This window comes from Dactylosporangium sp. NPDC049525 (assembly GCF_040676755.1).
GTDB lineage: Bacteria > Actinomycetota > Actinomycetes > Mycobacteriales > Micromonosporaceae > Dactylosporangium.
Window position 1 is genome coordinate 1 of record NZ_JBFAPO010000011.1, and the last position, 229516, is coordinate 229516.

A 229516-nucleotide genomic window follows, 5' to 3' on the forward strand; every position below is an offset into this window, starting at 1 on the left:
AAGCACCGACAACCGTGGGGGACAGCATGACGGACGTTGCCGAGATGGTCGGCGCGGTGGAGGACGACCTCACCGGGCTCGTGGCGAGGCTGCGGACGCGGACACCGGGCCGGTGGCGGCAACTGCACCCGATCGGCTTCGGGGTCCGGGCCGCGCCGGACGCCGATCCTGTCGCGCCGCTGCCGGTCGAGGCCGGGCAACCGCCAACGACGACGCCGATCGAACCGCTCATCCCCGCCGGGATCGCACCGCAGTTCGTGGAGAGCACCGTGGCGACCGACGCCGGCGACGGGCCGCTCGTGCTCGACGCGCTCGTCGAGGCCATCGCGCGGCGGACCGGCGTGGCGGAGCTGCCCCGCGCGCCGCGGCGGTCGCTGTTCCGAGGGGCGCAGCTCCTCGTCGACCGCGGCCCCGCCATGGCGTACTTCCGGCAGGACGTCGAGGCGCTCAGTGCCGTCGTGCGCGCCGTGGTCGGCGACGCCATGGTCGACCGGGTCTCCTTCGACGGCTCGCCGCTGCTCGGCGCCGGTCACGGCCCGGTGTGGCAGTGGGGCACGGGCTACCGGCCGCCACCGCCGGGCACCCCGGTGCTCGCGTTCACCGATGCGGGCCTCGCCGCCGCCGGTGGGTCCCGGGCGCCGGCGGGCACGGCGGTGTGGGCCGCGGTCGCCGACCGGCTCGCCAGGCGGGACTCACGGCTGATCATTTTCCTGCCGTACCCGAGGCGCCGCTGGCCGGCCGGCCTCACCCGCTTCGCCACCGTCCTGGAATGGGACCGGTCAGCTTCCGCGACCGCCGGCGCCGCGGACGCGACCGGGGGCTCCGTGGTGGACGCGGCCGGGGAGTCCTTCGCGGACGCGGCCGGGGGGTCCTTTGTGGACGAGTTGCCGGAGCCGGTGCGCACCCGGTGGCGGCACACCGCGCCGGGTGCGCGGCTGCTGGCCGAGTTCGCCGCACTCGCGGTCCGGGTGCAGCCGGCGCTGCTGCGCCGCCTGCGCCGCACCGTCGCCGGGCACCTGCACGCCGGCGACGAGGCCGACCTCTGGTGGGCGCCGATCGTCAGCGGCCGCTCCAGCGACGCCGTCACCTTCGCCGCCGAGCTGACGCGGTTCCTGCAGCGCCGGCTGCGTGAGCGGTTCCGCACCGACCCGGCCGCGGTCAGCGCCGCCCGTGCGGTCGTGGTGGACCTGCACGCCGGTGAGCCGCCGGTCCTGCGCCTGGAGGAGGACCTGATCTGGGCGGTGATCACCGGCGCGGCGCCGGCGGCGATCGACGACGCCCTCGCCGGCGCCTGGCACGGCCTGGCCCGCCAGCGCCGCGACGGGCTCGCCGACTGGTGGTACGCGGCCTGGCGGCGGCTGCCCGACGAGGCGCGCAGCACCGTCACGGCGGCCCGGATGTCATTGATGAGCTCCGCGGTGCTGGGCGAGTCCGTGATCGGCGGCGAGCCGGCCGTCGTGCCCGGCCTCGCGTTGGACTCGACGGTGGCGGTGGCGTTGCGCCAGACCGGCGACGTGCTGCTCGGCGTGCTGCGGGACGGCCCGCTGCTGCGGCTCGGCGACGTCGACCGCCGCCGGGGCGCGGCGGTGCCGGTGCCGGCCACCGACCCGCTCGTGGTGGAGATAGAACACCCCGACCGGCGCCGCAGCACGCAGGTCGTCGCCGTGCCGAGCGGCGCCGTGGTCACCATGGCCGTCGGCACCGGCCGGGTGATCCTGCGAACGGCCCGCGGACTGGAATACGACCTCCCCGCGGCCTGGGACGCCGGCACCCAGCAGGTCGCGGGATCACCCGCCCCGCTGGGCGCGACCTACGACGGGGTCGGCGTCAACTTCGCCGTGTACGCAGGGACGGCGGACCGGGTCACGCTGTGCCTGTTCGACGACGACGGCGCCGAGGAGCAGGTCGAGCTGCGCGCGGCCCACAAAGGTGTCTGGCACGGCTACGTGACCGGCGCGGCACCGGGCCAGCGCTACGGCTACCGCGTCGACGGCGCCTACGAACCGGCGCAAGGGCTGCGGCACAACCCGTACAAGCTGCTGCTCGACCCGTACGCGAAGGCCATCGACGGCGACGTGACGTGGGATCCGGCCGTGTACGGCCACGACCTCGACGACCCGGACCGGATGTCCACATCGGACTCGGCGCCGTTCGTGCCGAAGTCGGTCGTGGTGAGCCCGTTCTTCGACTGGGGCAGCGACGCGCCACCCAGGGTGCCCTACACCTCGACCGTCATCTACGAGGCGCACGTTCGTGGCCTGACGATGCTGCATCCGGACGTGCCGCAGGAGCTGCGCGGCACGTACGCCGGTGTCGCCCACCCGGCGGTCGTCGAGCACCTGCGGAGCCTCGGCGTCACCACCCTGGAGCTGCTGCCGGTGCACCACTTCGTGCACGAGCAGCACCTGGTGGAGCAGGGCCTGTCCAACTACTGGGGCTACAACACGATCGGCTACTTCGCGCCGTACCACGGCTACGCCGCCGGCGCCCGTGGCCAGCAGGTGCAGGAGTTCCGGTCCATGGTCAAGGCGCTGCACGCGGCGGGCATCGAGGTCATCCTCGACGTGGTCTACACCCACACCGCCGAGGGCGACCACACCGGCCCGATGCTGAGCTTCCGCGGGCTGGACAACGGGCACTACTACAAGCTCGACGACGACGGCCGCCACACCGGCGCCACCGGCGCGGGCAACAGTCTCAACGTCCGCAACCCGCACTCGCTGCAACTGGTCATGGATTCGCTGCGGTACTGGGTCACGCAGATGCACGTCGACGGCTTCCGCTTCGACCTCGCGCCGAGCCTCGCCCGGGACTTCACCGAGTTCGAACGGGTCGCGACGTTCCTCCAGGCGGTGCACCAGGACCCGGTCCTCGGCGACGTGAAGCTCATCGCGCAGCCGCGGGACGCGGGGCCGGACGGCGACCAGTCCGGCAACTTTCCTCCGCTGTGGACGGAGTGGAACGACCGGTTCCGTGACACCGTCCGTGACTTCTGGCGCGGCGAGCCCGGCATGCTCAGCGACTTCGTGACGCGGTTCAGCGGCTCGGCGGACCTCTTTCAGGACGACGGCCGGCGCCCGTTCGCCGGGGTCAACTACGTCACCTCGCACGACGGGTTCACGCTCAACGACCTGGTGTCGTACAACGAGAAACACAACGACGCCAACGGTGAGAACAATGTGGACGGTGAGACGCGGAACCACTCCTGGAACTGCGGCGTCGAAGGCCCGACCGACGACCCGGACGTGCTCGCGCTGCGGGCCAGGCAGCGACGCAACTTCCTGACCACGCTGCTGCTGTCGCAGGGCCTGCCGATGCTCACTGCCGGCGACGAGCTGGGCCACACCCAGCAGGGCAACAACCACCCGTACTGCCAGGACAACGAGGTCAGCTGGATCAACTGGGAATCCGCCGACGAGGTGCTGCTGGGGTTCACCCGTGAGCTGATCGCGTTCCGGCAATGGCACCGCGTGTTCCGCCGCCAGCGGTTCTTCACCGGCCGTCCCTCCGCGCGGACCGGGGGCTTTCCCATCCCGGACATCGCCTGGTTCGCACCCGACGGGCGGCAGATGACCGAGGACGACTGGGACAACCCGGCCAACCGGACGCTGCTGCTCTTCGTCAACGGCGAGTCGATCACCGAACGCGGCACCCAGGGCGAGCGGCACCTGGACGACTCGTTCCTGCTGCTCGTCAACGCCCACGACGAGCCGGTGCAGTTCGTGATCCCGCCAGCGGAGTACGGCGATGCGTGGGAACTGGTGATCGCGACGGCGGCCGACTTCTTGCGAGAGGGCGTCTCCTACGGCGCGGGCGGCGCCATCACGGTGCCGGACCGTTCCCTCATCGTCCTGGACCGGACGGTGTGACCGCCGTGCAGGTCTGGCCCGGCAACCGACGCCCGCTCGGCGCCACCTACGACGGCGCCGGCACCAACTTCGCGCTGTTCACCGAGGTCGCCGAGTCCGTGGAGCTGTGCCTGTTCGACGACGAGGGCACCGAGCAGCGCATCCGGATCGTCGAGGTCGACGGGTTCGTATGGCACGTCTACCTGCCCGGCGTCGAGCCCGGCCAGCGGTACGGCTACCGCGTCCACGGCCCGTACGACCCGGCGTACGGGGTGCGGTGCGATCCGAACAAGCTCCTGCTCGACCCGTACGCGCGGGCGCTCACCGGGGACGTCAGCTGGGACCCGGCGGTCTCGGATTTCGGTGGCGAGTCGGCGCACTTCGTGCCGAATGCCCTGGTGGTGGACCCGTACTTCGACTGGGCCGGCGACGCGCCGCCGCGGGTGCCGCTCGCCGACACCGTCGTGTACGAGGCACACGTCCGCGGCCTGACCATGCTGCACCCCGACCTGCCCGACCACCTTCGCGGCACCTACGCCGCGGTCGCGCACCCGGCGATCGTCGAGCACCTCACCCGCCTCGGCGTCACCACCCTGCTGCTGCTGCCGGTCCAGCACTTCGTGCACGAGCAGCGCCTCGTCGAGGCCGGCCTGTCCAACTACTGGGGGTACAACCCGATCGGCTGGTTCGCGCCGCACAGCGGCTACGCGGCGAACAGCACCCGCGGCGGCCAGGTGCTGGAGTTCCGCAGCATGGTGCGGGCCCTGCACCGCGCCGGTATCGAGGTGCTGCTCGACGTCGGCTACGACCACACCGCCGAAGGCGACCACCTGGGCCCGACGCTGAGCCTGCGCGGCATCGACAACCGGTACTACGCCCTGGACGACGAGGACCGCAGCCGCTACGCCGGCCGGAGCGGCAACTGCCTCAACGTCCGCTTCCCGGCGACCCTCCAGCTGGTGATGGACTCGCTGCGCTACTGGGTCACCGACATGCACGTCGACGGCTTCCGGCTCAACCTGATGTCCACAATGGACGAACCGGACCGGTGGCAGCTCGACTCCTTCGTCACCGTGCTGCGCCAGGATCCGGTGCTCGGCGGCGTGAAACTCCTCGCCGACGCCTGGACCCGCGGCGCCACCGTCTACCCACCGCTGTGGCTGGAACGCAGCCTGACCTACCGGAACACGGTCCGCGACCTCTGGCGCGGCGCCCCCGTGCCGCCGGAACGGCTCATCTCGGAGCTCGCCGGCGCCGGCCACGACTTCGGCGACGACGCCCCCGTCCCCACCGCCGCGGTCAACCTGATCACCGCCCACGACGGCTTCACCCTGGCCGACCTGGTCACCTACAACGAACGCCACAACGAATTCAACGGCGAGGACAACCGCGACGGCGAACCGGACAACCGCTCGTGGAACTGCGGCGTCGAAGGCCCGACCGACGACCCTGACATCGCCGCCCTGCGCCGCCGCCAGCAACGCAACCTGCTCGCCACGCTCCTGCTGTCCCGCGGCGTCCCGCTGCTGTCACACGGCGACGAGCTGGGCCGTACCCAGCGCGGCAACAACAACGCCTACTGCCAGGACAACGAGTTCAGCTGGATCGACTGGCAGGACGCGGACGAAGCGCTGCTCGCCTTCACCCAGCGCCTGCTCCAGCTGCGCCGCGACCACCCCGCCCTGCGCCGTTCACGCTGGCTGGACGTGACCGACCTCGCCGCCGCGCCACCGGAGTTCCGCCTGTACCGCGCGGACGGCGCACCCCTGCCGCTGCCGTCCCCGTCACCGGAGCCCACGGGCGCGATCCTGCTGTGGATCGACGGCGCCCCACGCGGCCCCGAACCGGCCGACCGGGACCTGCTGATCGTCCTCAACCCGACGCGCGAGCGGGTGAAGGTGCATCTGCCCGGCCCTGAACTGGACCGCGCCTGGGATCTGGACCTCAGCACCGCCGAGTTCGCAGCCACCGGGACGGTATCGGCATCCGACGTCATCGAGGTCGACGACCACAGCGTCACAGTTCTCGTCTCGGCCGCTCTCTGACGGCTGCGACATGTCCGGTTCTCGCCGCCCGGTCGGCGGTCACCGATGGCCGGGCTGCCATCGATCAGGCCGCGGCGCCCGCGGTCAACGGCGTGAGCACCGACGTTTCGTACTGCTGCCTCGGGGAAAGGACTCAGCATGCAACCAGGCACATCAGCGGGCGACGGGGTGGCCCTGTCCATGCTTCAGGTGACCGTGGGGATGCCGGTCGTCGACTCGGCAGGAGAGCAGGTCGGCACGGTGAGCGCGGTGCAGGCGCCGGGGACCGAGGTGCGCCCGGACACCGTGGCCGGCATCACCGAGCACCTGATCGCCACCGGCTATCTGCGCATCGACGGGAGCGGGTTCCTGTCCAACGACGTGTACGCCGCCGGGAACCAGATCAGCGGGGTCAACGCCGGTGTTGTCGAGCTGCTGGTGCCGCGCGAGCACCTGTACCGCGCCGCCAGCTGAGCATCACCCCGCCGGGGCGGGGCGCAGTGCGGCGAGGGTGAGTTCGAGGAGCCGCTCGTGGGCCGCCGGCGAGGGCAGGTCCGCCGCGGCGGTCAGCGCGTGCTGGCAGAACACCGCCAGCTCCGTGGCCGGCACGTCGGCGCGGACCTCACCCGCGTCGGCCGCCGCCGCAATGACGTCGGCGAGCAGCGCGTGCAGCTGGTGCCGGGCGGCGTGCATGTGCTCCGCGCGGTGCAGTGGCACCGCGAGGTCCGGGCTGTGCCCCAGCCCCGGTCCGTGTTGCTGCCGTCCGGTCGTGAACAGCCGGGCGAACGTCTCCAGCACCAGTCGCAGCCGGGCGCCCGGCGGCCCGGGCTGTTCAGCGGCCGCGCGCAGTTGCGTCAGGTGGTCGCCGACCTGTCGCTCGTGCCAGGCGACGACGATCGCCTCGACGTCCGGGAAGTACTTGTAGAGCGTGGCCCGCCCGATCCCGACCTCCGCGGCGATCTGCGACATGCTCACCCCGGCCAGGCCGTGCGCGGCCACCAGGGCGGCCGTGGCGTCCAGGATCGCCGTGTGCACGGTGCGGCGATGCTCGTCGATCGTCGCACTCCACAACCTCGGCACCCCATCACCATACAGTCCGACGTGATCCGTCACTCTGTCTTGTAAAACGACAGTGTGTATCGCAAGCTTCGTGGAGGAAGGTCGAGCCGCGAAGGAGAGCGAGCATGAGCGAGACGCGGGGAAGCAGGGCGCCGAGGTGGGTGAAGGTGTTCGCCGTCATCGGTGCCGTCGTGGTGGTCCTGCTGGTGGCGATGCTGGTGGCCGGCCACGGACCGGGCCACCACCACGGCCTGGGCGCGAGGTGAGGATGCGCCCGCCGATGCGCCGGCTCGCCCTCGTCGCGCACGTCGGTGCGTCCGTCGGCTGGCTGGGCGCGGTGGTCGTCTCGCTCGCGCTCGGCGTGGTCGGCCTGGCCGCCGACGACCCGCAGGTGGTGCGCGCGGTGTACCTCATCCTCGAGCCGGTCGGCTGGACCACGCTCGTCCCGTTCAGCGTCGCCAGCCTGGTCACCGGACTGCTCCAGGCCCTCGGCACCCACTGGGGCCTGACCAGGCACTACTGGGTGCTGATCAAGCTGGTGATGAACCTGGTCGCCACCGGCGTGCTGCTGCTGTACATGCAGACCCTTGGATACCTGGCCGACCTGGCCCGCGGTGGCGCCGACGCCCGGAACGCCTCGCCGGTCGTGCACGCCGCCGCGGCGATCGTGCTGCTGCTCGTCGCGCTGGTGCTGTCGGTGTACAAGCCGCGCGGCACGACGGCATGGACACCCGCGCGGCCCGCCGGGGTTCAGGGTTTCCGGCCGACGCCGCCGTAGAGCGCGGCCTGCGCGGTCGTACACCGTGATCAATGCCGTCAACAGGCAGTCACGACGGCCGACCTCCAACAGCCGAGACTCTTCCGCCGTCGCCGGCCGCGCGGAGATCCGCTGCGCGGCGTGGTCGAAGTGCACGCCCTTCCACGCTGTCAGGTATTGCAACAGCCCGGCACTGAGGGGCTCCGGCGAGCCGACGCCGGTACCTGCCGCAAGGTCCACGGGCACATACGCGGCGGCCAGCTCGACCGGACCCACCCCGTCAACGACGACCAGCGACCGCCGCATTACCAACGGCGCGCCCGGCTCGACGTCCAACACCGCAGCCGCTCGCACCGGTGCTGGTACTTCCCCGGTTGCGGCAGAGGTGCAGCCCGGTGGCCGCGTGCCCAGTCGACGGACACCGACCGGTTGGTTCGTGTCCGGTGGTCGGGCACTTCCCGTTGCAGGCCGCGACCGGACGCTTCCAGCAGGTCATCGTTGATCCCGAGAGATCATTTCCAAGGACGGAGCAACGATCCTGTGAACATGCGTAGACACATCCGGGCGGTCACTACGACGGTGCTGGCACCCGCCACGATCGTCGCGCTCGGCGGCGCACCGGCCGGGGCGGCCGCGACACCGGTCGACGGCACGTCGCCGGTGGCGTCGCTGGCACACGTGCGGTCGGTCATCGGGGCGGACACCGCCGCCGCGGCGGCGCTGACCGGCAAGGGTGTCGGTGTCGCCCTGATCGACACCGGGGTGGCGTCGGTGCCGGGGCTGCCGGCGGCGCAGATCGCCAACGGTCCGGACCTGTCGTTCGAGTCGCAGGCGGCGAATCTGCGCTACCTGGACTCCTACGGTCACGGCACGCACATGGCCGGCATCATCGTCGGCAATGACACCACGTCCGGCGCCAAGGGCATCGCCCCGGGCGTCAAGCTGACCTCGTTGAAGATCAGCACCGGTACCGGCGCCTCGGACGTGTCGCAGATGATCGCCGCGCTGGACTGGGTCGTGCAGCACCGCTCCGACGACCCGGCCAACCCGATCAGGGTCGTCAACCTGTCCTACAGCACCGGCACCAGCTCCGCCGCGGGGACCGACCCGCTGCAGTTCGCGGTGGAGAAGGCGTGGCAGGCCGGCATCGTGGTGGTCGCCGCCGCCGGCAACGACGGCAACACCACCGGCATGCTGACCAACCCCGCGGTCGACGACTGGGTGATCGCCGTCGGCGCCACCGCCACCAAGGGCACCGCCAGCACCACCGACGACACACTGGCCCCGTTCACGAACCTGTCATCGACCACGGGCGGCCAGGTGGACGTGCTGGCCCCTGGCACGTCCATCGCGTCGCTGCGCGTGCCCGGCTCGAACGTCGACAACCTCAACCCCACCGCGCGGGTGGGCACCACCCTGTTCAAGGGCAGCGGCACCTCGCAGGCCACCGCCGTGGTCAGCGCCGCCGCCGCGCTGCTGCTGCAGGCCAAGCCCACCGCCACCCCGAACCAGATCAAGGACTGGCTGACCAGCGGTGGTACCCCTGTCACCAGCGGCACCGCGGCCACCCTCGGACTCAAGCAGATCAACGTCAACGGCGCCATCGCCCGCAGCGCAACCACGACCGCCGCACCCGCCTGGAAGCTGTCCAGCGGCACCGGCGGTCTGCAGGGGTCCCGCGGCGCCAGCAGCCTCACCCTCGACGGCGTGAAACTCAGCGGCGAACGCACCATCTGGGGCAGCTTTTCCACCTCCCAGTGGGCGAAGTCCACCACCCCGGCGTGGAACGGCGGACTGTGGATGGGCTACCGGCTCGCCGGCGACGGCTGGACCGGCACCTCCTGGGCCGCCACGACCTGGGGCTCAGCGACCTGGACCGCCGCACCGTGGGCCGGCAGCGCCGCCACCGGGTGGAGCGACCCGGCCTGGACCGGCCGCACCTGGTCCGGGCGCACCTGGTCGGCCGGAACGTGGTCCGGTCGCACCTGGTCCAGCGACAACTGGGCCAACGCCACCTGGGCCTGACCCACACCGACACGGGGCGGAGGCGCACATCGCGTCTCCGCCCCACCGTCATGGGCAGCGATCGCAGAGCGATACCGTACGGCCGCTGCCGGCACCGACGTTGACGTGACTCCGATTGGGTGCGGCGCCGACGTGGAACGTCGGGTCCGCGCAGGCCGCTAGCGGCTGCCGGACGTGCCGGGTGTCGGCGGCATGTCGATCGTCTGGCGGGTGCACGGCAAGGCCGCTTGGCGGGACGTCGCGGTGAAACTACTGTCCGGCCGGTGGTCACCGGCCCTGTCGAGGGCCGTTCATGTCGTCGTGGTGAGCCGATATCCGGCCTGGCTGCCGACGCGTGCGGCGGCCTGCAGCGCACCGCTGCCGGCCGCGTCGAACTGGATCACGGCAGTGAGATCGACGTGGATGGAGCCGGGATAACGCCGTAACGCTTCGGCCAGGGCTCGGTGCAGCGTCCCGAGGTTGTGCCGCCCTGCGCACCCTGAGCCGGAGGGCCGCACGTGCTCGTCAGGCTGATGCGTTCGGCGGTTGCGCGGGCAGCCGGAACCAGACGCGTTTGCCGCCGGCGGGCAGGGCCTGGGTGCCCCAGGCGGTGGCGAGTTGTTCGACGATACCGAGTCCTCGCCCGGATTCGCTGTCCGGTGCCGGGTTGTGCCGGGCGGGAGCGCGGTTGCTGCTGTCGATGACGGCGATCTCGAGGTGGTCGGTGAGGTTCAGTTCGACGGTGACGTCGCCGGCGGTGTGCTGGATGGCGTTGGTGATGAGTTCGTCGAGGAGCAGCAGCGCGTCGTCCAGTGCGTGGTGCTGATGCCACGCGGTGAGCATGTCGGCAGCCAACCGGCGTGCGGCGGAGGCGTTGATCGTGTCCCCGCGGAACCGGCGCTGGACCCGCGCCGGGTCCGGCGGCGTGCGGTCGGCGGTGAGGCACAGCAGGGCGACGTCGTCGGTGCGGGGCCGAGGTCCGACGTCGCTGCTGAGCAGGTGGTCGAGGATGCCGGCGGGGTCGTTGGTCGGCGCGCTGCGGACCGCGACGCAGAGTTCGTGCAGGCCCCGGTCGATGGGGTGGCGGCGGTCTTCGACGAGGCCGTCGGTGTACAGCAGCAGGCTGGCGTCGGCGGGCAGCAGGAAGGTGGTGTCGCGGTACATGGCGTTCGGCTCGACGCCCAGCGGTGGTCCGGGGCACAGGTCGAGCGTCTTGGCGCCGCCGCCGGTCCGGAGCACCGGCGGCGGATGACCGGCGAGGGTGGCGGTGACGGTGCCCTCGTCGAGGTGGATCTCCAGGTAGCAGCAGGTGGCGATCGCTTCCAGCCCCATGTCGTGCATGAGCCGGTTGGCGTGGTGCATGATCATGGCCGGGTTGTGCCGTTCGGTGGCGTACGCGCGCAGAGCGGTGCGGACCTGACCCATCGCCGCGGCCGCGGCGGCGTTGTGGCCGCCGACGTCGCCGATGACCACGCCGATGACGGCGTCGTCGAGGGCGATGACGTCGTACCAGTCACCGCCGACATCGACGCCCTGCGTCCAGGGCAGGTACCGGGCCGCGTGCCGCAGCCCCGGCAGCGGGGGCAGTGTCGCGGGCAGCAGGGCACGCTGCAGCGTGGCGGCGGTGGACGTCCGGGTTTCGTACAGCATCGCCCGCTGCAGGGCCTGCGCGCTCAGCCCGGCCAGGGTGCTCAGCATGGCGCGGTCCGCCTCGTCGAAGGCGCGGGGCTGGTGGTAGCCGACGACGAGGGTGCCGAGGACCTCCCCGGCGACGGCAAGGGGCAGCAGCGCCCACGCCTGCCGGTCTCCCGCCCCGACCGCGGTGCGCGGATCGGGCTGCAGGGCGTGGAACTCCTCGGCTGATGTGACGAACCGTGCGAGGCCGGTCCGGGCCACCTGCGTCGCCGGGTATGGATGCTCGAGCGGAAGATTGCGCAGCTGGGCGACGACGTCGGGCTCGTAGCCGTCGTGGTGGTACAGGCGCAGCCGCTCGCCGTCGCGCAGCAGCAGCGCCAACGCCTGCCCGCCGGCGGACGGGCGCAGCACCGAGCTGATGGCCGTGTAGATGTCGGTGATCGTGCTGGCCGCCACCAGTGCGGTCGTGACGGACTGCAGCGCCGCCGCACGGGTGGCCGCGTCCTCGGCGCGGGCGGCGGCTCGCTGTGCGCTGTCGCTGCTGGCGGCGAGCTGCTGCCGCTGCTCGACCTGTTCGGTGATCTCCCGGAAGGAGACCGCGACGAAACCCGCCTCGGCACGGCCGATCTTGATCTCCCAGACCTGGCCGACATCCGGGTAGGTCAAGTGCTGCCGCCACGGCTCGCCCGATTCGGCGACAGTGCGGTAGCTGGCGAACAGGCCGCTGGCCCAGCTGTCCGGGGAGATGTCACTGAGTCGGTGGCCGATGACGTCTTCCGGGGAGTGGCCGGCGAGTTTCGCGCCGATCTGGTTGACGTACTCGCAGACGAAGTCGACGATCTCACCGGCCGAGTCACGGACGGGGCGCAGCAGGGTGAACCCGTCGAAGGCGGCGTCGAGCACGTCGTACAGCCGATGCCCGGCGACGGACCGCGGCGACACGGTGACCTCGCGCAGGTCGACGAACCGGACCGCGAACCCGTCGAAGTAGGGTGCGATCGACAGCTCGAAGTGCCCGGACAGCGATGCCCGGTCGTAGTAGACGGTGCGGGTGACCGGCTGCTGGGACTCCACCACCGTGCAGTACAGCGGCAGCGTGCCGTCATGGACGGTTTCCGGCCACAGCCGGCGGTAGCGGCCACCGATGAGCTCTGCACGGGACCGGTTGACGATCCGGCAGCCGGCGTCATTGATGTAGAGCAGCTCGAAGTCGACGATCCGCCCGTCCTGCCGGACCGACCGGGCCAGGACCCACCCCTGCGGGTCGGTGTCCAGCACGGCCAGCAGCGGCGCCGGCGGCAGCTCCGTGACGCGGTCGATCATCAGCCACCCCTCCCGGGCCTCGGACGCGGCTCCCATCATCGCGCGTCCGCCGGTAAACCGACATTCGGACCCGCGCCGCGTACCGCTCGTACTTCGTCCACGACCTTGCCGCCGTGCGGCGGCCGCGGTGACCACCCGACTGCCTGGTACACGTCAGTGGTGCGGCCATGAACGGTGACGCAGCCGGGACGTGCCTGGTTCTGCCGCTCGCGCTCCCGCTCGCCCCATCCGGACAGTGTGGACTCGCCCCACCGGACGATGGGTCCGGGGTCGGCGCCACGTTGCTCAGTGGCCATTCGGCGATCAGCCAGCATTGTGCGCTGCCCGCTACAGCCTGCATCGAAGCACGCAGAGCGATCGTCCTGTCCCGTCGCTGACACCGCCCCGGGGCCAGCCCGGCGTTGACCCCGATCAGGTCGGCGTGTCCGTCGGTCGCGGGCCTGGGCCGCGTTCGGCGAGCAGGACTCCGATGCTGTCGAGCATTCGCTGCAGGCCGAACTCGAACAGGGACTCCACGTTGAGGTCCACGTCATCGCGGGCCGAGACCGCCGCGAGCAGCGGGAACCTGCCGGAGCGCAGCGCCGCAGCGAGGGCCTCGCGTTGGGTGTACATCCACTCGTCTTCGGTCAGGCCAGTGTCCTGCTCAGCCTCGGCCTCCCGCTCGAGGTTGACGGCCGCGCCCCGGACGAAGCTGGCGACGGTGGCGGCGACGTGGACCAACACCGTCGCGTCGAGCTGCTGACCGGCGACGGCCCGCATCGTCCACTCTGTATGCGCGATCGCGTTCGGTGCGAGCAGCGGCCGAGTCAGAGAGACGACCTGGGCGAGCCACGGATGCCGGCGGTACAGCGTCCACTGTAGACGGCACAGCAGCTCCAGCCGGGCCCGCCAGCCTGTCGGCGCTCGGGCCGGCAGCGGATATTCGGCGAAGGCTGCGTCGGCCATCAGCACGACGAGATGGTCTCTGCCGCGCACGTACCGGTACAGCTCCATCGTGGCGACGTCGAGGTCTGTCGCGATGCGGCGCATGGTGGCGGCCGCCAACCCTTCGGCATCGGCGATCGTGGTCGCGGTGCGCACGATGCGCTGCAGGAACGCGTCCGCGTCGCTGCGGCCGGCGACTCGGTGTGCCGGGGCCGGCCGCGCGGATCGCCGCGACGACCGCCGGCTGTTGGGCAGCGCCCGGACGATTGTGCCCACGCCCGGCACGACCTCGGCGAGCCCGTCTTGCCGGAGCGTCGTCAGCACCCGGCTTGCGGTCGCCATCGCGACGCCCCACTCGCGGACGATCTGCCGGGTCGAGGGCAGTCGCTCGCCGGCGGCGAGCTCGCCGGTTGCGATGCGGGTCCGCAGCTCCGCCACGATCCGCGCTGACGGTGTTCTCGCGTCGTCGTCCACGGCCATCCTTCCCGAGTGTACTGCTGCGCCAGGCTATTGCACCGGGACGAACGCTCGGGTGCACTAGTACGCGACTGGGCCGGCCCGACGTACTCCCCCCACGCTCGTGAACATGCACAGCAACGGCGTTCACGACGAGAAGGAGCAACGCATGCAGCGGATCGGATTCGGCGCCTGGATCGCCTCGGCGGTCGCGCTGCTGACGATGGCACCGGCTGCCGCTGCGGCCGGTGGCACGGCGGAAGGCAAGGGCGTGGGTGGGCAGCGGGATCCAGCGGTCGTCCGCACCGACCGCGGGCTCGTGCGCGGCACCGTCGCGGTGGACCACCGCACGTTCCGGGCGATCCCCTACGCGGCACCACCCGTCGGCGCCCTGCGCTGGCGGTCGCCGCGGCCGGCCGAGCGGTGGACGGGCGTCCATGACGCGACCCGCGCCCGTCCCGGCTGCACCCAACTGGACGGCCTGCCGATGGACACGGCGAGCAACGAGGAGGACTGCCTGCACCTCACCGTCACCACACCCCGCCGATCGGCTCGTGACCGGCTGCCGGTGATCGTGTGGTTCCACGGTGGACACTTCCTCCTCGGCCAGGGCGACGCGTACGGCGGACGAACGCTCGCAGTGGAGGGCGACGTCATCGTGGTGACGCCCAACTATCGCCTCGGCCCGCTCGGGTTCCTTGCTCACCCGGCGATCGAGGAGACACCCGGCGCGTCCGGCAACTTCGGCATCGAGGACCAGCAGGCGGCGCTGCGGTGGGTCCGGGACAACGCGGCCGCGTTCGGTGGCGATCCGGGCAATGTCACCATCGCGGGGCAGTCGGCGGGTGCCACGAGCGTCTGCGCGCACCTGGCCGCTCCCGGCTCGGGCGGGCTGTTCCACCGGGCGATCGTGCAGAGCAACGCGTGCACGACGCCGCTGCGTACCCGCGAGGAGGCGCTCGCCAGTGGCGCGGCGTTCGTCGGCGCCACCGGGTGCGACCTGCACCCGCAGGGTGTGACAGCCTGCCTTCGCGGCAGGAGCGCGAAGGACCTGGTCACCGCCGCCGGCTACCCGGGCATGTCGGACTGGGAGGCGGCACCGACCGCCGGCGGGCCGGTGCTGCCGATCGATCCGGCCGAAGCGGTCGCCACCGGCCGGATCCACCGGGTGCCGGTCCTGGTGGGGAGCACGCGCGACGAGTACCGCGGCCAGATCTGGGGCATGGAGCGCTCCGACATGCTCTGCGCACACGAACAGCCCAAACCGTGCGGGCTCAGTTGGGCGCAGTTCGAGGCGCAGGTCACGGCGGTGTTCGGGGGCAGCGCCCCGGCGGTGCTGGCCCGCTACCCGCGGGCAGCCTATGGCACCGCCAGCGAGGCGCTCGGTGCCGTGATGACCGACGCCGAGTACGCCCGGCCGGTCCACGACACCGCACTCGCGCTGTCCCGGCTGGTGCCGACGTACGCGTACGAGTTCGCCGACCGGGACGCGCCGTACTTCATCGGTGAGGAGCCCACGACGTTCCCGATGGGCGCATATCACCTGGCCGAGTTGCCGTACCTGTTCGCCGTCACCTACGCACAACCGCTCAACTCCCGGCAGGAACTGCTATCCGACGCCGTCGTCGGGTACTGGAGCCGCTTCGCACACGCCGGCGACCCGAACCGGCGCGGCCTGCCGGCGTGGCACCGGTTCACCACCGACGACCGGTATGTGCAGGGTCTTGCACCCGGCCGGGACGGCATCAAGCGAACCGATGTCGAAACGACCCACCAGCTGGCGTTCTGGCGGTCGCTGGTGCGCTGAGGCCAGCGGGAGCTGCACCGCGTGCTGGCAGTGTTCGTCGGGCGCTACAATGCCGCCGTCCGCACCGGAGTCTCGATCCCGGCGTTCCCGCGCCTGCCCAGGTTGCCGCCGTGGCGGCGTTGCCGAGCGCCGGGAGGGGTTGAACGCGTCGATGGCCTGGGTGGGCTGATCGACACCGTACGGGAATCAGTCGAGCAGACCGGCCTGGTGAGCGAGGATCGCCGCCTGTACCCGGTTGTTGAGGTCAAGCTTCGCGAGGATCCGGCTGACGTGGGTCTTCGCGGTCGCCTCACTCATGAAGAGCGTGGTCGCGATCTCGGCGTTCGACAGGCCGCCGCCGACGGCGAGGAGTACCTCCTGTTCCTTGTCCGTGAGCACGGCCAGCCGCTTCACGGCGTCGCTGCGCCGGTCTGATCTCGGCTCGACGAACGTCCGGAGCAGCCGGCGGGTGACCCGTGGGGAGATCATCGCGTCGCCGCGCGCCGCGCTGCGTACGGCGGCGACCATGTCGCCGGCCGACGCGTCTTTCAGCAGGAAGCCCACGGCGCCGTTGCGCAGCGCCGTGTGCACGTACTCGTCGAGGTCGAACGTGGTCAGCACGACGACGTACGGCCGCGGGTCGAGCCGTCCCAGCCGCTCGGTCGCCGTCAGCCCGTCGCCCCGCGGCATTCGGATGTCCATCAGGACGACGTCGGGACGCAGTGTGCGTGCGAGGCTGACGGCCTCGACGCCGTCGGACGCCTCGCCGGTGACCGTGATGTCGGGTGCCGCCTCCAGGATGGCGCGCAGCATCGAACGCACCATCCACTCGTCGTCGGCGATCAGCGTTCTGATGGGGGAGGTCACGACGCGTCGTCGCAGTGGATCGGTACCTCGGCGACCACCTCGAAGCCGCCGTCGGCGGTCGGGCCTGCGGTGAGCTCGCCACCAACCAGCCGGACCCGCTCGGCCAGGCCGAGCAGCCCGTGGCCGCCAGTCGGCAGCGGGGCATCGGTGACGGGCCGTCCCCGGGTGTTGCGCACCGACAGCCGCAGCAGGTGCGGAGTCTGCTCGACGCGTACCTGGGTGCGCGCTTCCGGCGCGTGTTTGCGCACGTTCGTCAGTGCCTCCAGGACGAATCGGTAGGCGGCGTGTTCGACGAGGAGCGGGGGCCGCGGTGCCGCTGGGTCCGTCACGTCAACGGTGACAGGGATGCCGATCCGCCGCGACTCCTCGATGAGGACGGGCAGATCGGCAAGCCCTGGCTGAGGGGTGAGCGGGGCGTCGCCGTCGTTGCGTAGGACCCCCACTAGCGAGCGGAGTTCCGAGAGTGCCTCGCGCCCCGTCGTTCTGATCTGTCTCCCGATGACGACCGGGTCTACACCCGTGGCCGCTTCCAGGGCCGTGGCCTGCAGGACCATCAGGGAGACCCGGTGGGTGACCACGTCGTGCATGTCTCGGGCGATCTGGGCCCGTTCCTCGCTGCGGGCACCGGCGAGGCGCTGCTGCTGATCGCGTTCGACGTGTTGCGCCCACTGCTGGACGCGCTCGACCAGTTCGTGCCGCGTGCCCACGTACATGCCGAGAAGCGCCGGTGCGACGCACGCCGCCATGACGATCGGTATTGCGCCGTCGGCGCCGGCGAACCGCCAGATCGGGACACCCACGAACACGGCCGACGCCAGCGTGCCGGCGGCGACCCTGGGCCACGCGGTGGCGCGCTCCGCCAGCGTGTACAGCGCCACCCCGACGGCCAGGTGCGCCGAGACGAGACCGTTCGCCAGCAGTGATCCGACCAGCAGCAGCACCGGAATCCGCCGCCGCCACCGGGTCAGCAACCCGAGAACCACGGCGATCGGGACGCCGAGCCACAGCGGCGGGAAGGGGTCGTCGAGCCCGGCGAACGTAGGCCCGAAGAAGTCGTTGGTACCGAACTCGCCGGTCGCCGTGAGCACGACGACGACAAGCGCCATTGCCGTGTCCGTGACGGGGCGGCGGTACCGGTGCGTCGCCTGGTGCAAGTCGTGCGTAATCATTGTTCTCCCAGGCTAAGCAGGCAGAGCGATACGCGCGTCAGCAGAAAGTTGTACACGGCACCGGCGAATGATGGCGGATCTGATGATCGGCTCTCCCGGATCGGCCGACGCCAGGCGGGGCACCGCTGGCGACGCTGGTCGGCATGGTTATCCGAAAATGGCTCGGTCCCAGAAATCTGCAGCTCGTCTTCGGCGCCTTCGCGCTTGTCGCGGGGGTGCTGATCGCCTTGCGGCAGGACGCCTCCCATCTCCTGTTCCAGGCGGCCGGGACGGTGGGATACGCCTGTGCGGTCGTCCTGTCGTTCGGGAGCTGGCTCGCGCTCGATCGCGCGGCGACCGCCGCGCGTACCCGACGAATCCTGATCGTCTTCCACCTGATGTTCATCCCGGCGCAGTTCCTGTTCCTGCTCGCCCACCAGGTGCCGTGGCTGGGAATGCTGCTGTCGACCATGATCGCGGTGGGGCTGAAGCCACGGTTCCCGCGCCTGGGCCGGACGTCGCGCAAGGTATGGCTGACGCTGCACGTCGGCATCAGCGTCGGCTGGCTGGGCGTGTCCCTCGCGATGCTCGCGCTGTCGATCGTGGGAATGACCACGGATCGACCCGACGTCCGGCAGGGCGCGTACGTGCTCATGAACACGTTCGACGTCGCTCTGGCGATTCCGAGCGTCTTCATGGCGCTTATCACCGGAGCGGTGGTATCTCTCGGCACGCCCTGGGGGCTCGTCAAGCACCGCTGGGTATTGGCCAAGCTGATCATCGCGCTCAGCCTCCCGCTCCTCGCCGTGCTTGAGGGTCCCTGGATCGAGGATCTGGTGACGCGGACCGAAGACCCCGCCGCCGAGCCCGGTGAAACCGGGATCCTGCTGATCGGCGCCATGGCCCTGTTTTTCACGCTGCTGTGGACCGCGACAATCCTGTCCGTTTTCAAACCCGGCGGCCGGACCCGCTGGGGACGCCGGGAGATCAAGCAGGACGGGCGCTCCGGGACCGCGGTGACGGTGGCCGCCGCCGAGCGCGTCGCCGACCGCACCGTCGTGCTGGATCTGGTGGCTGCCGACGGTGCCCGCCTGCCGTCCTGGAAGCCGGGCGCGCACGTCGACGTGGTGCTGCCGTCCGGACGTGTGCGGCAGTACTCCCTGTGCGGTGACCCGGCGGAGCCGGGCCGCTACCGCATCGCGGTCCTGTACGAACCGGACGGGCGTGGGGGATCGACCGAGCTCCATCGACTCGCGCTGGGCACGACCGTCGGGATCCGCGGGCCCCGCAACAACTTCCCTGTGGTGGCCGGCGCACCGTCGTATCTCTTCATCGCCGGCGGCATCGGGATCACGCCGTTCATACCGATGATCGAGCAGCTGACCGCCGATGGCGGGCACTGGCACCTGGTGTACCGCGGTCGGGCCACGGCCTCGATGGCGTTCGCCGGGCAGCTGTCCCGGTCGCACCCACAACGGGTGACGATCTCGCCGGCCGACCGGTGGCCCCGGCCCGACCTGCAGGCGATCCTCCGGGCCGCGCCGCCGGGAACCGCCGTCTACTGCTGCGGCCCGGAGGCGATGATCAGCGCAGTTGAGGCGTTGATGCCGACCGCCTGCCCGCAAGGGACTCTGCACCTGGAGCGGTTCGCACCGAGTGCCCGCACCAGCGAACTTCCCGACGCGCCGTTCGAGGCCGAACTGCGCAGGTCCGGACGGACGGTTCAGGTGCCGGCCGACCGGAGCCTGCTGTCGGTGCTGCAGGACGTCGATCCGAGCCTGGACTTCTCCTGCGAAGACGGGGTATGCGGAAGCTGCGAGGCCCGCGTGCTCGCCGGCGTTCCGGACCATCGGGACGACGTGCTGCAGCCCGCCGAGCGGGGCCGTCAGGACGTCATCTACCCGTGCGTCTCACGTGTCCGCGGTTCCCGCATCGTCCTCGACCTCTGACATGCGACCCCACCTCAGGAGAAGCCCCTCACCGAGATGGCGTCCATCCTCGCGACGCATTCACGCCTGGGGGGATTCGCCAGAGCGGGCGGCTCCGTGCAGATCGTCGACGCATTCGATGACATTGGTCGGATCGAGCTGAACCGTTGCGGACGTTGGCTCTGGTGCCGCGGCGGTTCAGGTGGCGGAGCGCTCGCCGAGCGGGCGGCGGCGCAGGTGGGGCAGTTGCAGCGCCGGCGGCACGTACGCCTGGTCGAGCGCGCCGACGTCGGTGCCGGGCGGGACGATCGCGTCGATCTGGTCGAGGATCTCGTCGGTCAGGGTCACGTCGAGGGCGGCGAGCAGGTCGTCGAGCTGCTCCATGGTGCGGGCGCCGAGCAGGGCGCTGGTCACGCCCGGGTGCGCGATCGCGAACGCCATGGCGAGGTGCGTCAGTGGCAGGCCGGCCTTGTCCGCGAGGGGGATGAGCTGCTCGACGGCGTCGAGGCGGCGCTCGTCGCTGATGTGCTTGAAGAACGTGGCGCGGCGCAGGTCGGTCTGCCCGCCCTTGCGGATGCGGCCGGTGAGCGTCCCCTGCGCGAGCGGCCCCCACACGAGGGCGCCCATGCCGTAGCGCTGCGCGATCGGCAGCACCTCGCGCTCGATGCCGCGGTTGAGGATCGAGTACGGCGGCTGCTCGGTGCGGAACCGTTCCAGCCCGCGCCGTTCGGCGACCCACTGCGCCTCGACGATCTCGGACGCCGGGGTCGTGGACGAGCCGATCGCGCGGACCTTCCCGCTGCGCACCAGGTCGGTGAGCGCGGAGAGGGTCTCCTCGATGTCGGTGCCCGGGTCGAGGCGGTGGATCTGGTACAGGTCGATGTAGTCGGTCTGCAGGCGGCGCAGCGAACCCTCGACCGCCGCCATGACCCAGCGCCGTGAGGTGCCCTGCTGGTTGGGGTCGTCGCTCATCGGCCGGCTGAACTTGGTGGCGACGACGACGCTGTCCCGGCGGCCCTTGAGCGCCGCGCCGACGATCTGCTCGGACTCGCCGTAGGAGTACACGTCGGCGGTGTCGATGAAGTTGATGCCGGCGTCGAGCGCCTTGTGGATGATGCGGATCGAGTCGTCGTGGTCGGCGTTGCCGACGCCGGCGGCCTTGCCGAACATCATCGCGCCGAGCGCGTAGGGGCTGACCTTGATGCCCGTGCGGCCGAGTGTGCGGTACTGCATGCCTGTCTCCCAAAGGTTGCCGATGAACGTGCGGCGGGCGCCCACCACCTACGATGCGCCGTTGCCGGGGCACAGGGGAGTGGAGCGTGCATCATGGGAGGGGCACTCTCTGGCTGCGTGCACCGCGAGACCGCTGCACCCCCGACCGGGGTCAGCAGTTGCTGCTGCTGGCCCCGGCCGCCGGGTCAGACCGGGATCCGGCGGAAGGTGGCGTCCGCCCTCAGCAGCGGCGTGTCGCCGGGTTCGAGGTAGAGCTTGAAGTTGCGGTGCCGGATGTACCGGTCCCCGAAGTTCGTCGACCGGAAGGTCACCGCGCCGGGATCGGCCAGTCCGGGGTCGAGATGGAACGTCGTGTCCTGCACCCACAGCAGGTCGCCGATGCCGGCCGGCGGCTGCAGTTTGACCTCGAAGTTCTGGTGGCGCAGGAAGCGGTCCGGGAAGTTGACCGACCGCAGGGCAACAAGGCCCGGACCGCGGCCGATGACGTCGAACTGGAAGTCCGCGGCGAGCTGATCCAGCGGGGTCACTTCGCCGAGGAAGTTGCGGTGCCGGATGCACCGGTCCGGGAAGTTGAAGGACGCGAACCTCGACCTGGGGCCGACCGCGTAGCGTGCCGGATCAGTGTAGGACAGCACGCACCGGAACCGGGCGTTGGTGTGACCCGGGTTGTCCTCGGCGTACGCGACGAACTCGTTCGCCCTCGGCCCGACGACACTGGCGTCGAGGTCGTTGCTGCCGGCGAACGGGTTGCTCCAGTCCATGAACAGCGTGAACCCGTTGCCGTCGAAGCCGATGTTGCCGACCGCGCCCCGGCCCGCGGCGGTGCTCCGCGACGAGAACACCATGGTGGAGCGGGGTTCCAGGAACGGTGCCGGCGGCTGCTCGAAACCGCCCGAGTCGTGGCCGCTGCGGACCAGCTTCAGACGCTCGTCGGTGGTGTTGACGAGCTCGATGATGCACGAGCGGTCGAACCCGAGCGCGTCGAGCGCGTGCTTGATCTTGTCGATGACCTCTGGTGCGGCTGCGGCGGCTGCCGCGATGCCCACGATGACGGCCGGAATTGCCATCGGCGTGCTCCCGTCTGTGTCGATCCACCCGATTGGCTGGTGTTTCCTCAGCGTCGGGCTAAGGCATGGCCGCCCACATCTGGAGATCGCCCAAGGGATCGCGTCGCGGCACCTTAGCCGGGTTGGCTCTCGTCGAGCAGTCCGGCGCGTTCGGCCAGGCCAGCGGCCTGAACCCGGTTGGTGACCTGCAGCTTGCGCAGGATGTTGCTCACGTGCACGCTGGCGGTTTTCGGGCTCATGTACAGCTTCCGGCCGATCTCGGCGTTGGTGTCGCCGGCGGCGACCAGCCGCAGCACGCTGCGCTCCCGTTCGGTCAGGCCGAACGGGTCCGCCGGTGGGGGCGGCTCCTGGCCGGGCGTGGGGTGCAGCGTGACGCGGGCCCGCCGGGCGAGGGACGCCACGGCGGCGGCCAGCGGTGCCATGCCGGCCGCCGCTGCCGCCGCGCGCCGCAGCGGTTCGGTTGCCGTCTCGGGGGCGGCTCCCGCGTTCAGCCGGGCCTGGGCGTGCCGCCACCACGCGTAGCCGGCCCGGTGCGGGCGGCCCAGCTCCTCCCAACCGGCCGCGGCCGCCGCCCAGGCGGCGGGGTCGTCGGCGCCGCGGGCGCGGCCACGCTCCGCGGTCCAGTCGGCATGGGCGCCGCGGACCTGCGCCAGGTACGGCTGCGCGGCAAAGGGCCGGCCACCCAGCCGCTCGGCGACCGCCTCCAGCCGCTCGACGCCAAGCAAACCGGACTCGCCGCCGGATGCCAGGTCGGCGGCGGCGCGCGCGCCGAGTGCCAGGAGTTCGCCGCAGAGCAGTTCCTGTTCGGTGCCCTCCAGCCGGGCGAGGACCCGCAGGATCTCGGCGAGGGCTGCGTCCGGCTGGCGACGCCACAATGCCACCTCGGCCACCACCAACGCCATCTCCCGGGCGTTGTCCAGGTCGCCGCCGATGGGCATCCGCAGGACGGCGGCCACGCGCTGCGCCGCCGGCTCCAGCTGCCCGCGGCGCAGGTCGACCTGTGCCTGCCGCAGGCACAGCGGCCAGCTGTCCAGCCTGGGCGTGTCGGTGTCGACCGGGTCCAGCAGCCGGGCCGCACCGGCCGTGTCTCCCAACTCGAAGGCGGCCTGCACGGCGTTGGCGAGGCCGACGGCGGCGCTGTACGACTCGCGCCGGCCGCCCCTGGTGGCCCGTTCGTATCCCGCGCAGCCGGCATCCCGCGCGTCGTGCAGGCGGCCGGCCTTGAGCAGCAGGTCGCTCTCGGACACGGCCAGCGCGGTCCCGGGGCCGTAGTCGCCGCGGTTCGCCTCCAGCGTCCGGGCGAGGTCGTTCGCGTGCCGCAGGGACTGCAACGCCGCGTCGAGGCGACCCTGCACGGCGTACTGGAAGGCGAGGTCGGCGGTGACCCTGATCGTCATGTCGTCGGCGTCGGCCGCCTCGGCCGCGGCCAGGGCCCGCTCGAGGTACCCGAGGCCGGCCGCGCCACGCCCTTCGCCGCGCAGGTGGTTGGCGAAGCGCAGCAGGGTCTGGGCGTGTTCCCGCGACGGCGGGGTCCCCTCGAACAACCGCAGCCCCTCCTCCAGCAACGGGCGGCCGGCGGCGGGGTCGTCGATCGAACGGTAGAACCCGGCCCGCGCGTGGACGTATGCGGCGACCGTGCGATCCGGGTGTGCCGCGAACCGGCGGTACGCGTGCTCCGCCACAACGGCGGCGTCCTCCCCCCGGCCGCTGGAGATGTACGCGTCGACGGCCGACAAGTGCAGCCGGGCCGGATCCAGCTCCAGCCGGCCGGCGGCGTCGGGCAGCGCGTCGTACAACTCGATCGCCCGGCACCACAGGTCGCCTTCCCGCGAGAACGCGAGCATCTGCGCGGCGGCGCCGGCGGCCGCGACGGTGGTGCGCAGCTCGTCGGCGGGCCGCCCCGCCCTGGCCCAGTGCCCGGCGACCTCGCCGAGGAGGGCCGGGTCGCCGAGCGCCTCCAGCGCCGTCGCCGTCCGGACGTGCAGGGCGAGGCGTTCCCCGGGACGCAGGTTGGCCAGGACCGCCTCGGCCAGCAGGGCGTGCCGGGGGCGGCAGCCCGGGTCGCCGTCGAACGGGGCGAGCAGCTTCGCCGCGGCCAGCTCCTCGAGCGCGTCGGCGACCTCCTGCTCGGCCAGGCCGGTGACGGCGCACAGCGACGGCTCGGTCAGCGACCGGCCCGCCACGGCGAGAGCCGCCAGCACCGCGCGGGCCGGACCGCCGACCCGGCCGGCCCGGGTGGCCAGGAGGTCGGCGAGGCCGCCGGGGAGGACCCGCGGCAGGGCCACGGCCGGGCCGGTCGCGCCGGTCAGCGCCGCCGCCACGAGCTGTTCGGTGTAGAACGGGTTGCCTTCGCTGCGCGCGTGCAGCTCGTCGACGAACGGGGCCGGCACGGGCCGGCCGATGAGGTCGGCCGCCTGCTCCGCGGTCTCGTCCCGGGTGAGGGCGACGAGGCGCACCTCCACCGTCAGCGCGGAGCGGCGCGCCTGCGCGAGCCAGTCGAGCACCTCCGCCCCGACCCCAGGCTCATCGCCGCGGCAGGTGACCGCGACGATCAGGCTCGGCCCGGCCGCCGCGGGCAGGTAGGTGAGCAGATCCAGGGTCGCGGCGTCGGCCCAGTGCAGGTCCTCGACCAGGAGCACCAGCGGGTCACCCTGGGCGATCTCGGACAGCACCCGCGCCACCGCGGCGAACAACCGCTCCCGCTCCCATGAGCCCCGGGGGCGGCCGTCCATCCCCGCCGGTTCGGCGAGGCCGGGCAGCAACCGGGCGACCTCGGTGCGCACGAACCCGGGGAGCCGGTCCAGCGCCGACACCAGCGTCCGGCCGTCGCCGGCCCGATCGAGCTCGGTGAGCGCCTGCGCCACCGGCAGGAGCGGCAGCTTGTCCACCAACGGCAGGCAGCCGCACACCACGGTGAGCGCGCCCGCGGCGCGGGCCCGCCGCAACGCCTCGCCCACCAGGCGGGACTTCCCCACGCCGGCGTCGCCCACCACAAGCACCAGCCGGGACGCGCCGCCGAACGCGCTGTCCAGGATCACCAGCTCCCTGCGGCGCCCGACGAACGCGGCGGTCCGAGTCACAGCTCACGTGACCATACCCCTCACGCTCCGTCAAGAAGCCACGATCAACTCCGCCGGATCGGGGACCTGGCGGCAGGGGAGCGGGGGCTGGTGACGTCGGAGGCGATCCATCTGCGTCGAAGGCTGGGACTAATCGTAAAGATTGTTGACAGTTGACGCATCGACTCGTACCTTACCCATGGTCACGCCGACGAGAGGGGGACTCGTGTCGGGAGCATTGTCTTTCGGTCAGGAACGACTCTGGTTCCTGGACCAGCTCGACCCCGGTGACGCCTCCTACAACATCCCGCTGGTCCTGCGCCTCACCGGCGAGCTGGACGCGGGAGCGCTGGCCGCCGCGCTGCGGGGCCTGGCCGACCGGCACGAGACGCTGCGCACCAGGTTCCCCGCCACCGACGGACGACCGTGCGCGACCGCCGGCCCGGCGCCGGCCCTGGACGAGGTCAGCTGCCCCGCCGCCGGCCTCGACGCGCTGCTCGCCGAGCGCAGCAACGCCCCGTTCGACCTCGCCGAAGGGCCGCTGCTGCGCGCCACCCTCATCCGGGTCGAGGACCGGCCCGGCGAGCACGTCCTGAGCCTCGTCGTGCATCACATCGTCGCCGACGGCTGGTCGCTCAACGTCCTGCGCGACGAGCTGGCCCGCCGCTACGAAGGCAGCTTCGACGATCCGCCGCTGCCGACGACGTACACCGCGTTCGCGCAGGCGCAGCGCGACGCCGGCGCGGAGCAGGACACCACCTTCTGGCGGGAGCAGCTCACCGGCGCCGCCCCGCTCGAACTCCAGCCGGACCTGCGCCGACCCGCGTCGAAGACGTCCGACGGCGCGTTCCACACCCGCCGCATCGCCGGCGCCGCGACCCTGGACGTCTTCGCCCGCGAGCACCGCGTCAGCCCGTTCATGGTGCTCCTCGCCGCATACCAGGTGCTGCTGCAGCGGCACACCGGCCAGGACGACATCAGCGTCGGCGTGCCCGTCGCCGGGCGCAACGACCCGGACCTCGAGCCGCTCGTCGGCTACTTCTCCAACACCCTCGTCCTGCGCGCCGACCTCGGCGGCGACGGCACCTTCCGGGAGCTGCTGCGGGCCACCCGCCGCACCGCCCTCGGCGCGTTCTCCCACCAGGACCTGCCGTTCGAGCGGCTCCTCGACGAGCTGCACGTCGAGCGGGACCTGTCGCGCAACCCGCTGTTCCAGACGCTGCTCACCGTGCACAGCCAGGACGGCGACCGGCATGGCGTGCCGCGGTCGTTCGGCCCGCTGACCGCGGTCGAGATCGACGGCGGTCACGCCCAGACCAAGGTCGACGTGATGCTCGACGTGTGGCGCTCCGGCGACGACCTGGTCGCCGTGTTCGGCTACCGCCGCGACCTGTTCCGCCCCGGCACGATCGCCGCGCTCGCGGAGCGGTTCGAGGTCCTCCTGCGCGCAGCGCTCGCCGCCCCCGACACCCGGGTCCGCGACCTGCCCGTCCTCACCGAGGCGGACCGTTCGTTTCTGGATGTCGCCGGTACGACCACCGCCCCGCCCGCCCGTGCCGTGCTGGACGAGCTCGCGGCGCGGGTCGCGCAGCACCCTGCCAAGGCGGCGCTGGACGGCATGACCTACGGCGCGCTCTGGGAGGCGTCCGGCCGGCTGGCCGGTGCGCTGCTGGAGGCGCCGGACCAGCCCCGCGTCGTCGGCGTGTGCCTGCCCCGCGGCCCGCACGCGGTCGTCGCCATGCTCGCCGCCTGGCGGGCCGGCGCCGCCTACCTGCCCCTCGACCCCGCGTACCCGGCCGCCCGCCTCGACTTCATGGTCGCCGACAGCGGTGCCACCGTGGTCATCGCCGACGCGGACCGGACCTTCGACGGGGTCCGAACGATCCCGGCGACCGCGACCGGCGCCGCGGCCACCGTGGACCCGGACCCCGAGGACACCGCGTACGTCATCTACACCTCCGGCTCCACCGGCACGCCGAAGGGTGTCCTGGTGCCGCACCGGGCCCTCGCCGCCCGCGTCGCCTGGATGCGCGACGGCTACGGCATCACCGCCGCCGACACCGTCGCCCAGTTCGCGGCGCTGAGCTTCGACACCCACGCCGAGGAGCTGTGGCCGGCCCTCGCCGCGGGCGGCACCGTCGTCTTCGCCGACGCGGACCTGCCCGACTTCCTCGCCTCTGCGGCAGGGGCCGCCGTCACCGTCCTGGACCTGCCGACGCCCTACTGGCACCGCCTGGTCGACGACCTCGGCGGCGTGCGGTGGCCCGCCGGCCTGCGCCTGGTCATCCTCGGCGCCGACCAGGTCGAGGCGGCCGCCGTCACCGCCTGGCGGGCCACGTTCGGCGACCGGGTCAGGCTCGTCAACTCCTACGGCCCGACCGAGACCACCGTCATCGCCACCGTCGCCGACCTGACCGGCGACGGCGACCCCGGCGACCGCCCGCCGATCGGGCGGCCACTGTGGAACACCACGGTCGCCGTCACCGAACGGCACGGCCGTCCGGTGCCGCCCGGCGTCCCCGGGGAGCTGCGCATCGGCGGCGCCGGCGTCGCCCACGGCTACCTCGGCCGGCCCGGCCGGACCGCCGACGCCTTCGAACCGGACCCGGACGGGCCGCCCGGCGCCCGGCGGTACCGCACCGGCGACCGCGTCCGGTGGCGGCCAGACGGGCAGCTGGAGTTCCTCGGCCGCCTCGACGAGCAGGTCAAGGTCCGCGGGTACCGCATCGAGCCCGGCGAGGTGACCGCCGCGCTGCTCGCCCTGCCGGGCGTGGGCCAGGCCGCCGTCGTCGCCCGCGCCGACGCCCTCATCGGCTACGTCGTGCCGGCGCACCTGGATCCCGCCGCGCTGCGGCAGGCACTCGCCGGGACCCTGCCGGCGCACCTGGTGCCGAACGCGATCGTCACCCTGGACGCGCTGCCGCTCACCGTCAACGGCAAGCTCGACAAGGCCGCCCTGCCCGACCCGGAGGTCCGGTCGGCCACCGGCTGGGTCGCGCCCCGCACCGACGCCGAGGACCTCGTCGCCGGAGTCTGGGCCGAGGTCCTCGGGGTGGAGAAGGTCGGCGCGCTCGACGACTTCTTCGACCTCGGCGGCCACTCGCTGCTCGCCACCCGCATGGTGGCCCGCATCCGCGCCGCCGTCGACCTGACCGTGCCGATCCGCACCCTGTTCACCCACCGCACGGTCGCCGGGTTCGCCGCGGCCGTCGAGGCGCTGCTCGTCGCCGAGATCGAGGCGATGAGCGAGGAGACGGCACAGCACCTGCTCACGGGGGATCTTTCATGACCGTCGAAGACCTGTCCGCGGCCAAGCGGGCATTACTTACCGCCCGGTTACGCCGGCGACCCGCCGCCGCGGTCACCATCCCGGCCCGGCCCGCGGGCACCACGCCGCCGCTGTCGTTCGCCCAGGAACGGCTCTGGTTCATGGAGCAGTTCGCGCCCGGGACCGCCGCGTACCACATCCCGGTCGCCCGCAGGCTGCGCGGCGTCCTCGACGAGGCCGCCCTCGCCCGGTCACTCGACGACGTCGTCGCCCGGCACGAGTCGCTGCGCACCCGCTACCCGGTCACCGACGACGGCAAGCCCGTCCTCGACATCGCCGAGCCGGGCAGCCCGAGCGCACTGCCGGCGCTCACCGTCGTCGACGCCGCCGACGAGGACGCCGCCGCCCGCATCGTCGACGAGGCCGTCGGCCGGCTGTTCGACCTCGTCCACGGCCCGCTGCTGCACGCGCTGCTGGTCCGCATCGCCGGCCCCGCCGAGCAGCCGGCGCCGGACGATCACGTGCTGCTGCTGGTCACCCATCACAGCATCAGCGACGGCTGGTCCAGCGAGGTCCTCGTCGGCGAGGTCCTCGCCGGTTACGACGCGCACGCGGCCGGGGTCCCGTCGCCGGTCCCGCCGCTGCCGGTGCAGTACGGCGACTTCGCCGCCTGGCAACGCGAACGGCTCACCGGCGACGCCCTCGCCCGCGAGGTCGACTACTGGCGCACCGAACTCGCCGGCGTCGAACCCCTCGCGCTGCCCACCGACCGGCCCCGCCCGAAGCAGCAGACGTTCGACGGCGCCGGCTACGGCTTCGACGTCGACCGGGAACTCCTCGACGGGCTCACCCGCCTCGCCCGCACCCACGGCGCCACCGTCTACATGGTGCTGCTCGCCGCGTTCCAGGTCGTGCTGTCCCGGCACAGCGGCCAGCGGGACTTCGCCGTCGGCTCACCGATCGCGGGCCGGCCCGAACCGGAGCTCGAACGGCTCATCGGCATGTTCGTCAACGTCCTGGCGATGCGGGCCCGCCTCGACGGCGACCCGACGTTCGCCGAACTGGTCGAACGCACCCGCGAGACGTGCCTGTCCGCGTACGCACACCAGGAACTGCCGTTCGCGCAGCTGGTCTCCGAGCTCAACGTGCCCCGCGACGTCAGCCGCTCACCGGTCTTCCAGGCCGTCCTCGCCGTGCAGAACTACGCCACCGCGGCCGCCGGCGACACCGCCGGGCCGCTTGACGTCACGCCGTTCGGGCTGCGGGCCACCGGCACCCGCTTCGACCTCGAGCTGTTCGTCATGGAGCACCCGAGCGGGCTGCGCGGCGCCTTCAACTACAACATCGACCTGTTCGACGAGGCCACCGTCGCCCGCCTCGGCCGGCACCTGCACAAGCTGCTGCGCGCCGTCGTCGCCGACCCGCACGCCCCCGTGTCCACAGTGGACCTGCTGGAGCCGGCGGAGCGCGACCAGGTGCTGCGCGGCTGGAACGACACCGCCGCCGAATTCCCGGCCGGACAGACGCTGCCCGGTCTCATCGCCGCGCAGGCCGCGCGGACCCCCGACGCCGTCGCCGTGCAGTTCCAGGACCGGCGCCTCACCTACCGCGAGCTCGAGGCCGCCGCCGACCGCGTCGCCCGCCGGCTGCGCGCCGAGGGCGCCGGCCCCGGCGGGCTCGTCGCCGTCAGCGCCGAACGCTCCACGGATCTCGTCGTCGGGCTCCTCGGCGTGCTCAAATCCGGCGCCGCCTACGTGCCCCTGGACCCGGACTACCCCGCGGACCGGCTCGCGTTCATGCTCGCCGACGCCGGCGCGCCGGTCCTGCTGACCCAGTCGCGGCTGCCGGTGCCGGACACCACGGCCAGGGTCATCTTCCTCGACGACCCGTCGGAGTTCCAGCAAGGGTTCGCCCGGAAGCTGCCGCCGGTGCCCGACGCGCCGCAGGCCGGCGACGTCGCCTACATGATCTACACGTCCGGGTCGACGGGGAAGCCGAAGGGCGTGCCCAACACGCACCGCGGCATCGTCAACCGCCTCGACTGGATGCAGCGCACGTACCGGCTCGACGGCACCGACGTGGTGCTGCAGAAGACCCCAGCGAGCTTCGACGTGTCCGTGTGGGAGTTCTTCTGGCCGCTCATCGCCGGCGCCCGGCTCGTCCTGGCCAAACCCGGCGGGCACAAGGACGCCGCGTACCTGCGGGACCTGATCGTGCGCGAAGGCGTCACCACCACCCACTTCGTGCCGTCGATGCTCGCCATGTTCCTCGCCGAGGACGGCGTCGCCGCCTGCACCAGCCTGCGCCGGGTCGTCTGCAGCGGCGAGGAGCTGCCGCCGGACACCGCCCGCGCCTTCGCCGCCACGCTGCCGGCGACGCCACTGTGGAACCTGTACGGGCCGACCGAGGCCGCCGTCGACGTCTCCGCCTGGGAATGCGCGGGCGACCTCGGCACCGTGCCGATCGGCGCGCCCATCCAGAACATCCGCCTCTACGTCCTGGACCCCGCCGGGCAGCCGGTGCCCCCTGGCGTCCCCGGCGAGCTGCACATCGGCGGCGTCGGCCTGGCCCTCGGCTACCACGACCGGCCCGGTCTCACCGCGACCCGGTTCGTCCCCGACCCGTTCGGCCCACCCGGCGGGCGGCTGTACCGCACCGGCGACCTCACCCGCTGGCGCACCGACGGCACGATCGAGTTCCTCGGCCGCATCGACCAGCAGGTGAAGCTGCGCGGCCTGCGGATCGAGCTCGGCGAGATCGAGGCCGCGCTGCGCGCGCAGCCGGGCGTCACCGAGGCCGCCGTCACCGTCCGCGAGGACCGGCCCGGCGACAAACGCCTCGTCGCCTATCTGGTCGGCGCCGGTGAACCCGACCCGGCGGCCCTGAAGACGGCACTGAAGCAGTCCCTCCCGGACTACATGGTGCCGACCGCGTTCGTCGGCCTGGAACGGCTCCCGCTCGGCCCCAGCGGCAAGCTCGACCGCCGCGCGCTGCCGGCCCCCGTTGCGGCGGCCGCGGGCGCCGACGCCGCCCCGCCGACCACCCCCGCCGAGCTCGTCTTCGCCGCGATCTGGGCCGAGGTCCTGGGCCTGCCGTCCGTCGGCATCGACGACGACTTCTTCGACCTCGGCGGGCACTCGCTGCTCGCGACCCAGGTCGTCGCCCGCGCCCGCAAACAGCTCGCCGGCATCGGGCAGCCGGTCAGCGTCATGGACGTGTTCACCCTCAAGACCATCCGCGAGCTGGCCGCGTTCGCGTCCACGTCGGAGGAGGAGCGCGGCCCGCGCCGGCTGCTGCACCGGCTCACCAAGGACGCGACGGCGCCGGACCTGACGCTGGTCTGCGTCCCGTACGGCGGTGGCAGCGCCGTGGTCTACCAGCCTCTCGCCGACGCGCTCCCGGCCGGGCACGCCCTGTGGTCCGTCGCCATCCCCGGCCACGACGTCGGCCTGACCGAGCAGCGGCTGCCGTTCGAGGAACTCGCCGACCGGGTCGCCGCCGAGATCCAGGAGCGCGTCGGCGGCCCGATCGCGCTCTACGGGCACTGCGGCGTCGGCAGCGCCCTCATCGTCGCCGTCGCCCGCCGCCTCGAGAACGCCGGCCGGGACCTCGAAGCGGTCTACATCGGCGCCCAGTTCCCGTTCGCCCGCCCGCGCAGCCGCGTGCTGAGCGCCCTGAGCCGGTTCGCCGCCCTCGAACCGCTGCTCGGCAACCGCGTCTACGAGAACTGGCTCACCTCGATGGGCGCCGACGTCGCCGACCTCGACGACACCCAGAAACAGTTCATCATCGGCAACATGCGCCGCGACTCCGTGGCCGCCGAGGAGTACTTCACCGCCACCCTCGACAGTGCGGGCACCCGCCTGCGCGCGCCGATCGTCTCCGTCATGGGTACCCGCGACCCCGCCGCCGACTTCTACCAGGAGCGGTACCGGGAATGGCTGCTGGTCTCCGACCGGGTCGCACTGGTGCTGCTCGAGGAGGCCGGGCATTTCTTCCTCAAGTACCGGGCGAAGGAGCTCGCGGAGATCGTCAGCCGCGCCCACCCGACCCTCGTCCCCGGCGGCCCCGAACCTTCAGAGACCCTTCCTTCGACGGCGGGGGAGACGTCGTGGTGGCTGCACGGCACCGGCACCGCCGCGCCCGCACCCGCCGACCCGGCCGCCGCGCAACCGGTCGCGCAGCCGGGAATGGCCCGGTTCCTGATCGTGGCGCTCAGCCAGCTCGTCTCCATCACCGGCTCCGCGCTCACCGAGTTCGCCCTGCCGATCTGGATCTACCTGGAAACCGGGTCCGTCGCCAGGTACGCCCTGTACGCCGTCATCGGCATGCTCCCCGGCATCCTCGCCGGACCCCTCGCGGGCGCGATCGTCGACCGGTTCGACCGGCGCAAGGTGATGCTCGCCGGTGACGTCGCCGCCGGCGCCACCCAGGCCACCCTGCTCGCCCTGCTCGTCAGCGGCGTGCTCGTGCCCTGGCACATCTACCCGCTGCTCGCCGCGCTGTCGATCGCGCTGACGTTCCAGCGGCTCGCATACGCCTCCGCGGTGCCGCAGCTGGTGCCGAAGCAATACCTCGGCCACGCCAACGGCATCGTCCAGCTCGCCGGCGGCGTCAGCGCGTTCGTGGTGCCGCTCATCGCCGTCGGGCTCATGGCCGGCATCGGCCTCAAGGGCATCCTGATCCTCGACGTGCTCAGCTACACCGTCGCGATCACCGTCCTCGCCGCCGTCAAGTTCCCGCGGACCCTGCCGTGGCGGCGCCGCGAGACGCTCCTGGCGGAGATCCGGCACGGCTTCGCCTACTCGTGGCACCACCGCGGCTTCCGGGCGATGCTGCTGTGGTTCGCCGGCCTCAACATCTTCCTCGCCCCGCTGTTCCTGCTCATGACGCCGCTGGTGCTGTCCTTCGCCGACCTCGACGCCGCGGCCCGGGTCGCGATGTGCGGCGGGGCCGGCGTCATCGTCGGCGGCATCGCGATGGGCTTCTGGGGCGGGCCGCGCCGGCAGCGGCTGCGGGGCATGCTCGGCCTCGCCGCGCTCCTCGCCGTCGCCGCGGTCCTCGGCGGCACCCACCCGAGCGTGTGGATCGTCGGCGCGTGCGCGTTCGGCCTGTCCGCGGCGCTGTCGCTGGTCAACGGCGTCTACACCACGATCGTGCAGGTGAAGGTGCCGCAGCGGTACCACGGCCGGGTCTTCGCGCTGAACACCATGGTCGCCTGGTCGACGCTGCCGATCGGGCACGGCATCGTCGCGCCGCTCGGCACCAGGTTCTTCGAGCCGCTGCTGCGACCCGGCGGCGCGCTGTCCGGCACCGTCGGCGCGGTCATCGGCACCGGCCCGGGCCGCGGGATCGCGTTCATGTACGTCGTGTTCGGCCTCGCCATGGCGGCGATGGTCGCGGTCGGGCTGCGGATCCCGGTGCTGCGCCGCTTCGACACCGACGTGCCCGACGCGCTGCCCGACGACCTCGTCGGCATCCAGGAGCTGCGCCGGCGCGTCCCCGCCGGCGAGCAGCGGGATCGCGAGGACACCCGCACCCTGGAGCCGGCCCGATGACCACCACCCCGGCGGCCACGGCCCAAGCCTCCGCACGTGCCGCCGCCCGCGCCCCCGCGGTGCCGGCGACGCTGCCCGCGCTGCTGGCACACCGGGCGGAGCGGGAACCGGACCGGGTCGCGCTCGTCGCCGGCGACGAGGAGGTCACCTTCGGCGCCTGGCATGCCCGGGCCGAGGCCGTCGCCGCCGGTCTCCGCGCCCGCGGCCTGAGCCCCGGCGACCGGGTGGCGCTGCACTACGGCACCGCCGGATGGAACGACTACGCCGTCGCGTTCACCGGCGTGCTGCGCGCCGGGCTGGTGGCCGTGCCGATGTCGGACCGGCTCGCCCCCGCCGAGGTCCGGCACGTGCTCGCCCACAGCGGCGCGGCCACCGTGCTGCAACCCGCCACCCTGGCCGAGGTCGAGGCCGGCGGCCGGACGGCCACCGAGCCCGCCGTCGCGCCGCCGTCGCCGGGGGACCTGGCGCAGATCCTCTACACGTCCGGCACGACCGGCGTCCCCAAGGGCGTCGGCGCCACCCACGCCAACCTCGCGTACGGCTGCACCCTCGACCCGCGCCGCCGCCCCCTCGCCCACTCGACGCACTTCGTGCACGCCTTCCCCGTCGGCAGCAACGCCGGCCAGACGATGCTCGTCAACGCGCTCAACGCCCGCGCCGCCGCGCTCACCGCCGGCACGTTCACGCCCGGCCGGTTCGCGAAACTCATCGAGCGGTATGCCGCCGGCACGATCTTCCTCGTCCCCGCCATGGCGATCGAGATGCTGCACGCCGCCGTCCACACCACCCACGACCTGTCCGGCGTACGGCTGATCGGCTCCACCGCCGCCGCCCTGCCACCGGCGGTCGCGCTACGGCTCACCGCCGCGTTCCCGGCCGCGACGATCGTCAACTACTACACGTCGACCGAGGCCGCCCCGGCGCAGACCTCGATGGTGTTCGACCCCGAACGACCCGGCGCGCTGGGCCGCCCGACCGTCGCGGCCGACCTGATGATCGCCGGGCCGGACCGGCAGCCGCTGCCGGTGGGGGAGACCGGCGACGTGTGGCTGCGGTCCCCGACCGCCGCCCGGTCCTACTACCGGGACGGCCAGGCGTCCGCGGACGTGTTCCACGGCCGGTGGGTGCGCATGGGCGACGTCGGCCGGCTCGACGCCGACGGCTACCTGTACCTGGTCGACCGGGACAGCGACGTGGTGAAGTCGGGCGCGCACAAGGTGTCGACGCTGCAGGTCGAGCACGCCCTGCACGAGCACCCCCTCGTGCGGGAGGCCGCCGCGTTCGGGGTGCCGCACCCGGTCCTCGGCACCGCGGTCGCCGCCGCCGTCGTCACCGACGGCCCCCTCACCGCACCGCAGCTGCGCACGTTCCTGCTCGAACGGCTCGCCGGGCACGAGGTGCCCGGCCGGATGCTGTTCCTGGACCGGCTGCCCCGCAACGACAACGGCAAGATCCTCAAGCGTGAGCTGCGCCAGCTCCTCGACGACAGGGCGACCCAGTGACCACCCAGACCGTTGCAGACCAGCTCACCCCCGCTCAGCACGGGGTCTGGATCACCGAGCAGACCCTGCCGGTCGGCGCCGCCTACCACCTCGCGGTGACGATCCGGTTCAGCGGCACCCTCGACGTCGACCGGCTCCGCGCTGCCTGCGCCGCGGTCGTGGCCCGCCACCCCGTCCTCGGCGCCGCGGTCGACGGCGAGCTGCCGGCGCTGGTCCCCGCCGCCGACCCGGTCGCCCTCGCCGTCCGCCCGGGGGACCCGGCAGAACTGCCCTCGCTCGTCGCCGCGCCGTTCGACCTGCGGCGCGGACCCCTCGCCCGGTTCACCCTGCTCCGCACGGGGGACCGTGAGCACCTGCTGTGCGTCGTCGTGCACCACCTGGTCTTCGACGGCACCTCCAAGCAGGTCCTCGTCGCCGACCTCGCCGCCGCGTACAACGGCGGCACCCTGGCCACAGCGGACGCCCCACCGGGAGAGTCCACAGTGGACGTTGCCGGGGCGGCGGCGTTCTGGGCTGCGCGGTGGCAGGAGCCCGCCGCGCCGCAGCTGCCCGGCCAGCGGCACACCCCGCCCGGGGCCGGCGCCGTCGCGGTGCCGTTCGCCATCGGCACGGCGGCCCTCGCGGCAGCGGCCACCGCCGTCGGCGTCACCCACTTCGAGCTCCTGCTCGCCGCCTGGCACGCGTTGTTGCGCCGGTACGGCAACGCCACCGTCACCACCGCCCTCGAACTGTCGACCGCGGACCGGGACGCGCCCCGGATCGGGCTGCACGTCAACGAGCTCCCCATCAGCAGCGCCCCGGACCCGGCGCAGCCATTCGCCGAATTCGCCCGATCCCTGCGAGCGCAGCTGCGCGACGTCTACGCGCATCGCCGGGTCCCGCTCAGCCACGCTGTGCGGCTCACCCCACGGGCGGCGCTCGCCCCGCTGACCGTCAGCTACCGGCGCCGCGCCGACGCACCCGCGTTCACCGGCATGGACAGCACCGTCGACTGGCTGGTGATCAGCGGTGCCGTGCGTGGCACCGCCAACCTGCAACTCGTCGAGGGCCCGTCGGTCGTGGAGGGCAGCCTCCAGCTCGTCGCGGGCTCGTTCGCCGCCGAACAGGTCGCCGCGCAGTTCCAGGCACTGCTGTCCGCGGCGGTTGCCGCCCCCGACACCGCCATCGGCGACCTGCCGCTGCCGGGACTCTCGGACGCCGCCGCCGTCGGGCCAGGCCCGCGCGACACGGTGGTGGACCGGTTCCTGGCCCGGGCCGCGGCGACCCCGGGCGCCGTCGCGGTCGTGTGCGGGGACCGGCAGGTCAGCTACGGCCGGCTCGGCGCCGCCGCGAACGGCCTCGCGGAGCGGCTGCGGCGGCAGGGGATCGGGCCCGGCGCGCTCGTCGGGATCGCCCTGCCGCGCACCGCGGAGCTGCTCGTGGCGGTGCTCGGGGTGCTGCGGACCGGCGCCGCCTACCTGCCCCTGGACCCGTCCTACCCGGCCGAGCGGATCGCGTTCATCCGCGACGACGCGGGCGCCGCGCTCGTCCTCACCCCGGACGGCGTGTCGCTCGACGGGACCGGCGACGCCGCGCCGGACGAGGCGCCGTCCCCCGATGACCTCGCATACGTCATCTACACGTCCGGGTCGACCGGGCGGCCGAAGGGCGTCGCCGTCCCGCACGGCGCACTCACCAACCTAGTCGACTCGATGCGCGACCACCTCGGCGCCCACGCCGGCGACACGTGGCTCGGGCTGACGTCGCTGTCGTTCGACATCTCCACCGTCGAACTGCTGCTGCCGCTGACCGTCGGCGCCCGGATCGTCCTCGTGCCACCGGACCGGCACCGTGACGCCGCCGCGCAGCTGCGGCTCATCGACCGGCACGCCGTCACCCACGTGCAGGCCACCCCGTCCGGCTGGCGGCTGCTGCTGGAGGCCGGGCTGACCCGCGGCGACCTGGTCGCCGTCACCGGCGGCGAGGCGCTGCCCGCCGACCTCGCGTCGCAGCTCAGCCCCCTCGTCAAGCGGCTCGTCAATGCATACGGGCCGACCGAGACCACGGTGTGGTCCGCGCTCGCGGACATCGCGCCCGGCGCCCCGGTCACCATCGGCGGGCCCGTCGCGAACACCACCCTGCACGTCCTGGACGACGCGCTGCGGCCGGTGCCGGACGGCATCGCGGGGGAGCTGTGGATCGGCGGGCTCGGCGTCGCCCACGGCTACCGCGGCCGGTCCGGGCTGACCGCCGACCGGTTCCGCCCCGACCCGTTCGGCGCCCCAGGTGCCCGCGTCTACGGCACCGGCGACCGGGTGCGGCGCGGGCCCGGCGGCGGACTGGAGTTCCTCGGCAGGGTCGACAACCAGGTGAAGCTGCGCGGGCACCGGATCGAACCCGGCGAGATCGAGACCCGCCTCGCCACGCACCCGTCGGTGGCGCAGGCCGCGGTGACCCTCGCCGACCCGCACGGGCCACGGGCCCGCCTCATCGCCTACGTGGTGCCCGCCGCACCGGTCGACGCCGACGCGCTGCGCGGACACGTGGCGCAGGCGCTGCCCGGGTACATGGTGCCGGCCGAGGTCGTGACACTGGAACGGTTTCCGCTCACCCCGAACGGCAAGCTCGACCGGGCGGCCCTGCCCGTCCCCGCCGGCGAGCGTCCGGCCGAGCCCGCCGGTGCCACAGCGGCGGCTGATGGCGGTACCGGCGACGAAACGACGGCCACGGTCACCGGAATCTGGCAGGAGGTGCTGCGCATCGACGACATCGGTCCCGACGAGGACCTGTTCGACCTCGGCGGGCACTCCCTGACCATCACCCAGATCGCGGTCCGCATCCGCAAACGCCTCGGCGTCGACGTGCCGCTCGACGTCTTCTTCGACACCCCAACGATCGACGGCGTCGTCGCCGCGATCGCCGAACTGCGGGAGGCCCGATGAGCACGCCGGACACGTTCGCCGTCGTCGTCAACGACGAGGAGCAGCACTCGCTGTGGAACGCCGCCGAGGAGCCGCCGGCCGGCTGGCGGCGCACCGGGTTCACCGGCAGCCGGGACGAGTGCGTCGCCCACATCGACGAGGTGTGGACCGACATCCGCCCGCTGAGCCTGCGGCAGCGGCTGGCCGCCCGATGAGCGCCCCCGACCTGCGCGACAGGGTCGCGACGCTGGTCAGCACCGCCACCGACGGCGAGGTCAGCACCGAGGAGATCCTGGCCGGCGGCGGATCCCTGGCCGCCCTCGGCGTCGGCTCCCTCGCGGTGCTGCGGCTCATCGACGCCCTCGACGACGAGCTCGGCGTCCAGCTCGACCTGGACGCGCCCGGCAGCCACCTCGACGACTTCGACGCCCTGGTGCGCACCGTGCAGGAGCGGGCGGTCCGCGATGACTGAGCTCCTCGCCCCGGCCCGGGTACCGTTCGCCGGCGAACGGTCCGGCACCGGCCCGCTGACCTGGGGACAGCGGGCCATCTGGCACGCGATCGGCCGTACCGTGCCGAACGACCACTACTTCAACCTCGACCGGATCGTCGACCTCGGCGCGCGCACCGTGCCGGTCGACACCGCCCTCGCCGCCCTGGCCGCTCTGGTCGCCCGGCACGAGGCGCTGCGGACCCGGCTCGGGGCCGCAACCCGTCAGGTGCTCGCCGCCGACGGTGTCCTCGACGTGCACGTCTTCGACGGCGGCGCCGACCCGGCCGCCGCCGCGGCCCGCGTCCGGGACCTCCTGGCCGGGACCGCCTTCGACTACCGCGCCGAGTGGCCGGTGCGGGCCGCCGTCGTCACCACCGGCGCGTCGGGTGCCGACGTCAGCCACCTGGTCCTGGTGCTGTGCCACCTCGCCACCGACGGCCACGGCGCCGAGGTCCTCGCCCGCGACCTGCGGCTGCTGGTGCGGCGCGGCACCCGCGGGCTGCGCGACCCCGAGACGACGCCGCTGGACCTCGCCGAGGAGCAGCACTCCCCGGAAGGGCACCGCCGTGGCGCCACCGCCCTCGCGTACTGGGCCGAACAGTTCGCCCGCATCCCCCCGACCATGTTCGTCACGCCGGTCGCGCCGCCGCAGACGCCCCGCTACTGGACCGGCCGGATCGTCTCCACCGCGCTCGGCGGTGCCGTCGACGCCCTCGCCGCCCAGCACGGCGTCAGCGGCTCCACCGTGCTGCTCACCGCCGCCGGGGCCCTCGCCGCGGTCGCCGGCGGGCACTCGACCACCGCCGTCATGCCGATCGTCGGCAACCGGTTCACCACCGCGCACCGCGACCTCGTCAGCACCCTGTCGCAGGACGGCCTGTTCGTCCTCGACGTCGACCGGCCCACGTTCGGCGCGCTGCTGCGCCCCGGCTGGCAGGCGGCCCTGCGTGGCTACCGCGCCGCCGCCTACGACCCCGCCGGCTGGGACGCGATGCTCGCTTCCGCGGCGGCCGCGCGGGGCGTCGAGGTCCACCCGTACACCTGCTTCAACGACATGCGGCTCGTTGAGGGCCGCCCCACCCAGGCCGCGACCGAGCCCCGGGACACCCGCTTCGACTTCCCAGCCACGCAGGACCGGGTCGCGTGCCGCTACTGCCTGCACATCACGAATGATGGGCCGGCCCTGGTCGTGACCCTCACCGCGGACACCGCCTACCTGCCGCCGGGCGCGATCGAAGGCCAGCTGCGGGCCCTGGAGGAGCTGCTGGTCCGCGCCGCCGGGGAAGACGTGCCGATGACCGCACTGACCGGACTGCTGTGACCCCGCGGGCGTACGCGCGGGCCACGTCCTGCGTGGCCGGGACCCCGCTGCCGTTCGCCGTCACGGGCGCCGCCAGGGTCGTCGTCACCGACGCGATCACCGGCCTCGTCATGCTCCGGTCCGACGTGGACGGTCCGACGTGGACACTGCAGGTGCCTGTGTCGTGGCCGTCGTCGCTGTACCGGGCCACGTTCGCCGCCGCCGGTGCCGTGCCGCGCATCGACGGCGCCGGTGACGACGAGGCCTGGTTCGTGGTGCGCGCCGCGGCGCCGGTCGCCCCGATCCTGGTGTCCGTGCCGTTCGCGACCTGGCAGGCGTACAACCGTGCGGGCGTGCCGGCGGAGGGCCTCTACTACGCGGAGGAGCCGACCCGGGCGACCGCCGTCACCTTCGACCGGCCGGGCGGCGGGCCACCCCCGGAACGGTGGGAGGAGCCGCTGCTGCGGTGGCTGCGCGCCGCCGGGTACCCGGTCGAGTACTGCTCCAACCTGGACCTGCACCTCGACCCGGCGATCCTCGACGCGCACCGGACGCTCATCGTGTGCGCCCATGACGAGTACTGGACGTGGGAGCAGCGCGACGCGGTCGAGGGCTTCGTCCGCCGCGGCGGGAACCTCGCCGTCCTCGGCGCCAACACCGCCTGGTGGCAGATGCGCCTCGAGGACGGCGGCCGCACCATGGTCTGCCACCGCGACGCCACCACCGACCCCATGTCTACAGTGGACCCGGGCCGGGTCACCGTCGAATGGTCCAGCGCCCCCGTCAACCGCCCCGAGAACACGATGACCGGCGTCAGCTTCCGCCGCGGCGCCGGCGCCTGGGGCGACGGGATGGCCGTCATCGGGCAGGAGGCGTTCACGGCCAGGTTCGCCTCGCACTGGGTCTTCGACGGCACCGGCCTCAGCGACGGCGACAAGTTCGGCCAGGGCACCCTCGGCTACGAGACCGACGCCGCCGACATCGCCGAGGTCGACGGCGTCCCGCGGGCCACCGGCCGGGACGGGACCCCGCCGTCGTTCGTGGTGCTCGCCACCGCCGACCTGCGCCACTGGCGCCGCTACGGCCAGGGCGGCGCCGCCACGATGGGCGTCTTCGACCACGGCGCCGGCACCGTGTTCACCGCCGCGACCGTCAACTGGGGCAAGGGCCTCAGCGACCCGGTCGTGGACCGCATCACCCGCAACGTCCTGGACCGCTTCTGCGCCCCGCTGCCCGTCGCGCCGCCTGCGTGGTCCGGCGGCGTGGGGCCCGCCCGGTCGGCCGGTCCGGTGGGCCCGCCCGGGCCGCGCGGACCCGCCGGCGACTGGACGGTCATCGGCCCGCCCGCGGAACTGCACGCCCTCACCACCTGCGACGGCTCGTTCTACGCGGTCGCCGCCGACGGTGGCCTGCTCGCCCGCGAGGCGTGCGCGCAGAACCTGCCCTGGCGCCGCATCGGCGACGCCCCGGACGTGCTGTGCCTCGCGTCCCCGCGCGAGGCCGCCGGGCCGATGCGGCAGGGCCTGTGGGCGGTCACCGCCGCGGCCCGGCTGTGCTACCGCGACCCGGCCTTCGACGCCGCACCGTGGACCGATGTGACCGACGCCCCACCGGGCACGGGCAGCCTCGCCCTGTGCGACGCCGGCCTGTTCGCCGGCGCGGCCGGGGACACCCTGTGGTATCTGCCCGCACTGGAGCTCGGCACCGGCGGGTGGCGGCCGATCGGCACCGCGGGCGGCAGTGTCGCACTGACCACGCTCGGCGGCCGCCTGTACGGCATCACCGGCGACGACCGCATCGTCAGCCGCCCACCCGTGGCCCGCCCGCACCCGTTCACGGACGTGTGCGCCGCGGGCGCCAGCCGCACCCTGACCGGGCACGCCGGCCGCCTCGTCGGCGCCGGCCCCGGCACCCCGCTCCGGCACCGCCTCCCACCACTGCGCTGACCCCCGCCGCGGCCACGCTTACGGCGGGGGCGCGGGTGCGTCGCACAGGCGGTCCTGCAGTCTCGCGTGCCGAAACTGGTAGAAGGCGCCCGCCTGCCGGAGCACCCCGACGCGGTGGGCCTCCTCGAGGAAGGCCGGAAACCGCCAGGGCAGCTTCCCCGTGAGGGGCAGCCAGAAACGGGTGAACACCAGCCAATGCCCCCATGGCGTCATCAGCAACCCGAAGCCCAGCAGGTTCGTCGCCGCACCGACGAAGCCCAGCGCGATTCCGGTCGTCAGGTTGATCTGGCGGGCACCGGCGAGTGCCGCCGGCAACGCGATGGCCGCCGCGAACGTCAGGGTCTTGACGACCGTCTCGGTGCGGGTGCCTGCCAGGAATCGAAGCGGGTTCGGGGCGGCGTCGATGTCGGCCGGAGTTTCGAGGCCGGTGGCCAGCCCGACGGCAAGACCGCTGGTCGCACCGAGTGCCACGCCGCCCTCGAAGCCCAGCGCCCACCCTCCGACGAGGCCGGCCAGCAGACCGGGCCCGATGATCCTCAGCATCGCCACCAGCCCCCCGGCGGCGCCGCGCCCCGGCCCGCGGCCGTGCGACACCGGCTCAGGCGGATACAGTGCGGCGATCGCCCCGAGCGCACCGCCGACGAGAAGACCCGCCGCGAGCAGCCCGAGCGATCCGAGCGCCGACGGGTGGCTCCCGTCGCGGAGGGTCGAGGTGATGAAGCCCTCCGCCCGACCGAAAATCATGCCCGAGACCAGGCCACCGAACGCCCCTCCCGCCGTGCCCAGCAGCGCCGTCCGTCCGACGACGGTCACCCTGCCCCGCAGACGGAGCCGGGCATACCGCAGCTGGGGACCGGTGGTGGTGACGGCCGAGCCCGCGCCTACCCCGGCGCCGAGACCGGCGCCAAGAGCGGCCAGCCCCACGGAACCGTAGACGGCCGCAGCGACGACACCGCTGCCGACGACGAACAGCGTCAGTCGAACCGGCCGCGGCACCGCGTCGCGCAGTTCCCACCACGCGATGCTGCGCCTGTCCATCACCTTCAGCAACGCCGCGAGATTGCGCAGCCAGACCAGTGACCGGCGGACCGGCCAACTGGGCCGCCGGGAGTGCGCCAGGTGACCGGAGCGATAGGCGGCCGGGATGAAGCCGTCGAGGAGCCTGTCCTGGATCGCCTGAGCCGACGGGAACAGCGCCGCGTCGATGAGTTCGACTGGGCTCGCGTCCGTCGCGTCGCTGTAGACGGCGCGTGCCATCGCCACCATGAGCGGCGTGGCGAGGACCTCGAGCATCCAGCGACTGGACGGCGCAGCCGGCGATTCCCGCACCTGGTCGAGCACCGTCAGCCAAGCGTCGCCGCTGGTTCTGGCCTGGGTGGTTCGTTCGGTCCGCGGCAGGTAGTCCAGCAGGTCTTGCAGGTCGAGGTCGTCGAGCTCGATTCCGGCTGTGGCGTAAACGGCTCCGCTCTCGTGCACCGCGGCGACGAACTCGTCCTTCCGGCTGGTCAGCACCAATGGTGTGGATGTGTCGCTCAGCGCTTGAAGCGCCTGGGCCCGCCGACCGTCCGCGATCTCGTCGAACCCGTCGAGGACGGGCAGGATGAATTCCTCCGCGATGAGCTGCTGCGCCAGTGCTCCACCCGTGGAGGTCAAGGTGTCGAGGCCGGGGTAGTCGCGGATCAACTCGGCTTCCAGCCACTCGCTCAGCGATTGCACCGACGGATCCCAGGAGCCCAGGCTGAACATCACGGGCACCCGCTGCGCTGCGTGCCGGGTCTGGATCAGGTCGAGGACCAGCTGATAGGCGAGAACGGTCTTTCCCGACCCGCCCTTGCCGAGAATGTACAGCCGTGAGGAGGGAATCCTCGCGAAGGTGTCGGCGATGTGCCGGACCGTTCCGGTCAGCATGAGGGGACCGCCGTCCACACCGGCCGGACTTCTGCGGATGTTCGACCAACTGTCAAGGAGATCGTCGTCGACCGTGTGCCAGCGGACCGGCAGCGGGAACGGATCACGGATTCTCCTGCGCTCCTCCTCGGCGCGCCATTGGTGACGGACGGCTCGGGCGAGTTGATCGGCCGCGCTTTCCAGGTCCTCGAGCTGCGGGTCACCGCTCGGCTGGGGTGGCGTCGTGGTGGCCCGACCCCTGAATCTCGACATGATGGACACGACGATCAGGGCCGCGGTCAGGACCCACAGCCAGGTGATCCACGGCCGTGTCACCGAGATCGTGCCGGTCGCGACATTGCCGATCAGGCCGAGCAATATCGGAACGACGTTTGCGACGACAAAGGAGGCCCGTCTCATGGCGGCTCCTCCCGCGCAGCGTTCGAACATTGGCCGGCTGACAGCGCTCCACACCTACCTGGAATGCTCAACCATCCACCGGGCCGCGTCCATGCTCCGCATGCCCGAGCATCGTGACGCATAGGCCCTTGACGAAGCGGTCAAGCTGGGACCGACTGGCCGGTCATCGAATGAGCATCGATCTCGCCTACGGGACCATGACCGCGATGACCCGGTCGGTGGGCAGGGCGCCGAGGCAGCGGGAGTCCATGGACAGGCCCCGGCTGTCACCCATGACGAACACGCGCCCGGCCTCGACCGTGACCGGGCCGAACCGGCGCGAAACGCACCTGCCCGCGTCCGGTGGGGCGTCGATCGAGGAGTTCTCCCCGAGGTACGGCTCGTTGAGCGCCACCCCGTCGACCGTCACCCGGCCGTCAACGTCGCAGCACGCGACCACGAACCCTTCGACCGCGACCACCCGCGCCACCGACGGCCCGGACCCGCGTCCCCAGGAGTCCGGGGCGCGGAACACCACCACGTCGCCGACCGTGGGTCGGTAGGTGCCCTCGGCCACCACCTTGGCGGTGAAGGTCTGGCCGGAAGTCAGCAGCGGCTGCATGGCGTCGGTCGACATCGTGTACCGCCTGGTCTCCGGCAGCTCGGGCGCGGCGCCGCAGCCGGCCGACAGCAACGCCATGCCCAACAGGACCCGAGACCACATCCGGCGGACCATAGCACCGTGTGAGCCAGAGCACTGCGTCGTCCTGCCGGGGTGTGCGCGGCGGGGCACACGTGTTGGCGCGGCGGGTGCACAATCTGGATCGCACACGTCACGACGCGCGGGAGTGCGCGGAGCGGGCGGCGGGGTTGGGAGAGCAGCCGGTGCGCGGTCAGTCGCTGGTCGGCAAGGTCGGCGTGGTGGTCACCGCAGTGCGCGGGGGTGAGCGGCCCGGGGAGATCAGGGTCGTGGTCCAGGGCGTGCCGCACCACTACCTCGCGTATGCCGTTGAGCCCCTGCCGCCCGGCGCCCACGTGCTCGTCGTTCATTTTCGCGGTGCGCGCCAGGTCGACGTCGAACCGTGGTCGCCGATGCCCGGGGACCACACCACCACTGGCTGAGAGAGGCCAAAGCAATGTTCGGTTATCGTGTGCCAGCCCCCAACGAGGCCCTGCTGATCAGCGGCAGGCGGCAACGAGGGGTCGATGCGCTGCCGTTCAAGATTGTCACCGGGCACGGCGCGTTCGTCGTCCCGGTCTTCTCCAGGGCGTCCCGCCTGACCCTGGCGATGCAGGAGGCGGAGGTCGAGGAGGACTGTTACACGCAGCAGGGGCTGACCCTGTTCGTGCGGGCCGTCATCGCCTTCAAGGTCGGCGACGACCACGAGTCGATCGCCGCCGCGGCCCGCCGGTTCCAGGGTGACCAGTCGCAGATGTCGGTCCTGGTCGGCCGGATCTTCAGCGGGCACCTGCGCAGCATCATCGGCAGCATGACGGTCGAGGCGATCATCCGGGAGCAGCAGACCCTGGCCGACGCGATCGTGGACGCCAGCAAGACCGAGATGGCCCGCATCGGCCTGGACATCGACTCGCTGCAGATCAGCAGCATCGACGACAAGGGCGTCGGGTACATCAAGGCCCTGGCCGCGCCGCACCAGGCCCGGGTGAACCAGGAGGCCAACGTGGCCCAGGCGATCGCCGACCAGGCCAGCGCCATGGCGCAGCAGGAGAGCCGGCGCAACCAGGCCGAGTACGCGCGACAGACCGCCATCGCCCAGGCGCGCTACCAGGCCGAGATCGACCAGGCCCAGCAGACCGCCGCGCAGGCCGGCCCGCTCGCCGCCGCGCAGGCCCAGCAGCACGTCCTGGTCGAACAGGCCCTCGTCGCGCAGAAGCACGCCGAGCTGCGCCAGGCCCAGCTCATCGCCGAGGTCGTCCGCCCCGCGCAGGCGGAGGCGGAGCGGATCGTCACGCTCGCGCGCGCCGAGGCCGACGCCACGAAACTGTCCGCCGAGGCGGCGGCCGCGCAGGACCGCATCGCCCTCGATCAGATGATGATCGAGCAGCTGCCGGAGCTGCTCCGCGCCGCCGCGGAGGGGCTGCAGGGTGCCAACCTGACCGTGCTGGACGGTGCCGAAGGCCTCAACAGCGTGGTGGCCTCCCTCGCCGCGCAGGGCACCGCACTGCTGGAGGCCGTGCGGAAGGGCATGTCCGCCGGCCCGGCCGGCGAACCGTCGACGTCGACGGCCGTCGTGCGGCGCGACGTGGGGTGACCCACGGTGACGCTGCCTGACGGCGTCGAGCACCGGCGGCCAGGTCGCCGGTGCTGCCGTCGGTGACCGGGGTCACGGTGAGTCGCCCGGCTTTGTAGTATCTGTGGCGATCGATCACATGACGACGCGACGACGGGAATGGCAGACATGGACGACGGCGACGACCTGAGCAGCCCACCGCCGTCACGGGAGGTCACCGGCGGCGCCTCGGAGGACGCCGCCGGCGCCGCGGCCGCCGAGGACAGCGCCGCGCATGCCGAGGCCGGTGCCGCGGACGCCAAGTCCAGCGCCGCGGACGCCAAGTCCAGCGCCGCGGTTGCCGACGCCGATGCCGCGAGTGCCAAGGCCAGTGCCGCGGGCGCCAACGCCGCCGCCGCGGGTGCCGCCGCCGCAGCCGCGGCGGCCGTCACCGGTGCGCGGCAGCGACGCCGCCGGAAGATCCTGGTCAGGTCGCTCGTCGCGATCGCCGTCATCGCCGGGCTCTGCGCGGTCGGGGGCACGTACTACTACGACAACGTCGCCCTCCCCGAGGACGTCAGCATGGACCAGGCGACGACGATCTACTACGCCGACGGCACCACGCCGATGGCGCGCATCGGTGACAAGAACCGCACCGTGCTCGCGATCGACCAGATCCCGGTCGACGTCCAGCACGCGGTGGTCGCGGCGCAGGACGACACGTTCTACACCAACAGCGGCGTGGACTACGGCGACGCGGTCGGCGCGGCGTGGAACCACGTCGCCGGCGACGGACGCAAGGGCACGGCGACGATCAGCCAGCAGTACGCGCGGCAGTGGGCCGACCTGGAGGGCGCGTCGTACTCGCGGAAACTGCGGGAGTCGGTGATCGCGACGAAGCTCAACGAGATGTACACCAAGGACAAGATCCTCGAGATGTACCTCAACATCATCTACTTCGGGCGCGGTGCCTACGGGATCCAGGCGGCCGCGCAGGCGTACTTCGGCAAGCCGGCGAAGGACCTGACGCTCGCCGAGGGCATGGTCCTGGCCGGGCTGATCGACAGCCCGGAGGGTAACGACGGCAAGGGCAGCCCGTTCGACCCGACGGTCGACGCGCAGCAGGCCCACGCACGCTTCGACGACATCAAGCGTCAGCTGATCGAGCTGCACTTCGTGGCGCCGGGCGAGGCCGAGCAGAAGACGGCCTACCCGGCCAAGGTGCTCACGGCCGCGGAGGCCCGGGCGAACGCGATCACCGTGTGGGCCGGCATGGACAAGCCGGAAGGGCTGATCGTCCACCACGTGCTCGCCGAGGTCGCGGCGCTCACCGACCCGCGGACCGGGACGCTGCTGTACGAGAACACGGCCCCCGACGGCGTGAAGCACTTCAGCAGGATCCGCAACGACGGGTTGAAGATCGTCACCACGATCGACCGGACCGTGCAGCAGATCGCGGTCCGCGAGGCGAGCCGCAACGCCGAGTCGAACCTGGACCAGCAGCCGGCCAACCTGCAGGCCGCCCTCGTGGCGGTCGAGCCGGGCACCGGCGCGGTCAAGGCCTACTACGGCGGCGACTCCGGCAACGGCGGCGACTACGCCGGCTACTACAACGACCCGGTGCTGAGCAACGGCGAGGACAGCTGCTGCGGCGGCCACCCGCCGGGCGCGACGGCCCAGGTGTACACGCTCGCCGCCGGCCTGATGAGCGGGTACTCGACCGACTCGTACTGGAACGGCGAATCACCGCAGGACTTCCCGAGCAGCGGTCGCACCATCAGGAACAACAACCCCGTCCGCAACGCCGGTGAGAACGCCGCGACCTCGCCGGCCTGCGCGTCGGGTTCGGCGAAATGGTGCACCCTGGACGAGTCGACCGTCATGTCGCTCAACACCCCGTTCTTCGGCCTCGCCCAGAAGGTCGGCCCGGACAAGGTCATCGACACGGCGCGGGCCGCGGGAATCACCGAGATGTGGACGAGCGTCAACGGGGCCATGCGGAAGATCGACCTCGCGGGCAACAACGGCAAGGCCGTCTACCCGAAGTACTTCAACACCGAGGTCGCCATCGGCCAGTATCCGGTGACCGTGCTCGCCCAGGCCGCCGGCATCGCCACGTTCGCCGCGCGCGGGCTCGCGGCCCGGCCGCACTTCCTCAAGGAGGTCTGGACGAACGGCAAGAAGACCTACGGCGAGGTGGTCCAGCCGAAGCGGATCCCCGGTTTCACCGAGCCGATGGCCGACGACCTCAACGCCGTCCTGCGGGGCGTGCCGCAGCACTACGGCCTGAAGATGCACGACGGCCGGCAGGTCGCCGGCGTGGCCGGAGCGTGGCACCTGGGGTCGACCGACGACATCGCCCACGCGTGGATGGTCGGGTACAGCGCCTACGACCCCGCCAACGGGTCGAACGGCCTCGCGGTGGCGGTGTGGGTCGGCAACAAGAGCCAGGAACAGAAGATCGTGGACAAGAACGGCAGGACCGTCATCGGTGGCACCCTGCCCGGCACGATCTGGCGCGACTTCCTCGACGGCGCGCTCACCGCGCTGAACACGCCGATGGCAACGTTCCCGGCGAAGCAGGGTACCGGCGACAACAAGGTCGGCACCGGCGTCTCACCGGGGCCATGAAGCCGTACGCCTGCCGCCCGGGACTCGGGCGGCAGGCGTCCTGGGGCGGGAGTGCGCCCCGGTCGTTTACGTGGCGGCGAGGACGTCGACGACGAACCGGAGCGCGCCGGCCGGCCGGCCACCGTCGGGGTTGTCGCCATATGCCATCGCGGCCGGGATGTCGAGCTGGACCCGGCTGCCGACCTTGACCCCGACGAGGCCCTCGTCCCAGCCCGGGATGACGCTGCCCATGCCGACCTGGAACTCCAGCGGCTGCGAGCTCTTCCAGGACGAGTCGAACTCCTTGCCGTCGGCGTAGGTGACGCCGACGTAGTTCACGCTGAGGTTCTGCCCCTTCTGCGTGGCCGCGCCCTTGCCCTCGATCAGCGTGGTCACCACGAGCTTCGACACGGTGCCGGTGCCGGCGGTGGTGACCGGCTTGGTGCCCAGCGCCGGGTCGGCACCCGCGGGCAGCGGCGGGAACGCGGCGTTCTGTGAGGCGGCGTCCGAGGCGGCGTCCGAGGCGGCACTGCTGGTGCTGGCGGCCGGCGTCGACGGGTCCCCGGACCGGATCCACAGCGTGACACCGACGATCAGCGCCAGCACGACCACGGCGGCGCCGACGATGCTCAGCGCCCGCCGGCGTTTCTGCGCCGCTACGGCCCGGGCCTTGGCGGCCTTCGCCGCCGCGCGCTTCGCGGCCTTGGACTTGTCCACCTGGATGCTGGAGCTGGGGCGCTTCGACGCTGCCCCACGCTGCGGGTTCGCCACGCGATCGGTCACCGCAACACCATACGCAATCAACCTGTGACCGTCACCGCGGGAGCCGCCGGCCCGAGCGAGCCGCTCCTTTCTCGTTAGGATAAGAATGATTGTTTACCGCCGAGAATGGCGTACCCCCACAATTCGTTGAATGGTGAAGCAACCACTATTCGCGTCGATCGATGACGGATTGGCGCTCGCCGAATGGCTCGGTGGCCCCGACGCTGAATGGGTCTCGATGACCACGACACAAGGGGGAGCACGAGTCATGGCCCAGCAAAATCCAGCGAACCGGCTCAGCCGCCGCGGTGTCCTCACCGGAGCGGGTGCCGGTGGCGTGGCCGCAGTCGCCGCCGCCGTCACCACCACCGCCCCGGCCGCCGCCGCACCCGGCGACCCGGTCGTCCAGGGCGCCGACAACAACGCCGGCGCCGCGTCCACCGTCCTGCGCTCGAGCGCCGACGCCGCGACGCTCGACGTCCGCAACACCGCCACCGTCGCGGTCGAGGCCACCGGCTTCGACGCGGGTGTCGTCGGCTACTCCTCGAACGGCAACGGCCTCATCGGCCGCAGCGACCTCGGCTACGGCGTCATCGGCCTCGCCGGCGACCTCGGCGGCGTCGGCGTCGTCGCCTTCGCGCCCGACGAGTTCAGCAAGACGGCCCTCGTCGTGCACGGCCAGACCCGCTTCAGCCGCAGCGGCACGGCGACGGTGCCGGCCGGCGCCAACAGCGTGACCATCGCCGGGCTGCAGGTCTACGCCTCGACCCGGGCCCTCGCACTCGCCCAGCGCAGCACCGCCGTGTGGGTGAAGGCGGCGGTGCCGAACCCGGCCACCGGCCAACTGCGCCTGCACCTCAACGCCGCCGCGCCGGCCGGTGGGCTCCCGGTCGCCTGGTGGCTGCTGGAGGCCTGATCCGGCGGCAGCCCTCAGCCCGCGCGGGCGCCGGCCGCGCGGGCGCCGGCCTTGATGGCCTGCGGCGATGTCGCGTCGACGGAACTGCGTGGGACGAGATCCAGGTGGCGGAGACGCCGGCGTGACGGGCGTTCGAGCCTCAAGCACGTGAGGGCCGGGCACCGGACCGTGCCGGTGCCCGGCCTGTCATCACTGCAGGTACCGGCCGTCCGCCGGGCTCGTCGCGGCGCCCGCAGACCTGGCCGCTGCGGCCGTCGCGGCGGTGCGCGGCGGGATGCTGGACGTGTCGAAGGCGTACGTGACCACGGCGGTCGCGATCGCGTCCGCGTTCGTGTCCAGGGCGAACGTGTTGATGTTGCCGACCAGCAGGTACTGGCTGCGCAGCTGGCCGTAGAGGGCCGCGTCGCCGCCCTTCGGCACGACGCGGAACAGGTCGTCGCACGCGGCGTGGTAGCACGGGTCGTACGCGACGTCCGCGACGCCGCCGTACTTCGCCACGTCGGCCGCCGTCTTGATGCCCTCCGCGCCGGTGAACAGGCCGCCGGCCGGGATGTCGACGCCGGCCGCGATGAACGGGCCGTAGTCGGAGCGCCCACTGAAATCGGCGGCGTTCGTCGACTGGCCCCGCGAGGCGAAGAAGGCCTCGAAGAGCTTCTCGATCTGCGCTGAGCCGGCCGGCCCAGGACCAGAGCCCTGCGCCGCGGAGTCGTCGCCGTCGTACACGCCGAACATGTAGTTGGGCGAGGCGACCATGTCGAAGTTCAGGTACAGCTTGATCTGCGCCTGCTGCTGCGGGGTCAGCCCACCGACGTAGAAGGTCGAGCCGACGAGGTTCGCCTCCTCGGCGCCCCACCAGGCGAAGCGGAGCTTGTTCACCGGCTTGGTGCGGGCCAGCTGCAGGGCCGTCTCCAGCAGGGCGGCGCTGCCGCTGCCGTTGTCGTTGATGCCGTTGCCCTCAGGCACGGAGTCCAGATGCGCGCCGGACATGACGACGGTGTCGGCCTTGCCGGTCCTGCTCTCCGCGATGACGTTCTCCGTGTCGCGGACCTCGGCGATGGTCGAGGCCGTCAGGTGGACGGTGAGGCCGGGCGTGGCGGAGAACGCCTCGCCGGTCGCGTAGGACACCCCGACCGCGGGGATGCCGACGGGGGCGCCGAGCGTGCCGAGCAGCAGCGAATACCGGTCGGGTGCGGTGGCCGGATCGCCGTTGCCCTGGTTCATGACGATCGCGCCGACCGCACCCGCTGCCTCGGCGTTGGCCACCTTGGTACCGAACGGGCAGCCACCGCGTTGCATGAGCGCGACGCGGCCGGTGACGGGGGTGGCGGTGAAGTCGGCCGCCTCGCAGCCGGAGGTGACCGCGACCCGGGGTGCGACCAGGTTGAGGTCGACGGGCACGACCGCCGCGGTCACGTCCCCGGAACCCGAGCAGGTCATGAGGTCGTAGTCGGTGCCTTCGACATACGTTGCCGGTACCGGCGCCGTCTGCGCGAACGACGAGCTGGTCTCGTCGCAGAAGTTGAACTGGAACGGCTGCCGGGTCACCTGGTAGCCGGCGTGCTGCAGGAGGGCCGCGACGTAGTCGGCGCTGCGCCGGTGCCCGGGGGTGCCGGACGCGCGGTTGCCGCCGTTGAGGTCGCCGATGAGCTGGAGCGCGAGCAAGTGCCGCAGGACGCCGGGCAGCGTCACGGCCTTGGTCAGTTGCTTCGGGGTGGTGATGGTTGAGCTGCCGTGCGCCTGGGCCGGGCCGGTCAGGCCGATCGACCCCACCAGGACCGCGGCGGTGGCCGCGCTGAGGAGTCTGCGAACCGAGCGAGACACCACGATGTGTTCTCCCCTCCGTTGTCGAGGTTCAGGTGAGCAATGTAGGCAGACCTGAAAGATCGACGGTAGTCACTGATCGTCTGTTTGTGGGAGGGTGGGCAGCAGCGTCACCGCCAGCACGGCGCTCGCCGCCGCGACCCCGCAGGCGAGGAAGGCGAGGGTGGCCAGCCCGGCCGCCTGGGCGACGGCCGGCCCGGCGACGGCGCCGATGAGGGTGGCCAGCGCCTCGCCGCTGAAGAAGACGGCGCTGACCCGGCCGAGGACGTTGTTGGGCAGGGTGCGTTGCACCGTGGTCTGCGGCACGGCCCAGGTCATCGAGCCGGAGATGCCGACGGCCACGGCGGCCGGGAGCGCGACGGTCAGGTTGTGCGCGGTGAACAGCAGCAGGAAGCCGGCCGCGGTGGCCAGGAGGCTCCCGGCGTACAGCGGCCGCGGTTGGATCTTGTCGACGAGCGCCCGGATGAGCGGGGCGCCGAGCAGGAACCCGACGCCGAGCGCGGACACGACCAGCCCGGCCTGGCGGGGGCCGCCGAGCTCGGTGACGCCGAGCGGGACGAGCAGCGCGCCGAGCGAGCCGTTGGCGAGGGTGAACACGGTGCTGGTGATCAGCAGCCACAGCGTCATCCGGTGCGCGGCGATGGTCCGCACGCCGTGGCGCAGGTCGGCGAGCAGCTGCGCGCCGGTGGCGGGGCTCGTCGCGGGCGCCGGGCGGCGGGTGGTGCGGTAGATGGCGACCGCCGACACGAGATAGCTTGCGATGTCGACCCAGATCAGGACCGGGAACCCGAAGGTGAGCAGCAGGACGGCGCCGAGCGGGGCGCCGATCAGCCGCACCGTGCCGTCGGTGAGCGAGGTGAGCGCGTTGGCGCTGCTGAGCAGGGGGCCGGTGCCCACGACGGCCGGGGTGTAGGCCTGCGCCGCCGGGCGGAACAGGATCGACCCGGCGCTCTCGGCCGCGAGGGCCGCGTAGATGACCCACACGGTGCCGGGGGAGTCGACGGCCAGCATCGCGGCGACCACCACGGCCCGGAACAGGTCGGTGCCGAGCATGACCCGCCGCCGGTCCCAGCGGTCGCTGAGCACCCCGGCGAGCGGGCCGAGCAGCAGCAGCGGCAGGTATTCCGCGGCGAGGGTCAGACCGGTGGCCATGAGCGAGCCGGTGAGCTCCAGCACGTACGCCGGGACTGCGACGGTGAGCAGCCACGTGCCGAGCTGGCTGACGAACCTCCCCGACCACAGCAGCCTGAAGTCGCGCACCCGCAACGCGTCGAGCATGCCCGCCCCTTCGCCGGGCATCGATGAGCGTGCCTGCCGGCAGGATCAGTGTGCCTGCTGGCGGCCGGGCGCGCGGACCCGGCGACGGGATCGCGGCCGGCCCGGGTCCCGGCCGGCGGTGCGAGGTTGGCGAATCGGCGCCGGGCCGGCCGGTCTGCCGTTACCGTCGAAACGATGGGCGAGCGAGTGGCGGTGGGCCGGCGGCTGTGTGCCGCGCTCGTCGCCGTGGTGGTGCTCGCCGCCTGCAGCGCCGGGCCCAGGACCGGTCCCGGGCCGGGAGCGTCGTCGGCGCCCCCGCCGTCGGGGGTGCTCGTCCTGTACGACACCACCGGGCAGTTCGGCGACCTGGGTGAGTTGTATGCCGTCCAGGCCGGCAACCTCGCCTCCCATTTCGGCAAGTGGGAGGCGTTGCCCGTGACCCGGTACGCGGCCGGCAGCGCGGCGCGGCACCGGCTGACCATCTACGTCGGGTCGACCTACGACGAGCCGCTGCCCGACGCGTTCCTGGCCGACGTCGCCGGCGGCGCGCCGGTGCTGTGGATGGGCGCGAACATCTGGCAGCTGATCGGGAAGTACGGCGGGACGGGCCTGCAGTCCGCGACGATCGACGAGGCCGTGGTGACCACGGTCCGCTATCACGGCACCGAGCTCACCCGCAATGCCGCGGCCGGCGCCATGGTCCGGGTCGGCGTCGCCGCGGGCGCCAAGGCGACGACGCTCGCCGATGCGGTCCTGCCGGACGGCGCGGCCGTGCCGTACGCGGTGCGGGTCGGCGCCCTCACGTACCTCGCCGAGGTGCCGCTGACGTACGTGACATTCGACGACCGGTACCTGATCCTGGCCGACCTGATGTTCGACCTGCTCGACCCGGCGGCGCCGCAACGGCACCGGGCGCTGGTGCGGATCGAGGACGTCGGCCCGCACTCCGACCCCGCGCAGTTGCGGAGCATCGCCGACTACCTGGCCGCGCGAGGCGTGCCGTTCGCGGTGGCGGTGTTTCCCGTGTACGACGATGCCGCCGGCGTGTACTCCGGCGGGGTGCCGGTGCACAACACGCTGAGCGGCGCGCCGGCGGTCGTGGAGGCCCTGCGCTACATGGTCGAGCACGGCGGCACGCTCATCATGCACGGGTACACGCACGGGCTCGCCGGCGCGAAGAACCCGTACGGCGTCAGCGCCGAGGACTACGAGTTCTACCGCGCCCACGTCGACGCCGAGGGTGTGGTGGTGCTGGACGGCCCGGTCCCGGACGACTCGGCGGCGTGGGCGCTCGGCCGCCTCACCGAGGCCCGCAAGGAGTGGACGGCGGCCGGGCTGACCCCGCCGGACATCTGGGAGTTCCCGCATTACACGGCCAGCGCCGCGGACTACCGCGCGATCGCGTCGGCACCCGGGATCCGCGCCCGCTACGAGCAGGTCCTGTACTTCTCCGGCATCCTGTCCGGCGACCAGGCCGGCACCCGGTCGGTGAGCCAGTTCTTCCCGTACGTGGTCGACGACGCCTACGGCACGCCCGTCATCCCGGAGACCCTCGGCAACGTCGCGACGCAACGGTTCAACCAGCACGGGGTGCGGCTCACCCCGGACCTGCTCGCCTCGGCCCGCCGCCAGCTCGTCGTGCGCGACAACGTGGCGAGCTTCTTCTACCACCCGTTCCTGGGCCTGCAGTACCTTCCGCAACTGGTCGAAGGCATCCAGCAGCTGGGCTACACCTTCGTCCCGGCCAATTCCCTGCTCTGAAAGGGCGCCCGAAGTCCCCGGGAAATGCGGTGCCGAACAGCACCCGAATATGACGGGACCGCCCTTGACCGGATCATCGCGGACGCCGAGGAGCTGGCCTGGGAACGGGGGCTGAACCCGACTCCCGTCCCGCCGGGCTGAGGCAGGCGGCGGTCTCAGTCGCGGCGGGGGGCGGCCGGGGGAGCGCTGAGGCCGACGGTGAACAGGCGGCGGTCCACCTCGTTGAGGGCCAGCCGCAGCGCGCCGAGCGCGACACTGTCCGCGCCGAGCGTCGAGGCGCGCACGTCCGGCACCCGCAGGCACAGCTTCTGCAGTTCGCGGCGCAGCGGGTCGAGGACGAGGTCGGCGGAGCGGGAGAAGCCGCCGCCGAAGACGACGATCTGCGGGTCGAGGGCCAGCACGAGGGCCGCGGTGCCGACGGCGATGTCCTTGACGTAGCGGTTGACAGCGGCGAGGGCGTCGCGGTTGCGGTCGCGGGCGGCGTTGAAGACCCAGGCGGCGGCGTCGTCGGGGCTGACCGTGGGCGGCACGCCCGGGCACCGTTGCAGGTGTGCCGGCGCGGCGAGCCAGCGCACCGCCTTCAGCGCGCCGATCTCGCCGGCCGCGCCGCCGTAGCCGCGGCGCAGCACGCCGTCGATGATGAGGCCCGCGCCCATGCGCATGCCGGCGAGGAGGAAGACGATGTCGTTGGCGTCGCGGGCGGCGCCGCGCCAGCGCTCGGCGAGCGCGGCGAGCTTGCAGTCGTTCTCGACGATGATCGGGCAGGTGAACCGGTCGCTGAGGTGCGCGCCGAGGTCCACGGTCTGCCAGCCGGGCAGCGGCGTGAACAGGGTGGTCTTGCCGGTGGCGTCGACCGGACCGGTGACGCCGACGGTCACGGCCCAGATGTCCTGGGTGCTCTTGCCCGACTCGGCGAGGCAGGTGACGAGGACCTGGTCAAGGGCGGCGAGGCGCTCGCTCGGGTCGGCGTCCGCGGCGACGGGCCGGCGGGCGGTGTGCACGACGTTGCCGTCGAGGTCCGCCAGGAGCGCCAGTATCTTGTGGGCGCCGACGTCGACGCCGATGACGTGCCCGGCGCTGGCGCGGAACCGGTACCGCCGGGCCGGGCGGCCGACGACGCTGCTGCCGTCGGGCTCGACGACGGTGGCCCATCCGCCGGTGACGAGGCCCTGCGCGATGACGTCGACCGCTGGGCGCGACAGCCCGGTCAGTTTCGCCAGCTCGGTGACGGTCGCCGGCGGCTGGTCCCGCAGGGCACTGACGATCGTCAGCGAGTTGAGCTCGCGCAGGCGCGTCAGGTCGGTCCCCGCGATGACCTGATCTGTCACAGTGCGCCCCTTGACGTGCGAGGCCGGTAGCCCCACCAATATTGCTATGGAGTTTACAAAGTCCGGGGGGAATCGCAAGCCCGTCACGATCGCGGTGGTCGGTGCGGGCCTGCGCGGGCAGGAGTACGCCCGGCTGGCCGAGGCGACCGGGACGGGCCGGGTGGTCGCCGTCGCGGAGCCCGACACCGGGCGGCGGACGGCGTTCGCCGCGGCGCACCGGCCCGCGTCGGTGTTCACGGACTGGCAGGACCTGGCGGCCGCGGGGCGGCTGGCCGACGTGGCGGTGATCGCGACCCAGGACCGGCTGCACGTCGAGCCGGCCGTGACACTGGCCGGGCTCGGCTATCACCTGCTGCTGGAGAAGCCGATGGCGCCGACGGAGGCCGAGGCCCGCCGCATCGCCGACGCGGTCGACGAGGCGGGCGTGATCGGCGCGGTCTGCCACGTCCTGCGGTACACGACCTACACCCGGGCGTTGCGGGCGCTGCTCGCCGCGGGGCGGATCGGCTCCCTGGTCAGCGTCCAGCACCTGGAGCCGGTCGGCTGGTGGCATCAGGCACACTCGTTCGTGCGCGGCAACTGGCGCCGCGAGGCGGACTCCGGGCCGATGCTGCTGACCAAGTCGTGCCACGACCTCGACTGGCTGGCGTACGTCGTCGGCGCCACCCCACTGTCGGTGGCGTCGTTCGGCGGGCTGGCCCACTTCCGCCCCGAGCACCGCCCGGCGGGTGCGGGCGAGCGCTGCGTGGACTGCGCCGTGGAGGCGGCCTGCCCGTATTCGGCGGTCCGCCTGTACACCCGCTGCCTCGACGACGGCGAGGACTGGCCGCTGAACGCGGTCACCCGGGAAAGGACCCGCGAGGCGGTGCTGGACGCGCTGCGTGACGGGCCCTACGGCCGGTGCGTCTACGACTGCGACAACGACGTGGTCGACCACCAGGTGCTGGCGTTGCAGTACGACACCGGCGTGACGGCCACGTTCACGATGACCGCGTTCACACCGATGCAGCGCCGCCAGACGCGCCTGTTCGGCACCCACGGCAGCATCGACGGCGACGGCCGGCTGCTGCGGGTGACCGACTTCCGCACCGGCGCCACGGAGAGCATCGACACGCACGGCTCGGGCGGGCACGCCGGCGCAGGCCACGACGGTGGCGATACGGGCCTCGTCGAGGCGTTCCTCGCCGCTGTCGCCGCGGGGGATCCGGGTCTGTTGAGCTCCGACATGGCGACGAGCCTGGCGTCGCACCGCGTGGTGTGGGCCGCCGAACGCGCCCGGACCACCGGCACCGTGGTGACCCTGTAGCTCAGGTGCGCTCCCGCAGCTCCACGGCGGTCTGCTCGGCGCTCTCCAGCGCGAGCGGGAGGAGCCCGGACAGTTCGGCGTGACTCTCGTACTTCCGGATCTCCAGGACCCAGGGATAACTGAACATGTCATTGAACATGCTGTACGTCGAGGCGCTGGTGTCCAGCAGCGGCAGGATCGGAGTGCGGCGCATGAAGGGGACCACGGTCGCCAGCTCGTGAGGGACGGAGCTCGGATCCGACAGGTCCACGACGACGAACTTCACGAGTCGCGCGAGCACCTCGATGGTGCCGGTCACGTCTTTGCTGGCGGGCCGGGAGAAGTCGAAGACGAGCGGGATGTCGCCCTTCGAGCGGACCGCGTCGCGGATGGCGTCAAGGTATTCCGTCCGCGCGTCGGTGAACCTGCTGAGGATCAGGACGGTCTTCGCCGACACCGTGTCCAGGAAGTCTCTGAGCTTGGCGTTCTCGATGATGAGATGGATGAACTGCGCCAGCTCGAGCCGGTCGATCGTGATGTACGGCTGGTCGTCTCTCGTCACCCGGAGGTTCCGCTGGCTTGCGCCCTTCAGGTCGACGTCCCAACAGGACGTCCCGTACACGGACGCTCCGTCGAGGTTTGCATTCGAAAGGTCCACGCGGACGAGTTGGCAGTCGCTCAGGTCCGCGCCGATCAGGCTCGCGGCCGACAGGTTGCAGCCGGCAAGCCTCGCTCCTCTGAGGACGGTCGGCACGTAATAGAGTCCGCCGTCGCCCATCTCCAGTTCCGCCTTGCCGAGATCCGCTCCGGACAGATCGGCGTTTCTGAGATCCGCATGCGTCAGTCGCGCTCCTCGGAGCTTCGCCTTGCGCAGGACGGCGCTCCTGAGGTCGGCGCCTTCAAGGTTCGCCAGCCGCAGGTCAGCGTGTGCGAGGTTACGACCCGCCAGGTTCATTCCGGTCAGATCCGCATCCCAGAGATTCGGTGGGCCATGCGATTGCCGCCACTCGTTCCACGAGTCGGCATTCATGGTGCCGAGCATCTCAAGGTGGCCCTTGTTGTAGGCGGTGTGCCTGAAACTGCTGGACCGCGACCCTGGATCGTCACCGCAAACGGGACAGGTGTTCCTGGCCGCGATCGGCCTCTCGCGGTCGGAGGAGTTGTAGGTCCCGTGCTCAGGACATGATCCCCACATGTTTGCATGTGCGCAGTTGGCACACGTCGCCGGCCTTCTCAACCCCTTGTACATCGCGTACCCGCATCGGCTGCAGTGCTGGACCTCGCCGCCTGCCGCGAAATCGGAACCACAACCGGGACAGTCGAAATAGGTGAAGCCGGAGGACGGTCGGGCAATGTCCTCACGCCGTGGGTTCGAGAAGTCATTGATGCGCCCACAATTGGCGCAACACCATCGAGACGGCGTCTGCGGCGGTGGCGACATCTCCTGTGCCTACTCTCAGAACTGGTTCTGGATCATGTGTCAGGTCCCGTCACCAGCTTTCCAGGTCGCCGGGGCGGTAGGTAAGCCGTCGCGCTGGCTATCCGACAGTGTCGGAACTGGCGGCGTGAGACGGCGACGTAGGCTGTCGTTCCTGTTCAGGCTGGGCCGGGAGCGTGCGCATGGTTCGCAACGGTGAGAAGAGCAGGGGCAATACTGGCAGCAGCCCGGCTGCGGCGGCGATCCACAGTGCCGTCCTGGCGTCGAGAAGTTGGCCGAGGACACCGCCGATGAGGGCGCCGAGCGGGGCGGTGCCCCAGACGAGGAACCGCATGGTGGCGTTCATCCGGCCCAACAGGTGTTCTGGGGTGAGGCCTTGGCGGAAACTGACCTGGGTGATGTTGTTGATTGAGACACAGCAGTAGATGACGAATGACGCGGTGGCCGCTGCCCACAGCAGCCACCCGGGCTGGGCCGCTGGAATCACCAGTTGCAGTGGCACGGTCACCGCGACCGGGATCCAGATCGCCTGGCCTTGCCCGATCCGCGCGGCGACCCGTCTGGCGGTCAGCGCGCCGATCAGTGCCCCCACGGAGGCGATCGAGAAGAACACGCCGATCGTCCCGGCGGGGAGGTGCAGCACTCCGGCCAGCAGCACGATGAGCATCGCGCTGCGGATCCCGGACAGAAGGTTGTAGGACGAAATGGACAGCGCGATCGCGCGTAGCAGCTGATTGCCGAACACAAACCGCAGTCCGTCCATCATGTCCTTGCCGAGGCCGGCGCCATGCCGGAGCTCCGGCGAGTCCTCGCGCCGGCGGATGCGCCGCACGAACATCGCCGACCCGGCGAAGCTGGCCGCGTCCAACGCAACGGCCAGCGGAGCGGTCACCGCCTGGACCAGCAGGCCCGCCATGGTCGGGCCGCCGATCTGGGCGACCGCCCGGACCCCCTCGAGCTTGGCGTTGCCCTCGACCAGATGCTCCCGGCCGACCAGGTGCGGCAGGTAGCTCATGTACGCCACGTCGAAGAACACCCTGAACACCCCGACCGCCAACGCCACCAGATATAGCTGTGGCATGCTCAGCGCGTCGAACGCCCACGCCAACGGCACCGAGCTCAGCACGACCGCCCGACCGGCGTCGGCGATGATCAGCACCTTGCGGCGGCGCATCCGGTCCACCCACGCCCCTGCCGGCAGGCCGATCAGCAGGAACGCGATCATGCCGCAGGCGGTCAGCGCGCCCACCTCGAAGTTGGAGGCGTCCAGCGCAACCACGGCGACCAAAGGCAACGCCAACACACTGATCTGGCTGCCCAACTGGCTGATCGTGTCGGCGACGAACAACTGCCGGAAGTCGTGCTCGCCCAGCAATCCCGGGCTTCCACGCAGACCCATAGCTGCAACATGACCAAAGCGGTTGAAACAAGTCAATCAGTCAATGGGACTGCCGCATGTATTCCGAGCGCACCTGACCGGCGCCGCCCGTGGGGACGGCGCCGGCGAGGAGCGTCAGTTGGTGAACGCGATGCTGTCGATGGTGATGGTGCTGTTGCCGCCGTACCAGAAGCCCATGGCGAGCTGGGCGGGGCTGGTGCGGTTGACGCCGTTGGCAGCGAGAGGGATCCGGATGTCCTGGAACGTCGTGGTCAGGGCCGGGTGGCCGCCGCCGTCGAGGGTGTAGTCGCCGAAGACCTTGCTGGCGCCGCCGACGCTGAGGTTGAAGTGGGTCTGTTCGCCGCCGGCGTTGCCTTTGATGCGAACGACGAGGTAGGTGTACGCGGACACGTCGGTGCCGACGTCGCTGCCGAACCAGCCGCAGTTGTTGTACTGCAACGTGAGCGCCCCGCCGGAGACGACGCCGTTGCCGCTGCCGTTGAGGAAGCAGTTGCCGCCGGTCCAGCGGCCCAGGTCGTTCTTTGCCGCTGACGGGTAGGCGGGGGTGCCGTCGTAGTCGTCGAGGACCAGGCCGACCGGCGGCGGGGTTGCCGTCGTGGCGGTCAGCGGTGCCGAGGCGGGGGAGAGGTTGCCCGCCGCGTCGCGGGCCTTCACGGTGTACGTGTACGAGCCGCCGGCCAGCCCGGCGTCGGTGAACGAGGTACCGGCGGGCGTGGCGACCTGCGTACCGTTGCGGAACACCAGGTATCCGGTGACGCCGACGTTGTCCGTGGCGGGGCTCCACGACAGCGCGATCGACGTCGGTGTCGTGGCCGTGACCGCCAGCCCGGTGGGTGTCGACGGTGCCGCGCAGTCGGTGCAGCCGACGCCGACCGTCACGGTGTTGCTGGGCGCCGACATGTTCCCGGCCGCGTCGCGGGCCGTGACGGTGTAGGCGTGCGAACCGTTCGGCACGGCGGTGTCGGTGTACGACGTGCCGGTCACCGTGGCGACCACGGTGCCGTCGCGGCGGACCTGGTAGCCGGTGACCGCGACGTTGTCGGTCGCGCCGGTCCACGACAGTCCGACGGACGTGCCGGTCACGCCGGTCGAGGTCAGCGTCGGCGCGGTGGGCGCGACGCAGTCCGCGGTGCAGGAGCCGACCGCGATCGCGTTGGCCAGGACGTTGTAGCCCTTCGCCGCGTCCCAGGTGCCGGTGTTGGCGAGACGGACCGAGTAGGCGGGGTTGCCGCGCAGCCCGGTGGCCTGGTCCGGCAGCCACAGCGCGAGCTTGTAGGTGCCGGCCGTCATCGCGGGCAGGGTGACCGTCTGGGTGGGGACGGTGGCGGCGCCGGGCCGCCAGGTGCGCGGGTCGAGGCCGGGCAACTGCACGTTGTAGCGAGACGTGCCGTTGTCGAAGACGAGGAACACCGGTCGGGGCTTGATGATCCCGGCGTAGCCGTCGTTGGACAGGTGCGCGGCGAACGTGAACGGGGCGCCGGCCGTGGCCTGCGCCGTGTAGGTGGCGTCGGTGAGGCGCAGCCGGTAGCCGAGCTTGCGTTCGATACGCGTGAACAGCGTCTCGGCCGGGTCGCTGCCGGACGCGGCGAGGTGCGCGGCCTTCCAGATGTCGGTGTTGACCGGCGCGTAGTCCTCGTTGATCTCGGTCCAGTGCTGGTGGGACAGCTCGAACTGGGCGTTGACACCGGCCGCGTCGTTGGCGCCGCTGGCGTTGCAGGTCTCCCCGCCGATCATCGTGTTGCCGCCGGTGCTGGTGGCCATGTCGTACACCCACTGCTTCTTGACCGACACGTCGAACCAGCCGAGCCAGGAGTTCTGGTCGTAGGTGCCCATGTCGGCGGTGTCGGCGAGGAAGCAGTCGTCGTGGAAGCCGAGCCGGTCGCGGTCAGCAGGGGTCATGAGGCAGTTGTCCGGCAGCGGGCAGCCGGGCGGGGGCGTGGTGCGCTGCGCGAACTCGTAGTTGAAGATGGGGTAGCGGATGGCGATCGGCATCGTCGCCGGGGTGCTGCTGAGCAGCTTCTTGACCAGGCGGTAGCGCACCGGCGCCTGGCTCTCCTCGGAGGAGGCGGTGTAGGGGCTTTCGTGCCACTCGCCCCAGGCGCCGAAGAACCCGGCCTCCAGGTGCAGGATCACGTCGGCGTTGGCGGCGAGGACCGGGGCCAGCTGGTCGATGTGCCGCTCCATCTGCGGCTCGGTGACGGCGGAGTAGCCGTCCCAGACGTAGGCGGTGCGCAGCACGATCTTCAGGCCCTGCGCGCGGATCGCGGCCAGGCCGCTGCCGAGGTTGGTCAGCAGCGCCGGTGGCAGGTCGGTGGTCTGGTACTTGTCCAGGTGCAGGTAGCTGTGGATCAGCGTGTTGCCGTTGGCCCTGGCGCGGGCGAAGGTGCGGTCGAGCATGTCGGGGTTGAAGCCGGGGATCGTGTTGCTGGCGTAATCGTTGACGGCCGGGTCGTTGATGATCTCGTACCGGTTGTGGAAGCCGCGTTCGGGGTTGGTGAACACGCTCGCGAGGTCGCCGGTGTAGGTGGCGGTCGTGGTCGGCGGGTCGGCGTGGGCGGCGCCGGACGCGCCGGTCAGGGCGAGGGCGAGGACGGCCGTGGCGGCGGCGATCCCGCGGAGGGTGAGGCGCATCGTTCTCCTTAAGCGGCCGGCGCCGTCCACTGTGGACGGCGCCGGCGCGGGTGCGTCAGTTGGTGAAGGAGAAGTGGTCGATGGAGATGCTGCTGTTGCCGCCGTACCAGAAGCCCATGGCGAGCTGGGCGGGGCTGGTGCGGCTGATGCCGTTGGCGGCCATGGGGATCTTGATGTCCTGGTAGGCGGTGGTGATGACGGGGTGGGCGCCGCCGTCGAGGGTGTAGTCGCCGAACACCTTTGTGGTGCCGCCGAGGCTCAGGTTGAAGTGGGTCTGTTCGCCGCCGGCGTTGCCTTTGATCCGCACGACGAGGTAGGTGTACGCGGACACGTCGGTGCCGACGTCGCTGCCGAACCAGCCGCAGTTGTTGTACTGCAACGTCAGCGCCCCGCCGGAGACGACGCCGTTGCCGCCGCCGTTGAGGAAGCAGTTGCCGCCGGTCCACTTGGCCAGGTCGTTCTTCGCCGCCGACGGGTAGGCGGGGTTGCCGTCGAAGTCGTCGAGGCCGATGCCGCCGCCGCCCCCGCCGCCGCTTGCGCTGGTGGTGACGGTCAGCGGGCCGGAGGCGGCCGAGCTGTTGCCGGCGGCGTCATACGCCTGGACGGTGTACGTGTAGGCGGTCGACGCGGACAGCCCGCTGTCGGTGTAGGACGTGCCCGCCGCCGTGCCGACCTGGGTGCCGCCGCGCAGGACACGGTAGCCGGTGACGCCGACGTTGTCTGTGGACGCGTTCCAGGTCAGCGACACGCTGCTGGCCGTCTTCGCCGGCGAGGCCAGCCCGGTCGGCACGGACGGCGGTGTCGTGTCGGTGCCGCCGCCGGTACCGACGCCGATGCCGCCGAGGCCGAGCCATCCGTCCGCGTTCTGGGTGGTGTTGCCGAACCGGAGCTTCTTCGCGGCCGGGCTGAGCGCCTCGAGGGGGTTCTTCACCCGCATGACCAGCTGGTAGGAGCCGGTCGCCACGCCGGTGAGGCTGACGCCCGCCTGGAAGTACTGCGGGTAGCCGAAGTCTCGGTAGGTGGGGTCGGCGCCGACGCCCCAGTCGGGGAACGCGCGGATCTTCAGCGGTTGGACGGTGCGCAGGTCCCAGGGGGTGTCCCAGGTCTTGACGACCGTGCCGGCGGCGTTCTTCAGGCCGAGCGTGACCGTCCATGGGTAGTAGAACGGGGCGACGCCGTTGTTGACGAGGGTGACGCCGACGGTGGCGCTGCTGCCGGTGACGGTGTTGGGGAAGTACGCGTGGGTGGCGCTGAGGTCATAGCCCATGAGCCGCACGGCGGCGGCGACGTTGGCGTCCGTGGGGGAGTAGCTCTGGCTGGTCTGGTTGATCTTCCAGGTGGTGTGCTCGAGCTCGATGCAGGCCTTCATGTTGTCGACCTGGCCGGTGCCGCCGGGCCAGGCGGTGAACGCGGAGCTCTGGATCTCGGGGCGGACCTCACCGCCCATCGAGTTGGTGATCCACTTGTTCTCCACGCCCATGTTGAGCGCCCGCTGCAGCTGTGCGTAGTCGGCGCCGCCCATGGACTGCGGCAGGGTGACCCCGGCCAGCGGTGAGCCCTCCTTGTAGCAGAACGAGTCGTCGTGGTAACCGATGTCGCGGGTGTTGGCGGCGCCGCCGGCGGAGTCCGGGTAGCGGATCTCCAGCTTGGTCTTGTTGAAGGCGGTGTCGAACGCCTGGATGACCTGGGCGCCGTGCGCGTCGGTCGGCATCAGGTTCGGGTAGCCGTCGGCGGTGTCGGTGTCGAACGGCCAGGTGTGCCACTCGCCCCACAGGCCGACGAGGCCGAGGTTGATGAAGCCGATGCGCGGGTCGCCGTCGTAGCGGGCGCCGAACGCGGCGATGAAGTTCGACACCGCGCTGAGCAGGTAGGGGCTGTCGTAGTCCGGGGACACGGTGCCCCAGAAGGTGTTGTTGCGGTAGGTGACGTGCCCGTCGAAGCAGTGCGGGATGGCGTTGCCGGGGTGGCTGCCGGTGCCGCCCGGGTACTCCATGTAGAGCCGGATGGCGGCCTGGTTGCCGTACGAGGCGATCTCGTTCAGCGCGTTGTCCACAATGGACCAGTCGTAGGTGGCGCAGCTGGTGGCGCTGGTCATCACCTCGGACAGGCCGAAGTAGCTCCACGCGAGGGACCGCGGGTAGCCGAGGCTCTGGTTGTCGCCGGGGAAGTAGAACCGGGCGAAGCCCTTGAGCGGGTTGTCCAGCGGGCTCGGGGCGGCGGTGAGCGGGTGGTCGGTCAGCGACGGGCTCGGCGTGGCGGGCGGAGCCGGTCTGGCCGGCGGTCCGGCCGGGGCCGCGCCGGCGGGCGGGGCCACGGCGAGCACGGCCGTAGCGGCGGCCGTGCAGAGTGCGGCGGCGAACGCGATGCTTCGCCGCCGCAGGGCGGTACGCATGGATGGGCCTCCGGGACGTGGGGTGTGCGGTCCCCGTACCTCGATTTGATACGAGGAGGTGTTGACAAAGTTTCCCTGAGCTTCATCATTATTAACGGCCGCCCACCCCTCGCCGCAAGACGCAAAACTCGAAGATTTTCGATGGACGAATCGAGGCTCGGATCGTGACGATGCGTAACTCCCTGGCGGTGACCGCCCCGCCGGCATCGGGCCCGCCCGCCGAACCGGCCGGTGGGGGGCCGCGCCGTCACCGCGACGACCGGCGGGTCGCCTGGCTGTTCCTGGCGCCGGTCCTGGTCGGGTTCGCCGTGTTCTACCTGTACCCGACGGTCCGCGGCGTCTGGTACTCCGTCACCGACTACAGCCTGCTCAACACCCCGTCCTACGTCGGCGCCGACAACTACGCGAAGCTGGCCGGTGACGCGCAGTTCTGGAAGTCGCTGCGGATCACCGCCTACTACGTGGTCGTCAACATCGGCACGCAGACGGTGCTCGCGCTCGGCGTGGCCGCGCTCATGCACCGGCTGACCCGCTCGGTCGTGCTGCGGGCCACGCTGCTGCTGCCCTGGCTGGTGCCCAACGTGACCGTCGGCCTGCTGTGGATGTGGCTGCTGGACGCCAACCTCGGCTTCGTCAACCACCTGCTGTCCGCGGTGGGGGTGGAGCCGCAGGGCTTCCTGCGCTCGCCGGACCTGGCGCTGCCGTCCATCGCGCTCATCAACACCTGGGCCTACACCGGTTACACGGCGCTGCTGCTCTACGCGGGCATGCTGCAGATCCCGCCGCACCTGTATGAGAGCGCCGCCCTGGACGGCGCCGGCGAGCTGCGCATGTTCCGCCGGATCACGCTGCCGCTGCTGCGCCCGATCCTCGCCCTGGTGCTCGTCGTGTCGCTGATCGGCTCGTTCCAGATCTTCGACACCGTCGCCGTCACCGACAAGGTCGTGCCGGTCGGCGCCACCAGGGTCATCTACTACTACATCTACCAGCAGGCCTTCACGTACTTCCACATGGGCTACGCCTCAGCGGTCGCCATGGCGCTCGTGCTGATCCTCGGCCTGCTCACCGCCGTGCAGATGTGGCTGCTGCGCGCCTCGCGATCGGATCTGACATGACCCGCCGTCCGCGGCCGGGCCGGCTGCTGGCCTGGACCGCCCTGATCGTGTTCCTCGTCGTCACGATCCTGCCGTTCTACTGGATGCTCCGCACGGCGCTCACCCCCGCCGCCGACATCTACTCCGACAGCTCCGGCCTGGTGCCGCAGCACCCCACGATGATCAATTTCTGGAGGATCCTCGGCCTCGTCGACGAGCAGGCCGCACGCGACGCCGGCGGCTCCGGCGCGCAGATCAACTTCCTGCGGTACACCCTCAACTCCATCATCTACAGCGGCCTCATCGCCAGCGTGCAGACCTTCTGCTGCGCCATGGCCGGATACGCCTTCGCGCGCCTGCGCTTCCCCGGCCGGGACCTGCTCTTCGGCGCCGTCATCGCGGCGCTGATGGTGCCGCCCATCTTCACCCTGCTGCCCAACTTCGCCCTCGTGCGCAGTCTCGACGCCATTGACACCTTCGCCGGCATGGTCGCGCCGGCGCTGCTGATGACCCCGTTCGCCGTGTTCTTCCTGCGGCAGTTCTTCCTCTCCGTGCCCGCCGAGGTGGAGGAGGCCGCCATCATCGACGGCGCGAGCCGCTGGGGCATCTTCTGGCGGGTCATCCTGCCGATGAGCCGCGGGCCGCTCATCACCATCGCGCTCACCACCTCCGTGTGGGCGTGGAAGGACTACCTGTGGCCGCTGCTCGTCGGCCGCGGGGAGGACAACCGGGTGCTCACCGTGGCGCTCGGCGTGTTCCTGCAGCAGTCACCCAACACCCAGCCGGACTGGACCGGTCTCATGGCCGCCTCCACCCTGTCCGTCCTGCCCGTCCTGCTGTTGCTGATCTTCCTCGGTAAGCGGCTGGTGCAGTCGCTGAACTTCACCGGCATCAAATGACACCCCTGTTGCGAAAGGGAACCCCCGTGAACACACGCCTCCGCACGGCGGCTGCGCTGACCGCCGCGGCGCTCGCCTTGCCTGCCACCCTGTCGCTCGCCGCCTGCTCCTCGGAGTCCGGCGACGGCGGCGGCAAGGTCACCCTCAACTACTGGCTGTGGGACGACAAGCAGCTGCCCGCCTACCAGGCCTGCGCCGACGAGTTCAGCAAGGCCAACCCGAACACCACCATCAAGTTCACGCAGACGGCCTGGGCGCAGTACTGGCAGAACCTCACCACCCAGCTGGCCAGCGGCAGCGCCCCCGACGTGTGGACCGACCACGCGTCCTACTATCCGCAGTTCGTCACCAGCAACCAGATCCTGGACATCCAGCCGTTCGTCGACCGCGACAAGGTCGACCTCAACCAGTACCAGGCCGGCCTCGCCGACCTGTTCGTCAAGGACGGCAAGCGCTACGGCCTGCCGAAGGACTGGGACACCATGGCCCTGGTCTACAACACCAAGCTCGTCACCGACACCGCCGGGCTGGACAAGCTCACCTGGAACCCGGCCGACGGCGGCAGCTTCGAGCAGGCGATCGCCAAGGCCTCCGTCGACGCGCAGGGCCGCAACGGCCTGGACCCTGCCTTCGACAAGAACACCGTGAAGGTCTACGGCTTCCTGCCCGAGTGGGCGGACGGCTCGCAGGGCCAGAACGGCTGGGGCGACCTCGCCGTCGCCAACGGCTTCAGCTACCTCGACAAGAACCCGTGGGGCACCAAGTACAAGTACGACGACCCGAAGCTCGCCGAGACCATCGGCTGGTTCAAGCACCTGATCGACAAGGGCTACGCCCCGAAGTTCGACAAGCAGTCGACCATCGGCCGCGACGCCACGATGGATTCCGGGCAGGCCGCGTACACCATCGTCGGTTCCTGGACCATCGGCACCTACCTCGGCACCGGCGCCAAGCAGCAGTACGCGTTCGCGCCGCTGCCCGCCGGCCCGTCCGGGCGCAAGACCGCCATCAACGGCCTCTCCGACGCGATCTACGCCGGTACCAAGCACCCGGACCAGGCGTGGTCGTGGGTGAAGTTCCTCGGCTCGTCCGCCTGCCAGGACATCGTCGGTGACAAGGCCGTCGTCTTCCCGGCCGTGAAGTCCGGCACCGAGAAGGCCCTCGCCGCGCACAAGGCCGCCGGCCGCAACGTGCAGGCGTTCACCGACCAGGCGGCCGCGTCCGGCGGCACGTTCTTCCTGCCGATCACGGATCACGGCAACGAGGTCAGCCAGATCGTGCAGGACGCCATCCAGTCCGTGGCGCTGGGCCAGGCCGCCCCGGCCGACGCGCTGAAGAAGGCCAACGACCAGGTCAACGGCCTGTTCAAGTAGCCGTTCCCCGGTTATTGACCGCGGCGGGGCGGGTCTGTCCCGCCCCGCCGCACCGCACCCGCAAAGGAGAACCATGGCACAGCTCGTGGAGGTCGGCGGACACCACTTCGCCCTCCAGCACTCCGCCAACGGCACACCACGTCCCGTCCCCGGTGGCGTCCTGCTACCCCCGGGCCGGATCGCGATCCTGCACGGACTCGGCGACGCGTCGTTCTACCGGCACGGGTACAACTCGTGGAGCCCGTGCGGCTGGCGGCGGCTGAGCCAACCTCCCCTGCGCGTGCCGAACCCGCAACGGCTCGTCACCGCCGACGACCCCACGTTCGACGACCCCGCCCGGCACCACTCCTCGGCGGTCGCCGCCCTGCAGGACGCCGGCGGCCGGACCCTCCTGCTGGGCGCGCTCGGCCTCGACACCCCGCGGCTGGTCGCCGACCACGACACGCTCACCGGCTGGTACGCCGGCGCCGGCGCCGACTGGTTCCTCGCCTACGGCACCGAGGACGACGTGTTCAGCGCCTACACCGACCAGCTCGCGGCGAGGTTCGGCGCCACCACCCGCCGCGCCGGCAACGTCTGGTGCAGCTGGTACGCCTACTACGAGAACATCACCGAGACCCAGCTGACCAAGGACATCGCCGACCTCACCGGGCTGCCCTTCGACGTCGTGCAGATCGACGACGGCTGGGAGGAGCTCGTCGGCGACTGGCAGCCCAACGCCAAGTTCCCCAGCGGCATGCGCAGCCTCGCCGACCGCATCACCGACGCCGGGTTCACCCCGGGCCTGTGGCTCGCCCCGTTCATCGCGCTGCCGCACTCCCGGGTCGCCACCGAGCGCCCGGAGCTGCTGCTGCGCGGGCCCGACGGGCAGCCGGTCGTCGCCGGGTACAACTGGGGCGGCCCGTACTACGCGCTCGACCTCGCCCGCGCCGACGCCCTCGACCACGTCGCCGCGCTCATCCGGACCGTGGTGCACGAGTGGGGTTTCCGCTACCTGAAGCTGGACTTCGTCAACGCCGGCGCCGCACCCGTCCCCGGCGCCGGCCCTGACCGCCCGCGCGAAGCGCTCTACCGGCAGGGGCTGCAGGTCATCCGCGAGACCGCCGGCGACGACGTCTACCTGCTCGGCTCGGGCGCGATGCTGCTGCCGTCGCTCGGCCTGCTCGACGGCCTGCGCAGCGGCCCGGACGTCGCCCCGATGTGGGACAACTACGCCTCCGTCGACCCGTCCGACGCCACCGCCCGCAACGCCGTCGTCAACAGCCTGCACCGGCTGTGGCAGGCGCCCCTCGTCGAGGTCGACCCGGACGTCATCTACTTCCGCAGCAAGCTCAACCTGCTGACCCCGCAGCAGCTGCGCTGGCTGCGCGACCTCGCCGACATCTGCCGCTTCCGGGCGGTGTCCGACCCGCCCAGCTGGCTGACCCCCGCCGAGCTCGAGGACCTCCGCGACTACCTCGAGGCCACCCCCGCGATCCGCCGTCTCGGCCGCTACCGGTTCACCGTCGACGGCCGCGAGGTCGACTTCGGCCCGGCCGTCGCCGCGGACACCGGCGGTCAGCTGTACCCCATCTCGTGACGCCATGTCGCCTGCCATGCTGCCGTCCGTCCGGCACCAGCGGATCATCGACCTGCTGGCCGAGCGGGAGTACGTGACGATCACCGACATCCGCGAGGCGACCGGCGCCTCCCTCGCCACCACGCAGCGCGACCTGGCGAGCCTCGCCCGCAGTGGCGCGCTCACCCGGATCCACGGCGGGGCGACCCGCCCGCCGCCGCCGCGCGGCGAGACCCGGCTGCTCGCCGCGTGCCTCGCCCGCGGCCGGCACGCCCTGGACCGGCACGATCTCAGCGGCGTCGAATACGCGCTGCACCAGGCCCTGGCAGCGTGCGAACGGCTCCGCCGCCAGTAAAACCCGGGCGTCGGCGGCGGGAATTATGGCAGGATGCCCGGCATGTCTGGTCGCGCGTTGAGCTTCGGAGCGGTCGCGGAAGCATACGAACGGTTCCGGCCCGGATATCCCGAGGCGCTGCGCGACACGGTGCTGGCCTACGCCGGCCGGCCGGTGCGGACCGCCCTGGAGATCGGCGCCGGGACGGGCAAGGCGACCCGGTTGTTCGCCCGGCCGGGGACCGTCGTCACCGCGACGGACCCGGACGGGGCCATGCTCGCCGAGCTGCGCAAGCACGTGCCTGCGGACGTCAGGACCGTGCGGGCCGCCTTCGAGGACCTGCCGCCGGGGGAGCGCTACGACCTGGTCTACGCGGCGGCGGCGCTGCACTGGACGAGCCCGCAGGGCCGGTGGTCACGGATGGCGGCGCTGCTGGAGCCCGGCGGCGTGCTCGCCTCGTGCGGCGGGCCCGTCCGGCTGGCCGACCCGGCGGCGGAGGAGGCCGTGCGCGCGGCCCGCGCGCCGTTCCTGGACACCGACGAGATCCCCTCGCCGGACGGGACCCCCGAGGGGCATGCGATGCAGTGGCCCGGCACGGAGCTGCAGCAGACCCCGTGGTTCGCCGACGTCCGGCAGCAGGTGATCGAGCGGCGCGTGACGATGCGCGCGCCCGACTACGTCGGGCACCTCTCGACGCTCTCGGCCTACCTCGAACTGCCGGCCTCGGCGCAGGAGGAGGTGTTCCGCCGGATCGAGCGGGTCCTGCCGGAGACGGTCGAGCTCGTCGCCGACGTCATCGTGCATCTCGCCCGCCGCCTTCCGCAGGACGCGTCGAGCCAGGACGCTACGGCAGGAGCTGTGTGATCAGGGCGTCGGCGAGCCAGCGCTCGTAGCCGTCGTCGGTCCAGCGGCGTTCGACGACGAGGGTGCGGTACACCTCGGGCAGGACCAGCGTGAGATAGATGGCGACGCCGTCCTCGACGCTGACGCCGGGCGCGAGATCCGGGGCGATGGCCTCGACCTGGCGGCGGAAGGCGCGCTCCCGGTTGCCGGCGATGGTGCGCACGTCCTGGGCGATGTCCGGATCGGTCCGGGCCGCCTCCTGGTAGATGTCGATCACGTCATACATCTGCTCGAACTGCCGGCGCTGGAGGTTCGCGCACGTCCGGAGGGCGTCCCGCGGGTCCGGCTCGGCGAGCGCCTCCTCGTGGGCCCGGTCGACGTCGAGGGTGCCGGCGACGCCCCAGGCGATCGACCGCAGGATCGCGGCCTTGCCACCGAATGCCGAGTAGATCGTCGGCGCCGGGATGTCGGCGGCCTCGGCGATCGCGGCGATCGTCGTCCCCACATAGCCCTGGGCGGCGAACAGGGTCCGTGCCGCCGCGGCGATCTGCGCCTTCGTCGCCGCCGCCTGGCGCTGCCGGTGGCTCGACGCCTCCTTCTTGACAACCACGCCGGGAGAGTATCACTCTTGTAGTCATAGTCGCACTATGACGAAACGAGCGTCGCTATGACTGAGGAAGTCGCCGAGACGACCGTGCTGATCGTGGGCGGTGGACCGGCCGGGCTGACCGCGTCGCTGCTGCTGTCCCGGCACGGCGTCGACTCGCTGCTGATCGACAAGCGCACCGCCGGGTCCCCGCTGCCGCGGGCCAGGGGCGTGCACTCCCGGGCGATGGAGATCCTGCGGGTCTGCGGCGTCGAACCCGACCTGCGCGCCGTGGAACTGCCGATCACGCCGGGGGCGGAGTGGCGCACGGACCTGACCGGCGCGCCGCTGCGGGAGGACGTGCCGTCGGCCGGCCGGACCACGGTGAGCCCGTGCGAGGGGCTGTCGGTCTCGCAGGACGTGTTCGAGTCGGTGCTGCGCGACCACGCCCGCGGCCACCCGGCGGGGCAGCTGCGGACCGGCGCGCGGCTGGAGTCGTTCCGGATCGTCGACGGCGCCGTCCGCGCGACCGTGACGTCGGTGGACACCGGCCGCACGACGCAGGTCCGGGCCCGCTGGATGATCGCGGCCGACGGCGCCCGCAGCGGCGTACGCCAGCAGCTCGGCATCGACATGAACGGCCCCGACGACCTCGGCCGGCAGACGATGATCGCGTTCCGGGCCGACCTGAGCGCCTGGACCGGCGCCCGCCCGCGCGGGATCTACTTCCTCACCGCCACCGGCGCCGCGCTGATCTGGACCCACGCCGACGACCGCTGGGTGATCAGCCGGCCCGGCCCGGTGGCCGACCTGTCGGCGGGGGCCGTCCGTGAGGTGCTGGGCCTGCCCGACCTGACCCTGGACGTGCTGGCCGGCGGCCCGTGGACGGCCGCCGCGCAGTCCGCCGCCCGCTATGCGCACGGCCCCGTGTTCCTGGCCGGCGACGCCGCCCACCGCTTCCCGCCCGCCGGCGCGACCGGCGTGAGCGCCGCGATGCACGACGTGCACAACCTCGCCTGGAAGCTCGCCGCCGTCGTGCACGGCCACGCCGGCGAGGCGCTGCTGGACACCTACGCCGCCGAGCGGGAGCCGGTCGGGCGGTGCAACGCCGAGGAGACCGGCGCCGCCTGGTCCCGGCTCTTCAGCGGCGACGGGGCGCCGTTCAGCGGGCGCAGCCTGGCCCAGCTCGACATGGGCTACCAGTACCGCTCGCCGGTCGTCGCCGGCGACGGCGGCCCGGACGCCGACCCACCCGGCGCCGACTACCGGCAGAGCGCCGCGCCCGGCTGCCGCGCCCCGCACCTGTGGCTGGCCGACGGGACCTCCACCGTCGACCTGTTCGACCGGACGTTCACGCTGCTGACCGCCGGACCCGGCGGCGCCTGGCGCGACGCCGCCGCGCAGTGCCCCGCGGTGCCCGTCGCCAGTCACGTCCTGACCGAGCCCGGATGGCCCGACCTGTATGGCATCGCACCCGACGGCGCGGTCCTCGTCCGGCCGGACGGCCATGTCGCCTGGCGTAGCCGTTCCACCTCCACCACCGCCGGCACAGAGCTGAAGACCGCCCTGGCCACCTGCACCGGCGGCTGACGTGTCCGCCTACTGCCCTGGGCGCCGGCGTTCGGAGGATGCGTCCAGGTAGGACAGCACGGCGCGGACGCGACGGTTGTCGGTGGCCGTGTCGGCGATGCCCAGACGGTCGAAGATGTGCTGGATGTGCGTGCCGACGGTGCGTGGGGAGACGCCGAGCCGCTCGGCGACGCCACGGTCGGTGAGCCCCTCGGCCATCAGCACCAGCACCTCGCGTTCGCGGTCGGACAGCACCGCGAGCGCCTCCGGCACCGCGGGCGCGGCGAGCAGCAGTTCGACGAGGGCCGGGTCGACCACCACGTCGCCGGCGCTGACCCGCCGCACCGCGTCGATCAGCGTGGCGCGCTGCATCACCCGGTCCTTCAGCAGGTAGCCGACGTGGGTGCGGCCGCCGTCGAGGAGCTCCATCGCGAACGCGGTCTCGACGTACTGCGACAGCACCAGCACCGCGACGGCCGGGTATTCGCGCCGGATCCGGCCGGCGGCGCGGATGCCCTCGTCGGTGAAGGTCGGCGGCATGCGGATGTCGACCATGGCCAGGTCCGGCCGCTCGTGGGCGACGACGCGGTGCAACTGCTCGACGTCGGCGGCCTCACCCACCACCTCGACGGCGTCGATCGCGCCGAGCAGCCTGGTCAGGCCGGCCCGGACGATCAGGGAATCGTCGGCGACGACGATGCGCATCACTCACTCCGTCCTTGCCATCGGCGCCGCCGGGATGCGGGCCTCGACCGTGGTCCCCCCGCCGGGCGGGCTCTGCACGCTGAACACCCCGCCGGCCACGGTGACCCGGTCGGCCAGGCCGCGCAGCCCGGACCCGCGGTCCACATCGGCGCCGCCGGGGCCGTCGTCGCGCACCTGGACCGTCAGTTCGCCGTCGCCGAAGGTCACCCGGATGTGCACCCGGGCGCCGGGCGCGTGCCGGACCGCGTTCTGCAGCGCCTCACTCACCACGAAATAGGCGGCCGTCTCGACGTCGGCCGGCAGCCTCGGTACCCCTGCGGCATCGAGCGCCACATCGGCCCTGGCGCGCCGGCGCAGCTCCGCGAGGGCGGTGGGCAGGCCGCGTTCGGTCAGCATGGCGGGCCGCAACCCCCGGGCCAGCGCGCGCAGCTCGTCGATCGAGTGGCGCAGCTGGCCGCTGGCGTCGTCGAGCATCGCGGCGGCGGGATGGGTGTCCGGGACCTCCAGGCGGGCCGTCTCCAGGGCCATGCCCACCCCGAGCAGTTGCTGCTGCGCCCCGTCGTGCAGGTCCCGCTCCACCCGCCTGCGCTCCGCGTCGGCGGCCTGGACCAGCCGTTCCCGCGACGCGCGCACCTCGGCGAGCTGGGCGTGGACCTGCCGGTGCAGCCGCGCGTTCTCGATGGTCATGCGGGCCGCGGCGACACCCGCCTCGAACAGCTCCGGGTCCTCGGTGCGGGCGCTGCGGTGGTGGTGCATCGTGTACCCGTCGCCCAGATCAGTGCCGTCGGCTTCGCCCGCCGCGCCCGCGACGATGCGCAGGCTGGGGTCGCGCAGCAGCGCCGCCAGGCCGCTCTGCAGCTCGGCGATGTCGGCGGTGCGGAGGCGGACCAGCAGCGCCGCCACGTCCGCCCGGGCCAGTTTCGTGTTCACCAGCGCGATCAGCAGCCCGACCGGCACGAGCAGCGTCGCCAGGCGCCGCACCCACCACATCACCGCCCAGAGATGACCGTCGGTGACGTTGAACAACCCCAGGCCGACGTGCATCAGGTAGGCGGCCGACAGCACGCCGATCGCCCACAGTGCCGGCGCGGCGCTGCGGCGCTGCGGTGCGGCCATCCCGCGCCGGCGCAGGACGACCAGGGCCAGGAACCAGACGCCGAGACCGACCGCGAGGATGTCGTTGACGTCGTACCAGTGCACGACGAACGCCCGCTCCGGTGAGATCAGCAACGGGTTGGCGGGGCAGCCGTCGGCCGGGCAGACGACCATCCAGGCGGGCTCCGCGAACAACCACGGCACCAGCCAGAACAGCGGCCACAGGTACGTCACGGTGAGAAAGACCCGTTCCCGGCGGCTGTGGGTGCGGCCGTCGGGGTAGGTCAGCATGGCGTGCGCGAGCAGCGTCCAGTACAGCGGCTGGAGGGCGCCCTCGACGGCGAGCAGCAGCCCGCTCTCGGCCGTGCCGGGGCCGTTGAGCACGACGAACAGGCCCCACGCCAGCAGGATCACGCCGACCCGGCTGTCCGGCCGGCGCCTGAGGGCGACGACACCGGCCACGATCACCGTGAACTGCACGGCGGCCGTGATCAGCATCAGCCACAGCCAGCTGCCGAGCCGCTCGAAGTACCAGATGCGGAACGCGAGCAGCAGCGCGGCGACCGCGAGCAGCACGACACGGGTTCTCACCGGCTCAGGATGGCACCCGCGGTCAGTACCGGACATGCGTAGAACTACTGACGCGCCCGGCGGGGGCCGGCGCCGAGCATCGAGACCATGAACCGGCACCTGACCCGGCTGCTCGCCGCCGCGCTGGCCGTCGCCTCGGTCACCGCGGCGACGCCCGCCCCCGCGGCGGCCCACCCGCCGCTGCGCTACCACCTGGCCCTGGGCGACTCGCTGCCCTACGGCTTCACCACCGCCGGCGCCCTGGCCGGCCTGCCACCGTCCGCGTTCACCGGCTTCACCGACCTCGTCTCACGGGCCGCCGGGCTGCGGACGGTCAACTACTCGTGCCCCGGCGAGACCACCGGCACGTTCATCGCCGGCCCGTGCGGCTGGCGCGCCGCCGGCTTCCGGCTGCACGACGACTACCCCGGCAGCCAGCTCGCCGCGGCCGAGGCGTTCCTCGCCGGGCACCGGCGCGACGCGCACACCCTCATCACGCTCACCCTGTGGGGCAACGACATCCGGCTGTTCCTGGCGTCCTGTCCGGACGTCGCCTGCGTGCTGGACCGGGCGCCGGCCGAGATCGCCGCCCTGGCCGGACGTCTCCGGCAGGCGCTGGTGCGGCTGCGGTCCGCGGCACCGCACGCGCGGATCGTGCTGGTGGGCGCGTTCACGGTCCAGCTCACCGACCTCGCGGCCGCCGACCGGCTGATCGCCGCGCTGAACGCGGCCATGGCGGCCGTCGGAGCCGCCGCCGGTGCGCGCTTCGCCGACCCGTCGCCGATCTTCAACCCGCCGGGTGACGCAACGGCCCGGCGGAAGGTCCTGTGCCGGCTCACCCTCATCTGCGCCGAGAACGACAGCCATCCCAGCGCCGCCGGGCACCGCGCCCTCGCGGCGCTCGTCCTCGCGCGCACACCGTCGCGCCCGCGTTCGTTGTGACCTGAGAAAGGCGATCACGTGATCCAGGACCAGTGTGGCCTCGGCGTCGACTTCGGCACCTCCACGACGGTGGCGGTGCTTGCCGGGCCCGACGGCCGGCCCAGGCCGCTGCTCTTCGACGGCACGGAGCTGCTCCCGTCGGCCGTGTGCGCCGACGAGCACGGCAGCCTGCTGGTCGGCCGCGACGCGGTGCACGCCGCGCGGGCCTACCCCGGCGGATACGAGCCGCACCCGAAACGCAGCGTCGATGACGGCACGCTGCTGCTCGGCGGCCGCGAGTTCCCGGTCCCCGACGTGTTCGCCGCCGTCCTGCGCCGGGTCGCCGTGGAGGCGGGACGGGTCACCGGCGGGCCGGTCCCCGGCGCCGTGCTCACCTGCCCGGCCGGCTGGGGCGCCCGCCGCCAGGCGGTGCTCGCCGCCGCCGCCGAGGCCGCCGGCCTGCCGAACCCCCGGCTGCTGGCCGAGCCCGTCGCGGCCGGCTGCGCCTTCACCGGCCTCGCCGGCGCCGCACCGGCCGGCGCGCGGATCCTGGTGTACGACCTCGGCGCCGGCACGTTCGACGCCTCCGTCGTGCGCAGCACCGGCGACGGCTTCGACGTCCTCGCCGAGCACGGGCTGCCCGACGCCGGCGGCCTGGACATCGACGCGGCGATCGTGGCGCACCTCGGTGCCACGTACGCCCAGCGTGACGCCGAGGCGTGGCAGCGGCTCACCCGCCCGTCCACGCCGGCGGACCGCCGCGCCGCGCACGCGTTCCGCGAGGACGTCCGCATCGGCAAGGAGATCCTGTCCCGGACCGCGTCGACGCTGCTGCACGTGCCGATCTTCGACGACGACGCGCTGCTGACCCGGGTCCAGCTGGAGCAGCTGGCGCTGCCGATCCTGCAGCGCACCATGCGCGCCACCCACACGGCGCTGCGCGAGGCCGGCGTCGGCCCGGGCGAACTGGCCGGGCTGTTCCTGGTCGGCGGCGCCTCCCGGATGCCGCTGGCCGCCACCCTGCTGCACCGCCACCTCGGCGTGACCCCCACCGTGGTGGAGCGGCCCGAGCTCGTGGTCGCCGAGGGCAGCCTGCTGGCCGGCCAGCACACCACAGTGACGGCCTCCGTCGCGGCGCAGCCGGTCGCGGACGCCGCGGCGCCGCCGCCGTCCGGAGCGTTGACACCGGCCGAGGCGCCGGTGGCGGTGGCGGTCGAGGCGGTCCCGCCGGCGCCGGCACGATCCTGGCTGCGCCGGCGGGGTGTCCTGGCCGGCGCCGCCGCGGCGCTGGTCGTCGCCGTGGTCGCAGCGACCGTCTGGTACGACCGCAGCGAGGACCGCAGCGCACCCGCGAGCACCGGTAGCGCGTCGACGGGCGGCTCGGTCACGGTCGCCGGTGCCGCCGCGGGCGGGATCAGCGGCGCCGCCGACGGCGGGGTCGGCAGTGGCGCTGCCCCGGCGTTCATCCGCACGCTGACCGGCCACGACGGCGAAGTGACCGGCCTGGCGTTCCTGCCCACCGGCACGGGCCTCGTCAGCAGCAGCAACGACAGCACCTCCCGGGTATGGACCGTGGCCAGCGGCGCGAGCGGCGCGCCGTTCAGCTCCGGCCACGGCGGGTACTGCGTCGCCGTCAGCCCCGACGGCGCCATCGCCACCGGTGGCAACGCCGACCGCACCGCCAGGCTGTGGAGCGGCGACGGCGGCCGGAACACCGCCACGCTCACCGGCCACACCGCCTGGGTCCGCGCGATCGCGTTCAGCCCCGATGGCAACACCCTGGCCACCGGGTCGTTCGACACGACCGCCCGGCTGTGGGACGCGCACACCGGCAAGGCGAAGAACGTCCTGCAGGGGCACTCGCAGGTGGTGTACGACCTCGCCTTCAGCCCGGACGGCAGCACTCTGGTCACCGCGGGCGGCGACGGCACGCTCCGGCTCTGGGACGTCGCCACCGGCCGCGGCCTGCGCACCATCACCACCGGCTGGTCGGGCGTCTACAGCGTCGCCTACAGCCCTGACGGCGCGACGCTCGCCGCCGTCGGCGCCGGCGGGCAGGCGGTCGGCATCAGGTTCTGGAACCCCGCGACGGCCACGCCGGCCCGCGCTGCCATCTCCCTCGAGGTGACCTCGGAGGCCGTCCGGTACAGCCCCGACGGCCGTTCCCTGGCCGTGGCCGAGGGCGACGACGTGCGCATCCACGACACGGTCACCGGCGCGTTGACAGCCACCCTGCGCGGCCACACCGCCACCGTGCGAAGCCTGGCCTACCGTACCGACGGCGCCATCCTGGCAACCGGCAGCGAGGACCACACGATCCGGCTCTGGCAGACGAGCGCCGCAGCCGCCTGGCCGGTCGCCCCGGCGCCCTCACAGGCCAGCGCCGGACCGTGAACGGTCACCAGTGGACGCGTGTGGCGGGCGTCAATGCCGGACGTCGGGCAGCAGCGCCGTATAGGAGGCGGCGTGGTCGTGCCCGGCCGCGCACTGCCCGGCGGTCTCCAGCAGGAACGCGCGCACGGACGTCCCCGTCAGCCGCCGGCACTCCCGATCCAGGTGCGAATGGTCGGCGTACCCGGCGTCGGCGGCCAGCCGGGACAGGCCACCCTCGGCCGGTCGCCGGCCCTGCGCGATGGCGCGCTGGGTGGCGGCCAGGACACCCTGGAACCGCAGCAGCCGGTGCAGCGTCTTGGGTGGCATGCCGACCGCCGCCAGGCAACGGCGCCGCAGGTTGCGGTCGGAGACCCGCAGTGTGGACGTCAGCTCGGTCACGCTGCCGGCACGTCCGGGCATCAGGTGCCGGACGGCGTCGGCCACCAGCGGATCCGGCCGGTCGGCGTCGGTGCGCCGGTCCACGACGTGCGCCTGCAGGACGGCGAGCGCGTGCCACGGTGACGGCGCGGCGGCGACCAGCTCGCCGACCAGCTGCGCGGCGCCGCGGCCCCAGACGGCGCCGGCGTCGAGCTCGCGGCCGGCGACCTCGGACGCGGGCAGGCCGAGCACCGCCGGTGCGGCGCCCGGCCGCAGCCGCAGCCCGACCACGGTCGTCCCGGGCGCCAGCAGCTGTGTGACCGGGCCGGTGCGCGGGCCCAGCACCGCCGGCGTGGCCCCGATCCGGCAGGTCAGCTCGGCGCTGCCGGTGGGGACGCTGCGGTGCCGGAACGCGGCGCCGCCGGGGTCGACCCGCTGGACGAACACGGCGGAGACCAGGTCGGCGAGCGCCGGCACGGGCAGCCGCTCGACGTAGCTGTGCTGCATCCGCTCACCGTACTGGCCGATTTGTTCAAGCGCCGTCCGCGCCCGCGCCCGTAGCGTCGACAGCCATGACGGAGGTCACGGAGGCCGACTGGGCGGTGCTCGCCCGCAGCGCGGGGGAGGTCGTGCTGCCGCACTCGGCCCGCTACGAGGCGCTGCGCCGGCCGGTCGATCCCCGGTTCCACCACGTGCGCCCGCTGGCGGTGGTGCGGTGCGCCTCGACGGCGGCCGTGGCCGAGACGATCGCCTTCGTCCGGCGCGCGGGACTGCCCGCGGTGCTGCGCGGCGGCGGGCACGACTTCGCGGGCCGCTCCACGACCGCGGGCGTGGTGATCGACATGACGGCGCTGAGCGCCGTGTCGGTGGCCGACGGTGCCGCGCGGGTCGGCGCCGGGGCGAACCTCGCGCAGGTGTACGACGCGCTCGCCGGGCACGGCCGCACCGTCCCGGCCGGCTGCGGGCCGAGCGTCGGCATCGCCGGCCTGACCCTCGGCGGGGGGCTCGGCGTCCTCGGCCGCCTGCACGGGCTCACCTGCGACCGCCTGCGCGCCGCCGAGGTGGTGCTGGCCGACGGGCGCGTCGTCACCTGCGACGAGCGCACCCACGCCGACCTGTTCTGGGCGCTGCGCGGCGGCACCGGCCGGTTCGGCGCCGTCACCGCGTTGACGTTCGCCACGGTGCCGGCGCCGGCGATGGTCAGTTTCCGGCTGACCTGGCCGCACCGGTGCGCGGTGGCGCTCGTGGAGGCGTGGCAGGCGTGGGCGCCGGCCGCACCGGACGGGCTCGCCGCCAGCCTGCACCTGACCGTCCCGGCCGATCCGGCGACGCCACCGAGCGCGTCGGTGGTCGGCACCATGGTGGGCCCGCCGTCCGCGGCCGCGGCCGTGCTCGGCGACTGCATCGCCCGGGTCGGCGCCGCGCCGACCTCCGACGAGCGACGAGCCGCCTCCCACCGGGAGACGAAGCGGCTGCTGGCCGGCGACGGCCCGGATCGTGCCGGGGCGTACACCTTCCGCAGGTCGGGGTTCGTCGCCGAGCCGCTGCCCCGCGCCGCGATCGTCGCCCTGACCCGGCACCTGACCGCGCGGCGCCGACCGGGCCAGGCGCGGATGCTGGATCTCATGCCGATGGGCGGCGCCTACAACCGCGTGCCGGCGGGCGCCACCGCGTTCGTCCACCGCGCCGAACGGTTCCTGCTGCAGCACCTCACCACCGCCGACCCGCGGGACTCGGCCGCCGCCCGCCGGTGGCTGCACGGGTCCCACCGACTGGCTGCCGGGTGCCGGTCCGGCGGTGTATACCAGAACTTTCCCGACCCGGATCTTCCGGACGGCGCGCAGGCGTACTTCGGCGCCAACCTGCACCGCCTGCGCCAGGTCAAGTCCACGTACGACCCCGGCGGATGCTTCGGGGCACTCGACCCGAACGAAGGAGATGGATCATGACGCTGCCACCCGTTGTCGATGAAGCCACCTGGCGCAAGGAGCTGGCCGAGCTGCGCGCCCGGGAGAAGGCGGCCACCAGGGAGCTCGACGCGATCGCCGCGCAGCGACGGCGGATGCCGATGGTGCGGATGCCCGACTACACCCTGGTCGGGGCCGAGGGACCGGTCCGGCTCGTGGACGTCTTCGACGGCAGGTCGCAGCTGATCGTGTACAACCACATGTGGAACCCGGACGCCGAGTGGCAGTGCGGCGGATGCACCAGTCTCACGTCGTCGTTCACCCGGCTGGACTTCCTCGCCAACTACGACGCCCGCTTCGTGATCGTCACCCAGGGCCCGATCGACGCGGCCCTCGCGTACGCCGAACGGGTCGGCAACACCATGCCGTGGTACTCCACCGCCGGCAGCCCGTTCGGCGCCGACGTCGACGCGCCACCCGCCGGCGGGTTCGGGCTGAACGTCTTCCTGCGCGACGGCGACACCGTCTACCGGACCTGGCACACCAGCGGTCGCGGCGTCGAACAGCTGACGTTCACGTTCGCCCTGGCCGACGTGCTGCCCTACGGGCGGCAGGAGGAGTGGCAGGACTCCCCGGAAGGCTGGCCGCAGTCGCCGACGTACAGCCGGTGGCTCGACTCGCCCGACATCGCCCGGCTGTACGGCCCCGCCACCTGAACCGTCCGGGATGATCCGTCGTTTCCGGACCGCGGGGGTCGGGTAACCGCGTGCCACACGCGACACGCGACGGATCGGAGTACGACCGGTGAGTGAGCCCAGGACGCCCCGGAGCCGGTGGTACCCGAGCCGGCTGCTCGAGTGGTACGCCCGAACCGTCGTGTGGCTGCGCTGGCTGGTGGTGGCGTTCTGGGTGGCCGCGGCCGCCGTGACGATCGCCTACATCCCGGCGTACGGCACCGGCGGCAACGACCTCGAGCAGCTGATCTCGGCGGACAACCCGGCGGTCCGCAGCGAGCTGCAGTCCATCGACAAGTTCGGGTTCCCCGTGCTGAGCCGGGTCGCGGTCGTGCAGCGCAACCCCGGCGGGCTGTCGCCCGCGACGCAGGCGAAGGCGGTCGCGCGGGCGAAGGCCGTCAGCGACGGCAGCGACCCGGGCGCGAAGCCGATCGTCGCGGCGGTGCCGGTGATGAACACCCTCGGGCTGTTCCCCGGCTCCGCCGAGGACGGCACGACGATCGTGACGCTGCTGTTCACCGACCCGAGCGTGACGTTCGGCGGCCAGCAGGCGGCGGCGGAGCAGTTCGTGGCCACGCACTACGACGCCGACGACGCCGTGGTCGGCATCACCGGCTCCGTGCCCGCGCGGGTCGAGCAGACCCGCATCGTGCTGTCGTCCCTGCCGAGGCTCGAGCTCATCACGGTCATCGCGGTGTTCCTGATCATCGCGTTCGTGTTCCGCTCGCTGGTCGCACCGTTGCTGGCGCTCGCCGTCGCCGGGGTCGCGATCGTCCTGACGCTGTCCATCGGCGGCGCGGTCGCGGAGCGGCTCGGGGTACCGGTGCCGCAGGAGACCCAGCCACTGCTGGTGGCGCTACTGCTGGGCGTGGTGACCGACTACGTGGTGTTCTACTTCGCGGCGGTGCGGACCCAGCTGGCGGCCGGCACCGACCGGCTCGAGGCGGCCCGGCAGGCGACCGCCCGATTCACCCCGATCATCGCCACCGCCGGGGCCACCGCCGCCGCAGGCACGGGCGCGCTGCTGGTCGCCGGCTCACCGGCGTTCCGGGCATTCGGGCCGGGGATGGCCCTCGCGATCGTCATCGGCATGCTCGTGGCGGTCACGCTGGTGCCCGCGCTGCTGGCCATCTTCGGCTCCGGCGCGTTCTGGTCGCCGCTGCGCCGGCGGGCCGTCGCGCCGGCCGCCCCACGCCCGGACCGGCCCCGCCGCGGCTGGTCCTGGCTGCTCACCCGCCGCTGGTTCGCCGCGCCCATGCTGCTCCTGCTCACCGCGGCCATGATCACGATGGCCGCACCGGTGCTGCACCTGCGGCTCGGCCTGTCGTTCGTCGAGGCGCTGCCGACGAAGCACCCCGCCCGCGTGGCGGCGGACCAGGCGCAGACCGGTTTCGCCGACGGGATCCTGTCGCCGACGGAACTGCTGGTGCAGGGCGCCGGCGTGGCCGGGCGGGCCGCGGAGCTGGCCCGGCTGCAGCAGTCGCTCACCCAGGCGCCGGGCGTCGCCGGCGTGCTCGGGCCCGAGACCCCGGGCGTCCCGCCGGGGCTCAACGTGTTCCGGTCCACCGACGGCACCGCCGTGCGGTTCCTGCTGGTGCTGTCCGACGAGCCGCTCGGCGCCACCGCGATCGAGTCGGTGTCCCGGCTGGACCGCGACCTGCCCGGCCTGCTGCGGGCCGCCGGGCTCGACGGGGCGCAGGCCAGCCTCGGCGGCGACACCGCCGTCGCCAAGGTCATCGTCGATCAGACCGTCAGCGACCTCGGCCGCATCGCCGTCGCGGCGCTCATCGCCAACCTGCTGTTCCTGATGCTCTTCCTGCGCGCGTTCGTCGCGCCGCTCGGCCTGCTCGCCTGCAGCGTGCTCGCCATCGGCGCCACCCTGGGCCTGACGACCTGGGTGTTCCAGGACGTGTACGGCAACGACGGCCTGACCTTCTACGTGCCGTTCGCGGCGGCCGTGCTGCTGGTCGCGCTCGGCTCGGACTACAACATCTTCGGCATCGGCCCGGCCTGGCGGGAGGCGCGCGGCCGTCCGCTGCGCGAGGCCCTCGCCATCACGCTGCCGCAGTCCGCGCACGCCATCCGCACCGCCGCGGTCACGCTCGCGGTCAGCCTGGGCCTGCTGGCGCTGGTGCCGTTGCGGCCGTTCCGGGAGCTCGCGTTCGCGCTGTCCGTCGGCATCCTCATCGACGCCTTCATCGTGCGGTCCCTGCTGGCGCCGATGCTGCTGTCGGTCCTGGGCTCCGCCGTCGAACCCGCCTCGGCCACCGAACCCGCCTCGGCCACCGAACCGGCCTCCGCCGTCGAACCGGCCTCCGCCGTCGAACCGGCCTCCGCCGTCGAACCCGCCTCCGTCGCCGAACCGGCCTCGCCGCGGGCCGAGGAGCGGGAGCCCTTCGTCCCGGTGGCCCGCGAGCCCGAGCCCGCCGAGGCCCGCGCCCTGTCCACGGAGTCCCCGCCCGAACGGATCTGATGCAAGGGCCGGATCGGCCGTCCGGCCCCTCGCATCGGCACGTAAGTGCTAATTCCGGCGCATCAGGCATATCGGGCCACGGGTGCGTGGTGTCCTCGAGGGAGGCGTCGACGGCGACGCCGGACACGGGGGAACATCATGGGACGCAACACCACACGCAACAGCCTCGTGACACTGGTCGCGGTGTGCGGGATCGCGGCGCTCACGCCCGCCGCGCCGGCCGCCGCGGCGCCGGTCCCGTTCGGCTCGGCCACCAGGATCGTGCTGGACCGTTCGGGGGGCTTCGCGGGCAAACAGGACGCCTTCGTCGTCGACCGCACGACCGTCGGCGGCAAGCGGGCACTGCGGATGGCCGGCAGCCCCTCGTTCAGGTGGCTGCGCAGCTCGTACCAACCGAAGAACCCCTGCTGCGACCGCTACGCCTACCGCGTCACCGTGTCGTTCCGCGGCGGCGCCCGCAAGACGGTTACGACCGTGCAGGGCACCCGGGCACCCCGGATCCTGTGGGACGTCATCGGCGAGGCCGAGCGGGTCGGCGTCCGCCCGTTCTCGCCGGCGTCCGCGGCCTGAGCGGCCGGGCCGAGATGTCGCTTTGACCGTTGGGTGTGCGGCGGCGTTGACCCGGTCCGGCCGGGGGCGGCAGCATCGATGTGCGGCACTCACTCTCACACCGAAGGGGGCGGTGTCGAGGGGATGGTCGACGCCGCTGACCGCGACGGTGAACGGCACGGCGGCCCGACCAGGTCGGGCACGTCCAGCCCGAGGTCGCCGCCGCCGAGCCGCGGCCCGGTGCGGCGGTCGGTCAGCGCGTCGACGACGGCCTCGTCGCCCGGCAGGGTCCTGGCAAGGTCCCGCGGCCGGGCCTTCGGCAGCGGCAACGGGCCGCCCTCGCCCTGCCCACCCATCGAGTGGGCGACGACGGCGCGCACCTCGCCCGGCGCGGGCGGGCCGGGCGCGCCACTCGCCGAGCCGCGCGTCGATGAACTCCGCCAGCTGGGCCGTGTTGTGCCCGCACATGTCATCGAGGGTCCCGCAGCCCCCACAGGGTCTCGCCGGTGACGGCGTCGGTCAGCTCGCTGCCCATGATGCCCGGCACGACGACCACCAGGTCGCTGCTCAGCTGCGGGCGAAGCGCATCCACGGTGTGAGGGTGGAAGACCGCCGGGACGGAACACAGGAGCGACACCGTCGCGCCGGGGGGCCCTGAAACATGCAGGATGCGTGGTGCACCGGGGGATGGCCCCGGTGTCGGTCGGCTGTGTCATCACCTGCGGACCGGCCCTGACCAGGCTCGGAGTGTAGGACTCCGAGTACTGAACGCGCGGTTAGGGCCTCCCTTATGGCGGTGATTTTGATGATTGTCGACATGTCGATACGTGCGTACGGTCTGTAGACATGGTCCTTACCGAAGGTGACTCGGGAGGCGTCAGATGAAGATCGATGTTCGCACGGATCTCGTCGATGAGCAGCTCGAACAGGCGTGGGAACTCTACGGCGCCGCGTTCCGGCACCTCAATGCGCTCACCGTCCAGCGCCACCTCATGTACCGCACCGAATTCGACGACGTGATGACCGACCGCCGCATCGAGAAATGGCTCGCCTACTCCGATGACGGCGTCCTGCTGGGGCTCGCGACCTACACCAATCAGCTCAACGCATGGCCACTCATCTCACCGGAGTACTTCGCCCGCCGCTGGCCCGCGCAGTACGCCGACAACAGAGTCTGGTACTGCGGCTTCGTCGCCGTCCCCGGCCACGAGCACGGCGTGTTCATCAAGCTCATCGAGGCGATGTACCGCCACGCCGAGGAACAGGAGGGTGTCATCTCGCTGGACATCTGCCGCCACAACATCGAGGCGTACCGGCTGGACCGCGCGATCGCCACGTGGCTGCGCCGGATCTCCAACGGCCGGGTCCGCAGCGAGGCCGCCGACTCACAGACCTTCATGACCTACGAGACCGCCCCCGCCGCCTAGCCTCCGGGCATCTCACCTCGCGCCTCACCCCGCTCCGGACAACCGTGAGAACACCATTGGCAACACGGATTCATCACGGATGCACCGCCGGAAGCGGGGGACTTGAGATGAAGACGTTCCGGACCGCTCCGATGCTGGCGTCGATGGCCACGGTCCTTGCCGTGAGCCTCGGCGTGATCGGGGGAGCCAGCGGGCCACAGACCGTCGCGGCACCGGTGCCGTCGGCTGGCGCCTGTGCCGCGAAACCAACCGTCGTCCTGGTGCACGGCGCCTGGGCGGGCACCTCCAGCTGGAGCGGCGAGATCGAGCGGCTGCAGCGCGCGGGGTACACCACGCGGGCGTTCGCCAACCCGCTGCGCGGGCTGACCGGTGACGCCGCGAACCTGGCCGCGTTCCTCAAGACGATCGACGGTCCGATCGTGCTCGTCGGTCACTCCTACGGCGGTTCCGTCATCACCAACGCCGCGGCCGGCAACCCCGACGTGGAGCAGCTGGTGTACGTCGACGCCGCCGCACCCGCGGTCGGCGAGACCACGGGGCAGCTGAGCGGCAAGACGTCGGCCCTGGGCGGGCAGCCGAGCACGTTGTACGACCAGGTGCCCTACGCGGGTGCGCCCGCCGGCGACGCCGACCTGTACCTGAAGCAGCCGGTGTTCCTGGATTCGTTCGGGCCGGACCTGCCGAAGCCGGTCGCGACGGTGCTGTGGGCGGGTCAGCGCCCGGCGGCGAAGAGCGCGTTCACGACACCGTCGAAGGCGGCGGCGTGGAAGACGATCCCGTCGTGGTACGTCATCGGCACCGCCGACAAGATCATCACGCCGGAGTCGCAGCAGGCGATGGCGAAGCGGGCGAACGCCAAGGTCCTGCAGGTGCGCGGCGGGTCGCACCTGACACTCATCTCCCACCCGGGGCCCGTCACCGACCAGATCCTGGCCGCCGCCGGCGCCGCCTGCCCGTCCAAGTGAGCCCGCGGACGGCACAGCACACCGGGACAGCCAATGGGACGGCCGGTCGACGGCGATCTGCTGGGGCGCACGGACGAGCTGGCGCTGCTCGAGGCGTTGCTGTCCGACCGCGCCCGGACCGGCCCTTGCCTGCTCCTGCGGGGCGAGCCGGGGATCGGCAAGACGGCACTGCTCGACGCCGCCGCGGCCCGCGCCGCGGCGGCCGGGTGGCGGGTGCTGCGCGCCTCCGGGGTGGAGTCGGAGGCGGAGATCAGCCTGTCCGCGCTGCACCAGCTGCTGTACCCGCTGCGGGAGAGTGCCGACCGGCTGGCGGCGGGTGAGCGGGACGTCCTCGGCCGGCTCTTCGACCTGGCGGGGGCGGCGTCGCTGGACACGGTGGCGGTCTCGACGGCGGTGCTGGCCCTGCTCGGCGAGGCCGGCGCGCAGCGGCGGACGCTGCTGGTGGTCGACGACGTGCCGTGGCTGGACCGTGCCAGCGCCACCGTGCTGGGCTTCGTGGCCCGCCGGCTCGCCGACACCCCCGCGGTGTTCCTGGCCGCGGCGCGCACCGGTGCCGTCAACCGGTTCGACGAGGTCCGCCTGCCCGAAGTGGACGTCGGCCCACTCGACGATCAGCCGGCGGCCGCGCTGCTGGCCGCCTCGTGCCCGCGACCGGCACCGCCGGTGCGCCGGCGGCTGCTCGACGAGGCCGCCGGCAACCCGCTCGCGCTGCGCGAGCTGCCCGTGACACTCACCGACCGGCAGCGCCGCGGCCACGAGCCGCTGCCGGTGCTCCTGCCGCTGTCGACCCGCCTGGAGGCCGCCTTCGCCCCGGCGATCGAGCGGCTGCCCGCACCGACCCGGCGCCTGCTGCTGCTGGCCGCGCTGGAACCCGACGCGAGTGTGGCACTGCTCCTGCGCGCCACGGGTCGCACCGACGTGGACGACCTCGAGCCGGCCCGGCGGGCCGGCGTCGTCGTCGCCGACCCGCTCGCCAGTCGGATGTCGCTCCGGCCGCCGCTCGTCCGCTCGGTGGTCGTGCAGCTGTCCTCACCCGGCGAACGCCACGGGACCCACCGCGTGCTGGCCGCCGTGGCCGACGACCCGTGCGCGCGTGCCCGGCACCTGGCCGAGGCCGCCACGGCCCCGGACGAAACGGTCGCCGGAGCGCTGGAGCAGGCGTTCCTCGCCGACTTCCGGCGTGGCGGGGCGTCCGGCGCGGTGACGGCGCTGGTGCGGGCCGCCGAGCTGAGCCCGCGACCGGCCGACCGGTCCCGCCGGTTGATCGAGGCGGCTTACCTGGCCAGCAGCACCGGCCCGCTCGATCAGGTGCCCCGGCTGCTGGCCGACGCCCGCAAGGCAGACGTCGCCCGGTCGGACTCGGACACCCGCAGCGGCTCGGTCTTCGCCGCCGCCACGGCGGTCTACCTGTTCCACGCCGAGGGCGACGCCGACGGCGCGTACCGCCTGCTGACCCGGGCGCTCGACGACGCGGAGACCGCCAACCCCACGAGCGAGTGGGTCGAGGATCTGCTGTATGCGTTGCTGTTCGTGTGCGTCTACGCCGCCCGGCCCACGTTCTGGGAGCTGCTGGGCAGTGCGCTGACCCGGTTCGACCCGGACCCGGCGACGGCGCTGCGGATGTCCTACGAGGCGTTCACCCATCCGGCCCGGACCTCGGCGGCGGTGCGCGAGGACCTCGACCGCGCCTTCGCCGCCCTTCCCGACGAAGCGGCACCCCACGGGCTCATCCCGCTGGCGTTCGCCGCCGTACGGATGGACGTCCTGGCAGACCATCGTCACCTGGTCCGGCGGATGATCGAACAGGAACGCGACGGCGGCACGATCGCGTTGGTCCTCACCGGCCTGCTCCTGCTCAGCGTCGACTCCTGCCACCACGGGCAGTGGGACGAGGCCGACGACCTGGCCCGCGAGGGGCTGGACCTGGCGGTCGCCTACGGTTACCACCTGCTCAAGGCCCAGCTTCGGATCCGACCGGCGTTCGTCGCGGCCGCCCGCGGCGACGCCGGCCTCGCCCACGCCCTGACCGGTGAGGTCATGACCTGGGCGGTGCCGCGGGGGCTCGGGCTGACGCGGGCGCTCGCGCTGCACACCCGCGCCGTCGCGGCGCTCGGCACGGGTGACTACGAGGACGCCTACGCCCAGGCGGCCTGGATCAGCCAGCCGTGCGTCCCTGCGACGGGCATTCCCGGCCGATGGATGGTCCTGGACCTGGTCGAGGCGGAGATGCGCACCGAGCGGGTCGAGGAGGCCCGCACCCACGTCGCCACCGCCCGGCGGTCCGGCGTCGCCCAGGTCTCCTCCCACACGGCGCTGATCGTGGCCGGGGCGGCGGCGCTGACTGCCGACGACGAGCACGCCGGCGCCTTGTTCGAGGCCGCGCTGTCCCTGCCCGAGGCCGAGCGCTGGCCGTGGGAGTACGCGCGGATCCACCTCGCGTACGGGCAGTGGCTGCGCCGCACCCGCGAGACCAACCGCGCCCGCCTCCACCTGCGCGCCGCCATCGAAATCCTCGACCAGCTGCGTGCGGCGCCGTGGGCCCGGCGGGCCCGCAACGAGCTGCGCGCCACCGGGGTCGCCGTGGACAACCGGCCCGAGACCCGCACGGCCGGGCTGACCGCTCAGGAACGGCAGATCGCCACGCTGGCCGCCACCGGCATGACCAACAAGCAGATCGCCCAGCGGCTGTTCCTGTCCCACCGCACCGTCGGCGCCCACCTGCACAGAATCTTCCCCAAGCTGGGCATCACCTCCCGCGCCGCGCTCCGCGACGCGCTGGACACCCTCGCGTCCGACGAGCAGTGACCGGACCGGTCACCCCTCGTCCATGCTCGCCGTCATGTCCTGCGTGCCGACCACGGACAGCAGCCGCAGCGCCTCGTGCGACGGGCTGCCGCGCTCGGCGGTGAAGCAGACCAGGTACTGGTCGCGCGCGGGCACGGCGAGGGTGTCGCAGTTGAGCCGGAGCGTGCCGACCACCGGGTGCCGCATGGTCTTGTGATGGTGGGCGCCGGTCTCGACGTGATGGCCGTCCCACAGCGCGGCGAACTCAGCGCTGTGCTCGTGCAGGGTCTTGACCAGGGTGCGGATCTGCGGGTCGCGCGGGTACCGGCCGGCCGCGGTGCGCAGCTGGCCGACCGCCAGGCGGCCGAACTCCTCGGCGCCGCTCATCCCGTAGTGGCGCGCGGCCGGGTCCGGGTGCATGAAGTGCCGGTGGATGAGGTTGCGCCGGGCCGGCGGGACCGCGGAGAAGTCCTCGAACAGCGCGGCGGCGAGCGGGTTCCAGGCGATGATGTCGTAGCGGGCGTTGACTACGAACGCCGCGATGTCGGTCATGTGCGCCAGCAGGTTCAGCACCGTGTCCGGCACGTCCGAGCGCGGTCCGGCCGGCGTCGCCGGGGCGGCGCCGGCCAGCTCGAACAGGTGACCGCGCTCGTCGGTGCTGAGCCGCAGGGCGCGGGCCAGCTCGCCGAGGACCTTCGGGGACGGGCTGGATCCCCGGGCCTGCTCCAGGCGGGCGTAGTACTCGACCGAGATGTGCGCGAGCCGGGCGACCTCTTCGCGGCGCAGGCCCGGCGTCCGGCGGGCGGTGCCGGCCGGCAGCCCGACATCCTGGGGCAGGAGTCGCTGCCGCATCGTGCGCAGGAAGGCGGCCAGGTCGTTGCGGTCCATGCCTGCCAGTATCGTGCGTGCGCCGCGTCCTACCAGGCACAGGTTGTACCTGGCAGGACACGCCGGCGCGTTACGGGTGGACCTGCGAGCCCACGCCGAGGTCGAGGCGGATCGACTCGAGGACGACGAGGGTGCTGCTCGCGGTGAACACGTCCGCGGCGGCCAGCACACCGGTGTACTTGGCGACGACGGGCGCGGCGGCGTAGTCGGTCACCGCGTCGAGGTACGTCTTGACCGCGGCCCAGGTGTTCACGCCGTACTTGACGAAGTACGGCGTCGGGTCGACGGTGGCCAGGGCGGTGCGCACGTTCGTGGCGATGTCCGCGACGTAGCGCTGGTGCAGCACGACGTCGTCGCGGGTGCCGAGCCGGCCCAGGTGCCCGGCGATGTAGTGCTTCCACGGGTAGGACAGGGCGGTGGCCGGTGCGGCCATGAAGCCTGGGATGTCCTCGCTGACGTTGAGGTTGTAGATGGGCACCCAACCGGGGAGCGCGATGTCGACGAGCATCAGCGTGTCGTGCTCGGGCAGGTGGATGTAGATGGTGTCGGCGGAGTGGCTGGTGCCGTGCCAGGCCAGGTTGATCCGCTGCCCGCCGACCCGCAGGGTGTAGCGGTCCTTGAAGGTGATGTCCGGGGCCGGCCGGGTCGCGTCGTTGTCGCGCAGCAGCAGCCGCCGGGTCTCGGCGTGGCCGATCCGCACCACCGTCTTGCCGAACAGCGACGACGCGCCGAGGTGGTCGGCGTGATGGTGCGAGTAGACCAGATGCGTCACCTTGTTCGACACGCCGTTGGCGGCGGCGATCTGGTCGATGGCCCGCTGCAGGTTGTGCCCGATGCTCGGGGGCGCGTCGAACAGCACCACCCCGTCCCTGGTGGTCAGGAACGCCGCCTGGTAGGTGCCGTCGGTCACCCAGTACAGGTTCCGCTCCACCCGCCCGACGTGGTAGCCCTGCTCGTTGAGCGCGGGGCCGAGCGCCGACGGGGGGACGGGCGCGTAGTCGGGCAGTGCGGTTTCGGCGGCGGACGCGGGTGCGGCGAAGGCGCCGGCCGCCAGCGTGGCGATCGACGGTGCGGCCACGGCGACGGCGGTCCGGGTGAGGAACGATCGCCGGCTCGTGGCCGGCGTGGTTTCGGACACGGTGGTTCTCCTTGCGTCGGAGGATGGTTGCTGCTATCCACAGTGGACATTCGAGTCCCGGTGGGCTCAGGCGGTGGTGAAGGCGTCCCGGTGCGCGGCCAGCCAGCCGCGGAAGGTCTGCAGCCCGGGGTGCAGCTCCCGGACGAGGCCCAGGTCGCGGGCGCCGGTGAATGCGTCGGCCGCCTCGGCGTAGTACTGGAACATGTTGCCGAGCTCGGCGGCGGCCGGGATGCCCAGCGCGCGGAACTGGTCGTGGGTCGGCGGCCGGTAGGCCACCGGCTCGCCGTGCAGCTCGGCGAACGCCGCCGCCAGCTGCTCGCCGGTCAGGTGCTCACCGGCGATGCTGACCGTCGCGCCGATGAACTTCTCGCCGCGGGCGAAGATCGCCAGCGCGACCCGGCCGATGTCCTCGGCGGCGATCCCGGCCAGTGCGCTGTCACCCATCGGCAGGGCCAGCACCAGCCGCCCGGTGTCGTCCCGCCGCGGCGCGAAGCCCTGCAGGAACGCCTCCCAGTAGAAGGTGGTGCGCAGCAGCGTGGTCGGCACGCCGAGGTCGATGAAGAACCGGTCCGCCTCGGCCTTGGCGTCGAAGTGCGGGACCGTGTAGGCCCCCTCGAGCACCGGCACCCGCGGGTCGGTGACCGGGAGGTGCGCGCGGGTGTCCTCCAGCGTCGACCAGATAACGTGTGCCAGCTCCGCATCCTTCGCCGCCCGCGCCGCGTTGCCGGCCTGGGCCAGCTCGACCTGCGGGGACATGCCCTCCCAGTAGTTCGTGACCACGTAGGCGCCGTGCGCACCGGTGAACGCCCGGCGCAGCGCGGCTTCGTCGCCGAGGTCGGCCTCGACCACCTCGGCGCCGCGCTCGGCCAGCGCGCGGGCCCGGTCCGAATCCGCCCGTCGGGTGATTGCGCGGAGGGTGAACGGGCCGTCCGGGTCGGCCAGGATGGCGCCGGCCAGCCCGCCGCCCTGCGCGCCGGTGGCCCCCAGCACCGCGATGATCTTCTTCTCGGACATCGTCAACTCCTCCACGTCGCAGCGGTGTGACGGGGCTGGATCGGTGCCCTGTCACAGGCTCGAGCGTGCGAGCGTGCCAGCAGGCCATCCAGGCACAGATTGGGCGCGGCTCGGATCCACGGCCGCGGCCCCGAGGTTTGCCGGTCGGGCGGGCGGGGAAGTGCGGCCCGGTCGTGTTGTCGGAAGGGGCCAGCTGATGAGGGTCGTCGTAGATCTCACGCGGTGCCAGGGCTACGCGCAGTGCGCCTTCCTCGCCCCCGACATGTTCCGGATGCGGGGCAGCGAGGCGTTGCTGTACGACCCACAGCCCGACGACACCCAGCGGGACCGGGTCCTGGGCGCCGCGGCGGCGTGCCCGGTGCAGGCGATCCTGGTCGACCAGCTCGGCGCCAGCGAGAACACCGCGATGGCGCCGCTGCTGACGCAGACCCAGCCGCCCCGAGCGCCGCAGCCGTCCCGACCGGCCCGATCGGGCCCGGCCGACGCCGAGGCCGAGGCGTTCCGGCGGACCGGCCACGTCGTCATCGTCGGGGCGTCGCTGGCGGGCCTGCGCGCCGCGTCGGTGCTGCGCCGGGAGGGCTTCACCGGCGCACTCACCATCATCGGCGACGAGCCGCACCGGCCCTACGACCGCCCGCCACTGTCCAAGCAGGTCCTCGACGGCTGGATTCCCCCCGACCACACCGCGCTGCCGCGCCGCGACGAGCTCGACGCGCGGTGGCTGCTCGGGGTGCCGGCCACCGGGCTCGACCTGGCCGGCCGGCAGGTCCGGCTCGGCGACGGCAGCACTGTCGGATACGACCGGTTGCTGATCGCCACCGGGACCCGGGCCCGGCCCTGGTTCAACGAGGCCGAGGCCGCCCTGGACGGGGTGTTCGTGCTGCGGAGCCTGGAGGACTCCGTTGAACTGCAGCAGCGGCTGGCCAGCCGCCCCCGGCGGGTGCTCGTCATCGGTGGCGGGTTCACCGGCTCGGAGGTCGCCTCGGTGTGCCGGGAACGCGACCTGCCGGTCACGGTCGTCGAACGCGCGCAGGCACCGCTCGTCGGCGCGCTCGGCGGGGTGATCGGCGAGATCGCCGCCGACCTGCAGCGCGCCAACGGCGTCGACCTGCGATGCGGGACCACCGTCACCGAGCTGGAGGGCGACGGCGACGGCCGGCTGCGCCGCGCGCACCTGTCCGACGGCACCACCGTCGACGCCGACGTGGCGGTGGTGGCGCTGGGCGCGGTACGCAACACCGAGTGGCTGGCCGGCTCCGGGCTGGCCTCCGGCGCCTGGGGCGTGGGCTGCGACGCCGGCTGCCGGGCCTTCGACGCCAACGGCGTGACCACCGATGACGTCTTCGTCGCCGGTGACGTGGCCAGGTTCCCGCACCCGCTGTACGACTACGAGTTCCTGGCCCTGGAGCACTGGGGCAACGCGGTCACCCAGGCCGAGATCGCCGCCCACAACATGATCAGCAGCCCGACCGGCCGGTGGCCGCACCTGGCCACCCCGGTGTTCTGGTCCACGCAGTTCGGCACCAACATCAAGACCGTCGGCGTACCGACGTTCGCGGACCAGATCGTCGTCGCGCAGGGCTCGGTCGCCGACGGCCGGTTCGTCGCCGTCTACGGCCACGCCGGGCGGATCACCGCGGCGGTCGGGTTCAACCAGGCCAAGTGGCTGGACTTCTACCGGAGCCTGATCGAGGGGGCGGCGCCGTTCCCGCCCGAGTTCCGGGCCGTGGACCAGCCCGCCGACCGGCAGCCGGTGCCGGCCCAGATGCCCGATCGCAAGACCCGCGACCTGCAGGCCACCGTCGTGGTGACCGGCCACGATCCCAGCGAGCGCCGGGCCGACCTGATCCATCACTGACCCCGGAGCGCCGACGGCACACAGAAGGCAGCGTCATGGCACAGGCCAGCATCTTCGAGCAGATCCTCCAACCCGCCAACCGGGCCGATCCGTACCCGCTCTACGCGGAGCTGCGCAAGGACCCGGTGACCCGGGAGGCCGACGGCACCTACATCGTCAGCACCTACAACGAGATCGTCGCGCTGCTGCACGACCCGCGGATCAGCTCCGACCCGCGCAGCCACACCGAAATGGCCGGCGCCGCGCCGACCACCGAGGAGGGCCCGCCGGGGCTGCCGCTGTTCTTCCTCAACCTCGATCCGCCCGAGCACGACCGGCTCCGCGAGCAGGCGACCCGGCCGTTCGGCCCGCCGCACACCCCGGACCGCATCGCCGCCATGCGTCCGTGGCTGACCGAGGTCACCGACTCCCTGATCGACGGCTTCGCCGGCCGGCGGCAGGTCGACCTCGTCGACGACTTCGCCTACCCGCTGCCGGTCACCGCGATCTGCCGGATGCTCGGCGTCCCCCTGGAGGACCAGCCGCGCTTCCAGCACTGGGCCGACGCGATCACCGACACCCTCGACCCGGGCGCGGGCACGTTCGCCGAACGCGTGCGCCAGCGGGCACGGGTCACGGCCGAGCTGGGCCAGTACCTCGACGGGCTCGTCGACGAGCGGATCCGCCGGCCCGGTGACGACCTGCTCTCCGGCATGCTCACCGACACAGGCCCGCACGGGCGGATGTCCCGCGAGGACCTGCTGAGCACCGCCGCGTTGCTGCTGGTCGCCGGCCACGAGACCACCGTCAACCTCATCACCAACGGCATGCTCACGCTGCTGCGCCACCCCGAGGTCCTCGACCGGCTCCGCACCGAACCCGACCTGATCTTCCCGCTGGTCGAGGAGCTGCTGCGCTACGAACCGCCGGTGCAGATGATCACCAGCCGCAATACCCTGGCCGACATCACCGTCGGGGACACCACCATCCCGAGCGGCTCACCGCTCGCGCTCATGCTCGCCGCGGGCAGCCGCGACCCCGGCCGCTTCCCCGACCCCGACCGCTTCGACCCGAACCGCACCGACAATCAGCACCTCGGCTACGGCAGCGGCATCCACTACTGCTTCGGCGCGCCCCTGGCCCGGTTGGAGGCGCAGATCGCGCTGCCCGCGCTGGCCCGCCGGCTGGAGAACCCCCGCCTGGTCACCGACCCGCCGCCGTACCGGCCCAATCCGGAGCTGCGCGGCCCGCGCCACCTCCTCGTCGAGGTCGGCTGAGGCAGGGCCGCCGGGTCACGGCACCTTCAGGACGGCCCGGGTTACGCGGCGAGCAGGTAGTCGTCGGCCTCGGGGCTCCAGCGCAGCTGCACCGCGCCGGCGGTCGCGGCGGCCTTGCAGAACTGCAGGAAGGTGCGATAGCCGAGCTTCTTCTCGCTGAAGTCGGGGCGGACCCGGCGGACCTGGTTCTTCAGGCCAGACAGCGCGACCCCGCCGTTGCCGGCGGCGGCGTCCTGCACGACGGACCGCAGCAGCGCGAACGCCGCCTCCTGGTCGCCGTGCTCGGGCAGCGCCACCTCGGGGTCGCCCTTGGCGGGGCCGGCGACCAGCTCGACGACGTTGCGCTCGGCGAGGTGACGCAGCAGCTCGCCGAACGTGCGGAACCCGTGGTCGGACTCGTTGAACGTCGGGTCCTTGCGCAGCAGGGTCCGCTTCAACCGTGACGCGGTGACCTCGCCACCGGAGCCCTGCAGGCCCGCGACGGTCTGGGCGACGAGCACCGCGAGCGCGTCGCCGTCGCCGACCGGCTGCGGTGCCGGCTCGGGTGAGGGCTCCGGCGGTGGCTCGTGGGACGGCCCGGCCCGGCGGTGGTCCGGCTCGGCGGCGCGGCCGGTGCGGCTGCCGCGGGTGCGGGCCGCGGGGACCTCGACCCCTTCGAGGCGGTCGTAATACAGGAACTCGTCGCAGGCCGGCGGCAGCAGCGCCGACGTCGACTTCTCCACGCCCACGCCGATCACCCGCTTGTTCAGGCCGCGCAGCTTGTGGACCAGCGGGGTGAAGTCGCTGTCGCCGGTGCACAGCACGAACGTCGAGATGTAGTCGCGTTCGAAGGCCAGCTCCATGGCGTCGACGGCCATCTTGATGTCGGCGGCGTTCTTGCGTGAGGCGCCCATGCGCTGCGGCATCTCGATCAGCTCGACGTGCGAGCGGGTGAGCATCCGGCGGTCCTCGTCGAAATAGGACCAGTCGGCATATGCCCGGCGGACCACCACCCGCCCCCGCTCGGCGAGGGCGTCGGCGATCGGGCGGAAGTCGAACGTCATACCGCCGAGATTGTCGCGGGCTCCGAGCGCCAGGTTCTCGTAGTCGAGGAACAGCGCGATCCGGTCTTCCTGATCCACATGCGTCAGCCTACGCCCAGCGACACGTGGTGACCGGGTCGGCACGGGCAGGTTGCGATGCTGACTTCCGGCGGCTTCTCCGGTACTGTCCGCGTGGCGTTCTGCGCTGGCGGCGTCGTGGGAGCTTCCCCGGACGGACCCATCGCAAACCGCCGCCGAGGAGGGGCAGGAGTCATGACACAACACGGGATGCGGCCGTACGACGAACGCCTCGCCAACGGTCAGGCGTCGCTCAACAACACCGCGGAGCAGCAGCTGCCGCGGCACGACGTGAATGCCCAGCAGGTGAACGCCCAGCATCAGGCGCTGCAGGTGCTGACCATGGCGCAGCGCACGGCCGAGGAGCACCTCGACGGGGCGCGGCGCGAGGCGGAGCAGATCCGCGCCGGGGCGCACGCCGACGCCGCGCAGATCGTGTCGAAGGCGCAGGCGCACGCCGACGCGCTGCACAACGAGGCCGAGAAGATCATCGCCGAGGCGCGCGCGCAGGGCGAGAGCATCGCCCAGGCGGCGGAGGCGTTCGCCGGCGAGACGGAGCAGAACGCCAACGACATCCTGGCCGAGGCGCAGAGCCGCGCGGACAAGATCATCCAGCAGGCCCGGGCCAACGCGCACGACATCAAGCAGCGCGCGGAGCAGATCTACGAGGACGTGGTCGGTGGCCTGACCTCCAAGCGGCAGGCGCTGCAGCAGCAGATCGAGGCCCTCGAGGGCTTCGACCATGAGTACCGCTCCCGCCTCACCTCGTTCATGCAGCAGCAGATGCGGGCGCTGTGGGTGAGCCAGCCGCAGGTCGAGGCCGACTTCCAGGAGGCCGAGGCGGTGCCGGGTGAGCTCGTGGCCGCGCCGCGCGGCGAGGAGCCCGAGGCCTAGCCTCAAGTCGCACGCACTGAAGGCCCGCCAGCGTCCACGCTGGCGGGCCTTCGTCGTCCTGCCCCGGTAGTCGTCCTGCCCCGGTATCGGTGCGGCCCGCCGGCGACCGTCGCGCCTCCGGACTTTCCGGACGACTCCGTCACGCCCCGCAACCCATCCGTGACCCGTGCCGGTCACGCTGGAAGGAGGCGGTCGCACAGCGACGGCGAGGTGAGCCAGCCGTGAACCGGTCATCGATGCGAGCCCTGCTGGTGTGCTGGCTGGGTGTCGGCGCGATGCTGCCGGCCGCCTGCACGGATGAGCCGCCGGCACCGGTGCGTCCGGTGGTGTCCTCGCCGGTGCGGCAGCTGCGGCCCGGCAGCACCGTGACGGTCACCGCCGTCGTCACCGAGGTCCGCGCCGACCGGGCGTTCGTCCTCACCGACGCCGACCTGCCGGCGGCCGGGCAGCTCGTCGTGGTGTCCACGCCGGTGACCGTGGCGGTGGGTGACCTCGTCACGGTCACCGGGACGGTGGCGCTCATGGACGCGCCGGCGTTGCAGCGCTTCGGTGTCGAGGCGGAGTTCGGTGTGATCACGGTGGTCGCCACCCAGGTGCTGCAGTATCCGGCGAATACGCCGTGATCGTCAGCTGAGGGGCGGATCGTCCAGTTTGAGCCAGGCCCGCAGGGTCGCGACGGACGCGCCGGCCGGCTCCTGGCCGGTCAGGTAGCGGGCGAACAAGGCCCGCCAGGTCCGCCGCCGTTCGCCGCCGGCCGCGGCCTTGAACGACGCGGACGGCTCCTGCCCGGCGGGCGTCGCGGCCCGTACCTCGCCGGCGCAGGCCTCGCGCAGCCCGGCTTCGACGGCCGGATCGTGGCCGGGCGCCGCGGTGTACAGCAGGAGCAGCCCGAGGGTGAGCAACGGTCGCGCCTCGGGCTCGTCGCGCCAGCCGCCCGGTTCGTGCCGCCGGCACCAGGCCACGAACCGCAGCGCCGGCGCGGTCGCGTCGGGGCCGAGGGCCAGCGCCGAGTCGACCAGGCCCGCCAGGGCGCCGGCGGGGTAGACGGTGTCGCCGCCGCGGACCAGCATCAGGCAGGAGAACAGCCGCGCGACGTGCTCGCGCCGGGCCGCGGCGTCCGGGTTGGTGAAGCTGGACAGCTCCAGCACCTCGCCCGGGTTCCACGGCAGCTTCTCCGGTAGGCGCCGGGCCACCAGCAGGTCCTCGATGCCGTCCTGGTACTCCTCGACCCGCATGCCGTGGTCGAGGGCGGCGATGTCCCGCACGATCGAGGCGTTCAGCCGGGTGCGCACCCAGTCCCGCAGCGCCAGCTCCGCCGGTTGCAGGCCGTCCAGCAGCCGGGCCAGTCCGGGGTCGGGCGGCATCAGCGCAGCTGCTTGCGGAACACGACCTCGTGCCGGGCGTAGCCCATCCGCTGCTCGTAGAACGGCATCGACGTCGGGTTGTCGAGGCCCGTCTCCAGCGTGATGACCACGGCGTCCCGGTCGACCGCCCACTGCTCGACCGCGACCATCAGCGCCGAGCCGACCCCGGACCGGCGGGCGGCACCGGCGACCGCCAGCGCGTCGACGTGGACCCGGCGGTGCCCGAGGTCCCGCTGCAGCTGCCAGCCGGCCGTCGGCAGCGGTTCGTGCACCCGCGCGACCGCCGTGCCGACGATCTCGCCGTCCAGTTCGGCCACCAGCATCAGTACCGACGGATCCGCCGCGAACCGCTCGAAGTGTTCCTCGTGCCAGTCGACGAGACCGTGCGCCGACGGCTCCTGTGCGGTGTGCGGGTCCAGCGCCGCGAAGAACTCCCCGGTCTCCTGCCACAGCCGGGCCCTGCCGGGGCCGTCACCGGCCCGCACGCGTCGTATCACCACTGCCATGCCCCCATCGTGGCCCACGGAAGGTCACCTGACGAGTTCGTTCAGTGCCACGCTCGTCGCGTCGTCGGCCGGCAGGAACGCCTCGAGGCGCAGTTCGGCGATCGTGACGTCGGTGGCGGTGCCGAAGTGGGTGAGCGTCGTGATGAGCCGCAGCTCGCGGTCGTCCATCCGCAGCTGCAACGGCACCGCGAAGCCGAGGTGCTGCGCCGACAGCTGCCGCGGTCGCGGCGGCGCCAGGGTGGTGAGCTCCTCGGCGAGGCTCCGCAGCCGGTCGCTCGGGTTGCGCAGGCTCTCGGCGTGGACCCGGTCGATGATGTGCCAGGCCCACTCGTCGAGGTTGACGATGCGCGGCGCGAGACCGCCGGGGTGCAGCAGCAACCGGGGGACGCTGACCGGCGCCGCGAGCAGGCCGGCGTCGACGCCGCGGGTGAGCAGGTCGAAGCCGGCGTTGGCCGCGACGAGGTCGCCGTACCGGTCGACGATCACCGCCGGGAACGGCAGGTGCCCGTGCAGGATGCGGTCGAGCGCCGCCCGCACCGGCGCGAGCTGTGGGTCGTCGAGGTCGCGCTGCGGATACGCCGGCGCGAACCCCGCGGCGAGGAGCAGCTCGTTACGCTCGCGGATCGGCACCTCCAGGGACTCCGCCAGCCGGATGATCATCGACCGGCCCGGCGCCGAGCGTCCGCTCTCGATGAAGCTGACATGCCGCTGGGTGGTGCCGGCGCGGGCCGCGAGCTCGAGCTGGCTGACCCGCCGGCGGGTGCGCCAGGTCCGCAACGCGCCCGCGAGCCCGCCGCCGGCCGGTTCGGTCGTCATGGCTCCTGTGTACCGGGTCCGCCGCCGCCCGGCGATTCCCTTGAAGGAATTGCCGGCCGACCGGCGGCGCAGCAGAGTCGTGGCCGGCACCGTTGCTCACGACCTTGCCGGCACCGTTGCTCACGACTTTGCCGGCACCGTTGCTCACGACCGAAGGATCATCATGGCCGACATCGACCTGCAGGACCTCACCGATCGGTACGTCGCCGTGTGGGGCGAGCCCGACGCGGACCGTCGCCGCACCGCCATCCGCGAACTGTGGTCCGACGACGCGGTCCACGTGTTGCAACCACCGCAGGAGCTGCGGCAGGCCGCCGCCGGGCTCGGGTTCGACCGGCTCGTTCTGGAGGCACGCGGGCACGCCGAGCTCGAGTCGCGGGTGGCCCGCGCGTACCAGGAGTTCGTCGCGCCGGGCACCTTCGTGTTCCGGTCCCGCGGCGACGCCGACCGGCTCCGCGACGTGGTCAAGTTCCGCTGGGAGATGATGCCCCGCGACGGTGGCGCCGCGGCCGGCGTGGGGCTGGAGATCCTGGTGCTCGGCGCGGACGGGCGCATCGTCAGCGACTACCAGTTCATCGAGGGGTGACCGCCGTGAAGGTACGCAGTTACCACGTGAACAGCGGGGACGGCATCGACGGGCTGTCGCTGCGGGTCGACGGGTCGCGGCCGCCCGGGCCCGGCGAGGTGGCGGTCGCGGTGCACGCCGTGTCGCTCAGCTTCCGTGAGCTGCTGGTGCTGCGCGGCCGGTACGTGCTGCCGGTCAAGCCCGACGTCATCCCGGTCTCCGACGGGGCCGGGGAGGTCGTCGCCGTCGGGCCGGGCGTCCAGCGGGTGCGGCCGGGCGACCGGGTCACCGCCACGCTGTTCCCGCAATGGCAGGACGGTCCGCTGCGGCCGGAGTTCCTGCCGCAGCTGGGCGGCTCGCTCGACGGCCTGCTCACCGAGGTCGCCATCCTGCCGGAGCAGGCGCTCGTGCCGGTCCCGGAACACCTCTCGTACGCCGAGGCCGCGACCCTGCCGTGTGCCGCCGTCACCGCGTGGAACGCCCTCACCGGCGACGGTTCGGGTATCGGTGCCGGCGTCCTTTGTGGACAGACGGTGGTGACGACCGGGTCGGGCGGCGTGTCGCTGTTCGCGGTGCAGCTGGCCAAGCTCCTCGGTGCGACGGTCATCGCCACGACCGGCCGGCCGGACAAGGAGCAGCGCCTGCGCGACCTCGGCGCCGACGAGGTCGTCAACTACCGGACCGTCCCCGACTGGCACACGGCGGTCCGCGACCTCACCGGCGGGCGCGGCGCCGACCGGGTCGTCCACACCGCCGGCGCCTTGGACCAGTCCCTGCGGTCCCTCGCCGTCAGCGGGCACGTCGCGTTCGTGGGCTCCGTCGACGGGAACTGGCCGCCGCTGGACCCCCGCCTGGTGTTCGGCGCCGTCGCGACCCTGCGGGCCGTCGCGGTCGGCAGCCACGCCCAGTTCACCCAGCTGGCCGATTTCGTCACCGCGCACCGGCTGCGGCCCGTCATCGACCGCACGTTCCCGTTCGAGGACGCCCGTGCCGCGTTCCGCCACTACGAGTCGACCAACCCGTTCGGCAAGGTCGTCATCGAGGTCCGCTGAGCTCGGATGCCGTGGCGGGCTCCGGCTCCGCGAGTGCCGCCCGCCACGCGGGACCCTGGAAGGGGTCGGCGAAGTACTGCGTCTCATGCACCACGTGCTCGCCGGCGAACTCCATGATGCTCACCGAATGGGTCGGCACGCCGTCGTAGGTGATGATGCACTCACTCACCCACAGATGCCCGCCACCGACGATCCGCACCACGGTGAAGTGCCGGCTGGCGGGGTGTTCGCCACGTTGCGCCAGAATCGTCGCGCGGCCCCGGAACCGTTCACCCGACTGGGGGTATTCGAGGATCGCGTCGTCGGCGTAGATGGCGTGCTCCGCGGCGCTTTCCCCGGACTCCGATGCCCGCCAGTGTTCCTCGATCGTGGCCCTGGTCCGAGCATCGGGATCCATTGCAGTGCCCCTTTCCGCAGCGTGGCGATGCTCAGATACCACCTCGGCTGCCGTCGAAACCGCGGCGACCACAGCACCGTGCGATTCGCCGGAAGGCCGACCGGGTACGGTTCGGGTGGCTCGCCCGGCAGTCGCCGGTGATCACAGGCTCGCGGCAGGGGACGCTTGATTTGACAGAGGCAATGACGCCACGCTGGCAGGAGGCCGACGAGGCGGTGGAGTCGCTCGTCGCCACCCTGGTGGAAGCGGCCGCCCTGACCGCCGACCGCAGCGTCCGTAAGCGCCCGCGCGGCCGGAGCCGCACGCAGCGCCGGCCGCAGAGCACCCGCCGGCGCATCGCCGAGGTCGTCCGCGCCCACAAGCTCGCGCCGGGGGTGCGCGTGGACCGCAACGTGGTCGCGGCGCTGCTCATCGGCCACCGTGACCTGGTGAGCAACCCGGTCCTGGTGGTCGCCGTCGCGCAGGCCTGCGGCATCCTCGCGGGCCGGAAGCTGAGCGCGAAGAAGGCCGCGCGGATGCGGGCGGCCAGCATGCGCGTCGCGAAGCTCATCGCCCGCGCCGAAGCCGACACGCTCCTCCTGCCGGCGCAACGCACCGAGGCCGCACCGCTGACCCAACCCACCGTTGCCGAACCCACGCCTGCGCCGCTCGAGCCCACGCCTGAGCCCACGCTTGAGCCCGTGCCGCTTGAGCCCACGCTTGAGCCCACGCTTGAGCCCACGCCGATCGAGCCCACGTTGCTTGAGCCTGCGTCGCTTGAGCCCGCGCTGCCGATCGAGACCGGGCCGTCAACCGGGCCTGGGGCAACGGATGCGACGCCGGCGGCGGTGGGTCAGCGCCCCCGACGGAAGAACGCCCGCCGGCGACTCAAGGCTCGCCGGCGACGCCACGCCCGCCGCTGGTGGCTGGCCGCCGCCACGTTGCTCCTGCTCGTCATCCTCGCACTGCTCACCTTCGGCTGACCGGATGCGCTGCCCAGGGGGCGGCCCGACCGCGCCCCGACGAGTACCGTTGCTTCGATGCGCGACGGGGGGCCGGTCCGGGGAGTGCTGTTCGATGCCGGGGGAGTGCTGACGCGGCCGATCGGCGGGCGGTGGAATCCGCGGCACGACTTCGAAAGCATCGTGACGGCGCACCACCCGGACGTCCGTCCGGACCTGTTCCCGGCGGCGATCGACGCCGGGCAACGCTTCCTCGACGCGTGGGCCGGTCTGGAGGCGACCTTCGCCGGACTCGACATCGAGCACTACTTCGCGGGATTCGCCATCTCCGAGGTCCTCGGCTGCCGCAAGCCCGACCCGCGCATGTACGCCGAGGGCAGCCGCCTGCTCGGGCTCCAGCCGCACGAGTGCCTGTTCATCGACGACGACCCGGCGCTCGTGGCCGCCGCGGAGGCACTCGGGTACCGCGGCCTCACCCTCGACCGCGACGCGGAACCCCCGACCCCGGCCGGCGTCATCACCTGCCTCGACGAGCTCGTGCCCGTGGTCATCGGCGGCGCGCGGTGACCATCCAGGCGCGGGCATCGAACCAGACGCCCTCGCCGCTCACGCGCGCCGCGAGGACGTCGCGCAGCCGGGCGAGGGCGCGCTCCGCGGCGGCGGGGTCCAGCCGGCCGAGGATGTCGCCGGTGCACGCGAACCGGCGGACCCAGGCCAGGGCCGCGGCCGGGTCTGGACCGTAGTGGACGGGTTCGTGGACGTCGGTGAGGCCGACGTCGTCGAACCCCGCGGAGCCCAGGATCTCCTCCACGGTCGCGGGATCGGCGAGCGAGAACGGATCGGGCCCGCCGCCGGCGACCGTCGCGGGCCCGCCGAGCGCCGCGCGGATGGCGCCGTCCCACTCGTTGCGGTCGGCGGCCTGCCAGACGAGCATCACCAGCCGCCCGCCCGGGCGCAGCGCCCGCCCGATGTTGCCGAAGGCGGCCACGGGGTCGTCGAAGAACATCGTGCCGAACCGGCTGATCGCCAGGTCGAACGAGCCCGGCGCGAAGTCGTACGTCTGCGCGTCGGCCCGCTCGAAGGTGACGTTGCGCAGCCCCTCGGCCCGGGCGAGGTCGCAGGAACGCTCGATGGCCACCGCGGACACGTCAACGCCGAACGCGCTGCCCGACGAGGCCATGTGCGCGGCGTCCCGGGTCGTCTGCCCGGCGCCGCATCCCACGTCGAGGACCCGGTCGCGGGGCTGGACCGCCCAGGCCCGGTGCAACACCGGACGAAACCTGCTCAGCTCGGCGTCGTAGTCGACCGCGCCCGCGCTCACGGGCGGACCTCGACGATCTCGCGCATCACAGCGCCAGCCTACGAGCGCTGGTGCCGCCGAGCGAGCGCAGGACCCGCCGCCCGCGGCGCGATCCGGCTCGTCGCCAGCGCGCTCGGCGTCGAACGTGCCGTGGGAAGGGCGCCGCTCAGGCCGGACTGGCCCCAAGTCAGGCTGGCCGCGATGCACGCGGTCCTGCGGGCCAAATTCGCCCAGCACCCGCGGCTCGGCGACGTGCTCGTGGCGACCGGCGACGCCCGCATCGACTACAGCCTCAGCTCGGCGTACTGGAGCGGCGGCGCGAAGGGACGCAACTGGCTCGGCCGGCTGCTCGAGCTGGTGCGCTCCGAACTCGTGGCCCAGCGAGCCGGCTTCCATCCATAGACGGTCACCCGGCCGTCAGCCGGGGCGAGAACGTGAGGTCGGCGAAGGACGGCGGATCGGTCGACATGTGGTTGCAGTGGTAGACGCGTTCGAGGGCGCCTGCCGGTTCGATGACCATCCCGGCCTGCTCCGACCACCGGTCAACGCGTTCCCAGGTGGCGCCTCGGATCACGTACACATTGCACACCTGCAGCGTCTGCGTCGGCGACACGTAGTCGACGGCGGTGTCCGTGGCCGTCCGATTGACCGTCTCGGCCGGTGTGCCGTCGACCGTCCCGCCGGGCGCGCGGATCGCGATGCCGTGCTCGTGGGCGTGATCCGGGTGCAGGACGCGGACCGTGATCCTGCCGGTGCTCGGGACGCCGTGCCACGTGTCGCCGGTGGTGATGTCGCGGGAGCCCCACCGGATCGTCGGTGGGATGGTCCTGGGCAGGTCGAGGCGCTGCCGTCGTTTGACGGCGTCCAGCATCGCGTTCGCGATCGACAGCCCGGTCTGTTGATAGTCGATCGGGGAGCCGGTCACGCCGAAGGTGCCGCCGATCGGGTCGAGGGTCCGGCGCCACCCGTGTGGGCTGCCGAGGCAGGTCAGGATCGCCTGGTGGGCGGCGAGAATGTCGGCGTCGTCGACCGCGTGGATGTCGTCTGCGGCGTGCTCGCGGTACCTGATCGTGAGCCCCGCGTCCTCGCGCACCGTCACCTCGACGAACCGGCCGGCCGTGTCCAGCGACGCGATCGTGGCGGTCGGGTTGTCGGCGGGCGTCAGGCCGTCGAGCGTCCAGAACAGTTCGTCGGCGCCGGCGAGGACGGAGGCGTCCGCGGGGTCGAAGAGTGTCACCTGGAATCGGTCTGCCATGTGCTCCATCCGGTGGTTCGGGGGCGGACGTGGTCGCTGTAGGCGGCCGTCGGTAGCGCCGGCTTACCGGGCGGCCTCGACCAGTGCGGGCAGCACCTGGGCCGCGGTGCCGCGCAGGTTGACGGCGCAGACCCGGTCCAGTGGCGTGGGCTCCGGGTTGACCTGGATCACCGTGGCGCCACAGCGCCTGGCGATGCGGGGGATCTCCGCGGCCGGGTACACCACGCCGGACGTGCCGACCGTCAGCAGCACGTCGCAGGTGGACGCCGCCTCGATCGCCGCGTCCAAGGCCGCCGCGGGCAGTTGCTCGCCGAACCAGACGACGCCGGGACGCACCAGCGCCCCGCAGCGCGCGCACCTCGGTGGTGGCAGGCGGCCGCCCTCCTCGGGGTCGGTGTCGGGCACGTCGGCCGGGTGGGCGCCGGCGCCGATGCAGCGGGGCGCGAAGAGGCTGCCGTGCAGGTGGACCGGCGCCCGGGAACCGGCCCGCTCGTGCAGGTCGTCGACGTTCTGGGTGATGACCACGCTGCCGGGGATCAGGGTCTCGATCTCGGCGGTGGCGAGGTGCCCGGGATTGGGTTCGGCCTGGCGTACCCGGGCGCGGCGCCACTCGTACCATCCCCAGACCAGGTCCGGGTCGGCATGGAATGCCTCGGGCGTGGCGAGCTGCTCGGCGTCGAAGCGGGCCCACAGGCCGGTCAGATCGTCCCGGAACGTCGGCACGCCGCTCTCGGCCGACATGCCGGCGCCGGTGAAGACGACCACCCGGCCGGCCCGGCGGAGGATCGTGGCGACGGCGGACGGCAGGTCGGTCTCCATCCGGCAGATCCTGCCAGCATCGCCGGTCCCGCGGTGCTGCGCCCGGGCCGGCCGGGTCAGGTGCCGCGGAGAGCGGCGTCGAGCAGGGCGTGCGCGGTCCGGCGGACCGTCTCGGCGGCCTGGGCGCGGGTCTGCCCGGCGATGTCGACGAGCCAGATCAGTGACTCGATGCCGGTCGCGGACCGGATCGCGACCGCGAGGTGGCGCACGTCGACCGTGGGGTGGCTGCGCCGCACCGGCTCCAGGGCGTCCTCGATCCAGCCGATCGCGCGGCCCTGCCGCAGGGCCGGCTGGGCGCCGGACTGCTCCAGCGCCAGCCGCAGCGAGGTGCGCAGCTGCGGTTCCCATTCGAAGTTGTACCGGCTGAACGCCGCCATGAACGCGTCGAGCCGGGCGGTCGGGTCGGCCGGCGCGTCGGGGGGCAGCAGCGTGTCCGGTGAGATCTGCGGGTGGGCCGCGAGCAGCAGGCTCCGCTGATTCGGGAAGTAGCGGTAGGCGGTCGTGCGGGACACCCCGGCGCGTTCGGCGGCGTCCTCCACCTGCGGGGTGGAGCCCTCGGCGAGCAGCGCCCGGGTCGCGTCGACCAGCGCCTCCCGGGTCCGGGTCTTCTGCTGTGTGCGCCCGGTCGCCTCATATGGTATTGGCATCACCATCATGGTACCGTAGTCCCATGGTACTGGAGTCCCATAAAGATCCCGTGGTCACCGATCCCGCGCTCTACTCGGTGCTGTTCGAGAACGACCGGGTCCGGGTGCTGCAATACCGCGACCGCCCCGGCGATGCGACCCACCCGCACCGGCACCCCGACAGCGTCATGGTCACGCTGAGCGCCTTCAGCCGGCGCGTCGTCGCCGGTGACCGCCAGGTCGAGATCGAGCTGCCGGCGGCCCACGCGCGATGGGTCGGCGCTCAGGAGCACGCCGGCGAGAACATCGGCACGACGGAGTCCCACGCGGTCTTCATCGAGCTGAAAGAGCCTGCACCGACCGCACCGTCCACATGGGACACGCGGGACACGCGGGACACGCCGCTCGGCCCGGCGGCGGCCGGCGCGGGATCGTGATCAGGCCGGGTAGGCGCGGGTCTCGGTCGCCTTGACCGCGGCCCACACCTGCTGGCCGGGGGACAGGTGCAGGTGCGCGGCGGCGGCCGGGGTGACGTCCGCGGCGGCGGTGATCGGGCCGGTGAGCTGGATGCGTAGGTTGTCGCCGTGGCGCTGGATGCCGGCGACGGTCGCGGCCCACGTGTTGCGCGGGCTGCCGTCGGGCCGGTTGGGGTGCAGCGCGACCGCGGACGGCCGGAACACGACGAACGCGTCACCGTCGAGCCGGTCCTCGGCGGTCAGGCTGAACCCGTCGCCGAGCTGGACGGTGTGGCCGTCGGCGCGGCCCCGGTAGAGGTTGAGCCCGACGAGCCGGGCGACGTAGTCGGTCCGCGGTTGCGCGGTGATCGTCGCGGCGTCGCCTTCCTGGACCACGTGGCCGTCCTCGACGATGACGAGCCGGTCGGCCAGGACGAGCGCGTCGAGCGGGTCGTGGGTGACGAGCAGCACGGCGCCGCGGTGTTCGGCGAGATGCCGCTGCAGTTCGGCTCGGGTGTCGAGTTTGGTGCGGGCGTCGAGGGCGGCGAGGGGCTCGTCGAGCAGCAGCAGCGCCGGGTGTACCGCGAGCGCCCGGGCCAGGGCGACCCGCTGTGCCTGCCCACCGGACAGTTGGCGGGGTTTGCGGCGGGCGTGCTCGGCGAGGCCGACCCGGGCGAGCCAGCCGGCCGCCTGCTCGCGCGCGGCGCGCCGGTCCACACCGTGCCAGCGCGGGCCGAACGCGACGTTGTCCAGTGCGGAAAGGTGCGGGAACAGCAGGTAGTCCTGGAACACGACGCCGATCGGGCGGCGCTCCGGCGGGGTGAAGCGGCGTTGGCCGGGCCGGTCGAGGTCGGCGCCGTCGACGGTGACGTGCCCGGCGGTGAGCGGCTGCAGCCCGGCGAGGGCGCGCAGGGCGGTGGTCTTGCCCGCGCCGTTGGGGCCGAGCAGCGCGACGACCTGCCCGGGGTCGATCCGCAGCCGCACGTCGAGGCGGAACGTGCCCCGGTCCACGACGATGTGCGCGTCCACCGACGCTGAGCTGAACCCGGTCATGGGCTGGTGATCCAGCGGTCGCGGAGCCCGGCGAGAATGGCCACGGAGACGGTGAGCAGGATCAGGCTCAGCACGATCGCGGCGTCGAGGTCGGTCTCCAGGGCCAGGTATACGGCCAGCGGCATGGTCTGCGTGGTGCCGGGGTAGTTGCCGGCGAAGGTGATGGTGGCGCCGAACTCGCCGAGCGCCCGCGCCCAGCACAGCACCGCGCCGGCGGCGATGCCGGGTGCGACGAGCGGCAGCGTGACGTGGGTGAACGTGGTCCACCGGCCGGCCCCGAGGGTGGCGGCGGCCTCCTCGTAGCGGGTGTCGGCGCCGCGCAGCGCGCCTTCGACGGCGATGATGAGGAACGGCATCGCCACGAACGCCTCGGCGATGACGACGCCGGTGGTGGTGAACGGGAACGTGATCCCGAACGTGGTGTCGAGCCACTCGCCGAGCAGGCCCTTGCGGCCGAAGACGAGCAGCAGCGCGACCCCGCCGACGACGGGTGGCAGGACGAGCGGGACGGTGACCAACGCCCGGACGAGCCGCCGCCCGGGGAACTCGACGCGGGCCAGGAGCCACGCGAGCGGCACGCCGAGCAGCACGCAGACCAGAGTGGCGAGGGTGGCGCACTGCAGCGACAGCCGCAGCGCGGTCAGCACACCGGGCTCCGTGAGCCGCTGCGGCAGCGTGGTCCAGGGCGCGCGGACCAGCAGGCCGATCAGCGGGAAGGTGAGGAACAGCAGGCCGAGCCCGGCCGGCAGCAGCAGCCCGACCGGTATCCGCGGCCGACCGGCACGGCGCCGGGGAGGCGCGACGGGCCGCGCCTCCCCGGTTGCATCTACAGGGTCGTCCACGATCGGCATCGCCGGAGCTTACGGTGCCTGGAAGCCGGCGTCGGTGAGCACGGTCTTGCCCTTGGCCGACAGCACGTAGGCGACGAACGCCTGCGCACCGGCCGGGTTCTTCGCCTTCTTCAGCACGATGATCGGGTAGTCGTTGATCGCACCGGCGGACTCGGGGAACTCGATGCCGTCCACGTCGGCGGTGGCGGCCTTGGCGTCGGTGCGGTACACCAGCGCGGCGTCGACCTCGCCGAGCTTCACCTTGGACAGCGCGCCCTTGACGTCCTGCTCGAGCGTCACCGGGGTGAGCTTCACCGCGGCGGCGTCGAGGGCCTTCTTCGCGGCGGCGCCGCACGGCACCTGCTCGGCGCACAGGGCGACCTTCACGCCCGGCTTCGTCAGGTCGGCCAGGCCCTTGATCGCCTTCGGGTTGCCCTTCGGCACGGCGATGACGAGCTGGTTCTTCACGAACGTGGTGGGGGTGCCCTCGCCGCCGCCGGCGTCGGTGACGGTCTTCATGTTCGCCGGGGCCGCGGAGGCGAACACGTCGGCGGGCGCGCCGTTGTTGATCTGGGTCGCCAGGGCCGAGCTGCCGGCGAAGTTGAACGTGACCTTCGCGCCGGGGTTGGCGGTCTCGAAGTCCTTGCCGATCGTCTTGAACGTCTCGGTCAGCGACGCCGCCGCGAACACGGTGACGTCGCCGGTGACCGTCGCGGCGCTGCTGGCGGTGCCGGTGGACGGCTGCGGGGCGGCGGTCTTCGTATCGTCCCCGCAGGCGGTGAGACCCACGACGGTCAGGGCCGTGAGCGCCGCCAAGGTGGTGCGGATCCAACGGGATGTCACGAGCTGTTCCTCCCTTTGTTGGCGACGGCCGGAGTGGAGCGCTCCACCACGACCGTGGTCGACTTGATCACTGCGATGGCCACCGACCCGACCTGCAGGTCGAGGTCGTCGACGGCCTCCCGGCTCATCAGCGACACGATCCGGAACGGCCCGGCCTGGATGTCGACCTGCGCCATCACCGTGTCCTTGACGACGGCGGTGACGATGCCGCGCAGCCGGTTGCGGGCCGAGGACCCGTCGGCCCGGTCGTCCGGCTCGGTGCCCTGGGCCCGCACGAACTGCGCGAGGTCCACGCCGTCGATGAGCCGGTGGCCGTGCTCGTCCCGGCTGGCGGGCAGCCGGCCGGCGTCGACCCAGCGCCGGACCGTGTCCACGCTCACGCCCAGCAGTTCGGCCGCCTCACTGATCCGGAACACCGTCATCCGATCACCGTAGTCTGCCGCATCTGCGACGGGAAACCGTCCATCGAGCTAGCGTCTTCGAGACCCTGGTCTCATTTGCCACGCATCTGCATGATGGAGTCATGACCGGCACGGCACGCTCCGACCAGCCGACCGCGGCGGCGCTGCGCTGGGCGGAGGTCCTCGACCTGCTGGCGGAGGTCGTGCCGGCCGGCCCGGCGGGCGTGATCATCGACGGCATGGACGCGCATCGCGGTGTCGTCGCCGACCGCCTCGCGACGACGCTGCGGGCCGTCGGGCGGTCCTGTGTACGGCTCACCGACGACGCGCCGCCCGCGGACCGCGACGGGTGGCGGGCCGGCGAGGTCACCGTCGCGGACGGACCGCACCGTCGCGCCGAGCCACCGGCCGGCGGCTGGACCGTGGTCGTCTGGCTGCGCACCGCGCCACCCGTCGCGCGGGCCGGCGCGGACGGCGCCGGCGGCGATCGCAGCGGCGGGGCCCACGTCGTCGTCGACCTGCACGACCCCGGCTGGCCGGTGATCCGGCACGTCGATGCGGCACTGACCGACCGCGACCGGTGGTATCTGGCCGAGTCTCGGGCGTTCTTCGCCGCCCGCGCCGCCACCTGGGACACGAAGTTCGGCGACGACCAGCCCGCCTACACCGCCGCCGTCACCGAGGGCGGCCTCCCCGTCGGCGGCACCGTGCTCGACGTCGGCTGCGGCACCGGCCGTGCGCTGCCCGCCCTGCGCGCCGCCGTCGGCCCCACCGGCACCGTCATCGGCCTGGACGTGACCCCGCAGATGCTCGCCGTCGCACGCAACCCCGCCGTCGCCGCGGCCGCCGGCCTGATCCTCGCCGACGCCCGCCGGCTCCCGTTCGCCGCCGCCGGCCTCGACGCGATCTTCGCCGCCGGGCTCATCATGCACCTGCCCGACACCGACGCCGGCCTGCGCGAGCTCGCCCGCGTCACCCGCCCCGGCGGCCGGCTGGTGCTGTTCCACCCGTCGGGCCGCGCCACCCTCGCCGCCCGCCACGGCCGGGCGTTGCGCTCCGACGAACCGCTCGCCGAGGGGCCGCTGCGCGGCTCGGCCGGCCGCACCGGCTGGCGGCTGCTGCGGTACGACGACCCGCCACACCGCTTCCTCGCCATCGCCGAGCGCGGTTGACCGGGCCGCGGTTACGGTGGACCTGACCGGGCAGACGAGGTGCTGGCCAGTGACATGCGAAGAGGAGTGATCCTGTGCGGTTGAGCATCCGCAACCAGCTCGCCGGGACCGTGGCCGGCGTCGCGTCCGGCGAGGCGATGAGCACGGTGAGGGTGCGGTTGGACGGCGGCCAGGAGGTCACCGCAGCGATCACCGCCGAGTCGGCGCGGGACCTCGCGCTGACCGAAGGCACGAACGTCGTCGTGCTGGTGAAGTCGACCGAGGTGGCGGTCGCGGCCGCGGCGGTGCCGCGGATCAGCATCCGCAACCAGCTCGCCGGCACGATCACGGCGGTGGAGCACGGCGCGGTGATGACCACGGTCAAACTGGCCGTCGACGGCGGGGCCACGGTCACCGCGGCGATCACCAAGGACGCCGCGGAGGACCTCGATCTCGCCGAGGGTGCCCCCGCGGTCGCGCTGATCAAGTCGACCGAGGTCAGCGTGGCGCTGCCGTAGCCGGCGCAGCTCAGACCTGGGTGCGGGACCACTGCTGGTTGGTGCCGGTGCCACAGGTGTACTGCTGGATGTCGGCGCCGTCGGCGGTGCCGGCGTTGACCACGTCCAGGCACTTGCCGGAGTGCCGGACCCGGACCTGGAAGTAGCTGCCGGTGGCGACCCACTGCCACTGCTGGTTCTGCCCGCCGCCGCAGGTGTACTGGATGACGTTGCCACCGTTGGCGGTCGAGGCGCCGGCGACGTCGAGGCACTTGCCGCTGTTCTGGTTGACGATCTGGAAGTAGCCGCCGCCGGCGTCGCGGAACTCCCACTTCTGGTTCCCGCCGCCGTTCCAGCCCCACTGCTTCACTTCCGCGTTGTTCGCCGCGGAGCTGCTGACCACGTCCATCACCCGGCCGCTGTTGCGGTTGGTCACCCGGTACACGGTGGGGGACTGGCCGGTGACGGTGCCCGTCGCCGTGTCGATGGTGATCGACGCCGCGGCGGTCATGCTCATGCTGGTGGCGGACGGGAACGCGATCGGCAGCCACACATACTGGGAGTCGCCGACCGGGCCGCCCCACGCGCCGGCCCAGCGGTCGCCCATGTACAGGTAGCTGGTCGTGGCGGTGCCCTGGATCGGCAGCACGTACGTCGGCTGCGACCGGAACGTGGTGGAGTCACCCACGTTGCTCCAGCCGGTCCACGGGCCGGCGATGCTCGAGGCGGTGGCGTACTGGGCCTGGTTCGGGTTCCAACCGGTCGCCGCGGAGGTCAGCATGAAGTACGTGCTGCCGCGTTTGAACAGTGCCGGTGCCTCGCGGTGTCCGCCGGGCCAGAAGTTGCCGACCAGGCCCGCCACGCCGAGGTAGTCCGCGGTGAGCCGGTAGATGTGCAGGTCGTAGTTCTCCCGCGCGGCGGAGATCATGTACGCGGTGCCGTTGTCGTTGTACAGCGTGATGTCCCGCGACATGTGGCTGCCGAGCGGCCGGAAGCTGCCGTGGTAGGTGTAGTTGCCGTCGACGGTGGCCGAGGAGGCGACCGCGGCGCGGGCCTCGCCGTAGTCGGAACCGTTCTCCTTGTGCATCCACATCACGTACCGGCCGGTGGCGGCGTTGTAGATGACCTTCGGCCGTTCGATGTTGGCGACATTGAGCTCTGCCGCCGACGACTGGGTCAGCACGTTGTTGCGGAACTCCCAGTCGCGGAGGTTCGTGGAGCGGTACACGGACACGGCGCGGAACGTGTTGTTGGCGTTGCGGTTCTCGCCGAACCAGTAGTAGTAGTCGCCGACCTTGAGCACACCGCCGCCGTGCGCGTGCAACGCATTGCCGCTGGTGTCGGTGAACTGCGTACCGTTGACGATGGTGGCCGGTGCCGCGTGCGCGGCGGGCGCCGACACGGTCACGACCGCCGCGGCCGCGGCGACGGCGATGGCGAGGAACAACCGGGGCAGTCGCATGTCGTCTTCCTTCGGTTGTCCGGCGGCGTGCTGCGGGTGCCCGTGCTCAGGGCGTTTCACGACCTGCTGGATACACACGTCTGAAATCGGCGGACAGCGGCGGTCGCACCGGGGGTGTCGGCGCGGTGCCCCCGAGTGTTAGCGCGCACATCGGAGAAGTCAAGCGGCCGATGTCGATGCCTCCTGGCTGGCCTGAAAGCTACATGAGGCTAGTGTCCTAGGACGGTTCAGACCATGTGACCTGCTTGCTTGCCCTCGCCAGGCTCACCCGCGGCCCGGCCCTGGCTCAGATCGCCCATTCGGGGTAGTCGGGATGGTCGGACCACACCGACGCGTCATTGCGAAGCTCTCGGCATGGCGCGGGCTCATTACAGGTTCGGCACCAGTTCGGCTCGCGCGGCTCGTCGTCCTGAACCAGCACCTCGATCGCCTTGCCGTCCTCGCGCCGGTACACCTCGTAATGCTTGCCGTACTCGGGTTGACCGCTGGGATAGCCCGGCTTGTGTCGCTCGAGCCGCCGCCGCTTGGCCTCCACCTCGCGGAGCACCCGGGCGGGATCGTGACGGGCGATATGGGTGTGCTGGTTGCGACTGCCCGGCACGACCGCGACCGGCTCACCGCCCTCGTCGTGCGCCTGCCAAGAGGCCTGGATGATGGTACGGTCGGACGGTCGGATCTCTCGCCAGCCGCCGGGCTGGTCCGGTTTGACGATCCACACCTGCGGTGCGTAGCCGCCAGCCGAGATCATGCTGGCGATCGACTCGTCCTCGGCCAGCCGTGCCTCGATGAAAACCACCAGCTCGTTCGTCATGCCCTCGATTCTCCTCAGGCGGCGGCGATGGCGGTCCGGATTTGCTCCCATCCCGTTGAGTTCGTCCAGGTGAGACATCGCGCAGGCGCGCGGACGGCGCGGGTTGCGCGTTGGGTGCGCACCGTTCGCCCGCAGCTCGTGATAACACCGCGCGAGCGGCTTGCAGGATGCGACCGTAGACGCAGGAGCGGCGCCGGGTCCAGAACAAGGTTGGACGCGATCGGCCACCCGGATGCCGCAGTAATCCGGGTGAAACACGGGGGGATTGACTCGATTGTCCACTATGGACATCGCGGGCGGTGGGGTGCGCAGAACGGGCCTACGATCCGACCCGTGCGAATGCTCCGAAGCATCACCTCATCTGCAGCTGTCCTCGTCACCGCGGTCGGCGGGTTTCTCGTCGCCACCGCAGCGCCGGCCAGTGCGGGGACCAGCGTGCACGTCCCCTCGGTCGCCGCGGCGTACACCGACGCGCTGCACCCGAACGTCTCCCATGTCGGCGACCCGCTCGGCCAGCCGGTCGGGCTCTGGCGCGACGGCGCCGGCCGCTTCCACCTCTCCCGTGCCTACTACACCTTCGACCTGTCGGCATATGCCGGGCTGAGCGTCACGTCGGCGGCCGTGCGGGTGCCCGAGTTCTTCGTCGCCGACTGCGCCCGGCCGTCGGGTGTTGCGCTGTACAAGGCCTCGTCCTTCACGGCGCCGACCTGGGCGCAGCCGCCGGCCGAGCAGGCGCTGCTGGACGCCACCCCGCAGAACGTCGCCACGAACGGTGGCTGCCCAGGCATCGCGGCGTGGGACGTCACCGCCGAGCTCACCGCGGCCCTCGCGGAGCGGCGGCCGACGCTGACCGTCGAGTTGCGGCTGACCGGGCTGGCCGAGGTGGACCCGCGGCGGCACCGGCTGTTCACCCCGACCGCCGCCATCGACCTGGTCTACAACCGGCCGCCCAACGGGCCGGCGGCGGCCATGGTCGACGGGCGCCTGTGCAGCGTCATCCCTCAGCTGCGCTCCACCAACGCGACGCCGGTCGTCGGCGCCGGTGCCATCGACCCAGACGGTGACGCCGTCACCGTCGCCTTGGCGGTCTGGCCGGTGGACGACCCGGTCCGGCGCAGCGAGTTCCCAGGACCGTCCGTGACCCTGCCCGCCGGGGTGCTCGCGGCCGACGGCGACTACGTGCTGGCGGTGCGGGCAGTCGATGCCGACGGTGCCGCGACCGACTGGACCGTGGCCTGCGTGTGGACCTTCGACGGCAACCCGCCGGCGAATGCGCCGTCGGTGTCCGTGTCCGGTGGCCAGCCGGGCAGGCCGGGCGTCGCGGCCACGTTCACGTTCTCCGCGAACGGCGACCCGGACGTGGTCGGCTTCAGGTGGGGCTTCGACGCACCGTCGGGCGATGTACTGCCGGCCGGCCAGCCCGGCGGGAGCGCCACCGTATCGTGGACGCCGCCGCTGTCAGGGGTCTACCACCTGGTCGTGGTGGGTGTCGACAGGGCCGGTCAGGAGTCGTCGGCGGCCACGTTCGACTACCGGGTCGCCAGTGACGCGCCGACGATCGAGGATCACGATCCCGAGGCGCCGTTCAACCAGAACCGCACCATCACCTTCCACCCCGGCGCGGCGGACGTCGTCGACTACGTCTACAAGTTCAAGAACAACGTCGAGCACGTCGTGCCGGCCGGCGCCGATGGCACCGCGACCGTGGTGCTGCTGGTGAACATGTCCGGTGGCGGCTCGCCGCTGTCGGTGTACAGCCGCAGCGCGGACGGCACCCGGTCGGAGACGAGCTCGACGGTCTTCAACCCTCGCAGCGCACCGACGGTGACGTCGGAGCAGTACCCGATCGGCGGCACGAACGGCGCGCCGGCCGGCACGCCCGGGGTGTTCGTCGTGACGTCCTACGTGCCCGGGGTCCTGTCCTACAGCTATCGGATCGACGGCGGGCCCAAGGTCAACGCGCCCACCGACGCGAACGGCAACCTCGTCATCAACTACACGCCGGCCACGCCCGGCACGCATTCGATCGCGATCGGCTTCGGCACCATGGCCGACGACATCACGGTCGACGGCGGGCTGTATTCGTTCACCGCGGGCTGATCCTCGCTCCTCGGCGAGCAGCTGGGCGGTGAGCGGAGAACGCAGTGACCTGACCGGCAGGATCGAGGCCGCCACGGCCAGGATCGTGCCGGTCAGGGTCGCGGCCGCGGGACCGCGTAGGACGTCGAGGTCGTTGCGTTGAGCGTTGCCCTGGTCAAGCAGGCTTGAACGGTGAACCTCATCGTGATCGCTGTCTGGCCTGGATGCGCGCCGCCACCCGGTGGACCGGCTGCCTGCCGCCCGCGGGCCGCGGTCAGGTGGTCCAGCTCCAGAACTGGTATCCGGATCCGCAGGTACGCTGGACGACCTTCGCGAAGTCGGCGCTGCCGAGCACCTCGAGGCACTTGCCGCTGAACCGGTTCCCGATCAGGCCGGACGACGCCACCATCGTCCACTGCTGGTTCGCCGCGCCGGTACAGCGGAACTGGCCGACCGGCGCGTAGTCGTTCGGGTTCCAGTACATGACCTCCAGGCACATGCCGGACCAGACGTTCTGGATCAGGCCGGTGTCGGTGTTGTAGTTCCACTGCTGTGTCGCCCAGCCGTAGCAGGTGTACTGCCCCATCTGCGCAAGCTCCTCCTTCGTGCCGTAGGGCGTCTCCAGGCACTTGCCGGTGCTGCGGTTCTGGAACAGCGCGGAGTACCTGACCGTCGCCGCCGCCGGCTCCGCCGCCACTGCGACACCCACCGTCGATGCGGCCAACGCGGTCAGCGTGGCCACGATCATCGTTCGCCACATGGTCATGAGATCCTCCAAACCGGGACTGGCTCGTCCGGTTCGAGCATGGCCTCGGGCGTCGTACCTGTCGTCAGTGCTAACACTGAGGACAGCGCCTGATCCCACAACGCAACGGCGCCCCGCCGCCTGCGCCGCACAGGAGCGTTGTAACGCAGCCGTTGACATGGACGCTCCTTTTGATATCGGATCATGTCCGAACAAGGTGGGAGTCTGTGGCCCATGGCGGTCAGTCAGGCGGCGGCGGATCCGAACGCGAGTGGCGGGAGAACGACAACAGGCCTGCCTGACGAGGTGAGGCGAATGAACTACGGTGACCCGACCGACCCGCTGGGCAGCGATGCGCAGGTTGCGGGGGCGTCCGACGGGAGAGGTGACGGCAGCCTCGGTCACGGCAGTCGCGACAACCCACCAGGGCGGCATCGGCGCTCCGCCGGGAAGCTCGGCGGCGGAATAAGCGACATGATCGGCCGCTTGACCGGCCGCGGTGCTGTTGGCGCCGGTCCCAGCTCCGGCGACGCGGCGATTGTCGCAGCCGACAGTCCGCCGGCGACCGGGGTGCAGGCGAGCGGGGTGCAGGCGAGCGGGCGACCGAAGCGGTGGCGCCGACGCAACGTCATCATCGCTTCCACCGCCACCGTACTGATGCTGATGGGCATCGGGTTGGTGGCCGGCACCTACTACTTCGACTCGGTCGACCTGCCGCCGGACCTCCAGATGTACGAGTCGACGACGATCTTCTATGCCGACCACCAGACCCCGATGGCGAGAATCGGCGAAGAGAACCGGACCGTGGTCACTCTCGACAAGGTTCCCAAACACGTACAGCAAGCGGTCGTGGCCACAGAGGACATGACCTTCTACAGCAATGACGGCGTCGACTACGGCAGTATTGTCCGTGCCGCGTGGAACAACGTCACCGGCGGTGAGCGGCAGGGCGCCTCGACGATCAGCCAGCAGTACGCCCGCAAACTTGCCGACCTCAAGGGCATCTCGTATGCGCGAAAGGTGCGCGAGGCGGTGATCGCGACCAAGCTGAACGAGAAATACGACAAGGACAAGATCCTTGAGCTGTACCTGAACGCGGTCTATTTCGGCCGGCATGCGTACGGGATCGAGGCGGCCGCGCAGGCGTACTTCGGCAAGCCGGTCAACAGCCTGACGGTCGCGGAGGGAATGGTGCTCGCCGGCCTGATCAAGGATCCGGAAGGCTCCGAGCCGAAGAAGGGCAGCCCGTACGACCCGACCCGGAACCCCGACACGGCCAAGGAGCGGTTCCACAGCTACATCAAGCCCAACATGGTCCAACTCGGCTACCTGACCCAGCAGGCGGCCGACGAGCTCAAGTACCCGGACAACGTGATCAAGGTCGACCCCGCCGTGGACACTCGGCTGCGTGCTCAGTGGGGCCTGGACAAGCCCGAGGGGCTGATCGTCCACCACGTGATGGACGAGCTTTCCAAGATCAACGGGCCTGACGGACGGCCCAAGTTTTCGTCCGACGAGATCCGCAACGGTGGCCTGCAGATCTACACCACGGTGGCCAAGCCGATGCAGGACGCCGCACTGAAATACGCCAGCGGTGCCACGGCTGACTCACCGCTGTTCGGCCAGCCGCCGAATCTTCAGGGCGCGTTGGTTGCCGTCGAGCCAGGCACCGGCCGGGTCCGTGCCTACTACGGCGGATCACAGGGCGATGGGAGCGACTACGCCGCCTGGTACGCCGACCCGGTGCTGTCGGACGGCAAGCCGGTCGAGTTCGGCGCGCACCCACCCGCCTCCTCGTTCAAGGTCTACACGCTCGCCGCGGGACTCATCCATGGGTACTCCATCGACTCCCACTGGGACAGCACGAGCCCGAAGGACTTCCCGCGTAGCCACCGGATCACCGGCCAGCAGCCGGGCCCGGTGAAGAACAACGACGGCGGCTCGGCCGACTGCCAGGCGTGGTGCACGTTGCTGGAGGCGACCGAGAAGTCGCTCAACACGCCGTACTTCGCGTTGGCGGAGGAGGTGGGCTGGCCCAAGGTGCTCGAGGTGGCCCGCGCGGCGGGGATCCGGTCCATGTGGCACCCGGCAAAGGGCCGGCTGGACCTGACCACCAAGAACCCGTCAGAGTTCGGGTTCAGCACAGAACTCGGCATCGGGCAGTTCCCGGTGACCGTCCTCGACCATGCCAACGGCATGGCGACGTTCGCCGCTCGGGGCAAGGCGGCATCGGTCCACTTCGTGCAGGAGGTGCACAAGAAGGGCCAGCGTGTCTACGGGGAGACCATCAACCCCAAGCAGATCCCGGGGTTCACCGACGCGATGGCTGACAACGTCACGTACGCGTTGAGCAAGGTCGCCGCGGCGACCGCCTCCGACATGAACGGCCGGCCGGCGGCCGGCAAGACCGGCACCTGGCAGTTGCGTGACACGTCCGACAACGCGCACACCTGGATGGTCGGCTTCACACCACCCGGCCGGGACAAGGCCAAGACACCCGGACTGGCCGCCGCCGTATGGATCGGCAACAAGAATGACGAACAGAAGCTGGTCAACAAGGCCGGCCAACGCCTCTTCGGCGCGACCATGGCGGCGCCGGTCTGGCGCAAGTTCATGAACGCGGCTCTGAACAAGACAGAAAAGGTCCGGCTGCCATCCCAGCCGAGACCGGGCGGGAGTCTCGCCGAGGGCAACGGCATCCCGCCGGCAATGGACCACGGCAGGGACGGCGACCGGGGAAACAGGCCGTGCAGGCGGCCCGGACCGCGCTGCCAGTCACCGGGCACCCGGTAACCATGACAGCGCGCCGGGCGCGGCGATCAGCGCCAGCACGACGGCCAACCCGGCCATCGCCACCAGCCACCGGTCGGCGTGCAAGGTTTCTGGTTCGGTGTGCCCGTCGTCCGGCCGCTCATCCCGCCACAGCCGGCACAGCGGACGGTCCAGAGGCAGTGCCTGAACGGTGCGTCGACAACGGTGCGGAGACCCGGCCATTCCCGCCCGGAGTACCGTTGGCCTGAGGCTGCTGGGCGCTCTGGTCGCGCCCTGGCACTCTGCCATCCGCCATCGCCCGGGCATGCTCCCTTGACTCGACGTATCGAGGAGCGACATGAACAGGGCGATCGGCGGGCTGATCACTCGGATGGTGCTCGCCACCTGCGTGCTGCTGCTGATTGTCGGCTCCGCGTTCGTTGCCATGCTCATCTCGATCGGTGACCAGCGTGAGACCGCCCGTATGTCGCTGAAGGCCCAGGACGTGTTCGTCGCGGCCCAGCAGATCCAGCAGGACGTGACCAACATGCAGGCGGCGCAGCACGAGTTCATCATCACCGGTAACCCGGCGTTCCTTGTTCCATGGCAGGCCGCGCGGGACCGACTTCCGACCGCGACCGCGCAGCTGCAGGAGACTGCCAGCGACGCGGCACAGCACAGCCAGGCCCAGCGAATCGCGCAGATGGCCGACTCGTATGTCAACACCTACTCGGTCCCGACCGTCAACGCGGCAATGCGCGGGGACAGTTCGGCACGCAGTGACGCGTCCCTGATACAGGGAAACCGCCGCGTGAGTGAACTGGTCGGCGCGCTGGACCGGTTCCGGGCGGACGAACGCAGCATCATCATCGCTCGGGAGCGGCACGACGATGCGATGACGGACCGGGAGGTCGTCGCGGTCGTCGTTGGCCTGGTGGGTTCGGTGATCGTCATCGGTCTTGTCGGCGGATACCAGACCTGGCTCATGGTCCAGCCGATCCGCCGGGCGGCCGGCATGGCAGACCGGCTCGCCGGCGGCGATCTGGCCACCCGTATGCCCGAGACCGGCAAAGCCGAGATCGGTCAGCTCGAACGGTCCTTCAACGTCATGGCTTCCACGCTCGAGCACAGCCACGACGAGCTCGCTCAGCTCGTCGACACGCAGAGCGCCCTGCGCAGGGTCGCCACCCTCGTCGCGCGGGGTGTCCCGCAGGCGAAGGTCCTGGAGGCGGTCATCGAGGAGCTCGGGCGGCTGATCGGCACCGAGGTGGCCCGCATCATCCGGTTCGAGCCCGACGGCAGCGGGACCATCGTCGCAGCCTGGGGCGGCGATGACAGCCTGAGTCTGCCGGCCGGCAGTCAGGTGTCGATGGAGGGACGCAGTGTCACGGCGCTGGTGATGCGCACCGGCAAGTCCGCGCGGATGGACAACTTCGACGAGGCCACCGGACCGCTCATCGCCCACCTGCGGGCCGCAGGGATACGTGCGGCGGTGGGTGCCCCGATCTACGTCGAGGGCCGCCTGTGGGGCTGTGCGACCGCCGCCACCGCAGGCGCTGCACCGCCGGCGCCCGACGCCGAGGCCAGGCTCGCCGAGTACACCGACCTGATCGGCACCGCCATCGCCAACGCCCAGGCCCGCGACGATCTCGTCAAGTCCAGGGCCAGGTTCGTGCTGGCCACCGACCAGGCCCGTCAGCAGATCGAGCGGGACCTGCACGACGGGGTCCAGCAGCGGCTCGTCTCGCTGGGGCTGGAGGTCCGCCTCGCCGAGGCGAGCGTTCCACCGGAGATGGCACAGCTGCGCGAGCAGCTGTCCGCCGTGGTGACCGGGCTGACCGGGACGGTCGAGGATGTGCGCGAGCTCTCACGTGGCGTGCATCCGGCGATCCTGACCGAGGGTGGCCTGCGGCCCGCCCTGCGCGCGCTGGCCCGCCGTTCCGGGGTCACGGTGGACCTCGACCTGCACCTGGACGACCGCCTGCCGGAGCCTGTCGAGGTGGCGGCGTACTACGTAGTGGCGGAGGCGCTGACAAACGCCGCCAAGCACGCACACGCGACGGTCATCTGGGTCAACATCGTGGTGCGCGGCGATTTCCTGCACCTGTCGGTGCGTGACGACGGTGTCGGCGGCGCGGTCCTGAACGGCGGTTCGGGCCTCATCGGGCTGACCGACCGGGTGGAGGCCCTGGGCGGCACACTGACGCTCTGCAGCCCGGTCGGCAAGGGCACCCTGCTGCAGGTCATTCTCCCGCTCGAGCGCGCGTGGCCGGCCGGTCCTCGGTGTCGGCGGTCCGGCACGACGGGTGACCGACCCGTTGACGACGCCGTCGATGCGCTCGATCTGGCGGCCCGGACTCGTCGTGTGAGTTGATCGCTGCGACGCGGCGCGAGTTCCGGGCTTGGAGACTTCACCGCTCAAGCCTGCCTCGGTCTTGACGAACGGCGAACGCAACAGTGCCAGGTGGGGCACGATCGTGGCGCGGGAACCGCAGGGCAGACAGTGCTCATCAATCGCGTCGGTCGGCACCGGCTTGGCTGTCGAGCGCGGCGAGGTGGACGCGTACGTCGTCGGCGTCGGGAGATCCGAGATCGGTGTACCGGACCAGGGCCTGTTCGTAGTGCTGGCGGGCCCGGGCCAGGTCGCCGAGGGCCTGGTGGGCGTGGCCGAGACCGGTGTGGGCACGGGCCTGCTGATCGGGGGCCGGGCTGGCGGTCAGCGCGGTGGTGTGTTGCGTCAGCGCGGCGGTCAGGCGGCCGCCGGCAAGGGCCGCTTCTCCCAGGCCGTTGAGCGCCCGGGCTTCACCGTGGCGGTCACTGGACTTCTTGAAGATCGCGAGGGCCTGCTGGTGGTATGCGGTCGCCTGGTCAGGCTGGTCGAGCCGGGTGTGGACGGCGCCGAGACCGTCGAGGGCCCAGGCTTCGCCACCTGAGTAGCCGAGGTGCCCGAACAGCGCCAACGCCTGCTGATAGTGATCGGCGGCGGCGGGGTACCGGCCCTGTCGCTGGGCGACGAGACCAAGGTTGACCCGTACGGTGGCTTCACCGTGGCCGCCGCCGAGCTGCCGGTACAGCATCAGCGCCCGCTCCAGGCGGTCGGCGGCCGACTGGTACCGGCCGATCCGCTCCTCGACAACGGCCAGGTTGCTCAGGACGCGCGCTTCACCGTCCTGGTCGCCTGCCCGCCGGTGCAGGGCCATCGCCTGCTCGTAATGTTCGGCGGCTGCCTGGTAGCGGCCCCGCCGCGCCTCGCCGGCACCGAGGTTGTTGAGGACGCGTGCCTCACCGACCGGGTCGCCGGCTTGTCGCCACAGGGCCAGCGCGCCGACGAAAGCCTCCGTGGCCGCGTCGAGCCGGTCAAGGTGAAAGTTGATGGTGCCGAGACCGAGGAGCGCATGGGCCTGCCCGGCAAGATCACCCGTCTGCCGGGCGGCGTCGTGGGCGTGCCGGTGGATGGCGAGCGCGTCGATGTCGGGGCCGCCCTCGAGGTAGCGGTACAGGATCCGGGACAGTCGTACGGTGTGGATCGGCCATCCGTGGGTGGCGGTGTGCGCGGCGGCCGCGACCAGGCAGGACCGTTCCGTGTCCAGCCACCGCCGGGCGGCCTCCGGCTCGCCGAACTCCGGGGTGGGCGTGGCGTGCACCGGAGGGTCGGTCTGGCTGGCTGTGTCACCGGTGAGCTGCAAGCTCACCATCGCGGACGCGGCGGCCGCCAGGTAGTAGTCGAACAGCCGGGTTGAGGCTGCCGTGCGTTCGGTGTCAGGGGCGTCCGCGGCAAGGCTGCCGGCGTAGGCGCGCAGCAAGTCGTGCATGCCGTAGCGGCCAGGGCCGGTCGAGTGGACGAGGTGGGCGCGCGCGAGCCGGTCCAACGCACGGCGGGCCAACGGTAACTCCGTGCCGGTGAGCGCGGCCACCGCCCAGGCGTCAACGTCTGGGCCGGGGTGCAGGCCCAGCAGGCGAAACGTGCGGACGACCGCAGTCGGCAGGTGGCGCATCGACCAGGAGAACACCGCCGCCACGGCGGCGCGGGGGTCACCGCCAGCGTCGAGCAGATCCAGGCGCTGCTGCTGGTCGGCCAGTTCGACGACCAGATCGCACAGCGGTGTGGTGTCCCGGGCGACGGCGAGCTCGGCGGCGACCCGCAACGCCAGCGGCAGGCGGGCACACTGCGCGGCGAGTGCGGCGGCGGCGCCGGGATCGGCCGCAACGCGGTCACCGATCAGCTGGCGTAACAAGGTGACCGCGTCGTGTGGTGAGAGCAGGTCAAGGTCCAGGCGCCGGGCGCCGTGTACGGCGACCAGCCCGGCCAGGCTGTCCCGGCTGGTCACCAGCACCATGCTCGAAGCTGTGCCGGGCAGGAGCGGGCGGACCTGGTCAACGGTCGCGGCGTTGTCCAACACGATGAGCATGCGCCGGCCGGCCAGCTCGGTGCGGTAGCGGGCTTCCCGCTCGGCGACGTCGGCGGGAATGTCCGGCCCGGGTACACCCAGCGCGGTCAGGAACCGTGCCAGCACTTCTTCGGCCGTGGCGGGCTGGTCGGGATCGTAGCCGCGCAGGTTCACATAGAGCTGTCCGTCGGGGAACCGGTCCAGGGACTGGTGGGCCCAGTGGACGGCGAGCGCTGTCTTGCCCACGCCGGCTGTTCCGGCAATGGCCGAGATCACCACGGCGGCCGGCCCGTCACCGTTGTCGAGCAGCTTGGTGAGGCGCCCCAGGTGGTCGGTACGGCCGACGAAGCCGGCCACGTCGGCCGGCAGCTGTGCTGGAACAGGCCGGCCGCGTGCTGGCGGCGCATGAGCGTGGTCGGAGACCGGGCCGGCCTGGTGCTCGTCGGTGTCCTTGAGCGCGGACTGGCAGAAGCTGTCACGCTCGGCACCGGCCAGTTCGAACGCGTCGGCGAGCAGCCGTACCGTCCGCGGCTGAGGGCGCCCGATCCGGCCGCCCTCAAGGCCTCGGATGCTGCGCACGCTCACGCCCGTGCGGGCGGCCAACTCCTCTTGGGACATACCAAGCCGCTGACGGCGTGTGCGCACCTCCGCGCTGAACATCGGTCCTCCCATAGCCCCTGATCGAGGGCGCACCTATGGTCCCGATGGGGAGGGTTTCCGTCAACGTGCCGTTCTGAGGCCCTCTGTCCTACGGCGAAGGCGAGGCTGACGCAGGCACGGGCGACCGTGATGACGTCGCGCTGGGCTACAAGGGTGGCGGGACCCAGGCGATGCCGGATGACGGACCGGTGAGATTGCGAACCCCCGAATCCGCCCGGATTCCTGACACTGCACGACTCATCGCCGCAGCGCCTGGTCACGATCTGGGCGGCGTCGCAATCCCCCGGTCAGCCGTCGTAGAGCGACCCTCTGCCGACCTCGACGTGCCCCGCACCGAACCGTTCCTCCCCGTGTCATGCGCGGACATCGCCTGGAGCCGGCCCTGGCCTCCGGATCGGCCTGCGACGCTCCGGCACCGCCGGCACATGTCACGATAGGAACAGTTCCGTGTGCCGGGCGAGGCAAGGAACCGGCAAGACACCGGCAACTCACCTCGCGAGGGAGCGGCGGTGTCGCTGGGGCCGCGGTCAGCCGGCAGCGGTCAGATCGGTGGTCCGGGCGAGTTCGGCGACCGCGGCGACCAGGGCCTCGACCATCGGGTCGGGGTCGCGCCAGGCGGCGACCGTGTCGGCGTGTTCACCTCGCAGCGGCACGAACACCACGCCGGTGCGCCGGATCGACCGCGCCGAGCGGGCCAGCCGGCTCACCCCGACGCCCGCCGCGACCAGGCCGAGCAGCCCGGGCACGGTGTCGGCCCGTTGCACGACGTCGGGGGCGAAGCCGGCGGACGCGAACTCCTGGTCGTACTTGTCATGCCAGGGTGGCCATGACGCGCGCGGGGTGAGCACCCACGGTTCGGCGGCCAGCTCATCCAGCCCGAGCTCGGCCCGACCGGCCAATCGGTGCTCCTGCGGCAGCACTGCGCATGCCGGCTCGCGCAGCAGCGTGCGGGTCCGCAGGTCGGGCACCAGCGGCGGGCGCGTGAACGCCACCTGGAACTCGCCCGCGCGCAGGCCCGCCACCACCCGCTCGATGGACCCGTCGGTGGTGCTCAGCTCCACGCCGGGCAGCCGTTCCCGGCACACCCGCACGACCGCCGGCAGCATGTAGTTGCCCACCGACGCGAGAAAAGCCAGGTGCAGCCGGGAGGGCACCTGCCGCACCGACGCCACCGCCGCCTCCGTGCGCTCCAGCACGGCACGGGCCTCGGCCAGAAAGACGCGCCCCGGCTCGGTGAGCCGGGTGCCGCGCTGATCGCGGTCGAACAGCCGTACCCCGAGCGTGCGCTCGAGCCGGGCCAGCTGCTGCGAGAGCGACTGCTGGGCCAGGTGCAGGTCACGGGCGGCCGCCGAGAAGCTGAGCCGTTCGGCGACGGCGACGAAGTACCTCAGCTGGCGCAGCTCCGGCAGGGTCACAGGTTCTGACTGTAACCATGATGACGAGTCGATGTTGGCTCGGCGGCTCCCCGCTCGCCAGAGTTGCAGGCATGACGCGCACCTGGCTCATCACTGGCTGTTCTGCCGGATTCGGCGCCGAGGTGGCCAAGGCCGCCATCGCCGCCGGTGACAACGTCATGGCGACGGCTCGTACCCCTGGGGCAATCAAGCTGGAAGGAGACGGCCTGGCCACAACACAACTGGACGTCACCGATCGAGCCTCTGTCGATGCGGCGGTGGCCGCGACCCTCGACCGGTTCGGGCGGCTCGACGTGGTGGTCAACAACGCGGGGCACGGTTCGGTCGGCGCGATCGAGGAGATCGACCCCGACGACCTGCGCGCGATCATGGAGGTGATGTTCTTCGGTGCGGTCTGGCTGACCCAGGCCGCCCTGCCGCACCTGCGGGCCCAGGGCAGCGGCACGATCGTGCAGATCAGCTCCATGGGCGGGCAGGTCACGATGCCGGGGTTCGGGGCGTACTGCTCGGCGAAGTTCGCGCTGGAGGCGATGTCCGACGCGCTGGCCGACGAGGTGGCCCCGCTCGGCATCACGGTGCACATCGTCGAGCCGGGCGCGTTCCGCACCGAGTTCGGCGGCTCACGGATGCACCGCTCACGGCAGATCGACGCCTACGCGTCGTCGACGGCGGCCACCCGCGACGCGGTCGAGCACATGGACGGCACGCAGCCCGGCGACCCGGCCAAGGCCGCACAGGCGATCCTGCGCCTGGTGGACGCCCCCGTTGCCCCACGCCGGCTGGCCCTGGGCAACGACGCGGTCGACGCCATCCGGCAACGCCACACGACACTCGCCGCGGACCTGGCGGCATGGGAGTCGGTGAGCCGATCGACCGACCTGGATTGATGGGGCCGGCCCGCTCCACCGCGATCCCGCCGCCCGCCCTGACCCGTGCCGGCCAGGGTGAACGGCTCGACGACGACCTGGCCGCCGGGTTCGCGCACGGCGCGCGCGGCGGCGGCCAGGCTGTCGCCGCGGATCACGGACGGGCGCCGGTCACGCGAGTGACGCCACGAAGGCGGCGTGTTCGATGCTGCCGTAGTACTCCCGGACCTCGGCGATCAGGCCGTCGCGCAGCTGGATGACGCTGATGTACTGGTTCTGGTACTGGCCGCCGCCCAACAGCTCGACGCTCAGCCGGTGCTCGGTGATCACGACGTCCGGGTCGATGGTGTGGTGCGTCGACTGCCGATCGATACGGACGTCGCCGACGGCTTCGGCCAATGCGCCGATGAACCCCACCAGCTCGTCGCGTCCGTGCAGGACGGCGGGGAGCGGCGGCAGGGGGTACGCGACCTCGAAGCGGCAGTCGGGCTGGAACAACAGCGACCAGTCGGCGAAGCGCTTCGCCGCGAACAGGGCGTTGTACTGGGCGATCAGCTCGGTGTTGCGGACGCGGGTGTCGGTGAGCGTCATCATGGTCGGCCGTTTCTCTCGTGGTTTCGCTGACCACCAGAGCGTCGGGCCGGCCGGTTGCGCCGATCTAGCGGCTAACTTGCGAGGGCCGCACGCGACCGGGCCGCGAAGTGCGCCGCGCCGGCCCGTTCCGCCACCAGGAGCGCGCGACTCCAGTACGCGTGCGCCGCCGGCAGATCGCCGAGAGCGGTCGCCAGCCGGGCGAGCACCTCGGCGACCGGTTCGAGGGTGAACACCCCCGACGAGGCGCCGGCCAGCTGATCCGCATACGGGGCGAGCGCCTCCGCGCACCGCGCCAGCACCGGTTCCTCGTCGAACGCCAAGGCGTTGTGCGCGCGCACTGTCCAGATCGTCAACGTCAGGAAATCGTGCCGGACCGGCTCGTCGGGCCGCCACAGCGCGCGTGCCTCGGCAGGGCGGCCGGCCCGCTGCAGGGCGCGCACCAGGAACTCCGGCGACAACCTCGGCACCGCCGAGTACCAGCCGCGGACCTGCTCCGGATCGTGCCTGGCGCCGGCCACCTCGTCGAGCATGAACAGGCACAGCGCGCCCATCGAGTCGCCGGAGTGTTCGCCCGCGGCGCGCATCGCCTCGACCATCCGGGTCACGGACCGCCGTGCCCCGGCGTCGTCTCCATCGAGGGCTGACAGCAGCGCGTGGGCGCAGCGTGCCATCACCGTGCCGGTGCCGAGCTGGTGCCGCTCGGCGACGGCCTCCAACGCGGTCAGATGCCGCCGGGCCGCGACCAGGTCGGCGAGCCCGGCATGAGCGGCGAACGCGGCCTGGTGCCCGAGCAGCGCGGTGGCCGGCAGCTGCGCCCGCTCGCCGAGCTCCGCCACCCGGTGCGCGACCGCCAGCCGTTGCGTCAGGTCGTCGGTCTCGTAGTGGGCCCGCAGCCGCGCGTTGAGGGCCAGCGTCAGCAGCTGCGGATCGCCCACCTGCTCCGCGGCGCGGACCGCCTCGTCGGCGCGGTCGGCGGTACGCGGATCGCCTTCCCCGTCGACCTCGCCCACGAGCAGGCACAACAGCCTGCACCGGGTCGCCGGGCCGTCCGCCGCGGGCATGGTCAGGGCGCGCTCGGCGAGGTCGATGAGCGCCTGGTCGAGCTCCAGGTAGTGCCGCTGGGTCCACGGGGTCGGGACGCTCCAGGCGGTGAGCGCGGCCACGAGCAACGCCTCGGAGCCCGTCGAACCGGCCAGTTCCACAGCCTCGGCGCGCACCGTACGGACCCGGGCCACGTCGCCGCTCCAGGCAAGCGTCCGGACCAGCCGGAGCAGCAGATCGAGGCGCTCGGCGGCGGGCCGGCCGGCGGCGCGCGCGGCGTCCGCCGCGCGGCGCCAGAGCAGGGCGGCCTCCGCGTACGCCAGCCGGCTCTCCGCCTGTTCCGCCGCGAGCTCGCTCCACCGGGCCGCCGGCGCCGCGTGCGCCGGGCCGGCCAGGTGGTAGTGGTGGGCCAGGGAGAACACCGCCGACGGGTCGACCGCCTCCGTCGTCGAGGCCACCAGGTGGTGCATCCGGGCGCGGCGAGGCGGGGACAGCTCGGCGTAGAGCGCCTCTCTGACCAGGACGTGCGAGAAGCGCAGATCGTGGGCGACCGCGTCCAGGAAGCCCCCTACCAGCGCGATCTCGACGGCGTCGAGCGCCTCGTCCTCGGTGAGGCCACTGGCGCGCAGGAGCACCTCGGTCGGTACCTCCCGGCCGATGACCGCGGCGAGGCGCAGGACGGTGGCCGCCCGGTCAGGGAGCCGGGAGATGCGCAGCTTCACCACGTCCCGGACGCCGGTCGGCACCTCCTCGACGTTGCCACCGGCCGAGAGCAGCCGCCCGAGCTCCATGACGTGAAACGGGTTGCCGTCGCTGCGCGCGGTCACCGAGGCGAGTTCCCGCGACGTCAACGGGCGGTCGGCGAGCCCGCGCACCAGCTCACCGACCGCGTCCGGCGCGAGCGGCCCCAGCCGCAACCGGACCGGATCGTGCCGGGCCAGGGTCGCCAGGGCTCCGGTGAGTGCAGCGGGTGCCTCTTCCGGCCGGTACGTGGCAACGAGCAGCACCGGCGCGGTCCGCAGGTCCGGCAGGAGATCGCGCAGCAGGGCGAGGCTCGCGTCGTCGGCGCGGTGCAGGTCGTCGAGCACGAGCAGCAGCGGAGCCGATGCGGCGGCGTCCGTGAGCCGGCGGGTGAACGCCCGGTGCAGCAGGAACCGCCGGGCGGTCGGATCACCGCCGTCCGAGGGCACCTCACCCGGCGCGCCGGGTGAGCGCAGCGGGTCGAGTTCGACGGTGTGCCCGGACCCGGGTGCGGCCGCCGGCAGCGCCTCCAGCAGCGTCGCCCACGGGTACAGGGCCGGGGCGCCGTCCACCTCGGGGCAGCGCCCCCAGGCGGTACCCCAGCCTGCTGCACGCAACCGGTCGGTGAGTGCCTCGAGCAACGACGACTTGCCGCTGCCGGCCGGACCTTCCACCAGTGCGACGGTGGCGCCGGCGCGGGCCTGCCGGGCGGCGGCGTCCAGTACGGCCGTCTCGGCGTCGCGGCCGACCAGCACCCGGCGCGGTACGCCACCGGTAGGGCGCCGTGCCTCTTGCCCGACGTTCGGGAGCGCGGCGGAAGCCAGCAGGTGCGGGGCCTGGGCGAGGATGTCGGCCTCAAGAGACCGCAGTCCCGGCCCCGGGTCGAGCCCGACGGTCTCGGCGAGCGCGGTGCGGGCCCGCCGTAACGCGGCGAGAGCGTCGCCCTGCCGCCCGCTGCGGTACAGCGCGAGCGCGAGGAGCCGCCAGGCCTCTTCCCGCAGCGGATGCCCGGCGAGCAGCCCCTCCAGGTCAGCGATCGCCTGGTGCGTCTCGCCCAGCTCGAGCCGGACCCGGCCCAGCCCTTCCAGGCCGGCCAGCCGCAGCTCCTCCAGACCGGCTCGTTCGGCGACCGCCCACGGCTCCGCGTCGTAGTCGCCGTAGGGCGTGCCGTGCCACAGCAGCAGCGCGGCGCTCAGCGCGTCCCGGGCCGGTGCGGCGGGCGCCGCCGGGCGGGTCCACTCGCGGATCAGCGCCTCGAACTGCCATGCGTCGACGGTGAACGCCTCGGCCCGCACGGCGTAACCGGGCGACGCGCTCACGATCAGCCCGGTCCGGTCGCGGGCCGGCCGGTCCGGCTCCAGTGCCCGGCGCAGGTGCGACACGTACGCCTGCAGGACCCCCGACGCCCGCGCCGGTGGCTCGTCGCGCCAGACGAGGCCGATCAGCCGGTCGGCTGGAACGATCCGGCCGCGTGCCGCGATGAGCAGGGCCAGCACCGCCCGTTGCCGGCGGCCACCGAGATCCAGATCGACCCCGTCACGCCATGCGCCCACGCGCCCCAGCACGGACAGGTGCGGGGCGGGCGGCGTGATCACCTCGTCAGCGTGTCACGCGCCCGTCTGCCGTCAAGCCCGCACGCCAGGCCGGCAACGTCAAGCCCCCGACCGTCCCTCCGCGGCCGCCGGTTCCGCCGTCAACGATCGGCGTGCCGGCGCAGATCGCTGCCGTAGAGGCTGTTGTACCGCCGCCGGTACGCCGGCCACCACACCAGCCGGAACAGCAGCCGAACCGGCAACGGGAACGTGGTCAGCACCGATGCCACCTGTTCCGGGGTACCGCAGCTCGCCATCCAGCCGAACAGTGTCGGGATCTCTCGCTTCGGTACCGACGCGAGCGCCCGGTCAGCGGCCGCCTTGAACTCGTCGGGCAGCACGACCGCACGCAGGATCGGCACCGCGTCGCGCTCCTCGTTGTCGAGGTGGGTGTTCAGGAGCCGGTGCAGCTGCTCCATCGCGTCGATCCGGTCCGGCATGCCTCGCGTGGTGTCGCGGATCTGATGCAGCAGCGGGTCGATATGTTCATGCTGCTCCTCCAGGGCGTCGAGCGCGGCCACGGCGCTCGGCTGCCGGCTGCGCAGCAGCGGCCACATCCAGGCGTCCTCGTCGCCGTGATGGTGTTCCAGATGGTCGGTGACCATCCGCAGCTGGTCCTCGATGAGCGCGGCGTGCCCGGCGTCGCGAACGGCCCGGGCCGTGACGGCGAGCCGGCCGTACTCGGTCCGGAAGCCCGCGTGCGCGAGCAGGAAACCGCGCAGGTCTGGTTCGGTGTGCGTCGATGTGATCGTCATGGTCCGCTCCAAGGTCTCGGTAGTGCCCTCAACCTCCGGCGAACCTCTTGCGTCCGACTAGCGACGCGCTTGCGGAAAAAGTCGCCTCGGCGCGCCCGCGCCGTTGGTATATGTCCGTGACGGACGTATGCTTGGGTCGTGACGAGCGATCGAGTGTCGGTACCGCTGACGCCCGCGGTGTTCCACATCCTGTTCGCGCTGGCCACTGGTGACAAGCACGGGTATGAGATCGCCAAGCAGGTCGCCGAGGACAGCCAGGGGCAGGTGAGCATGGGCACCGGGACGCTGTACGGATCGATCAAGCGCATGCTGGCCGACGGCCTGATCGAGCAGGCCGAGAACCGGCCCGCGCCGGAGCTCGACGATGAACGGCGCCGCTACTACCGGCTCACCGCTGAGGGGCGCCGTGCCCTGCACGCCGAGGTGCAACGCTATGCCCGGGTGGTCGCGGTCGCCCAGGACCGTGACCTGCTGGCACCGGCATGAACCGCTCCAGCGGCTGGCGGCGGAGGCGTCGGGCGCAGCGGATGTACCGGCTGCTGGTGCGGCTGTACCCGACGGCGCACCGGCGCGCATTCGGCGAGCAGATGGTGCAGATGTTCGGCGATCACTACCGCGACGCGGTCGAGGGCCGCGGTGGCAGCCGATTGCGGTTCTGGCTGGCAGTGCTGGCCGACGCCGGTAGCAGCCTGGTCACCGAGCACGCCGCCGAAGCCGGAACGCGCCTGAGACAAGTGCCGAAGTGGGCGTTGCGCCGACGTCGGGCGAGCACGCGCACCGATCACCGCGGGATGGGTGGCGTGCAGCGGCGACGGGCACGTGTGGCGCGGCGGTTGCGGTACCGGCGGCGTTGCCACCGTCCGGTCCGGGTGGTGATCCGGACCCGCCGTCACCAGCTGGTGTACCGGGGTCGGGTCACCGCGCTGATCGTGCCGGCGGCGTCAACCGGCGCCGCGCTCGGCGCGGGCACGGTGACCGGGCATCCCGGCATCGGCGCGGTGGTGGCCGGTCTGATCGTGGTGGCATGGCTGGTGTACAGCTTGCGGCTGACCCGGCCGGTCTTGTCTGGATCGCCTGGCGACGGACCCGCACCGCCCGGCGGCGCGTCCGTGCGTGAACCGCGCCGCCCGCTACCGGTACGTCCAGCCGGGTCGGCCGCCCGGCCCAGGCCCGACCAGGACGGGCCCGGACAAGCCATCGCCCTCATCTAACGCGCGCCGTACCCGATCACGGCCTCCGCACCGCACGGGTTTGTCTGATGCGCAGCCAGGTCGTGAGCACTGACAGCGCCAGCAGGATGGCGGCGCCGGTCCAGCCGACCTTGGCACCTCCGGGGCCGGCGGGGCGGCCGGCCTGCTCGACCGGGTCCCACGGGTTCTCCGGGTCGTAGCGGATGTTGAGGCGCTCGCCCTTGCGCAGGTCCTTGGAGCAGGTGTCACACGGGACCTCAGGGCGTTCGCCGTTCTCGGTGACGAAGGTGACCTTCGCGCTGTGGCCGTTCCTGCCCGACGTGCCCTGCTGCACGATGGCCGCCTCGGTGGTGATGCCGAACCGGTCGAGCCGTTCACCCTTGTCGGCGAAGTACCAGCCGAAGAGGCCGCAGCCGGCGGCGAGGACCAGCAGGACGACCGGAGTCACCCAGGACACCCTTTTCATGGGCTCACCATAAGCTCGACGCCGGCAGCGGGCAGGTACACCTCGACCGCACGGCGCGCCCGACGAACTCCATACCCATGGTGTAGCAGTTTGACCGATCGCGACACCGGCACCAAGTCGGACTGACCGTCGTGTTCCAAGCGGCCGCCGGCGCTGTCGCTTGCACCGAGTCACCGGCTCCGGTCGTTGCCCCCGCTGTCACCTCGTCGGCCCCGCCGTCGGCCGTCTCGCCGTCCGCGGTCGCCGGCACCTCGGCCGAGCCGATCGTGCTGAACTTCACGGCGAAGACCTTGACGGGCGCCGAGTTCACCGGCACCAGTCTCGCCGGGAAGCTGGCCGTGCTGTGGTTCGGTCGTCGTCGTCCACGATGTGCGACGAGCAGGCCGTGGGCGTCAGGAGGGCCGCGAAGGGGTTCGCCGGCATGGTCAACGTCGTCGGCGTCGCGGTCGAGGGGGACGCGGCCGCGCAGCGCCAGTTCATCGACAAGTGGGAGCTCGGCGGGTTGCCGCACCTGCCCGCCGCCGCACCGCCCGCCGATTGACAAACCCGCCGGCCGGTAAACCGGCTGAGCCCGACTCGTTCAAGGCGACGTGGTGAAAGTCGGAAGCGCTTACGCGACAGCCGACGGCGCGTTGCTCACCACAATGGGCGGCATGGAACACAGGTATCTGGGCGCGAGTGGACTGCTGGTCAGCGAGCTGTGCCTGGGCTCGATGACGTTCGGCGGCGAAGCCGACGAGGCGACGTCCAGGCTGCTGCTCGACCGGTACGTCGAGGCCGGCGGCAATTTCGTCGACACCGCCGATGTGTACGGCGGCGGCGCGTCCGAGGAGATCATCGGTCGCTGGCTGGGCGGACGGGTCCGCGACGAACTGGTCGTGGCCACGAAGGTCTTCTGGCCGACCGGTGGCGGCCCGAACGACCACGGCGCGGGGCGCAAACACATCATCGCCGCCGTGCAGGCGAGCCTCCGCCGGCTGGGCACCGACTACATCGACCTGTACCAGGTGCACTCCTTCGATGCGGCCACCCCGCTGGAGGAGACCCTGTCGACCCTGGACGGGCTGGTGCGCGCCGGGACGGTCCGGCACCTCGGAGTGAGCAACTATGCGAGCTGGCAGCTGCAGAAGTCGGTGGATGTGGCGCGGCACCGCGGCTGGGAGCCGTTCGTGGCGTCGCAGCCGCTGTACAACCTGATCGACCGGGAGATCGAGCACGAGCTGGTGCCGGTGTGCCGCAACGAGGGCGTGGGCCTCATCCCGTGGGCGCCGCTGCGTGGCGGGTGGCTCACCGGGAAGTACCGGCGTGGCATGGCCTCGGCCCCGCCGGACACCCGGTGGGAGGCGGACAAGCAGCCCTGGCTCGGCGACTGGGAGAACAGCGTCGACGAGCGCACCTGGTCGGTCACCGACACCCTGCTCACCGTCGCCGACGAGGTGGGGCGCAGCCCGGCGCAGGTGGCGCTGCGGTGGCTGATGCAGCGACCGGGCGTCACCGCACCGATCATCGGAGCCCGCACGGTCGCGCAGCTCGCGGACAACCTGGGCGCGTCCGGCTGGTCGCTCACCGACAAGCACCTGGAGCGCCTCACCGCTGCCGGCGATCGCCAACCGCCGTACCCGCACGGCTACCTGGCCAAATCGCCGCGTCGGCGCCCGTAGGCTCCGTGCCTTCGCGGCGCTGCGCGGCCGGTACGCCCAGGTGGCGGGCATCGGCGGAACTCTGACGTACTTGCAGGACAGCGGGGAACACGCGCCGCCAGTGCGGAGCGAGTTGCCGGTGCACCAGCGCCCGGGTGGCCGCGGCCGCCATCGCCTCGACCGGCTGATGCACTGACGACAGCGGCGGGGTGGTGCAGACGGCGATCACACTGTCGTCGAACCCGACCACCGCCACGTCCTGCGGCACCCGCAGGCCCGCATCGGCCAGGGCCTGCATCGCACCGGTCGCCATCAGGTCACAGCCGACGACGAGTGCGTCCACGCCCGGCTCCTCGGCCAGCAGTCGCAGCGTCAGCTCGTGCCCCGACTCCCGGCGCAGCTTGCCGATCGCGGAGATGTCGGCAAGCCCAAGGTCGCGGACCGCGCGGCCGTATCCTTCGCGTCTGGCATCGGCGCACGGGTTGCCCTCCTGGCCGTGCAGCGCGGCGATGCGGCGCCGGCCGGTCTTGTGCAGGTGCATGACGGCCGCGTACGCGCCGTCGGCATTCTCCATGTCGACGAACGGGACGGCCGGGGCGGACCGGCCCATCGACACCACCCGGTCGCACCGCGCATGAAATGCCGTCGCAAGCGCCGGCGCCACGTTGATGAGGATGGCCCCCAGGGTCACCGTGTCGGCGATCTGCTCCAGCAGGGCAGCCGCGCCGGGCTTCTCGACCACGTGGACGCGCAACTGGGCGTCACCGCCGGCCAGCTCCTGCAGGATCCCGGCGGTCACCCGGCCGTAGTACGGGCTGCTGCCGAAGATCGCCGCGTCATCGACGACGAAAAGGTCAACCACGCTCCCGCGGCCGGAGGCCAGCGCCCGAGCGACCGGATCGGGCCGGTACCCGAGCCGTGCGATCACCTGCCGGACATGCTCACGGGTCTGTGGTGACACGCCGGAGGCGTCGTTGACGACCCGCGAGACCGATGCCGTGGACACGTGCGCCGCGGCGGCGACGTCGGCCAACGTCGGTCTCTTCTGTGCCATCGGCCAACTATAGATCCGCAAGATCACACGCTCGGTGAGCCCGACCGCGCTCCGGGCGGCCAATGCAGATGCGCCGCGCTGGAGTGCGGCGCTACTCCGACGGGGCGGGGCCGAGCAGGCGTACCTCCTCGATGTCCATCGCGGCCTGCAGGTCCCGCAGGACGATGTCGTCGATCGTGTGCGCGTCGCGCATCGCGGTGACCGCGCGCCGCTTGTGGTGCAGCACCTTCAGCCGCAGGCGCCGTTCGAGCAGTTCCATGCGGTATGCCTCGCTGTCCACGTCGGCCTTGGCGAGGATCTGCTGCAGGTGGTCCTCGTAGTCGGCGCGGACCCGGTCGAGCATGTCCTGTGGTGTGGCGAGTTCCCGGCCGAGGTCGTCCAGGGCGGCCAGGCCCGCCTGGGTGGCCTCGATCTGCGCGCGCAGTGTCTCCTCGGCGCGTCCGTCGTCGTCGGTGAGGCCGGCCCAGCGGATCACCATCGGCAGCGTCAGGCCCTGCACCAGCATGGTCACGACGATCACCACGACGGTCGTGAAGACGATGAGGTCCCGGTCGGCGAACGGGGTGCCGCCGGGGAGCACGGCCGGCACGGCGAGTGCGGCGGCGAGCGACACCGCACCCCGGAAACCGGCCCAGCCGTTGGCGGTGCGGGCCTTCCAGCCGACCCGCCGGGTCCGCTGCACGGCACGGCGGTCCACGACCCGGATCACCGCCGTCGCGGCGTGGACCCACAGCAGCCGGGTGACGATCACCGTGGCCGCGGCCAGCAGCGCGATGCCGAGCGCGCGCGGCACGGCGGTATTGTCGATGGCCCGGACCGCGCGGGGGATCTGCATGCCGACCAGCACGAACAGGCTGCCGTTGAGCATGAACGTGCCGAGGTCCCAGAACGCGAACGCCTGGACCCGGGAACGGGCCCGGATGACGCGCGGACTCACCTGGGTCAGGATCAGTCCGGCCACGACGACGGCCACGACGCCGCTGGCGTGCAGCACCTCGCCGAGCAGGAACGCGGCGAACGGCGTGATGATGCTCAGACCACCCTCGCGGAGCGGATCGTCGAGGCGGCGCCGGACGAGCACGATCGCGCCGGCGACGACCAGCCCGGCGATGACGCCACCCGCGCAGGACCACGCCAACTGCCCCGTGAGCTCGAGCGGGCCGGGCATCGAGCCACCGGCGAGCGTACCGACGGCGACGGCGAACAACACGAGCGCCGTGCCGTCGTTGATGAGGCTCTCGGCCCGCAGCGTCGTCACGGTGCGGCGCGGCATCCGCTTGGCCAGCCCCGCCACCGCCGACGCGTCCGTCGGGGCGAGCACCGCGCCGAGGATCCACGCCGCCGACGCCGCGACCCCGACCGCCTGCAGCGTGTAGGCGACGGCGGCCATCGTGGCCACCACCAGCACCACCGCCGACAGGACGATGACCCGCAGGTTGGCGCGGATCTCCCGCAGGCTGGTGTTGAGGCTCTCCCAGTACAGGATCGCGGGCAGGAACAGCCCGAGCACGGCGTCCGGCGGCAGCTCCACCGCGGCCAGTGGCGGCGCCAGCGCCAGCAGCCCACCGAACAGGATGAGCAGCACCGGTGGCGCCACGCTGTAGCGCCGGCCCACGGTTGTGCCGACCAGCACCGTCACGCCGAGCACGATGACGAGGGACAACGCCTCCACTGGGACATCCTGCACCAAGATCGTCGCCGCGGCAGCTCGACCGCGGCGTCGGGCCGGCGTGCGGAGGTGGGACCGGCCCTTGCTGGCGGCTCAGCTGGTGATCATGACGGCGAACACCGACGTGGCGGGGATCGGTCCGGCACACCGTGAGTCGTTCGACCGTGCGCGGTTGTCACCCATGACGAACACGGCGTCGCCGGGCACCGTCACCGGGCCGAACCGGCGCGACTCGCAGGACTTCGGGTTCGGCGGCACGTCCAGCGGCGCGTCGTCGGCCACGTACGGCTCGTCCAGGGGCGCACCGTTGACCGTCACCTTGCCGGCCACGTCGCAGCAGGCAACCGTCTCGCCGCCGACCGCGATGACCCGCTTGAGCAGGGGAGCGGTGGTGTCGACCCAGTGTGCCTCGGCCCCGTGGAAGAGCACGACGTCGCCCCGCTTGGGCGGGTAGGCACGCCCGACCGTCCGGGCGGTGATGACCTGTCCGGCCTTGACCGCCGGCTCCATGCTGACCCCGCCCTGGGTGAACTGCTCGGTCCCACTCCCGGCGGCCTTCTCCGCGGTGGCACCACCACACCCGCCCGACCCGGCGACGAGCGCGACCACCAGCAACGACCACAGCGTCCTCATCCGGGCGATCCTGCCAGAGCGCGCCGGTCCCGCTCCGCGAGCGGGGGCGCTAGTGGACCAGCGGCGCGAATCCGTCCAGGAGGCGCTGGAGGCCGAACTCGAACAGCGCGGTGTCCTCGTCGACCCCCGATTCCGGTGGCTCCTGCGCCAGGTTCATCGCGTGCCCGCGGACGAAGTTGGCGGCTGTCGCGGCGAGTCGCCGGGCGGTCTCCGGCGCCGGCCCGTCACCCGCCAGCCCGCGCACCGCCCACTCGGTGTGCCCAGCCACATGCGGGCTGAGCTGCGGTTTCTTGAACGAGACGGCCTCGGCGAGCCAGCGGTGGCGGCGGTACATCAGCAGCTGCAGGCGGCACAGCGCCTCCAGTTGCGCGCGCCAGTCCCCGGCGGGCGGCTCCGGCGGCGGGTGCTCGGCGAAGATCGCATCGGCCATCAGGATCTCCAGATGGGCCCGGTCGTCCACCGACTTGCGCAACGTCGCGAAGTCCAGGTCGAGGCTGCTGGCGATGCGCCGCATGGACGTGTTGGCGAGCCCGTCGGCGTCGGCCAGGTCGATCGCCGTTCGCACCACCAGCGCCAGGAACTCCGCGCCCCCACGTGAAGGGCCACGCCGCCGGGCAGTGCCCGTTGCCGCTCGCGCCACGCCCGCCTCCCCGTCGTACCGGAGCTCAGAGTCTAGCCCTGATCCATCGCTGCGCTGTCGCGCCGGCGACCCGGTGAGCCGCCGGGCAAAGGACAGCGGCTCACCGCAGCGGCGGATCAGCTCATGGCGGGTCGCAGCAGGACCTTGGTCCAGCCGCTGTCACGCTGGTCGAAGTGCCGGTAACCGTCGGCCGCCTCGTCCAGCGGAAGCTCGTGCGACACCAGGAACGACGGCGTGGCGCGACCGGTGATGATCAGGTCGCGCAGGTGCCGGTTGTACCGCATGACCGGACACTGCCCCGTCCCCATCCGCTGGCCCTTGCTGAAGAAGGTCCCGTAGTCGAACGCGACCCTGCCTTCCTTCGCGGCGTCGGTCGCGGCGCCGGGGTCCTGCGGCCGGTAGACGCCGACGACCCCGATCCCGCCGGTTGAGCGCACCGCCTTGACCAGGTTGTCCAGCACCAGCTCCGGATGCTCCTGCCCGGACGGGTCGTGCGCCTGGTAGCCCACGGCCTCGACGCCGCAGTCCGCGCCCCGCCCGCCGGTCGCGTCGAGGATCTGCTCGACGGCGTCGGCCTTGCCGAAGTCGATCGGCGTCGCACCGATCTTGCCGGCCAGGTCGAGCCGGTCGCGTTCCTTGTCCACGACGTACACCTCGGACGCGCCGCGGATCATCGCGCTGTGCGCGGCAAGCAGCCCGACCGGCCCGGCGCCGAACACGGCCACCCGGTCGCCGGCCCGCATCCCGGCCAGCTCGGTGCCGTGCCAGCCGGTCGGGAAGATGTCCGACAACATCGTGAAGTCGTTTTCGTGTTCGGTGCCCTGCGGCAGCTCGAGCAGGTTGAAGTCCGCGAACGGCACCCGCAGGAGCTCGGCCTGCCCGCCGTCGTACGGGCCCATGTCGGCGTAGCCGTACGCGGCGCCGTCCATGCCGTCGATCGGGTTCGTGCGCAGGCAGAAGCTGGTCCACCCCTCGACACAGTTGCGGCAGGTGCCACAGGCGATGTTGAACGGCACCGAGACCCGGTCGCCGACCTTGACCCGGCTGACCGCGTTGCCGACCGCCTCGACGATGCCCATGTTCTCGTGCCCGAGGATCTTGCCCTTCTCGACGGAGGTGCGGCCCTCGTACATGTGTAGATCGGAACCGCAGATGTTGGTGGTCGTGATCCGCACGATCGCGTCCGTCGGCGCCTCGATCGTCGGATCCGGCACATCGCGCACCGCGACGTCGCGCGGGCCTTGATACACCACAGCTTTCATGGAATCCCCCTTCAGCGTTGACCCGGACCCCCGTGCCCGCCGCGGAGGCGCCGAAACGAACCCGCCGTGGTCAGAGCGGCTCCTCCCGCCGTCAGCGCGAGAGGGCCCGCTCGAGTTCGGCCTTGCTCATGGCCGACCGCCCCTTGATGTTGCGCTGCTTGGCCTCGTTGTAGAGCTGTTCCTTGGTACGGCCCTGCGCGCCGGTGTGCGACCGTTTTCCGCCCCGGTGCCCGGATGACACGTCGTGGATGGAGGACCTGCTGGCGGTCTGGGACTCGCCGGCGCGGGCGCGTTCCTTGTTGACGGTCCGGGCGGCGATCTCCTCGGCCGTCTTGGTGGACTCGCCGCGCTGCTTGACGCTGGCCTTGATGTGCTTGTACTGCCGTTCACGCTTGGCGTTCGAACCCGCGGGCATGTGTCCTCCTTCGACAGGCGGGATCCTTCATCATGCTGTTTCCCACCACCTGTGCTCCGTAACGCGGCAGTGCAGGGCGGTTGCCGGCCGGTCAGCGGGCCCGGCCGGCCGGCGTGCGGTACACGAGCATGCTTGTCCTGATGTCCGTGGGGTAGTCGCGAGGCGAAGGTTCCTTGTCACCCACACCCATGGAGGTCCTTCCGTGACGACGACCGGCGGGCGGAACATCGTCTCCGGTGCGCTGCTCGGCGTCGGGATCGCGGCCTTCGTCGACGAGACGGTGTTCCATCAGCTGCTGCACTGGCACCACTTCTACGACCGGTCGACGCCGGCGGCCGGCTTGGTCTCCGACGGCGTGTTCCACGCCTTCGGCTGGTTCGCGACCGTGGCCGGGCTGTTCCTCTTCGCCGATCTGCGCCGCCGCGCGGGGGTGTGGCCGGCGCGGTGGTGGGCGGGGCTGCTGCTCGGCGCCGGCGGGTTCCAGCTGTACGACGGCACGGTCCAGCACAAGTTGCTGCGGCTGCACCAGATCCGCTACGTCACCGACATCGCGCCCTACGACTGGACCTGGAACATCCTGGCCGTCTGCATGCTCGTCGCCGGGCTGATCCTGCTGCGCCGGCCGCTGCCGCACCGCGATGCATGAGCATCACGACGTCACGCTGCCCGGCCTGCTGCTGCTCGCCGGGCTCAGCGGGTACACCGGCCTGGTGTGCCTGCCGCAGTGGCGCCGGCCGTGGCCGTGGTGGCGCACAGCGAGCTGGTTCGCGGGACTGGCCGCCGCCGGGTTCGCGGTCCTGGGGCCGCCGCCGGCCGACGGCGGCTTCGTCGGGCACAGCGTGGAGCATCTGCTGCTCGGCATGCTGGCACCGTTGCTGGTGTGTGCCGCGGCGCCGGTGACGCTGCTGCTGCGCGGCCTGCCGGTCGGCGCGGCCCGGCAGGTGTCCCGGATCCTGCGCAGCGCACCAGTCGTGGTGCTGACGCATCCGGTGCCGGTCGTGGTCCTCAACGTGGGTGGCCTGTGGCTGTTGTACGCGACGCCGCTGTACCGGCTCATGAGCGGTGACCCGGCCGTGCACCTTGCCGTGCAGGCGCACGTGATCCTTGCCGGATGCCTCCTCACGACGACGCTGGTCGGCCCCGACCCGATGCCGCACCGCGCCCCGCTGGCCGTGCGGGCGGCGGCGCTCGTCGCGTTCATGGCAGCACACGGCGTCCTGGCGAAGTTCTTGTACGCACATCCACCGGCCGGGGTCATCGCCGGCGACGCCGAGCACGGAGCGGTGCTCATGTACTACAGCGGTGACCTCGTCGACGCGATACTGCTCGTGCTGCTGGCGCTGGAGTGGTACCGGCGCAGCGCCCCTCGGGACCACCTCGCCGTCGAAGGGTGACCGCGCTCGTGCATCCTGGCCGTGTGGCCCCAGCGCTGCTGGTGGCGTTGGTGGCGCAGCCGCACATCTTACCTACAGTCGCCCTCAATGTGCAGGTAGTGATTCCGGGGTGAGGTCGCGGGTAGCATCCGGGGGTATGAAGACCGCAACCCGCGCGGTCGACACGGGTGCCGAGATCCGGCAGATCGAGGACGCCGAGGGTTACATCGCCTCGATCTGCTTCAAGACCGGCCCACCCACGTCGATCGGCGTCGAGCTCGAGCACATCGTCCACACCCCCGACCATCCGACCCGGCCACTGGACACGGCGGCGCTTGCCGCCGCTCTCGGCGGGCACGCCCCGCCGGCGCTCGACCCGGACGGCCCGCACGACCCGCTGCGGCACGGCGGCACGCTGAGCATCGCGGCCGGCGGTCAGATCGGCCTCGCGGCCCGGTCGCAGCGCTCGCTCACCCGGCTGCACGCCACGGTCAACGCCGAGCTGTCCCAGCTCACCGGCCTGATCACCCGGGGCGGTTTCGCCCTCGCCGGCGTCGGCATCGATCCGCACCACCCGCCGCGGCGGGTGCTGTCCTCCCGCCGTTACCAGGCGATGGCCGCGTCCTTCGCGCGGCGCAGCAGCGACGGCCGCACGATGATGTGCAGCACCGCCGGGCTGCGGCCCAGTCTCGACGCGGGACCGGACGGCGATCTGGCGGACCGGTGGGCCGCCGTGCACGAGCTCGGCCCGACGCTGCTGGCCGTGTTCGCCAACTCCACCGTGCACGCCGGCCGCGACACCGGCTGGGCGTCCACCCGCATGCGGACCTGGTATGGGATCGACCCCGGCCGGGCCGGCACGGTGCCGACCGGCGCAAACCCGGCGGAGGCGTGGGCCCGCTATGCGCTGCGGGCGCCGCTGCTCTGCGTGCGCCGTCCCACCGGCAGCTGGGCCGTGCGGCCGGGCGTCACGTTCGCCGACTGGATCAACGGCGCGCTGCCCGGACGCCCCACGTATGACGACCTCGACTACCACCTCGGCACTCTCTTCCCGCTGGTGCGCCCCCGCGGGCAGCTGCAGGTCCGGTATCTGGACACCCAGCCCGGCGGCGCGTGGTTCGCGCCGGTCGCGGTGCTCGCCGCGCTGCTCGCCGACCGCGCCACCATCGACACCGCCCGCGACCTGTGCGCGCCCGCCGCCGGCCGGTGGGTCGAGGCGGCCCGCTACGGCCTCACCGATGCCGTGGTCGCCCGGACCGCGCCGGCGGTGCTGGACCTGGCGTTGCAGGTGCTGGAGCGCGACGGGCTGCCCGGCACGCTGCACGACGAGGTGGTCGGCACGGTCGAGCAGCGCTTCCGCCAGGCGTGGCCGCACCTGCACCGTCCATAGTGGACGCAGGTCCGGCCGGCGCTCAGAGGGCCGGTGGCGGCGGTTCGGGAAGCGGGTGCGCGCCCTGCGGGCGCAGCCCGTCGAAGAGGATCCCGAGATATCGCCGCCACAGGTCCGGCGACGCGCCGGGCGCGTAGCTCGCGACGTAGTTCGGCGCGCACATCAGCAGGATGACGTCGGTGCCGGTGACGTCGGCGCGCAGCGCGCCGTGCGTGCGGGCCCGGTCGACGAGGTCGTGCACGGTGCGGTACATCTGCTCCCGGGCCCTGGTCACCGCGGTGTTCACGTCGCCGGCGACGTGCAGGAACGACAGGTCCCGCTGCTGGCGCTGATGCGCGGCGACGGTGAGGAACTCCAGCAGCGCGGCGCCCGGGTCGGCCGCGTCGCGCAGCCGCTCGCCGGCGGCCGTGAGCTCGCCGACCCGGTCGAGCACGATCGCGGCGATCAGGTCGTCCTTCGTCGCGAAGTGGCGGAACACCGTGCCCTTGCCGACGCCGGCCCGCCGCGCGATGTCGGCGACGGACGCGTCCAGACCCCGCTCGGCGAACTCGTCCGCGGCGGCCGCGAGCAGGGCCGCCCGATTGCGCACGGCGTCGGCGCGCAGCGGGCGGGTGTCGGTCATGCCGCCATCGTACAAGTTGACCGGGCGGTCCGTTTATCGCTAGTGTCGGCAGGACAACATGACCGAGCGGTCCGTTTATGGAGGATGGCATGAAGGCAGTCGTCGTCAACGACTACGGCCCACCGGAGGAGTACACGGTCGCCGACCTGCCGGCACCCCGGCCGGGGCCCGGGCAGCTCCAGGTCCGCATCGCCGCGGCCTCGATCAACCCGGGCGACATCGTGATCCCCGGCGGCACGTTCCGCGACGTCACCCCGCTGTCGTTCCCGCACGTGCCGGGCAACGACTTCGCCGGCACCGTCAGCGCGGTCGGGCCCGGCGTGACCGGCTACGCCGTGGGCGACGAGGTCTTCGGTTACGCCGCGCCGCGGGCGCTGCGCGCGATGCTCGGCCCGCGCCCGTCGATGAGCACCGGCTCCCTCGCCGAGTACGCGGTCGTCGAGGCGGACACCCCGTTCGTGACGCACCGGCCGGCGGGCGTGCCGGTGGAGCAGGCGGCGGCGCTGGCGACCGCGGGCCTGACCGTGCGGGCGTTGCTGGCCACCGCCGGCGTTCAGCCCGGCGAACGGGTCCTGGTCGTCGGCGCCACCGGCGGCGTCGGCACGACCCTTCTCCCGCTGCTCGCCGCCGCGCGGGCGACGGCCATCGCCACCGCGACCCCGCAGGACGCCGATGTGGTCCGCGGGCTCGGCGCCGCCGAGGTCATCGGCTACGGCGACTATCCCGCGGACGTCGACGCCGCGTTCAACCTCACCCTGCCCAGCGACCGGCTGACCGACGTCGCCAAGGCGGTCCGTCCCGGCGGCCGGCTGCTGACCATCACGTATCCCGTGCCGCAGCAGGACTGGATCGGCCGCGCCGACGTCGACCTGCGGTTCGTCCTGGACATGGAGGGCAGGTTCGGAGGCATGCGTGAGGTAGCCGAACTCGCCGCCGGCGGGCTGCTCCGGGCGACGATCGGCCGCCGGTACACCCTCGACGAGGGCGCACAGGCGTGCCGCGACTTCGAGCGCCGGCACACCACCGGCAAGCTCGTCGTCGTCAGGTGACGGCGGTCAGTCCTTCGGCTTGGCGGGCACCCAGTCCATGCCCCAGCCGTAGGCGAGGTCCATGGCCTGGTTCCGGAACTGGCCGGGCGCCTGGACGATGAACCGCGACTCGCGCCGCACGACGAGCTCGCCGTTGACGTTCTCGATGAGGAACAGCGCCGCGGCCCGCGACTGCACCGTGCACTCGTCGAGGCGCATTTCGATCGGGGCGCCGTGTTGCGGATACAGCGTGGCGACGGCGTCGAGACCGGCGAAGGACTCCGCGCCGTCGTAGATGCTGGCGTAGATGAGGATCCGGCGGAAGTCGGCGGTGTGGTCGAGGTTGATGGTGAGGTTCTCGCCGGACTCGGATCCGCCGGTACGGTCGTCGCCGTCGAGCAGGATGTACGGCGGCTGTTGCAGCGCTCCGAAGTTGTTCTCGATCGGGTGCACGATGCCCTTGCGCCCGTCGGCGAGCTCCCACAGGCAGCACAGGTCGAGGTCGAGGTCCGGCAGGTGCGCGGCCTTCCGCTTGCCGAACAGGCCGCGCTTCTCCATCGAGCGCATGCTCCAGCTGAGGTTGACCCGCAGCGCCCCGGAGCCGCCGCCCTGCTTGGCGAGCGAGACGGTCGGGGCCTGCTTGGTCAGCGTGACCTTGGTGAGCCGCACGGGCGCGGCGGGTGCGACGGGCGGCGCGACCGGCGCGGCCACAGGCGGGGCCACGGGCGGGGCCACGGGCGGGGCCATCGGCGGCGGCGCGGTCGGCGGGGGATAGGTCCCCGGCAGCGCGATCTGCTGCGGCTGCCCGTTCGGCCCGGTCACGGTCACCATCGGCCAACCGGAGGCGGCGGACGCGGGAGCCGGGGACGCGGGAGCGGGAGGAGCGGGAGCCGGGGGAGCGGCGGGCGTCGGTTCGTCGTCGACGGAGATGCCGAAGTCGCGGGCCAGCCCGGCCAGACCCGAGTCGTAGCCCTGCCCCACGGCCCGGAACTTCCACGCGCCGGCCCGCCGGTACAACTCCCCGAAGATGAACGCGGTCTCCGTCGTCGCGCCGGGACTGTCGAACCGCGCCACCTCGGCACCGCTCGCCGCGTCCAGCAGCCGGATGCTCAGCTCCGGCACCGACCCGAACGTGCCACCGTCCGCCGACGCCGCGAGGATGATCCGCTCCACCGCCGGCTCGACCCGGGCCAGGTCGACGAACAGGGTGTCGGTGATCGGGCCGCCGGCGCTGCCGGACTTGCCCTCGTGCCGCACCACACCCGTGGGATGCGTCGGCTGGTTGTAGAACACGAAGTCGCTGTCGTCGCGGACCTTGCCGTTCACCAGCAGCAACGCCGAACCGTCCGCGTCCGGGACCCCGGCGCCGCTGCGCCATCCCAGGATCGCCCGGACCGCCGGCGCCTGCACCGGCACGTTCGCGCCCTTGAGCATCGACATGTGACCACCCTCCCCGTCAGAGCACCACAATACGGCGCACAGTGAACCACGTGACGGGGTAGAGGGGCCGAAGAGTGGGCATAGCAGGCGCGGCCGTGTGGCCCAACGGAGGAGTTGACATGCTGGATCTGAAGCTTGAGATCGTGGTCCTGCCCGTCTCGGACGTCGACCGGGCCAAGGAGTTCTTCACCCGGATCGGCTTCCGGGAGAACGCCGACTTCTCCGGCGCCGGCGGGTTCCGCGTCGTGCAGGTCACGCCGCCGGGCTCGACCGCGTCGATCATCTTCGGCAGCCGGGTCACCGACGCGGCGCCGGGCTCCTCCCAGGGCGTGCACCTGGTCGTGGACGACATCGTCGCCGCCCAGAAGGATCTCGTCACCCGCGGGGTGGACGTGAGCGAGATCTTCCACGACGCGGGCGGCGTGTTCCACCACGCGGGCACCGAGGGGCGGCTGCCCGGCCCCGACCCGGAGCGGCAGTCGTACGGGTCGTTCGCGACGTTCACCGACCCGGACGGCAACATGTTCGTGCTGCAGGAGGTGACCCGGCGGCTGCCGGGGCGGGTCGAGCACGCCATCTACCGTTCGGCCGCCGAGCTCGAGCACGCGCTGCGGGACGCCGCCGCGGCCCACGGCCGGCACGAGCAGGAACTCGGCCGCGAGGACCCGGACTGGCCGGCCTGGTACGCGACGTACATGGCGAAGGCGGCCGGGCTCGGGGCCTGACCGCACGGGCCGTCGCGCAGGCCCACGATCTCCGCGAGACCGGGCTTCAGCCGGGTACCTCGGTGAGGCGCCGGTGCAGGAAGTGCAGCGACTGGTGCAGCAGGCGGGACACGTGCATCTGTGACAGCCCGACCTGCGCGGCGATCTCCGCCTGGGTCTGGTTGCCGTAGAAGCGCAGTGCGACGATGCGCCGCTCGCGCTCGGGCAGCCGCCACATCAGTTGCCGCAGCGACTCGCGGAACTCGACGAGGTCGAATCCGGGGTCGTCGCCGCCGAGCAGGTCCAGCAGCGCCGCGCGACCGCCGGTGTCCCGGGCCGCTGCGGTGGGGCCGGGCGGGGTGTCCAGCGACAGCGGCCGGCAGATGTCCGCCGCCACGATCAGCTCGATGATCTCCTCCTGATCGACGTCGAGGTGCGCGGCGAGGTCGGCGACACCCGGCGCGCGGCGCAGCGTCTGCACCAGCTCGTCGTGGGCCGCGATGGCTCCGACCCGGAGCTCCTGCAGGCGCCGGGGCAGCCGGATGCCCCACGCCTTGTCCCGCAGATACCGTTTGATCTCCCCGATGACGGTGGGGGTGGCGTAGCTGCCGAAGTCGACGCCCAGCGTGGCGTCGAAGTTGTCGACCGCCTTGACCGTGCCGAGGAAGGCGACCTGCACGAGATCGGCGAGCGGTTCACCACCGCCGCCGAACCGCCTGGCCAGGTGCCTGGCCACCGGCAGGCACAGCTCGATCGCGGCATTGCGGATCTCCTGCCGGTCCGGGTCGTCGTCGGCCATCGCCTGCAGCCGGCCGAGCAGCGCCGTGGTCTGCGTGGGCCAGCCGCCGTGCGAGACGTGCAGCTCGGCGAGGGCGACCGGCCGGCGTTCGCGCTGCTCGACGGGCCAGTCCAGCTCGTCGTCGGCATGCAGCTGATTGGCGACGCCGAGGACCTCGAGTGCGGTGCGGACCGTCCCGATCGCCTCGGCCAGGCGCAGCCGCGCGTCGAGCTGGGCGGCGCGGCGGTGCAGGTACAGCAGGGCCTTGATCGCGGCGGCGTCCAGCAGGCGCAGCCCGGACACACCCAGGACGATGTCGCGTCCGCCGGCGTCGAGCAGCCCGAACACGACATGCCGCACATGCGGCACGCTGGCGTAGTCGAGGACGCCGGTCAGTTCGAGCAATGCGCCGTCCTGCCGGCCGGACAGGGTGACGGTGAGGTCCATGCCTTTCTCCCAGCAGGCGCGTCACGCGCCGTTCGAGTGGTCGACGCCGGTCAGCTCCATGACCAGCATCGCGCCGACGATGCCGTTCGTGCTGCTGTTGAGCGGGGTGCAGATGACGCGGACGTCCACGGTGCGGCCGCGACGGTTGACCGCGGTCTGCCCGTCCTCCTGATGGACCGCGTCGCCGCCGAGGATGGTGCGGATCATCGGGCGCAGCTGATCGGTGGACAGGCCGATGTCGATGTTGAGGAAGTGCTGCCCGACGACCTCATCCGAGCGTAGCCCCCACAGGTCCTCCGCGCGGCGATTCCATTTGAGGATGTGCATGTCCTGGTCGAGCACGACGACACCGGCCCGCAGACCGGTGAGGATGGCCTCCATGAACGCGTTGGCGTCGTTGAGCTGCGCGGTGCGGTCCCGCAGCGCCTCGTTGATGGACTGCAGCTCGTCGTTGGTCGACTGGAGCTCCTCGTTCATCGTCTCGAGTTCCTCGTTGGTGGACTGGAGTTCCTCGTTGGTGGTCTCCAGCTCCTCCACCGTCGACTGGAGCTCCTCGTTGGTGGTCTCGAGTTCCTCGTTGGTGGACTGCAGCTCCTCGTAGGCGGTCTCGAGCTGGCGGTTGGTGTGCTCCAGCTCGTCCTGCAGCCGCCGGGCCGCGGTCACGTCCTGGAAGATGAGCGAGACGCCGAGCAGGCCGGCGTCGTTGTCGATGAGCGGGTTGACCTGGATGTCGAGGAACAGCGTCTCGCCGGACGCGACGACCAGCTCGACGTTGTCGATCTTCGTGGCGCGCCGCTCGACCTGGGTCTGCTCGATGTAGCCGCGCAGCTCGACCGGCCGGAACGACAGGTCCAGGTCGCGGAACGGCCGGCCGATGTCGCGGGGCGACACCCCGAACAGTGCCTCGGCGCGGCGGTTGAGCAGTGCGACGAGCCCGTCGGCGGTGACCACGACCTGGGCGGCCGCCCCTGCCGTGAACGCCTCGACGCGCAGCCGGTCCAGCTGGCCGAGCTCGGCGCGCATCAGCGCCGGCGGCGGCTCCGGCGGGTAGCCGGCGCCGTTGATCAGGGCCCGGTTGACCTTGCGGAACATGCGCCGCTTCAGGTCGATGGGGGTGAACATCCCGGCGTGGCTGAGCAGCATCTCGGCCTTGCCGAGAAACAGCACGCCGGTGGGTGCCAGGGCGAAGTGGAACCGGGACAGGACGCGGGTCTGGGTCTCGGCGTTGAAGTACATCAGGGTGTTGCGGCACAGCAGCAGGTCGATGCGGGAGATCGGGGCGTCCTGGACGAGGTCGTTGCGGCCGAAGATGATCGACCGGCGCAGGTCCTTGCGGAAGGTGAACCGGTCGCCGGACGGCTCGAAGTACCGCTGGACCAGCGCCGGCTCGACGCCCGCCAGGTCCTGCCCGGTGTAGAGCGCCTGCCGGGCCGAGGCGAGTCCCTCCTCGTCGACGTCGGTGGCGTAGATCTTCACCCGTTCACGGAACGTCTCGATGCCGAGCGCCTCGGCGAGCACGATCGCCAGGGTGTACGCCTCCTCGCCGGACGCGCAGCCGGCGCTCCACACCCGCAGCCGGTCGCCGTGCTCGGCCAGCAGCCGGGGCAGCACGTCCCGGGCGAGCGTCGACCAGGCGTCCGGGTCACGGAAGAAGCTCGTGACGTTGATCAGGATCGTGTTGAACAGCGCCGTGAACTCGTCCTGGTGCACCTGCAGGAAGTCGAGATACTCGACATACCCGCCGACGTTGACCTGTGCCATGCGCCGGTCGACGCGGCGCATCAGGCTGGAGCGCTTGTAACCGGTGAAGTCGAAACCGCGGGCCTCTTTGAGATGGACGAGCAGCGTCTCGAAGTCCGGGTCGATGTCGGTCACGAGGTCGAACCTACCGTCACCGGACGCCGCGGGAGCGCCGCCCACACCGTCTTGCCATCGGCTCTCGGCAGGCTGCCCCAGGTCGCCGCGAACGCCTCGACGATCAGCAGGCCACGGCCGCCGCCGGCAGCGCCGGCCGGCGCCGACCGCCGTGGCGGGTCCGGGCTGCCGTCGCTGACGGCGACGTACAGGTGCCGCGGCCGCAGCGTCGTCGAGCACCGCATCGGGGTGCCCGCGTGCTGGATCGCGTTGGAGATCAGCTCCGTCATGATCAGCGCCGCGGTGTCGACGAGGTGCTCGACCCGCCACATCCGGCAGGTCCGGTCCACCAGCGCCCGCCCCAGCGTGGTCGCCGCCGGCTCCGGCGCCAGCCACACCGACATCCGTGGTGCCACGGGCCGCGCCACGAACGCCTCGACCGCCTCGTCGCGGGTCGGGAACACCGGCACATGCCGGCCCATCGCCATCGCCGCCAGCCGCGTGCGCACCGGCGCCGACGGCGCGACCACCATGACCGCGGTGCCCACCGCGGCGCCCTGCCGCACCAGCATCGGCAGCACGGTCAGCGTGATGTCGTCGGCGACGTCGAGCTCGGCGGTGTCGATCAGGAGCAGCTCCGGCTGGTCGGTGAGCAGTTTCAGGACCGCGCGCCGCAGCACCGGCGCGGTGGCGAATCCCAGCATCCCGGCGACCCGCAGCACGGCCACCGGGAAGTCGGGCTCGGCGACACAGGTCAGCTCCGGCCGGCTCCCGCCGCCGGTGGTCACCGCGCCTCGCCCAGCACGGCCGAGCCGTCCACCCCGCCCGAGCCGTCGTGCGCCGCCGAGCCGTAAAGCACGGACGAGCCGTCGAACTCGTCGATCTGCTCGATGAGCCCGCGGATCAGGCGACCGGCGTGCTCCGCCTCGCGGCTCATCTCGCGGTGCCGGGCCGCGATCGCGCTGCTGCCCCGATCGGTGGCCGACTGCGCCATCTCACGGCCCAGCGCGGCCTTCTCCTGCAGGCTGCGCAGCGCCATCCACAGCGCACCCTCCAACGCCCCGGACTGCTCGTCGAGCGTCCCCTCATCCGGCCCGGCGGGCCCGACCCGGCTGCGGAACCTCGTCCCGGCGTCCGGCGGCTGGTGCAGCGCCCCGTGGCAACTCGGGCAGGAAAGGGCGCCGGCCGTGGGATCGGCCGGCATGGCCGTCTCGTGCGCCGTCCGGCCCCGCAGCGCCGCCCGCCGCGCCTCCCCGCACAGATGGGCCGGCGCCGGGCCGTGCAGGTCCCGCACCAGCCGCGCCACCGCCGGTCCCAGCCGCGCCGCGGGCACGGGCCGCGCCGATGGGACCCGCTCGGCGGCGTGCTCCGGCATGGACGGGTACAGCGCCTCGGCCGGGTCCTGGACGAGCGCGGCGCCGCCGCAGCGGGCGATCGCCGCCAGCCCGGCCGCGCCGTCGTCGCGGCTGCCGGACAGCACCACGCCGATCGCCGCCGCGCCCCAGCCGCGGGCCGCGGAGCGGAACAGCGGGTCGATCGCGGGGCGGTGGCCGTTCTCCGCCGGCCCGCGCGACAGCCGCATCCTGCCGTCGTCGACCAGCAGGTGCGCGTCGGGTGGTGCCACGTAGATCATGCCGGGCAGCATCGCCGCGCCGTCGGACGCCGGCCGCGCCGGCAACGAGCCGCACCGGTCGAGGATCTGCGGCAGTGCGCTCACGCCGAAGCGCGGGATGTGCAGCACCACGCAGACGGCCGCGTCGAACTGCGCCGTGAGGCCGAGCACGAACGCCCGCAACGCCTCGACCCCGCCGGCGGAGGCGCCGACCACGACGAGCCCTCTGGGGCCGTGCATGACCCGAATTGTACGCCCGCCGACGCGTCACGCCCAGCCCGCGGACGATGCCGGAGCGTGACGGAAATCGGTCGTGCCAGATTTGTTTCGGCACCCGCGGGCCGGGGAGCCGACCGCCGTCGTTCCTGCCGAGCATAGGGGGATGCCGTGACGGACGCGCACCAGTTGTCGGCGTTCGAGCCGGGGTGCGCGATGCCCCTGATGACCAACTGCGAGCTGGAGGTGTTGCGGCACCTGGCGACGCGGACACCGACCGGGCAGATCGCCGCGGCGATGCACCTGACCGCGCACGCGGTCCGCGCGCACGTCCGGGTCATCCTGCGCACCCTGGAGGTCTCCCGGCGCGGCGACGCGGTGCGACGGGCCCGCGCGGCCGGCCTGCTCTGAGGCCGCGCCGCGCGGGCGGCTACCCGGTGCCTACGCGGGCGCCGGGGCGGACAGGCGGGCGGCCAGGTCCGCGGCGCCGTCGCCGGACAGCTGCGGCAGCGCCGCCAGCCGCCCGCACACCAGCAGGAGCAGCGCACCCATCGGGGCCAGGACCTCGGGCCCCGCACCGTGCGACCAGGTCGTGTCCGTGGCGGCCAGCCGGAAGCCGGCCAGGCGCTTGGCCGACGGCAGCGGCGGTGGCCACCGCATCGACAGCATCCGCGTGGCCGCGACCGCGGCGGCATCGGGTGGCAGGTCGAAGGGGCGGCCGAGCGGCACCGCGATGTCCTGGCTGTGCACGAGAATGTCGGTGAGCGTCTCCAGGTAGGTGACGCCGACGTTGTGCCGCCGGGATCCGACGGAACCGCGGATCTCGGCGACGATCTGTGCCGTGCTGAGCTCGGCGGCGCGGCGGCAGGCGGCGTGCTGGACGGTGCGCTCGAGGCTGCCCCGCCAGTGCCGCATCATGCCGAGCGCGGCGGCGGGCCCGAGCTGCTGCTGGGTCAGGTGCGCCGCCACGTCGCGCACCGTCCACCCCTCGCACAGCGACGGCCGGCGCCACTGCTCGTCGGACAGGGTCTCCAGCAGCGCGGTCAGGCCGGTGCGCTGGGTGTCGATGGCGTGCCAGATCTGGTCGTGGTCCATGCTGCCAGAACCTCCGCTGCGCGGGGACGGATGACGGTGGTGACGAGTGCCGCGATCTGCTCGGACGGGTCGAACGCCGGGTCCGGCACGGCGAGCTGGTGCAGGACCAGACCGGTCCAGTGGTTCATGATGATCGGCGCGTCGTGCCCGGGGTCGGCGGAGCCCGCGGTGCGCAGCCAGTTGAAGAAATAGGCGTTGACGCGGCCGCCGGTGCGCAGGAGCTGGGCGCGCAGCGCCGGCTGGATGCCCGCCTGGATGAGGATCGCGTAGCGGGCCAGCGTCAGGGTGCGCTGCACGCCGGTCGCCTCCTGCGCGAAGACGGTGAGGGTCTGCGCGAGCTCCCGTGGGTTGGTCGGTGCCATCCGCGCCGCGAGGTCCTCCCAGTTGGCGCGCTCCCGGGCGGCGAAGCGCTCCACCACCGCGTCGAGCAGCGCGTCGCGGGTGCGGAAGTGGTTGGAGGTCGAGCCGGACGGCAGCCCGGCCGCGGCGTCGACGGCCCGGTGCGTGAGCGCGTGGATGCCGCGCTCGCCGAGCACTGCGATCGCCGCGTCGAGCAGATCCTCGCGTCGGTTCGCCATGCCACCGATACTACGATGGTAGTTCCAGGAACTGCAATCGTAGTTTCCCTTGAACTGTCCGGGCGACTCTGGCACGCTCGGCGTCGATATGTGAGCGCTAACGCCGATCGCTCCGAATCCGCCGTACCGAAGCGATCACCACCGCCAACCCGCCATGTGAGCGTTCACATGACCTCGTTGTCTCGGCTCGAGAGGATCACACCCCCATGGCTCATCCCAGCGTCAGCCGCCGCCGGCTGCTGCAGACCACCGGCGTCGTCGCGGCCGCCTCCGCCGCGGCGCCCCTGCTCGGCGACGCGACCGCGGGCGCCGTCGTGGCCCCGGTGCGCGCCGACATCGGCGTCTCGGCCTACGCGTTCGACCTCGGCCAGGTGCAGCTGACCTCCGGTCGCTTCCTGGACAACCAGAACCGGACCCTGGCATACCTGCGGTTCGTCGACGTCAACCGGCTCCTCTACAACTTCCGGGCCAACCACCGGCTGTCCACGAACGGCGCCGCCGCGACCGGCGGCTGGGACGCGCCGAACTTCCCGTTCCGCACCCACATGCAGGGTCACCTGCTGACCGCGTGGGCCCAGGCGTACGCGGTGCTCGGCGACACCACGTGCCGCGACAAGGCCACCGCCATGGTCGCCGGGATGGCCGCCTGCCAGGCCAACAACGGCACCGCCGGGTTCACCGCCGGCTACCTGTCCGGCTTCCCGGAGTCCGACTTCACCGCCCTGGAAGCCGGCACGCTGAGCAACGGCAACGTCCCCTGGTACTGCATCCACAAGACGCTCGCCGGGCTCCTCGACGTGTGGCGGCTCATCGGCAGCACCCAGGCCCGCGACGTGCTGCTCGCCCTCGCCGGCTGGGTCGACTGGCGCACCGGCCGGCTCAGCTCCGGCCAGCAGCAGACCGTCCTCAACGTCGAGTTCGGCGGCATGAACGCGGTCCTCACCGACCTCTACCAGCAGACCGGCGACGGCCGCTGGCTCACCGCCGCCCAGCGCTTCGACCACGCCGCCGTGTTCAACCCCCTGGCGTCCAACTCGGACCAGCTCAACGGGCTGCACGCGAACACCCAGGTGCCGAAGTGGATCGGCGCGGCCCGCGAGTACAAGGCGACCGGCACCACCCGCTACCGCGACATTGCCACCAACGCCTGGAACATCACCACCGCTGCGCACACATATGTCATCGGCGGCAACAGCCAGGCCGAGCACTTCCGCGGGCCCAACGCGATCGCCGCGTACCTCACCAACGACACGTGCGAGCAGTGCAACACCTACAACATGCTGAAACTTACGCGCGAGCTGTGGCTGCTGAACCCGAGCAACGCGGCCTACTTCGACTTCTACGAGCGGGCGCTGCTCAACCATCTCATCGGCGCGCAGAACCCGGCCGACAGCCACGGCCACATCACCTACTTCACGCCGCTGAAGGCCGGCGGCCGCCGCGGCGTCGGCCCGGCCTGGGGCGGCGGCACCTGGAGCACCGACTACGACAGCTTCTGGTGCTGCCAGGGCACCGGCGTGGAGACCAACACCAAACTCATGGAGTCCATCTACTTCTTCAACGGCACCACACTGACCGTGAACCTGTTCGTGCCGTCGGTGCTGACCTGGTCCCAGCGCGGGATCACGGTCACCCAGACCACCACCTACCCGGCCAGCGACACCACGACGCTGCAGGTCACCGGCAGCGTCAGCGGCTCCTGGTCGATGCGCATCCGCATCCCCGCCTGGGCCACCGGGGCGACCGTCAGCGTCAACGGCACCGCGCAGAGCATCGCGACCACACCCGGGACCTACGCGACCCTGACCCGGTCGTGGACCTCCGGCGACACCGTCACCGTCCGGCTGCCCATGCAGGTCGCGGTCCGCGCGGCCAACGACAACGCCAACGTCGTCGCCGTCACCTACGGCCCAGTCGTCCTCGCCGGCAACTACGGCAACACCGCCCTGTCCGCGCTGCCGGCACTGACCACCTCCTCGGTCACCCGCACCGGCACCACGTCGCTCGCCTTCACCGCCACCGCCAACGGCGCGACGGTCGCGCTCAACCCGTTCCAGGACGCGCACGGCTACAACTACACCGTCTACTGGAGCGCGAACGGGCAGGGCGGCGGCTCCGGCGTGGCCAACTACCGGCTCGTCAACGCCGCCAGCGGCCTGGTCCTCGGCGTGCAGAACATGTCCACCGCCGACGGCGGCCTGGCGGTGCAGTGGACCGACAACGGCACCGCCGACCACAACTGGGAGCTGGTCGTCGACGGCACCGCGGTGCGGCTGCGCAACCTCAACAGCGGCAAGGTCCTCGGCGTGACCAACATGTCCACCGCCGACAACGCGGTCGTGCTGCAATGGACCGACAACGGCACCGCCGACCACCGCTGGACCCTCGTCGACAACGGCGACGGCAGCCACAAGCTCCGCAACGTGAACAGCGGCAAGCTCCTCGCCATCCAGGGCAACTCGACCGGCAACGGCGCGCAGGCCGTCCAGGCGCCCGACGACGGCACCGCCGACAACCTGTGGCGCCTCGTGCCCAACGGCGCGCGCCGCATCCTGAACCTCGGCAGCGGCCTGGTCCTGGGCGTGCAGGACATGTCCACCGCCAGCGGCGGCCTGGTCCTGCAGTGGGGCGACACCGGCACCGCCGACCACCTGTGGACCGCCGTCGTGGACACCGGCGGCTACCTGCGGCTGCGCAACACCAACAGCGGCCTGGTCCTCGGCGTGGAGAACGCGGGCACCGCCAACGGCACCCGCGCCGTCCAGCTCGCCGACACCTCGTCGGCCGACCGGCGCTGGCGGCTGCGGTACGGCTCGAACGGCTACTTCCGCATCCAGTCGGCCAACGGCGGGCGCGTCCTCGGCATCAGCGGCGCCTCCACCGCCCAGGGCGCGCAGGCGCTCATCTGGGACGACAACGGCACCAACGACCACCTCTGGCGCTTCGTGTAACCACCACCGCCGCTCCCCGGTGGTGGCGAGGCCGGCTCCGCGCTCGGCGTGGGGTCGGCCTCACCGCCGGCCGGGTGCGCCGCACCGCGGTCACGCCCTCCACCAGGGCGGACATCGATTGCCGCAGCGGGCCACGGGGGAGCCGGCGATGACCGATGTCACCCGGCCCGGCATTGCCCGGCGCCCGCGCGCTGCCTAGCCTCGCGCCATGCCCGCCGCCTGGACCTTCGCCGTCGCCCGCGCCGACCTCGCACAGACCACCATCGTCGAGGGGCCGGTGCCCGACCTCGCCGACGGTGCGGCGCTGCTGCGCGTGGACCGCGTCGGCATGACCGCCAACAACGTCACCTACGCCGTGCTCGGCGAGGCGATGCGCTACTGGGAGTTCTTCCCGCCCTCGCCCCGCGGCCTCACCGTCGACCTGGGACTGGTGCCGCTGTGGGGTTTTGCCGAGGTGGCGGCCTCCACGGTACCGGGGGTCGAGGCGGGACAGCGCGTCTACGGCTACCTGCCGCCCGCCAGCCACCTGATGGTGCGGCCGGTGCGGGTCGACGACACCGGCTTCCGCGACGGGGCACCGCATCGCGCCGAGCTGCCGTCGCCGTACAACGCCTACCGGCTGACCACCGGCGACGCGGCGTACCGCGCCGACCAGGAAGACCTGCTGATCCTGTTCCGCCCGCTGTTCTTCACCTCGTTCATGCTGGCCGACCAGTTCCTCGACCACGACTGCTACGGCGCGGCGCAGCTGCTGCTGTCCTCGGCGTCGAGCAAGACCGCCTACGCCGCCGCGTTCGAGCTGCGGGGCCGCGGCCCGCGCGTGATCGGGCTGACGTCACCGGGCAACGTCGCCTTCACCGAGTCCCTCGGCTGCTACGACCAGGTCCTGCCGTACGACGCCATCACCACCCTCGACCCGGTGCCCACCGCCTACCTCGACCTGTCCGGCGCCCCCGGCACCAGGGCCGCGGTCCGCGAACACCTCGGCGACCGGCTCGTGCGCGACGTGGCGGTCGGCCTCACCAGCCAGGTCCCGAACGCCGGCGCCGCCGGCGAGGTGTTCTTCGCCCCGACCCAGATGCGCAAACGCACCGCCGACTGGGGCCGCGACGGCCTCGACCGCCGCTTCAGCGCCGCCTGGCACCGCTTCGCCGAGGCCGTCACCGCCTGGGTCGACGTCGAACCCGGCCACGGCCCGGAAGGGCTGTGCGACGCCTGGCTCGACGTCCTCGCCGGCCGCACCGCACCCCGTGTGGGCCGCGTCGTCCAGCTGTGAACCGTTCGACCCGTCGGTCCGCCCTTGCGGAGGTGATCCGGCAAGGCTAACGTACAACCACATGGTTGTACTTCAAGCGGAGAGTGAAGAGTCGCTCAACCAGCTCTTCCGTGCCCTCGCCGATGGCACGCGCCGCGACATCTTGGCGCGGTCGCTCACGGAAACGCCGTCGGTGTCCGATCTCGCCGCGCGCTACGAGATGAGCTTCGCCGCCGTGCAGAAGCACGTCGCCGTGCTCGAGCGCGCGGGTCTCATCCAGAAGCGTCCGAACGGCCGCGAGCAGCTGGTCTCCACCAACTACGCGCGGCTCCAGCGCGCCGGCGAGCTCCTCGACCACTTCGAATCCATCTGGCGCCAGCGCATGGCGCAGCTCGACGACGTTCTTCAACCGAAAGAAACCTGATCATGCCGCTGACCTCGGTCACCAAGGACGCCGCCAAGCTCACCCTCACCGTCGTGGGTGACTATCCCGTGCCGCAGCAACGCCTCTGGGAAGCCTTTGCCGACCCGCGCCAGCTCGAGCGCTTCTGGGGACCGCCCTCCATGCCCGCCACCTTCACGCGTCACGAGCTGAAGGTCGGGGGTCGCGCCGAGTACTTCCTGACCGGGCCGAACGGCGAGAAATGGAGCGGCTCCTGGAAGTTCACCGCGGTGCATCCCATCAGCTCGTTCGAGGCGGACGACGGCGACGACAACGTCGATGACCAGAACATGCCGTCGTCGATGAGGTTCACCTTCGAGGCCACGCCGACGGGATCGCGCGTCACCGTCGTCACGCAGTTTCCGAGCGTTGAGGCCATGGAGCACGTGGCGTCGGCCATGGAAGAAGGCCTGCGCGCCGCGATACCCCAACTCGACACGGTGCTGGCCGACCCCGCCGCACGCTGAGCACGGGCCGGCCACCAACCCCAGAACACGGAGACACACATGCGAAAGCTCAAAATCATCGAACACATCTCGCTCGACGGCGTGATCCAGCACTCCGCCGATGACGACGACTTCCCTTACAGCGAATGGTCCGCGCCCTATCGGACTCCCGAGGGCCGCGCCGCGACGCTCGCCGCGCACGGCGAGCGCTTCGACCTGCTGCTGGGCCGCCGCACCTACGATCTCTGGTCGACCTTCTGGCCGAAGGCGCCGAGCAGTCCGATGGCGGACCGCCTCAACGCGGCGACGAAGTTCGTCGCGACCCACCGCCCGGAGAGCCTTGCATGGGGCCCGGTCGAGGGCCTCGGACCGGACCTCGTCGAAGGCGTCCGCCGCATCAAGGCGCAGGACGGCCCGGTCCTCATCCTCTCGGGCAGCTCCACGCTGACCTCGACGCTGCTCGAGCACGGGCTCGCGGACGAGGTGGCGCTGGCCGTCAACCCGGTCCTGCTGGGCACGGGGAAGCCGTTCTTCGCGGGCGGAACTCCGCCACGCGCCTTCGAGCTCGTGAGCACGCAGGCAACGCCGTCCGGCATCGTCTTCACCACGTACAAGGTCGCCGGGCCGTTGAAGACCGGATAGCCTCACCCTTCTGATCGGCCCGACGGGGTTGAGGTCAGCCGGGCCCACCGGCGGCGATCGACAATGACCAGCCCGGCCAGCACCGCCAGGGCACCTCCGACAATGCCTGGCGCCACCGGTGCCCCGCCGAGCCGGCAACCGGCATACCCGACGCCCGCGCCGGCCAGGCACAGCACCGCGATCGCCGCCCAGCCGATCAGGTTGAGGTGCACGCTGCGGAACAGCCGGACGCGCCGGCGAAGGCGATGCCATCGCGGTGCGGGCCGATATGTGGCGTGTCGAAACTCCACGACGTCCTCGGTGCGGGACAGGGGAGTGGCAATCCCACGAACATGCCTGGGCGCACACCATCCTGTCACGCCGCGGACGCGCTGATGGTCAGGAGCCGAGGACGTCGGTCAGGTCGCGGAGCACCTCCGAGGTGGTCACGTCGTCGAGGTCGGCGAACGTCCGGGTGAGGTGCCGCGGCCGCCAGTCGCCGCCGGGCCGGTCGCTGAGCCAGACGGTGGTGATCTCCTGCTCGGGAGCGTAGGCGTGGGCGCCGATCGGGATGCCGGGGTTGAGGTCGATGACGACGGCGCGGCCGGTGGGGGTCGCGCGCCAGATCCAGCCCTGGACACCGGCGTCCTGTGGCGTGCCGCGCTGCCAGCCGCGACGCTCCAGCCCGAGCAGCGTCGTCGTGGGCACCTTGCGACCGGCGAACCTGGCGAGCTCGGTCGACGCCCGCTCGTCCGCGGTCAGGTCGTGCACCGACCGGCCCAGCTGGGCGAACGGTTGGAGGATCTCGTAGTCGGCGAACACCGCCGCCCACCCGCTCAGCTCCTCGCCGAGCAGCCGCGGGTGGGCGACGCCGACCGTGGCGCCGGCCGGCAGCTCGTAGGCGTCGTCCGCCGCGTCGGCGCAGGTGCCGTCCTCCGCGACCCGGAACGCGACGGGTGCCGTCTCATCGACGTGGGCGGTCCACACCAGGCGACGCACGATGTGACCCAGCAGCGGGTGCGTCACCAGGTGGGCGTGGAACGACGACGCCGTCCAACGGCGCTGGGTGACCATCGCCGTCTCCAGGCGCTGGATCTGGTCCGCGGCGATCGTCCGCACGTCCTTCTTCAAACCGCTGAACCGCTGATAGGCCGCCGTCGCGAGCTCCTGGTCGTCGCGGGCGCCCGGCTTCGGCAGGTCCTTGCGGCGGGCGCCGGCGCCGTCCGTCACAAACGGCTTGAGCTGCTCGTCGAAGCCGACCACGAACTGCCGCGGACCGTAGTCCAGGCGCAGCGAACCGGTGGCGTCCAGGCCGAGGTCGGGGACGAGACGGTCGGCGAGCTGCTCGGCGGTCAGGCCCAGGTTTGCGGCGACCTCGGCGACCTTCTCCGTCGCCCGCTCCTTGAGCCCCTTGAACTTCGCCTTCTGGGCGATGCCGCTCAGGTGCGTCAGCGCAAGGTCGGAGCCGATCCCGGCGAGGACGTCGAGACCGATGACGGCCTTGGCGTGGCCGCCCTCGCCGGGCCAGGCGCGGATCACCGGGGACAGCCGCCGCACGGTGTCGTCGTCGCCGAGCCACTGCAGCGCGTGCAGCGGCCACGGCTCCTTCGGCGGCGCGCCGACCGCCTGCCAGCGCATGAACATTGCCCATGCGAACTCGGCCAGCGAGCGCCGGTCGACCAGATCCACGACCATGGGCACGCCGGCATACACCTCGCCCGGCCGGGAGATGGCCAGCATGGTGCACAGGTGCCGGGCCGCGTCGTCGCCGAGAGCGGCGGAGCGGTCCTTGAGCAGGATCCGCGGCAGCAGGCTCGGGTCGGCCCACGCCGGCAGGCCCGGGATCTTCGCCGGCAGCGTGTGCAGCGCACTGCGGCCCAGCAGCGTCTCCAGCGCGGCGGCCGCCGCGGGCCCATACGCGGTGCCGGCGGCGAGGACCTCGGCGCGGTGCCGGACCGCGATCAGCCGCAGCGACTCCTCCGCCGCGCGCCGGTCGGGGCCGGCCGGGCCCAGTGCCGCCGGGGTCAGCGCCAGGGCCGCGTCGCTCGCGTGCCGGTCGAACCATGCCATGACGAGACCGCGCAGCGACTTCAGCCGGATCAGGGTCGCGGCCATGTGTGTGGCGACCTCGGGTGCGGCGAACGGCAGCAGCAGCTCCGTGCAGTCGGCCGGCCGCGCCGCGGCGAGGTGCAGGGCGGTCGGCAGCGCGGCGAGCTCATAGCAGGCAACGAGCTGCGGGAACCACTGCGGGCCGTCCCAGACCCGCTTCGGCCGCCAGCCCGGCAGCAGCGGTCCGATCAGCTCGTCGGGGCCGGTCGTCATGAGCGTGACCTCGTGGTGGCCCTGCAGGTCACCGGCCCGGTATTGCTCCGCGGCCGTCTCGATCGACGTCTCCAGGTCCCACCAGTCCGCGGGCCAGGCCCGCATCGCTGCCCAGGTGTCGCGCTCGCCCGGCGCCCAGCGGATGACCGGCGCCTCGGTGCAGGTGAGGGCGATGACCACTGGCGCCGCCGGTGCGCGGCGCACCGTCCACGGCGGCGTCACGAGCACCTCAGGCAGCGCCGACGGTGGCGCCTCCGGCACGGCGCTCGGGTCCGCCAGGACCGCCTCCACCCGCTGCCGCGCGGCCGCGGGCAGCGACGCGAGCTCCGCCGCCGCCACGTCCCGGTTGGCGAGCACGTGGACCCGCAGCATGTCGCGGGTGACCGCCCGGTCATCGACGGCGAGCAGCCGCAGCGCCCGCCGCGGGAACCGGCGGGCGGCGTCGATCGCCGCGAGGGGCGCCTGCTTGGCGTCGAGGTGGTCGAGCAGCACGGCGAACGCCGCGTCGGTCGGCAGGTGGGCGAGGGTGCCGACGAGGCGCTGCTGGCCGTCGGTGCGGAGGTGGCCGGAGTCGAGCAACGCGGCCACGTGCGGCACGACGGCCGTGCCGGCGCCGTCGATGACGGTCGCAAGGGCCTCTGGGTCCTGGGCGAGCAACCCCCGCGCGGCCGGCGCAAGCTGCTCCAGGTGCTCGTGGGTGCTGGCCGCGCACCACAGCACCTTGCCCAGATACGGGTCGGTGCGCCCCGCCAGGGCCGCGCAGTCCTCGTCGACCCATGACCGCTGCCCGGGCACCAGGAACGACGTCGCTGCCCGGTGCTGCGGCGAGCGCGCCCGGTGGGCCTGCAGCACGGCAACGGCCGAGGCGTGCTCGTCGTCGGAGGCGACCGCGAGCGCGGCGCGCACCCGCCCGGCAAGCGCGACCCAGTGCGGGAAATAGGCCCAGCCGGCCAGCTCGCGCCACACGACACGCGGTGGCACGGACCGGCCGTTGTTCATGTATCCGCCGCCGTCCAGGCCGACCGCCGACGCGACGGCCTCGGCGGCGAACACGACCCCGCGCGTGGCGATCCAGAGGTCGGCGAGCCTGGCCAGCCGCGCCGGCTGGTCCCAGCCGAGGTGATAGGAGACAAGTGCGGCGACGGCGCCGGCGCCGGCGGCGGGGGTCGTCGCCGGATCGTCGAGGCAGGCCCGCGCCGCCGCGACGATCCCGGGGTCGCTGTCGGGGTGGGCCAGCCGGGCCTCGACGGACGGCAGCGCCGACGTGAGCAGCTCGGCGCCCCGGGCCTTGTCGTGCTTCAGCGTGGGCCCGGGCGCTCCGCCGCGGCGCGGGATGAACACCTTGCGCCACGTGGGCGGGAACACCAGCAGGTCCTCGTCGTCCATGCCCGCCACTGTAGTGACGGGCACCGACAAAAATCAGCCGGCAAGATCAGCCGCCGACGTACGCCGCGAGGTGCGACCCGGTCAGCGTCGACTTCGCCGCGACAAGATCGGCGGGTGTGCCGGCGAACACGACCCGCCCGCCGTCGTGCCCGGCGCCCGGGCCGAGGTCGATGATCCAGTCGGCGTGTGCCATGACCGCCTGGTGGTGCTCGACGACGATGACGGACTTCCCCGCGTCGACCAGCCGGTCGAGCAGCCCGAGCAGGTGCTCGACGTCCGCGAGGTGCAGGCCCGCGGTCGGCTCGTCCAGGACGTACACGCCGCCCTTGTCGGCCATGTGGGTCGCCAGTTTCAGCCGCTGCCGCTCACCGCCGGACAGCGTCGTCAAGGGCTGGCCGAGGCTGAGATACCCGAGCCCGACGTCGGCGAGCCGCCCGAGGATGGCGTGCGCCGCCGGGGTGTGCGCCTCGGAGCCGGGGCCGAAGAACGGCAGCGCCGAGCTCACCGGCATCGCCAGGACCTCGCTGATGTCCCGGCCGCCCAGGTGGTGCTCCAGCACGGACGCCTCGAACCGCTTGCCCTCGCACACCTCGCACACGGTTGCCACGCCCGCCATCACCACCAGGTCGGTGTAGATGACGCCGTTGCCGTTGCAGTTCGGGCAGGCGCCCTCGGAGTTGAAGCTGAACAGCGCCGGTTTCACGCCGTTGGCCTTCGCGAACGCCTTGCGGATCGGCTCGAGCAGCCCCGTGTACGTCGCCGGGCTGCTGCGCCGCGACCCCCGGATCGGGCCCTGGTCGACCGAGACCACGTTTTCAGAGGCGGGAATCGAACCGTGCACCAGGGAACTCTTCCCGGAGCCCGCCACGCCGGTGACCACGCACAGCACCCCGAGCGGGACGTCGACGTCGACGTCGTGCAGGTTGTGCGCGTTCGCGCCGCGGATCTGCAGGGCCCCAGTGGGCTTCCGCACGGTCTTCTTCAAGGAGGCCCGGTCGTCGAGGTGGCGGCCGGTGACGGTGTCGCTGGCGCGCAGCCCGTCCAGGGTGCCCTCGAAGCAGATGGTGCCGCCGTCGGTGCCGGCGCCGGGGCCGAGGTCGACGACGTGGTCGGCGATTGCGATGGCCTCCGGCTTGTGCTCCACCACGAGCACCGTGTTGCCCTTGTCCCGCAGCCGCACCAGCAGCTCGTTCATCCGCTGGATGTCGTGCGGGTGCAGGCCGATGGTCGGCTCGTCGAACACGTACGTGACGTCGGTCAGCGGCGAGCCGAGGTGGCGGATCATCTTGACCCGCTGCGACTCACCGCCGGACAGCGTGCCCGAGGGCCGGTCCAGCGACAGGTACCCCAGGCCGATCTCCACGAACGAGTCCAGGGTGTGCCGCAGCGCCGCGAGCAGCGGCGCGACCGACGGCTCGCTGAGCGAGAGGCCACCGACCCACTCGGCCAGGTCGGTGATCTGCATCGAGCAGGCGTCGGCGATGTTCCTGCCGTCGATCTTCGACGAGCGGGCTTCCTCGCTGAGCCGGGTGCCGCCGCACTCGGGGCAGACCGCGAACACCACGGCCCGCTCCACGAACGCGCGGACGTGCGACTGCAGCGCGTCGACGTCCTTGGACAGCATCGACTTCTGGATCTTCGGGATCAGGCCCTCGTACGTCAGGTTGATGCCGTCGACCTTGATCTTCGTCGGCTCCCGGTGCAGCAGGTCGTGCAGCTCCTTCTTGGTGTACTTGCGGATCGGCTTGTCCATGTCGAAGTAGCCGCTGCCGCTGAAGATGCGCCCGAACCAGCCCTCCATGCTGTAGCCGGGAATCGTGAGAGCGCCCTCACTCAGCGACTTGCTGTCGTCGTACAACTGCGACAGATCAATGTCATTGACCTTGCCGCGACCCTCGCAGCGCGGGCACATGCCGCCGGTGATGCTGAAGCTGCGCCGCTCCTTGATGGTCTGACCGGCCCGTTTCACGGTGACGGCGCCGGCGCCACTGATCGAGGCGACGTTGAAGGAGAACGCCTGCGGTGAGCCGATGTGCGGCTGGCCGAGCCGGCTGAACAGGATGCGCAGCATCGCGTTCGCATCGGTGGCGGTGCCGACGGTGGAGCGCGGGTCGGCGCCCATCCGCTGCTGGTCCACGATGATCGCGGTGGTCAGCCCCTCGAGGACGTCGACGTCGGGCCGGGCGAGCGTCGGCATGAACCCCTGCACGAAGGTGCTGTAGGTCTCGTTGATCAGCCGCTGCGACTCCGCGGCGATCGTGCCGAACACCAGCGAGCTCTTGCCGGAGCCGGACACGCCGGTGAAGACCGTCAGCTGGCGCTTCGGGATCTCGATGCTGACGTCCTTGAGGTTGTTGACGCGCGCACCCCGCACCCGGATCAACTCGTGGTTCATCGTGTCCCCCTCTGCACGGCAACGCCGTCCACGCTAGTGGCAGCGACCTGACCCGTGCTTCTCGATTCCTGATCATTCGTGGCGGCGTCCACGAGACGTTGCCCCACCACCCCTGTCGTGTGGCGCAGCTCCGGACCTCCGACGATCCGGAACGCGGCCGGGAGCGCCGCGAGCTGCTCGGCATACCACCACGGGTTGCCGGTCGAGCCGACGAGGCGGCACGTGCCCGCGTCGAGTGCTTCGAGTTTTCCCAGCGTCCGGGGTACGCACCGGGCCACCGTGTCCAACGGCGCGTCGATGATGACCTCGGCGGTGTACTCCCAGCCGACCGCGAGATGCTCCTCGAGGACCTCGACCGGGTCGAACGGCGCCGGCCGGTCGAATCCGGCGTCGAGCACCTCCACCCGCCGGACGCGGTCGATCCGGTAGGCCCGGCGCCCGCGCGACCCATGCGACCAGCACACCAGATACCACCGGCCGTGGCGCACGACGACCGCCCACGGGTCGACCTCGGTGTCCCACTGGTTGCCGGATTCGCCGCGGTACCACATCCGCAGGCGCCGCAGGTCGGCGCAGGCCCCCACGAGCGTGGCGGTGACCTGAGGGTCGGGGCGCGCGGCGGCACGGTCGGGTGCCGGTGCGGTCGCCCGCCGCACCGCGTCGGCCTGCGCGGCGACCTGCTCCGGCAGCGCCCGCACGATCTTGCCCAGCGCCGCGCCGACCGGGCTCGCCGGGTCGCTCGCGTCGTGGTGCCCGTCGAGGACCGCCATGACCAGGCCGAGCGCCTCGGCCGCGGTGAACGTCAGCGGCGGCAGCCGCAGGCCGCGCCCGACGCGGTAGCCGCCATAGGGCCCGCGGACCGACTCGATCGGGATGCCGGCGTCGCGCAGCACACCGACGGAGCGCCGCGCGGCCCGCTCCGACACGCCGAGCTTGGCGGCGAGCCGGTCCGCGGTGATGCCCGGGCTCGCCTGGATGACCTCCAGCGCGAGCAGGGCCCGGGCGGCCGGACCGGTGCCGGTTTCCACAGCTGTCCCTCCGCAGTTCCGGACGCGAAACGTCCGGAACCGACCTTATCGTGACCGCCATGACCTTCTTGCACGAGCCGTCTGCCACCGCCGGCGAGGTGGAGATGCTGCTGTTCGCCCTCGAACGATCCCGGGCCCAGTTCGCCTGGAAGACCGGCGGCCTGGACGCGGCGGGGCTGCGCCGCCCGCAGCCGCCGTCGACGCTGACGCTCGCCGGCCTGCTCAAGCACATGGCGCTGGTGGAGGAGCTGCACACGATCGACTACACCGGCGAGGCGCCCGGCCCGCCGCTGGACGCCCCCGAGGCGAGGACCGACGTGGACTGGCAGTGGCGCAGCGCCGCCGATGACACGCCCGAGTACCTCTACGGTCTGTGGCAGGGCGCGGTGGAGCACTCCCGGGCCGCGATGGCGGCGGCGCTCGCCGACGGCGGGCTGGACCAGCCGGCGAAGTACCGCAAGTTCGACGACGGCGAGGCGCCGAACCTGCGGCGGCTCCTGGTCGACCTGCACGACGAGTACGCCCGGCACGTCGGGCACGCCGATCTGCTGCGCGAGGCCGTCGACGGGCTCGTCGGCGAGGACCCGCCGCTGTGACGATGTCTTTGCGGAGTCTTTCGTCTCCGTGAAGAGTTCTCCATGCGCCGTCACATCGGTTGCCGAAAAGGATTTCGGGCGGTTGACTCCTCCCCGGCAACCCCCTCGACGCATGGATGTGTGACCCACCATGGACCCGAACGCACGGCGCCGCCTGATCGTCGGTGTTTTCGCCGGTACGGCGGCCGCCGTCGCACTCGCCGCGACGGTCTACTTCGTGACGGGGGGCGGCGGGGACGACGGCACGCCGCAGGCCCGCGCGCAGCAGGCGGGCCAGCCCGCCGACGGCACGCCATCGGGCGTCGCGGGCGTGGGCCCTTCCGGGTCCGCGCCCGCCTCGGCGCCGGCGTCCCCGGCCACCGCCGGCGCGTGCGCCCGGCCCGCCGGCGCCAAGCCGGCCGTGCAGGTCACGGAGGTCGCCACCGGCGTGCGCGGCACCGGCTACGGCCGCGAGGGCGACACCGACCCGCTGCCGATGGCGATCGCGGCGCGCCCCGACGGCGGCTCGTGGCTGGCATGGCTGGGCACCGACGGCCGCGTCCACCTCGGCCGGCTCGGCTGCGACGACAAGCTCGTCGGCACCCCGACCAGCTTCACCGGCATCGACCTGCAGGACGTGCAGGCCGACGCCACCGGCGGCGTCCTGCTGCTCACCCGCAAGGGCTCCTGCGGCGGCGGCACGCTGTGCGGCGGCTCGTCCAGCCCGTGCAACACCATGCACATGATCCGGTTCGACAATGCCGGCCAGCAGGTGTGGGAGCGGCAGGTGACGAACTTGACCGGCGCCCGCACCGGCTACGACGACGGCGCCCGGTTCGTCTGGTGGTATCAGCACCACGGCCGGCTCGCGTTCGACGGCACCAACTACGCGGCGTACTTCGGCGTCGCCATCACCGTTCGCAACGGCGCGTGCGTCGACATCCACGAGGGCGACCGGATGCAGGTCGTCGGGCCGAACGGGGCGCTGCTGCCCGGCCACGACAGCTTCGAGGTCGGCTGCAGTCACAGCTGGACGACGCGCATCGCCTGGGACCCGCGGGTCAAACACTTTGCGATGGTCTGCGCCACCGACAACGCGTGCCGCATCGCGCAGCCGAACCCGTACCGCACCGTGGCCGCCGGTAACTGCGACGGCACCCTGTTCGGCGGCGACCTGGTCCTCGCGCAGCCGAAGGGCTACTGGACCGCGTGGAGCCAGGGCGGCACGGCCCGCCTCGAGCACTTCACGACCGGCGCCGCCGACACGCGCGTCACCACCGGAGCGAAGACGGCGCATCCGCACCTGGTCGCCTACGGGACGAGCCGGATGCTGCTGGCGTGGGAGTCAGGCTCGTCGATGACCGCGCAGGTGTACGACACCGGCGCGGCAAAGGCGGTCGGCGGCACCTTCACGATCGACGTGAAGGACCACGCGTACCAGGCGTTCAAGGCGTACCCGGACGGCAGCGCCGCCTACGCCGCGGCCGGCGGCACCGCCACGTCGATCCGGGTCGCCCGCGTGCTGCCGCTGAACTGACGCGCTGGGATGCTTCACGGATGGAGACGGACGGCAAGGGGTACCGGCGCTCGGCCGGCTCGGCCCGCGGCGAGGCCCGGCGGCGGGCCCTGCTGGACCTGGTCACCGAGGACCTGGCGGAGCACGGCCTGGTCGACTTCTCGCTGCGACGGGCCGCCCGCGCCGCCGGCACCACCCACAAGGTGCTGCTGTACTACTTCGACGGCGTCGACGACCTGCTCGTGCAGGCGGTCGACCAGCTGCGCGCCCGCCGCATCGACAACAGCATGGCCGCCGCGGCGCTGCAGCCCGGCCGGGGCACCCTCGCGGCCCGCATCGAGGCGCTGTGGCCGGTGCTGGTCGACCCGCGATCCGGGCACCGGGTGCTGGAGCAGTCGACGGGTCTGGCGATGTACGACCCGGCCCGGTATTCGAAGTTCGGCCGCGAGGCGACGGAGCAGTACCTGCCGCCGCTGCTCGCCCTGTGCCCGCCGCAGTGGTCGGACCGCCGCCGCCGCGAGGTGGCCGAGCTGGTCCTCGCCACGCTGCGCGGCCTGCTGCTCAACCGGGTCATCGGCGCGGACCCAGCGCAGGTGGAGGCGGGCTTCACCGCGCTGCTGCGTGCCCTGGAACGGGAGGAGGCCGCCGACCTCTAGTGGCAATGTGAACCATGTGGTTCACTTGCTGCATGGCCGGCATCGAACTGTCCGCGGGAACCATCGACTACCAGGACACCGGCGGCCCCGGACCCGTCGTGCTGCTCCTGCACGGGCTGCTGATGGACGGCTCCCTCTGGGACGCGGTCCTGCCAGACCTCACCGGCCGCCGCTGCGTGGTCCCGACCCTGCCGCTCGGCGCCCACCGCCACCCCGTCCACGCCGCCGCCGACCTGTCCCTGCCCGGCGTCGCCCGCCTGGTCGCCGAGCTGATCGAGCGCCTCGACCTGCACGACGTCACGCTCGTCGGCAACGACACCGGCGGCGCGATCGCCCAGCTCATCGCCGCCGACCCCGACACCGCCGCGCGCGTCTCCCGCCTGGCGCTGATCTCGTGCGAGGCGTTCGACAACCTCCCACCGGGCCTGACCGGCCGCACGCTCGCCCTCACCGCCAAACTCCCGCCTGCTGCCTTCCGCCTCTTCATGCAGCAGATGCGCCTGCGTCCCATGCGCCGGCTGCCGCTCGCGTTCGGGTGGCTGACGAAACGCGGGGACGCCACCACCGCCCGCTGGATCCGTCCCGTCCTGGACGTGCCGGGGATCGCCTCGGACACGGTCCGGGTCCTGCGCGCCGCCTTCGCCGACCGCGACCTGCTGGTCCGCGCCGCCCAGGCCCTGCCCACGTTCGACCGCTCGGCCCTGGTGATCTGGGCGGCCGGCGACCGCGTCATGCCACCCGCCCACGGCCGCCGCCTGGCCGAGCTCCTGCCGCAGGGTCACCTGGTCGAGGTGCCGGACAGCGCCACCCTGATCCCACTGGACCAGCCGTCCCGCCTTGCCGCACTCCTCCGCGACTTCACCGCCTCCTGACCGACCCGTCCGCGGAGTTGCCGGCTCACCCTCGGCCCGCGCCAGACCTCCGTCACACGTCGACCGCCGCCTGCGGGAACGGCTGGGTGATGCCATGGCGCGCAAGCCATTCCCGCGCCGCGACCACCTCGTCGGGCGGGCTTGACGCCGGGTCCCAGAGCCGCACCAGCTCCCTGTTGCCGTCCGACGGTGGCGTTGCCGCGTCGTCGACGGGGCGCAATTCGCCGCCTGCGTAGCCGCAAAGGCGGCCGTTGACCCGCCAGAGCAGGTCGCGGGCCAGAGCGCCGACAACGACATGGTCGAGCACGAGGGCGCGCCAGGTGCCATAGTGCCAGGGTTGCCTGTCGCTGAGCTGGCGTTGCAAGGCCGAAGTGAGGGCGGTCAACGTCCTGCCCAGCTCCTTGGCCGACTCGCGGAACTGCTTGAGGTGCTCGGGAAAGTCCTGTTTCACCGCCGTGGGCGGCGACCCGATGGACATGCCGGCGTCGTTGCGCCACTCGACGTCCACGCGCGTGCCCTCGATCCGCAGGATGCCGGTGTCGCCGGGGCTCTCGCCGAAACGCTGCACACGCCGGCCGACCTCGGTCAGGCCGAAGGAGGGCACCGCGAAGTCGAGCACCTGCTCGCGGGTTGCTTGCAGTGCCGCGGCTTTGGCGTCGATCGCCGCGCCGATCTGCTTCGCGGTGGGTTTGTGGGTGACCCGCGCCGCGAGGCGCACCAGCTGGGCCAGGGCCTCCGTGCCCGCTTCGGTGTTGGTTTGGCGGGACAGCGCGTGCACGGCGCCCTCGGCCACCGGCCGGTTGCGCGGCCCGCCGGGAACCTTGCGCAGGTTGGTCTCCACGGCGTCGGCAAGGCTCCGGGTCAGCTGCTCGTCGGCCGGCAACAGGCCAAGCAGCCACACCAGCCGGCGCAACACCATGGAGTTGTAGAGGTCGCCGCGGCGCTCGCGGCCGTATCCCGTCCGATCGCGAAGCGAAACTGCGCGCGGCGCGTCGGCCAGCGCCAGCCAGCCGACGATGACCTCACGCGCCCTGTCCGGGCCGACCTTGACCAACAGCCGGTGACCCTCGTTTTCCCATTCAGGCGTGGGGGCTGCCCACTCGGGTGGGAGGGCGTCCCAGGTCACGTTCGCCGCGTGAGCCACCAGCTCGTGCCAGTTGGCGTCCAATGTGGACAGATCGGCCAGTGCCCGGTCCGCCCATACGTCGCCTCGATTCAGCAACGGCTGCTCGAGGCCGGCCACAAATCCTTTCAAGGACCGATGTCCTTCGATCGTGGCGGTGCGCCGCATGACCGCCACGACCTCGGGGGCGAGCGCGCCACCCGTCTTCAGCACGATCGCGCCCAGCTCTTCCATCGCGACGTAGGTGGTGAACTCCCAGTACTTCGCGGCGACGCCGAGAATTGCCAGCGCGTCCGGCAGATCCGTCCGGCGGCCCTCTTCGATGAGCAAGTAGTCGATCACGTAGTCGAGCAGGCACTTGGCATCCTCGCCTGCCACCGAGGAAAGCTTTTCCGACAGCGCGACCGCGGCCGGGACTCGGAACGGCAGCTTCCCGAGCTCGATGGCATTGCGAACCACATCCAGCTGGCGTCCCCAGTAGACATCTGTGTGCGCCAATGCCACGAGTGCATCGACAAACCCCGGAACGTCATGTGCCAGTGCCGCACGCTGCATTTCCTCCAGGCTCACCGGGGCAGTCTAGCGATCTGGCCGCTCGTAGAAGACGGGCATGGTCATCGACGAAATCCAACGCCAGATCGGAACTCGACCATCTGTAGGAACCGGCGTGTCAGGGCCACTGCCACGCTGCCGCCAACGCAGTCGCGTCGTCATCTGGACGGACCAGCAGCACGCCATCTCCAAGGTCGTCGTCACAGCCGATGACAACGACCGCGCCGTGTTGTCGCTCAAATACACGGTCCCGAGATACCGGGCGTGGTCATAGTCGTTCCAATCCGGCTGCGGCAGGTCCAGACCGGCGATCTCGAATCCGAGTTGCCCGCGCAGGCCAGCAACGGCAAAGGCTGCGACGAGCTGAGCCACAGTCGGCCATGCCCGAGTCTCGGGAGGCGGCAGCGCTCGCCTGTCATCCAACAACGGCCGCGCACGGTCATGCTGTGGACGGTACGCATGGATCATGAACTCCCAGCTCACGCCGGCAGCGGATCTGTGCTGCCACAGGTGGTGGGCGGCACAGATCCGCTCCCGCTCGCCGGCAACCCGGTGGATTGCTGGTCGCGGGAACAGTGCCGCACCGGGTTGTGCCGCGGCGGAGTCAGTGGCCGGTGGCGGTGGCGGCTGCGGAGCGGACGGTTGCGGCGGTGACAGCGGGGAGGTACAGGTCCGGGAGGTGGCTGGGTGACTCGCCGAAGAGGACGGCGTAGAGGGTCACCGCGTCCAGGTAGATGGCGGTGTCGTTGGGGTGCTTGCCGTCGGGGGCGATGAGGAACGACGTGCCGTGCACCGCGATGAGCGTCTCGAAGGCGTCGCCGATCGGGGCGAGCAGGTGCGGCGTGGTCAGCGCCGCCGACAGGGCAGCGGCGTTCGTGTCGATCGCGGCCGTCGCCGCGGCGCGGGACGGGAACGGGGACGGGTCGACCAGGGCCCAGTTCTTGAACAGCACCACCCGGCCGCCCGGCTTCAGCGCCCGGGGGAACGTCGGGGCGTACGTGTGGAGCAGGGTGCTCGTCGCCGCGGCCGGGTTGATGGCGAGCAGCGTGCTGTACTCCTGCAGCACGATGAAGTCGTATCGCCGGGTGCCGCCGAGCGCCGTGGCGACCAGGCCGTCGTCCCAGGTCTGGCGCAGCGTGTAGCCGGAGTGGATGACCTCGGTGACGTTCAGCGTGCGGCCGGCGGCGGAGGCGAGGTGGCGTACCAGCGCGGGCGTGTCCTCGCCGCTGCCGTGGTTCACCGTGCCGAGCAGGCTGTTGCCGACGAACAGCACATCCAGGGAGGTGCCGACAGTGACACGACTGCCGGCGCCGAGTTGTCTGGTGCTGCCCGCTGACACGTGCGGCGTGACCCACAGGACGGCGGCGACGATTGTGGCCGCGGCGAGCAACCGGCGACGGTACGACATCTGCGCTGGCTCCTCGGACGCGGCTACTGGAAGCGCCCGCCCAGGGTCGTCACCGCCGCGCGCCCTGTCAATGACGTGCGCCGCAGGGTCCCCCGATCGGCGCCGTGGTCGATCCAGGTGTCGGACGCGGGCGAACACGGCATCCCTGTGACGTGCGTCACAGGTCTCGTCCGGCGAGCTTGATCGTGCGAACCCTCTGCGAGCGAGGCCGACGCGGCGGCGGTGGCGGCGCACGTGGCCGCACTGCGCGGGGTGCGCCGCGGAGGCCGACCGGCTGCGCACCGCCGCCGAGTGGGTCGGGGAGCTCGCCGAGCGGCGGCCGCCACCCGAGCTGCGGGCCAGGGTCCTGGCGGCGGCCCGCGTGGCCCGGCCGCTGTGCGACGCGGAGATCGAGGGGCTGCTCGCGCCGTACGTCGCCCAGGTCGCCGCGTTCGACCGGCTGCTGGGCGGGCTGGCCGCGCCGCTGTGGCTGCGTCCCGTCGGGCCGCACGCGACGGTGCGCGCGCTGGTGACGCACCTGCGGGCCAACGACACCATGGTCACCGCCGCGACGGGCGCCGGCAACGGCATCGTGCGGCGGGGCGGGCCCGACGAGTCCACAGCGGACGTGCGGCGCCGCTGGCGGTCGCAGGCCGACGAGCTGGTGCGCACCGTCGCCGCGGCGGAGGCGCCCGCACTGGACCGGCCCGCTCCGCTGGCGGGACGGGTACCGGCGCAACGGCCGCTGCGGGAAGCGCTGACGCAGCGGGCGTTCGAGACGTGGATCCACGCCGACGACGTCCGGACTTTGCTCGCGCTGCCACCGGAGCCACCGCCGCCGCGGCAGCTGCGCGACATCGCGGACTTCGCCCTGCGGCTGCTGCCCGGGGCGATGGACGCCGCCGGCCGGGGCAGGCCGCATCAGGTGATCCGGCTGACGCTCACCGGTCCGGGCGGCGGCGAGCGCCTCGTCGCGCTGTCCGCGGCGACGCCCACCACCGGCAGCACCGTGGTGGGCGAGGTGGCGCTGGCCGCCGAGCTGTTCTGCCGGCTCGTCGCGGGCAGGGCCACGCACGACATGGCGGGCGTGGCCGTTGGCGGTGACGCCGCGGCCGCCGCCGACTTCCTCGGTGTCGCCGCGACGATGGGGTGCGACTGACGTGTGGGACGCACCGGAGGACGACGATCTGCGCATCCGTGACGCGCTGCTGGCCGGGCGGGAGAGCGCCCTCGCCGAGGCGTACGACACGCACGCCGGCGCCGTGTACGGCCTCGCGCTGCACATCACCAGGGACCCAAGTATCGCCTCAGCAGCGCCCTGCGCCGCATCGCGGTCCAACTCGCCGACCACGTCGACGGGCGCTGACGGAGCAGGGACCGGCGGTGACCGGTGGCCGCGGTTATGGTCTTCGGTGTGGCGCATCCCATCATGTTCGACGACGCCGACCCGGTCCTCGGCCGGGTGCGGGCGCTCGCCCTTGCATTCCCGGACGCCGCGGAGAAGATCTCCCACGGGCATCCCGCGTTCTACACGACCAAGGTCTTCGCCTACTACGGCGGCTCTGTCAAGGTCGACGGCGTGTACCGGCAGCATGAGCACTCGGTCGTCGTGCTGGTCGACCCGGCCGAGCGCGAGGCACTGCTCGAGGACGCGCGCAGCTACGTGCCGGCGTATCTCGGCCCCTCCGGTTGGATCGGTGTGGACCTCACCGCCGACACCGACTGGGCCGAGATCGGCGAGCTGCTGGACGCCAGCTACCGGCGTACCGCCGGCCCGCGCCGCGTCGCCGCCCTTGATGCCCTTGGCGTCCGCTCTGCCTGAGCCTGCCCGGGCCATCTAGTCGTCGGCGGTCTCGAAGATCCTGGTGCTGGGGGTGCCGTCGAGCGCCGGCGCCCGCTGTGGATCGGACCACACGGTCGTGCGCAGGAACCGCTCGAACGCCTCGGCGGCCTGCGCCGTCGGGAAGTCCAGGTCGATCGCCACGTAGTGCTCGTCGTCGACCGGTCGCATGACGCGGTGGCGTAGCACGCCCGCCTTGTCGCGGGCCTCGGCGAAGGTGTCGAACGCGCGCCGCCACAGCGCGAAGTCCACGATTGCGTGTTCGATTCGTAAGGTCGGCATGCCACCGACGCTAACGAGCGCCGGGCGGGTCGCGTATCCCAGAAACCTGGGGTCCTATGGTGGTGCGGTGGGGTTCGCAGCGGCGGCCGGGCGGGTGCGGCGCATCGGCGCCGCGGCAGTCGACGCGCGGACGCTGCGGGCGCAGACCCTGACCGAGATCGGCCGGGTCGTGCCGTTCGACGCGTATGTCTGGGCGCTGACGGATCCGGAGACGTCCGTGGGGACGGACCCCCTGGCCGCGGTGCCGCCGGCGCTGATGCCGGTCCTGCCCCGGCTGATCCGCCTCAAGTACCTCACCGCGACCAACCGGTGGACGTCCCTGACCGCCGCCGCCCGGCTCACCGAACCCGGCGCCAGCCTGATGTGGCGCGAGTTGCTCGGCGCCCACGGCGTCACCGACATCGCCTCGGCGGTGTTCCGCGACCGGTTCGGCTGCTGGGGATTCCTCGACCTGTGGCGCGCCGGCGGCGTCTTCACCGGACCCGAACTGGCGTTCCTCGACGACGTCACCGAGCCGCTCACCGCAGACCTGCGCCGCTGCCAGGCGGGCACGTTCACCGCCGCCGGCGGGCCCAGCGCACCGGGCCCGGTGGTGCTGCTGCTCTCCCCGGACATGGAGGTCATCGAGCAGACCCCGCAGACCCGCGAACACCTGATGCGGCAGCTGCCACCGGGCGCCGGCGCCGAGCCCGTCCCGGCCAGCGTCTACAACGTCGCGGCGCAGCTCATCGCGGCCGAGTCCGGCGTCGACCCGCAGCCGCCGTCTGCCCGGGTACACCTTGCCGCCGGACGATGGCTCACGCTGCGGGCCGCCCGTCTCGGCGCTGCCGGCCGCACCGACGCGCAGATCGCGGTCACCATCGAGGAGGCGTCACCGGCGGCGCGGACGGCGGTGTTCGCCCGCGCCTTCGGCCTCAGCCCGCGCGAAACGGAGCTCCTCACCCACCTGACGTCCGGCGCCGACACCCGCGCCGTCGCCACCGACATGTTCCTCAGCCCCAACACGGTCCAGGACCACCTCAAGTCGATGTTCGCCAAGACCGGCACCCGCAACCGGCGTACCCTGCTGTCCCGCGCCCTCGGCACCGCCTGATCCGGTCAGTCCCACCAGAACGACCAGACCCGCGCGCCGACGAGCAGCGGTGCGTATTCGCGTTCCACCACGCATGCACTGGGTACGTCCCCAGCGCCGCGCTGAGTACGGCGCCTCATGCGGTGCCGGGCCGCGCGGCCGTACGGTGCGCCCATGACATCGAGCGTTGTGCCCCGTCCTCGCCGTGCGCCGCGGACCCAGCTCCTCGGCGGGCTGGGCGTCGCCGTCCTCGCGGCGGCGTCGTGGTTCGGGTGGATGGGCTGGGACTCGCAGTACCAGATCGATCCGGTGACCCAGGTGGCGAGCGGCCCGTACGAGGCGTGGCAGGTTGTGGGCTGCGCCGGGTCCCTGCTCGTCGTGCTCGTCGCCGCGCTGCTCGCCGGGATCCATCCGGTCGTCGCGTCGGCGGCGATGACGGTGGCGTTCACCGCGGCCTGGACGGCGACCGCCGCACCGCAGGACGACACCGGCATGTACGGCGTCGGCATGGTGCTGCTGTTCGCCGGCCTGGCCGCGGGGACCGCGGTCGTGTCGGCCGCCGTCATCGGTCTGCGCACCGCGCTGGGCCGCCGTGACCACGGAACCTCGGCGGCGCCCGGAGCCTGATGCGTTTCGGCAGTTGCGTGGCCGGCGAGGGGGTGGTCAGCGGTGCGGTGGGCGACGAGGTGGCGGGCGTTCGGGCGGTGGTGCCACTCGCCGGCGGGGGAGCGGCGCAGGAACTCGGCCCGCAACTGTTCGGCGAACGCCTCACCCCGTGCGGTGACCAGTGGGCGCATCGGTCCGGCGCGGGTGTGGGCGGCGAAGAAGGCCGCCGCGTCCGGGTGGGACATCGGGTGGGACAGCCGTTCGTCCCGCTCCACGACGATGCCCGGCAGGGCCGTCAACGCCGGGACGAGGCGGTCCTGCCAGGTGTCGTCGCCCGGTGGCACGTGGGCGGCGACGACCTCGGCGAGGCGGGCGAACGGGCCGTCGTCCTCCGTGTACCGCGGCCAGAACAGCACCGACAGCACGCCGCCGGGGCGCAGTGCCGCCGCCCACGAGCGGATGGCGGCGTCGGGCTCGGGCAGCTGCTGCAGCCCGAACACCGACACCACCGCGGCGCAGCGTCCGGTCCAGCGACCGTCGAGCGTCGAGGCGTCGCCCTGTTCGACGGTGGCGCCGGGGTACCGCGCAGCTCGCGAACGGGTCAGCCGGACCATCCCAGCGGACAGGTCAACACCGGCGACGGGGCGGCCGGGTAGCCGGGTGGCGAGCGCGTCCAGCTCCGGGAACGTGCCGCAGCACGGCACCAGCACCGGCCCGTCTGGCAGCGGCCGGCCGGCGACCGCGTCCGCCGCCGTGGCCACCCACGGCGCGAAGCGTGGCACGTAGTACGCCTCGTAGCCGTCGGCGGCCTCGTCCCAGCCGCGGGCGAGCCGTGCCAGCCGTGCAGGGTCCGTCATGACTCCACCATGCACCAGCCGGGCGGACCCGTCAGGTGCCGGCCGGGGCGGTCGTCGGCGCGGCGGCCGGCTCGGCAGCGGTGGCGGTGGGGGCAGCGGTGGCGGTGGACAGGCGGGCGATCAGCTTCGGGGTGACGGCGCGGTAGGCGGCGGGGTTGACGGGGTTCAGCCAGTGTGAGGCGCGGACCGCGCGGCTGATGTTCAGGTCCAGGTCGTTGAGGACCTCGTCGACGTTGTGCAGCGAGAACGGGATGATCTTCGTGCCGCGGCTGTGGTGCCGGTTGGTGGCGGTGTCCATGAACGCGAGCTGGTCGACGACCGCGGCGCGCATCCGGTCCGGGTCCGGCAGCGGGACGGCGCCGGCGAGGTGGGCGGCGATCCACACGGCGGCCATCTCGGCGTTGAGCGGGCTGAAGAACGACGAGTTGTACCCGTTGAAGTACAGCCCGGGCACGTGCAGCGGCAGGATCTGGCGGTACAACATGAAATTCGAGCGCTCGTCCAGCAGGCGGTCCTGCACGTGCTGGTCGAGGAACGGCACGCCCTGGGTGAAGCCGGTGGCGCACACGACGAGCGAGGCGGGCAGCAGCGTGCCGTCGGAGAGTTCGGCGTGCGGGCGGCCGTCCTTGGCCAGGAGCCGGGTGATGGTGGTGTCGCGGTGCACGACGATGCTGCCGTCGGCGACGCCCTCGAAGAAGCCCTCGGTGGCCAGGCCGATGGCGCCCTTGACGATGCCTTCCATCGTGCCGGCCGGCACCAGGCCGAGCCGTTCCAGTTTGAACTGCCGCTTCGAGACCGAGCCGATCGAGTTGATCATGTTGCGGCGCAGCGGGTTGCCGGGGCCGTGCAGGAACTTGTCGAGGCCGCGCAGGTGGATGTAGCGGAACAGGGCCTCGCCCATGCGGGTCAGCAGCAGGAACTTGAAGTTGAGGAAGCCGCCGATCTTGCGCGGGACCTTCCACAGCAGCTGCCGGGCGATGACATGGGTGCTGGCGGCGGTTTTGCTCACGGGGACGGTGACGTCGCACGCCGACTTGCCGTAGCCGACGACGAGCACGTCGCGGTCGCGGGCGTCCTCGGCGTCGTGCAGATCGGTGCCCGCGCAGACCCGGCCGCCGGCGGCGGTGAACTCGTCCAGGCCCGGGAAGGCGGGGATCAGCGGCTCGCAGAAGACCCCGTTGGCCACGACGAGCCGGTCCACCTGCTCGACGCCGTTGTCGCGCAGCTCCAGCGTCCAGCCGTCGGCGTCCTGCACGGCCCGGGTCACCTCGGTGTTGAGCCGCAGGTGCCGGTCCACCCCGAAGTGGGCCGCGTAGTCCGCGAGCCAGGCCTGCACCTGCGCGCCGGTCGGCCACTCGGGGTAGTCGCGGGGCATCGGGAAGTCCGACAGGGCGTAGGTGGCCTTGGCGCTCTGCGTCGTCAGGCCCGGGTAGCGCCGGGTGCTGCTCCACACGCCGCCGACGTCCGGGGCCTTGTCCAGCACCACCACGTCGTGCCCCGCCTGCATGAGCGTCTTCGCGGTGGCCAGCCCGGCGACGCCGGCCCCGATGATCCCGACGCGCATGGTCAGTGGCCTCCCGCCGGCAGCTGCAGCTCGATGCCGAAGTCGGCCATGATGCCCTTGAGCACCGCGATGTCCTTCGGTCCGGGCGGCAGGGCGCCGAGCGCCTGGTAGTACGCCTCCAGCCCGGCGGGGGAGACGACGGAGATGACGCGGGCCTCGTCGCCGTACGGGTTGCGGAACGCGTGCACCACGTTGCGCGGCAGGTACAGGTAGTCGCCGTGCTCCAGGACGAAGTCCTCGCCGCCGAGACTGACATCCAGCCGCCCGGCCAGGCAGATGAAGGACTCGTCCTCGCGGGTGTGCAGGTGCGGGGGCGGGCCGTCGGTCTGCGGCGGGATCGCGTACTCGAACAGCGAGTACGCGTCGCGGGTCGACTTCCCGTCGGTCTTCATCGTGATGCCCAGCCCGATCGCCGGGATCTGTGTTCCCTTGCGCGATGCGAGCATGTATCCGCCGCCCAGACTCATCGGGGCCTCCTCTGTGTCCGTGTGTCCTGGCTCACAGGGTGGCCCCGCGATGATCCGGCGCCAACGTCGCGTCCCGCTGAACGGGACTGAACTTCACCGGGACGTGTACGCCCGCGACGCCGCGGCGGCCGCCATCCGCACGGCCGGCCCGGCCCGGTCGGCGCGCACCAGCGCGGACGGGCCGGTGACCGACAGGGCTGCCACGACCCCGCCGAGCGGGCCGAAGATGGGCGCGGCGACGCAGCTGACGCCGATGTTGCCCTCCTCCCGGTCCACCGCCCAGCCGCGGTCGGGGATCGCGGCCAGTTCGCGACGCAGCGCGGTGGCGGTGGCGATGGTCCGTGGCGTGCGCCGCTCCAGCCCGGCCTCGACGACCGCGTCGACCGTGGCCGCGTCGCTGTAGGCGAGGATGGCCCGGCCCAGGCCGGAGCAGTGCGCCGGGATCATGCCGCCGACCTGCGACAGCATCGGCATCGGACGATGCCCGCTGATCTTCTCCACGACCAGGACCTGGGTCCCGCTGAGCACGCCGAGCTGGACGGTCGTGCGGGTGGCGTTGTAGAGGTCCTGCAGGAACGGCAGCACCGCCTCGCGCAGCTCGTGCCGGATCGGGGACAGGCCGGAGATCTCGAAGAGCCGGTTGCCGATGCGGTACCGGTCGTGCGGCTTGTCGAGCCAGCCGAGCCGCAGCATCTTGTCGGCGGTGCGGTGGGTGGTGGACCGCGGCAGCCCGGACCGGGCGACGAGCGCGGCCAGCGTCAGCTCGCGGTGCGTGGCGTCGAACGCGGCCAGGATCGCGGCGGCGCGCTCCAGTCCGCCCATCGCCGCGGAACTCTCGTCCCGCTCAGCGGGACTCAACGTTGGTCCCAGGATCTCATGGGCCCCAGGCTAACGCTGTGACCACGAACGTTGCGCTCGTCGGGGGCGGAGCCACCGGGATCGGCGCCGCCACCGCCGAGCACCTCGCGCGTGCCGGGCACCGGGTGGCGCTCACCGGCCGCCGGGCGGACGTCCTCGAGGCGGCCGCGGCGGGCCTGCGGGAGCGCACCGGCGCGCAGGTGGAGCCGATCGTGGCCGACGTCGCCGACCCGGCGTCGGCCGCCCGGACCTTCGACGCGGTCACCGCCCGGTTCGGCGCCCTCGACGTGCTGGTGCTCAACGCCGGCGGGCCCCCGCCCGGCGGCATCCTCGACGTCGACGACGCGCAGTGGCGGGCCGCGTTCGAGCTGCTCGTCCTGGGCCCGCTGCGGCTGGCCCGGCTCGCGCTGCCGGCGATGGCGGACCGCGGCTTCGGGCGGATCGTGTTCGTGACGTCCACCGCGGTCCGCCAGCCGCAGCCGGACCTCGCCGCGTCGGTGGTGCTGCGCGCCGGGGTCACCGCCGCGGCCAAGCTGCTGTCCCGGGAGCACGCCGGCCGGGGCGTCACCGTCAACTGCGTGGCCCCTGGACCGACCGCCACGCAACGGCGGCAGCGGATCCTCGCCGCGCGCGCCGGCCGTACCGGGGAAGACGTCGCCGACGTGGACGCCGCCGACGTCGCGAGCGTCCCCGCGGGACGACCCGGTCGCCCGGAGGAGATCGGCGCGGCCGTGGCGTTCCTCGCCTCGGCCGCCGCAAGCTACGTCAACGGGACCGTGCTCACGGTCGACGGCGGCAGGACGGAGACGATCTGATGGCACAACAGGGGCCTGACTTCGCGATGGCGGACTTCCTGTCGGCGATCGCGGCCACGGTACGACCAAGCCCCGCCCGTCCGATCGTGGTGCACTCCGGGGAGCTGGAACGGCTGCCGGCCGATCAGGTGCACAACCCGACCGAGCTGTCGATCGCCGGTCGGCTGCCGACCACCACGTTCGAGATCTTCCGGCAGACGATCCCGCCGGGCCGCACCTCCGACATGCAGCGCCATCACCACGAGACCGTCCACTACGTCATCGCCGGCACCGGCCACACCGAGGTCGAGGACGACGTCGAGCAGTGGTCGACCGGCGACTTCATCTACACGCCGCCGTGGACGTGGCACCGGCACTACAACGACGCCGCCGACGCGCCGGTGGAGTTCCTCACCATCGAGAACTCGCGGCTGCTGGGCCTGCTCGGCGTCTCCCGCCGGCAGAGCGCCGGCCTGTCCACCGTCGCCGAGGCCCGCGCCCGGTTCAAGGAGCAACCATGACCGGCCAGCGAAGCGGCTCGGGCCGGTCATCGGCAGAGCAGTCCTGGGTCACGCCCGGAACGAAGTGAGGACGCATGACGGATCTGCCCGAGCACATCAGCATCTGGGGCGAGCTCGCCGACGTCCCGCACGAGCTGCGCCACGTCGACGTCGCCGGGGTCCGCACCCGCGTCCTGCTCGCCGGCGCCGGGCCCGACCTGATCCTGTTGCACGGCACCGGCGGGCACCTGGAGGCATACGCCCGGGACATCCGCGGGCTCGCCGACGGCTTCCGGGTCGTCGCCTACGACATGGTCGGGCACGGCTGGTCGGACACGCCGGACCGGCCGTACACCATCGACGTGCTGTCCGATCACCTGCTGGGCCTGATGGACGCCCTCGGCATCCAGCGCGCGCACCTGTCGGGGGAGTCGCTCGGCGGGTGGGTCGTCGCGTGGACCGCCGCGCACCATCCCGACCGGGTGGACCGGCTGGTGCTCAACACGCCCGGCAACATCGCCAACAAGCCCGAGGTCATGGCCCGCATGCGGGACAGCACCATGGCGGCGGTACGCGACCCCAGCGACGCGACCGTCCGCCGGCGGGTCGAGTTCCTGTTCCACCACAAGGAGATGGTTACCGACGAGCTGGTGCTTCTGCGCCGCGCCGTGTACAGCCGGCCCGGGTTCGTCCAGGCGATCACCAACACCCTCGTGCTGCAGGACCCCGTGGTGCGCAAGGACTTCGCGTGGGAGCCCGGCTGGGTCGGCAAGATCGCCGCGCCGACGCTGCTGCTGTGGACCGAGCACGACCCGACCGGCGGGCTCGACGAGGCCGCGATGCTGCTGGACTGGCTGCCGGACGCGCGCCTGCACGTCATCGCCGACGCCGGGCACTGGCCGCAGTGGGAGAAGGTCGAGGAGTACCTGCGGGTCCACCGGGAGTTCCTGCATGAGTGAGATCGTCGGGTTCGTCGGCATGTCCCACTCGCCGTTCGCGACCCTGCTCCCGCCGGCCGGCACCGGCGACCCCGGCGGCGCGTTCCTCGGCGACGCCGCCCGGGTCGCGGCCGCGGTGCGGGACCTGGCCCCGGACGCGGTCGTGGTCATCGGCCCCGATCACTTCCACGCCAACTTCTACGACCAGATGCCGCCGTTCGTCCTCGGCGTCGAGGAGGCGGTCGGCTTCGGTGACTTCGGCAGCACCGCCGGCCCGCTGCCGGTCGCGCCGGCCCTGGCCTGGGAGATCCGCGACGGCCTGGCCGGCGCCGGGTTCGACCTGTCGCTGTCCTACTCGCTGACCGTCGACCACGGCGTGGTGCAGAGCTACGAGATGGCGTGCGGCACCGGTGTCCCGCTGGTGCCCCTCGTCGTCAACACCGCCGCGCCGCCGCTGCCGGGCCTGCGCCGGTGCGTGGCGCTCGGCGGGGCGCTCGGCGCCGCCATCCGCGCCGCCGCGTTCCCCGGCCGGGTCCTGGTCGTGGCCAGCGGCGGGCTGTCGCACTGGCTGCCGTCCAACGACCCCCGCGACCCGTCGGTCGCCGGCGAGCGCCGCGCCGCGCTCATCCACGGCCGCCAGGACGCCCGCGCGTTCGCCGCGGCCCGGGAGCCGCGGGTGCGGGCGATGGGCGGCGACCCGAACGCCCGCGTCAACGCCGGCTGGGACCGCTGGTTCCTGGACCGGCTGCGGACCGCCGACCTGGACGCGGTCGCCGCGCTCGGCGACGAGCGCCTCGAGGCGGTGGCCGGCAGCGGCGGGCACGAGATCCGCGCCTGGCTCATCGGCCACGCCGCGGTGGGCCTGCCGCTGGTCTGGGACAGCTACGAGGCCGTCCCCGAATGGATCACCGGCATGGGCATCGGGGCGACGTTCCCGGTCCCGCCTACCGCTTGCTGAGGTCCAGGGCGATGTCGACGAGCATGTCCTCCTGGCCGCCGACGAGCCTGCGCCGGCCGGCTTCGAGCAGGATCGAGCGGACGTCCACGTCGTAGCGGGCCGAGGCCACCTCCGCGTGCCGCAGGAACGACGAGTAGACCCCGGCATAGCCGAGCGTCAGCGTCTCCCGGTCGACCCGCACCGGGCGGTCCTGCAACGGCCGTACCAGATCCTCGGCGGCGTCCTGCAGCGCGAACAGGTCGCACCCGTGCTCCCAGCCCTCCAGGTCCGCGACCGCGACGAACGGCTCGACCGGGCAGTTGCCGGCGCCCGCGCCGTGCCCGGCGAGCGACGCGTCGACCCGGGTCGCCCCCTCCTCGACCGCGACGACCGAGTTCGCGACCGACAGCGACAGGTTCTCGTGCGCGTGGATGCCGACCTCCGTGCCGGCGTCGAGGATGTCGCGGTACGCCCGCACCCGCTCCCGCACGCCGCGCATCGTGAGCCGCCCGCCGGAGTCGGTGACGTAGACGCAGTGCGCGCCGTAGGACTCCATCAGCGCCGCCTGCCGGGCGAGGACCGCGGGCTCCGCCAGGTGACTCATCATGAGAAACCCGGAGACGTCCATGCCGAGTTCCCGCGCGACCCCGATGTGCTGGGCGGCGACGTCGGCCTCCGTGCAGTGCGTCGCGACCCGCACGGAGCGGACCCCGAGGCCGTGCGCCCGGCGCAGGTCCCGGATCGTGCCGATGCCGGGCAGCAGCAGCGTGGTGAGCCGGGCCCGTTCGATCGCGCCGGCCGCCGCCTCGATCCACTCCCAGTCGGTGTGGCTGCCCGGCCCGTACGTCAGCGAGCCGCCGGCCAGGCCGTCGCCGTGCGCGACCTCGATGCCGTCGACGCCGGCCGCGTCGAGCGCGGCGACGATCCGCCGCACGTCGGCGGGGCCGATCCTGTGCCGCACCGCGTGCATGCCGTCCCGCAGGGTCACGTCCTGGATGAACAACCTGGTCACCGCACCGCCTCCAGGGCCGCGATCCGCTCGGCGACGCGCAGCGCGGCCGAGGTCATGATGTCGAGGTTCCCGGCGTACGCCGGCAGGTAGTGCGCGGCGCCCTCGACCTCCAGGAACACCGTCACCTGATGGGTCGCGTTCGCGGCGCCCAGGGTGTGCACCGGCGGTCCGTCCAGCGGCGTGATCTGCACCTGTTGTTTCAGCCGGTACCCGGGCACGTAGGCGGCGACCGCCGCGACCATCGCCAGCACCGACGCGCGGATGGCGGCGTGGACCACCGGGGACGGTTCGTCGATGAGCGCCAGGACGGTGTCGCGCATGATGAGCGGCGGCTCGGCCGGGTTGAGCACGATGACGGCCTTGCCGCGACCGGCGCCGCCGACCGTCTCGATCGCGTGCGCGGTGGTCTCGGTGAACTCGTCGATGTTGGCGCGGGTGCCCGGACCGGCCGAGCGGGACGCGATCGACGCGACGATCTCCGCGTACGGCACCGGCGTCACCCGCGAGATCGCCGCGACGACCGGGATGGTGGCCTGACCGCCGCAGGTGACCATGTTCACGTTCGGCGCGCCGAGATGCTGTTCCAGGTTCACCGCCGGCACGACGTACGGGCCGAGCGCGGCGGGTGTCAGGTCGATCAGCCGCGGGCCGTGCGGGGCGAGGCGCACCGCGTTGGCCCGGTGCGCGGCGGCGGAGGTCGCGTCGAACACGATCCGGATCTCGTCGAACCCGGGCAGCGCGATCAGCCCGTCGACGCCGTCGGCGACGGTGGTGACCCCGAGCCGGGCGGCGCGGGCGAGGCCGTCGGAGGCCGGGTCGATGCCGACCATGGCCGCCATCTCCAGGGACTCCGACAGGCGCAGCACCTTGATCATCAGGTCGGTGCCGATGTTGCCGGACCCGATCACGGCGACCTTCATGCGGTTCGCCCGAATCGTGCGCTGACGGTGCCGAGGCCGGACAGCGTCGCGGTGACCCGCATGCCGGGCGTGACGGGCACCATCGGGCCGAGGGCGCCGGACAGGACGACCTGGCCGGCGCGCAGCGGGTCGCCGAGGTCACGGGCGGCGCGGGCCAGCCACGCCAGGGCCTTGAGAGGGTCGCCGAGGCAGGCGGCGCCGGTGCCCCGGGACACCACGACGCCGTCGGCGGCCAGCTCCATGACGGTCTCGGCCGGTTCGAACGCCTCCAGGGTGCTGCGGTGCGCCCCGAGCACGAACATCCCGCTCGAGGCGTTGTCGGCGACCGTGTCCGCGATCGTGATGTCCCACCCGGCGATCCGGCTGTCGACGATCTCCAGCGCCGCAACGGCATGGGCGACCGCGGCACGGATCCGGGCGTCGGTCAGGTCACCCTCGTCGAGGTCCTCCCCGAGGATGAACCCGACCTCGGCCTCGATCTTCGGCTGCAGCAGCCGGTCGAACGGGATCTCGGCGGCGCCGCTGACGTCCATGTCGTCGAAGAGGACCCCGAAGTCGGGCCGGTCCACGCCGAGCTGGCGCTGCACGGCCGCCGACGTGAGCCCGATCTTGTGGCCGACGACCCGCGCGCCGGCGTCGAGGCGGCCGAGGGTGAGCCGGCGCTGTACCGCGTACGCGGCGGCGACGTCGTCCGCGCCGATCAGGTCACGCACCGGCGGGCACGGCCGGCCCGAGCGGGCCGCGTCGAGCAGCCGTGCCGCGGCGCGGTGTGTACCGGTGGCGGGCGGGGAAGTCATGCCCCACACCATGCCCGTACGCCCAGGCACCGGCCAGAGCACAGTCCCGCTCAGCGGAACACCTCGCGGCGGGTACGGTTGCGTCGGGGGGCTTCAACATTTTGGGGGAAGCAGTTATGGGATTCTTCGACCAGCTCCGCAGCCGCACCGCTGAGATGAGCGGCCAGCTGAAGACCAGGGCCGGCCAGTTCAAGAGCAAGGAGTTCGCCAACGCGAGCATGGCGATGTGCGCGCTCATCGCCGCCGCCGACGGCAGCATCGACCCGGCCGAGCGGCAGCGGACCGAGGGCGTGATCACGAGCAACGACATCCTTGCCGTCTTCCCGCCGGACGAGCTGCGGCAGAAGTTCGCCTTCTACGCCGACCGTCTGGTCCGCGACTTCGAGTTCGGCAAGGTCGAGGCGATCGCCACGATCGCCAAGCTCAAGTCGAAGCCGGACCACGCCCGGGCCGTCATCCAGATCGGCATCATCATCGGCGGCGCCGACGGCAACTTCGACGACAACGAGAAGAAGGCCGTCCGCGAGGCCTGCTTCGCCGTCGGGATCGCACCCGCGGAGTTCGACCTCTAGTCACGTCACCTGCGGGACGTAGGGGAACCGCGTCGTGGGCTTCCTGGTGACCGAGTCCTTGGACAGGCCGATGGTGAAGGCCGTGTTGGTCGCCAGGGAGAACATGATGTCCGGGGCGTTGTCGGTCAGGGCACGGCCGTTGAAGCCGTTGAAGCCGAACATCGCCGGGGTGCCCACCGTGTAGGGCAGCGTGTCGGGCAGCAGCCGCGCCGCGACGGCCGCGCCGTACGCACCGGGGTCCTCCGCGGTGCCGTAGGCGGCCACGACCGACGACACCATGTCCGCCAGCAGCTTGCCGAAGCTGGCGGCGTCCTCGGCCGGGACGGTGAGGTTGAGCTGGTCGCCGAGCGTCTCGAGATACTGGGTGAACAGCGGGTGGATCATCGGGTGGCCGGCGCGGTTGACCTGGCGCCAGCCGCCGGCGTCGGTGGCGAGGTTGGTCCGCGCCCAGACGTTGATGTCCTTGCCGAAGGCCGCCGCCAGCACCTGCCGGTCGGGCACTTCCAGGACGATGGAGTGCACGGTCTGCCCGGCGTGCAGGTTGCTCGCCCGGTCCGGGGTCCAACCCCCGAGGTCGGCCCGGGTGCCGTCGGTCATGGCGTGGCCGACGGCGTGCAGCACGTCGGGTTCGATCCAGAACGGGTCGCCGGCCCGGCCCACCCACAGCCGCAGGTCGTCCGGGCCGTCGCCGACGACGCCGGTGCGGCTCTCCACCAGCAGGGTCCCGTCAGCGTCGGGATCGGCGGCGTCCGTGCCGGTCAGCCGGTGCAGCCGCAGCAGCTGATTGCCGTGCGCGTCGAGCTCGCCGAAGGTGAACCGGAACGTGAGGTCCTCCACGGCATCGCCGTCGGTGTCGACCTTGAACTCGTACTGCGCCTCGGGGTGGAAGCCCGCCGGAACCTGGTAGCCGGTGACCTCCGTGGCGATCGAATGGTTGACGTTCATGACGAAGACGGTGCCGCGCTCGCCGCGGAACACGTACAGGTCACTGATGTCCAGCCGGACATCCTTGCGGGCGGCGGGGGAGTCAAGGTGATGCGACATCTGGTCGCCTCCTCTGTGTGTGTTTCGGCTGATCGCCTCTGCCCGCTCCGGCCCGCCACACACCGCACTCACCCCGTGACCACCTCTGGCGCCGACGTTGTACAGTGCGGCCGTGCCGCCGACGGGGAACGTGAGCAGCAGGCGATCGCGCTGGGTGGCCAATCTGGTCATGGTCGCCGTGGTGGCGGTGATCGCCATCGTCGTGCGGACCTATGTGGTCCAGACGTTCTACATCCCGTCCGGCTCGATGGAGCAGACCCTGCTCGTGGACGACCAGGTCATCGTGAACAAGAGCGTCTACCGGTTCCGGAACCCCGGCCGCGGTGAGATCGTGGTGTTCCGGCCACCGGCCGCGTGGTCGGCCGGCCCGGACGAGGACTACATCAAGCGGATCATCGGCGTCGGCGGCGACCACGTGATCTGCTGCGACGACCAGCACCGGCTCACCGTCAACGGCGTCGCCCTCGACGAGGACTACCTGTTCCCCGGTGACGTGCCGTCCGTGTCACCGTTCGACGTGACCGTCCCCGGCGGCTGCCTGTTCGTCATGGGCGATCACCGCAGCGCCTCTGCCGACTCCCGGGCACACCTGAACGCCCGCAGCGGCACGGTCCCGGTCGACCGGGTCGTCGGCCGGGCGTTCGTCACCTCCTGGCCGCTGTCGCGCTGGCGCTCCCTCAGCGTCCCGGCCACGTTCGCCGCGGTGCCCGACCCGCACTGACCGCAGATTCATGATCAGCAACGGCTGATCGGCGTACCGATAACAGCAGGCCACGACCGGGGGCGACGTCCACCGGTCGTGGCCTGTCCGCCGTCCGCCGACCTCCGTCGAACCGACCTCCGAGATGCCAGCGCGCCGAGCAGGGTGTCGACGCGGACGACCCTGGGCCGGTCGGCGGGCCCAGGGTCTGCGTCGTCACGGTTGGAAGTACTCGCCGTTCCAGGTGTAGCGCAGCTCCTGCTCGGCGCCGTTCGTCGGGGCGGACCGCAGGGTCAGCGTGCCGTTCGCGTGCCGCCAGCCCGTGATGGAGGTGCCCGTGGGTGGCTGGAGTGCGTCGAGGGCGATGAACGAGCCGTCGGCGCGGCGGTCGAGGACGGCGAGGAAGCCGTGGCCGGGGTCCTTGTCGGCGCGTCCGCAGGTGATGGCCACGAGCAGGAGACGGTGGCCGTTGCCGGACAGGTCGGCCAGGTGCGGCTCGGAGTCCGGGCCGGACGGCTGGAGCAGGTCCCAGGTCGTGCCGGCGGTCGTGGCGCGGCCGTCGGCGTCGAACCGCAGCGTCGTCGTCGGGCAACCGGTCCGGTCCGCGACCGGGCCGAGGTCGACCGCCGGTGCCGTGGTGCCGGCGGCCGGCACCATGCCGGGGTAGCCGGAGTCCTCCTCGGTGAATGCCTGGCCGGTCCACCGGTACGCGCGGGCGGCGCCGAGCCGGTAGCCCCAGTCCACGTAATGCGGTTTGACGTCCATGTACAGGCGGCCGGCGTCGACCCAGCGGTCGGCGTACAGCGCGCCGCGCGGTCCGACCCAGGCGATGGCGCGCAGGGTGGTGCCGTCGCGGCGGATGGCCAGCAGCTGGCCCTGGCCGTCGCCGGAGTCCTCCTCGGACAGCCAGCACGTGGCGTGGATGAACGCCTCGGGCCGGGCGTCGCCAGTGACGTCGCCGTACGTCACCGGATCGGGCTGCAGGGTCACCCGTGGCCATGACGTGGTGGGTCCGGTGATGGCGGCGGCGCTGCCCTTGAACGCCTCGGTGCGGAAGGTGACCTGGCCGGACGGGCAGTCCCGATTCGTGGGGAGGGTGATCGTGGCGGTCGCCCATTGCACGCCGGACCAGATGGCCGGCACCTGCGGCGTCTGCCTGCCCGGGACCGACCGGCTCGGCCGGGCCGAAGCAGACGGCGCACCGGACGGCGCGGCGGACAGCGACGGTGAGGCGGCCGGCAACGGCGGGTGCTTCGGCGCGGCGCCGCTCCAGATCAGGCCGCCGCCGACGAGGGCCGCCCCCACCAGCCCCGCGGCGACCAGGACGGTGGCGGTCCGCCTGGCGCGCAGCCGGCGGTCGGCCCGGTGACGCAGCTGCGCCGCGGCGGGCTGCGCGACGGTGCGGCGCACGTCCGTCCGCAGCCGGGACAGTGCCGCGGACAGGTCGATGTCGTGCTCCTGGTCAGTCACGGTAGGTCACCTCCTCGGTGGACTGGGCGAGTTCGGCGGCGAGGGTGGCGCGGCCGCGATGCAGCCACGACTTGACGGTGCCGACGGCGGCGTCCATCTCCCGGGCGACGTCGGCGACCGGCAGGTCGATCAGGTGGTGCAGCACGACCGCCCGCCGCTGGTCGGCCGGCAACCGCCGCAGCGCCGCGACGAGCGCGACGTGGTCGGGATCCAGCGGCGGGACGTCAGCGGCGCGTTCGCGGCCCAGGTGGGCGCTCGCGACCCGGCGCCGCCGCCACCGTGACGTGGCGAGGTTCGCCGCGACCCGCCGGATCCAGGCGAGCGGGTCGTCATACCGGGACACGTCGCTCCAGCGCTGCCAGGCACGGCAGAACGACTCCTGGGCGAGGTCCTGCGCCTCGGCGAGGTCACCGACGAGCGCGTAGACCATCGCGACGACGTCGCCGTACCGCGCGTCGTAGAGCGCATCGAAGTCGGCCGCGGCTGGCGGCCCGTGGGTGGCGCGGCGGTCGTGCTCTCCGGAGGCGGGCATGTCACGTCACACGCTATGCCCGTCGATCCGGTTGCGGCCGGGCGCCGGCGCGGACTGTCGGTCAGCCGACCGCGGGCCGGCCGGTCAATGCGGCGGTGGGGTCCGCATCGCCGGTGAGGCGTACACCGAGGGCACGCGGAACCCACCGAGCCATGCGGTCAGGCGGGACGCCTCGGCGTCGAGGGCGCGGCGGGCGGCGGCGGGGACGTCCTCCAGCAGGCGCACCTCGACGACGCCCGCCTGGTCCTGGACCCAGCAGCCGACGACGCGGCCGTCGACCCAGGCGGTCGTGCCGGCGTTGCCGCGGCGGTCGAAGATCTCGCTGCGGTGCGGGCTGAGGTAGAAGTCGCGGTGCTGCCAGCCCATCACGGTCGCGTCGAGGACCGGCAGCAGCGCCGCCCACGGGCCGGGGTCGGGCACGTCGTCGACGTCGTCGGGCAGGAGCCAGCCGGTGCCGCCGTGGTCGAGGGAGACCGCGACGGCGTCGAGCCCGGCGAGGGCGGCCCGCACGACCGCCTTGGTCGACCCGAACCACCAGACCAGGTCGTCCTCGGTGCCCGGGCCGAAGGTGTACAGCCAGCGCCGGACGAGCTCGCGGTAGCCGTCGGCCGGGTCCCACGGCTGCGGGACGTCGTGCAGCCAGTCCCGCATCAGGGTCCAGCGGGGGCGGGAGGTGTGCCAGCCGCCGGTGTTGGCGCCGCGCACGATGTCGGCGGCGGCGCTGAGGTAGGTGAGCACCCGGGTCGCCGCCCGCGGATCGGCGGTGGAGATCTCCATCGTGACGTCGATCATCGGCACCGCCCCGCGGATCTCGGTGGCCTGGCGGCCCGCGGGCGCGGCGGCGAGGACGTCGAGGACCGCGCCTCGGGCGCGGTCGAGCCAGTCCTCGCCGTTATCGGCGAGGCCGGCCTTGACGGCGTCCTTGACCAGGCGGGCCCGCTCGTTGCCGGCGACCCGCGCGGACGCGCTCGGCCAGACCGCCGGCAGCAGGTCGCGCGGGCACACGAAGAGTGTGCGGCGCATCGCCAGCTGCTTGACCAGGGTCCGGTCGTGGTACAGCGCGCGGTCCACGTCGGCCGGTCGCACTGCCTCGACGCGCGCCCAGCAGGACAGGTAGACGGTCGCCGGCTCGGTGGCGTGCAGGACGGTCATCGCGGCGGCGGCGGCCTCCGGTGATCCGGTGCGGAACGCCGGCGCGAGGGCGTGCCTGACCGCCAGCCGGACGCGGCGCTGCTGGTCGGTCACGTGGCGCATCGGGGCCATGGTACTGAGCGGGCACGGGGCGCCGTGCCCGCCGCGGCGGGGGTCAGGTGCGGGCGGTGCCGAGCGCGGTCTGGATCGCCTTGACCAGGACGCTGACGACGAGCGCCACCGACGGGCGGATCGAGGACTCCTCCATGCTGACCGTGCCGGTGAAGCCGGCGGCGTCGCTGATCTGCTCCAGCCGCTGGTGCGCCGCGGCGATCGCGTCGCCGGTCAGGTAGAGCGCGGGCTCCATCCGCGCCGCCGCGACCAGGGCGGCGAGGGCCGCGGTGCGCTCGTCCGGCAGCTCGTCGCTGGTCAGGGCCCGGCCGAGCCGGTCACGCAGCTCGGTCTCCACGGCCGGGTCGGCGGTCGGGTAGCGGTGCAGGTGGATGAACCCGAGCGTGGTCTCGTCCACGTCGTGCAGGATGCCGCGAGAGCAGAGGTCGGCGAGCACCCGGTCGCGCAGTCCGTGCCGCAGCCGCTGCACCCACGACGCCGGCGCGTGCGGCGTGTCGGCGACGACGCGGCCGAGCACCTCGTCGGCGATCGGCTCGCCGGTCGGTGCCGCGTTGACGACCACGATCATCCCGCCGGCGTACGCCAGCCGGCCGGCGAGCGCCAGATCGACCAGGACCGCGGCGGCCATGCCCAGGTCAAGGGCGATGTGGGAGCCGGTGGCCTTGCCGGAATCGTCATCGTAGGCGAGCAGGAGCAGCTCCTCCGCCAGTGCAACGGAACTCATGGCTCGGAACGGTAGCGCGCGTCCGCTCGTCCCGCATTACCGTGACGGCTACACCGCGGTGGCGGCCCGGTTTTCGTCACGCTCCGTCATGCCGGCGCGGCGGTGCAGGCCGGTGGCGAGCAGCAGCAGGAAGCCGGTCGCGCACAGTGCCGTGGCCATGCCGTAGGCGGACCGGTAGCCGAAGTGCGCGGCCAGGCCCAGCAGCGGGCCGGCGACGATGGCGCCGATCGGGAACGTGTTCGTGTACAGGGTCGTGGCCCGGCCCGGCTCGCTGGGCAGCAGGTCCTGCACGTAGGAGATGCCGACGCCGGAGATCGCGGCGATGAACAGGGCGTTGACCAGCTGCGCGGCGGCGAGGAACCAGATGTTCGGCGCCACGAAGGCGAGCGCGTAGTAGGCGATCCCGCACGCTGCGCCGATGAGGATCAGTGGCCGCAGGCGAAACCGGGTGGTCAGCGCGCCGAGGGCGAGCATCAGCGGGATCTCCAGGGCGGCGCACAGGCCGAGGATGAGCCCGGCCCTGGAGGGATCGCTGTGCAGGTCCTGGCCGATGAACAGGGGAAGCGCCTGCACCCCGAGCGTCATCGGCACCTGCACCAGGACGAATCCGGCGACGGTGAGCGACAGGATCCACCTGGGCGGTCGGGGGCCGGCGGTGGCGGTGCCGCCCGCGGGCTCCTCCGGGCCGGGGCCGGCGTTGCCGACGTCGTCGAGCCAGAACACGGCGACGAGGACGGCGAGGCCGTACATGGCGGCCGCCAGCCCGTACACCAGGCGGAAGCCCCCGGCGTCCAGCAGGACCGCGGCGAGCGCCGGGCCACCGACCCACGCCAGGGAGAACACGGTGCGCATCGTGCTGATGCCCATGGCGGAGCGGCCGGGGTTGTCGCGTTCGAGGATCTGCCGGGCGTAGGCGAAGGACTGCGGGAACAGCGCGCCGGCGAACGCGTACGCGGTGACGGCCATGGCGAGCAGCGCCCAGTAGTCCCGCACGACCATCGCGACCAGGCTGCCGACGACGCCGGCGCTCGCGGCGGCGATGAGGATCGGGCGCCGGATCGGCCAGCGGTCCGAGGCCCGGCCGACGATCGAGGAGACGAGCACGCCGCTGAGTGGCGAGGCGATCAGGAAGACGGTGACCCGCCCCGGCCCGGCGTGCACCTCCGTGCTGAGGAACAGCGCCAGGAACGGGAAGACCAGCGCGACGGAGATGCCGACGGCGAGGAACATCAGGCCGAGCGGGAGGAGCGCAGAACTCAATGGCCGCTTGCGCGGCGGAGCGGCCACATGCATTGCGACACTGTACCGCTACAGTTTGGAGAGCGCGATCCCGTTTCATGGGCTTTCACGGGCGCGGCCGGACCAGGCCGGCATCGAAGGCGGCGATCACCAGCTGCGCCCGGTCCCGCGCCGCGAGCTTCGCCATGAGATGCGTAATGTGCGATTTGACCGTCTTGATGGAGATCATCAGCGCGGTGGCGATCTCGTCGTTGGACAGCCCGCCGCCGATCAGGGTCAGCACCTCGACCTCCCGGCCGGTCAGCCGCCGCACCGCCGGCGTGGGGCGGTCCGGCCGCGGCGCCGCGACGTAGTGCGCGACGAGCCTGGTCAGGATCGACGGTGCGAACAGCGACTCGCCGCGGTGGGTGCGGCGGATCGCCTCCAGCAGCTCCTCGGGCCGGGCGTCCTTGAGCAGGAAGCCGGAGGCGCCCGCGTGCAGCGCCTCGTAGACGTACTCGTCGAGCTCGAACATGCTCAGCACCAGCACCCGGGCGCCGGTCAGGGTCGGGTCGGCGCAGATGCGGCGGGTCGCCTCGAGGCCGTCCAGGCGCGGCATCCGCACGTCCATCAGGATCACGTCCGGGCGGGTGGCGCGGGCGGTCATGACGGCGTCGGCCCCGTCGCCGGCCTCGCCGACGACGGCCAGGTCCGGCTCGTGGTTGATGATCATCGCCAGGCTGTGCCGCAGCAACGGCTGGTCGTCCACCAGGAGAACCCGGATCCCGGTCACGTGGCCTCGTCCGGGATGCGGGCGGTGACGCGGAAGCCGGCGTCGACCGGCTCCGCGGTCAGGGTGCCGCCGAGGCTGCCGACCCGCTCGCGCAGGCCGTCGAGGCCGTGCCCGGCGCCCGGCGCGGCTCGCCAGCCGTCGTCCGCCGGGCCGGCGTCGGTCACCGCGACCACCACGCAGCGCCCGTCGCGGTGCACCCGTACGCGCACGTCCGTCGGTCCCGCGTACCGGGCCGCGTTGCTCAACGCCTCCCGCACGGTCTTGCAGACGGCAACCTGCACGCCCTGGGACACCTCGCCGAGCGGGTCGACGGTGAGCCGGGTCCGCAGCCCGGCGACCGCCGCCCCGTCCACGATGCGGGGCAGGTCGTCGATGCCGTCCAGCGGCGCACGGAGCCCGGCGGCGGCCGGCTCGCGCAGGACCGTGAGCATCCGGCGCAGCTCCGCGGTCGCGTGCCGGCTCGCGTCCTCGATGTCGGTGAGCGCCGCCGTCACCTCGTCGGGCTTCGGCAGGTGCCGGGTCGCGGCCGCACGCACCGTGATGAGCCCCAGCCCGTGCGAGACGATGTCGTGCAGGTCCCGGGCGATCCGCAGCCGCTCGGCGAGGACCGCCTCCGTCGCCGCCCACGCGGTGAGCCGCGACTCGTAGGCGCTGCGGTCCTTGCGGGCGCGGCGCACGGCCCACACCGCGGCGCCGACGGCCGCGCCGACCAGCAGCCACGGCACCACGACCGCCGCTGGCCCGTCCCCGCCGACGGTGCACATGGCCAGGCCGAGGACCACGGCCACGACGACGACCACCGGCGCGACGCTGGAGCGCCCCGAGGGACGCGGATGCGCTGTCACCACGCCGACTGTAGTTCTCAGACCAGGGTCTGACGGCCCACGGTCCGAGGCCGCCGCCGTGTTGCGAGCCCGGCCCGATGTACGTCGCCCGCCGCCCCGCTTGACTCGGCCTATGATCACGATCGATCGCGTCAGCAAACGCAAGGGCAGGGCGCAGATCCTGCACGACGTCACGTTCGAGGCGCGGCCCGGACGCGTCACCGGCTTCCTCGGGCAGAACGGCGCCGGCAAGACCTCGACGCTGCGGGTCCTGCTCGGCCTGGACCGCCCCCAGCAGGGCACCGCGCTGATCTGCGGGCGGGCGTACCGCGACCTGCACCGCCCCCTCACCACCGTCGGCGCGCTGCTGGACGGCAGCGGCGCCCACCGCGCCCGCACCGCCCGCGCGCACCTGCGCTGGGTCGCGGCCAGCAACGGCCTGCCGGCCGCCCGCGTCGCGGAGGTCCTCGACGTCGTCGGCCTGACCGGCGACGCCCGCAAGCGCGCCGGCCGCTACTCCCTCGGCATGAGCCGCCGGCTCGGGCTGGCCGCCGCGCTGCTCGGCGACCCCGAGGTCCTCGTCCTCGACGAACCGGTCAACGGCCTCGACCCCGCCGGCATCCGGTGGATGCGGGAGTTCCTGCGGGGGCAGGCGGCGCGGGGGCGCACCGTGCTGCTGTCCAGCCATCTCATGGGTGAGCTGGCCGAGATCGCCGACGACGTCGTCGTCATCCACCAGGGCCGGGTCCTGGTCCAGGGCGCGCTCGCCGACGTCACCGGCGGGCACGCCACCCTCGAGGACGCGTTCTTCGCCCTGACGGGGTCCGGTGGCTCGTGGTGAGCCGTTTGGGCTGGGGGGTCCGCGCCGAGCTGCGTAAGCTGCTGGGCCTGCCGACCGCCTGGATCGGCCTGGTCCTGGGCACCCTCCTGGCGCCCGTGATCGTGCTGGTGAATGCGCCGTACACCCGCCGCGCCATCGAGGACGGCACCATCGCGGACCCGTCCGACCTGGGCCTGCAGGATCTCGGCATCGGGCTCATCGGACCCATGGTGCTCGGCGTGGTCATCGTGAGCAGCGAATACACCTCGACCGGCCACGACGCCCCGCGGGCCCGGCAGCTGACCGCCACGCTCACCGCGATGCCCGGCCGGCTGCGGCTGCTGGCCGCGAAGACGGTCGCGCTGGTCGTCGTCGCCGCGGCGCAGGCGGCGGTCACCGCGGCCGCGACGCTCACCCTCACGCAGGTCCTGCACGGCCCGCACGTGCCGGCGCCCGCGCCCGCCCGGGTCGCCGCCGCGGTCCTCTACTGGACGCTGATCGCGCTGCTGTCGTATTCGGTCACGCTGATCACCCGCAACGGGATCATGCCGCTGACGTTCCTGATCGTCAACAGCACGATCGTGTCGGTGTCGTACCTGCTGACGAAGGTCACCGACCTGGCCGTGTACCTGCCGGACATCGTCGGCGCGCAGATGTTCATCCGCACGGCGGACTTCCCGGTCCGCGTCGCCCCGGTGACGGCCGGCCTGGTGATGACGGCCTGGATCGCGGTGCTGCTCACGATCGGCGCCGTCCTGTTCCACCGGCGCGACCCGTGAACCTTGTCCGGGCGGAGCTGCACAAACTGCTGACCCTGCCGTCGCTGTGGCTGACCGTGCTGCTGACGATCGCCGCGTCCACGGTGTGTCCGGTCCAGTACACGCAGGCGGGTTTCGTGGTGTTCGGCGTCCTGGCCGCCGCGTCCGAGCATCAGGGCGGCGACCAGATCCGCGCCACCCTGATCGCCATGCCCCGCCGGCTGCCGTTGTACGCGGCGAAGATGCTCACCCTGGCCGCGGTGACGGTGCCGTTCGCCGCCGTGGCCGCCGCGGCGAGCATCGTGCCGCTGACCCTCACGACGCCCGCCGTGGCCGCCGTGGCGAGCGTCGTGCCGCTGGCCCTCACCACGCTGCTCGCCGCGGCGGTCGGGGGGCTGGTCCGGCGCGCGGAGACCGCGGCGGTGCTGCTGCTGGTCGGGTACTTCGTCGCGTGCCCGCTGCTGCGCGCCCGGTTCGCGCCCTTCCTGCCGGACACCGCCACCCTGGAGGCGTCCCGCGGCGGCGTGGCGGCGGTGGTGTGGGCGCTGACGGCCGTGATCCTGGCCGGCTGCGTGTTCCACCGCCGCGACGCGTGACGGTGCGACCGGGGCGTCCCGGCGCGTCAGCTCAGACGGCGACGTCGCCGCAGAGGTGGACGTGCACGCCGAGCTCGGCGAACAGGGCCGCCTTCACCAGCAGCGCCTTGTCGGCGGTGGCGGCGTCCGGCGCGTAGGCGACGTTGAGGTGGTTCGCCTTGTGGCGGGCCATGAACTGGTCGCGGGTCACACCGTGCAGGACGGCGTGCATGATCGGCCAGGCGGGGGTCGTGGCCTCGGAGCGGCGCTGCGTCTCCTCGTCCGGCAGCGCGACCGCGGAGGCGCGGCCGAGGTCCACGTGCAGCGCGCCGCCCTGGACGAACACCCGGCTCCAGACGACCTCGCCGGGGCGGCAGACGCCCTTGATCGTGGAGCCGCCCAGCGGGAAGTACACCGGATCCTGCCGCCAGCCGACGGCGCCCGCGTAGCCGCCGGTGAGATGCGACGGGGGGACGGAGCCGGAGATCTCCCAGACCCAGACGAACTCGCCGTCGTAGTCCTCGCCCCAGCGCACGTCGTGCAGGGTGGTCGCCGGGTCGAGGCCCATCGCGGTCCAGATGCGGTTGGTGACCAGGGCGTCGACGGCGACGCCCTCGTCGGCCTCGTTGAAGTGCGGCAGCGCCTGGCCGTCCCACAGGACGCGGGCGCCGTCGCGGGACGTGACCGGCGGGCGCTCGACGTTGTTGAGGATGCCCTCGGCGAGGTCGGAGGCGGGGGAGAGGTCCTTGAGGCCCTGCTGGTACTGGATGCCGACCGCGTCGAGCCCGAAGTCGTCGCTGATGCGCAGCGCCGCGATGTACATCTTGTACTGCCAGCGCAGCTGCGCCGGGGTGAGCTCGGTGGCCTCGTCGGTGCCGAGGCGGAACGTCATCCCGGCGTCCAGCAGCCACTGCCCGACCGCGTCGGCCTCGTCGTCGGCGACGGTGAGCATCTCGGCCCACAGGGTGCTCTGGGAGAGCCGCTCCTTGTAGACGCCGATCGGGTTGAGCAGCTCGTCGTCGATGATGGCGTTGTACATGCCCATGCAGCCCTCGTCGAAGACGCCGATGATGGCCTTGTCGGCGAGCAGCTGGCGGGCGAGGGCCTGGCCGAGGTCGCGTTCGTCCGAAGCCGCCAGCGGGGGAAGATCCAGCACGTGGGACTGGTCGTGCGGGATCTGCCACGTCGACGTCCAGCTGCGCAGGCCCTCCTTGAACCAGTCGTCGGTGAAGTCGACGCTCCAGATCGTCGAATACGCGACGCCCATCTTCGCCATGCCGGCGTTGAGGCCGAGCAGCCCGACGAGCCCGGGCCAGGTGCCGGCGAAGTTCGCGACGGTGAGGATCGGGCCGCGGTGGGTGCGCAGCCCGGCGAGGACGTGGTGGCTGTACTGCCAGACCGCCTCCGCCACGATCAGCGGCGCGTCGGCGGGGATGGACTTGAACACCTCCAGGCCCATCCGCTGGCTGGAGATGAACCCGTGCCCGGTGGCCGGGTCGACCGGGTTCGCGCGGCGCACCGTCCAGCCGAGCTCGGCGAAGGCGGCCGTCACGTCGGCCTCCATCCGCACCTGGGTGGGCCAGCCCGCGAGGTTCGCCTTCGGGCGCAGGTCGCCGCTTGCGATGAGGTAGGCCGTCTTCGGCTCCGCCGCGGGGCGGGAGGGTGCGGGGGGCAGAACGTAGGGGGTCATGATGCGTCCTCCGTTGCGAAGCGCTGCCGGGCGGCGAGCGTGTGAGCGATGGTGCGGGTGGCGGGGTACAGCTCGCGGTACAGCGCGTACAGCTCGTCGTAGCCGGCGCGGGTGGCCGGGTCCGGCTCGACCGTCGCCGCCGGTGGGTTCCAGTCGCCGATGCGCGCCGCGACGCCTGTGCGCGCGGCCAGGTACGCGGCGCCGTAGCTCGCCCCGATCGTGGTGGCCGGCACGACCTGCGCCAGGCCGGTGACGTCGCTGACGATGCGGGTCCACAGCCCGCCGCGGGTGCCGCCGCCGACCGCCACGACCCGCTCGACGGTGGCGCCGGCGTCGCGCAGCGCCTCGACGTTGTGCCGCACGCCGAACGCGGTGGCCTCCAGCGCGGCCCGGTACAGGTCGCCGCGGGTGTGCGACAGCGTCAGCCCGGCGATGACGCCGCGGGCGTCGGGGTCCATCAGCGGGGTGCGTTCGCCGGCGAAGTACGGCAGCATCAGCAGCCCGCGTGCGCCCGGCCCGGACGCCTCCGCCTCGGCCAGCAGCTGCGTGAAGTCGGGCGCGCCGGCGAGGTCGCGCAGCCAGCCGGTGAGCGCACCGGACGTCGCCATCCCGCCGGCGAGGTTGCGGGAGCCGCGCAACGCGCCGACGGTGCCCCACATCGACGGTGACGTCAGCGGCTCGCGGACGGTCGCGATGAGGAACATCGTCGTGCCGTACATGAGCATGAGGTCGCCGGGGTTCTGCGCGTCGACGCTGACCGCCTCGGTCCAGGCGTCGATGGTGCCGGTGATGACGGGGGTACCGGCGGGGATGCCCGCGACCGGTGCCCGGGTCACGCCGGCGACCTCGTCGGACCACGCCAGGGGCGGCAGCTCGAGGTCCGGTGCGATGCGGGCCACCCACGGCGCGTACCAGTCGAGGGCGTGCGTGTCGAACAGCGGCGTGCACTGGCTCGCCGAGTGGAAGTCCAGGGTGTAGGCGCCGGTCAGCCGGTACGCCAGCCACGACGCGGGCATGAACAGCCGCCGGGCCCGCCGCCAGGTGCCGGGCTCGTGCTCGGCGACCCAGCGCAGCTTCGGCCCGACCGCCTGCGAGGACAGCACCGATCCGCAGCGGGCCAGGATCTCCTCGGGGCCGCCGAGCTCGGCGGTGAGGGCCTCGATCTGCGTGGACGCGCGGGTGTCGACGCCGTACAGGATGGCGGGGCGTAAGGGGACACCGGCATCGTCGGTGAGCAGGACGCACGGCCCCATGCCGCTCACCCCGACTGCCGCGACGGTGGCGCCACCGGCGGTCAGCTCGGCCGCGATCGAGGTGAACTCCGCCCACCACACCTCGCCGTCCATCTCGACGTGGCCGGGGAACGGGCGGCTCACCTGGTGCTCGCGGACCGCCGTGGCGAGGACCCGCCCGGCCGCGTCGACGAGGACGCCCTTGCTGCTCGACGTGCCGATGTCCACGCCCAGGAACGCCTTCATCGCTGCTCCAGCATTCTGTGGTCGGTGCGCAGGACCACCGTCCGCGCGGGGCCGGTGTCGCCGGCGATGCGCTCCAGCAGCAGGCCCGCGGCGGCCTCGCCGAGCTCCCGGGCGGGCAGCGGCACGACCCGGATGCCGCGCCGGTCGAAGGAGGCGAACGGCAGGTCACCGAAGACCGCCAGGCCGAAGCGCGGCGGGGCGAGCCCCGCGTCGTGCAACGCCTCCAGGGCGCCGGCGGCCATCAGGTTGTTCGCGACGAACACCGCGTCCGGTGGCTCCGGCAGGCTCAGCAGGTCCACCATCGCGGCCCGGCCGCCGTCGACGCGGTAGTCGGCGTAGCGCAGCAGCACGTCGTTGTGCGCCGGCTGCCGGTGCCGGGTCGCCCGCTGCCAGCCCTCCATGCGCAGCTGCGCGGTCTCCACCGAGTTCGGCCCGGTGATGCACGCGACCCGGGAGAACCCCGCCGCGAACAGCGACTCGGCTGCCGACAGCCCGCCGGCGCGGTTGTCGACGGTGACCGCGTCGATGTCGGGGCGGTGCAGGCTGCGGTCGACGGCGACGACGGGCCGGTTGCTGGCGATGAGCCGGCTGACGTCGCTGGCGTCGTCGGCGGGCGCGAGGATGACGCCCGCCATGTGCTCGGCGAGCGCGATGTCGATGTACGTCGCCTCCCGCGCCGGGTCGTCGTCGGTGTTGCACAGCACCACGGAGTAGCCGGCGGCCCGGGCCCGGTTCTCCACGCCCCGCGCGAGCGCGGTGAAGAACGGGTTCTCGATGTCCGGGATGATCAGCGCGATCACCTCGGAGGTCTGGCCGCGCAGCCGCCGGGCGGTGCGGTTCGGGGTGAACGCCAGCTCGGCGGCGGCGGCGCGCACGAGGCGTTCGGACTCCGCGGACACCTTGGTGCCGTTCATGACCCGGCTCACGGTCGCCGGCGAGACGCCGGCCCGCGCGGCCACCTGGTAGATCGTCACCATCGGAGGCTGGGTCATGCGTCCTCACTTCGTTCCGGGCGCGTGACCCAGGGCTGCTCTGCTGATGACCGGCCCGAGCCGCTTCGCTGGCCGGTCATGCGGCACCGTTGAGGTCGTGGGTGAGTGCGAGCAGCCGGCGTTCGCGGGTGGCCCGGCTGATCGCGGCGTCGGGGGCGATGAGCTCGAAGGCGTGCACGGCGCCGGGCACCACCTCGAACCGCACCGGGACCCCCGCGTCGGCGAGCCGTGCCGCGTAGGCGGCGTCCTCGTCGCGGAACAGGTCGAGGTCGCCGACGTCGAGGTACGTCGGTGGCAGGCCGCGCAGGTCGGTGGCGCGGGCCGGCGCCGCGAGGGCGTCGGCGGGCCGGCCGCCGAGGTAGGAGGCCCAGGCGAGGTCGGCGAGCCGCCGGTTCCACACGGGCGGGTCCGTCAGCGCGCTCGGCGTGTCCCGCCGGTCGTCGAGCATCGGGTAGTACAGGTGCGCGGCGGCGATCGGCGGGCCGCCCTCGTCGCGGGCGAGGAGGCACAGCGCCGCGGCGAGCCCGCCACCGGCGCTGCCGCCGGCGACGACGACCCGTGCGGAGCGCCCCGCGCACCAGTGCAGCGCGGCCAGGCAGTCGTGCAGCGGCGCGGGATGCGGGTGCTCCGGCGCGAGCCGGTAGTCGACCGCGACGACGGGGACGCCGAGCCGGTCGGCGAGGTCGGCGCAGAAGGCGTCCTCGGTGCGGGCGCTGCCGAGGAACATCCCGCCGCCGTGGATCCACAGCAGGCACGCGTCGCCGTGCAGCGGGCCGTGCACCCGCAGCTCCAGCCCGCCGTCGAGCGCCACCACCCGCGGGGGTTCCGCAGGTGCCGTCTCAACCCGCAACTGGTCGTCGATGGCTCGTACCGTGGCGACGTCGAGGATCCCGTCGGGCAGGTGTGCGGTGAGCGTGTTCGCGAGCCCGGGCACCAGTTCCGGGTCGATCTTGCCGGTCATGCGCGGCCCTGCAGCGTGTCGATCTCGTCGAGCAGGGCGGTCGTCATCGCAGCCGCGACCGCCAGGAGCAGGGGCAGCACCACCACGGCGAGGATCCCGGCGGACGCCACCGCGGCGAGCCCACCCGCGCCGGCCAGCACCACGAGCGCGAACGCCCAGGCGGGCCGGAAGGCGACCAGGATCGCGCCGCCGCGCAGCGCGGCCAGGCCGCGGCGGTCCCGCAGCGCGCCATAGGTAAGGGCGTACGGGGCGACGAGCAGGAGCACTGCCCCGCCGACGCCGCCGGCGAGCGCGGCCGGGCCGCCAGCGGTGAGGCCGAGGCCGGCGAGGCTCGCGCCGCCCGCGAGGAGCAGCGCCAGCACCGGATCCACGCGGCGCAGCAGCGCCAGCCGCGGACCGTCACCGCGGGCGACGGTGGCCGCGAAGGCCGCCAGGCCGGTGAGAACGAGCGCGGGCGGCACGGTGGCGGCCGCGAGGATCCAACCCGGGGCGCCGGCCAGGGCGGCCATGACGAGGGGGAGCGCGGCGGCGAGCCAGGCGCCACCGGCGGCGAGCGCGCGGGGCAGTTCGTGCCAGCACAGCACGGCCCCAGAGGTGGCGAGGCGGGGGATGGTGATCATAACTTCAATCCGCTCGATGCGATGGACTGCACGATGTACCGCTGCGCCAGGACGAACACGATCAGCACCGGGACGATCGCCATCGCGATGCCGGCCGCGATCGTGCCCAGCGACCCGGTGGAGAACCGCCCCGCGAGCAGCACCAGGCCGACCGGCAGCGTCTGCTTCTCCGTGTCGCTGATCATGACCAGCGGCAGGAGCAGGTCGTTCCACCAGTAGGTGAAGCACAGGATGCCCAGCGTCGCGATCGACGGCCCGGACAGCGGCAGGATGATCCGCGCGAACGTGCGCAGGTGCCCGGCGCCGTCGAGCTTCGCCGCCTCCTCGATCTCCATCGGCAGCGCCAGGAAGTGCTGGCGCAGCAGGAAGATCCCGAAGGCGCTGAAGATTCCGGGAAGGATCAGCGCCCACAGCGTGTTGGTCAGCCCGAGTTTCGACATGACCAGGAACAGCGGCACGATCGTCACCTGGATCGGGATCATCAGCGAGCCGATGACGACCGCGAACAGCACACCCTTGCCCTTGAAGTGCAGCCGCGCGAACGCGTAGGCGGCGGTCGAGCAGGTGATGAGCTGGGCGAGGGTGATCGTGGTGGACACGATGATCGAGTTGAGGAAGAACCGGAAGTACGGGACCTGCTCGGTGACCTTGCCGAAGTTGTCCGTGGTGAGGTTGCCGGGTTCGAACGTCGGCGGCAGGCGGTAGAGCTCCGCGTCGGAGCCGGAGAACGCCCCGCGGAAGATCCACAGGAACGGCGCGGTGATCGCGAGCGCCGCGATGCCGAGGATCGCGAACGTGGCGATGCGGGAGCCGGTACGGCTGAGGCGACTCATTCGTAGTAGGTCCATCTACGTGAGAGCCGGAACTGGATCGCGGTCAGCACGATCAGCACCAGCGTGAAGGTGATGCCGATGGCGGAGGCGTAACCGAGGTCGAAGTCGCCGAACGCGCGGTCGTACAGGTACTCCACGATCGTGCGGCTGGCGTCGCCCGGCCCGCCCTGGGTCAGCACCCTGGGCTCGGCGAAGATCTGGAACGAGTTGATCGTGTTGATCACGACGAGGAAGAAGATCGTCGGTGACAGCAGCGGGAAGGTGATCCGCCAGAAGCGGGTCCAGGCGTTGGCGCCGTCGACGATCGCGGCCTCCTTCAGCTGCGCCGGGATCGACTGCAGGCCGGCGATGTACACCAGGATCGAGAAGCCGATCGTCTTCCAGGAGCTGACGAGGATGACCGAGACCGGGGCGAACGCCGACGAGCCGAGCCAGTCGATCCGGTCCACGTGCAGCAGCCCGAGCAGGTAGTTGACCAGGCCGAGGTCCTTGTTGAGCAGGAACCGCCAGATCAGGGCGACCGCCGAGGCGGACACCACGAACGGGAACAGGAACGACAGCCGGAAGAAGCCACGCAGCCAGGCCGGCATCCTGGTTTCGAGGAGCACGGCGAGCAGGAGCCCGACGGCGACGTTGACGGCGAGGATGACCAGCGCCATGTAGGTGGTGGAGCCGTAGACCCCGAGCAGGCGCTCGTCGTGGGCGAGCCGGTCGAAGTTGTCCAGGCCGACGAACGTGCCGTCGCTGAGCAGGTTCCAGTCGTAGAAGCTCAGGACCAGCACGCCCACGGTCGGGGCGAGGACGAAGACGAGGAATGTGACGATCGACGGGGTGAGGAACGCGAGGGCCGGGAGCCCGTCGCCGCGGCGGCGGTGCTCGGCCCGTGGGCCCGGGGCGGCGGCCGGGTGGCCGCCGACCCCGGACTGGGGCGTCGTGCTACTGGTGCTCATGGTCCGCCTTGCGGTGTCGTGCCGGGTCAGCAGGTGACGATGCTGCTGAGTTCACTCTGCATGTTCTTGAGGCCGTCGGAGACCGAAGCCTCACCGGCGAAGATGAGTTGCAGGTGGCGCAGGACGGTGGACTCGAAGGTGCTGTACTTCGCGGGGGCGGGGTACGGCACGAGGGTCGGGTACTTGTCGATGCTGTTGTAGAACAGGTCCGAGTTCGCGGGCGGGACGCCGACCTTCGAGATCGTCTGCGCGACCGAGCGGCGGGACGGGATGGAGTCACCGGGCTTGTCAGGGGTGCCGACGTACTGCTGCTCGATGGCGTCGCTGAGGGTGAACTTCTGGTACTCCCAGGCGAGGTCCGGGTTCTTCGACGACTTGAGGATGGGGTAGCCGGCGCCGCCGAACACGGTCTTGTAGGTGTCGCCCTTGGGGTAGAGCTGGATGTCGAACGCCTTGAACCCGGCGGGGACGAAGGTGCCGATCGGCCAGCGGCCGGCGCCGAACATCGCGATCTGGCCGTTCTGGAAGCGGGTGAAGACGTCGCTCATCGGCATCGGCGCGGGTGCGATGCCGTCGGTGATGAGCCCGCGCAGGAATGACACGGCCTTGTTGACCTGCGGGGTGTCGGTCGTCGCCGTGCAGACGTCGTCGCTGGTGAGGTTGCCGCCGGCGTTGGCGACCCAGGGCATGATGCCGGGGAAGATCTCGTTGCTGGCCCAGGTGAAGCCGTACTGGTCGGGTTTGCCGTCGCCGTTGGTGTCGGCGGTGAGCTTCTTGGCGGTGGCCTTGAAGTCGTCCCAGGTCCAGTCGGCCTTCGGCGGGTCGATCCCGGCCTTCTTGAACACGTCGGTGTTGTAGTAGACGACCATGTCGTTCCAGCCGTAGGTCAGCGTGACGATGTCGCCCTTGACCTTGAAGCCGTCGATGAGGCCGGGTGCGATGTCGGCGATGAGGGTCTTCGCCTCGGGGTCCTTGTCGATGTACTTGTTGATCGGGACCACGAGCTTGTTGGCGTGCACGAACTGGGCGCCCTCGCCGGAGATGACCATGAGGTCGGGGTGTTTCCCGGAGGCGATGAGCGTCGCGACGTTGGCGTAGTAGGTGCCCCAGTTCTCGCCGGTGACCGGGGTCAGGGTGACTTTCACTCCGGCGTGCGCCGCCATGAAGGCGTCTGCCGTGGCCTTGTTGCCGCTTTCCGCGGCGGGGCCGTAGTTCCAGTAAGCGATCTCGAGCGACTGGTCGCCGGACTTGGCGTCCTTGTCGCTGGAACAACCCACAAGGGCGGTCGCCGTCATCGCGACTGTGGCGATGACCAGCGCGACCTTGCGGAACGGAATGTTCATAAGCGTGCTGTCCCTCTCCGTTGAGAAGCGGTCGGGCACAGTGAAGTCCAAGAAATCGATTTCGTCAAGACTCCGGACTTCGCGCCCTTGCCACGCCTCTGATCAGGGACGCAACGTCCTGATATCGATTACAGCGCCTGCTCGTCCTGCGGGTTGACCTCGGCGCGCAGGACCACGGTGCGCGGCGGTTGGCTGTCGCCGCCGATGCGCTCCAGCAGCATCGCCGCGGCGGTCCGGCCGAGGTGCCGGGCGGGCAGCCGGACCTGCACGAACGGGGTCGGCGTGAGGGCCATGAACGGCAGCTCGCCGAGCACGGCGAGGCCGAACTCGTCCGGCGCGATCCCGGCCGCCGCGAGGGCCTGCAGCGCGCCGACCGCCATCAGGTTGTTGGTCGTCACGACCGCGTCCGGCGGGGTGTCCAGGGCGAGCAGCGCCCGCATCGCGGCCCGCCCGCCGTCGACGCGGAAGTTCGCGTGCTGCAGGTAGCCGTCGTGCAGCACGGTCTTGCGGGCGACGACGACCTGGCGCCAGCCGAGGAAGCGGTCCTCGGTGGTCTCGATCCCGGCCGGTCCCGCGATGCAGGCGATGCGGCGGTACCCCGCGTCGAACAGCGCCGTCGTCGCGCCGATGCCGGCCGCCCGGTTGTCGATCTTGACGGCGTCGACCGGGTAGGGCGTGGTGCGGTCCACGGCGACGACGGGGCGGCCCAGCGACACGATCGCGCCCAGGTCGACCTCGTCGGAGGCCGGCGACAGGATCACGCCCGCCATCTGCTCCGACGCCACGATCTCCAGGTAGTGCAGCTCCTTGGCCGGGTCGTCGTCGGTGTTGCACAGCACGAGGGAGAACCCCGCCTCCCGGGCGCGGTCCTCGACCCCGCGGGCGAGCGCGGTGAAGAACGGGTTCTCGATGTCGGGGATGAGCAGCGCGATGATCTCGGAGCTCTGCCGGCGTAGCCGCCGGGCGGTCTTGTTCGGCGTGAAGGCCAGCTTCGTGGCCGCCTCGTGCACGAGGCGCTTCTTCTCCTCCGAGACCGTGAGCCCGTTGAAGACGCGCGAGACGGTCGCGGGGGAGACCCCGGCGAGCGCCGCAACCTCGTAGATGGTGGCCATGGCAGATCACTTTAGGTGACATGCTTGCCTCTTCGGCATCAGTGACGCTGCGTTACGAATTTCCGGCCGGTGACCCGCTCTTGACAGGCTCCGAGGCCCGCGTCTACCTTGTGTGAAATCGATTTCACGGCGCGGTTCCCTTGCCGGACCGGGCATTGCGTGGACTCCTGCCCCCGAGTGCCCTCTGAGGGCCGACGAAGGATGGTACCGGCGTGACCATGGCGGAGCGTGTCCGATGAAGCGCTATTCCGGCGACGCCCGGCGCGCCGTCGCGTTCCCGCTCGGCGGCTTCGGCACCGGCCACGTGGCCCTCGGCGGCGACGGCGCCCTGCGCCAGTGGCAGCTGTCCGGCGTGGCCAACCACCTCGGGTTCGTGCCCGACAGCTTCTTCGCGCTGCGGGTCTCGTCCCTGGAACCGCCCGCCGACGTCGTGCGCCTCCTGCGCGCCGCGCCGCTGCCGCCGCACCCGAACCCGGCGCCCAACGTCAACGACGCCGACGTGCCCGACGCCGACCGGCTGCCGCCCTGGCCCACCGTGCAGGACACGTCGATCGAGGTCGCGTACCCCTTCGCGGACGTCACCTACACCGACGACGCGCTACCGGTCGCGGTGGCGCTGTCGGCGTTCACCCCGTTCGTGCCCCTCGAGTCGCACGCCAGCGCGCTGCCGCTGGTGCGCTACCGGTTCACGGTCAGCAACACCAGCACCGAGTTCCGGCACGGCTGGCTGCTCGGCACGCTGCAGAACGCGGTCGGCTGGGACGGCGTCACCCCGATCGACGGCACCCGCGGCGCCGGTTACGGCGGCAACGTCAACCGGCTGCTGCGCCGCCCCGGCCAGACCGGCGTGCTCATGGACCACCCCGGCCTCGCCGAGGACGACGCCGCCTACGGCGAGATGCTGCTGTGGACCGACGCCCCGGCCGCCGCGCTGCCCCGCGCGCACAGCGCCGAGGCGATGCTGCGCTTCGTGGAGACCGCGAAGCTGGTGACCCCGATCCAGCTCGGCGACTACAGCGACGCCGCCCTGCGCGCCGCCGTCGCCGGCGGCGTGTCACCGCTGCGCGCGCCCACCGGTCCGAGCCCCGCCGGGCACACCTGGGACGCCGCGGTCGCCGTCGCCTTCGCGCTGCAACCCGGCGAGACCGCCACGATCGACGTCGTGCACGCCTGGTGGTTCCCCAACCGGTACGCCGACTTCGACCGGTTCGGCCCGCAGCATCCGTACACCGGCAGCCGGTTCTGGGTCGGCAACCATTACGCGACCCGTTTCGGCGGTGCCCTCGACGTGCTGGACGCCTACCTCGCCGACCGGGAGCGCCTCGACACCGCCTCCCGCGCCTGGGCGGACGCGGTGCGGCACAGCGACCTGCCGCCGGCGCTGCGCGAGACCGTGTCCGCGCAGGGCACCCTGGTCCGCTCGCCGGCGCTGTTCCGCACCGCCGACGGGCACGCCTACGGCTTCGAGGGCGCGCTCGGCGCCTCCACCCGCAACTGGAACGGCGACGTCGGCGGGTCCTGCCCGCTCAACTGCAACCACGTCTTCAACTACGAGCAGGCGCTGTCCCGGCTCTTCCCCGACGTCGGCCGCGACCTGCGCGACACCGAGCTCGCGGCGCAGGCACCCGACGGCGCCGTGCCGCACCGGGTGGTGCTGCCGCGGTACCTGCCGCCGCTGCACGGTGTGGCCATCGGCGGCCCGGAACGCCCGGCGCTGGACGGCATGCTCGGCGCCGTGCTCAAGACCTACCGCTCGGTGCTCGACGGCGCCGGCGAGGACTGGCTGCGCGGGCACTGGCCGGCGCTGCGCCGCCTCATGCAGCACATCACCACGACGTGGGACCCCGACGGCGACGGTGTGCTGGAGGGCGACCAGCCCGTCACGTACGACATCAGCCTGCACGGCCCGAACATGTTCGTCGGCGGGCTGTGGCTGGCGGCGCTGCTCGCCATGCACCGGATGGCCGCCATCGTCGAGCCGACCGCCGCCGCCGCGTTCCTGGACCGGTTCACGATCGGCCGCGACACCTACGACAAGCTGCTGTGGAACGGCGAGTTCTACGCCCAGCCGGCCACCGGCGAGGCGTACGACTTCGGCCGCGGCTGCCTGTCCGACCAGCTGCTCGGCCAGTGGTGGGCGCATCAGCTGGACCTCGGCCACATCCTGCCCGCCGACCGGGTCCGCACGGCACTGGCCTCGATCGTGCGGTACAACCTGCGCACCGGCTTCGGCGAGCACGGCTACCGCGTCTTCGCCGACGGCGACGAGACCGGCCTGGTCGTGTGCAGCTGGCCGCACGGTGGCCGCCCGGCCGTCCCGCTGCGCTACTGCGACGAGGTGTGGACCGGGGTGGAGTACCAGGTCGCGGCGCACTGCCTGTACGAGGGCATGCATGAGGAGGCGACGGCGATCCTGACCGGCCTGCAGCAGCGCTACGACGGGACCCGCCGCAACCCGTTCAACGAGGTCGAGTGCGGCGACCACTACGTGCGCGCCATGGCCGGCTGGTCGCTGCTGGACGCCTACACCGGCTTCCACTACGACGCCGTCACCCGCACGCTGCGCGTCGGCGCCCGGCCGGGCCGGTTCCCGTTCGTGGCCGGCACCGCCTGGGGCACGGTCACCGTCGCGCTTGACGGCAGCGTCGACCTGGATGTCCTCGGCGGCGCCCTGCCTGTGGACGCGGTGGTCACGGCACCAGCAGCGTCCCGCCGCCCTTGACCCGGCGCACGACCGGGGCGGTCTCCACCTGGGTGATGCCGGGCAGCGAGCCGATGTCGCCGGCGATGTACTCGTACAACTCGTTGAGGTCGCGGCAGATCACCGACGCGGAGACGTTGGCGGGGCCTGTTGTCGCCGCCGCGTAGGCGATCTGCGGATGCATGGCGAGGGCCTGGGTGGTGGCGGTGAGCGCGGCCGGCGCGACGGTGAGCCACATCATCGCCTCGGCGGTGTAGCCGAACAGGGCGGGCTCGATCTCGACGTCGAAATACAGCACGTTGCCGCGGCACAGCTCGTCCAGCCGGCGCCGCACCGTCGTCTCGGACCATCCCGTGGCTGCGGCCAGGGCGGCGAGGGTGGCGCGGCCGTCCTTGGCGAGCGCGGCGAGCAGGCCGTTGTCGTGTGCGGTCGGCGGTGGCGTCGCTTCCTGAGCGGGCGGCGGCTGGCGCAACGCGGCGATCTGGTCCTGAGTGAGGGCGGCGGTGCGGCCGGGCCAGCCGTGCAGGCCGGCCACGCCGCGCAGCATGCAGTGCGCGCTGACGACCGTGATCCGTGGCGTGCGGGGGAGCTTCTGCAGCAGCAGGTCACCGTCGGCGGACTGCGACCGGGTCCGGGTGATGCAGGTGATCTCCGTGCCACCGGACACCAGCGTGACCCATGAGGTGTCCTCGCGGCGGGCGAGCGCGGCGGCCACCGGCATGGCGGCGTCCGGCGAGCACCGCATCCGCACCAGCCAGTCGACGTGGCCGAGCGCCGCCGCTTCGGGCAGCCCCACGACCCGCAGCGCACCCGACTCGCGCAGGCGCAGGTAGCGCCGGGCGATCGTGCGGTCCGAGGCGCCGAGCACGGCGGCGATCCGGCTGAACGGGGCGCGCCCGTCGACCTGCAACGCGTGCACCAGCTGCCGGTCCAGCTCGTCAAGCGTGAGTGGATCCACCGTCTGACCGTAGCAGCGTGTCAGAATCCGCCGGATTCTTCGTGGTTGACGCCGAATCTGCCGGTCCCGGTGCATCGTGCTGGCCATGCGCAAATGGTTGCCCCTACTCGCGGTCTCGCTGAGCACCTTCATGCTGCTGATCGACCTGACGATCGTCGGCATCGCCGCGCCCGACCTGGCGCGGGAACTGCACTCGTCGTTCGCCGCGCTGCAGTGGACCGTCGACCTGTACGTGCTGGTCCTCGCGGCGCTGCTGATGGCGGCCGGCTCCCTGTCCGACCGGCTCGGCCACCGCCGGGTGTTCATCGCCGGCCTGGTCGTCTTCGCCGCCGCCTCCCTCGCCTGCGGCCTCGCGCCCGGGATCGGCACGCTCATCGCCGCCCGGGGCGTGCAGGGCGCCGGCGCGGCGGCGATGTACGCCACCAACGCGGCGCTGCTCGGCACCGTCTACACCGGCAGGGACCGTTCCGTCGCGTTCGGCGTGTGGGGCGCGGCCAACGGTGCCGCCGCCGCGGCCGGGCCGATCCTCGGCGGGTTCCTCACGGAGCACGTCGGCTGGCGGTCGATCTTCCTGGTCAACCTGCCGGTGGCGGTGATCGCCGCGGTACTGGCCAGGCTCGCCATGCCCAGCGGCCGCGGGTCGGCGACCGGGCGGATCGACGTGCCCGGCGTGACGGTCTTCACCGCCGCCGCCGGTCTCGTGGTGTACGGCCTCATCCGCGCCGGCGACACCGGTTGGACCGACCCCGTGACCGCCGCTGTGCTCGCCGCCGGCGCCGCCGCGACCGTGGGATTCGTGCTGCTGGAGCGCGCCCGGGCCAACCCGATGCTGGACCTCGCCCTGTTCCGCCGGCCGTCGTTCGCCGTGCTGATGCTGGGCGCGGCGGCGCTGCCCGCGGCGGCCTTCGCCAACCTGGTCTTCGTGTCGCTGTGGGCGCAGTCCGTGCTCGGCCTCGGCGCGATGGCCGCCGGCCTCGTCCTGGCGCCGATGGCGGTGGTGGCGTTCGTGGTGGCCGCGGCCGGCGGGCGGCTGCTGCACGCGGTCCCCCCGCGGCACAGCATCGGCTGGGGCCTGCTGCTCGTCGCCGCCGGCACCACGCTGTGCATGCTCGTCGGCCCCTCGTCGGGCTGGGCCGCGCTGGTGCCCGGGCTCTGCGTGACCGGCCTCGGCGTCGGCCTGAGCACCCCGGTCCTGGCCTCGGCGGCCCTCGCCGCCGCCCCACCGGACCGGGCCGGCATGGCCAACGGCGCGTCGAACACGTTCCGCCAGCTCGGCTACGCCCTGGCCCTGCCGGCCTTCGCCACCGTGGTCACCGGCCGGGCCGGACACGTCCTGGCCGGCAGCGGCGTCACCGACCCGGCCGCGGCCCGGCACCTCACCGGCGGCGGCTACGCCGACCTGCTCCAGCAGGTGCCGGCCGACGCGCTGCGCGCCGCGTACGCCGCCGGCCTGGACCGCATCTTCCTCATCAGCGCCGTCATCGCCGCCGCGGCCGGGGTGGCGGTCCTGACCCTGCTCCGCCACCCGGCGCCGCACCACCCGCAACCTTCGCCGCGGGGCGCCGCCCGGATCGCGTCCCCACGACCCTGAGACCGTGCGGGACCATGGGCGCCATGGCAACCTCCCCGGATACGCGTGCCCGACCCGCGGGCGATGCGATCAAGATCCTGTTCCGGTTCGTGCCGCGCGAGGGGTGGCTGCCCTACAGCGTGGAAGGCCTGTGGGCGACGGCGCTGAGTGCGGACACCGCCCGGGTCGACAACGTGCCGTTCCTGCAGAACGGCGTCGCGCAGGGCGACGTCGTGCGGTTCGAGACCGACGCGGACGGCGTGCACTGGGCCCTCGGGCGGGTCGAGGCATCCGGCCACTGCACGGTCCGGGTCCTGCCGGTGCCCGACGGGCCGCTGGGACCCAGCGCGGCGGCGGTGCACGCGCAGTTCGCCCGGTTCGGGCTCGGCGGCGAGGGGTTCAGCGCCGATTTTCCGTTCGTCGCGTTCGACGTGCCGGACGACGCCGACTTCGCCGGGATCAAGCAGCTGCTGCACGCCGGGACGGCGGACGGCTGGTGGCACTTCGAGACCGGCTGCGTCACCGACCGCTGGAACGAGGCGTGGACCCGGCGCCGTCCGCCCGCGGGCGCGGGGCGGCGGCGAGGGCGAGGGCGAGACCGGGACGACGATGAGCGGGCCCGGCCGGTCTGAGATGGGCCGGCCGGGCCGCGGCGCGTGCTGTCAGGGGCGGATGACGTTGCGGTGCTCGGTGGCGCGGCCGGCGACGAGCAGGCTCTCGTGCTTGCTGATGTCGAGGTTGGAGCCGTCGATGAGGACGCCGTCGAGGCGGCCCGGGTAGACGAGGGTGTCGGCGCGGGTGAGGCGGCAGTTGACGGCCATCCGGCGCCGGTCGGAGTTGTTCGGCGGGGAACCGTGCATGGTGCGCTCGCTGAAGATGACGAAGCTGCCGCGGGGCATCACCATCGTGGCGACCGTGCCCGGGGCCGGCTCGAAGTCGGTGAACTTCGCCAGCAGCTCGTCGAAGCGGCCGTGCAGGTAGGCCGTGAGCTCCTCGAGGCTGGCGGCGTCCACGTCGTAGCCGTCGAGCCAGTCGGCGGTGTCGATGTCCAGGACCAGCTCACTGCGGCGGGTCCGCTCGGCGACCTGCATCTTGGTGAGCCCGACGAACGGCTCCTCGTAGAACGCCGACTGGGTCATCGGCACCTTCACCCACGGCACCTTCGTCGTGTTGGTGCCGGCGGCGAACTGCAGCGGGCCGTTCTCCGGGGTGACGTCGTCGAGGGCGACCCACACCGTGAGGTCCCAGACGTCGTCGCCGGAGCCGGCGGGCTGCAGCGACGGGGTCGAGTTGCCGATCTCCTCGCCGTCGAACTTGCCCCATTCCTGGTGCCAGCCGATCGCGTCGGCGCCCGGCGGCTTGTAGAAGATCTTCGAGCGCCACAGGAGCAGGTCCGGGCCGAGCAGCTCGGCGACCCGTCCGATGATCGTATCCTGGGTGAACACGCGCTCCAGGTCACGGTCGACGAGGTGCCAGTCGCGCAGTGCGTACCGGCCGTACAGCGGCTGGGTGTGCCGCTCCTCGACGATGCGTTCGCACCGGTCGGCGAGCTCGGCCAGCTCCTTGTCGGGCAAGCCGAGCGGGAACGGTCCCGCGAATCCTTCGCGCCAGAACCTTGCCACCCCATCCGGCCCGAGTGTGCCCGGTCCTTCGGTTGTCAACGTGTTGGTGCCACTCACCTAGCTGACCTCCTGATCATCCTTGATCCAAAGAGGTGGACCCCCGTGCGGTCGCCAGGGGCTTCGAACCTCCCAACGTGCCTCGCCGCAGACTACGGCACAGATCCATCGACGGCTGCCCCTTCCTTGACCCCTTGCCCGTCGTCGGGCGTCGATGGGTCGGGCGCCGGCGCCGAGGCGCGGACCGTGTCGATGGTGCGGGTGCCGGCGAGCACGGCGAGCACGGCCACGGCGGCGAGGGCGCCGCAGATCCAGAACACGGCGCCGCCGACGCCGGCCCAGATCGCGGTGCCGATGACGGGGCCGACGGAGTAGCCGATCTGGTTGGCGACGTTGGTCGCGGCGATGTACCTCGCCCGCAGGTGCGGCGGCGCGACCATGGCCGGGTACGCGAACATCGACGGGCTCGCCACCACCTCGCCCATCGTCCACACCAGGGTCGCGACGACCAGGCCGGCGATGCCGAACTCGACGCTCCACAGGCTGAGCCCGATCCCGGTCAGTGCCATCCCGATCGCGACCGCGGTCCGCGGCTGCCACCGCTGGGTGAACCTGGTGACCGGCACCTCGAGGCAGATGACGGTGAGGGCGTTGAGGGAGACGAGGGCGCCGAACACCGCGGTCGCGTAGCCGAGGCCGTCGAGGTGCAGCGACAGCGTCGCCGGACCCTGGATGTACACGATGCCGTTGACCAGCAGCGCGAACAGGAAGAGCACGAAGCCGCCGTCACGCAGCACGCGACCGTAGCCGCCCCGCTCCGGCGCGGGCGCGTCGGTCTCGGCGGTCTCGGCCTTCGCGGCGGAGGGCCGGGCGACGGACGGCAGGGCCACCACGACCAGCACGCCGAACAGCGCCGACGAGCCCGCCTCCACCCAGAACAGCAGGTCCCACGAGATGCGCGACAGCAGCGCGCCCAGCACCGGCGCGACGAAGACGCCGATGTTGAACGCGAGCCGCCAGAACGCCGTCACCATGACGAGGTGCCCCGGCGGCGTCGCCTCGGTGATCATGGCCTGCGCCGGCGGGCGCCAGATGCCGTTGAGGGAGGCGCCGGCGAGCGCGGCGGCCACGACCAGCCACGGGTTGCCGAGATTGGCGGCGCCGATCAGCGCCGCGATCAGTGCCGCGGTGCTGAACATCGACAGTGCCATCGCGAACCGGTACCCCATCCGGTCCGCGATCGTCCCGCCGATGAACGCGCCGGCGATCCGGCCCGCGCCCCACGCGCCGAGCGCCAGCCCGGCGTGGAACGGCGAGAAGCCCTTCTGCGTCAGGTACAGCGTCAGGAACAGCATCAGGAAGCTGCCGACGGTGTTGACGAGCGTCCCCACGAGCAGCACCCAGACCGGCAAGGTCATGGCGCGCACGGTCGCCATGACCGTCGGGGGAGGGGCCTCGGATGTCATCGCAGCGAACTCCGTTCGGCAGTGCCATTCACAGGGGTCAACCCGGGAAGGCGATCGGCGCTAGTCTGTGGACCGTCTCGCATTGTGGAGGATGATCGATGCGTATTCCACCCCGTGCCAGTGGCACCGGTCTATCCGGTGCGGCATGAACCGGGTCACCGAGGCATACCTGGCGGCGTTCCCGGGCACGTCGCAGCCGCTGCCGGCGGTCGGGCGGGAGCTGCCGCTGGAGCCCGCGTTCGGCGGCGTGTACGGCACCCGGATGCTGTCCCGGCCGCTGTTCGTGCCGGACGCCGACCTGCGCCGCGCGGCGGCCGACCTGCGCACCGTCATCGACCTGGTGGCGTCGCTGCCGGACCGGCTGTTCGACGGCGACCGGCGACGCCTGTGCGCGCAGCTCGGCGTCGACGCCCGGGCCACCGAGCTCGCCTGCGCGCCCGGCGCCCGCACCCCGCTGTACGCGCGGCCCGACCTGTACCACGACGGCACCGGCTTCCGGCTGCTGGAACTCAACGCCGGCAGCGAGCTCGGCGGGGTCGACTGGGCCGCGATCAACGACGCCTACCTGCGCCTGCCGGACTTCCGCCGGTTCGCCGCCGAGCACGACCTGCGCCACGTCGACATCGGCGAGGAGATCGCCACCTACCTGCGCCGGCTCGCCGCGCCGGTGACCGGCGGTGCCGACCCGGTGGTGGCCCTGACCGACATCTCCAAGACGATGGCCACCTACCACGCCAACTACGTGTCGTTCGTCGAGCACATGGCCGACCGTGGCATCGACATCCGCATCACCCACATCGCCGACCTCGTCGAACGCGACGGCCGCCTGCACGTGGACGGCACCCCCGTGGACGTCGTCATGCGGTACTTCACCCTCGAGGAGTTCTGCGCCGAGCCGCAGGCCGAGGAGTGGCTGGCGCCGGTCCTGCGCGCGCAGGACAAGGGCACCGTGGTGTTCTTCGCGTCGTTCGACCACGGCATCACCGCCAACAAGGGCAGCCTTGCGCTCGTGTCGCAGCTGCGCGACGACGGCAGGCTCAGCGCCGAGGAAGCCGCCGCCGTCGACCGGATCCTGCCGTGGACGCGGCGGCTGACGCCCGAGCTGCTGCCCCGGTGCCGGGCCGACCGGCAGCGGCTGGTGCTGAAGCCGGGCTCGGGCTCCAGCGGCGCGGGCGTCACCGCCGGCTGGGAGGTCACCGACGCCGAGTGGGAACAGGCGCTCACCGCGGCGCTCGCGGGGTCGTTCGTGGTGCAGGAGCGCGTCTCCGGGGCCCCGGAGACGGTGCCGGACGGCGCCGGGACGTCGGACTGGCTGCCGGTGTGGGGCGTGTTCGTCTTCGAGCAGGGCTATGCGGGCACGCTGATCCGGGTGTCCCGGGTCGACGCCGGCGCCGTCGTCAACGAGGCGACCGGCTCGGCGTTCAGCTGCGCGTTCACCTATCCGGACCCGCTATGACGCGGGTGGAAAGAGGAGTCATGGACCGACCCGTCGTCGTGCTCGCCGAGCCGTTCTCCTCGGCGAGCCTGATCCCCGCCGCGCTGCGCGAGGCCGGCATCACCCCGGTCGCGCTCATCGACCCGGCCGTCGCCGGCATCGGTGTGCTCACCGCGTTCCGCGACGACGAGTACGCGGCGGTGATCGAGCACCACGGCGACGATGCGGCGACCGCCGAGCGGATCCGGGCGCTGGGGCACACCGTCGGCATCCTGCCCGGCACCGACCGGATCGAGGGGCTCTGCGGCCGGCTCGGGCAGATCCTCACCCCGGACCGGATCAACGTGCCCGAGCTCGCCGCGGCGCGGCGCAACAAGTACCTGTCGCACCAGGCCGTCGCGGCGCACGGGCTGGACGTCATCAAGCAGGTGTACTCCTCGGACCACGCGGAGATCGCGAGCTGGATCGAGCGCGAGGGGCTCGCCGGCCGCGACCTGGTCGTCAAGCCGGCCACCAGCGCCGGCACCGACGGGGTCGGCTTCGCGCTCGGCGGCAAGGGCTGGCCGGAGCTGGTCGACGGGCTCATCGGCGCGGTCAACCGGTACGGCGCGGTCAACGACAAGGTGCTGGTGCAGGAGTACATCACCGGCATGGAGTACGCGATCGACACGGTCAGCTTCGACGGGCACCACTCGCTGACCGACATCACCCGCTACCGGAAGGTGCAGAACGCCAACGGCTGGGCCATCTACGACAACGTCGAGTGGCTGCCGTACGACCTGGACGAGTACGGGCACGTGCTGGACTACACGTTCGGCTGCCTCGACGCGGTCGGCTTCCGGTACTGGGCCGCGCACACCGAGGTCATGGACACCGAGCACGGGATGCGGCTGGTCGAGATCAACCCGCGCCCGGCGGGGGCGATGAAGCCGCTGTGCAGCGAGGTCGCCACGGCGGGGGAGAGCAGCCAGGTGTCGCGGATCGTCGACATCTGCGCCGGGCGGGGCGCGACCCTGCCGCCCGGCTTCAACCTGCACAAGCGGGTGATGGCGGTGTTCCTCATCGCCGAGACCTCCGGCGTGGTGCGCAACGCGGAGGTCTTCGACCGGGCCCGGGACCTGCCCAGCTACCACTCGCCGGTGTTCCTGGTGCGCACCGGGGACCGGGTGGCGGCCACCACCGACCTGGTGTCGAGCATGACGATGGGGTACATCCTGCTCGCCCACGACGACGTCGAGCAGGTGTACGCCGACCGGGAGGCGATCCGGGCCCTGGAGAAGGAGCTGATCATCGAGCCGTGACGGTCGCCGACGCGGTGGCCGCCTTCAGTCCGTGCAGGCGGCCCCGCGGCACATGCAGCGCGTCGCCGCGACGCAATCGGTGCGGCCGTTGCGTCGCCCACGCGTACACGTCGACCTCGCCGTCGCCGACCACGAGGGCGGTGTCAGCGTCGTACACCCGCGTCACGAACGGCGAATCCGGCCTGAGGTGGCGCGTCTCGCCCCCGTCAACGGTGACGCCGCGGCTCGTGTGCGCGTCGAGGTTGTCGGCCCAGCGGATCTGCGCGAGGAAGTCCTCCTCGCCGAGGCGCATCATCACCTTGGTCTCCTCGACACCGCGGACCAGGTCGGGGATGACGGCGTCACCGTGCACGCGGGCGAAGCCGAGCAGCAGGTGCTCGAACGTCATCCGCCCGTGGTGGATGTCGATGTGCGCGTGCTCGTCGCAGTACCGGGTGTCGACCCGGTCGCCGAACACGGTGCGCAGCATGGTGCCCATGTCGGCGAAACCCTGCGCGAACAGCCACTCCAGGTAGGTCACCGCGCCCATGTAGCGGAACATGCCGGCGTGGTTCTCGCTCACGTGGTTGAAGTAGCTGGTGCCCGCCAGGGAGCTGGTGAGGTAGAAGTTCCAGTACGCGTGCACGTCCGGGTGCAGGTCGAGGCTGCGCAGCAAGCCGCGGAAGATGGTGCTGTGCTTGGCGGAGTGCACGCCGTAGCCGAACTCGTCGATGAAGATCTTGAACAGCTCGGACTGTTCGGCGCCGTACGAGCCGCCGAGGTTGCGGGCCATCGCCGACGCCTCGGTCAGCGCGTCCAGGCCCAGCTGGAACAGGTACAGCGCGGCCGCCTCCTCGGCGTGGCGGCACTGCGTGATGGCGAGCATGGTGCCGCGCAGCGGGGCGGTCGCGGTGACCTCCGGGTTGTTGCCGCTGCCGTCGGCGGGCGAGCCGACCGCGTCGACCTCGGCCATGAACCAGGCCCGCAGCTCGTCGACGGTCCGCACGGGCGGCACCTTCGCCGCGTCGCGCAGGAAGTCGAACGAGCACCGTTCCAGGTCCGGCCAGACCGCGTCGCGCAGCCGCCGCGCCTCGTCGCCGTAGAACGCGTCGAAGTCCGCCTTGACCGGGCCCACGCTGCCTTCAGGGAGCAGGATCATGCTGCTCTCGTAGGCGTTGCACAGGATCCGGCTCACCACGAGATGGCGGTGGTCCAGGAACCCGGCCTCGGTGACGGGGCGTGCGAAGTCGCGGTCGGTGAGGTCCTCCAGGCCGATCGTGCGCCGGTACGGGTTGCCCACGATGACGACCTCGGGCCCGGCCTGGAAGAGCCGCTGCCCGCAGTAGCGTTCGACGGCCTCGGCGACGCTCATCCCTGCCGCTCCTTTCTGGTGCTGGTGTCGGCGCTGATGTCGGTGAAGCAGATGCGCAGCCCGTCGTGGCGGACGTCCACGGCAAGGGGGTCGTTCGGGTGCACGGCGACCGGGTGCGGCAGGCACTGCACCGCCTGCTTCCAGTGCGTCGTGGGATGGTCGGGCGCGTTCGTGACGGTGATGCCCGGCACCAGCTCCAGCTCGAACCAGAAGACCACCGCGTGGCAGGCGCCGGCGGCCGTCGGCGGCACCCGCAGCGTCGCCTGCTGCGGTGCCGGGCCGTCGCGGTGGAAGTCGAACCGGAACACCTCGAACGGCGCGGACAGCACCCGGTGCTCGTGCCGGCGCAGCCGCGAGTCGAAGTACTCCAGCGAGGCCAGCTCGTTGAAGCCGGACAGGTCGAAGCCGTGCAGCTCGCCGACGGTGTTCTTCTGGTGCAGCGCCCGGCTCTCCACCAGCTGCGCCAGCACCCGGGCCCGGCCGGGCACGATGATTGCCTGGTCGGTCAGCAGGTGCTCGCGGGCGTGGCCGATCGAGGCGAGGATGCCCTCGCCGAGCAGCCCGCAGTCGACCGTCTCGGTGATGAGCACGTCCGCGCGCCGCGGCAGGTCGCCGGGCACGAGCAGGTCCGTGGACATCTTCGGCACGACGTCGACCTGCGCGGCGTACCCGGCGCCGGCGACGATCCCACGGGCGGCCTCGGCCACGACCGGCTGGCCCTCGCACGCGACGACCCGTTCGGCGCCGACGCGGGCCGCCATCAGCGCCAGCATCCCGGAGCCGGTGCCGACGTCGAGCACCAGGTGGTCGGCGGTGACGACCTGCTTGATGGCCGCCTCGTACTGCACGGCCCGCTCGTGGTCGTGCATCATCTCGAAGTGCCACCGCGGGACGATCCGGCGGATCGCGCGGTTGTACCCGGTGACCGCCTGCCAGTTGTGCGGGTCGAGCTCGCGGGCCGAGCGGTAATGCTCGGCCGCCTCCTCGTAACGCCCGTCGTGGAACAGTTTCCCGGCGAGCTCCAGATGGTTCACAGGTATGCGGATCTTCATCGTCCCCCGAATCGTGTCCGGCGGGCGGGCCGGCTCGTGACCGGTGCCACCCGTCTGCGCTGTCTCGCTGTCCGGCTACGGTGCCTCGCCGTCTGTGGGCAGGTTGGCGAGGATGTGCCGGTGGATCGTGGTGACCGGCGTGGCGGCGTCGTCCGGCAGCACGACGACGGCGGTGCGGCCGGAGCGGACCATGGGCAGGGCGGTGCGGCACAGGGCCGCGACGCCGACCTTCGTGCCGTGCCACGGGCAGGTGATCCGCCGCCCGTCCGGCGTGCGCCGGCCCAGGCTCAGCGGGCCGCCCCGGTGCGGGCAGCGGTCGTGCACCAGCCGCACCCGCTCGCCGTCGGCGTCCTGGAACAGGAAGTAGCGTTCGTCCCCGGCCAGCACCGTGTTGTGCCGGCGCAGGTCGATGATCACGATGCCGATGGGGTCACCGCCCCGGCGACCCGGACCGAGTACACGCAGGCCGGGCTGGCGGCGCGCAGCCCGTAGAGCCGGCCGGCCGGGACCAGCACCGCGTCGCCGCGGGCCATCGGCTCGGGCGCCGCGGTCGGGCCGGTGATCAGCTCGGCCGCCCCGTCCTCGACGGCCACCACGACCGTCGCGTCGTGGCTGCGGGTGCCGAACGGGCTGTCCGCCGTCAGCGCCACTCGTTGCGCGGGCCCGGTGTCCACGTCGGGTGCCCGGTAGTCCGCCAGCTCGTCCGACCACCGGATCTGGGCCGCGGTGTCCTGCTCGAACCAGCCGCCTAGCAGCCGGGCCTCGGCGATGCCGCGCACCAGCTCCGGGATGACGCCCGCGCCGTGCCGCTCGGCCAGGGCCAGCAGGATCTCGTCCCGCGTGATCCGCCCGTGGTGCGCGTCGATGTGCGCGTGTTCCTCGCAGTAGTGCAGGTCGATGTCGTCGCCGAAGACGCCGCGGTACGTGTCGATCATATTGACGAAGCTCGGTGCGAACACCCGCTCCGCATAGGTGACGGCGCCGATGTACCGGAAGAAACTCGCGTGGTCGCGGGAGACGAAGTAGTAATAGTTGTTCGTCGCCAGGGGGCCGGCCAGATAGAAGTTCCAGTAGGCGTGGACGTGCGTCTGCAGCGCCCGGCTCCGCAGCATCTTGCGGAAGATCGTCGTGTGCTTCGCCTCGTGCACCCCGTAGCCGAACTCGTCGATGAACACCTTGAACAGCGCCGACTGTTCGGGGCCGAACGCGCCGCCGAGGTTCCGCGACATCGCCGACGCCTCGGTGAGCCCGTCCAGCGCCAGCTGCACCAGGTAGGTGTCGGCGGCCACCTCGGGCCGGCGGGCCGCGGCGATCGCCGTCAGCGACTCGGCTTCACCCGAGTCGGCCTCCGCGGCGGTGTGCTCGAAGTATGCGGCGAGGTCGGCGGTGCTCCACGCCCCGGTCACGTCGATCTCGTCGTCGAGCAGGGCGAACGCGAAGTGCTCCAGGTCCGACAGCGACGCCTCGCGCAGCCGCCGCAGCCCGTCGCCGTAGAACCGGTCGAAGTCGCCGCGCAGCGCGCCCAGGCCCTGCTCCGGCAGCAGCACCGTGTCGGCCTCGTAGAACGTGCCGAGCAGCCGGTGCGCCACCAGCGCGCGGTGGCCGGTCGCCTCGCCGGCGGCCAGCGGGCGGGTGAAGTCGACCTCGGCGACCGCGTCGGGCACCAGCATCCGCCGATACGGATTGGGTGGGTGCAGCAGCTCCGGAGCGCCGGTGAACAGGTTGTCGTTGGTGAATGCGGCGACGCGCCGACCGAGATCATCGGCTGGCTTGGAACGAACAATGTCCGCATCGATCGCCATATGTACCCAACTTCCCCGTCGAAGTTGCCCCAAGGTCGAGCATGGGGAGTGTACATATTTATCGCTCCCGCTGTGATCCCACCAACTGGGCCTTGGGCGGTCAGGCCTCGGCGACGAAGGCGAGATCCTGCCAGTACTGCCGGGAACGGGCGACGGCGGCAGGGTAGGCGCCGTGGACCGTCTCGGCGCGCGGGTCGGCGCCCTCGGCGAGCAACCGCCGCATCAGCTGCGGGGAGCCGCCGTTCATCACCGCGAGATACAGCGGGGTCCGGCCGATGCGGTCCCGCGCGTCGACCGGTACCCCGGCGGCAAGGAGGACCGGCAGCACCCGTTCGAAGTCGACCCACATCACCAGGTGCAGCAGCGACCAGCCGTTCGCGTCGTGCATGTGCGGGTCGATCACCCCGCGGTCCAGGCCGTCGAGCAGCCAGTCGGTGTCGCCGTGCTGCATGCGGTGCTTGACCTCGCGGCACCGCTCGGCGAGGGCGCGCGGCAGCCGCCCGGTGCCGGTGGTCCAGGCGGCCTGCACGGCGTAGCAGCCGGAGCTGGTGCCGCCGAGCGAGCGCAGCATCCGCTCGCGCAGCTGCTCCTCCGCGTCGTGGTCGTGCAGGCGCAGCGCCCCGCCGGTCACCTCGACCCGGTGCCACACTCCCTGGCAGCGCACCCGCGCCGGCGCCGCGGTGCGCCTGGGTCGGACCGGGGCGCCGTGCTCGGCCATGGTGGACGGGAACAGCGCCTCGCGCACCAGCGGGTGCAGGTCGGCGGGGCGCTGCATCCCCGCCGCGATGAGCGCCAGGTCGGGCGGCACCGAGCCGGTCAGGATGCGCGTGGGGACCTCGAGGTAGTCGCTCACGTCGAGGCCCTCGGCGGTCATGTCGGCGACCGTCAACGTCAGCGACGCGCCGTACAGGGTGCTGACCCGCTCCTGGCCGAACGCCGCCGCGGCGGCGCGCGCCTCGTCGGCGACCCCGATCGGCAGCGTCGGCGGCGCCGAGGGCCGTTGCAGCGCCTCGGTCTCGACCGCCGACACGTCGACGCCGCACTCGCGCCACGCCCCGACCAGGTCGCCGGCCATCAGTCGGCGATAGATCCGTTCGGTTGCGGCGGCTTCGTCGGTACCGGCGGCGAACGCCTCCGGCGGCAACGGACGTCCTTCCGTGGTGAGCAACGGCATCCGGGCGGCGGAGCCACCCCACGCGGCCCGGACGCCGGCGAACTCCCGCACGTCCCAGGTGTATCTGGGCGCCACGTACCAGCGCTCGTTGTCGAGCTCGTTCATGGTGGTGACGGTCAGCTGCAGCCGTTGCGGCCCGGTCGGCGACTTCGGCAGCCGCACCCGGATCAGCGGTGCGGTGTCCGCACCGGCGCGCGGCGCCAGGACCGCGCTCACCATCGGCTGCAGCGTGCTCATCCCGCCGCGGTGCCGGGGCAGGTGCCACCGCAGCAGGTCCACGCTGAGGTGCCGCAGGTCGTCCTCGAGCGCGGCGTCGAGGCGGTCCTCGTCGACGTCCACGTCGCAGTGGGCCAGCGCGGCGGCGCCGCGCCAGTCACCCGCGGCCCGTGCCGCCGCGGCGGCGTCCACGACGCGACGGGGCAGCGACTCCGCCCGGATCCGGCGCCACTGCGGCAGGTCACGACGCACGAGCACCTCCGCACGGGGATGGGGTGGTAGGCCGACCGGATTCGAACCGGCGTCCTCCATCTTCGCAAGGTGGCGTGACGACCTCTGCACTACGACCTACCGCCCGCGAGCGTAGGACACGGGCCGGGACCGGCGAACGTCAGGTGGTCCCGGGTGATCGCGTTGGCCCGACGAAAATTGTCATACCCCGGGACTACCTTCTGCGGCATGACGAACGCCGTCCAGTCGCTGAGCTATCTTGCCCCGTCGACACTGCTCGACGGGGGACTGCAGCTGCAGACCGCCGGTGGGGTGGCGCAGCGCGCCGCCACCGCCAACCCGCGGTTCTTCACCGGGTTCCTGACCACGCCCGCCGCCGCGTCGGCCGGGCTGCTCGCGGTGGCAGAGGTGGCCCGCACCCGCTATTTCCAGCCGTTGAGCCCGGCGAGCCTGGACCCGGTCGTCACCGGCAGCCGGGACCGGCTGCGGTTCGAGTCGTTCTCCGGCTGCTGCGGCGTCTATGCGCGCCTCGACGTCCTGCCCGCCGGGCTCGACGGCGAGATCGTCGATCACGGCACCACCAATGTCGACGTCAACACGCCGCTGCGGCAGGCGCTGCAGCGGCTCGTCGGGGCGGACCCGCTGCACGTCTCCGTCGGCCCCGACGACCTGACGGTGTCCACGATGGACGGTGCGGTCGTGGAGAAGAAGGTGCCGCTGCCCACCCGCTGGCTGCGGGGGTTCGCGGAGGTGCAGGTCATCGCGTCCGGCTTCGACCCGCGCGCCGAGCTGTCCGTGGCCGACGCGACCGCGTTCCTGCGCCGGTTGCCGTCCGGGGACCGTTCGGTGCTGTGGGCGGTGCCGGCGGGCCGGTCGTTGCGCCTCACCTCCCGCCCGGTGCCCGGCGCCGTGTGCCTGCCGGGGCCGGGCCGGCTCGCCGCGCTGAAGCCGGTGCTGCGCTTCGCCAAGCGGCTGCGGGTCTATGGTCCGGCGGTCGCCGCGGGCAGCGGGCCCGTGTCGAGCACGTGGGAGCTGGACACCGGCGAGCTGCGCCTGTCACTGACCCTGTCGCCGCAGCCGAGCCGCGGGTTCTCCGGCGAGGGCGCGGTGCTCGCCGCCCTCGCCGGTGACGACGTCGTCGATGACGCCGAGCTGATCAGCGCCCTGCTCGCCTGGGACCCGACCGTCGACGTCGACGCGCTCGCCGAGCAGGCCGCGATGCCGGCGGCCCGGGTCCGGGCGGCGCTCACCCAGCTCGGCACCGCCGGGCAGGTCGGCTTCGACGTGTCCGAGGCCGCCTATTTCCACCGGGTGCTGCCCTATGACGCCCAGCGCGCCGAGCGGCACAACCCGCGCCTGGTCGGGGCCCGCGCGCTGGTGGAGACCGGCGCGGTGAGCCTGGACGCGACCGGCGCGACCGTGCGCAGCGGCGACGAGGTCTACCGGGTCCGCGCCGCCGACGGCGCCCTGCACTGCACCTGCCCGTGGTGGGCGAAGTATCGCGGCGGCCGCGGCCCGTGCAAACACGCCCTGGCCACCGAGCTCGCCCGCGCCGCCACCCCGGCGGTGACCCGGTGAAGCTGTTCGGCCGGCGCCCCTCCGGCCCGATCGACTGGCCGGCCTTGCACACGCTGCTGCAGCAGGGCAAGTTCGCCGCCACCGTGGACGCGCTGCGCGACCTCGACGAGACACAGCGCGCGGAGCTCGGCAAGCGGCTCGTCGCGCTGCCCCGCGACGCCGGCAGCTGGTTCAACGAGAAGGAGGCCACCGCCTATGCGGTCGCCGCCGTCGGGTGCGCGTCGACCGCGGCCAAGGCGGCCACCGTCATCACCCGGCACGGTTGGCGGTGGTCGACGATCCTGACCCCGCCGGTGCTGCGCGCCGCCGCCGACCGGGGCGTGCCGTGGCTCGGGGCTCTCGGCACCCGGCTGGCCGACCAGCTGCCGCGCGATCCCACGATCGCCTCGTGGCGGCTCACCGCCGACCTGCTGCTGGCCGCGGGGGTGCCGACCCCGACGAGCGAGCGGTTCGTC

The 229516-nt window shown here is 72.4% G+C and carries 195 protein-coding genes, 1 tRNA gene and 1 pseudogene (1 of these 197 cut by a window edge); 92 read left to right on the forward strand and 105 right to left on the reverse strand.

Translation table 11 applies throughout. From position 1 onward, the window contains the following. Window positions 1–1733 precede the first annotated feature (1733 nt). The 3 genes from glgX (AB0K00_RS18215) (at window position 1734) to AB0K00_RS18225 (ending at window position 6346) form a co-directional block, all read left to right on the forward strand. Window positions 1734–3869 carry a glycogen debranching protein GlgX gene (glgX, locus tag AB0K00_RS18215; protein WP_363522463.1) on the forward strand — a complete coding sequence of 712 codons (2136 nt, stop codon included), beginning with the start codon at window positions 1734–1736 and terminating at the stop codon, window positions 3867–3869. A 5-nt stretch (window positions 3870–3874) separates the two neighbouring features. Next, complete coding sequence (gene glgX, locus AB0K00_RS18220) at window positions 3875–5893, forward strand: glycogen debranching protein GlgX (RefSeq protein ID WP_363522160.1); 2019 nt, start codon at window positions 3875–3877, stop codon at window positions 5891–5893. A gap of 138 nt (window positions 5894–6031) precedes the next feature. Next, window positions 6032–6346, forward strand: a complete 315-nt coding sequence (locus AB0K00_RS18225) for a hypothetical protein (RefSeq protein WP_363522162.1) — start codon at window positions 6032–6034, stop codon at window positions 6344–6346. Window positions 6347–6349: 3 nt separating this feature from the next. On the opposite strand, the gene AB0K00_RS18230 is transcribed toward AB0K00_RS18225, so the two are convergent. Further along, window positions 6350–6952 carry a TetR/AcrR family transcriptional regulator gene (locus tag AB0K00_RS18230; RefSeq protein WP_363522163.1) on the reverse strand — a complete coding sequence of 201 codons (603 nt, stop codon included), beginning with the start codon at window positions 6950–6952 and terminating at the stop codon, window positions 6350–6352. 104 nt (window positions 6953–7056) lie between these two features. Between AB0K00_RS18230 and AB0K00_RS18235 the strand changes: the two genes are divergently transcribed. Both AB0K00_RS18235 and AB0K00_RS18240 read left to right on the forward strand, forming a co-directional pair. Then, window positions 7057–7197 (forward strand): hypothetical protein, encoded by a 141-nt coding sequence (locus AB0K00_RS18235; RefSeq protein WP_363522165.1) that lies wholly within the window; start codon window positions 7057–7059, stop codon window positions 7195–7197. 14 nt (window positions 7198–7211) lie between these two features. Beyond that, window positions 7212–7709 (forward strand): DUF2269 domain-containing protein, encoded by a 498-nt coding sequence (locus AB0K00_RS18240; protein WP_363522166.1) that lies wholly within the window; start codon window positions 7212–7214, stop codon window positions 7707–7709. 9 nt (window positions 7710–7718) lie between these two features. Here the strand turns inward: AB0K00_RS18240 and AB0K00_RS18245 are convergent. After that, window positions 7719–8099 (reverse strand): annotated as a pseudogene (locus tag AB0K00_RS18245) (UTRA domain-containing protein); the annotation flags it as partial. Window positions 8100–8234: 135 nt separating this feature from the next. On the opposite strand from AB0K00_RS18245, the gene AB0K00_RS18250 reads away from it, so the two are divergent. Continuing rightward, window positions 8235–9713, forward strand: coding sequence for a S8 family serine peptidase (locus tag AB0K00_RS18250; protein WP_363522167.1), 1479 nt, complete (start codon window positions 8235–8237; stop codon window positions 9711–9713). A 504-nt stretch (window positions 9714–10217) separates the two neighbouring features. Here the strand turns inward: AB0K00_RS18250 and AB0K00_RS18255 are convergent. Together AB0K00_RS18255 and AB0K00_RS18260 are read right to left on the reverse strand one after the other, a co-directional pair. Continuing rightward, on the reverse strand, window positions 10218–12650 hold the full coding sequence (locus tag AB0K00_RS18255) for a SpoIIE family protein phosphatase (protein ID WP_363522168.1): 2433 nt from the start codon (window positions 12648–12650) through the stop codon (window positions 10218–10220). A gap of 411 nt (window positions 12651–13061) precedes the next feature. Beyond that, the gene (locus AB0K00_RS18260; protein ID WP_363522169.1) at window positions 13062–14054 is read right to left on the reverse strand and encodes a TetR/AcrR family transcriptional regulator C-terminal domain-containing protein; all 993 of its coding nucleotides are present in this window, start codon (window positions 14052–14054) and stop codon (window positions 13062–13064) included. A 145-nt stretch (window positions 14055–14199) separates the two neighbouring features. On the opposite strand from AB0K00_RS18260, the gene AB0K00_RS18265 reads away from it, so the two are divergent. Beyond that, window positions 14200–15837: a carboxylesterase family protein gene (locus AB0K00_RS18265; protein ID WP_363522170.1), complete on the forward strand. Its 1638-nt coding sequence runs from the start codon at window positions 14200–14202 to the stop codon at window positions 15835–15837. A 186-nt stretch (window positions 15838–16023) separates the two neighbouring features. Here the strand turns inward: AB0K00_RS18265 and AB0K00_RS18270 are convergent, their stop codons facing one another. After that, a complete protein-coding gene (locus AB0K00_RS18270) occupies window positions 16024–16683 on the reverse strand; it encodes a response regulator transcription factor (protein WP_363522172.1) in 660 nt (219 codons plus the stop codon). Continuing rightward, entirely contained in the window at window positions 16680–17852 is a 1173-nt protein-coding gene (locus AB0K00_RS18275; protein WP_363522174.1) for a histidine kinase, read from the reverse strand. The genes AB0K00_RS18270 and AB0K00_RS18275 overlap by 4 nt, the downstream gene beginning before the upstream one ends. 143 nt (window positions 17853–17995) lie before the next feature. On the opposite strand from AB0K00_RS18275, the gene AB0K00_RS18280 reads away from it, so the two are divergent. Continuing rightward, window positions 17996–19780 (forward strand): PDR/VanB family oxidoreductase, encoded by a 1785-nt coding sequence (locus AB0K00_RS18280; protein WP_363522175.1) that lies wholly within the window; start codon window positions 17996–17998, stop codon window positions 19778–19780. A gap of 177 nt (window positions 19781–19957) precedes the next feature. On the opposite strand, the gene AB0K00_RS18285 is transcribed toward AB0K00_RS18280, so the two are convergent. The 3 genes from AB0K00_RS18285 to AB0K00_RS18295 all read right to left on the reverse strand — a co-directional run bounded on the left by AB0K00_RS18285 (window position 19958) and on the right by AB0K00_RS18295 (window position 25139). After that, window positions 19958–20992, reverse strand: a complete 1035-nt coding sequence (locus tag AB0K00_RS18285; protein WP_363522176.1) for an aldo/keto reductase — start codon at window positions 20990–20992, stop codon at window positions 19958–19960. A 185-nt stretch (window positions 20993–21177) separates the two neighbouring features. Then, window positions 21178–22059, reverse strand: coding sequence for an AbfB domain-containing protein (locus AB0K00_RS18290; protein ID WP_363522178.1), 882 nt, complete (start codon window positions 22057–22059; stop codon window positions 21178–21180). A 113-nt stretch (window positions 22060–22172) separates the two neighbouring features. Next, the gene (locus AB0K00_RS18295; RefSeq protein ID WP_363522179.1) at window positions 22173–25139 is read right to left on the reverse strand and encodes an AAA family ATPase; all 2967 of its coding nucleotides are present in this window, start codon (window positions 25137–25139) and stop codon (window positions 22173–22175) included. A 205-nt stretch (window positions 25140–25344) separates the two neighbouring features. Between AB0K00_RS18295 and AB0K00_RS18300 the strand changes: the two genes are divergently transcribed. The 8 genes from AB0K00_RS18300 to AB0K00_RS18335 are packed head-to-tail and all read left to right on the forward strand — an operon-like array spanning window position 25345 to window position 42085. Then, complete coding sequence (locus AB0K00_RS18300) at window positions 25345–28407, forward strand: amino acid adenylation domain-containing protein (protein WP_363522181.1); 3063 nt, start codon at window positions 25345–25347, stop codon at window positions 28405–28407. Next, entirely contained in the window at window positions 28404–33944 is a 5541-nt protein-coding gene (locus AB0K00_RS18305) for an amino acid adenylation domain-containing protein (RefSeq protein WP_363522183.1), read from the forward strand. Before AB0K00_RS18300 ends, AB0K00_RS18305 begins: the two co-directional genes overlap by 4 nt. Beyond that, window positions 33941–35446 (forward strand): AMP-binding protein, encoded by a 1506-nt coding sequence (locus AB0K00_RS18310; RefSeq protein WP_363522184.1) that lies wholly within the window; start codon window positions 33941–33943, stop codon window positions 35444–35446. Before AB0K00_RS18305 ends, AB0K00_RS18310 begins: the two co-directional genes overlap by 4 nt. Next, window positions 35443–38367 (forward strand): amino acid adenylation domain-containing protein, encoded by a 2925-nt coding sequence (locus tag AB0K00_RS18315; RefSeq protein WP_363522185.1) that lies wholly within the window; start codon window positions 35443–35445, stop codon window positions 38365–38367. The genes AB0K00_RS18310 and AB0K00_RS18315 overlap by 4 nt, the downstream gene beginning before the upstream one ends. Next, window positions 38364–38561, forward strand: a complete 198-nt coding sequence (locus tag AB0K00_RS18320) for an MbtH family NRPS accessory protein (protein ID WP_363522186.1) — start codon at window positions 38364–38366, stop codon at window positions 38559–38561. Before AB0K00_RS18315 ends, AB0K00_RS18320 begins: the two co-directional genes overlap by 4 nt. Continuing rightward, a complete protein-coding gene (locus AB0K00_RS18325; protein ID WP_363522187.1) occupies window positions 38558–38818 on the forward strand; it encodes a phosphopantetheine-binding protein in 261 nt (86 codons plus the stop codon). The genes AB0K00_RS18320 and AB0K00_RS18325 overlap by 4 nt, the downstream gene beginning before the upstream one ends. Further along, entirely contained in the window at window positions 38811–40160 is a 1350-nt protein-coding gene (locus AB0K00_RS18330; RefSeq protein WP_363522188.1) for a condensation domain-containing protein, read from the forward strand. The genes AB0K00_RS18325 and AB0K00_RS18330 overlap by 8 nt, the downstream gene beginning before the upstream one ends. Next, window positions 40157–42085, forward strand: coding sequence for a N,N-dimethylformamidase beta subunit family domain-containing protein (locus AB0K00_RS18335; protein ID WP_363522190.1), 1929 nt, complete (start codon window positions 40157–40159; stop codon window positions 42083–42085). Before AB0K00_RS18330 ends, AB0K00_RS18335 begins: the two co-directional genes overlap by 4 nt. Before the next feature lie 18 nt (window positions 42086–42103). Here the strand turns inward: AB0K00_RS18335 and AB0K00_RS18340 are convergent, their stop codons facing one another. Together AB0K00_RS18340 and lepB (AB0K00_RS18345) are read right to left on the reverse strand one after the other, a co-directional pair. After that, entirely contained in the window at window positions 42104–44392 is a 2289-nt protein-coding gene (locus AB0K00_RS18340) for a hypothetical protein (protein ID WP_363522191.1), read from the reverse strand. 187 nt (window positions 44393–44579) lie between these two features. Further along, window positions 44580–45095, reverse strand: a complete 516-nt coding sequence (lepB, locus tag AB0K00_RS18345; RefSeq protein WP_363522193.1) for a signal peptidase I — start codon at window positions 45093–45095, stop codon at window positions 44580–44582. 20 nt (window positions 45096–45115) lie between these two features. Here lepB (AB0K00_RS18345) and AB0K00_RS18350 point away from each other — a divergent pair, with 20 nt between their 5' ends. The 3 genes from AB0K00_RS18350 (at window position 45116) to AB0K00_RS18360 (ending at window position 49233) form a co-directional block, all read left to right on the forward strand. After that, window positions 45116–45493, forward strand: a complete 378-nt coding sequence (locus AB0K00_RS18350; protein ID WP_363522194.1) for a hypothetical protein — start codon at window positions 45116–45118, stop codon at window positions 45491–45493. A 29-nt stretch (window positions 45494–45522) separates the two neighbouring features. After that, window positions 45523–46644: an SPFH domain-containing protein gene (locus AB0K00_RS18355; protein WP_363522195.1), complete on the forward strand. Its 1122-nt coding sequence runs from the start codon at window positions 45523–45525 to the stop codon at window positions 46642–46644. Between the two features lie 147 nt (window positions 46645–46791). Beyond that, entirely contained in the window at window positions 46792–49233 is a 2442-nt protein-coding gene (locus tag AB0K00_RS18360) for a transglycosylase domain-containing protein (protein ID WP_363522196.1), read from the forward strand. Window positions 49234–49299: 66 nt separating this feature from the next. Here AB0K00_RS18360 and AB0K00_RS18365 read toward each other — a convergent pair whose 3' ends face one another. Further along, window positions 49300–49995, reverse strand: coding sequence for an FKBP-type peptidyl-prolyl cis-trans isomerase (locus tag AB0K00_RS18365; protein ID WP_363522198.1), 696 nt, complete (start codon window positions 49993–49995; stop codon window positions 49300–49302). A gap of 247 nt (window positions 49996–50242) precedes the next feature. Here AB0K00_RS18365 and AB0K00_RS18370 point away from each other — a divergent pair, with 247 nt between their 5' ends. Further along, window positions 50243–50890 carry a hypothetical protein gene (locus AB0K00_RS18370; RefSeq protein WP_363522199.1) on the forward strand — a complete coding sequence of 216 codons (648 nt, stop codon included), beginning with the start codon at window positions 50243–50245 and terminating at the stop codon, window positions 50888–50890. A 189-nt stretch (window positions 50891–51079) separates the two neighbouring features. On the opposite strand, the gene AB0K00_RS18375 is transcribed toward AB0K00_RS18370, so the two are convergent. Both AB0K00_RS18375 and AB0K00_RS18380 read right to left on the reverse strand, forming a co-directional pair. Next, window positions 51080–52714, reverse strand: coding sequence for a M28 family peptidase (locus AB0K00_RS18375; protein ID WP_363522200.1), 1635 nt, complete (start codon window positions 52712–52714; stop codon window positions 51080–51082). A 69-nt stretch (window positions 52715–52783) separates the two neighbouring features. After that, window positions 52784–53989 carry an MFS transporter gene (locus tag AB0K00_RS18380; protein WP_363522201.1) on the reverse strand — a complete coding sequence of 402 codons (1206 nt, stop codon included), beginning with the start codon at window positions 53987–53989 and terminating at the stop codon, window positions 52784–52786. Between the two features lie 174 nt (window positions 53990–54163). On the opposite strand from AB0K00_RS18380, the gene AB0K00_RS18385 reads away from it, so the two are divergent. Beyond that, on the forward strand, window positions 54164–55729 hold the full coding sequence (locus AB0K00_RS18385) for a polysaccharide deacetylase family protein (RefSeq protein ID WP_363522203.1): 1566 nt from the start codon (window positions 54164–54166) through the stop codon (window positions 55727–55729). Between the two features lie 155 nt (window positions 55730–55884). Here the strand turns inward: AB0K00_RS18385 and AB0K00_RS18390 are convergent, their stop codons facing one another. Continuing rightward, window positions 55885–57057: an ROK family transcriptional regulator gene (locus AB0K00_RS18390; protein WP_363522204.1), complete on the reverse strand. Its 1173-nt coding sequence runs from the start codon at window positions 57055–57057 to the stop codon at window positions 55885–55887. A gap of 46 nt (window positions 57058–57103) precedes the next feature. On the opposite strand from AB0K00_RS18390, the gene AB0K00_RS18395 reads away from it, so the two are divergent. Further along, the gene (locus tag AB0K00_RS18395; RefSeq protein WP_363522205.1) at window positions 57104–58363 is read left to right on the forward strand and encodes a Gfo/Idh/MocA family oxidoreductase; all 1260 of its coding nucleotides are present in this window, start codon (window positions 57104–57106) and stop codon (window positions 58361–58363) included. A 1-nt stretch (window position 58364) separates the two neighbouring features. Here the strand turns inward: AB0K00_RS18395 and AB0K00_RS18400 are convergent, their stop codons facing one another. The 4 genes from AB0K00_RS18400 to AB0K00_RS18415 all read right to left on the reverse strand — a co-directional run bounded on the left by AB0K00_RS18400 (window position 58365) and on the right by AB0K00_RS18415 (window position 66202). After that, entirely contained in the window at window positions 58365–59384 is a 1020-nt protein-coding gene (locus AB0K00_RS18400; RefSeq protein WP_363522207.1) for a pentapeptide repeat-containing protein, read from the reverse strand. A 496-nt stretch (window positions 59385–59880) separates the two neighbouring features. After that, a complete protein-coding gene (locus tag AB0K00_RS18405; protein WP_363522208.1) occupies window positions 59881–61215 on the reverse strand; it encodes an MFS transporter in 1335 nt (444 codons plus the stop codon). 78 nt (window positions 61216–61293) lie between these two features. Then, the gene (locus AB0K00_RS18410) at window positions 61294–63810 is read right to left on the reverse strand and encodes a DUF4832 domain-containing protein (protein ID WP_363522209.1); all 2517 of its coding nucleotides are present in this window, start codon (window positions 63808–63810) and stop codon (window positions 61294–61296) included. Between the two features lie 55 nt (window positions 63811–63865). Beyond that, window positions 63866–66202, reverse strand: a complete 2337-nt coding sequence (locus AB0K00_RS18415; protein WP_363522211.1) for a carbohydrate-binding protein — start codon at window positions 66200–66202, stop codon at window positions 63866–63868. A gap of 170 nt (window positions 66203–66372) precedes the next feature. Between AB0K00_RS18415 and AB0K00_RS18420 the strand changes: the two genes are divergently transcribed. The 6 genes from AB0K00_RS18420 to AB0K00_RS18445 all read left to right on the forward strand — a co-directional run bounded on the left by AB0K00_RS18420 (window position 66373) and on the right by AB0K00_RS18445 (window position 72324). Continuing rightward, a complete protein-coding gene (locus AB0K00_RS18420; protein WP_363522464.1) occupies window positions 66373–67317 on the forward strand; it encodes a sugar ABC transporter permease in 945 nt (314 codons plus the stop codon). Continuing rightward, window positions 67314–68195, forward strand: a complete 882-nt coding sequence (locus AB0K00_RS18425) for a carbohydrate ABC transporter permease (protein WP_363522212.1) — start codon at window positions 67314–67316, stop codon at window positions 68193–68195. Before AB0K00_RS18420 ends, AB0K00_RS18425 begins: the two co-directional genes overlap by 4 nt. Window positions 68196–68221: 26 nt before the next feature. Then, window positions 68222–69568: a sugar ABC transporter substrate-binding protein gene (locus AB0K00_RS18430; RefSeq protein WP_363522214.1), complete on the forward strand. Its 1347-nt coding sequence runs from the start codon at window positions 68222–68224 to the stop codon at window positions 69566–69568. Between the two features lie 73 nt (window positions 69569–69641). After that, entirely contained in the window at window positions 69642–71147 is a 1506-nt protein-coding gene (locus AB0K00_RS18435) for a glycoside hydrolase family 36 protein (protein WP_363522215.1), read from the forward strand. Between the two features lie 4 nt (window positions 71148–71151). After that, the gene (locus tag AB0K00_RS18440; protein ID WP_363522216.1) at window positions 71152–71481 is read left to right on the forward strand and encodes a DeoR family transcriptional regulator; all 330 of its coding nucleotides are present in this window, start codon (window positions 71152–71154) and stop codon (window positions 71479–71481) included. 42 nt (window positions 71482–71523) lie between these two features. Next, window positions 71524–72324 carry a class I SAM-dependent methyltransferase gene (locus AB0K00_RS18445; protein WP_363522218.1) on the forward strand — a complete coding sequence of 267 codons (801 nt, stop codon included), beginning with the start codon at window positions 71524–71526 and terminating at the stop codon, window positions 72322–72324. On the opposite strand, the gene AB0K00_RS18450 is transcribed toward AB0K00_RS18445, so the two are convergent. After that, entirely contained in the window at window positions 72305–72913 is a 609-nt protein-coding gene (locus AB0K00_RS18450; protein WP_363522220.1) for a TetR family transcriptional regulator, read from the reverse strand. The genes AB0K00_RS18445 and AB0K00_RS18450 overlap by 20 nt on opposite strands. Window positions 72914–72970: 57 nt before the next feature. On the opposite strand from AB0K00_RS18450, the gene AB0K00_RS18455 reads away from it, so the two are divergent. Then, window positions 72971–74479 (forward strand): FAD-dependent monooxygenase, encoded by a 1509-nt coding sequence (locus AB0K00_RS18455; protein WP_363522221.1) that lies wholly within the window; start codon window positions 72971–72973, stop codon window positions 74477–74479. Window positions 74480–74488: 9 nt separating this feature from the next. Here AB0K00_RS18455 and AB0K00_RS18460 read toward each other — a convergent pair whose 3' ends face one another. Continuing rightward, window positions 74489–75163 carry a response regulator transcription factor gene (locus AB0K00_RS18460; RefSeq protein WP_363522223.1) on the reverse strand — a complete coding sequence of 225 codons (675 nt, stop codon included), beginning with the start codon at window positions 75161–75163 and terminating at the stop codon, window positions 74489–74491. A gap of 3 nt (window positions 75164–75166) precedes the next feature. After that, window positions 75167–76849, reverse strand: coding sequence for a sensor histidine kinase (locus AB0K00_RS18465; protein WP_363522225.1), 1683 nt, complete (start codon window positions 76847–76849; stop codon window positions 75167–75169). Between the two features lie 87 nt (window positions 76850–76936). Here AB0K00_RS18465 and AB0K00_RS18470 point away from each other — a divergent pair, with 87 nt between their 5' ends. Together AB0K00_RS18470 and AB0K00_RS18475 are read left to right on the forward strand one after the other, a co-directional pair. Continuing rightward, the gene (locus tag AB0K00_RS18470; RefSeq protein WP_363522227.1) at window positions 76937–77770 is read left to right on the forward strand and encodes a GDSL-type esterase/lipase family protein; all 834 of its coding nucleotides are present in this window, start codon (window positions 76937–76939) and stop codon (window positions 77768–77770) included. A gap of 18 nt (window positions 77771–77788) precedes the next feature. Continuing rightward, a complete protein-coding gene (locus AB0K00_RS18475; RefSeq protein WP_363522229.1) occupies window positions 77789–80143 on the forward strand; it encodes an Hsp70 family protein in 2355 nt (784 codons plus the stop codon). 30 nt (window positions 80144–80173) lie between these two features. Here the strand turns inward: AB0K00_RS18475 and AB0K00_RS18480 are convergent, their stop codons facing one another. Further along, window positions 80174–81007: a DUF6597 domain-containing transcriptional factor gene (locus AB0K00_RS18480; RefSeq protein ID WP_363522231.1), complete on the reverse strand. Its 834-nt coding sequence runs from the start codon at window positions 81005–81007 to the stop codon at window positions 80174–80176. Between the two features lie 65 nt (window positions 81008–81072). Between AB0K00_RS18480 and AB0K00_RS18485 the strand changes: the two genes are divergently transcribed. From AB0K00_RS18485 to AB0K00_RS18500, 4 genes are all read left to right on the forward strand, one after another. Further along, window positions 81073–82449, forward strand: coding sequence for an FAD-binding oxidoreductase (locus tag AB0K00_RS18485; RefSeq protein WP_363522233.1), 1377 nt, complete (start codon window positions 81073–81075; stop codon window positions 82447–82449). Continuing rightward, window positions 82446–83123 carry a DUF899 family protein gene (locus tag AB0K00_RS18490; protein WP_363522234.1) on the forward strand — a complete coding sequence of 226 codons (678 nt, stop codon included), beginning with the start codon at window positions 82446–82448 and terminating at the stop codon, window positions 83121–83123. The genes AB0K00_RS18485 and AB0K00_RS18490 overlap by 4 nt, the downstream gene beginning before the upstream one ends. Window positions 83124–83211: 88 nt before the next feature. Continuing rightward, on the forward strand, window positions 83212–85614 hold the full coding sequence (locus tag AB0K00_RS18495) for an MMPL family transporter (RefSeq protein WP_363522236.1): 2403 nt from the start codon (window positions 83212–83214) through the stop codon (window positions 85612–85614). Window positions 85615–85752: 138 nt separating this feature from the next. After that, window positions 85753–86184, forward strand: a complete 432-nt coding sequence (locus AB0K00_RS18500) for a hypothetical protein (protein ID WP_363522238.1) — start codon at window positions 85753–85755, stop codon at window positions 86182–86184. A gap of 95 nt (window positions 86185–86279) precedes the next feature. On the opposite strand, the gene AB0K00_RS18505 is transcribed toward AB0K00_RS18500, so the two are convergent. Together AB0K00_RS18505 and AB0K00_RS18510 are read right to left on the reverse strand one after the other, a co-directional pair. Continuing rightward, entirely contained in the window at window positions 86280–86543 is a 264-nt protein-coding gene (locus AB0K00_RS18505) for a hypothetical protein (protein ID WP_363522240.1), read from the reverse strand. Between the two features lie 89 nt (window positions 86544–86632). Then, window positions 86633–86755, reverse strand: a complete 123-nt coding sequence (locus tag AB0K00_RS18510; protein ID WP_363522242.1) for a hypothetical protein — start codon at window positions 86753–86755, stop codon at window positions 86633–86635. Window positions 86756–87044: 289 nt separating this feature from the next. Here AB0K00_RS18510 and AB0K00_RS18515 point away from each other — a divergent pair, with 289 nt between their 5' ends. The 3 genes from AB0K00_RS18515 (at window position 87045) to AB0K00_RS18525 (ending at window position 91360) form a co-directional block, all read left to right on the forward strand. Beyond that, complete coding sequence (locus tag AB0K00_RS18515) at window positions 87045–87590, forward strand: hypothetical protein (protein WP_363522243.1); 546 nt, start codon at window positions 87045–87047, stop codon at window positions 87588–87590. A gap of 107 nt (window positions 87591–87697) precedes the next feature. Further along, a complete protein-coding gene (locus tag AB0K00_RS18520; RefSeq protein ID WP_363522245.1) occupies window positions 87698–88555 on the forward strand; it encodes an alpha/beta hydrolase in 858 nt (285 codons plus the stop codon). A gap of 33 nt (window positions 88556–88588) precedes the next feature. Beyond that, window positions 88589–91360: a LuxR family transcriptional regulator gene (locus AB0K00_RS18525; RefSeq protein ID WP_363522247.1), complete on the forward strand. Its 2772-nt coding sequence runs from the start codon at window positions 88589–88591 to the stop codon at window positions 91358–91360. A gap of 9 nt (window positions 91361–91369) precedes the next feature. Here AB0K00_RS18525 and AB0K00_RS18530 read toward each other — a convergent pair whose 3' ends face one another. The 3 genes from AB0K00_RS18530 to AB0K00_RS18540 all read right to left on the reverse strand — a co-directional run bounded on the left by AB0K00_RS18530 (window position 91370) and on the right by AB0K00_RS18540 (window position 94379). Further along, window positions 91370–92227 carry a helix-turn-helix transcriptional regulator gene (locus AB0K00_RS18530; protein ID WP_363522249.1) on the reverse strand — a complete coding sequence of 286 codons (858 nt, stop codon included), beginning with the start codon at window positions 92225–92227 and terminating at the stop codon, window positions 91370–91372. Between the two features lie 70 nt (window positions 92228–92297). Further along, window positions 92298–93365 carry an MBL fold metallo-hydrolase gene (locus AB0K00_RS18535; RefSeq protein WP_363522250.1) on the reverse strand — a complete coding sequence of 356 codons (1068 nt, stop codon included), beginning with the start codon at window positions 93363–93365 and terminating at the stop codon, window positions 92298–92300. A 66-nt stretch (window positions 93366–93431) separates the two neighbouring features. Beyond that, window positions 93432–94379: an NmrA family NAD(P)-binding protein gene (locus AB0K00_RS18540; protein WP_363522252.1), complete on the reverse strand. Its 948-nt coding sequence runs from the start codon at window positions 94377–94379 to the stop codon at window positions 93432–93434. A 196-nt stretch (window positions 94380–94575) separates the two neighbouring features. Between AB0K00_RS18540 and AB0K00_RS18545 the strand changes: the two genes are divergently transcribed. Continuing rightward, complete coding sequence (locus AB0K00_RS18545; RefSeq protein WP_363522253.1) at window positions 94576–96237, forward strand: FAD-dependent oxidoreductase; 1662 nt, start codon at window positions 94576–94578, stop codon at window positions 96235–96237. A 35-nt stretch (window positions 96238–96272) separates the two neighbouring features. Continuing rightward, entirely contained in the window at window positions 96273–97493 is a 1221-nt protein-coding gene (locus tag AB0K00_RS18550; protein ID WP_363522255.1) for a cytochrome P450, read from the forward strand. A 41-nt stretch (window positions 97494–97534) separates the two neighbouring features. Here the strand turns inward: AB0K00_RS18550 and AB0K00_RS18555 are convergent, their stop codons facing one another. Next, window positions 97535–98614: an NYN domain-containing protein gene (locus tag AB0K00_RS18555; RefSeq protein ID WP_363522256.1), complete on the reverse strand. Its 1080-nt coding sequence runs from the start codon at window positions 98612–98614 to the stop codon at window positions 97535–97537. Window positions 98615–98788: 174 nt separating this feature from the next. Here AB0K00_RS18555 and AB0K00_RS18560 point away from each other — a divergent pair, with 174 nt between their 5' ends. Then, window positions 98789–99487: a hypothetical protein gene (locus tag AB0K00_RS18560; protein WP_363522258.1), complete on the forward strand. Its 699-nt coding sequence runs from the start codon at window positions 98789–98791 to the stop codon at window positions 99485–99487. Window positions 99488–99708: 221 nt separating this feature from the next. Further along, on the forward strand, window positions 99709–100110 hold the full coding sequence (locus AB0K00_RS18565; RefSeq protein ID WP_363522260.1) for a hypothetical protein: 402 nt from the start codon (window positions 99709–99711) through the stop codon (window positions 100108–100110). A gap of 3 nt (window positions 100111–100113) precedes the next feature. On the opposite strand, the gene AB0K00_RS18570 is transcribed toward AB0K00_RS18565, so the two are convergent. Genes AB0K00_RS18570 through AB0K00_RS18580 form a run of 3 tightly spaced genes read right to left on the reverse strand, consistent with a single transcriptional unit; the run spans window position 100114 to window position 102173 of the window. Continuing rightward, window positions 100114–100851: a hypothetical protein gene (locus tag AB0K00_RS18570; protein WP_363522261.1), complete on the reverse strand. Its 738-nt coding sequence runs from the start codon at window positions 100849–100851 to the stop codon at window positions 100114–100116. After that, window positions 100851–101357 (reverse strand): GNAT family N-acetyltransferase, encoded by a 507-nt coding sequence (locus AB0K00_RS18575; protein WP_363522263.1) that lies wholly within the window; start codon window positions 101355–101357, stop codon window positions 100851–100853. Before AB0K00_RS18575 ends, AB0K00_RS18570 begins: the two co-directional genes overlap by 1 nt. A 24-nt stretch (window positions 101358–101381) precedes the next feature. Next, window positions 101382–102173, reverse strand: a complete 792-nt coding sequence (locus tag AB0K00_RS18580) for a helix-turn-helix transcriptional regulator (protein ID WP_363522264.1) — start codon at window positions 102171–102173, stop codon at window positions 101382–101384. 163 nt (window positions 102174–102336) lie between these two features. Between AB0K00_RS18580 and AB0K00_RS18585 the strand changes: the two genes are divergently transcribed. Then, on the forward strand, window positions 102337–102759 hold the full coding sequence (locus AB0K00_RS18585) for a hypothetical protein (RefSeq protein ID WP_363522266.1): 423 nt from the start codon (window positions 102337–102339) through the stop codon (window positions 102757–102759). Window positions 102760–102764: 5 nt separating this feature from the next. Continuing rightward, entirely contained in the window at window positions 102765–103790 is a 1026-nt protein-coding gene (locus tag AB0K00_RS18590; RefSeq protein ID WP_363522267.1) for an NAD(P)-dependent alcohol dehydrogenase, read from the forward strand. Here AB0K00_RS18590 and AB0K00_RS18595 read toward each other — a convergent pair. Further along, entirely contained in the window at window positions 103774–104187 is a 414-nt protein-coding gene (locus AB0K00_RS18595; RefSeq protein WP_363522268.1) for a nuclear transport factor 2 family protein, read from the reverse strand. The two genes, AB0K00_RS18590 and AB0K00_RS18595, sit on opposite strands and share 17 nt — an antisense overlap. 182 nt (window positions 104188–104369) lie before the next feature. On the opposite strand from AB0K00_RS18595, the gene AB0K00_RS18600 reads away from it, so the two are divergent. Next, window positions 104370–105149 carry a hypothetical protein gene (locus AB0K00_RS18600; RefSeq protein ID WP_363522270.1) on the forward strand — a complete coding sequence of 260 codons (780 nt, stop codon included), beginning with the start codon at window positions 104370–104372 and terminating at the stop codon, window positions 105147–105149. A gap of 57 nt (window positions 105150–105206) precedes the next feature. Continuing rightward, complete coding sequence (locus AB0K00_RS18605; protein ID WP_363522271.1) at window positions 105207–105695, forward strand: HAD-IA family hydrolase; 489 nt, start codon at window positions 105207–105209, stop codon at window positions 105693–105695. On the opposite strand, the gene AB0K00_RS18610 is transcribed toward AB0K00_RS18605, so the two are convergent. Next, complete coding sequence (locus AB0K00_RS18610; RefSeq protein WP_363522273.1) at window positions 105676–106449, reverse strand: class I SAM-dependent methyltransferase; 774 nt, start codon at window positions 106447–106449, stop codon at window positions 105676–105678. The two genes, AB0K00_RS18605 and AB0K00_RS18610, sit on opposite strands and share 20 nt — an antisense overlap. Before the next feature lie 129 nt (window positions 106450–106578). Between AB0K00_RS18610 and AB0K00_RS18615 the strand changes: the two genes are divergently transcribed. Continuing rightward, the gene (locus tag AB0K00_RS18615; protein ID WP_363522275.1) at window positions 106579–106830 is read left to right on the forward strand and encodes an NADAR family protein; all 252 of its coding nucleotides are present in this window, start codon (window positions 106579–106581) and stop codon (window positions 106828–106830) included. 4 nt (window positions 106831–106834) lie between these two features. Here the strand turns inward: AB0K00_RS18615 and AB0K00_RS18620 are convergent, their stop codons facing one another. From AB0K00_RS18620 to AB0K00_RS18630, 3 genes are all read right to left on the reverse strand, one after another. Then, a complete protein-coding gene (locus AB0K00_RS18620; protein ID WP_363522277.1) occupies window positions 106835–107683 on the reverse strand; it encodes a hypothetical protein in 849 nt (282 codons plus the stop codon). 63 nt (window positions 107684–107746) lie between these two features. Next, a complete protein-coding gene (locus tag AB0K00_RS18625; RefSeq protein ID WP_363522278.1) occupies window positions 107747–108502 on the reverse strand; it encodes an NAD-dependent deacylase in 756 nt (251 codons plus the stop codon). A gap of 56 nt (window positions 108503–108558) precedes the next feature. Continuing rightward, a complete protein-coding gene (locus AB0K00_RS18630) occupies window positions 108559–109149 on the reverse strand; it encodes a TetR/AcrR family transcriptional regulator (protein WP_363522280.1) in 591 nt (196 codons plus the stop codon). Window positions 109150–109172: 23 nt separating this feature from the next. On the opposite strand from AB0K00_RS18630, the gene AB0K00_RS18635 reads away from it, so the two are divergent. Then, window positions 109173–109565 carry a cytoplasmic protein gene (locus AB0K00_RS18635; protein ID WP_363522282.1) on the forward strand — a complete coding sequence of 131 codons (393 nt, stop codon included), beginning with the start codon at window positions 109173–109175 and terminating at the stop codon, window positions 109563–109565. Here AB0K00_RS18635 and AB0K00_RS18640 read toward each other — a convergent pair whose 3' ends face one another. Genes AB0K00_RS18640 through AB0K00_RS18655 form a run of 4 tightly spaced genes read right to left on the reverse strand, consistent with a single transcriptional unit; the run spans window position 109566 to window position 112731 of the window. Beyond that, window positions 109566–110636 carry an ABC transporter ATP-binding protein gene (locus AB0K00_RS18640; RefSeq protein ID WP_363522284.1) on the reverse strand — a complete coding sequence of 357 codons (1071 nt, stop codon included), beginning with the start codon at window positions 110634–110636 and terminating at the stop codon, window positions 109566–109568. Continuing rightward, complete coding sequence (locus AB0K00_RS18645; RefSeq protein WP_363522286.1) at window positions 110633–111487, reverse strand: ABC transporter permease; 855 nt, start codon at window positions 111485–111487, stop codon at window positions 110633–110635. The genes AB0K00_RS18640 and AB0K00_RS18645 overlap by 4 nt, the downstream gene beginning before the upstream one ends. A 9-nt stretch (window positions 111488–111496) precedes the next feature. Beyond that, a complete protein-coding gene (modA, locus tag AB0K00_RS18650) occupies window positions 111497–112309 on the reverse strand; it encodes a molybdate ABC transporter substrate-binding protein (RefSeq protein ID WP_363522288.1) in 813 nt (270 codons plus the stop codon). Beyond that, window positions 112306–112731 carry a helix-turn-helix domain-containing protein gene (locus AB0K00_RS18655; RefSeq protein ID WP_363522289.1) on the reverse strand — a complete coding sequence of 142 codons (426 nt, stop codon included), beginning with the start codon at window positions 112729–112731 and terminating at the stop codon, window positions 112306–112308. Before AB0K00_RS18655 ends, modA begins: the two co-directional genes overlap by 4 nt. Before the next feature lie 101 nt (window positions 112732–112832). On the opposite strand from AB0K00_RS18655, the gene AB0K00_RS18660 reads away from it, so the two are divergent. Both AB0K00_RS18660 and AB0K00_RS18665 read left to right on the forward strand, forming a co-directional pair. Then, window positions 112833–113882 (forward strand): class I SAM-dependent methyltransferase, encoded by a 1050-nt coding sequence (locus AB0K00_RS18660; RefSeq protein ID WP_363522291.1) that lies wholly within the window; start codon window positions 112833–112835, stop codon window positions 113880–113882. Window positions 113883–113956: 74 nt separating this feature from the next. After that, on the forward strand, window positions 113957–114379 hold the full coding sequence (locus AB0K00_RS18665; RefSeq protein ID WP_363522293.1) for a TOBE domain-containing protein: 423 nt from the start codon (window positions 113957–113959) through the stop codon (window positions 114377–114379). A 10-nt stretch (window positions 114380–114389) separates the two neighbouring features. Here AB0K00_RS18665 and AB0K00_RS18670 read toward each other — a convergent pair whose 3' ends face one another. Both AB0K00_RS18670 and AB0K00_RS18675 read right to left on the reverse strand, forming a co-directional pair. Continuing rightward, window positions 114390–115820, reverse strand: a complete 1431-nt coding sequence (locus AB0K00_RS18670) for an RICIN domain-containing protein (RefSeq protein ID WP_363522295.1) — start codon at window positions 115818–115820, stop codon at window positions 114390–114392. 286 nt (window positions 115821–116106) lie between these two features. Next, a complete protein-coding gene (locus tag AB0K00_RS18675; RefSeq protein WP_363522297.1) occupies window positions 116107–116631 on the reverse strand; it encodes a DUF6221 family protein in 525 nt (174 codons plus the stop codon). 333 nt (window positions 116632–116964) lie between these two features. Between AB0K00_RS18675 and AB0K00_RS18680 the strand changes: the two genes are divergently transcribed. Next, window positions 116965–118731, forward strand: coding sequence for a hypothetical protein (locus AB0K00_RS18680; RefSeq protein ID WP_363522298.1), 1767 nt, complete (start codon window positions 116965–116967; stop codon window positions 118729–118731). A gap of 253 nt (window positions 118732–118984) precedes the next feature. On the opposite strand, the gene AB0K00_RS18685 is transcribed toward AB0K00_RS18680, so the two are convergent. Beyond that, window positions 118985–119476 (reverse strand): RICIN domain-containing protein, encoded by a 492-nt coding sequence (locus AB0K00_RS18685; RefSeq protein ID WP_363522300.1) that lies wholly within the window; start codon window positions 119474–119476, stop codon window positions 118985–118987. A 213-nt stretch (window positions 119477–119689) separates the two neighbouring features. On the opposite strand from AB0K00_RS18685, the gene AB0K00_RS18690 reads away from it, so the two are divergent. Together AB0K00_RS18690 and AB0K00_RS18695 are read left to right on the forward strand one after the other, a co-directional pair. After that, entirely contained in the window at window positions 119690–122248 is a 2559-nt protein-coding gene (locus AB0K00_RS18690; RefSeq protein WP_363522302.1) for a transglycosylase domain-containing protein, read from the forward strand. A 316-nt stretch (window positions 122249–122564) separates the two neighbouring features. Beyond that, window positions 122565–124580 (forward strand): CHASE3 domain-containing protein, encoded by a 2016-nt coding sequence (locus AB0K00_RS18695; RefSeq protein ID WP_363522304.1) that lies wholly within the window; start codon window positions 122565–122567, stop codon window positions 124578–124580. Between the two features lie 136 nt (window positions 124581–124716). Here the strand turns inward: AB0K00_RS18695 and AB0K00_RS18700 are convergent, their stop codons facing one another. Both AB0K00_RS18700 and AB0K00_RS18705 read right to left on the reverse strand, forming a co-directional pair. After that, window positions 124717–127266, reverse strand: a complete 2550-nt coding sequence (locus AB0K00_RS18700) for a tetratricopeptide repeat protein (RefSeq protein WP_363522306.1) — start codon at window positions 127264–127266, stop codon at window positions 124717–124719. 515 nt (window positions 127267–127781) lie between these two features. Beyond that, window positions 127782–128669, reverse strand: coding sequence for a LysR substrate-binding domain-containing protein (locus AB0K00_RS18705; protein ID WP_363522307.1), 888 nt, complete (start codon window positions 128667–128669; stop codon window positions 127782–127784). A 71-nt stretch (window positions 128670–128740) separates the two neighbouring features. On the opposite strand from AB0K00_RS18705, the gene AB0K00_RS18710 reads away from it, so the two are divergent. After that, entirely contained in the window at window positions 128741–129556 is an 816-nt protein-coding gene (locus tag AB0K00_RS18710) for an oxidoreductase (protein WP_363522309.1), read from the forward strand. A 150-nt stretch (window positions 129557–129706) separates the two neighbouring features. On the opposite strand, the gene AB0K00_RS18715 is transcribed toward AB0K00_RS18710, so the two are convergent. The 3 genes from AB0K00_RS18715 to AB0K00_RS18725 form a co-directional block, all read right to left on the reverse strand. Next, window positions 129707–130129 (reverse strand): nuclear transport factor 2 family protein, encoded by a 423-nt coding sequence (locus AB0K00_RS18715; protein WP_363522310.1) that lies wholly within the window; start codon window positions 130127–130129, stop codon window positions 129707–129709. A gap of 71 nt (window positions 130130–130200) precedes the next feature. Further along, entirely contained in the window at window positions 130201–133506 is a 3306-nt protein-coding gene (locus tag AB0K00_RS18720; RefSeq protein WP_363522312.1) for a BTAD domain-containing putative transcriptional regulator, read from the reverse strand. 98 nt (window positions 133507–133604) lie between these two features. After that, the gene (locus AB0K00_RS18725; RefSeq protein WP_363522314.1) at window positions 133605–134258 is read right to left on the reverse strand and encodes a hemerythrin domain-containing protein; all 654 of its coding nucleotides are present in this window, start codon (window positions 134256–134258) and stop codon (window positions 133605–133607) included. A gap of 138 nt (window positions 134259–134396) precedes the next feature. On the opposite strand from AB0K00_RS18725, the gene AB0K00_RS18730 reads away from it, so the two are divergent. Together AB0K00_RS18730 and AB0K00_RS18735 are read left to right on the forward strand one after the other, a co-directional pair. Further along, entirely contained in the window at window positions 134397–134744 is a 348-nt protein-coding gene (locus AB0K00_RS18730) for a PadR family transcriptional regulator (RefSeq protein WP_363522316.1), read from the forward strand. After that, window positions 134741–135469: a hypothetical protein gene (locus AB0K00_RS18735; RefSeq protein ID WP_363522317.1), complete on the forward strand. Its 729-nt coding sequence runs from the start codon at window positions 134741–134743 to the stop codon at window positions 135467–135469. Before AB0K00_RS18730 ends, AB0K00_RS18735 begins: the two co-directional genes overlap by 4 nt. Before the next feature lie 16 nt (window positions 135470–135485). Here the strand turns inward: AB0K00_RS18735 and AB0K00_RS18740 are convergent, their stop codons facing one another. After that, the gene (locus tag AB0K00_RS18740; RefSeq protein WP_363522319.1) at window positions 135486–135914 is read right to left on the reverse strand and encodes a DUF3592 domain-containing protein; all 429 of its coding nucleotides are present in this window, start codon (window positions 135912–135914) and stop codon (window positions 135486–135488) included. Between the two features lie 385 nt (window positions 135915–136299). Here AB0K00_RS18740 and AB0K00_RS18745 point away from each other — a divergent pair, with 385 nt between their 5' ends. Further along, window positions 136300–136455: a hypothetical protein gene (locus tag AB0K00_RS18745; RefSeq protein ID WP_363522321.1), complete on the forward strand. Its 156-nt coding sequence runs from the start codon at window positions 136300–136302 to the stop codon at window positions 136453–136455. Between the two features lie 112 nt (window positions 136456–136567). After that, window positions 136568–137575, forward strand: a complete 1008-nt coding sequence (locus tag AB0K00_RS18750; protein WP_363522323.1) for an aldo/keto reductase — start codon at window positions 136568–136570, stop codon at window positions 137573–137575. Here AB0K00_RS18750 and AB0K00_RS18755 read toward each other — a convergent pair. From AB0K00_RS18755 to AB0K00_RS18780, 6 genes are all read right to left on the reverse strand, one after another. Next, on the reverse strand, window positions 137502–138587 hold the full coding sequence (locus AB0K00_RS18755) for a LacI family DNA-binding transcriptional regulator (protein ID WP_363522325.1): 1086 nt from the start codon (window positions 138585–138587) through the stop codon (window positions 137502–137504). The genes AB0K00_RS18750 and AB0K00_RS18755 overlap by 74 nt on opposite strands. Before the next feature lie 112 nt (window positions 138588–138699). Further along, the gene (locus AB0K00_RS18760) at window positions 138700–140280 is read right to left on the reverse strand and encodes a Na+/H+ antiporter (RefSeq protein ID WP_363522326.1); all 1581 of its coding nucleotides are present in this window, start codon (window positions 140278–140280) and stop codon (window positions 138700–138702) included. 90 nt (window positions 140281–140370) lie between these two features. Next, complete coding sequence (lepB, locus tag AB0K00_RS18765; RefSeq protein ID WP_363522328.1) at window positions 140371–140910, reverse strand: signal peptidase I; 540 nt, start codon at window positions 140908–140910, stop codon at window positions 140371–140373. A gap of 49 nt (window positions 140911–140959) precedes the next feature. Then, window positions 140960–141478 (reverse strand): TetR/AcrR family transcriptional regulator C-terminal domain-containing protein, encoded by a 519-nt coding sequence (locus AB0K00_RS18770; RefSeq protein ID WP_363522330.1) that lies wholly within the window; start codon window positions 141476–141478, stop codon window positions 140960–140962. Window positions 141479–141666: 188 nt separating this feature from the next. Next, window positions 141667–142812 carry a glutathione-independent formaldehyde dehydrogenase gene (locus AB0K00_RS18775; RefSeq protein ID WP_363522332.1) on the reverse strand — a complete coding sequence of 382 codons (1146 nt, stop codon included), beginning with the start codon at window positions 142810–142812 and terminating at the stop codon, window positions 141667–141669. Window positions 142813–142903: 91 nt separating this feature from the next. Next, window positions 142904–143227 (reverse strand): plasmid stabilization protein, encoded by a 324-nt coding sequence (locus tag AB0K00_RS18780; RefSeq protein ID WP_363522333.1) that lies wholly within the window; start codon window positions 143225–143227, stop codon window positions 142904–142906. Between the two features lie 202 nt (window positions 143228–143429). Here AB0K00_RS18780 and AB0K00_RS18785 point away from each other — a divergent pair, with 202 nt between their 5' ends. The 3 genes from AB0K00_RS18785 (at window position 143430) to AB0K00_RS18795 (ending at window position 145990) form a co-directional block, all read left to right on the forward strand. Next, window positions 143430–143873 carry a DUF2243 domain-containing protein gene (locus AB0K00_RS18785; protein ID WP_363522334.1) on the forward strand — a complete coding sequence of 148 codons (444 nt, stop codon included), beginning with the start codon at window positions 143430–143432 and terminating at the stop codon, window positions 143871–143873. Then, window positions 143866–144621, forward strand: coding sequence for a cytochrome c oxidase assembly protein (locus AB0K00_RS18790; RefSeq protein WP_363522336.1), 756 nt, complete (start codon window positions 143866–143868; stop codon window positions 144619–144621). Before AB0K00_RS18785 ends, AB0K00_RS18790 begins: the two co-directional genes overlap by 8 nt. A gap of 136 nt (window positions 144622–144757) precedes the next feature. Then, window positions 144758–145990: a glutamate-cysteine ligase family protein gene (locus AB0K00_RS18795; RefSeq protein ID WP_363522338.1), complete on the forward strand. Its 1233-nt coding sequence runs from the start codon at window positions 144758–144760 to the stop codon at window positions 145988–145990. 22 nt (window positions 145991–146012) lie between these two features. Here AB0K00_RS18795 and AB0K00_RS18800 read toward each other — a convergent pair whose 3' ends face one another. Continuing rightward, entirely contained in the window at window positions 146013–146612 is a 600-nt protein-coding gene (locus AB0K00_RS18800; protein ID WP_363522339.1) for a helix-turn-helix domain-containing protein, read from the reverse strand. Window positions 146613–146701: 89 nt separating this feature from the next. On the opposite strand from AB0K00_RS18800, the gene AB0K00_RS18805 reads away from it, so the two are divergent. Next, entirely contained in the window at window positions 146702–147661 is a 960-nt protein-coding gene (locus AB0K00_RS18805; protein ID WP_363522341.1) for an NADP-dependent oxidoreductase, read from the forward strand. Window positions 147662–147667: 6 nt separating this feature from the next. On the opposite strand, the gene AB0K00_RS18810 is transcribed toward AB0K00_RS18805, so the two are convergent. Beyond that, complete coding sequence (locus tag AB0K00_RS18810) at window positions 147668–149080, reverse strand: TerD family protein (RefSeq protein WP_363522342.1); 1413 nt, start codon at window positions 149078–149080, stop codon at window positions 147668–147670. 119 nt (window positions 149081–149199) lie between these two features. Here AB0K00_RS18810 and AB0K00_RS18815 point away from each other — a divergent pair, with 119 nt between their 5' ends. Beyond that, window positions 149200–149805: a VOC family protein gene (locus tag AB0K00_RS18815; RefSeq protein WP_363522343.1), complete on the forward strand. Its 606-nt coding sequence runs from the start codon at window positions 149200–149202 to the stop codon at window positions 149803–149805. A gap of 46 nt (window positions 149806–149851) precedes the next feature. On the opposite strand, the gene AB0K00_RS18820 is transcribed toward AB0K00_RS18815, so the two are convergent. From AB0K00_RS18820 to AB0K00_RS18835, 4 genes are read right to left on the reverse strand one after another with little or no spacing between them, the layout of a single operon-like run. Then, entirely contained in the window at window positions 149852–151009 is a 1158-nt protein-coding gene (locus tag AB0K00_RS18820) for a SigB/SigF/SigG family RNA polymerase sigma factor (protein ID WP_363522344.1), read from the reverse strand. Window positions 151010–151030: 21 nt separating this feature from the next. Next, a complete protein-coding gene (locus AB0K00_RS18825; protein ID WP_363522346.1) occupies window positions 151031–152884 on the reverse strand; it encodes a CheR family methyltransferase in 1854 nt (617 codons plus the stop codon). Next, on the reverse strand, window positions 152881–153651 hold the full coding sequence (locus AB0K00_RS18830; RefSeq protein WP_363522348.1) for an STAS domain-containing protein: 771 nt from the start codon (window positions 153649–153651) through the stop codon (window positions 152881–152883). Before AB0K00_RS18830 ends, AB0K00_RS18825 begins: the two co-directional genes overlap by 4 nt. Next, on the reverse strand, window positions 153648–154715 hold the full coding sequence (locus tag AB0K00_RS18835) for a chemotaxis protein CheB (RefSeq protein WP_363522350.1): 1068 nt from the start codon (window positions 154713–154715) through the stop codon (window positions 153648–153650). The genes AB0K00_RS18830 and AB0K00_RS18835 overlap by 4 nt, the downstream gene beginning before the upstream one ends. Before the next feature lie 147 nt (window positions 154716–154862). Between AB0K00_RS18835 and AB0K00_RS18840 the strand changes: the two genes are divergently transcribed. Continuing rightward, a complete protein-coding gene (locus AB0K00_RS18840; protein WP_363522352.1) occupies window positions 154863–155102 on the forward strand; it encodes a LuxR C-terminal-related transcriptional regulator in 240 nt (79 codons plus the stop codon). A gap of 30 nt (window positions 155103–155132) precedes the next feature. Here the strand turns inward: AB0K00_RS18840 and AB0K00_RS18845 are convergent, their stop codons facing one another. Next, window positions 155133–155786 carry a maleylpyruvate isomerase family mycothiol-dependent enzyme gene (locus AB0K00_RS18845; protein WP_363522354.1) on the reverse strand — a complete coding sequence of 218 codons (654 nt, stop codon included), beginning with the start codon at window positions 155784–155786 and terminating at the stop codon, window positions 155133–155135. After that, window positions 155735–156364: a TetR/AcrR family transcriptional regulator gene (locus AB0K00_RS18850; protein ID WP_363522356.1), complete on the reverse strand. Its 630-nt coding sequence runs from the start codon at window positions 156362–156364 to the stop codon at window positions 155735–155737. The genes AB0K00_RS18845 and AB0K00_RS18850 overlap by 52 nt, the downstream gene beginning before the upstream one ends. 206 nt (window positions 156365–156570) lie before the next feature. On the opposite strand from AB0K00_RS18850, the gene AB0K00_RS18855 reads away from it, so the two are divergent. From AB0K00_RS18855 to AB0K00_RS18875, 5 genes are all read left to right on the forward strand, one after another. Next, window positions 156571–159315 carry a beta-L-arabinofuranosidase domain-containing protein gene (locus AB0K00_RS18855; protein ID WP_363522358.1) on the forward strand — a complete coding sequence of 915 codons (2745 nt, stop codon included), beginning with the start codon at window positions 156571–156573 and terminating at the stop codon, window positions 159313–159315. A gap of 208 nt (window positions 159316–159523) precedes the next feature. Further along, window positions 159524–160591, forward strand: coding sequence for a DUF2855 family protein (locus AB0K00_RS18860; RefSeq protein ID WP_363522359.1), 1068 nt, complete (start codon window positions 159524–159526; stop codon window positions 160589–160591). A 61-nt stretch (window positions 160592–160652) separates the two neighbouring features. After that, on the forward strand, window positions 160653–160994 hold the full coding sequence (locus tag AB0K00_RS18865) for a metalloregulator ArsR/SmtB family transcription factor (protein WP_363522360.1): 342 nt from the start codon (window positions 160653–160655) through the stop codon (window positions 160992–160994). Between the two features lie 2 nt (window positions 160995–160996). Further along, entirely contained in the window at window positions 160997–161479 is a 483-nt protein-coding gene (locus tag AB0K00_RS18870; protein ID WP_363522361.1) for an SRPBCC domain-containing protein, read from the forward strand. A gap of 39 nt (window positions 161480–161518) precedes the next feature. Continuing rightward, window positions 161519–162100 carry a dihydrofolate reductase family protein gene (locus AB0K00_RS18875; RefSeq protein WP_363522362.1) on the forward strand — a complete coding sequence of 194 codons (582 nt, stop codon included), beginning with the start codon at window positions 161519–161521 and terminating at the stop codon, window positions 162098–162100. A gap of 2 nt (window positions 162101–162102) precedes the next feature. Here the strand turns inward: AB0K00_RS18875 and AB0K00_RS18880 are convergent, their stop codons facing one another. From AB0K00_RS18880 to AB0K00_RS18895, 4 genes are all read right to left on the reverse strand, one after another. After that, entirely contained in the window at window positions 162103–162312 is a 210-nt protein-coding gene (locus AB0K00_RS18880) for a hypothetical protein (RefSeq protein WP_363522363.1), read from the reverse strand. A 166-nt stretch (window positions 162313–162478) separates the two neighbouring features. Then, a complete protein-coding gene (locus AB0K00_RS18885; protein WP_363522365.1) occupies window positions 162479–165787 on the reverse strand; it encodes a DUF4132 domain-containing protein in 3309 nt (1102 codons plus the stop codon). A 46-nt stretch (window positions 165788–165833) separates the two neighbouring features. Then, entirely contained in the window at window positions 165834–168182 is a 2349-nt protein-coding gene (locus AB0K00_RS18890; RefSeq protein ID WP_363522367.1) for an excinuclease ABC subunit UvrA, read from the reverse strand. Beyond that, entirely contained in the window at window positions 168179–169210 is a 1032-nt protein-coding gene (locus AB0K00_RS18895) for a WYL domain-containing protein (RefSeq protein ID WP_363522369.1), read from the reverse strand. Before AB0K00_RS18895 ends, AB0K00_RS18890 begins: the two co-directional genes overlap by 4 nt. A gap of 59 nt (window positions 169211–169269) precedes the next feature. Between AB0K00_RS18895 and AB0K00_RS18900 the strand changes: the two genes are divergently transcribed. The 4 genes from AB0K00_RS18900 to AB0K00_RS18915 all read left to right on the forward strand — a co-directional run bounded on the left by AB0K00_RS18900 (window position 169270) and on the right by AB0K00_RS18915 (window position 172829). After that, window positions 169270–169806, forward strand: coding sequence for a DUF664 domain-containing protein (locus tag AB0K00_RS18900; RefSeq protein ID WP_363522370.1), 537 nt, complete (start codon window positions 169270–169272; stop codon window positions 169804–169806). A gap of 130 nt (window positions 169807–169936) precedes the next feature. Further along, a complete protein-coding gene (locus tag AB0K00_RS18905) occupies window positions 169937–171322 on the forward strand; it encodes a hypothetical protein (protein WP_363522372.1) in 1386 nt (461 codons plus the stop codon). 20 nt (window positions 171323–171342) lie between these two features. Continuing rightward, entirely contained in the window at window positions 171343–171957 is a 615-nt protein-coding gene (locus tag AB0K00_RS18910) for a hypothetical protein (RefSeq protein ID WP_363522373.1), read from the forward strand. 32 nt (window positions 171958–171989) lie between these two features. Further along, complete coding sequence (locus tag AB0K00_RS18915) at window positions 171990–172829, forward strand: alpha/beta hydrolase (RefSeq protein ID WP_363522375.1); 840 nt, start codon at window positions 171990–171992, stop codon at window positions 172827–172829. Window positions 172830–172881: 52 nt separating this feature from the next. Here AB0K00_RS18915 and AB0K00_RS18920 read toward each other — a convergent pair whose 3' ends face one another. The 3 genes from AB0K00_RS18920 to AB0K00_RS18930 all read right to left on the reverse strand — a co-directional run bounded on the left by AB0K00_RS18920 (window position 172882) and on the right by AB0K00_RS18930 (window position 175912). Beyond that, window positions 172882–174522 (reverse strand): DUF4132 domain-containing protein, encoded by a 1641-nt coding sequence (locus AB0K00_RS18920; protein WP_363522376.1) that lies wholly within the window; start codon window positions 174520–174522, stop codon window positions 172882–172884. A gap of 9 nt (window positions 174523–174531) precedes the next feature. After that, complete coding sequence (locus AB0K00_RS18925; RefSeq protein ID WP_363522378.1) at window positions 174532–174987, reverse strand: hypothetical protein; 456 nt, start codon at window positions 174985–174987, stop codon at window positions 174532–174534. A 121-nt stretch (window positions 174988–175108) separates the two neighbouring features. Further along, window positions 175109–175912: a hypothetical protein gene (locus AB0K00_RS18930; RefSeq protein ID WP_363522379.1), complete on the reverse strand. Its 804-nt coding sequence runs from the start codon at window positions 175910–175912 to the stop codon at window positions 175109–175111. 361 nt (window positions 175913–176273) lie between these two features. Here AB0K00_RS18930 and AB0K00_RS18935 point away from each other — a divergent pair, with 361 nt between their 5' ends. Further along, window positions 176274–177050 carry a maleylpyruvate isomerase family mycothiol-dependent enzyme gene (locus tag AB0K00_RS18935; RefSeq protein WP_363522380.1) on the forward strand — a complete coding sequence of 259 codons (777 nt, stop codon included), beginning with the start codon at window positions 176274–176276 and terminating at the stop codon, window positions 177048–177050. A 255-nt stretch (window positions 177051–177305) separates the two neighbouring features. Beyond that, window positions 177306–177713: an MmcQ/YjbR family DNA-binding protein gene (locus AB0K00_RS18940; protein ID WP_363522382.1), complete on the forward strand. Its 408-nt coding sequence runs from the start codon at window positions 177306–177308 to the stop codon at window positions 177711–177713. Between the two features lie 15 nt (window positions 177714–177728). Here the strand turns inward: AB0K00_RS18940 and AB0K00_RS18945 are convergent, their stop codons facing one another. Further along, window positions 177729–178013 (reverse strand): hypothetical protein, encoded by a 285-nt coding sequence (locus AB0K00_RS18945; protein ID WP_363522384.1) that lies wholly within the window; start codon window positions 178011–178013, stop codon window positions 177729–177731. A gap of 67 nt (window positions 178014–178080) precedes the next feature. Between AB0K00_RS18945 and AB0K00_RS18950 the strand changes: the two genes are divergently transcribed. Beyond that, entirely contained in the window at window positions 178081–179106 is a 1026-nt protein-coding gene (locus AB0K00_RS18950; protein ID WP_363522385.1) for a helix-turn-helix transcriptional regulator, read from the forward strand. A gap of 5 nt (window positions 179107–179111) precedes the next feature. On the opposite strand, the gene AB0K00_RS18955 is transcribed toward AB0K00_RS18950, so the two are convergent. The 4 genes from AB0K00_RS18955 to AB0K00_RS18970 form a co-directional block, all read right to left on the reverse strand. Beyond that, entirely contained in the window at window positions 179112–180548 is a 1437-nt protein-coding gene (locus AB0K00_RS18955; RefSeq protein WP_363522387.1) for a methyltransferase domain-containing protein, read from the reverse strand. Window positions 180549–180579: 31 nt separating this feature from the next. Further along, window positions 180580–182112, reverse strand: coding sequence for an NAD(P)/FAD-dependent oxidoreductase (locus AB0K00_RS18960; protein ID WP_363522389.1), 1533 nt, complete (start codon window positions 182110–182112; stop codon window positions 180580–180582). Between the two features lie 2 nt (window positions 182113–182114). Continuing rightward, the gene (locus AB0K00_RS18965) at window positions 182115–182579 is read right to left on the reverse strand and encodes a cupin domain-containing protein (protein WP_363522390.1); all 465 of its coding nucleotides are present in this window, start codon (window positions 182577–182579) and stop codon (window positions 182115–182117) included. A 93-nt stretch (window positions 182580–182672) separates the two neighbouring features. Further along, window positions 182673–183437, reverse strand: a complete 765-nt coding sequence (locus AB0K00_RS18970) for an IclR family transcriptional regulator (protein ID WP_363522391.1) — start codon at window positions 183435–183437, stop codon at window positions 182673–182675. Window positions 183438–183475: 38 nt separating this feature from the next. Here AB0K00_RS18970 and AB0K00_RS18975 point away from each other — a divergent pair, with 38 nt between their 5' ends. From AB0K00_RS18975 to AB0K00_RS18990, 4 genes are all read left to right on the forward strand, one after another. Next, window positions 183476–184252: an SDR family oxidoreductase gene (locus tag AB0K00_RS18975; RefSeq protein ID WP_363522393.1), complete on the forward strand. Its 777-nt coding sequence runs from the start codon at window positions 183476–183478 to the stop codon at window positions 184250–184252. Next, window positions 184252–184752, forward strand: coding sequence for a cupin domain-containing protein (locus tag AB0K00_RS18980; RefSeq protein WP_363522395.1), 501 nt, complete (start codon window positions 184252–184254; stop codon window positions 184750–184752). The genes AB0K00_RS18975 and AB0K00_RS18980 overlap by 1 nt, the downstream gene beginning before the upstream one ends. 74 nt (window positions 184753–184826) lie before the next feature. After that, window positions 184827–185690 (forward strand): alpha/beta fold hydrolase, encoded by an 864-nt coding sequence (locus AB0K00_RS18985; RefSeq protein ID WP_363522396.1) that lies wholly within the window; start codon window positions 184827–184829, stop codon window positions 185688–185690. Next, the gene (locus AB0K00_RS18990; protein ID WP_363522397.1) at window positions 185683–186627 is read left to right on the forward strand and encodes a 2,3-dihydroxyphenylpropionate 1,2-dioxygenase; all 945 of its coding nucleotides are present in this window, start codon (window positions 185683–185685) and stop codon (window positions 186625–186627) included. The genes AB0K00_RS18985 and AB0K00_RS18990 overlap by 8 nt, the downstream gene beginning before the upstream one ends. On the opposite strand, the gene dmpG is transcribed toward AB0K00_RS18990, so the two are convergent. The 3 genes from dmpG to AB0K00_RS19005 are packed head-to-tail and all read right to left on the reverse strand — an operon-like array spanning window position 186614 to window position 189335. Beyond that, window positions 186614–187618: a 4-hydroxy-2-oxovalerate aldolase gene (gene dmpG / locus AB0K00_RS18995; RefSeq protein ID WP_363522398.1), complete on the reverse strand. Its 1005-nt coding sequence runs from the start codon at window positions 187616–187618 to the stop codon at window positions 186614–186616. The genes AB0K00_RS18990 and dmpG overlap by 14 nt on opposite strands. Then, window positions 187615–188538 (reverse strand): acetaldehyde dehydrogenase (acetylating), encoded by a 924-nt coding sequence (locus AB0K00_RS19000; RefSeq protein ID WP_363522400.1) that lies wholly within the window; start codon window positions 188536–188538, stop codon window positions 187615–187617. Before AB0K00_RS19000 ends, dmpG begins: the two co-directional genes overlap by 4 nt. Further along, a complete protein-coding gene (locus AB0K00_RS19005; RefSeq protein ID WP_363522401.1) occupies window positions 188535–189335 on the reverse strand; it encodes a fumarylacetoacetate hydrolase family protein in 801 nt (266 codons plus the stop codon). Before AB0K00_RS19005 ends, AB0K00_RS19000 begins: the two co-directional genes overlap by 4 nt. Window positions 189336–189451: 116 nt before the next feature. Between AB0K00_RS19005 and AB0K00_RS19010 the strand changes: the two genes are divergently transcribed. Next, window positions 189452–189907, forward strand: coding sequence for a TerB family tellurite resistance protein (locus tag AB0K00_RS19010; RefSeq protein WP_363522402.1), 456 nt, complete (start codon window positions 189452–189454; stop codon window positions 189905–189907). Here the strand turns inward: AB0K00_RS19010 and AB0K00_RS19015 are convergent, their stop codons facing one another. Continuing rightward, complete coding sequence (locus AB0K00_RS19015) at window positions 189908–190951, reverse strand: DUF4331 family protein (protein WP_363522403.1); 1044 nt, start codon at window positions 190949–190951, stop codon at window positions 189908–189910. A gap of 169 nt (window positions 190952–191120) precedes the next feature. Here AB0K00_RS19015 and lepB (AB0K00_RS19020) point away from each other — a divergent pair, with 169 nt between their 5' ends. Continuing rightward, entirely contained in the window at window positions 191121–191672 is a 552-nt protein-coding gene (lepB, locus tag AB0K00_RS19020) for a signal peptidase I (protein ID WP_363522466.1), read from the forward strand. Window positions 191673–191867: 195 nt separating this feature from the next. Here the strand turns inward: lepB (AB0K00_RS19020) and AB0K00_RS19025 are convergent, their stop codons facing one another. From AB0K00_RS19025 to AB0K00_RS19055, 7 genes are all read right to left on the reverse strand, one after another. Next, complete coding sequence (locus AB0K00_RS19025; protein ID WP_363522404.1) at window positions 191868–193121, reverse strand: hypothetical protein; 1254 nt, start codon at window positions 193119–193121, stop codon at window positions 191868–191870. Further along, window positions 193114–193653: a SigE family RNA polymerase sigma factor gene (locus tag AB0K00_RS19030; protein WP_363522406.1), complete on the reverse strand. Its 540-nt coding sequence runs from the start codon at window positions 193651–193653 to the stop codon at window positions 193114–193116. The genes AB0K00_RS19025 and AB0K00_RS19030 overlap by 8 nt, the downstream gene beginning before the upstream one ends. A gap of 84 nt (window positions 193654–193737) precedes the next feature. Beyond that, window positions 193738–194907 (reverse strand): winged helix DNA-binding domain-containing protein, encoded by a 1170-nt coding sequence (locus AB0K00_RS19035; protein ID WP_363522407.1) that lies wholly within the window; start codon window positions 194905–194907, stop codon window positions 193738–193740. A gap of 52 nt (window positions 194908–194959) precedes the next feature. After that, a complete protein-coding gene (locus AB0K00_RS19040; protein ID WP_363522409.1) occupies window positions 194960–195640 on the reverse strand; it encodes a GPP34 family phosphoprotein in 681 nt (226 codons plus the stop codon). Between the two features lie 48 nt (window positions 195641–195688). Further along, on the reverse strand, window positions 195689–196933 hold the full coding sequence (locus AB0K00_RS19045; RefSeq protein WP_363522410.1) for a sugar efflux transporter: 1245 nt from the start codon (window positions 196931–196933) through the stop codon (window positions 195689–195691). A 52-nt stretch (window positions 196934–196985) separates the two neighbouring features. Next, a complete protein-coding gene (locus tag AB0K00_RS19050) occupies window positions 196986–197651 on the reverse strand; it encodes a response regulator transcription factor (RefSeq protein ID WP_363522412.1) in 666 nt (221 codons plus the stop codon). Then, window positions 197648–198496, reverse strand: coding sequence for a histidine kinase (locus tag AB0K00_RS19055; protein ID WP_363522413.1), 849 nt, complete (start codon window positions 198494–198496; stop codon window positions 197648–197650). Before AB0K00_RS19055 ends, AB0K00_RS19050 begins: the two co-directional genes overlap by 4 nt. Before the next feature lie 112 nt (window positions 198497–198608). Between AB0K00_RS19055 and AB0K00_RS19060 the strand changes: the two genes are divergently transcribed. Genes AB0K00_RS19060 through AB0K00_RS19070 form a run of 3 tightly spaced genes read left to right on the forward strand, consistent with a single transcriptional unit; the run spans window position 198609 to window position 200649 of the window. Beyond that, window positions 198609–199316 carry an ATP-binding cassette domain-containing protein gene (locus AB0K00_RS19060; RefSeq protein ID WP_363522415.1) on the forward strand — a complete coding sequence of 236 codons (708 nt, stop codon included), beginning with the start codon at window positions 198609–198611 and terminating at the stop codon, window positions 199314–199316. Beyond that, window positions 199313–200074 (forward strand): hypothetical protein, encoded by a 762-nt coding sequence (locus tag AB0K00_RS19065; RefSeq protein ID WP_363522417.1) that lies wholly within the window; start codon window positions 199313–199315, stop codon window positions 200072–200074. The genes AB0K00_RS19060 and AB0K00_RS19065 overlap by 4 nt, the downstream gene beginning before the upstream one ends. After that, window positions 200071–200649, forward strand: a complete 579-nt coding sequence (locus tag AB0K00_RS19070; RefSeq protein ID WP_363522418.1) for a hypothetical protein — start codon at window positions 200071–200073, stop codon at window positions 200647–200649. Before AB0K00_RS19065 ends, AB0K00_RS19070 begins: the two co-directional genes overlap by 4 nt. 31 nt (window positions 200650–200680) lie before the next feature. Here AB0K00_RS19070 and AB0K00_RS19075 read toward each other — a convergent pair whose 3' ends face one another. The 9 genes from AB0K00_RS19075 to AB0K00_RS19115 form a co-directional block, all read right to left on the reverse strand. Next, entirely contained in the window at window positions 200681–202318 is a 1638-nt protein-coding gene (locus AB0K00_RS19075; protein ID WP_363522420.1) for a fucose isomerase, read from the reverse strand. Next, on the reverse strand, window positions 202315–203796 hold the full coding sequence (locus tag AB0K00_RS19080; RefSeq protein ID WP_363522421.1) for an FGGY-family carbohydrate kinase: 1482 nt from the start codon (window positions 203794–203796) through the stop codon (window positions 202315–202317). Before AB0K00_RS19080 ends, AB0K00_RS19075 begins: the two co-directional genes overlap by 4 nt. After that, window positions 203793–204788, reverse strand: coding sequence for a LacI family DNA-binding transcriptional regulator (locus AB0K00_RS19085; RefSeq protein ID WP_363522423.1), 996 nt, complete (start codon window positions 204786–204788; stop codon window positions 203793–203795). Before AB0K00_RS19085 ends, AB0K00_RS19080 begins: the two co-directional genes overlap by 4 nt. A 76-nt stretch (window positions 204789–204864) precedes the next feature. Further along, window positions 204865–205749: an alpha/beta hydrolase fold domain-containing protein gene (locus AB0K00_RS19090; RefSeq protein ID WP_363522425.1), complete on the reverse strand. Its 885-nt coding sequence runs from the start codon at window positions 205747–205749 to the stop codon at window positions 204865–204867. Then, window positions 205746–206369: a hypothetical protein gene (locus AB0K00_RS19095; RefSeq protein WP_363522426.1), complete on the reverse strand. Its 624-nt coding sequence runs from the start codon at window positions 206367–206369 to the stop codon at window positions 205746–205748. The genes AB0K00_RS19090 and AB0K00_RS19095 overlap by 4 nt, the downstream gene beginning before the upstream one ends. After that, window positions 206366–207202 carry a carbohydrate ABC transporter permease gene (locus tag AB0K00_RS19100; RefSeq protein WP_363522427.1) on the reverse strand — a complete coding sequence of 279 codons (837 nt, stop codon included), beginning with the start codon at window positions 207200–207202 and terminating at the stop codon, window positions 206366–206368. Before AB0K00_RS19100 ends, AB0K00_RS19095 begins: the two co-directional genes overlap by 4 nt. Then, the gene (locus AB0K00_RS19105) at window positions 207199–208152 is read right to left on the reverse strand and encodes a sugar ABC transporter permease (protein WP_363522428.1); all 954 of its coding nucleotides are present in this window, start codon (window positions 208150–208152) and stop codon (window positions 207199–207201) included. Before AB0K00_RS19105 ends, AB0K00_RS19100 begins: the two co-directional genes overlap by 4 nt. A 26-nt stretch (window positions 208153–208178) precedes the next feature. Then, window positions 208179–209495, reverse strand: coding sequence for a sugar ABC transporter substrate-binding protein (locus AB0K00_RS19110; protein WP_363522430.1), 1317 nt, complete (start codon window positions 209493–209495; stop codon window positions 208179–208181). Between the two features lie 128 nt (window positions 209496–209623). Then, window positions 209624–210607, reverse strand: coding sequence for a LacI family DNA-binding transcriptional regulator (locus AB0K00_RS19115; protein WP_363522432.1), 984 nt, complete (start codon window positions 210605–210607; stop codon window positions 209624–209626). Window positions 210608–210842: 235 nt separating this feature from the next. Between AB0K00_RS19115 and AB0K00_RS19120 the strand changes: the two genes are divergently transcribed. Continuing rightward, a complete protein-coding gene (locus AB0K00_RS19120) occupies window positions 210843–213329 on the forward strand; it encodes a GH116 family glycosyl hydrolase (protein WP_363522433.1) in 2487 nt (828 codons plus the stop codon). On the opposite strand, the gene AB0K00_RS19125 is transcribed toward AB0K00_RS19120, so the two are convergent. Next, window positions 213298–214266 (reverse strand): Lrp/AsnC family transcriptional regulator, encoded by a 969-nt coding sequence (locus AB0K00_RS19125; protein WP_363522434.1) that lies wholly within the window; start codon window positions 214264–214266, stop codon window positions 213298–213300. The genes AB0K00_RS19120 and AB0K00_RS19125 overlap by 32 nt on opposite strands. A gap of 85 nt (window positions 214267–214351) precedes the next feature. Here AB0K00_RS19125 and AB0K00_RS19130 point away from each other — a divergent pair, with 85 nt between their 5' ends. Both AB0K00_RS19130 and AB0K00_RS19135 read left to right on the forward strand, forming a co-directional pair. Then, on the forward strand, window positions 214352–215857 hold the full coding sequence (locus tag AB0K00_RS19130; RefSeq protein WP_363522436.1) for an MFS transporter: 1506 nt from the start codon (window positions 214352–214354) through the stop codon (window positions 215855–215857). Window positions 215858–215880: 23 nt separating this feature from the next. Next, window positions 215881–216468 carry a DUF4265 domain-containing protein gene (locus AB0K00_RS19135; RefSeq protein ID WP_363522437.1) on the forward strand — a complete coding sequence of 196 codons (588 nt, stop codon included), beginning with the start codon at window positions 215881–215883 and terminating at the stop codon, window positions 216466–216468. 30 nt (window positions 216469–216498) lie between these two features. Here the strand turns inward: AB0K00_RS19135 and AB0K00_RS19140 are convergent, their stop codons facing one another. Then, complete coding sequence (locus tag AB0K00_RS19140) at window positions 216499–217458, reverse strand: phytanoyl-CoA dioxygenase family protein (RefSeq protein WP_363522438.1); 960 nt, start codon at window positions 217456–217458, stop codon at window positions 216499–216501. Window positions 217459–217607: 149 nt separating this feature from the next. Further along, the gene (locus tag AB0K00_RS19145) at window positions 217608–218873 is read right to left on the reverse strand and encodes an MFS transporter (protein ID WP_363522440.1); all 1266 of its coding nucleotides are present in this window, start codon (window positions 218871–218873) and stop codon (window positions 217608–217610) included. 193 nt (window positions 218874–219066) lie between these two features. Between AB0K00_RS19145 and AB0K00_RS19150 the strand changes: the two genes are divergently transcribed. Both AB0K00_RS19150 and AB0K00_RS19155 read left to right on the forward strand, forming a co-directional pair. After that, a complete protein-coding gene (locus AB0K00_RS19150) occupies window positions 219067–220377 on the forward strand; it encodes a hypothetical protein (RefSeq protein ID WP_363522442.1) in 1311 nt (436 codons plus the stop codon). Between the two features lie 20 nt (window positions 220378–220397). Beyond that, the gene (locus tag AB0K00_RS19155; protein WP_363522444.1) at window positions 220398–221657 is read left to right on the forward strand and encodes an ATP-grasp domain-containing protein; all 1260 of its coding nucleotides are present in this window, start codon (window positions 220398–220400) and stop codon (window positions 221655–221657) included. Here the strand turns inward: AB0K00_RS19155 and AB0K00_RS19160 are convergent. The 6 genes from AB0K00_RS19160 to AB0K00_RS19185 form a co-directional block, all read right to left on the reverse strand. Beyond that, window positions 221644–223008, reverse strand: coding sequence for an iron-containing redox enzyme family protein (locus AB0K00_RS19160; RefSeq protein ID WP_363522445.1), 1365 nt, complete (start codon window positions 223006–223008; stop codon window positions 221644–221646). The genes AB0K00_RS19155 and AB0K00_RS19160 overlap by 14 nt on opposite strands. Then, window positions 223005–224042, reverse strand: a complete 1038-nt coding sequence (locus AB0K00_RS19165; RefSeq protein ID WP_363522447.1) for a 50S ribosomal protein L11 methyltransferase — start codon at window positions 224040–224042, stop codon at window positions 223005–223007. The genes AB0K00_RS19160 and AB0K00_RS19165 overlap by 4 nt, the downstream gene beginning before the upstream one ends. Before the next feature lie 93 nt (window positions 224043–224135). Then, window positions 224136–224477 carry a Rieske (2Fe-2S) protein gene (locus tag AB0K00_RS19170; protein WP_363522449.1) on the reverse strand — a complete coding sequence of 114 codons (342 nt, stop codon included), beginning with the start codon at window positions 224475–224477 and terminating at the stop codon, window positions 224136–224138. Beyond that, window positions 224474–225862, reverse strand: coding sequence for an iron-containing redox enzyme family protein (locus AB0K00_RS19175; protein WP_363522451.1), 1389 nt, complete (start codon window positions 225860–225862; stop codon window positions 224474–224476). Before AB0K00_RS19175 ends, AB0K00_RS19170 begins: the two co-directional genes overlap by 4 nt. 100 nt (window positions 225863–225962) lie before the next feature. Continuing rightward, window positions 225963–227504 (reverse strand): hypothetical protein, encoded by a 1542-nt coding sequence (locus tag AB0K00_RS19180; RefSeq protein WP_363522452.1) that lies wholly within the window; start codon window positions 227502–227504, stop codon window positions 225963–225965. Window positions 227505–227530: 26 nt separating this feature from the next. Continuing rightward, window positions 227531–227603: transfer RNA gene (locus AB0K00_RS19185), tRNA-Arg, on the reverse strand. A 108-nt stretch (window positions 227604–227711) separates the two neighbouring features. On the opposite strand from AB0K00_RS19185, the gene AB0K00_RS19190 reads away from it, so the two are divergent. Next, window positions 227712–229061: an SWIM zinc finger family protein gene (locus AB0K00_RS19190; RefSeq protein WP_363522454.1), complete on the forward strand. Its 1350-nt coding sequence runs from the start codon at window positions 227712–227714 to the stop codon at window positions 229059–229061. After that, on the forward strand, window positions 229058–229516 hold the 5' end (the start) of the coding sequence (locus tag AB0K00_RS19195) for a DUF6493 family protein (protein ID WP_363522456.1). 2334 nt of this gene lie beyond the right edge of the window; the window shows 459 of its 2793 coding nt (coding positions 1–459); the start codon lies at window positions 229058–229060; the stop codon falls past the right edge of the window. Before AB0K00_RS19190 ends, AB0K00_RS19195 begins: the two co-directional genes overlap by 4 nt.

What these genes read in the sequence shown, in the direction of transcription:
- AB0K00_RS18865 (WP_363522360.1), top strand. Translation starts at nt 160,653, where the DNA reads ATGGTTGTACTTCAAGCGGAGAGTGAAGAGTCGCTCAACCAGCTCTTC.
- AB0K00_RS19005 (WP_363522401.1), bottom strand. Translation starts at nt 189,335, where the DNA reads ATGACTTCCCCGCCCGCCACCGGTACACACCGCGCCGCGGCACGGCTG.
- AB0K00_RS19090 (WP_363522425.1), bottom strand. Translation starts at nt 205,749, where the DNA reads ATGACCGGCAAGATCGACCCGGAACTGGTGCCCGGGCTCGCGAACACG.
- AB0K00_RS19030 (WP_363522406.1), bottom strand. Translation starts at nt 193,653, where the DNA reads ATGCCCGCCTCCGGAGAGCACGACCGCCGCGCCACCCACGGGCCGCCA.
- AB0K00_RS18780 (WP_363522333.1), bottom strand. Translation starts at nt 143,227, where the DNA reads ATGCCCGCGGGTTCGAACGCCAAGCGTGAACGGCAGTACAAGCACATC.
- AB0K00_RS18900 (WP_363522370.1), top strand. Translation starts at nt 169,270, where the DNA reads ATGACCTTCTTGCACGAGCCGTCTGCCACCGCCGGCGAGGTGGAGATG.
- lepB (WP_363522193.1), bottom strand. Translation starts at nt 45,095, where the DNA reads ATGTGGTCTCGGGTCCTGTTGGGCATGGCGTTGCTGTCGGCCGGCTGC.
- AB0K00_RS18470 (WP_363522227.1), top strand. Translation starts at nt 76,937, where the DNA reads ATGAACCGGCACCTGACCCGGCTGCTCGCCGCCGCGCTGGCCGTCGCC.
- AB0K00_RS19155 (WP_363522444.1), top strand. Translation starts at nt 220,398, where the DNA reads ATGGACCGACCCGTCGTCGTGCTCGCCGAGCCGTTCTCCTCGGCGAGC.
- AB0K00_RS18360 (WP_363522196.1), top strand. Translation starts at nt 46,792, where the DNA reads ATGGACGACGGCGACGACCTGAGCAGCCCACCGCCGTCACGGGAGGTC.
- AB0K00_RS19060 (WP_363522415.1), top strand. Translation starts at nt 198,609, where the DNA reads ATGATCACGATCGATCGCGTCAGCAAACGCAAGGGCAGGGCGCAGATC.
- AB0K00_RS19040 (WP_363522409.1), bottom strand. Translation starts at nt 195,640, where the DNA reads ATGAGTTCCGTTGCACTGGCGGAGGAGCTGCTCCTGCTCGCCTACGAT.
- AB0K00_RS18905 (WP_363522372.1), top strand. Translation starts at nt 169,937, where the DNA reads ATGGACCCGAACGCACGGCGCCGCCTGATCGTCGGTGTTTTCGCCGGT.
- AB0K00_RS18795 (WP_363522338.1), top strand. Translation starts at nt 144,758, where the DNA reads ATGAAGACCGCAACCCGCGCGGTCGACACGGGTGCCGAGATCCGGCAG.
- AB0K00_RS19115 (WP_363522432.1), bottom strand. Translation starts at nt 210,607, where the DNA reads ATGGCCACCATCTACGAGGTTGCGGCGCTCGCCGGGGTCTCCCCCGCG.
- AB0K00_RS18660 (WP_363522291.1), top strand. Translation starts at nt 112,833, where the DNA reads ATGACCGGCACGGCACGCTCCGACCAGCCGACCGCGGCGGCGCTGCGC.
- AB0K00_RS18550 (WP_363522255.1), top strand. Translation starts at nt 96,273, where the DNA reads ATGGCACAGGCCAGCATCTTCGAGCAGATCCTCCAACCCGCCAACCGG.
- AB0K00_RS18525 (WP_363522247.1), top strand. Translation starts at nt 88,589, where the DNA reads ATGGGACGGCCGGTCGACGGCGATCTGCTGGGGCGCACGGACGAGCTG.
- AB0K00_RS19045 (WP_363522410.1), bottom strand. Translation starts at nt 196,933, where the DNA reads ATGCATGTGGCCGCTCCGCCGCGCAAGCGGCCATTGAGTTCTGCGCTC.
- AB0K00_RS18420 (WP_363522464.1), top strand. Translation starts at nt 66,373, where the DNA reads ATGCGTAACTCCCTGGCGGTGACCGCCCCGCCGGCATCGGGCCCGCCC.
- AB0K00_RS18415 (WP_363522211.1), bottom strand. Translation starts at nt 66,202, where the DNA reads ATGCGTACCGCCCTGCGGCGGCGAAGCATCGCGTTCGCCGCCGCACTC.
- AB0K00_RS18325 (WP_363522187.1), top strand. Translation starts at nt 38,558, where the DNA reads ATGAGCGCCCCCGACCTGCGCGACAGGGTCGCGACGCTGGTCAGCACC.
- AB0K00_RS19135 (WP_363522437.1), top strand. Translation starts at nt 215,881, where the DNA reads ATGGCAACCTCCCCGGATACGCGTGCCCGACCCGCGGGCGATGCGATC.
- AB0K00_RS18635 (WP_363522282.1), top strand. Translation starts at nt 109,173, where the DNA reads ATGGTACTGGAGTCCCATAAAGATCCCGTGGTCACCGATCCCGCGCTC.
- AB0K00_RS18435 (WP_363522215.1), top strand. Translation starts at nt 69,642, where the DNA reads ATGGCACAGCTCGTGGAGGTCGGCGGACACCACTTCGCCCTCCAGCAC.
- AB0K00_RS18440 (WP_363522216.1), top strand. Translation starts at nt 71,152, where the DNA reads ATGTCGCCTGCCATGCTGCCGTCCGTCCGGCACCAGCGGATCATCGAC.
- AB0K00_RS19150 (WP_363522442.1), top strand. Translation starts at nt 219,067, where the DNA reads ATGAACCGGGTCACCGAGGCATACCTGGCGGCGTTCCCGGGCACGTCG.
- AB0K00_RS19085 (WP_363522423.1), bottom strand. Translation starts at nt 204,788, where the DNA reads ATGACCCAGCCTCCGATGGTGACGATCTACCAGGTGGCCGCGCGGGCC.
- AB0K00_RS19145 (WP_363522440.1), bottom strand. Translation starts at nt 218,873, where the DNA reads ATGACCTTGCCGGTCTGGGTGCTGCTCGTGGGGACGCTCGTCAACACC.
- lepB (WP_363522466.1), top strand. Translation starts at nt 191,121, where the DNA reads ATGGTCGCCGTGGTGGCGGTGATCGCCATCGTCGTGCGGACCTATGTG.
- AB0K00_RS18445 (WP_363522218.1), top strand. Translation starts at nt 71,524, where the DNA reads ATGTCTGGTCGCGCGTTGAGCTTCGGAGCGGTCGCGGAAGCATACGAA.
- AB0K00_RS18280 (WP_363522175.1), top strand. Translation starts at nt 17,996, where the DNA reads ATGGTTATCCGAAAATGGCTCGGTCCCAGAAATCTGCAGCTCGTCTTC.
- AB0K00_RS18515 (WP_363522243.1), top strand. Translation starts at nt 87,045, where the DNA reads ATGAAGATCGATGTTCGCACGGATCTCGTCGATGAGCAGCTCGAACAG.
- AB0K00_RS18425 (WP_363522212.1), top strand. Translation starts at nt 67,314, where the DNA reads ATGACCCGCCGTCCGCGGCCGGGCCGGCTGCTGGCCTGGACCGCCCTG.
- AB0K00_RS18575 (WP_363522263.1), bottom strand. Translation starts at nt 101,357, where the DNA reads ATGGCAGTGGTGATACGACGCGTGCGGGCCGGTGACGGCCCCGGCAGG.
- AB0K00_RS18540 (WP_363522252.1), bottom strand. Translation starts at nt 94,379, where the DNA reads ATGTCCGAGAAGAAGATCATCGCGGTGCTGGGGGCCACCGGCGCGCAG.
- AB0K00_RS19105 (WP_363522428.1), bottom strand. Translation starts at nt 208,152, where the DNA reads ATGAGCACCAGTAGCACGACGCCCCAGTCCGGGGTCGGCGGCCACCCG.
- AB0K00_RS18775 (WP_363522332.1), bottom strand. Translation starts at nt 142,812, where the DNA reads ATGAAAGCTGTGGTGTATCAAGGCCCGCGCGACGTCGCGGTGCGCGAT.
- AB0K00_RS18860 (WP_363522359.1), top strand. Translation starts at nt 159,524, where the DNA reads ATGCCCGCCGCCTGGACCTTCGCCGTCGCCCGCGCCGACCTCGCACAG.
- AB0K00_RS18685 (WP_363522300.1), bottom strand. Translation starts at nt 119,476, where the DNA reads ATGACCATGTGGCGAACGATGATCGTGGCCACGCTGACCGCGTTGGCC.
- AB0K00_RS18490 (WP_363522234.1), top strand. Translation starts at nt 82,446, where the DNA reads ATGACGCTGCCACCCGTTGTCGATGAAGCCACCTGGCGCAAGGAGCTG.
- AB0K00_RS18460 (WP_363522223.1), bottom strand. Translation starts at nt 75,163, where the DNA reads ATGCGCATCGTCGTCGCCGACGATTCCCTGATCGTCCGGGCCGGCCTG.
- AB0K00_RS19100 (WP_363522427.1), bottom strand. Translation starts at nt 207,202, where the DNA reads ATGAGTCGCCTCAGCCGTACCGGCTCCCGCATCGCCACGTTCGCGATC.
- AB0K00_RS19175 (WP_363522451.1), bottom strand. Translation starts at nt 225,862, where the DNA reads ATGGCGATCGATGCGGACATTGTTCGTTCCAAGCCAGCCGATGATCTC.
- AB0K00_RS19075 (WP_363522420.1), bottom strand. Translation starts at nt 202,318, where the DNA reads ATGACCCCCTACGTTCTGCCCCCCGCACCCTCCCGCCCCGCGGCGGAG.
- AB0K00_RS18640 (WP_363522284.1), bottom strand. Translation starts at nt 110,636, where the DNA reads ATGACCGGGTTCAGCTCAGCGTCGGTGGACGCGCACATCGTCGTGGAC.
- AB0K00_RS18240 (WP_363522166.1), top strand. Translation starts at nt 7,212, where the DNA reads ATGCGCCGGCTCGCCCTCGTCGCGCACGTCGGTGCGTCCGTCGGCTGG.
- AB0K00_RS18915 (WP_363522375.1), top strand. Translation starts at nt 171,990, where the DNA reads ATGGCCGGCATCGAACTGTCCGCGGGAACCATCGACTACCAGGACACC.
- AB0K00_RS18395 (WP_363522205.1), top strand. Translation starts at nt 57,104, where the DNA reads ATGGAGTTTACAAAGTCCGGGGGGAATCGCAAGCCCGTCACGATCGCG.
- AB0K00_RS18265 (WP_363522170.1), top strand. Translation starts at nt 14,200, where the DNA reads ATGCAGCGGATCGGATTCGGCGCCTGGATCGCCTCGGCGGTCGCGCTG.
- AB0K00_RS18965 (WP_363522390.1), bottom strand. Translation starts at nt 182,579, where the DNA reads ATGAGTCTGGGCGGCGGATACATGCTCGCATCGCGCAAGGGAACACAG.
- AB0K00_RS18655 (WP_363522289.1), bottom strand. Translation starts at nt 112,731, where the DNA reads ATGACGGTGTTCCGGATCAGTGAGGCGGCCGAACTGCTGGGCGTGAGC.
- AB0K00_RS18290 (WP_363522178.1), bottom strand. Translation starts at nt 22,059, where the DNA reads ATGGCAATTCCGGCCGTCATCGTGGGCATCGCGGCAGCCGCCGCAGCC.
- AB0K00_RS18870 (WP_363522361.1), top strand. Translation starts at nt 160,997, where the DNA reads ATGCCGCTGACCTCGGTCACCAAGGACGCCGCCAAGCTCACCCTCACC.
- AB0K00_RS18605 (WP_363522271.1), top strand. Translation starts at nt 105,207, where the DNA reads ATGCGCGACGGGGGGCCGGTCCGGGGAGTGCTGTTCGATGCCGGGGGA.
- AB0K00_RS18530 (WP_363522249.1), bottom strand. Translation starts at nt 92,227, where the DNA reads ATGGACCGCAACGACCTGGCCGCCTTCCTGCGCACGATGCGGCAGCGA.
- AB0K00_RS18380 (WP_363522201.1), bottom strand. Translation starts at nt 53,989, where the DNA reads ATGCTCGACGCGTTGCGGGTGCGCGACTTCAGGCTGCTGTGGTCGGGG.
- AB0K00_RS19015 (WP_363522403.1), bottom strand. Translation starts at nt 190,951, where the DNA reads ATGTCGCATCACCTTGACTCCCCCGCCGCCCGCAAGGATGTCCGGCTG.
- AB0K00_RS18985 (WP_363522396.1), top strand. Translation starts at nt 184,827, where the DNA reads ATGACGGATCTGCCCGAGCACATCAGCATCTGGGGCGAGCTCGCCGAC.
- AB0K00_RS18260 (WP_363522169.1), bottom strand. Translation starts at nt 14,054, where the DNA reads ATGGCCGTGGACGACGACGCGAGAACACCGTCAGCGCGGATCGTGGCG.
- AB0K00_RS18285 (WP_363522176.1), bottom strand. Translation starts at nt 20,992, where the DNA reads ATGCAGTACCGCACACTCGGCCGCACGGGCATCAAGGTCAGCCCCTAC.
- AB0K00_RS19035 (WP_363522407.1), bottom strand. Translation starts at nt 194,907, where the DNA reads ATGCGCCACGTGACCGACCAGCAGCGCCGCGTCCGGCTGGCGGTCAGG.
- AB0K00_RS19080 (WP_363522421.1), bottom strand. Translation starts at nt 203,796, where the DNA reads ATGAAGGCGTTCCTGGGCGTGGACATCGGCACGTCGAGCAGCAAGGGC.
- AB0K00_RS18945 (WP_363522384.1), bottom strand. Translation starts at nt 178,013, where the DNA reads ATGCCGACCTTACGAATCGAACACGCAATCGTGGACTTCGCGCTGTGG.
- AB0K00_RS18310 (WP_363522184.1), top strand. Translation starts at nt 33,941, where the DNA reads ATGACCACCACCCCGGCGGCCACGGCCCAAGCCTCCGCACGTGCCGCC.
- AB0K00_RS18225 (WP_363522162.1), top strand. Translation starts at nt 6,032, where the DNA reads ATGCAACCAGGCACATCAGCGGGCGACGGGGTGGCCCTGTCCATGCTT.
- AB0K00_RS18670 (WP_363522295.1), bottom strand. Translation starts at nt 115,820, where the DNA reads ATGCGACTGCCCCGGTTGTTCCTCGCCATCGCCGTCGCCGCGGCCGCG.
- AB0K00_RS19110 (WP_363522430.1), bottom strand. Translation starts at nt 209,495, where the DNA reads ATGAACATTCCGTTCCGCAAGGTCGCGCTGGTCATCGCCACAGTCGCG.
- AB0K00_RS18370 (WP_363522199.1), top strand. Translation starts at nt 50,243, where the DNA reads ATGGCCCAGCAAAATCCAGCGAACCGGCTCAGCCGCCGCGGTGTCCTC.
- AB0K00_RS18580 (WP_363522264.1), bottom strand. Translation starts at nt 102,173, where the DNA reads ATGACGACCGAACCGGCCGGCGGCGGGCTCGCGGGCGCGTTGCGGACC.
- AB0K00_RS18710 (WP_363522309.1), top strand. Translation starts at nt 128,741, where the DNA reads ATGACGCGCACCTGGCTCATCACTGGCTGTTCTGCCGGATTCGGCGCC.
- AB0K00_RS18595 (WP_363522268.1), bottom strand. Translation starts at nt 104,187, where the DNA reads ATGGATCCCGATGCTCGGACCAGGGCCACGATCGAGGAACACTGGCGG.
- AB0K00_RS18815 (WP_363522343.1), top strand. Translation starts at nt 149,200, where the DNA reads ATGCTGGATCTGAAGCTTGAGATCGTGGTCCTGCCCGTCTCGGACGTC.
- AB0K00_RS18305 (WP_363522183.1), top strand. Translation starts at nt 28,404, where the DNA reads ATGACCGTCGAAGACCTGTCCGCGGCCAAGCGGGCATTACTTACCGCC.
- AB0K00_RS18480 (WP_363522231.1), bottom strand. Translation starts at nt 81,007, where the DNA reads ATGCAGCACAGCTACGTCGAGCGGCTGCCCGTGCCGGCGCTCGCCGAC.
- AB0K00_RS18620 (WP_363522277.1), bottom strand. Translation starts at nt 107,683, where the DNA reads ATGGCAGACCGATTCCAGGTGACACTCTTCGACCCCGCGGACGCCTCC.
- AB0K00_RS18835 (WP_363522350.1), bottom strand. Translation starts at nt 154,715, where the DNA reads ATGCACGGCCCCAGAGGGCTCGTCGTGGTCGGCGCCTCCGCCGGCGGG.
- AB0K00_RS19095 (WP_363522426.1), bottom strand. Translation starts at nt 206,369, where the DNA reads ATGATCACCATCCCCCGCCTCGCCACCTCTGGGGCCGTGCTGTGCTGG.
- AB0K00_RS18675 (WP_363522297.1), bottom strand. Translation starts at nt 116,631, where the DNA reads ATGACGAACGAGCTGGTGGTTTTCATCGAGGCACGGCTGGCCGAGGAC.
- AB0K00_RS18455 (WP_363522221.1), top strand. Translation starts at nt 72,971, where the DNA reads ATGACTGAGGAAGTCGCCGAGACGACCGTGCTGATCGTGGGCGGTGGA.
- AB0K00_RS18750 (WP_363522323.1), top strand. Translation starts at nt 136,568, where the DNA reads ATGGAACACAGGTATCTGGGCGCGAGTGGACTGCTGGTCAGCGAGCTG.
- AB0K00_RS18955 (WP_363522387.1), bottom strand. Translation starts at nt 180,548, where the DNA reads ATGACGGACCCTGCACGGCTGGCACGGCTCGCCCGCGGCTGGGACGAG.
- AB0K00_RS18385 (WP_363522203.1), top strand. Translation starts at nt 54,164, where the DNA reads ATGGGCGAGCGAGTGGCGGTGGGCCGGCGGCTGTGTGCCGCGCTCGTC.
- AB0K00_RS18690 (WP_363522302.1), top strand. Translation starts at nt 119,690, where the DNA reads ATGGCGGTCAGTCAGGCGGCGGCGGATCCGAACGCGAGTGGCGGGAGA.
- AB0K00_RS18250 (WP_363522167.1), top strand. Translation starts at nt 8,235, where the DNA reads ATGCGTAGACACATCCGGGCGGTCACTACGACGGTGCTGGCACCCGCC.
- AB0K00_RS18570 (WP_363522261.1), bottom strand. Translation starts at nt 100,851, where the DNA reads ATGCCGCCCGACCCCGGACTGGCCCGGCTGCTGGACGGCCTGCAACCG.
- AB0K00_RS18910 (WP_363522373.1), top strand. Translation starts at nt 171,343, where the DNA reads ATGGAGACGGACGGCAAGGGGTACCGGCGCTCGGCCGGCTCGGCCCGC.
- AB0K00_RS18875 (WP_363522362.1), top strand. Translation starts at nt 161,519, where the DNA reads ATGCGAAAGCTCAAAATCATCGAACACATCTCGCTCGACGGCGTGATC.
- AB0K00_RS18275 (WP_363522174.1), bottom strand. Translation starts at nt 17,852, where the DNA reads ATGATTACGCACGACTTGCACCAGGCGACGCACCGGTACCGCCGCCCC.
- AB0K00_RS18485 (WP_363522233.1), top strand. Translation starts at nt 81,073, where the DNA reads ATGACGGAGGTCACGGAGGCCGACTGGGCGGTGCTCGCCCGCAGCGCG.
- AB0K00_RS18560 (WP_363522258.1), top strand. Translation starts at nt 98,789, where the DNA reads ATGACACAACACGGGATGCGGCCGTACGACGAACGCCTCGCCAACGGT.
- AB0K00_RS18805 (WP_363522341.1), top strand. Translation starts at nt 146,702, where the DNA reads ATGAAGGCAGTCGTCGTCAACGACTACGGCCCACCGGAGGAGTACACG.
- AB0K00_RS18235 (WP_363522165.1), top strand. Translation starts at nt 7,057, where the DNA reads ATGAGCGAGACGCGGGGAAGCAGGGCGCCGAGGTGGGTGAAGGTGTTC.
- AB0K00_RS19160 (WP_363522445.1), bottom strand. Translation starts at nt 223,008, where the DNA reads ATGAGCGTCGCCGAGGCCGTCGAACGCTACTGCGGGCAGCGGCTCTTC.
- AB0K00_RS18845 (WP_363522354.1), bottom strand. Translation starts at nt 155,786, where the DNA reads ATGGACCACGACCAGATCTGGCACGCCATCGACACCCAGCGCACCGGC.
- AB0K00_RS18645 (WP_363522286.1), bottom strand. Translation starts at nt 111,487, where the DNA reads ATGCCGATCGTGGACGACCCTGTAGATGCAACCGGGGAGGCGCGGCCC.
- AB0K00_RS18625 (WP_363522278.1), bottom strand. Translation starts at nt 108,502, where the DNA reads ATGGAGACCGACCTGCCGTCCGCCGTCGCCACGATCCTCCGCCGGGCC.
- AB0K00_RS18320 (WP_363522186.1), top strand. Translation starts at nt 38,364, where the DNA reads ATGAGCACGCCGGACACGTTCGCCGTCGTCGTCAACGACGAGGAGCAG.
- AB0K00_RS18735 (WP_363522317.1), top strand. Translation starts at nt 134,741, where the DNA reads ATGAACCGCTCCAGCGGCTGGCGGCGGAGGCGTCGGGCGCAGCGGATG.
- AB0K00_RS18990 (WP_363522397.1), top strand. Translation starts at nt 185,683, where the DNA reads ATGAGTGAGATCGTCGGGTTCGTCGGCATGTCCCACTCGCCGTTCGCG.
- AB0K00_RS18400 (WP_363522207.1), bottom strand. Translation starts at nt 59,384, where the DNA reads ATGCTCGGCACCATGAATGCCGACTCGTGGAACGAGTGGCGGCAATCG.
- AB0K00_RS19120 (WP_363522433.1), top strand. Translation starts at nt 210,843, where the DNA reads ATGAAGCGCTATTCCGGCGACGCCCGGCGCGCCGTCGCGTTCCCGCTC.
- AB0K00_RS18600 (WP_363522270.1), top strand. Translation starts at nt 104,370, where the DNA reads ATGACGCCACGCTGGCAGGAGGCCGACGAGGCGGTGGAGTCGCTCGTC.
- AB0K00_RS18255 (WP_363522168.1), bottom strand. Translation starts at nt 12,650, where the DNA reads ATGATCGACCGCGTCACGGAGCTGCCGCCGGCGCCGCTGCTGGCCGTG.
- AB0K00_RS18585 (WP_363522266.1), top strand. Translation starts at nt 102,337, where the DNA reads ATGGCCGACATCGACCTGCAGGACCTCACCGATCGGTACGTCGCCGTG.
- AB0K00_RS18410 (WP_363522209.1), bottom strand. Translation starts at nt 63,810, where the DNA reads ATGCGCCTCACCCTCCGCGGGATCGCCGCCGCCACGGCCGTCCTCGCC.
- AB0K00_RS18340 (WP_363522191.1), bottom strand. Translation starts at nt 44,392, where the DNA reads ATGAGACGGGCCTCCTTTGTCGTCGCAAACGTCGTTCCGATATTGCTC.
- AB0K00_RS18545 (WP_363522253.1), top strand. Translation starts at nt 94,576, where the DNA reads ATGAGGGTCGTCGTAGATCTCACGCGGTGCCAGGGCTACGCGCAGTGC.
- AB0K00_RS18790 (WP_363522336.1), top strand. Translation starts at nt 143,866, where the DNA reads ATGCATGAGCATCACGACGTCACGCTGCCCGGCCTGCTGCTGCTCGCC.
- AB0K00_RS18885 (WP_363522365.1), bottom strand. Translation starts at nt 165,787, where the DNA reads ATGGACGACGAGGACCTGCTGGTGTTCCCGCCCACGTGGCGCAAGGTG.
- AB0K00_RS19010 (WP_363522402.1), top strand. Translation starts at nt 189,452, where the DNA reads ATGGGATTCTTCGACCAGCTCCGCAGCCGCACCGCTGAGATGAGCGGC.
- AB0K00_RS18890 (WP_363522367.1), bottom strand. Translation starts at nt 168,182, where the DNA reads ATGAACCACGAGTTGATCCGGGTGCGGGGTGCGCGCGTCAACAACCTC.
- AB0K00_RS19130 (WP_363522436.1), top strand. Translation starts at nt 214,352, where the DNA reads ATGCGCAAATGGTTGCCCCTACTCGCGGTCTCGCTGAGCACCTTCATG.
- AB0K00_RS18930 (WP_363522379.1), bottom strand. Translation starts at nt 175,912, where the DNA reads ATGTCGTACCGTCGCCGGTTGCTCGCCGCGGCCACAATCGTCGCCGCC.
- AB0K00_RS18725 (WP_363522314.1), bottom strand. Translation starts at nt 134,258, where the DNA reads ATGACGATCACATCGACGCACACCGAACCAGACCTGCGCGGTTTCCTG.
- AB0K00_RS18330 (WP_363522188.1), top strand. Translation starts at nt 38,811, where the DNA reads ATGACTGAGCTCCTCGCCCCGGCCCGGGTACCGTTCGCCGGCGAACGG.
- AB0K00_RS18960 (WP_363522389.1), bottom strand. Translation starts at nt 182,112, where the DNA reads ATGCGCGTCGGGATCATCGGGGCCGGCGTCGCCGGGCTGGCCACCGCG.
- AB0K00_RS18810 (WP_363522342.1), bottom strand. Translation starts at nt 149,080, where the DNA reads ATGTCGATGCTCAAGGGCGCGAACGTGCCGGTGCAGGCGCCGGCGGTC.
- AB0K00_RS18855 (WP_363522358.1), top strand. Translation starts at nt 156,571, where the DNA reads ATGGCTCATCCCAGCGTCAGCCGCCGCCGGCTGCTGCAGACCACCGGC.
- AB0K00_RS19000 (WP_363522400.1), bottom strand. Translation starts at nt 188,538, where the DNA reads ATGAAGGTCGCCGTGATCGGGTCCGGCAACATCGGCACCGACCTGATG.
- AB0K00_RS18715 (WP_363522310.1), bottom strand. Translation starts at nt 130,129, where the DNA reads ATGATGACGCTCACCGACACCCGCGTCCGCAACACCGAGCTGATCGCC.
- AB0K00_RS18700 (WP_363522306.1), bottom strand. Translation starts at nt 127,266, where the DNA reads ATGGGAGGACCGATGTTCAGCGCGGAGGTGCGCACACGCCGTCAGCGG.
- AB0K00_RS18740 (WP_363522319.1), bottom strand. Translation starts at nt 135,914, where the DNA reads ATGAAAAGGGTGTCCTGGGTGACTCCGGTCGTCCTGCTGGTCCTCGCC.
- AB0K00_RS18630 (WP_363522280.1), bottom strand. Translation starts at nt 109,149, where the DNA reads ATGCCAATACCATATGAGGCGACCGGGCGCACACAGCAGAAGACCCGG.
- AB0K00_RS18980 (WP_363522395.1), top strand. Translation starts at nt 184,252, where the DNA reads ATGGCACAACAGGGGCCTGACTTCGCGATGGCGGACTTCCTGTCGGCG.
- AB0K00_RS18695 (WP_363522304.1), top strand. Translation starts at nt 122,565, where the DNA reads ATGAACAGGGCGATCGGCGGGCTGATCACTCGGATGGTGCTCGCCACC.
- AB0K00_RS18520 (WP_363522245.1), top strand. Translation starts at nt 87,698, where the DNA reads ATGAAGACGTTCCGGACCGCTCCGATGCTGGCGTCGATGGCCACGGTC.
- AB0K00_RS19190 (WP_363522454.1), top strand. Translation starts at nt 227,712, where the DNA reads ATGACGAACGCCGTCCAGTCGCTGAGCTATCTTGCCCCGTCGACACTG.
- lepB (WP_363522328.1), bottom strand. Translation starts at nt 140,910, where the DNA reads ATGAGGACGCTGTGGTCGTTGCTGGTGGTCGCGCTCGTCGCCGGGTCG.
- AB0K00_RS18850 (WP_363522356.1), bottom strand. Translation starts at nt 156,364, where the DNA reads ATGGCGAACCGACGCGAGGATCTGCTCGACGCGGCGATCGCAGTGCTC.
- AB0K00_RS18500 (WP_363522238.1), top strand. Translation starts at nt 85,753, where the DNA reads ATGGGACGCAACACCACACGCAACAGCCTCGTGACACTGGTCGCGGTG.
- AB0K00_RS18800 (WP_363522339.1), bottom strand. Translation starts at nt 146,612, where the DNA reads ATGACCGACACCCGCCCGCTGCGCGCCGACGCCGTGCGCAATCGGGCG.
- AB0K00_RS18820 (WP_363522344.1), bottom strand. Translation starts at nt 151,009, where the DNA reads ATGGACCTCACCGTCACCCTGTCCGGCCGGCAGGACGGCGCATTGCTC.